The following is a 227,596-nucleotide window of genomic DNA, read 5'->3' as shown; positions in this document are numbered from 1 at the left end:
GAGCGTAACCAGGGGCCGCTGGGCAATGAAGAGATGGCGCGGTTGTTCCGCGAGATCATGTCTTCGTGCCTGGCCCTTGAGCAGCCATTGAAAGTGGCTTACCTCGGCCCCGAGGGGACCTTCACCCAGGCGGCGGCGATGAAGCATTTCGGCCATGCGGTGATCAGCAAGCCGATGGCAGCCATCGACGAAGTGTTCCGCGAAGTGGCGGCCGGTGCGGTGAATTTTGGCGTGGTGCCGGTGGAAAACTCCACCGAAGGCGCGGTCAATCACACCCTCGACAGCTTCCTTGAGCACGACATGGTGATCTGTGGCGAAGTCGAGCTGCGCATCCACCACCACTTGCTGGTGGGTGAAAACACCAAGACCGACAGCATCAGCCGCATTTACTCCCACGCCCAGTCCCTGGCCCAGTGCCGCAAGTGGCTGGATGCCCATTACCCGAATGTCGAGCGTGTGGCGGTGTCCAGCAACGCCGAAGCGGCCAAGCGGGTCAAGGGTGAGTGGAATTCGGCGGCGATTGCCGGGGATATGGCTGCGGGCCTGTACGGCCTGACGCGCCTGGCCGAGAAAATCGAGGATCGCCCGGATAACTCCACGCGCTTTTTGATGATCGGCAACCAGGAAGTACCGCCGACCGGCGACGACAAGACCTCGATCATTGTCTCCATGAGCAACAAGCCGGGTGCGCTGCATGAACTGCTGGTGCCGTTCCACGACAACGGGATAGACCTGACACGCATCGAGACGCGTCCTTCGCGCAGCGGTAAATGGACCTATGTGTTCTTTATCGACTTCGTCGGTCACCACCGTGATCCGCTGGTCAAGAGTGTGCTGGAGAAAATCAGTCAGGAAGCCGTGGCACTCAAGGTGCTGGGCTCCTACCCGAAAGCGGTTTTGTGAGGCTTTGACATGAGTGGCAACTTCCTCGCCCTGGCACAGCCGGGCGTGCAACAACTGTCGCCTTACGTTCCAGGCAAGCCTGTGGACGAGTTGGCGCGCGAGTTGAATCTGGATCCGGCGAAGATCGTCAAGCTGGCGAGCAATGAAAACCCCCTGGGCCCAAGTCCCAAGGTGCTGGCGGCGATCCGTGAAGAGTTGGCGGAGCTGACCCGTTACCCCGACGGCAACGGCTTTGCCCTCAAGTCCCTGTTGGCCGAGCGCTGCCGGGTCGAGTTGAGCCAGGTCACTCTGGGCAATGGTTCCAACGACATCCTGGAGCTGGTGGCGCGTGCCTACCTGGCGCCTGGCCTGAATGCGGTGTTCAGTGAGCACGCATTTGCGGTGTATCCGATTGTCACCCAGGCCGTCGGTGCCGAGGCGCGGGTGATTGCGGCCAGGGACTGGGGGCATGATCTGCCGGCCATGCTCGCAGCCATCGATGCCCAGACCCGCGTGGTGTTTATCGCCAACCCGAACAACCCGACCGGTACCTGGTTCGGTGCCGATGCGCTGAACGAGTTCCTGCAGGATGTGCCTGGGCACGTGCTGGTGGTGCTGGACGAGGCCTACATCGAATACGCCGAAGGTGGCGACTTGCCCGACGGCCTGGATTTCCTCGCGGCCTATCCGAACCTGCTGGTATCGCGCACTTTCTCCAAGGCCTATGGCCTGGCGTCGCTGCGGGTCGGCTACGGGTTATCCACAGCGGTTGTCGCGGATGTGCTGAACCGTGTGCGCCAGCCGTTCAACGTCAACAGCCTGGCATTGGCGGCGGCTTGTGCGGCGCTCAGGGATGCCGAGTACCTGGAAGAAGGGCGACGGATCAACGAGAGCGGCATGCAGCAGCTGCAGCAAGGCTTCCGCGAACTGGGCCTGGGCTGGATTGCGTCCAAGGGCAACTTTATTTGCGTGGATCTCGCCCAAGAGGCCGCCCCGGTCTTCCAGGGTTTGCTGCGCGAAGGCGTGATCGTGCGTCCGGTGGCCAATTACGGCATGCCGAACCACTTGCGCATCACCATCGGTTTGCCGGCTGAAAACAGTCGCTTCCTTGAGGCGCTGGCCAAGGTTCTGGCTCGTGGTTGATGTGATTGCAATGCAACCTGTTGTGCCTGTGATCGGCCGCCTGGTGGTGGTCGGTCTGGGATTGATTGGCGGCTCCTTTGCCAAGGGCCTGCGGGAAAGCGGCCTGTGTGGCGAAGTGGTCGGTGTGGATCTTGACCCGCAATCGCGCCAACTGGCGGTTGAGCTGGGCGTGGTGGACCGCTGTGAGGCGGACTTGGCTGTTGCCTGCCAGGGCGCCGATGTCATCCAGTTGGCGGTGCCGATCCTGGCCATGGAAAAACTGCTGGCGCTGTTGGCCGGCATGGACCTGGGCCAGGCGATTCTCACGGATGTCGGCAGCGCCAAGGGCAATGTGGTGCGTGCGGCGCGCCAGGCGTTTGGTGGCATGCCGCCGCGCTTCGTGCCAGGGCACCCGATTGCCGGCTCCGAGCAGAGTGGGGTGGAGGCGTCCAATTCCCAGCTGTTCCGTCGACACAAGGTGATCCTCACGCCGCTGGCGGAAACCGACCCGGCAGCCTTGGCCGTGGTGGACCGGTTGTGGCGCGAGCTGGGGGCGGATGTCGAGCATATGCAGGTCGAGCGCCATGACGAAGTGCTGGCGGCGACCAGCCATTTGCCGCATCTGCTGGCCTTTGGCCTGGTCGACTCCCTGGCCAAGCGCAACGAAAACCTGGAGATTTTCCGTTACGCCGCCGGTGGCTTTCGCGATTTCACGCGGATTGCCGGTAGCGATCCGGTGATGTGGCACGACATTTTTCTCGCCAATCGCGAGGCTGTGCTGCGGACCCTGGACACCTTTCGCAGTGACTTGGATGCCTTGCGCGACGCGGTTGATGCGGGGGATGGTCATCAGTTGCTGGGCGTCTTTACCCGTGCGCGGGTAGCGCGCGAGCATTTCAGTAAGATCCTGGCGCGCCGGGCCTATATGGATGCGGCCGCCACCGCTGACGATGTAGTGTTTGTCGCCAGCCCAGGTGGGCAACTGAAGGGCAAGCTCCGGGTGCCGGGGGATAAGTCGATTTCCCATCGCTCGATCATGCTCGGGTCGCTGGCGGACGGGGTTACCGAAGTCGAAGGGTTTCTCGAGGGTGAAGATGCCCTGGCGACCCTGCAGGCATTCCGCGACATGGGCGTGGTGATCGAAGGTCCGCATCATGGCCGGGTGACCATTCATGGAGTCGGCCTGCATGGCTTGAAAGCGGCGCCGGGGCCGATCTATCTCGGCAATTCGGGCACGTCCATGCGTCTGCTGTCAGGTTTGTTGGCGGCGCAGGATTTTGACAGTGTCCTGACCGGTGATGCCTCGCTGTCCAGGCGGCCGATGAATCGCGTGGTCAAGCCGTTGCGAGAAATGGGTGCAGTGATAGAGACCGGGCCGGAGGGGCGGCCGCCCCTGACCATTCGTGGCGGGCAAGTGCTCAGGGGTATGAATTACACGCTGCCGATGGCCAGTGCCCAGGTCAAGTCCAGCCTGTTGCTGGCCGGGCTGTATGCCGAGGGCCGGACAGCAGTGACCGAGCGTGCGCCTACCCGTGACCATACCGAGCGAATGCTGCGCGGTTTTGGCTGTCCGGTGCAGGTCAATGGTGCGACGGCGGCGGTAGAGTCGGGTCATGCATTGGTCGCCACGCGTATCGAGGTGCCGGGCGATATCTCTTCCTCGGCATTCTTCCTGGTGGCCGCCTCGATCGCCGAGGGTTCCGAGTTGTTGCTGGAGCATGTGGGCGTCAATCCGACCCGCACCGGGGTGATCGATATCCTGCGCCTGATGGGCGCTGATATCACCCTGGAAAACCCGCGTGAAGTGGGTGGCGAGCCGGTGGCAGACCTGCGTGTGCGCGCGGCACCGCTCAAGGGGATCGAGATTCCCGAAGCGCTGGTGCCCCTGGCTATCGACGAGTTCCCGGTGCTGTTTGTCGCCGCCGCCTGTGCCGAAGGGCGCACGGTATTGCGGGGTGCCGAGGAGTTGCGGGTCAAGGAGTCCGACCGTATCCAGGTGATGGCCGACGGTCTGCTGGCGCTGGGTGTGAAGTGTGTGCCGACCCCTGATGGGATTATCATTGATGGTGGCGGCTTGGCTGGTGGCGAGGTGCATGCCCACGGTGATCATCGGATCGCCATGGCGTTCAGCGTCGCGGCCCTGCGTGCCACTGCGCCGATTCGTATCCATGACTGTGCCAACGTAGCTACATCTTTTCCGAATTTTCTTACACTGTCTGCCCAAGTAGGCATGCGTGTAGCCCAAGAGGCTCAATTGTGAATATCAAAGCACCGGTGATTACCATCGACGGCCCAAGCGGCTCTGGCAAAGGCACTGTCGCGGGCCTGCTGGCCAAGCGCCTGGGTTGGTGCCTGCTGGATTCCGGGGCGCTGTATCGCCTGCTGGCTTTCGCTGCGCGTAACCATGGTGTCGACTTGACCAATGAAGAGTCGTTGGTGTTGTTGGCGGCGCACCTTGACGTGCAGTTCGTCGGCGCGACCGAAGGCCACTCGCTGCGCATTATCCTGGAAGGGGATGATGTAACGGATGACCTGCGCAACGAGCAGGTCGGCTCCTGGGCCTCGCAGGTCGCCGCCTTGCCGGCGGTGCGCGATGCCTTGCTCCAGCGCCAGCGGGCGTTTCAAGAGCCGCCGGGCCTGGTAGCCGATGGCCGCGACATGGGCACCGTGGTGTTCCCCGAGGCACCGCTGAAGATTTTCCTGACGGCCAGTGCCGAGGAGCGGGCGCGCCGCCGTTACTTGCAGTTGAAGGGCAAGGTGGATGGTGTTAGTCTGTCGAGACTGCTAGATGAGATTCGTGCGCGCGATGAGCGCGACACCCAGCGTGCGGTAGCCCCGCTTAAACCGGCGGCTGACGCCATACAGCTGGATTCCACGGAATTGTCCATCGAGCAGGTGTTGGAACGCATCTTGAGTGAAATCGCACTGCGCGATATCGCCGGATGACTCAGAGGAAGTGCAGGGGACCAGTCCTAGACCTGCGCTTCTTCTCTTATATGAACGTAACCCACACCGTCTGGGGTGTGGCAGATGGGCGTATTCTTCGCCCTTATCAACAGGAATTAAAATGAGCGAAAGCTTTGCGGAACTCTTTGAAGAAAGCCTAAAAACCCTGAACCTTCAGGCTGGCTCCATCATCACCGGTGTTATCGTTGATATCGATTACCAAGCTCGCTGGGTAACCGTTCACGCTGGTCTGAAGTCTGAAGCACTCATCCCGCTTGAGCAGTTCTACAACGACGCTGGCGACCTGACTATCAATGTCGGTGACGAAGTTCACGTTGCTCTGGACTCGGTTGAAGACGGCTTCGGTGAAACCAAGCTCTCCCGTGAAAAAGCCAAGCGCGCTGAATGCTGGATTGTTCTGGAAGCAGCCTTCGCAGCTGAAGAAGTGGTCAAGGGCGTTATCAACGGTAAGGTTAAAGGCGGCTTCACTGTCGACGTTAACGGCATCCGTGCGTTCCTGCCAGGTTCTTTGGTCGACGTTCGTCCAGTGCGCGACACCACGCACCTGGAAGGCAAAGAGCTCGAATTCAAGGTCATCAAGCTCGACCAGAAGCGCAACAACGTTGTCGTTTCCCGTCGCAGCGTCCTGGAAGCAGAGAACTCCGCCGAGCGTGAAGCTCTGCTGGAATCCCTGCAGGAAGGCCAACAAGTCAAAGGTATCGTCAAGAACCTCACCGATTACGGCGCATTCGTCGATCTGGGTGGCGTCGATGGCCTGCTGCACATTACCGACATGGCTTGGAAGCGTATCAAGCATCCTTCCGAAATCGTCAACGTTGGCGACGAGATCGATGTCAAGGTTCTGAAATACGATCGCGAGCGCAACCGTGTTTCCCTGGGCCTGAAGCAACTGGGTGAAGATCCATGGGTTGCTATCAAAGCCCGTTACCCAGAAAGCACTCGCGTTACCGCGCGTGTTACCAACCTGACCGACTACGGCTGCTTCGCAGAGCTGGAAGAAGGCGTGGAAGGCCTGGTACACGTTTCCGAAATGGACTGGACCAACAAGAACATCCACCCTTCGAAAGTCGTACAAGTCGGCGACGAAGTGGAAGTTATGGTTCTGGACATCGACGAAGAGCGTCGTCGTATCTCCCTGGGCATTAAGCAGTGCAAATCTAACCCATGGGAAGATTTCTCTGGCCAGTTCAACAAGGGCGATAAAATCTCCGGCACCATCAAGTCGATCACCGATTTCGGTATCTTCATTGGTCTGGACGGCGGCATCGACGGCCTGGTTCACCTGTCCGACATCTCCTGGAACGAAGTTGGCGAAGAAGCTGTTCGTCGTTTCAAGAAGGGCGACGAGCTGGACACCGTTATCCTGTCGGTTGACCCAGAGCGCGAGCGCATCTCCCTGGGTATCAAGCAACTGGAAAGCGATCCGTTCTCCGAGTACGTTCAAGAGAACGACAAGGGTGCAATCGTTAAAGGCATCGTGAAGGAAGTTGACGCTAAAGGCGCCATCATCACTTTGGGTGACGATATCGAAGCGACTCTGAAAGCCTCCGAAATCAGCCGTGATCGCGTTGAAGACGCGCGTAACGTTCTGAAAGAAGGCCAGGAAGTAGAAGCCAAGATCATCAGCGTTGACCGCAAGAGCCGCGTGATCCAACTCTCCATCAAGTCCAAGGACGAGATCGAAGAGAAAGAAGCAATCCAGAGCCTGCGCGATAAGCCAGCGACCTCTGACATTGCTTCGGGTCCGACCACTCTGGGCGACCTGTTGCGTGCACAAATGGAAAAACAGAACTAAGTTCTGTTAGACCATAGAAAAAGGGCGGCTTCGGTCGCCCTTTTTTGTGCCTGGGATTTGGTTTTTACAGTAGGACAGAGCGGCTGATGTGGTGTGATCGCCCCTGGGGCTGTCTGCGGGAGGTGATCTTGTTATCCAGTCACTTCCAGCGCTTTTTCCGGGAAGCGTCTCCTGCGCTTTCCTGGGCTCGTCCCGCTCTTATCCTTGGTCTGGTGGGTGTCGTCAGAATTTGCGCAAGATAAGTCAAGCCACAGGCTGTTCAAATTCATCTGGTCATGCTAAAACCTTCGGAGCGCTTTTCCTAGCTGCTTGAAAAAGAAGGGAAAAATATGACGAAGTCGGAGTTGATCGAACGAATTGTCACCCATCAAGGGCTGCTCTCATCCAAGGATGTGGAGTTGGCCATCAAGACCATGCTTGAGCAAATGTCCCAGTGCCTGGCCACTGGTGATCGAATCGAGATCCGCGGCTTTGGTAGCTTCTCGCTGCACTACCGTGCCCCGCGCGTGGGTCGCAACCCGAAAACCGGCCAATCCGTCAGCCTCGACGGCAAATTCGTGCCCCATTTCAAGCCGGGCAAGGAATTACGGGATCGAGTGAACGAAGACGAAGACGAAAGCGTCTGAGTTTTTTTGGGGATAGGAGAAGTTTATGCGCGGTGTAAAGCGCGTCGCCCTGGTACTGATTGTGCTGATCGCTGCCTTGGCGATCCTGGCATTCGTGCTGGAAAACCAGCAAGACGTCAGCCTGGCGTTTTTGGGGTGGTCTACACCACAACTGCCGGTCTCGGTGTTTGTGACGTTGGCGTTGATTGTCGGGATGTTGGTGGGGCCGCTCTTGAGTCTGCTGATGCGGCGCAAGAGGCACCCTAAACCCGTGTTGTAGGGTCAATCTGACAGCGTAGACCGTTTGTCGCCTGTATTGCGGGTTCAAGCTGTGCAGTGGGGCTTTGCTACTACGACTAGACTGCGTTAACGCTTCTCTGTCTTCAGGAAATAGTGGCTTTAGGGCTCCTCTGACGTGTTTTCCCTGACAACTCTGCAATAAGTAGGAATTGCCTTACAGTCATGTCAAGTCTTGCAATGTTATCGATAGATGGCAAAATGCAACCTGTTCTCGATTCCAGTCATTTTGTGTGTCTAGGGCCTGGCAGCGACGCTGGGCTTTTTGGCCGACCCTTATAAATACAAAAAAACCACAAGATCGTCTGCATAACGAGCCCGCAGTTTCTCTTTGAAGGCAGGTTTTTGTTGTGAGTAGTAGCTTCCGCGCGCCCCCGATTCCTTCGTCCGGCGAGATTGATCTCGTTGTGCTTTTTCAGGCTATCTGGAAGCAGAAAAAGTTAGTTATGGCCGCTACCGCAGGTGCCGGGCTGATTGCTGCTATCTATGCGTTCCTCACGCCTCCTCAGTACGAAGTCAGCAGTGTGCTGCGCCCGGCCGCAATCAATGAGCTGGATGCTTTGAATCGCTCGGAGATTTATGCACTACCTCCTGGTGATGCCCTGGTCAGAGTGGGCGCATCTCTGGAGTCCTACGATACCCGCTTGGGGTTTTTCCGTTCAAACCAGAAGCTGTTCAAGGCCTTTGAGCAGCCTGGCAGGACCTTGGAGCAGAGTTTCGAAGAGTTCAACCGCAACTCTATCGAACTCAGTCTGCCCGACCCCAAAAAAGCCAACTCCCTCAGTGCCTATATCAAGCTTGAGATGAGTTATCCGAAAGGCGTGGATGGCGTCGCCATACTCAATGGCTTCATCGATTACGCGATTGCAACGGAGCGTGAGCAGATTGCGGCGGATCTGGACGTCATCGTAAAAAACCGGTTGAACGAGCTCAAGGGCAAGATTGATGCCGCCCGTTCCAGCTACGAGGTTGATAAAGAGGCGCGGATAGCATCGCTGCGAGAAACGGACAGCCTGCGACGTGCGCAGTTGCAGGATGAACTCAAAGCATTGCGAGCACAGCTGAAGACTGGGCGCACTGACCGAGTGGCGCAGTTGAACGAGGCCATCGGAATCGCCAAGTCCCTGGGAATCAGAAAACCCAGCACGCCTTCCGCTCTGGGTGAGTCAGACCGTAATGGCTCATCAAGTGTGATGCGTACCGAAATAAACAATCAGCAAATCCCTCTGTACTTCATGGGCGTCGAGGCGCTCGAGGCTGAACGCACTGCGTTGATGCAGCGTAAGTCTGATGATTTTACTGAGGGTCGTATCGCGCAGATTGCCAGGGAGCTTCAATTGCTCCAGTCAAACCGCGAGATTGAAGTGCTGAATCGTCGTGAAAACGAGGATCTATTCCTGGCCGGTGTTCAGCCGGTGCGCGCCGAAGTGGCTCGATTGCGTAACTTAAGCATTGATATGAGCCGGCTGAAGCTGGTAACTATCGATAAGCAGGCGCTGGAACCTTTGCGCCCGGTCAAGCCTCAGAAGGCCTTGATTATCCTGCTTGGTCTGGTCTTGGGTGGCTTTGTCGGGGCCTTCATTGCGGTAGTTCGTCATCTCGTCAAAAATCGCCAGCCTCAGCCCCAGTCGGTAATGCTGTCCGTGCAACCGGGCTCACCGACCATGGTGGGTAGCGATACAGGTTTGAACAGGCCGCAATAGGTATCAGCGCAATCTGCACTGTGCTCCCCGGCCAGTGCGAGATTTGATTTCATTTGGAAACTAGCTCGCAACTTGTTGTCTATAGCGCACCGGTTAAGGGTTTCTCGGCTTCAGGCCTTGTGTGAGGCCTGGAGCCGGCCGGTGTGACTGGCGTTTGTGGGTCGGTCTTCCTGCTTGTCGGGTTATTTCATGTAAAAAAACGGCGGCGACCTGCGGCGGATGGCTCATAATCACGCAAGTCGATCTACCTGGCCTGGGCGGTTATTTACCGGCGTAGACAGTTGTCTGCGTTGCGCAGGAGGCTGGAGCAGCTGAGGGCTCTGCCCAGAAAAGAATAAATTTTCATATTGGCGATTTCGGATTGCCGGCCGCAGGCATTGAAATTGTGGCTCAATACCGAGAAGCTACGCGCTATTTTTCACCCGTCAACCTGCGTGTTGGCCTGGTGTAATGCAGATATTTAAGGAAGTTCTAAAGATATGATGGACATCAAACGTAAAGGCATCATCCTCGCTGGCGGCTCCGGGACGCGCTTGCACCCGCTGACCCTGGGTGTATCCAAGCAAATGTTGCCTATTTTCGACAAGCCGATGATTTTTTATCCGTTGTCGGTGTTGATGCTGGCTGGCATGCGCGAAATCTTGATCATCTCTACCCCTGAAGATCTGCCTTGCTTTAAAAAGCTCCTGGGAGACGGCAGCCAGTACGGCATCCAGCTCAGCTATGCAGAGCAACCCAGTCCGGACGGTTTGGCCCAGGCCTTCCTGATTGGCGAGGAGTTTATTGGTGACGATCCTTGCTGCCTGATCCTTGGCGACAATATTTTCTACGGTCAGCACTTTTCCGATAACTTGCGCTCCGCCATGTCCCAGACATCAGGTGCGACAGTCTTTGGTTATCACGTATCAGATCCTGAGCGTTTTGGTGTTGTTGAGTTCGATGCCACTGGTCGAGCATTGAGCATCGAAGAAAAACCGGCGAAACCGAAGTCCAACTATGCAGTTACAGGCTTGTACTTCTACGACAATCGAGTGGTGGACATTGCCAAGAGCATCAAGCCGTCGCCGCGTGGCGAGCTTGAAATCACTGACGTCAACCGCGCCTATCTGGATGACAAGTCATTAACCGTCGAGATGCTGGGCCGTGGTTTTGCCTGGTTGGACACAGGTACTCATGAGTCGCTCCTGGAAGCGAGTCATTTCGTCCATACCATTGAGCACCGCCAGGGGTTGAAAGTCGCCTGCCTTGAAGAAATTGCATTCCATAAAGGTTGGATCACCCCAGAGCAACTGGGTGCTCAGGCGGAAAAACTGAAAAAGACAGGCTATGGCCAGTACTTGCAGAAACTTCTGGAAGAGACCTCAAAGGCATGAAACTGATTCAGACTGCTATTCCTGACGTTGTAATCATTGAGCCAAAAATTTTTGGCGATGATCGCGGCTGGTTTATGGAGAGCTTTAACGAAGAGCGGTTTCATACAGCACTTAAAGAGCTTGACCTGCCTATTCCGCGAGCATTTGTCCAGGACAATCATTCCTGCTCGGCAAAGGGCGTTCTAAGGGGGCTGCACTTCCAGCGCGCACCGCATGCCCAGGGCAAGCTGGTGCGTGTGGTACGCGGTGCCGCTTTTGATGTGGCAGTGGATATTCGGCCTGAGTCCAGCACTTACCTGCAATGGGTCGGCGTGGAGCTAAACACCCAAAACAACTTGATGCTATGGATTCCTGAGGGTTTTGCCCACGGTTTTGTTGCTTTGGAAGATGACACGCACTTTTTGTATAAAACGACAGATTATTACGATAAAGACTCTGAAGGGGCGCTGCACTGGAGTGATGCAAGGCTTGGGATAAATTGGCCTGCTACCGGCGGCTTTAACGTTAGTGATAAAGATGACAAGGCTCCGACATCCGATAGCCTCTCGGAGAAGCAAGCATGAGTTTGATCAAGTTTCTGGACATCACCTCCAAAGGTGATGAGCGGGGCCAACTGGTTGCGCTGGAGTATGAAAATGATATTCCGTTTGAAATTAAACGTGTTTATTACCTCACTGAAACAAAAGAGGGTGTTCCAAGAGGGTTTCACGCGCACAAGGAACTGATGCAGGTAGCGGTGTGCGTGTCTGGGCGCTGCCTGATGAAACTTGATGATGGCGTGAACAAAGAGGAGGTTTGGCTGGACGCTCCTGACAAGGCTATTGTGATCGACCGTATGATCTGGCGAGAAATGCATCACTTCAGTCCAGACTGCGTACTGCTGGTGTTGGCAAGTGCCGTTTATGACGAGCGTGACTATATAAGGGATTATTCGGTGTTCAAGGGCTTGGCTCATCAATCCTGAAATATAGAGAAAACGCCGATTTTCTGTTGAGAACGACCGGCTAATTAATAAGATAGTTGAAGCGGACCCTGTCTCTGGTTCTGTCAAAGTAAACGAGTGCTTGGTAAATGATAAAGTTTCTTGATTTGAAGGCTGTAAATGACCTTTGTCGCGATGAGTTGGTAGCCGCCTGCACGCGTGTGGTTGATTCCGGTTGGTACATCGGTGGGAAAGAGCTCCAAACATTCGAGCATGAGTTTGCCCAATATTGCGGTGCTCAGCACTGTATTGGCGTTGCCAACGGACTGGACGCTCTGGTATTGGTCATTCGTGCTTGGAAAGAGCTGGGCCGCCTCAATGACGGAGATGAGGTTCTCGTTCCCTCCAATACCTACATCGCCAGTATCCTGGCCATTTCGGAAAACGGATTGGTTCCTGTATTGGTTGAGCCTGATCCGAAGACTTTTAATATTTGCCCGGAGAATGCAAAAGCTGCGATCACACCAAAAACCAGGATGATTCTACCGGTTCACCTTTATGGCAGATTGGCTGATATGCCAAAAATCATGGACCTAGCTCGTGCCCATGACTTACTGGTTCTGGAAGACTCGGCGCAAGCGCATGGCGCGATGATCGATGGGAAGAAGGCCGGTAGCTGGGGGCACGCTTCCGGATTCAGCTTCTATCCTGGAAAAAATCTCGGTGCATTGGGGGATGCCGGAGCTGTTACGACCAACGATGAAGTCTTAGCCAAGACTGTTCGTGCGCTGGGGAACTATGGTTCCCATGAAAAATATAAAAACGTCTATCGCGGCGTGAATAGCCGGCTTGATGAAATGCAGGCCGCATGTTTGTCAGTGAAGTTAAAGCACCTGGACAAGCAAACCACTTATCGTCGCGAGATCGCTGAACTATATAGCACGTCGATCACCAACCCTGCGATCACGTTACCCGTAGATGCCGTATTCAAAGCATCAACTAACGAATGCCATGTATGGCATGTCTACACCGTACTCTGTGCTCAGCGGGATAGTCTTCAAGCCCACCTTTTGGCCAAAGGCATCCAGACGCTTATCCATTATCCGATCCCGCCTCATCTCCAGCAGGCGTATGCTGAACTGAAGGGTCAAGAGCTCCCGGTGTCGACACAGATACATGAGCAGATTCTGAGCTTGCCATTAGGGCCTACGCTGTCTGTAGAGGAGGCCCGCGTTGTAATAGAAGCCTGCAATAGCTTTACACCGGATGCTGTATGAATCTTGTTCGGACCAGCCTGTTAAATGGCATTGCAGTTGCCATTAAAATGCTTACCTTGCTGGGTCTTAATAAAGTGCTGGCGATCTATGTCGGGCCTGCAGGATATGCCGCGATAGGGCAGTTTCAGAATGCGTTGCAGGTAATCACGATATTTACGGGTGGCGCGATTACCAATGGCGTAGTCAAATACACTGCGGAATATCATGAGCAGCCTGAGCAGCAGATAAAGTTATGGCGAACGGCAGGGTTTGTAGCGATTCTGGGAAGTCTGGTCGTTGCATTACTTGTCGCTTTATTTAATAAAGAGCTTGCCTCGCTATTTCTGAAGGATACCGCCCTGGGCGGTGTTTTTCTTTGGTTTTCCGCGGTCGTTGTATTTTTCTCGTTGAACATATTGTTGTTAGCGATATTGAACGGTCGAAAGGAAATCGTACTATATATCGTGGCTAACATCGCTGGTAGTTTCTTGTCATTTGGTGTGACGTTTTACTTGGCAACCAGTTTTGGTCTGTATGGAGCGCTGGTAGCGCTGGTAGTTTATCAATCTATCAGTTTTGTCGTAACATTATTGTTATGCCTGCGAACGCATTGGTTTAAGCTTTCCTTTCTGTTCGGGCGCCCGGATAAGCAGATTGCGAAAAAGTTATTCGCTTTTTTCTTGATGGCAGTTGTTTCTGCTGCATGTGCGCCGTTGGCCCAGATGCTGGTCAGGAATCATATAGGAACAGTTTACGGGTGGGAGATGGCTGGCTATTGGGAGGCTATGTGGCGTTTGAGCGCGGCGTATCTTCTATTGGTTACGACAACATTGAGCGTCTATTACCTACCCAAGCTTTCTGAGTTAAAAACGGCAACTGAAGTAAAAACAGAAATTCTACAGGGTTATAAACTGATTTTCCCTGTTGCCCTGTTAGCAGCCGCTGCAATGTACGTGCTTCGGGACTTTGTCGTAGCTTTGCTCTTTACCGCCGATTTCTACCCGGTCAGGATGTTTTTTGCCGGGCAAGTAGTGGGCGACTGCCTCAAAATATTTAGCTGGATAATGGCGTATGTCATGCTCAGTCGGGCTATGGTCAAGATCTTTATCACTACTGAAATTATATTTTGTGTTTCCTTGTATTTACTGACCATGGCGTTCACGCAATGGTGGGGGGTCGAAGCTGCTACTTGGGCTTATGCGGTAAATTATGCGGTTTACAGTCTGGTTATGTATGTTTTTGTGTATCTAAGGCTTGATGATTATTTTCATAAGAAGCTGGAACATCACGCTTGAAAAAACTACTTAAGGATTTTGAAATTGCCATTTGCGAGACGGCTGACCTGAATCAGGCGCTCGCACTGGCGTGTGCCTACGGCAACCTTCTCTGGTTTGCGGATGTAGGGATTCACGATGCGCCGCTTATCGAAGCGGACCTCATTGAGCGCTGTCTTTCGATGGCGGATACAGGTTCTGTGGCGGCGCTAAATGAGTGTGGGGAGGTTTTGCATGTTGTGAGCGAGCCCTTCATGACCGGTGGGCATACGAGGTTGATGGAAAAGCTTGCCTCCATGCATGCCGAACCTGCCGATCTGTTGATCTCACGCCAGGCTGCACCAGATGCCAAGGCCCACGTTTGTAGATTTTTTGATAAAACCAGAGTCGTTAGTGCTTCGTGTCCTGTCGATGCGCTGGCGGAGATGGTTGGTCTATTGTCGGGCTATAAAAAGGCCGTCCTGCATATCCATCCTGACGATATCCTGGTAGTCATCGCGTGTGGAGTAGCAAAACGCCTTTCCGGGCTTGAAGTGTTTTTTGTCAATCATGCGGACCACGTTTTCTCCTATGGGAGTTCGGTCGCGGACTATTACTTTGAGCTCAGCGGCCACGGCCGCCGTTTTGATTTAACGAAGTGTATTCAGGGGCGTAAGAGCTTCCTGGGTATCCCGCTGAACATGCCACGTGCGCAGATGGCTGGTGATTTCAAACCAACCACGCAGGCTGCGTTGCTTTTCATTTCTGCAGGCTCAGATATCAAGTACAAGCCCCGCAAAGGCTTTAGTATTTTCAAGTTAGTAGCACGTATTCTTGATGATTACCCCGCTTCCACATTCATGGTTATTGGTAGTGACGTTAAAAAAGCGTTCTGGTGGTGGCCATTAAAACTTCGATATGGCTCCAGGCTGAGTATCAGGGCACACCTTGATTTTCAGGAGTACAGTAAGTTGGTCGCTAAGGCGGACTTTTACGTTGATAGCCACCCTCTGCCAGGCGGGACTGCTTTCGCAGAGCAATTCGTCAAAGGGCAGCGGTGTGTCGGGCTGATCTCCCCGGTCCAGGGCTACTCCCCGGCGGACAGGCTCAAGCGAGCCGATATCAACGCTGTTATGGAATCTATAGCAGACTACAGATTCGACAAGGAAACTTTTTTTGCTATTGAGAAAGTTAATGCGTACGACTCGGTAAAGGAGCGCTATCTGAAGTGCCTGTACGATGGGCAGCTTTGCGCGAACCCACTGGATTCAGACGGTAATTGGGCAGGAGATACTGCTTTTTTTGAGGAGCAAAAAGGCTCTTTAAACTTGGATATCGCCTTGGATACTTTTTTATTGCTGTCCAGACTTGAGCGGAAACTGGCATGCCGCTTGTTCGCCGCGCTATCTATGGGGAAAAAATTAAAGCTGTTGGCGAAGATGATCTTGGCGAGGAAGTTTCGATGAATATTGTTTTCGTTGATCGAGCGTGGGTTTTCAATGACTAGTCGGATTGTAAGTTGGCTTTTGTTCTTTTATTGTCTGTCAACCGTGCTGGTGCCGATCTTTGTATTGAATAAATTGTTTTTCATACCGCTTTTTTTGATGGCGGTTTATGTTTTGTTGACTCGGCCACTGAGAACAATTGCGCCGATTATTGTGGTTTCGATTTTTTTATATGGTTTTCTTCTCGGGTTGGTAGGTGACACAGACACCGATTTTTCCCGGCAAATGCTATTGGGCGCGGTGTCGCTTTTTCTGATCTATTCCATCGCTGAATTCAGGGTGGATATGGGGTCAATTGTCAAATCTGTAGGTGCTATCTTCGCGCTTATTATGTGTATGTTTTCTTTTATATTGATGGTCGAGCCAGGGTCATTTCTGGCGGTGACACTGCTCGATTTTTATAATGCTAACGAGCTTGGATATTACGGTCTACGTAATTTTGGCGGGTTGGATATGTTTATGCTACATCATCGTTCTTCGCCGTTTCTATTACTACCGCTGTCGCTATTTTTTCTTGACTTTCTGCAAGTTAAACGTTTTTGGTCATTGTTTTTCGTGGCTGTTATTTTAACGGCTATTATCTGGTCCGCCTCTAGGGGGTTGATCGTAATGGCCGCGGTTTCCATGTTGGTGCTGTATTTCTACAACAAGAATTGGTCTGCACGACTGTTGATGCTGTGTGTCCTGGTGCCGGTAATTATACTGGGCGTGGGCTACTTATTGACAGAAACCAGTATGTTTAGCTCGGATGAGCAGTCAAATAACATAAAAATTGGTCATATTATATCATTTTTGAATTTGGCGGATTGGAAGATGCTGATGTTCGGTAATGGTTTGGGGTCATACTATTATACCGAAGGATATGGTGAACTGGCTGCTCAAACTGAAATTACCTGGATGGACTCTGTTAGATATGTCGGGCTTCCGTTGTCGCTATTGTTGTTTAGTATATTGCTTTTTCCTAATCGAAAGTACGTCGCGAGTGTGCAAGTTTCTTCCAGTCGCTTAATAATATTCATGTACCTGTTGATGTCATTAAGCAATCCCGTTCTTTTCAATTCCTTCGGGTTCTTAGTGATATTGTGGTACTGGTCTGTCGTGATAAAAAATCAAGAACCTTCGGCGTTGCATGCCGAGGTCAGGAGGTAAGTTGAATACTGTTGCAGCAATAGTCGTCGGTTATAATCCCGATATTAAGATACTTGATGAGCTGCTGACTTCCCTGGCAGCTCAGGTTGAGTTTCTGGTGTTGGTCGATAACGGCGGGAGCGAATCATTTCTGGCGCAGGAGCCTGAAGTGCGTGCGCGGGTCAACTATGTCTCGCTCAATGGCAACCAGGGGTTGGGCACCGCGCTCAATACCGGCTTTGCCATGGCGATTGAAGCGGGTATGCAATACGTCGTGACGTTCGATCAGGACAGTCATGCTGAACCCGATCTGATTGCGCGGTTGTATCAGGCGATGATGAGCGCGAAGGCAAAGGATGCCAGTTGTATTGCTGTTAGCCCGGCGTTTTTTGACCGTCGTGATGGAAAGAAAATCAATTTCCCTTTTTACAGTTCAATCGACGGCGCAATCAAGCCGGTTTTCAGCTCTGATGATGAGCACGGCTTGGTAAAGGCGGATGCGCTCATTACCTCGGGTATGTTCATCAGCACTCGGGCGTGGATCGAAGGTATTCGCTATGACGAAGGTATGTTCGTCGACTTTACGGATACGGAGTGGTGCTTTCGGGTCCGTGACCAGGGCTATACGTTGTATGGTTGCTTGAATGTGGAAATGGGCCATGCATTGTCTGATGCTCCTCCCGTCAAGATTTTTGGCTTGAGTTTTTTTAGATACTCCCCCGTGCGCCGTTATTTTTTCTTTCGTAATACCGTCGCTGTTTGCCGTATGCGCCATACGCCGACCTGTTGGAAAAAACGTCTGCTGTCTGCATTGGTACTGCGTTTTTTCGTTAATCTGCTGATTGACGACAATAAGCTCAAATCGCTGAGAATGATGATTCGCGGCGTAAGCCATGGCTGGCAGAAAAAGTTGGGCGGGGTGCGTTGAATGCTATTTTCAGGACGTAATTTTTCAAGGATTGTTTTTGGATCAAGTACTAAGGGTGGATTCTGATGCAGCCACGTATTCTGGTTCTGCTCGCTGCCTACAACGGTATGCGTTGGATGGCCGAACAAGTTGACTCGATCTTAGGGCAAGTGGGTGTATCCGTCTCGATTCTGATCAGTGTGGACAGCTCCAACGACGGTACCGAAGAATGGGTCGATCAACTATGCCAGAGAGACTCAAGGGTCAAATCCCTGGCCCACGGTGAAAAATTTGGTGGTGCGGCACGAAACTTTTTCCGCCTGGTCAATGAAGCACCCACTGAAGACTTTGATTATTTTTCATTCGCCGACCAGGACGATATCTGGCTGCCAGACAAACTTGTCAGCGCCACGCAGCACATGAACGATACAGGGGCTGACGGCTACTCCGGCAATGTAACGGCATTCTGGCCTGATGGTCGTGAGTCGACCATTGTCAAATCGCAGCCTCAGGTTGCGTACGATCATTTGTTCGAGGCAGCCGGCCCTGGGTGCACTTACGTCTTTTCCCAGCGTCTGTTTGTTGAGCTTCAACAGCATATCAACAGTCGTTTTGTACAAGTACAGGGTGTGACGCTGCATGATTGGTATTGTTATGCCTATAGCCGTTCACACGGATTCAAGTGGGTGATCGATAGCCGGCCTTATATGCGCTATCGCCAGCATGGTGGTAACCAGGTCGGGGTGAATAGCGGCTCAAAGGCGTTCAAGAAACGCCTTTCCCAAGTGCTAGATGGTTGGTGGCTGAATCAGGCTGCACTGATCGCCGGCATGGTCGGTATGGCTGACGAACCTTTTGTCCGGCGCTGGATCGGGCTGGGGCGCCTGGACCTGCTGCGCTTGGCGACCAGTGCCGCGAAGTGCCGCAGACGCCCACGGGATAAGTTGGTATTCGCTGGTTTGTGTCTGGTGTTGGCGGTTTTGAGGCAAAAGAAATGAAAACCCAGTTATTGGTCACCGGCAGCAGCGGTTTTGTCGGCCGTCATCTGATTCAACAATTGCAGGGGAGCACTGATTATCAGGTGCGTGCCCTTGTCCGTCGTTTGCCGGATGCTTCTGCTTCTGATGTCGAGTACGTCGTGCTTGCCGATTTCTCGGCTGTGTCACCAGAGCACCCAGCTTTGCAGGGCGTAGATGTTGTTGTTCATCTCGCTTCACGCGTTCACGTCATGAACGACACCGAAACGGATCCTCTTGCGGCGTTTCGGCGGGTCAATGTCGGGCATACCCTTGCGTTGGCCCGTAGCGCAGCGTCCGCAGGAGCCAGGCGCTTTGTGTTCGTCAGTTCGGTGAAAGTCAACGGCGAGCAAACCGCCCCGGGCCGACCTTTTCGCGAAACAGACCCGTCGGCGCCCGTTGATCCTTATGGTGTTTCCAAGATGGAGGCGGAGGAGGCGTTGAAAGCTCTTGCGCTTGAGACCGGGCTTGAAGTGGTGATAATCCGACCGGTACTTGTGTATGGACCGGGAGTCAAAGCCAACTTTGAAAGCATGATGAAATGGCTCGTGAAGCGCGTTCCTCTGCCATTTGGTGCCATACGCAACCAAAGAAGCCTCGTTGCGCTGGACAATCTCGTGAGCCTGATTTTGACCTGTACGACTCACCCGGCTGCGTCCAATGAGACCTTCTTGGCGAGCGACGGGGATGACGTGTCGACCAGTGAGCTGCTACGTAAACTTGCAAAAGCCCTGGGCGCCCCAGCCAGGTTGATACCGGTTCCACAGTGGGTACTGGTCTGGGGGGCGACTTTGTTAGGCAAAAAAGCGCTGTCCCAACGTCTTTGCGGCTCGCTGCAAGTCGATGTCACCAAGGCGCGCCAGGTGTTGGGTTGGCAGCCGCCACTTACACTCGAGCAAGGTCTTGCTGTTACTGCGCAACACTATGTCAGCGAGCGAACTGAATGAAGTACTGGTACATCTTTCCCATTGTCGCCTTGGTTTCCCTGGCGCTGACGGCGCTCTTGCGTCAATACGCGTTGCGCCGCAGCATCATTGATATTCCCAATGCCCGCAGTTCGCACACGGTCCCCACCCCTCGCGGTGGGGGAGTGGCGATTGTACTGACGTTTGCCTTTGCACTCGTGTGGCTGGCGGGTGCCCAGTTGATAACGGTTGCTGAGAGTGCTGCTCTGCTAGGTGCAGGGTTGTTGATCGCAATCATCGGCTTTATGGACGATCATGGTCATATCGCCGCTCGTTGGCGCTTGTTGGGGCATTTTGCCGCCGCGATCTGGATGTTGTCCTGGATGCAGGGACTACCGGCAATTTCAGCTTTTGGCGTTACGTTCGATCTTGGTTGGGTAGGCCATGTCCTGGCCGTGTTTTACCTGGTCTGGATGCTGAATCTCTACAACTTCATGGACGGTATTGACGGTCTTGCCAGTCTGCAGGCTATCTGTGCCTGTCTTGCGCTGACGCTGATTTACTTTTTGAGCGGGCAGCCGTCGATGATGTGGGCACCCTTGTTGTTGAGTGTGTCTGTGGCTGGCTTCCTGTATTGGAATTTCCCGCCGGCCCGTATTTTCATGGGCGACGCAGGTAGTGGGTTTCTGGGGATCATTCTGGGAGGTCTTTCTGTTCAGGCTGCCTGGGCCGGCAGTGAGTTTTTCTTCGCTTGGCTGATCATGCTGGGTGTCTTTATCGTGGATGCGACCTTTACTCTCATCCGACGGCTTGCCCGGGGCGATAAAGTCTATGAGGCCCATCGCAGCCATGCCTACCAATTTGCCAGCCGCCAATATGGCCGCCATCTGCCCGTCACACTTGCGGTTGCCTTTATCAATGTAGTTTGGCTGTTGCCGTTGGCATTGGCGGTGGCGCTTTTTGGGCTGGATGCAGGGGTGGGGACAGTTATTGCGTATCTTCCCCTAGTATTCCTGGCTGTCAAATATAGTGCAGGGCAGAGAGAGTAGCGCCGCTGGCGTGAAGTGGGGCAAGTGAATCAATGCGGCATTTACAGTGGTTATCTCGGGAGTTCGGTTAGATGGGTGGCAGGGCAATGATCCAAGGACACAATGAGGAAGTGAAAAAAACCGACTCATTGGCATCCCATTTGAGCTACCGGCCCGATATAGATGGGTTACGTGCATTCGCGATCATTTCAGTTGTTTTGTATCACGCCTTTCCGGCCTATATGCGTGGCGGATTTATTGGTGTCGACATTTTTTTCGTTATCTCCGGTTATTTGATTTCAAGCATTATCTTTAAAGGCCTTGATGCGGGTAACTTTAGTTTTCTTGATTTTTACAAGCGCCGGGTCAATCGTATTTTTCCTGCGCTGATCATCGTTCTGCTCGCCTGTTACGCGGTAGGTTGGTTTGCGCTAATGGCGGCGGAGTTCAAGTTCCTGGGCAAGCATGTCCTGGGTGGAATCGGGTTTATACAAAACCTGGTCCTGTATAAAGAATCAGGCTATTTCGATACATCTTCAGAACTGAAAATCCTGCTTCACCTCTGGTCATTGGGCGTCGAGGAGCAGTTTTATATTCTGTTTCCCCTGGCTGGCTGGGTGCTTTGGCGGCGGCGAGCCCTAGTACTACCGCTCTTGATAGGCATGGCGTTGATTTCATTCGGCGCTGGCCTTTACAAACTGTCGGTGAATCCTTCCGCAGCGTTCTACATGCCGCAATATAGGTTCTGGGAAATCCTGTCGGGTAGTTTGCTCGCGTACTTTTCGGTGTTCGGCAAGTCGGCGTCGGTAGCCGCGAAAGTTTCATTGCGCATTAATAATCTTCTCTCTGTATTGGGACTGGCCTTTTTGTTCGCCTCGGTTGTCCTGATTGATAAATACAAGGCGTTTCCCGGCTTTTGGGCGTTGATGCCGGTCTGCGGCGCCGTGATGATGATCCTCGCAGGTCCACAGTCGTGGTTGAACAACCGGCTCCTTGCCAGTAAGCCTTTGGTCTGGATTGGACTGATCAGCTACCCGCTCTACCTGTGGCATTGGCCTGTCATTACCTTCATCCGGATCATAGGAGGGGATGAATTAAATCTTCTTTCCGGCATGTTTGCGGTAGGCGTTAGTGTTTTGCTGGCTTATGTGACTTACAGGTTCCTCGAGTTACCGCTGCGGAAGATCAACCCAAAATTTCCCAAGGCTCCGGTGCTACTTGCCATTGGTGGGGCACTTGCCATACTCGGAGGCGCTACTTTTGTAAAAAACGGCTTTGCTGACCGTTTTGGGTTGCCATCCTCGCTCAAGGAGCGGGAAGGTTATGCTCAATATTTTGACAATTCCTTACCCGGCTGGGCATATTCCACCACCCACGGAATGTTTGAAAAATACAGGTTCGAATGCGACTTCTTTGACGCCGACAGTTATCGAGCGGGCAATTCGACGATGACGCCACGCCAACAGATTGATGCGAGCTGCTATACCCCTGTCAGCAATACTAAAGTAATGATCTGGGGAGACTCCCATGCCCAACAGTTTTCCTATGGCCTGAGGCAAGCATTGCCTGGAGATATTTCGCTTCTTCAGGTGGCCAGTTCGGGGTGTGAGGCAAATCTGCCTGGGCGCGCTACAGGTGGACGCGCGTATTGCGATCGATCAAACGAGTTTGCACTGGAAGTAATGCGCAAGGAAAAGCCGGATGTGTTGGTTATCGCGCAACTTGAGGGGCATGATTCGGTCAATAACCTCAAAGAGCTTGCACACGTTGCAACAGAGTCCGGAGTCAAAAAAGTCATAGTCGTTGGGCCAGTGCCGCGCTTTGATCAAAACCTTTATCAACTGGTCGTCAGGAAGTATTGGTCCCAAACTCCACGGCGAATATCCAGCAATCTTCTGTCTGTAACACTTGAGACTGATAGGCTGTTGACGCAGCGATACGCGGATGGTGCCGGCGGCTTCGAATATCTTTCAGCGATCAATGTGTTTTGTGATCAGGACGGTTGTCTCACCTACTTGGGAGATGATCGGAAAACCGGATTGGTAACGTTCGACTATGGTCATTTGACATCCATGGCGTCGGTGTTTTTCTCCGAAAAAGCCTTGGGGCCGTTGATTCTCAAAAAACTGATTGAAACGGGATACAACTCTCGCCCGTCCAACTAGTCAGGTTCTTTGGGCAACGTATGGGCAGTCGGAATCTTCCGGCTGCCAAGGCGCAGATGGTCAAGCAGGCAGAAGCATGGGTTGTTTAGCCTGTATGATTTGTTGGCGTGAGCCTCTGATGAGGTGTGAAAGCCTCTGCAACGCGCTTGTCTTTACCCATCAGAGCCGCTGGTGGAAGCCACCAGTCGAACGTTTTTTCAATTGTATGCAGTAAGGGGTAGTCGGGAACAACATGGATAAATTACGGGCATATTTGCTGAGCCTTCCTCGCAGACGCAAACGCATCCTCCAGGTCATTGCCGACATCGTGCTGGTCTGGCTCGCCCTCTGGATGGCATTTGTGGTTCGTCTGGGGATCGACGAGTTGGTCAACCCCGTCGTGTTGCATTCATGGCTGTTCATCAGCGCGCCAATCGTCTCGATCCCGCTGTTTATTCGTTTTGGCATGTATCGCGCCGTGATGCGGTACTTCGGTAACGATGCGCTTATCGCGATTATCAAGGCGGTCAGCCTGTCGGCGTTGATCTTGGGGGTTGTAGTCTATTGGTACAGCAACCACGAGAACGTCGTACCACGCTCTATCGTGTTCAACTACTGGTGGCTCAGCCTGATCATGATTGGTGGTTTGCGCCTGGCCATGCGCCAGTACTTTCTGGGGGATTGGTTTGCAGCAGCCCAGCATGTGCCGTTTACCAGTCGCGATGATGGCCTGACCAAGGTTGCGATCTACGGCGCAGGTGCTGCCGGCAATCAACTGGTGGCTGCGCTTCGCATGGGGCGGGTCATGCGTCCGGTGGCGTTTATCGACGACGACAGCAGTATTTCTGATCGCGTCATCTCCGGCCTCCAAGTGTTCAAGCCCAAGCACATTCAACAGATGATCGACACCACGGGGGCCCAGGAAATCCTGTTGGCCATTCCGTCGTCCAATCGTGCGCGGCGGCGCGAGATTCTCGGCCTGTTGGAAGGGTTCCCGCTGCACGTAAGGAGTGTGCCGGGTTTCATGGATCTTGCCAGCGGCCGGGTGAAGGTCGATGACATTCAGGAAGTAGACATTGCCGACTTGCTCGGGCGTGATGCCGTGCCTGCCCAGGGCGATTTGCTGGAGCATTGCATCAAAGGTCAGAGCGTGCTCGTCACGGGAGCGGGCGGTTCGATTGGTTCGGAGCTTTGCCGCCAGATCCTGGCATTGCGTCCAACTACCTTGTTGCTGTTCGAGCACAGTGAATTCAACCTTTACAGCATTCTGTCCGAGCTGGAGCAGCGCATCACTCGTGAGTCGCTGCCTGTTCGCTTGCTACCGATCCTAGGCTCGGTACGCAACCAGGCAAAATTGCTCGACGTGATGAAGACCTGGCATGTTGATACGGTCTACCACGCGGCAGCCTACAAACATGTACCGATGGTTGAGCACAACATTGCCGAGGGTGTCCTTAACAATGTCATTGGTACATTGAATACCGCCCAGGCGGCGCTTCAGGCGGGGGTCTCCAACTTTGTGCTGATCTCCACGGACAAGGCTGTGCGCCCGACCAATGTCATGGGCAGTACCAAGCGTTTGGCCGAGTTGACGTTGCAGGCGTTGAGCCGTGAGTTGGCCCCGGTATTGTTTGGCGACAAGGCTAATGTTTCCCGCGTCAACAAGACCCGTTTCACCATGGTCCGCTTTGGCAATGTATTGGGCTCGTCTGGCTCGGTTATTCCGTTGTTTCACAAGCAGATCAAATCTGGTGGGCCGCTTACGGTCACTCACCCCAAGATCACACGTTACTTCATGACTATTCCCGAAGCGGCCCAGTTGGTGATCCAGGCGGGCTCTATGGGGCAGGGCGGAGATGTGTTCGTGCTCGATATGGGCGAGCCGGTAAGAATCGTCGAGCTGGCAGAGAAGATGATTCACCTGTCCGGCCTGAGTGTTCGTTCGGATAAAAACCCACATGGTGACATCGCCATCGAGTTTACAGGGCTACGTCCCGGTGAAAAGCTCTACGAGGAGTTGCTGATTGGCGATAACGTCGTGGCCACCCAGCACCCGATGATCATGAGTGCCAACGAGGATCATCTGGATTGGGAGTTACTCAAAGGGAAGCTGACAGAGCTGCTCGCCGCGGTTGATGCGGACGACTACAGCCGGGTCCGTCAACTGCTACGCGATACGGTCAGTGGGTATGCTCCGGATGGCGAGATCGTGGACTGGATCTATCAGCAGCGTCGCCTGGAGCCTTGAGATGCGGCCTGGCTCACCAGTGAAACCTATGAAAGGATTTACTGATGAGCCAGCGTCAGCGGGGCTTACGAAAATTCCTTGATCCACTCAGCGACGGCTTTCTCTGGATATCCGCGGTGGAAATGTCGACGCCATGGATAGGCGTGATTCCCTGAACCATCCTTCAATTTGATCTTCTCTGTGCCGCAAATGAACTTTGCGGGCGAGCCGGCAACCACGGCATCTGGATTGACGTCTTTGTTCACGGAGCTGTGGGCACCTACCAGTGCGCCTTTTTTAACGGTGACACCGGGCAATATGACCGACATGGTAGCGATGACCGCGAAGTCTTCGATCGTTACACCGGCCATCACCTCACTCGGTGGATGAGGGTCGTTGGTCAGTACCACATAGGGGAAGATCCAGACGTAGTTGCCCACAGTCGAGTGTTGCCCAATGTGAACATTACTATGGCATTTGACATAGTCGCCAATCTCACAGTGGCCCTGGATATCGCCCAAAGTGCCAATCTGGAAACCGTCACCGGCTGTTGTCAGCTCTCTTATAGTGACTCGATGGCCTGTAACCAGGTTTTCACCAAAAGTCGAACCTTCATAGAATACGCTGTGCGAGCGGATTACGGCGCCGTTGCCAATGATCAGCGGGCGTCCATTTGCAAGCTTCGTCGGCAAGCCTATTTCACAGTACGCACCGATTTCGGTGTTATCACCGATAACGACATTTTTATGAATAATGCTGTAAGGGCCAATACTGACATTGTTCCCAATCTTTGCACCGTCATCTATAATCGCGGTTGCATGTATCATTAAAATCTCCCTTCTGACAATGCACTTGAAAAAACAAGTGCCTTGTTTGCGAATTAGTATTTGTAAAAGCCCTGGCCTGTTTTTCTACCGAGATGATTGGCTCTAACCATTTTTCTCAGCAGGGCATGGGCGCGATATTTTGGATCGCCTGTTTCATTGTGCAGAGTTTCCATGATCGAGAGATTCACATCATTGCCGATCAGGTCCGCAAGTGCCAACGGGCCTATTGGATGGTTGGCGCCATAGCGCATCGCCTTATCAATTTCTTCGGCTGTGGCGACGCCCTCCGCGAGAATACCAATGGCCTCGTTGATCATAGGGATCAACATCCGGTTTACGATAAATCCTGGAGCTTCGTTAACAATTACGGGTTCTTTTCCCAGACCTTTGGAGAAGTTGACCGCCCAATCCAATGTGGCACTTGAGGTAGCAAGCCCCGCGATAACTTCAGTCAGTTTCATGACCGGCGCCGGATTGAAAAAGTGCAGGCCTACCACGTTTTCAGGGAAAGCGCACAGCGACGCTAGGCCAGTGATGGAGAGCGAGGAGGTATTTGACGCGAGGATCATATCGGCCGACGATATGGTCGAAAGTTCTTTGAATATTGCTTGTTTGGCATCCATGTTCTCTGCAATAGCTTCAATGATCAGCTTCGAGTCAGACAGGGATGTGTAATGCTCAACAGTAACTATTTTTTCGCGATATTGGCGGGCAAGTGATTCTTCGAGTCTGCCTTTTTTAACTTGGCGACTCCATTGGCTTTCCAATTCAACTAGAGAGTCATTAACAGAAGCCAGGCTGCGCCCTTTCCAGAATACGGTCGAGATTTGATTCGACTGCGCGAGGATCTGTACTATTCCTTTACCCATAGTGCCTGTTCCAATTACCGCTACAGAGTACAGGTCTGTCGACATTCGCATTTCGTCCCGGCTCGCTTCTTTTCGAAAAATTCCATGATATCCAATTCACCTGGCAAGATGAAGCAATCAGTGCGTGCTCTGGCACAGCGCGTTTAGATAAACGTTGATATTTTCGGGCAGGTGTTGATTGTGCCTTGCCCGCTCGGCTCCTGGCCCCGAGGGCGCTTGAGGCGGCACGCGCTTATTTTCAGCTGCCATATGTTGTAACTCACCCATTTTTGACTATCCCCCCACATCACCTAAGTTTGAAAAGCAGCTTCGCAAAGCTGCTTTTCCCACTGATGTCATGGAGCGTCTCCAATGCGTAGATCGGTTTTTTCCTCCCTGTTTTTTGCCATTCTCACCAGCCTTTCCATCACGGCCATCGCCGCCCCATCGTCCAAACCCGAGGCGCCTGTACCGCTCGCGGCCCAGTTGAGTGCAAGCGAACAAGCAACCCCCAAGGTCAACCTCAATGCAGCAGACGCTGAAACCCTGCGCCGTGATCTGTTCGGCATTGGCGCCGCCAAGGCCAAGGCAATCATCGCTTATCGCGAGTCCAATGGATCGTTCACGGCGGTGGATGAGTTGCTGGAAGTGAAGGGGATTGGCAAGTCGCTGCTGGAGAAGAATCGCGACAGGCTGGAGGTTAAGTAATCAAGGCACGAGGCCGGTCATTGACCGGCCTTTTTTGTGTCTGCAGTGGCGGTATTCACTCCGGCTTTCAGGCTTTGCCTCACAACATCGAGAATGCGTGTCGCCAGTTCCGGGTTTTCGACGCTACGCGCCAGGACCAACGCGCCCACCAGTGTGGACATCATCACCAGGCTTTGCTCGTCTGCGTTGGGGTTGCCCAATGCGGTTTCGATTTGATTGAGACGGGCGCCGAGAACTGTATCGGTGGTGGGGCTCTGTTGCCCGCGCTGTCCCAGTTCCGAGGACATGGTGGGTAACGGACAGCCTTGGTCAGGGGAGGTGTGGTGCCACTTGGACAGGTAACTGTCGATGAAGGCTTCCAGCGGTCGTTCCTGGCTGAAGAGCATCGCACAATGTGCGTCCAGTTCGGCGGAGGCTGCTTGCAGGGCCTTTTCCACCAGTTCGTCCTTGGATTTGAAGTGGGCGTAGAACCCGCCATGGGTCAGGTTCAGGGCTTTCATCAGGGGTTGCAGGCCGGTGGCGCCGATGCCATCGCGACGAAACCGGACCGACGCCTCTTGAATGATGCGCTGGTGGGTTTGAGCTTTGTGATTTTGCGAGTAGCGCATAAGAAGGCCCTCTGAAACATCAGGCCATATTAACCAAGGTTTGGCGGTGTTTCTCGGTGCGATTACAAATTTGCACTACTCTAAATCGATTCGCCTGGCGTGCTGCCAGTAGCGGTCAGCACGAGGCGTTTGTTTCAGCGATCCTGCGCATCCTTGGCGTCCGCCTGAGCATTGCGCTCGGCGACGCGTTTGCGTTGTTCGTCGGTCAGTTCCACTTTGTTGGCGCTGTCACGCAGCATCATCAAGCCACCGACGATCGAACCGATAGCGACCACCATGATCAACCAGGCATACCAGGGCATAGGGCTCTCCTTGAGGCCGACTGCCATGGGGAAAATTCCCCACGGCACTATCAGCTTTGAGTGACGGCATTCGTCAGTCGTTCCATTGTAGGCCCGTTCTGCCTCGCTGGTTTAGAGCCCGGTCAACATTGCATCTGCCGGCGCATCGGCGCGGTCTTGGGCGGTCAGTTGGAAGTAGATGAAACCTGCGGCCATGAACCCGAGGAAGATCAGGCCGATCAGGGTGTTGAACCACGCCATGGCCACCAGGCACACCAGCGCCAGGATCAGGGCGATGGCCGGCACGATAGGGTAGCCCGGCGCGCGGAAGGTGCGCTCCAGCAGCGGTTCGCTCTTACGCAGTTTGAACAGGCTGAGCATGCTCATGATGTACATGACGATGGCGCCGAACACGGCCATGGTGATCATCGCGGCGGTCAGGGTCATGCCGCCAAGGTTGATCAGGCCGTCGCTGTAGATTGCGGCGATGCCCACCACGCCGCCGGCGAGGATGGCCCGGTGGGGTGTCTGGAAGCGTGACAGTTTGGCCAGGTAGGAGGGCAGGTACCCGGCGCGGGCCAGGGCGAAGAACTGCCGCGAGTAGCCGAGGATGATGCCGTGGAAGCTGGCGACCAGGCCGAACAGGCCGATCCACACCAGCATATGCAGCCAGCCGGAGCTTTCGCCCACCACGGTTTTCATCGCCTGGGGCAGGGGGTCGTTGATGTTCGACAGGGTGCGCCAGTCGCCCACGCCGCCGGCAAAGAACATCACGCCCATGGCCAGGAACACCAGGGTCAGGATGCCGCTGATGTAAGCCCTGGGAATCGTGCGTTTCGGGTCCTTGGCTTCTTCGGCGGCCATGGCGGCGCCTTCGATGGCGAGGAAGAACCAGATGGCAAAGGGGATCGCCGCGAACATCCCGGCAACGGCCGGTGCGCCAAAGGTGTCGGCGCCCGCCCAGCCGTTGAGGGCGAAGTTGCTGAAGCTGAACGCCGGGGCGACCACGCCCATAAACACCAGCAGTTCGGCCACGGCCAGCACACACACCACCAATTCAAAGGTCGCAGCCAGTTTGACCCCGAGAATATTCAAGCCCATGAACACGAAGTAGGCCCCGACCGCTGCGTGTTTCGGGTCGAGTGCCGGGAACTGCACATTCAGGTAGGCGCCGATCGCCAGGGCAATCGCCGGGGGCGCGAAGACGAATTCGATCAAGGTGGCCAGCCCGGCAATCAACCCACCTTTCTCGCCGAACGCTCGGCGGCTGTAGGCAAACGGCCCGCCTGCGTGGGGAATCGCGGTGGTCAGTTCGGTGAAGCTGAAGATAAAGCAGGTGTACATGGCGGCGACCATCAATGACGTCACCAAAAAGCCCAGCGTCCCGGCCACGCCCCAGCCATAGCTCCAGCCGAAGTACTCGCCGGAGATCACCAGCCCGACGGCGATGCCCCACAGGTGCAAGGTGCCCAAGGTGGGCTTGAGTTGTGTGTTCATCGTGCTGCTCCCTGAACGGTTTGGAATGTTTCAGGACATTGCAGCGGCCATGCCAGCTTGGAAAAGGGCGTCGTAAAGGGCAGCAACTGTCGCCCGGGAGATAGTTTGTTGTTTGAGACTGTTATTTCGTGCACCAGGGTAGGGCGGTGGTGACTGCACTGGCGCTATCGCGGGCAAGCCCGCTCCCACATGGGCTCGGTGAACATGCTCAAGCGCAGGCGCCGGGCTTAGCCGCGATAGCCATCTCGCAGACTTAAGCCCAGCCCACTCTTTACGCCGTCTTTACGCCTCCACCACCCACTCGCCCTCGCTCCTTTACGCGCCTCCTGCGGACAATGCCCCATACGCGGCAGTCGCCGTTTGACGGAGAAACTTCCATGAGTGTTCTGGACGGGGTGTCACTGCTACTGGCCGTGGCGCTGTTCATTTATCTGCTGGTTGCGCTGTTGCGCGCGGACCGGGGCTAGGAGCGGCTATGCACAGTTATGACTATTGGCTGATCATCGCCTTCTTCGCCGTGGTGCTGGTTCCGGCGCCATTTCTGGGGCGGTTCTACTACAAGGTGATGGAAGGGCAGCGCACGTGGCTGACGCCGGTGTTCGGGCCGGTGGAGCGCGTGTGTTATCGCGTGGCCGGGGTTGATGCGCAACAAGAGCAAAGTTGGCAGAAGTACACCCTGGCCCTGCTGGCCTTTAACCTGGCGGGCTTTTTGTTGTTGTTTGCAATCCTGTTGTTCCAGGGTTACTTGCCGCTCAACCCGCAGCAATTGCCGGGTCAGGAGTGGACGCAGGCGTTCAACACCGCCGTCAGTTTCATGACCAACACCAACTGGCAGTCCTACAGCGGTGAAGCCAGCCTCAGCTACCTGAGCCAGATGGTCGGCCTGACCGTGCAGAATTTTGTCAGTGCGGCCACTGGCCTTGCGGTGCTTGTCGCCCTGTGTCGTGGGATTGGTCGCAAGTCCGCCAGCACCCTGGGCAATTTCTGGGTGGATATGACTCGCGCCACCCTCTATGGCCTGCTGCCATTGTGCCTGGTGCTGGCGTTGTTTCTGGTCTGGCAGGGCGTGCCTCAAACCTTCGCCCACTATGTCGACGCCCTGACGATGCAAGGCGTCGATCAGGTGATCCCGCTCGGTCCGGCCGCCAGTCAGATTGCGATCAAGCAACTGGGGACCAACGGCGGCGGCTTCTTCGGGGTCAACTCGGCGCATCCGTTTGAAGACCCAACCGCCTGGGCCAACCTGTTTGAACTGGCGGCGATCATCATGATCCCGGTGGCGTTGGTGTTCACCTTTGGCCACTACGTCAAGGACCTGCGCCAGAGCCGCGCGATCCTCGGCTGCATGTTGGCGCTGTTCCTGATCGGTGGCTCGGTGTCGTTGTGGTCTGAGTATCAGCCCAACCCGACCCTGAACAACCCGGCTGTCGAGCAGACTGCGCCGCTGGAAGGCAAGGAAACGCGCTTCGGTACCACCGGCACCGTGTTGTGGTCGGTGACCACCACGGCGGCGTCCAACGGTTCGGTCAACGGCATGCAGGACAGCCTCAACCCCCTGAGCGGGATGGTCGCGCTGGTCAATATGATGGTCGGCGAAGTGATCTTCGGCGGCGTCGGTGCCGGTATGTACGGGATGTTGCTCAACGTGCTGATCGCGGTATTCCTCGCCGGCTTGATGATCGGCCGCACCCCGGAATACCTCGGCAAGAAACTCCATGCCCGGGAAGTGCAACTGCTGGTGGTGACCCTGCTGGTGATGCCTGTCGGCGTACTGGTACTCGGCGCGATTGCCGCCAGCGTGCCGGCCACCGCCGCGACCATCAGCAACCCCGGCCCCCACGGCTTCAGCCAGTTGCTTTATGCCTACACCTCGGCCAGTGCCAACAACGGTTCGGCCTTCGGTGGCCTGGGCGCCAACACCCCGTTTCACAACCTGATGCTGGGCCTGGGCATGTTGATCGGCCGCTTTGGCTACATCCTCCCGGTCCTGGCCCTGGCCGGCAGCCTGGCGATGAAGAAAAGCGCACCGATTGGCCAAAACAGCTTCCCGACCCACGGCCCGTTGTTCGTGACGCTGCTGACCGTGACCATTTTGCTGGTGGGCGGCCTGACGTTCCTGCCGACGCTGGCACTGGGCCCTATTGCTGAACACCTGAGCATGGGCTTCTAAGGGGTATGAACATGAATATGCCTGTAAACAATACCGCTGCGGTCAAGACCCAGGAGTCGGCCAAGACCGCGATCTCGGCCCTGTGGCGCCCGGCGCTGATCCAGGCGTTCGTCAAGCTGGACCCGCGCCAGCTGAAGCGTTCGCCGGTGATGCTGGTGGTCGAGCTCACCGCGATCCTCACCACCGTGTTGTGCCTGGTGCCGGACAGCAGCGTGCCGACCTTTGTCGCGGTGCAGATCGCCCTGTGGCTGTGGTTCACCGTGCTGTTCGCCAACTTCGCCGAAGCCTTGGCCGAAGGCCGTGGCAAGGCCCGTGCCGATAGCCTCAAGGCTGGCAGCGAAGGCCTGAGTGCGCGGCGCCAGGAGGCCGATGGCAGCTTCACGGTAGTGCCTGCCACCAGCCTGCGCAAAGGCGATGTGGTGCGGGTCGCGGCCGGGGAAATGATCCCTGGCGACGGCGAGGTCATCGAAGGCATCGCGGCGGTCAACGAGGCGGCGATCACTGGTGAGTCCGCGCCGGTCATCCGCGAGTCCGGCGGCGACCGCTCGGCCGTCACCGGCAATACCCGGCTGGTCTCGGACTGGCTGCTGATTCGCATCACCGCCAACCCCGGTGAGTCGACGCTGGACCGCATGATCGCCCTGGTCGAAGGTGCCAAGCGCCAGAAAACCCCCAACGAAGTGGCGCTGGATATCCTGCTGATCGGCCTGACCCTGATCTTCCTTTTGGTCGTGGTGACCTTGCAGCCCTTCGCCCATTTCGCCAATGGCAGCCTGCCGTTGGTGTTTTTGGTGGCACTGCTGGTGACGTTGATTCCCACCACCATCGGCGGCCTGTTATCGGCCATCGGCATCGCCGGCATGGATCGCCTGGTGCGCCTCAATGTGATCGCCAAGTCCGGGCGCGCCGTGGAGGCGGCGGGGGACGTGCATGTGCTGCTGCTGGACAAGACCGGCACCATCACCTTCGGTAACCGTCGCTGTGCAGGCATTTATGCCGCGCCTGGCGTCAACGGCAAGGAACTGGCCGAAGGCGCGCTGCTGGCCTCGCTGGCCGACGATACGGCGGAAGGCAAATCCATCGTCGAATACCTGCGCGCCCTGCATCCGTACAACGAGCCCTCCGTGCAAGAGCTGACAGGCGTGCCGTTCAGCGCCGAAACGCGTTTGTCCGGTGTGGACTATCAGGGCCGGGTCTACCGTAAAGGTGCGGTCGATTCGCTGCTGGCGTTTATCGGCCTGCAACGCCAAGACCTGTTGCCCGCGCTATCCCGGGAAATCGACAAGATCGCCCAGAGCGGCGGCACCCCGTTGCTGGTGTGTGCCGACGGTAAATTGCTTGGCGCAATCCACCTCAAGGACGTGGTCAAGCCGGGTATCCGTGAGCGCTTTGCCGAGCTGCGCAAGCTGGGGATCCGCACGGTGATGGTGACCGGCGACAACCCATTGACCGCCGCCGCGATTGCCGCTGAAGCCGGCGTGGATGATGTGCTGGCAGAAGCCACGCCGGAGAAAAAACTGGCGCGCATCCGCCATGAGCAGAACGACGGGCGCCTGGTGGCCATGTGTGGCGACGGTGCCAACGACGCCCCGGCCCTGGCCCAGGCGGATGTGGGCATGGCCATGAATGACGGGACCCAGGCGGCCCGCGAGGCGGCGAACATGGTCGACCTCGACAGCGACCCGACCAAGCTGCTGGACGTGGTGCAGATCGGCAAGGAATTGCTGGTGACCCGGGGCGCGTTGACCACCTTTTCCATCGCCAACGACGTGGCCAAGTACTTCGCGATCCTGCCGGCGCTGTTTGCCTCGATCTACCCGCAACTGGGCGTGCTTAACGTGATGCACCTGAACAGCCCGCAGAGCGCGATCCTTTCGGCGATTGTGTTCAACGCGCTGATCATCGTGGTGCTGATCCCCCTGGCCCTGCGCGGTGTGCGGGTGCAGGCGGCGAGTGCGGCGGCGCTGCTGCGACGCAACCTGTTGATCTATGGCGTGGGCGGGCTTGTGGTGCCGTTCGCCGGGATCAAGGCGATCGACATGCTTTTGACCGCGCTGCACCTGGTCTGACCCAACCCTGTAGGAGCCGGCTTGCCGGCGATCCGCTTGACGCGGTGTAACTGACACACCGCTGTCGCCGGCAAGCCGGCTCCTACAGGTCACGAATCAATTGAGGAAGATGAAATGTCCAGCATGATCCGTCCGGCCTTGAGCCTGTTGGTATTGATGACCCTGATCACGGGCGTGGCCTATCCGTTGGTAGTGACCGGTGTCGCCCAGGTGGCCTTTCCCGATCAGGCCAATGGCAGCCTGGTGCGTGACGACCAAGGCAAGGTGCGCGGTTCCAGCCTGATTGCCCAGGAATTTACCGGCGAGCGCTGGTTCCACTCGCGGCCTTCGGCGGGTGCGTTTGCCACCGTGTCCAGCAGCGCCAGCAACCTCGGCCCGAGCAACCCGGCGCTGGCGACGCGGGTGTTTGACGACGCCGCGAAAATCCAGGGCCCCGGCCAGGGCCCGGTGCCCCTGGCGCTATTGACTACCTCCGGCAGCGGTCTTGATCCACACTTGCCACCGCAGGCGATTGCCTATCAACTGGCGCGGGTAGCAGCGGCACGCCAGTTGCCGGTGTCGACCCTGGAGCGCTTGATGGACGAGCATATCGAACAGCCGCTGGTGGGGCCGCCGGTGGTGAATGTACTGGCGCTGAATATGGCGCTGGAAAAGTTGTAGACCGTTGCGCCGCCATCGAGGGCTTGCCCTGGTGCCGATCAGTTAAGCGAACGCAATGCTCAAAGCAGTGAAGATCAAATGTGGGAGCGGGCTTGTCGGATCGCCGCATCGCCGCGAAGACGTCGGCCCATGACCCACTGCTTTCGCGAGCAAGCCCGCTCCCACAGGGGATCTGCGCTTAACTGACTGGCATTAGGGCAAGCCCGCGATGGCGCCAACCTGTTCCCAACATCCCTAACTGAAAGAAGACTGCCCCATGAGTGACTCCGGCCGCGCCGACGCCCTCCTAGCCGACCTACCCAAGCACGGCCGTGGCCGGCTCAAAGTATTCCTCGGTGCCGCCCCTGGCGTGGGCAAGACTTACGCCATGCTCCAGGCCGCCCACACCCAGCTGCGCCAGGGCGTCAAACTGGTGGCCGGGGTGGTCGAGACCCATGGCCGCGCCGAGACCGAGGCCTTGCTCAGTGGCTTGCCCCAGCAGCCGCTGCTGCGCTCGGAATACCGTGGGGTGATGCTCGAAGAAATGGACCTCGACGGCTTGCTCGCCACCAAGCCCAAGCTGGTGCTGGTGGACGAGCTGGCCCACAGCAACGCCCCCGGCAGTCGCCACGAAAAGCGCTGGCAAGACATCCAGGAGCTGCTCTCTGCCGGGATCAACGTGTTCACCACGGTCAACGTCCAGCACCTGGAAAGCCTCAATGATCAGGTACGTGGCATCACCGGCGTGCAGGTGCGTGAAACCCTGCCGGACTGGGTATTGCAGGAAGCCGATGAATTATTGCTGATCGACCTGCCATCCCGCGAGCTGCTGGAGCGCCTGCGTGACGGCAAGGTCTACGTGCCGGAGCAGGCGCGCGCGGCCATCGATGCGTTCTTTACCCAGACCAACCTCATGGCCCTGCGCGAGCTGGCAATGCAGACCGCCGCCGCGCACGTCGATGACGATCTGGCCCAGGGCTACCGGCAACTGGGCCAGGCCGCGCCCACCGTGCGCGGGCGCTTGCTGGTGGGGGTGGATGGCGATGCCGAGGCCGAACGCCTGGTGCGCCACGCCAGCCGTGTGGCCCAGCGCCGGCATTTGCCCTGGAGCCTGGTGCATGTGGACAACGGCCGGGTACGTGACGAACAGTCGCGGCTGCGCCTGCAAAACGCCCAGCAACTGGCCGAGCGCCTGGGCGGCGAAGTGGTGTTGCTGCGGGCCGGCGAAGTGGCCAAGACCCTGATCCAGCACGCGGCCGAACGCCGTGCCAGCCTGGTGCTGGTGGGGCAGTCACGCCCACGCTGGCGCCGCCGGCTGTTCGGCGGTGGCTTGGCGGCGCGCCTGTTGCGTAATGCCCGGGGCCTGGAGATCAACGTCCTCGATAGCGATGAAACGCCGGTGCCGCCGCGCTTGCCCGATGTACGTGGTCTGGTGTGGTTCGACTACGCCCTGGCGCTGCTGGCAACCGTGCTGGCCAGTGCATTGGCATGGGGCGTGTCGAGTGTCCTGCCGCTGCCCAATATCTCCCTGGTGTTCCTCGCGGCGGTGCTGCTGGTGGCGGTGCGCAGCAGCCTGGGGCCGGCATTGGCGTGTGCGGCGTTGTCGTTCATGACCTATGATTTTTTGTTTATCCCGCCGAATTTCTCCTTCGCCATCCAGCGTGAAGAGGATGTGCTGACCTTGCTGTTCTTTCTGCTGATGGCGGCGCTGACTGGCAACCTGGCTGCGCGCCAGCGTCGGCAGTTGCAGGCCCTGCGCGACACCCAGGAAGAAACCAGTGAACTGCTCGACCTGTCGCGCAAACTCACCGCCGCCACCGATCGCCAGGCGGTGGTCAGCGCGGCGGCCCATCATCTGCAGGGCTGGAGCGATTTGCAGCTGTGCCTGGTCAATCGCGACGGGCCCAGTGACTGGAAGGTCGAGACCGGTGGGCCGATCACCTTTACCGAGGCTGAACGTGCCGCCGCCGACTGGGCCTGGCAGCACGATCAGCCAGCGGGCATGGGCACCGGCACCTTGCCGTTTGGGCGTTGGTGGTGGTGGCCGTTGTCTGCTGAAAACGGTCCGCTGGGCCTACTCGGCGTCAGCCCCAAGGCCGGCCTGGAACTCAGTGGCCAACGCCGGCGCTTGCTCACTGCCTTGAGCCAACCGTTGGCCCAGGCACTGGCCCGCGCGCAACTGGCCCAGAACCTGGAGGCCGCCCGTTTGCACGGCGAGACCGAACAACTGCGCAGCGCCTTGCTGGCCTCGGTGTCCCATGACTTGCGCACGCCGCTGACCTCCATGCGCGGCAGCATCGACAGCCTGCTGGCGCTGGGCGAAGCGATTCCCCTGGAAGATCGGCGTGAGTTGCTGGAAGGCACCCGCGATGAAGCCGAGCGCCTGGACCGCTACATCCAGAACCTGCTGGACATGACCCGCCTGGGCCATGGCGCCTTGAAGCTGGCGCGGGACTGGGTGTCGCCCGGCGATATCGTCGGCAGTTCCCTCGCCCGTTTGCGCGCGGTGCTGGCGCCGTTGCAGGTGAGCACCGATGTGCCGCCCGAGTTGCCGCTGCTTTATGTACATGCCGCGTTGATCGAGCAGGCACTGGTGAATGTGCTGGAAAACGCTGCACGCTTTTCACCGCCCCATGGCCGCTTGCAACTGCGCGCCGGCGTGGCGGAGCAGGCGCTGTTTTTCTCGGTCAGTGACGAAGGGCCGGGGATTCCCGAAGACGAACGGGCGAAGATTTTCGATATGTTCTACACCGCCGCACGGGGCGACCGGGGTGGGCAGGGCACCGGACTCGGCCTGGCAATCTGCCAGGGCATGGTTGGCGCCCACGGCGGGCATATCAGCGTGGCCGAGGGCATCGAGGGGCGGGGCACTTGCATCACCTTGTTCCTGCCGTTGCAGACGCAGCCGAGCCTGGAGAGTGAAGCGTGATACCCGCTGCGCTACTCTTATCTTTTTTCAGCGATTGTGATGGAACACCATGAGCCAGACTGCGACGATTTTGGTCATTGACGACGAGCCGCAGATCCGCAAGTTCTTGCGCATCAGCCTGGCCTCCCAGGGCTACAAAGTGATTGAGGCCGGGACCGGCGCCGAAGGGCTGGCCCAGGCGGCCTTGAGCAAGCCGGACCTTGTGGTGCTGGACCTGGGCCTGCCGGACATGGACGGCCAACAGGTGCTGTGCGAGCTGCGCGAATGGTCGAGCGCCCCGGTGCTGGTGTTGTCGGTGCGTGCCAGCGAAGGGCAGAAGGTCCAGGCCCTGGATGGGGGCGCCAACGACTATGTGACCAAGCCATTTGGCATCCAGGAGTTCCTCGCCCGGGTGCGTGCGCTGCTGCGCCAGGCGCCCACCGGCGAAGCGCAGCAAGCCGCTCTGCAGTTTGGCCCGCTGACGGTCGACCTGGCGTATCGGCGGGTGCTGTTGGACGGTGTCGATGTGGCCCTGACCCGCAAGGAATACGCGGTCCTGGCGCAACTGGCGCGTCATCCGGGCCGGGTGATCACCCAGCAGCAACTACTCAAGGATATCTGGGGCCCGACCCATACCGAAGACAGCCACTACCTGCGGATTGTGGTGGGGCACTTGCGCCAAAAGCTGGCGGATGACCCGACCCAGCCGCGTTTTATCGTGACCGAGGCGGGGGTGGGGTATCGGTTGTTGGGGGGGGAGGGCTGAAAGATTGTGGTTGCTGGGCCGGCCTCATCGCGGGCAAGCCCGCTCCCACATTTAGGTGTGCGAATACATGCAAAAGGTGGGGTATTGGTTGTTGGGGGCTGCTGAGGGATTGTGGTTGCTGGGCCGGCCCTATCGCGGGCAAGCCCGCTCCCACATTTAGCTGTGTGAATACATGCAAAAGGTGGGGTATCGGTTGTTGGGGGCTGCTGAGGGATTGTGGTTGCTGGGCCGGCCTCATCGCGGGCAAGCCCGCTCCCACATTTAGGTGTGTGAATACATGCAAAAGGTGGGAGCGGGCTTGCCCGCGATGAGGCCATAAAACCCGCCGCAGAGCTCAACTCTGCTCACTCTCATACCGATCCAGCGTATCACTGGCAATCTCCCGCCCCAACGCGATCAGTTCCGGCGCCTTGTAGAACTCAAAGAACCGGCACACGCGCTTGGGCACGTTGATCAGCACATCCGGCGGGTAGCCGGCAATTTTGTACTGGGCCAGCGACGTCTGCATCACCTCGAAACTCTGGTTGATCAAGTCCAGCAGCGATGCCGGCCCCACGTTGTCGATGATGAACGAACCGGTGGCCGACTTGGGGGCGCCGGGCGTTTCCGGGGCCGCAGCCGGTTGCTGGGATTCGGGCTCGGCGCCTTCGAGCCAAGGGTTGATATCGGCGGCTTGCGCCTGCAGTGCTTCCTGTTCCAGCAACAATAATTGCTCGGCCTGCTTGCGCCGAAACGGCAGGTGCGAGCCCAGTGAACGCACCAGGTTATCGAAGCGGCTCTTGAACGCCGGCGGGCGCTGGATCACCGGCAGGGTGTAGTGTTTCTGGTTGGTGGCGTTGAGGTTGACCGCAATGATCAGGTCGCAATGGCTCGACACCACCGGCACGATAGGCAGCGGGTTGAGCAGGCCGCCGTCCACCAGCATGCGGTTGCCTTGCATCACCGGGGTAAACAGGCTGGGGATCGCTGCCGAGGCACGCATGGCCTGGTGCAGGCAGCCTTCCTGGAACCAGATTTCCTGCTGGTTGGTCAGGTCGGTGGCCACCGCGGTGTAGGGAATGCGCAGGTCTTCGATATTGATCTCGCCGACGATCTTGCGGATCTGCCCGAAGACCTTCTCGCCGCGTATCGCCCCCAGGCGAAAGCTCACATCCACCAGGCGCAGCACATCCAGGTAATCCAGGCTTTCGATCCAGTTCCGGTAGTCCTGCAGCTTGCCCGCCGCATAGATCCCGCCCACCACCGCGCCCATGGAACAGCCGGCGATACAGGCGATTTCATAGCCTCGTTTTTCGATCTCTTCGATCACCCCGATATGGGCATAACCCCTTGCTCCGCCGGAGCCCAGGACCAATGCAACGCGTTTTTTCATGACCGGATCCTTCGCAAAACAGCTGTCCACAATGCACCTAACCAGGGGGCTGCTTCAATCCTAGTTGACCGGAGCGATAAATTTCGTAAACCGACCTATTTGCTCGGGTATGCTTTGGCTATCAGTACTGGGCATTTCAGGCTGTGTGACAAGGCACTTTTCGATGTAGGCAGCGTCTACATCCCACGACTGTTTTCTTTTCTTGAGGTGTCATTGATGAAAGCCTGGATGTGTTTGCCTGTGATTGTGTTGGCCCTGGCCGGTTGTGCCGGCAAAACGGCCTATCGCGATAGCTGTGGCAGCCAGTTGGATGCTGCGTGGCACGAACTGGACCTGGCCAAGGCCGAAGGGTTTGCCGGCACGGTCAGCTATTCCAAGGCCCTGTCGTTGCTGACCGGCGCCAAGACCCAGCAGCAATTCGAAGCGTTTGAAGGCTGTGCCAGCAAAGCCGAAAAAGCCCGTTTCTATATCCGTGAGTCGCGCGCCGGGCGTTGATCCGAGTCAGCGCAACCCGCGGGGGGAATGGTTAAGGTGGTTCCAGACACCTGTTTTGCGCAGGTGCATGGACGTTGTTTAACAGGGGAAGCAGCATGTCGGCGTTGGTGGATCAGTTAGTCGCCCAGGTCATTGGCCTGGAAGTCGGATTGTTGAGTTGCCAGGCGCGCCTGGCGGCGGTTACCGATGACGAAGCGTTGCACGACCTGCGCACCACCGTGCGCCGTCTGCGCAGCCTGTTGCGGCCCTTGCGCGGGCTGCCCGGCGTCGAGCAACTGGAGACGGCCGCCAGCGCAGTCGGCCAATTGACCACGCCGCTGCGCGATCGCGAGGTGTTGGCGGCGTATCTGCAGCAGCACGGTTATCACCAAGCAGCCGCCCGGCGCCTGCGCCTGCAGTCGCAGACCTATCAACAGGTGGCGAAAAGCCCGGAGTTGGCGCGACTGCTGCTGATCCTCGAAGCCTTTCCACGATTTATCCGCGCATCCCAGCAGCAAAAACTGCTCAAGGGCCTGCGCACGCGCATCGAAAAGCGCCTGGCCAAGCAATGGCAGGCACTGGAAGTGGCACTGCACGATCCCGATCACGACCGCCATCGCCTGCGCTTGTTGATCAAGCGCGTGCGCTACGCGGCCGAGGCCTACCCGCAATTGGGCCAGGTGCCGGCCAAGGCCATGTCCCGCCTCAAGTCTGCCCAGGGCGCGCTGGGGGATTGGCATGACTGCTGGCAATGGCTGGCGCAAGCCGCGCAGCAGGCCGATCTACAGCCCTGTGTCGCGGTCTGGCAGCGCACCATGGCTCAGGCCGAGGGCAAGGCGGACCGGGTCCTCGACAAGCTGGCGGCGGACTGTTTCTGAGTCTGCGGCTTATCTGTCTGGGTATTTGGCCGGAATAAGTGCTGTACCGGGCTGGCGCGCTGGTTAAGATCGCTCATCGGTTTTCTTGATGTGAGGTCGCCATGCGCTTTAGTGATTTGCTCGACGCTGCCCGTAACAACCCGTTGGACGTGTCTATTCCGGCCGAGTGGGCCCAGGGTCGCGCCACGTTTGGCGGGCTGGTTGCCGCCTTGCAATACGAAGCGTTGCGCGCCCAGGTGCCGGTGGATCGGCCGTTGCGTTCGTTGGCCGTGACCTTTGTCGGGCCAGTGGCGCCAGATCTATCGGCGAGCTATCAAGTGGAAGTGTTGCGCGAAGGCAAGGCGGTCAGCCAGTTGCTGGGGCGGGTGGTGCAGGGCGGTGAAGTGATGACCCTGGCCCAGGCCAGCTTCGGCGCATCGCGGCCTTCAGAGATCGACGTGCCGGCCTTGCCCGCGCCGGCCTTCAAGCATTGGGACGAGTGCCAGGAACTGCCCTATATCAAAGGCGTGACGCCTGAATTCATGCGCCACCTGGCGATGCGCTGGAGTGTCGGTGGCTTGCCGTTCACCGGCAACAAATCCCGGGAAATGGGCGGCTGGGTGCGCTTGCGGGGGGATGTGAAAGAAGAGCCTCTGACCGAAGCCCATATCCTCGCCCTGGTGGATGCCTGGCCGCCGGCGCTCTTGCCGCACCTGAAGAAGCCGGCACCCGGCAGCACCCTGACCTGGACCATCGAATTCATCCAGCCCCTGGCGCAGTTGACGACGCTGGACTGGTGCCAGTACCACGTCCAGATCGAGCATGCCCGCGACGGTTACGGCCATGCTGCGGCGATGTTGTGGGGGCCTGACGGCCAATTGATCGCCATCAGCCGCCAGACCGTGGTGGTCTTCGCCTGAGCCATCCTCAGTGGCGGTGGCGCTGACGCCAGGCCTGCCACCAGCCACCGCTGAGGACAAAGCGCGGGAAGGTCACGAACTGCTCGACCACCAGGCGCTGCACTGCATCTTTACGATCACTGAACGGCTCGCTGGCCTGGGCTTCCAGGCTATGGCCGTGGCGTTGCAGCGCCAGGCCGGCCATTACGCCGACCACACCGATGGCGAAACTGGCCAGGCTCAGGCTGAACACGCCGGACACAATCAGCAGGAACCCGACGATGAACAACGGCACGGCAATCAGGTGCAATACCAGGTTGGTCGGGTGCTGATGGTTCTGCGGGTAGGCGCGCCATTGCCAGGCCGGGAGATTGGGGTGACGTTTGCCCATGATGATAAATCCTCTGTCCATTGATACTTGATGAACAGAGTTTAGGTCGGGCGGGCAGGGGCGGCGAATTGGGGTTGGCTATGGGGGTTATAGCGTTTTGATGGAGCAAGCCAGCGGCGTGCGCTGGCTGATCGGTGGGCAAACGTTACAGTTTGAGCTGGCCGATAGCCTTGCTCAACTCGCCGGCCAGAGTCGCCAGTTCGTTGCTGGTGGTGGCCGAATCCACAGTCTGTTGCACGGTGTTTTCCGTGACATCGCGAATGCTCACCACTGCGCGGTTCATCTCTTCGGCCACATGGCTCTGCTGCTCGGCGGCAACGGCAATTTGCGTGTTGCTCTCGCGCATCTGCGCCACGGCGCTGGTGATTTCGGCGAGTGAAGCGCCGGCTTCCTGGGCCTGTTGCACGCAGTCGTCGGCCTTGAACGAGCTTTCCTGCATAAAGTCCACCGCATCCCGGGTGCCGGCCTGCAGGGCCGAGACCATGCGGGTGATCTCATCGGTGGAGCTTTGCACGCGCTTGGCCAGGTTGCGTACTTCATCGGCCACCACCGCAAAGCCGCGGCCCATTTCCCCGGCGCGCGCGGCTTCGATGGCGGCGTTGAGGGCCAGCAGGTTGGTTTGTTCGGCGATGCTGTGGATCACGCCGACCACGCCATTGATTTTCTGGCTGTCCTCGGCCAGCTTCTGGATCATCTCGGCGGTTTGCTGCACACCGGTGGACAGCCCGGCAATCGAGCGCTGGACCCGGGTCACCACTTCCTGGCCGCTGCCGGCCAGGGTGTCGGCGGTCTGGGACAAGTCGCGGGTGGCACCGGCGTGTTGGGCGATGTGATACACGGTGGCGGTCATTTCATTGATCGCGGTGGCCGCCTGGTCGGTCTCGCTTTGCTGGCCGAGCATGCCGTGCTGGACCTCATTCATGCTGCTGGCCAGGCGCGCGGCGCCATCGTCCAACAGCTTGGCGGTGCGTGCCACGGTGCTGACCACCCGCTGGTACCCGGCCTGCATGGCGTTGAAGGCACTGGCCATCTGCCCGACTTCGTCCTTGCACGCCAGGGGCACGCGGGCCGAGAGGTCGCCGGTTTTCTCGACGTGCAGCATTACGTCTTTCAAGGTGTTGAGTTGGGCCAGCAAAAAGCGGATCAGTAACTGCGAGGCGCAGAGCATGGCGAGCATCAGGATCAGCACCGCCACCGCGTAGTTGGTGAAACGTTCGGTAAACACCTGGCTCAGGCTCGGTGCATAGGCCAATACGGCGACTTGCTGGCCATCGGCGCGGGAGACGACTTCGGCGCCCATCAACGGGTTCTCGCCGAACAGCGGCATGTGATTGAACTCGACCCAGCCGCTGGCTTCGCTGAGGGCGGACAAGTCCTGGTCCGCCAACTCGGGAACCTGGCCCCGGGCAAATGTCAGCCAGTGCTCGCCTGTGGGCAGCGCTTGCCCGGCCGGCCAGGCACCGAGCAAGCGGCCCTGGGCTTGTGCCGAGGCTTGGGAGGCATGGCTGCGGGCCTGTTGTTCAAGCTGCACGGCATACAGCACCAACAGCAGTGTGGTGATGAACGCGACCGCATTCACGGCCCAGAATTTGTACTTCAGCGAGATATTGCTAAGCCAGGCACCCATGGAAGGTTTTCTCTGATAGCGGAAACAGTATTGGCAAGGTGCCATTATTGTGCCGCTATCCGGGAAATGGGTGTTGATATGGGTCAATGCACCGCGTCAATCCAACGCAGGCAGGCCGAAAAAAGTGCGGGCGCAGGCGGTGCTGTGTTGGGCCAGGTCTTCCAGGCTTTCTTCGCGGTGCAGGGCGACTTCGCGCAAAACTTCCGGCAGATAGGCCGGCTCATTGCGCCCGTTCTTCGGTTTGGGGCGCAGGGTGCGTGGCAGCAAGTAGGGCGCGTCGCTTTCCAGCATCAGGCGGCCCCGAGGGATTTCCCTTACAAGCGGGTGCAAGTGCATCCCACGGCGTTCGTCACAGATCCAGCCGGTGATACCGATATGCAGGTCCAGATCGAGGTAGCTGAACAGCGCGCGTTGCTCGCCGGTGAAGCAGTGCACCACGGCGGCGGGCAGTTGATCACGGTAGTCGCGCAGGATCTCCAGCAGGCGCTGGTTGGCGTCCCGTTCATGGAGAAACACCGGCAACTGCAATTCGACGGCCAATGCCAGGTGGGCTTCGAGGACTTTTTCCTGCTGGGGGCGGGGTGAGAAGTCACGGTTGAAGTCCAGCCCGCATTCACCCACCGCGCGTACTCGATCCTGGCTGAGCAGATCACGCAGTTGCCGGGCGCTGTCGGCGTGCCAGTCGCTGGCACTGTGGGGGTGAATGCCCGCAGTGGAGAACAGTCGCCGGGCGCTTTCATCCCAACGCCGGCACAGTTCCAGGGCCTGCTCGCTGCCTTGCACACTGGTGCCGGTGACGACCAATTGGCCCACGCCAGCGGCATAGGCGCGGTCGAGCACGGCCTGGTGCTTGTCGTCGAAACTGGGGTTGGTCAGGTTGACGCCAATATCAATGAGTTGCATGGTGCTATCTCCGCCTGCGGCCGGAAAGTCTATCAGAGCTGTAGATTTATAAGAAAAACCAAGAACTACAACGAGTTATCGCTGTCTTTGAACGTCGCAAGTAACACCGTGGTTGGCCGATGGCCTGCTGCTGTGACACCCTTGCGTGCAAAGTCTGCGCCTCTGGCGCTCTGTTTCTGTCCCCCAATGCGGCGTTTTTCGCGGTGCATGGGGCCTTGTTCTTTCCGGAGAGCGGATGATCCGACCCTCGGCAATGCTCATGGTGTGCCTGACCCTGCTGCTGCCCACGGCGGCGGTTGCGCGTCTGGACGGGCCGCTGGAAGTGACCAAGCCGAGCAAAGTCCGGGACCTGGCAGAAATCCGCAGCAGCCGCACCTTGCGGGTGCTGGTCAACCAGAGCCGTAACAGTTCCGGTGAGGTCCAGGGCCAGTCCATTGGCGTTGAGTACCACCGCCTGCGCGCCTTCGAACACTACCTCAATGGCCGTGCCCGCGATGGCCAGGAAATCAACCTCAAAATCATCCCCAAGGCCAAGGATCAGTTGCTGGGCGCGTTGGCCCGTGGTGAAGGTGACCTGGTGGCGCCCGGTGAACTGCTGGATGCGACGGCGGCCCACAAGATCAGCAGCAGTGACCCGATTGCCAGCGATGTGCCGCTGTGGCTGGTGGGCCTCAAGGGCGAGCGACGGTTTACCCGCTTGGAGCAGTTGTCGGGGCGCACCCTGGCCCTGACGACGGGGAGTGCAGCGGGGGAGGCGGTCAACCAGATCAACCAGAAACTGGCGCTGCGCAAACTGCCGCCGGTCAAGGTGGAATGGGTGGACCCCAGCCTGGCGGTGGAAGATGTATTGGAGATGGTCCAGGCGGGGATCTTCCACCTGACCATTGTCGAGCGGCCGATTGCCGAGCGTTGGTCGAAGATCCTGCCCAAGTTGCGTTTTGACAAGCAAGTAGCGATCAGTGAGCCGGGGGAGGAGTACTGGTTCGTACGTCAGGATGCCTCGATGCTGCGGGCGAGCATCGATCGCTTCCTGAAAACCTACAAGACTCCGTCAGACCAGGATGTGGCCTTCCAGCGTATTTATCGCCGCCTCTATCAGGTGCGTTACCCCTTGGCGCGGGCGGATCGACAGCGCCTGGAAAAACTGCGCCCGATCCTGCAAAAGCATGCACGTGAGCAAGGCATGGACTGGCTGAACCTGGCGGCCTTGGCTTTCAAGGAGTCGTCCCTCAATCCCGGCGCGAAAAGCGGCAGCGGGCCAACCGGCCTGATGCAGATCACTCCGTCGGCCGCCCAGCGGGTAGGGGTCAACAATATTCAGACCCTGGACAGCAATGTGCAGGCGGGTGCGCGCTACCTCGCGCTGATTCGGCGCAAGTTCTTCGCCAGCCCCAAGCTCAATGAGCGCGAGCGCATGGCGTTCGTCCTGGCGGCCTACAACATGGGCCCGGAACGGGTGCAGGGCATGCGCGCCGAGGCGCGACGCCGGGGCTTGAACCCCAATCAGTGGTTCTTCCAGGTCGAGCGCATCGCCATGGAGCAGGTCGGAATGGGCGGCGTCAGCTATGTTAATAGCGTGAACAAGTACTACTTGGCCTTTGATCGGGAACGGGACTCCCTGGAGCCGGTGGGGGCCAAGATCGTCTCACGCAAATAATCTAATTTATCGATATTGATTAGCGCTTTTTTCGGCTTTTATCATTATTTAAACTGATTAATATAGCGGCCAACCAACCCCTACTTCGAAAAGGATTATCACTATGAGCCCAATGATCAAAAACCTTCTGTCCACCCGCGCAGGCTACGGCCTGACAGTCCTGCGGATTTTCGTCGGTATCATTTTTGCCGCCCACGGTTCGCAAAAACTTTTCGGCTGGTTCGGCGGCGGCGGCCTGGCAGGCACGGCGCAGTGGATGGAGAGCATCGGCCTGGCCCCGGGTACCCTGATGGCACTGTTGTCGGGCGGTACTGAGTTCTTTGCCGGGCTGGCGCTGATCATTGGCCTGCTGGCACGTCCAGCGGCGCTGGGCTTGACCATTGTCTCGCTGGTGGCGATCTTCTCGGTGCATATCAGCAACGGTTTGTTCATGGCCAACAACGGCTATGAGTTCGCCCTGGCACTGCTGGGTGGCACAGTGGCGGTGCTGTTCGAAGGTGCTGGCAAACTGTCTGCTGACCGCGCCATCGCCAATTGATCGCGCTGCACACGTGTTAAAGGCCCGCCCTGTGCGGGCCTTTTTCGTTGTACGGGATTCTTGACACCGCCCCACCGGCTTCTCTAGGATGCTGCATGCGCCGATTTAAACAGCTAATTGCGGGGCGCCACAGGGACTCGCTGCAGCCCCGACAGAAGCCTGCTCCAGGTTTCGAAATACCGCTAAAGCGCTGGTTCGGTGTTGCCTCTCACCTGCCCGCAGACTTTTGAGGCAGAGACACGACACGATGAATGCACTACGACCTCTTGTACGCCTGGCCCCGATCACTGCGGGCCTGACTCAGCGCAACCCGAAAATCCTCCTTGGCGGCAAGCACCAGCCGACGCTATTGCGTTACCTGGATGGCTGGCCCCGCCGCACTGGCCGTCCTTCGGCGTTCCTGATCCAGTTTGTCGAGGACGGCGAGTCCCTGGCGCGCTTTGCCACCAACAGCTTTGACCTAGCGGTGATCCAGGCGCCGAACGCCGAGGATGCCAGCGAGTTCATCCGCCACCTGACCCGCGTGGCGCGCCAGGGTTTGATTACCCGGCGTTAAGCCGCGACGCTCAGTAGAACGCTGCGGCAGGCGGGTGTTGGCGACGGCGACGCGAGACGAAGATCCCCAAGCCCAACAGGCTTACGATCAGCGCAACGGTGATGCTGGTGAGCAGCACCACGCCGAGCTCCAACTGGCGGACGCTCTTGTAGGCCGTATCTTCCAAGGTGTGAAGCTCCATGCGTAATCGCAGGCGTTCTTTGTTCAGCGCCTGCAACAGCGCGCTCGAAGGGACAGCCTGCCCCCCCAGCATTGATGGCGGCGTGTTCAGTAATTGCCATTCCTTTTCTGCCTGGTCCAGGCGTTGTTCCAGCAGGGCCGCCTTTTTTCGGTAGGTTTGTGCGGCCTCGTTGCGCAGCCGTTCCAGCAACCCTGGTGGTCGCTGGTCACTCGCACGTGGGCTGATCGCGCGCAGCGTGTCGGGTGCTGCGAGGTTGTCCAGGGTATTCAAGACAAACCTAGCATTGCCTGGACGCGGCGCTTTTTGCCCGTTGGCATTGCGTGGGGCCAGCCAGACGCGATCGCTGAGCAGGTCAATGTCGGCAACCACAACTACTTGGATATTCGTGGCCTTTTGCAGCGTAGCTTTCTGGCCGTTGATACCGTCCGCAAACGCGGAATAGGCGGGCCCTTCGATGCGGGCGGCGATTACATTCCTCCGACCACGATTGGCCGCCTCGCCGAGCATGGCGTCGAAAGCGTCCTTTTGAGTGAAACGTGCCCCATCGAACGTGCTGGCTGGCTCGGAACTTTGCAGCAGCGGGGTGAAGGTGGTGCGGCTTTTTTTCAGTGGCATGAGCGTGCCGGGATTTAACAGCGTCACACTGTCGACGCCCCAGCTACTGATATCGTGCTGCGCCATCGCCTCTCTGGGCAGGGTAATTGCCCCGGGGTGGCGTACAGGCGGCTGGCCGCTGGTCATGACTACCGGGGTTGCATAGAGGCTGTCCGCCAATACCATATTCGCCGGCATCTGCACGCCCCAAGCCGCGAGCAGGCTTTGCTGGATGGCGGTGTGGGCGGTCGAGTCCAGATCGTTCAGCGGGTCGATAAACATCATCAACCTGCCCCCTGCCAGGACAAATTGGTCAATGGCAAAAAGTGTTTGTTGCGCGAGTCGAGCGGGTTGGACGACCATCAAGGTCTTGATGTGTTCGGGGATGCGCGGGATGTCGTTGCCCAGGCTCATCAGGTTGAAATGGCTGCGCAACTCCTTGAGCAACTGCCACGGCGGCGCGGTGGCCTGATTGAGCTCGTCCCGGCTGCCATCTATGGGTAATCCGGAGATCAGCCCGATAGTCGGTTGCTCCTGGCGGGCGACGTTGTGGATCAGGCGGCTGATCTCATATTCCAGGAAGTCCGCTTGGCTGGGGTCGAACCTTTCGATTTTCTGCGGCTCCTGGTTTGCACGGATGCCGATCAGGCCAAACAGTCCTTGTTTACTGTCCAGTCCCAATACCTGCGCCTTATATTCATCTTCGGAAAAGGGCCGGGGGTCGATCAGGTGCAGATTGATGTTGCCGTTTGCCGCGCTCTCATAAGCCTTGAGCAGCATTGCGATGTGTTCGCCATGATTGTTCAAAACTTCACTTTTACGGGGGTGGCTGGCGTTGAAAAAGTACAGGTCCATGGGCATTTCAAGTGTCGCGAGCAGGGCATCGGTGGAGGGAGACAGGGTATGGATTTGGTGCCCGGAAAGGTCCAGGCGATAGTTGGGCAGTTTCAGGACCCAGACCAGATTGAAGGCGAGAAAAAGCAGGGCGATGACGACCAACGTCACGCCAAAGTTTATAAGGTTCCTCATGGGATATCCGTTCTCAGCCTTTTCTGAAATTTAAAGTGAGGGTGGTTGCAGTGAGGAAAGCGATGATCATGCTGACGAAATACGAGGTGTCCTGCAGCGTCAACAGGCCGCTGTCGATGGCGCCGAAACGTAGCCGTGGATTGAGTGAGATCAAACTGTCAATAATCCAGATCGGTGTCTGATGGGCCAGCATATCCAGCACGGATGATAAAGTGCTGGTTATCAATAGCAACGTAAGGGTGAGGCTGAAGATAATCAGTCGGTTACAGGCCAGGACGCAGATAAGACCGGAGAACGAAAGATAGGCCCCAGCCAGCAGCCAACTCCCGATACATTGCGCGAGGATCGTTGAGTTGTCCGCCGGGGCCAGATAGTTGATGGCAATAATCAGCGGAAAGTTTAACAGCAGGGTCAGGGCACACAGGACCCATGCGGCGAAAAATTTGCCCAATGTCAGTTCTAATGCGGAAACTGGCAGGGTGTTGGTAAAGACCAGTGCAGTATCTTTATGCTCATCCAGCCAAAGTAATGTGGAAATAAATGGAATGAAAATTAGATAGAGCCAGGGATGGAACTGAAAAAAAGCATGTAAATTAGTCGGGGCTTTATCTAAGAAGTGTCCTACATAAAAACCCAGCGCAGCATTGGTCAGCAGGAAGAGTGCGATGCCGAAGTAAGTGGCTGGGCTCGACAAGTAACTGCTGAGTTGGCGCTTGAATATCACGGGTAGACGTTTCAATTGGGTGCCTCCTGGCTCATATGGTGGATGACATCGCTTAGGCGTCCCGGCTCAATGCTCAAGGCGTTGATCTTCCAACGACGATTGGCGACCAGGGCATTGACGTGGGGATAAATGATTTGCCCCGGCATCGCGAGTACCGTCACGCTGCCGTCGGCATGCCGGTCTTCTTCAATACCGGCCACCCCAGGAAGTACGGCCAGCGCCAGCAGGTCCAGGGGAGCATCGGCGGCCAGGGTGATTGCCTGGTAATGACGCGAGCTGCGCAGCAGTTGCGTGACCGGGGCATCAGCCAGTAGGCGGCCTTCGGCCAGGACCAGCGCCCGCTGGCAGATCGAGGAAAACTCCTCGGGGTTACGCGAGGCGATCATCACGGTCATGTCTTCGGTCAGTGACTGGATGAGCATCCCGACCTTATGTTTTTGCAGGGCGTCCAGGCCTTCGGTGGGTTCATCGAGCAGCAGCAGCTTGGGGTCATGCACAATGGCCTGGGCCAGTGCCACTTTGCGTCGGTGCCCCGCAGGCAAAGCGGCGACGGGTGAGTTGAGTACCCGCCATAGCTCCAGGCGGGTGATGGCGCGATCCACCATCTTGCGTTTTTCTAGGCCCCGGAACCCACGAACTTCAGCCATGAAACCCAGAAAGCTCTTAACCTTCATGCTGCCATGGCTGAGTGCGGATTCAGGCTGGTAACCTATTATCTTTCTGGTCTTTATAGGGTGTGTGGATATAGCCAGATCGTATATTTTTATATTTCCGGAAGTTGCAGGAATGCCACCTGAAAGTAGTTTTAGTAGGGTGCTTTTGCCGGCGCCATCATGTCCGAACAACCCTATGCATTCCCGGGACTGAGCGCTGAATGTCAAGTTGTCGAGGATCGTAGTGCGTCCGGCTTTCTTTGTTAGATTTGTTATTTCGATCATTATTCTTTTCTGCTTGGTTGTTTGCCAGGACGCGCCGGGTTGGACACGGCCTCAATTAACCTGTGTCTTCAGGCTGCGAGTTGCCAAAGGTTTAAGATGAAAAGTATTGATCTGCGGCATTGTTAAAAAATGGTACGTTCAATGGGGGCGCTTGGAAACGCTAGGACGCGCGAATAAGGTAAGTCCTACATGTGCCCCAATCACTCGCTGAAACAATTGCATTGCTCTTGGTGTGGTGTTGATTTTTGATTTTATAGATGGCGTGTATATGAAGTACTACCGTAATGGAGTTCGACACTCATGATGCTTCTACGTACTCTTGTTCTTGAACACTCTGGTCATGATTCCCCGGTTAACGGTGCATTGCTCTGTTGTTTTGCGGTACCGCAAATCGCATCGAACTTTCTTGTCTATAGCCTGGATGAAGAGGTCGAGCCCGGAAGCTCCCGGGTCTATCTCGCCGCCTTGCGCAAAAAAGCCGAGCGGTATTTTCTTGGAGGCATCGAGTCCAAGGAGAGCCTGCAACTGGCAATGAGCGTCCTCAAGCAGATCATCACCCTGGCCACGGCATCTGGCGCTAAGGATGGCAACGCCTCAGAGTCGCAGGTGCCTTATCACTTCATCGACCTGAAGGGCAGCAAGCTGCCGACGGCTCGGCCGGAGGATCACCATTCGCTGATGATCAAGAAGGCATTGGTGATGAAGGTGATCACCCTTGGGACGTCAGTCATTGGCTTGCCCGCGATTGAGAGCACCGAGTTGATTGTGCCGTCTATTCGCTTCTCATCAAAAATGGTGTCGCCACCCGGTACAGCAAGTCATGCGGAGGATTTGCCGCCTGAGTCCCAGGAAGAACCGCCGGTGGCGGTGCCCGCCATCCGGGCCGTTGAGTCCTTGCCATTGCCGACGCCAACCGCCCCCGTTCAGCAGGTGCAGGAGCGGCCACCTGTAGTCGCGGATCAGTCGACCTTGGTTGAAGTAGACACCACCCTGACCAATCTGGCCCGAGTGGCACATGAGTTGACGCAGCAAAAGCGCGCGGTGCTCCAGCAACAGGAGGAGTTGGAGGAACAGCGCAGCCAGTTGCTCCAGGAAAAAGCAACATTGGAGCGGGCTCACCAACAAGTCAGCGCCCAGGAAGTTACCTTGCAGCAGCGTACAGAAGCCTTGGATAGCCGCGAGGCAAATCTAGTCCGGGATACGCAGTTGCAGGAGGCGGAACAACGGCGCCTGGAAGATTGGGCGCGAGAGCTGGAAGATGAGTCGTTCAGGCTACAGGCCCATGACAGGGCATCCCAACAGCAGGCTGAACAGTTGGCGAATGGCCTGGGGCAATTGTCGGGTTTCAGGGGGGATCTAAAGGCGTTGCTCTATCGCCTGGATGGAACCTTGTTTCCGGTGGGAAAGGTCGAGCAGGAGCCGGGCAACGTGCCTAGGGCCGACTGACCTGAGGGAATCAGGCCTGGCTACTTTTTGGCGTTCATTTATTATCAAACCCGACCGGTTGCCGGCAGCCAGCCAGTGCATTCGTGGCTGATGCAAGGCAGGTTTGAACCAATGGATATTTCCTGGGGATGTGACGCTTTTGAGTACCAAGCTGATTACCAAAGAAGGTCATGAGGCGCTGAAGAAAGAGCTGGATTACCTGTGGCGAGAAAAGCGTCCGGATACTACGCGCAAGGTGACCTGGGCCGCTTCGCTGGGAGATCGCAGCGAGAACGCCGACTACCAGTACAACAAGAAGCTGCTGCGCGAAATCGATCGCCGGGTGCGTTACCTGCGCAAGCGCCTGGAAGACATGCGGGTGGTGGAGTACATGCCCGAGCAGGAGGGCAAGGTGTTCTTCGGGGCCTGGGTGGATATCGAGAACGAGCAGGGCGAGACCAAGCGTTTCCGGATCGTGGGTTATGACGAGATCTATGAGCGCATGGACTACATCTCCATTGACTCACCCATGGCCAGGGCCCTGTTGCGCAAGGAGGTGGACGATGAGGCCATTGTGCAGACGCCAGGCGGCGAAGTGTGCTGGTGGATCACCGGCATCGAGTACATCACGTAGGAGCCGGCTTGCCGGCGATGGTGCCTGCAAGATTGCCGTCCCGGCTCCCAGAGGGGAGCCGGTTTTTTCCTCAGCCTTCGCGCAGTACCGCCAGCGGGCTGGCGTTCAACGCGCGGCGGGTGCCGAATACCCCGGCGCCGCCGATCAGCACGGCGCCGATCAGCGGAAGCACCAGCAGCCAAGGGTGTGGGTGCCAGACCAGGTCGAAGGCATAGCGATACAGCACCAGGGTCACCAACTCGGTACCCAGCGCCGCCAGTAGTCCGCTGACCGCCCCCAGCAGCCCGAACTCGATACGCCGGGCCTTGACCAGCAACTTGCGTTCCGCCCCCAGGGCGCGCAACAGGGCACCCTGGCGAATGCGCTCGTCCAGGGTGGCCTGCAGGCCGGAGAACAGCACCGCCATGCCCGCCGCCAGGACGAACAGCAGCACGTATTCCACAGCCAGCGTGACCTGGGCCAGGATGCTGCGCAGTTGGGCCAGCAGTGCCTCGACCTGCAGGATGGTCACTGCCGGGAAAGCCCGGGACAGATCGACGATCTGCTGGTCATGCCCGGCGGCCAGGTAGAAGCTGGTCAGGTACGTGGCCGGCAGGTCCTTCAGGGTGCCCGGTTGGAAAATCATGAAGAAATTGGGTTGGAAGTTATCCCAGTTGATTTCCCGCAGGCTGGTGACCCGAGCCTCACGGTTTTCCCCACCAACGGTGAAGATCAGGTGGTCGTTGAGCTTGAGCTTGAGGCTTTCGGCGACCTTGGCTTCTACCGATACTCCAGGTATTTCATCGCCCGGCTGATTCGCCCACCAGGCGCCCGATGTCAGGGTGTTACCAGGGGGCAGGTCCGCCGCCCAGGTCAGGCTCAGGTCCCGTTGTATCGCACGATCGCCACTGGAATCCTTGCTGACTATTTCCTGCACCGGCTCACCGTTGATGCTGATCAGGCGCCCCGGCACCACCGGATACAAGGGCGCGGCCTGGGCCTGCAGTGCAAGCAGGCGAGCACCGAAGGCATCCTTGTCGGCCGGCAGGATGTTGAGGGCGAAATAGTTGGGTGCATCCTTGGGCAACTGGTTCTGCCAGGTGTCGAGCAACTCGCCACGCAGCAGGGCGATCAAGCCCATCGACAGCAGGATCAGGCCAAATGCCAGGGACTGGCCCGCCGCCGCCAGCGGGTGACGCAACAACTGGCCCAGCCCCAGGCGCCAGGGCAGGGCGGCGCGCGCCAGCAGGCGGCGCAGGCTTTGCAGCAGCAACAGCAGCAGGCCACCGAGGATCAGCGCGGCGATCACCCCACCGCCCAGCAGGGCGAAGGTCAGCACCAGGTCCAGGCTCAGGCGCCACATGATCAGGCCCAGGGCAAACAATGCCGCGCCATACACCATCCAGGTACTGGAAGGGATCGGCAGCAAGTCGCGGCGCAGAACCCGCAGCGGCGGCACTCGGCCCAGGGCGGCCAATGGCGGCAAAGCGAAGCCGGCCAGGGCCACCAGCCCGGTACCGATCCCGGCGACGGCGGGCAGCAATCCGCCGGGTGGCACGTCTGCCGGCAGCAGATCATGCAACAGGTAAAACAGGCCCAGTTGTGCGAGCCAACCCAGCGCCGCACCGGCGAGGCTGGCCAGCAAGCCCAGGACGGTCAGTTGCAGGCTGAACAGCAGCATGGTTTCCCTGCGCGACAGACCCAGGCAGCGCAACAGCGCACTGGCGTCGAAGCGGCGGCTGGCAAAGCGGTTTGCCGACAAGGCCACAGCCACCCCGGACAACAGCACAGCGACCAGGCTGGCCATGTTCAGGTAGCGCTCGGCCTTGCCCAGGGCGCCGCCGATCTGTTGGTTGCCGTCCCGGGCGTCTTGCAGGCGCTGGTTGGCGGCCAGCCCCGGGGTGATCTGATCGCGGTAGGTTTGCAGGGCGGTGCTGGCTTGTGGCGCGCGCCACAGTTCGCGGTAGCTGACCCGGCTGCCCGGCTGGACTACGCCGGTGGCCTCAAGGTCGGCCAGGTTGATCATCACCCGTGGGGTGAGGCTATAGAAGTTGCCGGCCCGGTCTGGCTCATAGGTGAGCACCCGGGCCAGGCGCAGGGTTTTCATGCCGACATCGATACTGTCGCCGACTTTCAGGTCCAGTGCCGTCAGCAGGCGTGCCTCGACCCAGGCCTCGCCGGCTTTCGGCCCCCCGCCCGAGGTTTCTTCGGCGAAGGGTTCGGCCGCGCTTTTCAGTTGGCCGCGCAGCGGGTACTGCTCGTTGACCGCCTTGATACTCGATAACTGAATGCCGTTGTCAGTGGCGATAACGCTGGAGAATTCCACCACTCTGGCGTGCGTCAGGCCCAGTTGTGTGCCGCTGGTTATCTGCTCGGGGCGAGCCGGCGAGCTGCCCTCCAGCACCAGGTCGGCACCGAGGAATTCGGTGGCGCGCAGCAGCATCGCACCGTTGAGCCGTGCACCGAAGTAGCCGATGGCAGTGCTGGCGGCCACCGCCACCAGCAGGGCGAAGAACAGCACACGCAATTCACCGGCGCGGGCATCGCGCAGTAATTGGCGTAGGGCAAGGCTGAACAGACGCAACAGCGGCAATCGTGCCATCAAGGCTCCAGGGGCTCGACCATCAGGCCGGCTTCAAGGCGGATCAGGCGTCGGCAGCGATGGGCCAGGCGCTCGTCGTGGGTCACCAGCACCAGGGTGGTGCCGTTCTCTTTATTGAGCTCGAACAGCAGGTCGCTGATGCGCTCGCCGGTATGGCTGTCGAGGTTGCCGGTGGGTTCATCGGCAAACAGTACGTCCGGCTCGGCCGCGAACGCCCGGGCAATCGCGACTCGCTGTTGTTCGCCACCGGAAAGCTGGCGGGGCGAATGGGTCAGGCGCTGGCCCAGGCCGACCCGCTCGAGCAAGTGCCGGGCGCGTTCGCGGGCATCCTTGCGACCGTCCAGTTCCAGGGGCAGCATGACGTTTTCCAGGGCATTGAGGCTGTCGAGCAGTTGGAATGACTGGAACACAAAACCGACGTGTTCGGCACGGATACGTGCCCGCTGGTCCTCATCGAGGACGCTCAGCGCCTGGCCGGCGAGGGTGACTTCACCGCTGCTGGGCAGGTCGAGCCCGGCCAGCAGCCCAAGGAGCGTGGATTTTCCGGAACCGGAGCTGCCGACGATAGCCAGGCTATCGCCCTTGTTCAGTTCCAGGCTCAGTTCGTGCAGGATGGTCAGTTCACCTTCCGCGCTGGGAACCACTTTGCTAAGGTTCTGCGCGGTGAGAATGCATGCGCCCATGGAGAATCCGATGCGAATATGGTTTTTGAGTGCTGGCCTGGCCCTGATGTGCATGGCCCAGAACGCAGCGGCGGGTACTGTCCTGATCGTTGGCGATAGTATCAGTGCCGGTTTCGGCCTGGATACCAGCAAAGGGTGGGTGGCACTGCTGGAGCAACGGCTCACGAAGGAGGGTTTCGACGATAAGGTGGTCAATGCCTCCATCAGCGGCGACACCAGCGCCGGAGGCTTGGCGCGGCTGCCGGCGGCACTTGCAGAGCATAAGCCGGACGTGGTGGTGATCGAGTTGGGCGGCAACGACGGCTTGCGCGGGCAGCCTCCGGCGCAATTGCAACAAAATCTTGCGTCGATGATTGACCAGTCCAAGGCCGGTGGCGCCAAGGTGTTGCTGCTGGGGATGCAGTTGCCGCCCAATTATGGCCCGCGATACACCACGGCATTTGCTGAGGTCTATGGTGTGCTGGCCAAGGAAAAAAACGTCCCGCTGGTGCCGTTTTTCCTGGAGGGCGTGGGTGGCCATCCGGACATGATGCAGGCTGATCAGCTGCACCCGGCAGTCGGTGCCCAGGCCAAGTTGCTGGAAAATGTCTGGCCGACGCTAAAACCGCTGTTATGACGCTTTTCTAGCAGCGGTCTTTCGGCTAAGGTGGCGCCCCCGATTTGGAGCCCCCGATGTCGTCGCGTCCCGCCTGGTCCCTGTTTGCCTACCAACTGATCGAGCCCGACGAGCAGTTGGATCTGTTCGCCTGCCAGGAAGTGAAGGTACACCTGGTGACGCGCCAGCTGGAACTGGGCGGTACCATCGACCGGACGCTCTGCGGCACATTGCTGCCAGCCCAGCCACGCTGGTCCTCGGTGGATCGCTCGATCTTCCAGGACCAGCGCCTATGCCCCTTGTGCCGGGCGATTCTCGAATCGCAAAAGCGTGGTACGCCGCCTATCTGGCCTGAGCTGCGCTTCGAGCTTTAAGGGCAGGTACACGCTACAATCGCCATTTTACCCCCGTCGATCTGCGAAGGATTTTCCGGATGTTGTCGCGCTTGCCTGTCGTCACCCGTTGCCTGTCTCTCGCTGCCTTGTGTGCAGCCGGTCCTGTCGCGGCCCTGCAACTGCCCCTGCCGCCGCCGGGTGAAGACATTGTCGGCCAGGTCCAGGTGATCAAGGCCAAGTACGAAGACACCTTTGCCGACCTCGGTGCTACCTATGACCTGGGCTATTCGGAGATGGTCGCGGCCAACCCCGGCGTGGATGCCTGGTTGCCGGGGGCTGGGGCGGAGATTGTGCTGCCGACCCGTTTCATTTTGCCACCGGGTCCCCGGGAAGGCATCGTGATCAACCTGGCCGAGTACCGTCTGTACTACTACCCCAAGGGCCAGGACGTGGTGTACACCTTTCCGTTGGGGATCGGTCGTGAAGGCTGGGGCTCGCCGATTGCCCATACCAGCATCATTGCCAAGACCCCCAACCCGACCTGGACCCCGCCCGCGTCGATCAAGGCCGAGCACGCGGCAGACGGCGACCCGCTGCCCAACGTGGTACCGGCCGGTCCCGACAACCCCCTGGGTCCGTTCAAGTTCACCCTGGGGACGCCGGGCTACCTGATTCATGGCTCCAACAAGAAGTTCGGCATCGGCACCCGCACCAGCCATGGTTGCTTCCGCATGTTCAACAGCAACGTGCTGGAGATGGCCAAGATGGTTCCGGTGGGCACGCCTGTGCGGATCATCAATGATGCCTACAAGTTCGGTATCAGCGGCGGCAAGGTCTACCTGGAGGCGCACGCGCCCTTGAATGACGACGGTACGCCGTCGGTGGTCGACAAGCACACCGCTGTGATCAATGCCATGCTCAAGCGTGAAGACCTGGCCAATAACCTGCGGGTCAACTGGGATGAGGTGCGTGATGTGGTGGCGGCCGAAGATGGCTTGCCCGCGCAAATCGGCGAGCCGGGCACGGCGCCGATGGTCAGTAGCATGCCGGTCGATCTGCAGCAGTAGTGACTGGTGCCAGACGAAGCCCGCCACGGATTGCCCCTGGCGGGCTTTTTATTGCCTGGAATCTGAAGCCCAATCCCGGGCAATAAAAAGCCGATCCAAAAATGGATCGGCTTGATAACAACCCCGAAGGATTATTACTTGCGGCTAGCTTTTTCAAGCATGCGCAGAGCGCGCTCGTTAGCTTCGTCAGCAGTCTGTTGTGCTTTTTGAGCAGCAGCCAGAGCTTCATCAGCTTTACGGTAGGCTTCGTCTGCACGAGCCTGGGAGCGAGCTGCTGCGTCTTCAGTTGCAGTCAGACGAGCTTCGGTTTCTTTGGAGACGCTGCTGCAACCGGTAGCCAGAACTGCGGCCAGAGCCAGAGCAGAGAATTTCAGAACGTTGTTCATCGTGTTCCCCTTCAAGGACTTTCTATTTAATGGCTAGTATCTCAGAGTGAGCTAATAGCCGGCGTACATACTACCCATTACTTGTAGTAAGTAAACTGACGTAGCGCAAGAAGCAAAAAAAATTCTTGTGCCGAATCTATTTTGGCTAATCTTTAGCGAGTTTGTATAAAAATTATCCAGTTTTTGCTGCGCGGTCAAAGATTGGATCCAGGCTGAAAGCGCCGCCTGGCAAGTGTTAAACGTTGTAAGACGATGTCAATTTATATATCTGCGCCAATACTATTGTTCAGATTGTCCAGACGCTGATGGGCATCTTTCGCGCATGTAGAGGTGACTTTAAAAGCGGTGGTTCGTCTCAAGCTTCAACTGTCGGCAATGTTCAGGCTATCGACCACAGGATGTTCGATCAGCCCTTTCTATGTCCGCCAGCCCGATGGATGACGAGCGTCTCTTGAGCAATGACAGGATTGGTGCCTACTATTCCTTGGTGCGGGGCGTGAGTGCTGTAGGGCTTTTCTCGTTGTCGAAACCGGCACGGGGTGGCGTAGATGTTCCTTCGCCGGAAAAACATCGGTAAGGTAGGGGTCAGAAACCAAGACCCGCGAGGAGTAGTGATGAGCGAGGCGTTGTCCATCCACCATGACCAGGCTGGTCATCAGTTCGAGACCAATGTGGACGGTCATCGTGCCTATCTGACCTACATGGACCTGGGGAAGCAGACCCTGGATATCTACCGCACGTTTGTGCCCAATGCCCTACGTGGGCGTGGCATTGCCGCTGCGCTGACCGAAGAGGCGCTGCAATACGCCGAGAGCATGGGCTATACGGTAATCCCGTCCTGCTCCTACGTGGAGCGCTACATGGAGCGCCACCAGCGTCACGCCGCGAAGCTGTAAAAGCCAGCATGCAGGCATAAAAAAACGCCGGGCTTAGCCCGGCGTTTTTGTGTGCGTCAGGTGCGTTTGCGCTTGGGCAATACGTCCTTGAGCTTGGCGTGCATGCTGCGCAGGGTGGTCTCGGTGGCGGACCAGTCGATGCAGGCATCGGTGATCGATACGCCGTATTGCAGGTCGGCCAGATCCTTTGGAATCGCCTGGCAGCCCCAGTTCAGGTGACTCTCGACCATCAGGCCGATAATCGACTGGTTGCCTTCCAGGATCTGGTTGGCCACGTTCTCCATCACCAGCGGCTGCAGGGCCGGGTCCTTGTTGGAGTTGGCGTGGCTGCAATCGACCATGATGTTCGGCTTGATCTTCGCCTTGCTCAGGGCCTGTTCGCACAGGGCCACGCTGACCGAATCATAGTTGGGCTTGCCATTGCCGCCACGCAGTACCACGTGGCCATAGGCGTTGCCCTTGGTGGTGACGATGGACACGCCACCTTCCTGGTTGATCCCCAGGAAACGGTGCGGGCTGGAAACCGACTGCAGCGCGTTGATCGCCACGGTCAGGCCACCATCGGTCCCGTTCTTGAAACCCACGGCCGAGGACAGGCCAGAGGCCATTTCGCGGTGGGTTTGCGATTCGGTGGTACGCGCACCGATCGCCGACCAACTGATCAGGTCCTGCAGGTATTGCGGGGAAATCGGGTCCAGGGCTTCGGTGGCCGTTGGCAGGCCCATTTCAGCCAGGTCCAGCAGCAGCTTGCGACCGATGTGCAAGCCGTCCTGGATCTTGAACGAGTCGTCCAGGTACGGATCGTTGATCAGGCCTTTCCAGCCGACGGTAGTGCGCGGCTTCTCGAAATACACGCGCATCACCAGGTACAGGGTGTCGGACACTTCCGCCGCCAGCACTTTGAGGCGCTCGGCGTACTCGTGGGCAGCCTTGAGGTCGTGGATCGAGCAAGGGCCGATCACCACGAACAGGCGGTGGTCAGTGCCGTCGAGGATGTCACGAATGACTTCGCGGCCCTTGGTGACGGTCTGCAGGGCAGCGTCGCTCAAAGGGATTTCGCGCTTGAGCTGATCGGGCGTGATCAGGGTCTCGTTGGATTCGACGTTTAGGTCGTTGATCGGTAAATCAGCCATCGTGTTACTCGTCAGGGTCACGGGTGCCGGCCGCCAGCGAACCCCGTGCGGCGGAGCACAGCATGATTTAAATGCAGCGGGGAGCCGAACCTTAGCGCGTACAAGCCTGCTCGACAATGGGCAATTGCGCGCGTTGTCGTGCGGCCTGATAGTGTGTTGCCTGGTTGAAGGTCGTGGTGCAGATCGAGTGAAAGCGTTTGAATTGACGGATTTGGATATCGACCAGCAGTTGTTGGCGCTACCTGGCGCTTCGCTGCTGGTATTTACCGGCGCTGGCTGTGCCAGTTGCCGCTGGGCACGCCAACAGATGCCGGGGTGGAACCTGCCGGTTGCGCGCATCTGCTGGGTCGACGCTGGGCATAATGGTGGCGCAGTGCAGCGTTACGGGATCTTTCATTTGCCGGCCTTATTTGTAGTGTGCGAGGGTCAGCTGCACGGTGCGCTACAGGTTGGCCTGAACGCCGGCGAGCTCAGTGCCGCTATAGATGAGGCGCTCAAACAGGAACCAGAGGAGTTGCCATGACGAATGCAGTTGAGCCAGGGCCACGCATTGGGATTATCGGCACCGGTGCCATCGGTGGTTTTTACGGGTTGATGCTGGCGCGCGCCGGGTTCGACGTACATTTCCTGCTGCGCAGTGAGTTCGCAGCGGTCAGTGAGCGCGGCTTGCAACTTAATAGCGCGGTGCATGGCGCGTTGAGCCTGCACCCGGTCCAGGCCTACGCCAATGCGGCCGACATGCCGCCTTGCGACTGGCTGTTGGTGGGCACCAAGACCACCGGCAACGTTGAACTGGCGCCAACCATTGCCCAGGTGGCGGCGCCCGATGCCAAGGTTGTCCTGTTGCAAAATGGCCTGGGTGTCGAAGATGGCCTGCGCGAGCATCTGCCGCCGTCCCTGCATTTGCTTGGCGGTCTTTGTTACATCTGCGTGCACCGTTCCGGGCCGGGGATCGTCGAGCACCAGGCCATGGGCCGGGTCAGCCTTGGCTATCACAGCGGCAACGCGACGGATGATGCTGTACGCCGCCAGGCGATTGTCGAGAAGGGCGCGGGCCTGTTCCGCCAGGCCGGGATCGACTCCCAGGCCATGCCCGACCTGGACCAGGCGCGCTGGCATAAACTGGTGTGGAATGTGCCGTACAACGGCCTGTCGGTGTTGCTCGGTGCCAATACCTCACAGTTGATGGCCGACGAATCCAGCCGGGAGTTGATCCAGGGCCTGATGGCCGAAGTGGTGCAGGGCGCCCACGCGTGCGGCCATGAGATCGCGCCGGGCTACGCTGAGCAGATGTTCAGCATGACCGAGCGTTTGACGGACTACTGGCCCAGCATGTATCACGATCACCTGCACCAGCGCCCCCTGGAACTGGCCGCGATCTACGCCCGCCCGCTGGCCGCTGCCCGGGCCGCCGGCTGCGAATTGCCGCGGATGCAGGCGCTGTATCAGGCCTTGGGCTTTATTGATCGACGCAAGAGCTGAGGAGCAGACATGGCCAAAGGCATGAGCGACAAACTGGTACTGGCGATTTCCTCGCGGGCCCTGTTCGACCTGGGCGAAAGCCATAAGGTTTACCTGGCCCAGGGCGTCGAGGCCTACCGCAAATACCAGATCGACCACGAGGAAGAAATCCTTGAGCCGGGGGATGCGTTCCCCTTGGTCAAGAAACTCCTGACCCTCAATGCCAGCCTCGGCCGTGCGCGGGTCGAAGTGGTGCTGGTGTCGCGCAACAGTGCCGATACCGGCCTGCGCGTGTTCAATTCGATCCAGCACTACGGCCTGGATATTTCCCGCGCAGCCTTTGTCGGTGGGCGTAACCCCCACCCTTATCTGGCGGCGTTTGGCAGCCACCTGTTTCTCTCGACTCACGCCGAAGATGTGCGCAGCGCGCTGGATGCCGGTTTTGCGGCAGCGACCATTTTGTCCGGCGGCGCCCGTCGCGCGTCCAGTGCCGAGCTGCGGATTGCCTTTGATGGTGACGCGGTGCTGTTTTCCGACGAGTCCGAGCGCGTCTACCAAAGTGGCGGCCTGGAAGCCTTCCAGGCCAGCGAGCGGCAAGCAGCCCGCGAACCGCTACGGGGTGGGCCATTCAAGGGATTCCTGGCGGCCCTCAATCTGTTGCAGCGCGAGTTCCCCGATGAGTCATGCCCAATCCGCACGGCGCTGGTGACGGCACGTTCGGCGCCGTCCCACGAGCGGGTGATCCGCACCTTGCGTGAGTGGGATATCCGCCTGGACGAGTCGCTGTTTCTCGGTGGCCTGGAAAAATCAGCGTTTCTTGAAGCGTTCGCTGCCGATGTTTTTTTTGACGACCAGGCCGGCCATTGCGAAAAAGCCAGGGAGGTCGTGGCCACCGGACATGTGCCCCATGGCGTGAGCAATGAGCCCAAAGTCCAGGTCCCGAGCTAAGTTCATCGCAGTCGCGGAGGCGCTGCTAAGCTGAAACAATCCCCGCCATCCTGGCAGTCCAGGAGGTTCTATGATTCGGTCGATGTTGTATGCCTCAGACCTGGGTGTGTATGCGCCTTACGTGATGCAACATGCGCTGGCGATGGCGCGTACGTTCAAGGCGGACCTGTATGTGATTCATGTGGTGGAGCCGATCGGGCTGTTCGCAGAATCGGTGCTGCAAACCTATCTTGATGAGCAGGCCTTGAGCGAATGGCAGAGCCAGGGGCTGAACACGGTAATGGCGAACATCGAACAGCGGGTGCTGGACAGTTTTCGTGAAGAGTTGCAGGACGGCGAGCAGGACTTGCAGGCGATTCGTTCGGTGCGGGTGATCCAGGGGGACCCCGCCCAAGTGATTCTCGACCAGGCGCAGAAACTCTCGGTGGATTTGTTGATCGTAGGAAGTCATAGCCAGGGCGCAGGAATCTCGACCCCGTTGGGGCGGACGGCGGCGCGGGTGTTGCAGTTGTCCCAGGTGCCGGTGTATCTGGTGCCTTTGTTGCAGCGTCGACGCAGTGAAGATGTGTGATGGGGCGTAAACGATAAAAAGTTCTAGATTTATCAATCCAACCTTTAATATAGTTATATACCGTCGCTGATATCCGTGGCGTCTATCTGCTTTGAGGGACACATATGAAGCTTCAACAACTGCGCTACATCTGGGAAGTGGCGCACCACGACCTCAACGTTTCCGCCACGGCTCAAAGCCTCTACACCTCGCAACCGGGTATCAGTAAACAGATCCGCCTGCTCGAAGATGAATTGGGCGTCGAAGTGTTCGCCCGCAGCGGCAAGCACCTGACCCGTGTCACGCCTGCCGGTGAGCGCATCATCACCACTGCCGGCGAAATCCTGCGCAAGGTCGAAAGCATCAAGCAGATCGCCCAGGAATTTTCCAACGAGAAAAAAGGCACCCTGTCGATTGCCACCACCCACACCCAGGCCCGTTACGCGCTGCCGCCGGTGATCAGTTCGTTCATCAAGCAGTACCCGGACGTGGCCCTGCACATGCACCAGGGGTCGCCGATGCAGATCGCCGAGATGGCGGCCGATGGCACCGTCGACTTCGCCATCGCCACCGAAGCCCTGGAGCTGTTCGGTGACCTGGTGATGATGCCGTGCTATCGCTGGAACCGCTGCGTCGTGGTGCCCCAGGGCCACCCACTGGCCAAACTGCCGAAGCTGACCCTAGAAGCGCTGGCGGAATACCCGATTGTGACCTATGTGTTCGGCTTCACCGGCCGCTCCAAACTCGACGAAGCCTTCAGCCATCGCGGCCTCACGCCAAAAGTAGTGTTCACTGCGGCTGATGCCGACGTGATCAAGACCTACGTGCGCCTGGGCCTGGGCGTCGGCATCGTGGCCAAGATGGCCGTCGACACCAAGCTCGACAGCGACCTGGTGGTGCTGGATGCCAGCGAACTGTTCGAGTCCAGCGTGACCAAGATCGGCTTCCGTCGGGGCACGTTCCTGCGCGGCTTCATGTGCGATTTCATCGAGAAGTTCGCCCCACACCTGACCCGTGAAGTCATGGCCAAGGCGATCCAGTGCCATAACAAGCAGGAACTCGAAGAACTGTTCGACGGCGTTGAACTGCCGGTTCACTGATCGGCCTAGCGGGCCTCGGTCACCACGAATTGTTGCCGGGCGCCTGCCACCAGAATCTCCACCTCATCGCCCTCGAACTTGCCCAGCAGGCTTTTGCCCAGCGGCGAGCGAGGGGTGATGACGGTCACCAACTGCCCCACTACATAGACTTTCAGGCCTGCCGCGTCCGGCGCGAGGAACAGCCATTGCTGACGGCCGTTGTCATCTTCCAGGCCGAGCAGGGCGCCCACCTCGATCCCCCGTTGTTCCTCGTAGGGCCGCAGGTTGAGGTTCTGGCACACCACCAGTGACTGCTTGATTTCCTCGACGCGCTTGGCTTGCCCGGCGGCCAGGTAAGAGGCTTCCAGGCCCAGGGTGTCGTACTTGTTCTCGGCGATGTTTTCTTCGTGGGTTGCGGTTTCGTAGGCGGTTTGCGCGGCGCGTTGCGCCACATCCAGGTCGGCGGCGAGTTTTTCCAGGATCAACTGGAGGACGGCGTGTTTATTCATGGGGGCTTACAGCTCAATCACAAAATTGCAGGACGTTGGCCCGGCTCTTGTCGTTGGGGGCGTTCTGGTCCTGCTGGAGCCAGAACTGGCATTTGGGGTTGGCCAGGTTGCGCGGGTTGTCCCGGGCCTGATCCAGCGCCTGTTGTTGTTCCTGCTTGTGCAGGTTTTGCTGGTATTGCTCGAACATCCGGTTTGGCGGCTCTGGGATTGCGGCTGGCGGCTTGCCCAGTTGTTGAACGGCCTGGGTGACGGCGGCCACGGGTTGTTCAAGCAGGTAGCGCGAGGCCAGCCAGCCTGTCAGCGCGATGGCGACAAAGCCCAGCCACAGGCCCAGGGCCACGGCAATACTGAGTTTGAACATCGACAACGGACGATCGGACATGACGGCCTCCTGGCGGGCGGTTGCGGCAAGCTTTGGATTGTCGCACAGCCGGTGTGCAGAATAATCGCGATCAACCCTTCTGCCTGGCGGCATTTATGCGGACAATCGAGCCTTTGACTGATGGAGCCCGGAATGAAAGCCCGCTGGGATATTTTTTGCAGCGTCGTCGACAACTACGGCGACATTGGCGTGACCTGGCGCCTGGCCCGGCAACTGGTGGCAGAACAGGGCTGTGCGGTGCGACTGTGGGTCGATGACCTGCGGGCATTCGAGCGCATGTGCCCCGAGGTGGATGTGCAGTTGGCGCAGCAGTGGCGCGAGGGTGTGGATGTGCGCCACTGGCCCGCAGACTGGCCGGCCACGCCGGCGGCGGACGTGGTGATCGCCGCCTTCGCCTGCCAATTGCCACCGGACTACATGGAGGCCATGGCAGCCCGCGAGCGCATGCCGTTGTGGATGAACCTGGATTACCTGAGTGCCGAGGAGTGGGTGGTAGGCTGTCACGGTCTGCCATCGGTCAAGTTCAAGGGCGTGCAAAAGTACTTCTTCTTTCCAGGCTTCCGTCCGGGCACAGGCGGCTTGCTGCGTGAGGCCGGGTTGATCGAGCAGCGTCAGGCGTTTCAGGGTGATTCCCAGGCCCAGCAACAGTTCCTACAGTGCTTGGGTGTTTTTCCGGCGGTGGGCGCGCGATTGATCTCGCTGTTTGCCTACGAAAATGCCGGCCTGGCCAGTTGGCTGCAGGTATTGGCAGCGGACGGGCAAGCCACCCATCTGCTCGTGCCGGAAGGGCGCATCCTCGGTGACGTGCAGCGCTGGCTGGGAGTGGAGGCATTGGCGGCAGGGGATATTCATGTGCGCGGTATGCTGACGGTGCAGGTGCTGCCGTTCGTGCGCCAGGAGCAATACGACCGCCTGCTGTGGTGCTGCGACTTCAATGCCGTGCGCGGTGAAGACTCCTTTGTGCGCGCGCAATGGGCTGGGCGCCCGTTGCTATGGCATATCTACCGCCAGGATGAAGACATTCACCTGGACAAGCTCGATGCGTTCCTCGCGCTGTACACCCAGGACCTGTCTGCACCCGCGAAAACTGCACTGATTGCCCTATGGCAGGCCTGGAACACGGATAGCGACATGGCCTCAAGCTGGGAAACCGTGCTTGAACATTGGCCGGAACTGACCGTGCATGCCGAGAAATGGTGTCTGGAACAGGCCTCGCAGGCTGATCTTGCGACGGCGCTGGTACAGTTTTATGAAAATTGGATATGATACGCCACCTTGATTTTTGTCAATCCCATCCAAATTTCGGATATATGCAATGAAAACTGGTAAAGAACTGAAACCCGGTACCGTAATTAAGATCGACAACGATCCATGGTTGGTTCAAAAAGCTGAGTTCACCAAATCGGGCCGTAACAGCGCGATCATGAAGACCAAGCTGAAGAACCTGCTGACCGGTTACAAGACCGAAACCGTTTACAGTGCCGATGACAAGCTGGAAGACGTGATCCTCGACCGCAAGGAAGCGTCCCTGTCCTTCATCAGCGGCGACACCTACACGTTCATGGACACCACCGACTACACCATGTACGAACTGAACGCTGAAGATATCGAAGGCGTTCTGCCGTTTATCGAAGAAGGCATGACCGACGTCTGCGAAGCTATTTTCTTCGAAGAGCGTCTGGTTTCCGTAGAGCTGCCGACCACCATCGTGCGTAAGGTTGCCTACACCGAAGGTTCCGCTCGCGGTGACACTTCGGGCAAAGTGATGAAGCCTGCCAAGCTGGCTAACGGTACCGAACTGCAAGTTGCTGATTTCATCGAAATCGACGACATGATCGAGATCGACACCCGTGAAGGTGGTTCGTACAAAGGTCGCGCCAAGAAGTAATTCTGGCGTTACTGATAAAAAACCCGGCCAAGAGTCGGGTTTTTTTATGCCTGCTGGCCAGTCACAAGGTGATATGCAAACGCACATCGACATTGCCACGGGTCGCGTTGGAGTACGGGCAGACCTGATGCGCGGCGTCCACCAGGCTTTGCGCTTCGTCTTACTCCCGTCCGTGGAGGGATACGTAAAGCTCGATATCCAGGCCAAAACCACCGGGAATCTGGCCGATGCCTACATGAGCGGCGAACAGTTGCTCCGGGTTGGTTGCTACAGCAGCAGTCAGCCCCAGCCACTTTGCAACGCCAGATCCCACGGTGGGACGGGGCTGAAACGGCTCTTGAGGTACTCCAGCAGCAGGCGGCTGCGGGCGTTGGCCTGCTGCTCCAGGCGCAGCGCGTAGATGCCGGCACTTTCTGCGGTCGGTAGGCCATTTTCGCAGAATAACGGCACCAGCTCACCGCGAACCAGGTATTCGCTGGCCAGCCAGGTAGGCAGGTGAGCGATGCCCAGCCCGGCCAGGGCACCGGACAGCAAGGCTTCGGCATTGTTGGCGCTCATGCGGATACGCTGCGGACGGTAAATGTTCTTGCGCCCATCTAGTTCAAAGCGCCAGGCGAACATCGGCGCCAGGCCTTCCCAATCCAGGCCGTCGTGTTCGTTGAGCTGGCTGGGATGGGTCGGTGTACCACGGTTTTTCAGGTAGGTCGGGCTGGCACAGGCGATTCGCACAATGCTGGCCAAGGGTGTGGCGATCAACCGCGTGTCGACGATATGCCCCGCGCGCAGCACCAGGTCCACCTTGCCCAGGTGCTCGCCCTGCATGTCGACAAAGCTGTCGATCAGATGCAGGTGTACGTCCAGGCCCGGGTAGACCGTCAGGAAGTCCGCAATTGCCGGCGCCAGGTGTCGCCGGCCAAACGCGGCGGGTGCGTCCACGCGAATCAGGCCTTCGGGCGCGTGGCTCAGCGACACGGCCTCGGCCCGAGCCAATTGCAGCTCCCGCACAATCCGCCGCGCGCGCTCGGCAAACGCGAGCCCCGCAGGGGTGGGCAATACCGCATGGGTGCTGCGCAGGAACAGTTGGCTGCCCAAGGCGCTTTCCAGGCTGTCGATGCGCCGGGCCACGGCGGAGGGGGTCAGCGGATGGCGTCGCGCGGCTGCGGAAAAACTGCCGGCCTCCAGCACATCGAGAAACAGTCCCAGTTGATCGGTCAGGGTAGTGGGGCTCATAGGGCGCTCGCTTGTGCGGATTTGGCATAGCCATTGTGCGTTGCTATGCGTATCCATGCCAGAGTGGACTGCGTAGCATGCAGGGCTTGAGACAGTGCAGGGGGTGTGGTTGTGGTGGATATGGCGATGTATGTGGTGCTGGGCATAGCCCTGGGTACAGTGGGCGGGCTATTTGGCATTGGTGGTGGGCTGATCGCGATTCCGGTGCTGGGCGTGCTGTTTGGCCTGGATCAGCAGATTGCCCAAGGCACGGCGCTGGTGATGGTCGTACCCAATGTGATGCTGGCGCTGTGGCGTTATCACCAGCGCAATCGCATTGAGCTGCGCCATGCCTTGCCGCTTGGAATCACGGGTTTTTGCTTTGCCTGGCTGGGGTCGATCTGGGCGGTGGGCATCGATGCGGGCGTGATGCGCATTGGCTTTATCGCATTTTTGCTGGCCCTGTCGGCATACAACCTGTTGCGCATGGTCACCAGCAATGCGCCACCTTCTGCGCAGATGCGCTATTCCTGGCCATGGCTGGGTGTGTTGGGCGCGGCGTCGGGATCCATGGGAGGCCTGTTCGGTGTCGGCGGCGCGGTGGTTGCAACGCCGGTCTTGACCAGTGTGTTCGGCACCACCCAGGTGGTTGCCCAGGGCCTGTCCCTGGCACTGGCCTTGCCCAGTACCGGGGTGACCCTGGTGACCTACGCATGGCACCAGGAAGTGGACTGGCTGATCGGCGTGCCCCTGGCGGTCGGCGGGCTGCTGAGTATCAGTTGGGGGGTGAAAATCGCCCACGCATTGCCAGAGCGCCTGCTGCGCGGTCTGTTCTGCGGCTTCCTGGTGGTGTGCGCGGTGATGTTGACCTTTAAAGTCTGAAGCCGTCGAGGATGTACTCGGCCAGGCATTCGGTGATGGGCGAGCTCATGTTCGGGTTGCGCAGCAGGCGCAGGTTGACCGTATGCAGCGGGCCGAAACCTTCGTCGCTGCCAAGTATGCGCAGGTCTTCGGTGACCAGGCTTTCCATCATGACCGTCACCGCCAGCCCGGCACCGACCACTGCCTGGATCGCCGCGCCGTTGGAGCTGTGATAGGCCAGGCGGTACTCGCGCCCCACGGCTTCCAGCGAGGCGCGGGCCCATTGCGTGCAAAAGCTGTCCAGGCCGGCGATCGCCAGGGGTAGGGTCTCGTGTTCATCCACGCAAAAGCACGGTGACGCTACCCAGACCATGCGCTCGTTGCGCAGCAGTTCGCCGATTTCATTTCCCGGTTCGCGGCTGACCACCGTCAACGCCAGGTCACGTCGCTGCATCAACACTGGCGTGCCTTCGCAGTGCATCTCGATCTGGATCAGCGGGTAGGCCTTGGAAAAGCGCTTGAGGATACCGGGCAGGTAGCGCATCACGTAGTCGTCCGGCGTGCCGATGCGCACCAGCCCGACCATATGCGGCTCGCGCAAGGTATTGAACACCTCGCTGTGCAGCTTCAGGATGCGCCGCGCATACCCCAGCAACACCTGGCCCTCGGGCGTGAGCCGGACCTGCCGGCCGTCGCGCTCGAACAGCTTGCGTTGCAGCACGTCCTCCTCCAGGCGCTTCATTTGCATACTCACCGCCGACTGGGTGCGATTGACTTTCTCGCCGGCGCGGGTGAAGCCACCTTGGTCGGCGATGGCGACGAAGGTGCGCAGCACGTCGGTATCGATGCTCGGGTAGTGGTTCAATTGATCAATCTCAGAGATGTATTGCATAAGAAACATTCGTTGGATTGATCATAGTCCTGGGCACAGACTTTAGTCATCCCCACTGGAGGGCGAGATGATGAAAGGCCAAAAAGGTTATGTGTTGCTGGTGAGACGTCCATTCGCCGGGCTGTTTCAAAGGGTATTTCGTTGGTACGCCATGCAGCGCGAGCGTCAGGTGCTGGCGCAAATGAGCGATGACTCACTCAAGGATATTGGCTTGACCCGGGCCGATGTCGAGCAGGAACGCCACCGCCATTTCTGGAACGACCCGTTGGGTAAATGACCGGCATCGCGCTACAGTTCGCGGGCGCAATCAGGAGATGCACATGCCCGCAGAACTGAGTTTTTCCCTCAAGCAGGCGCGCCGCCTGGCACTGGCGGCCCAAGGCTTTTCCGGGCGCCAGCCGCCTGCGCAGATCAAGGCCGCCCAGGTTAACCGTGTGATCGAGCGCCTGGGCGTGTTGCAGATTGATTCGGTCAATGCCGTGGTGCGCTCCCACTACCTGCCGCTGTTTTCCCGCCTGGGCAGTTACTCGCCGTTGTTGCTCGAGCAGGCGGCCTGGAGCCAGGGGCGCCAGCGCACGTTGTTTGAGTATTGGGGGCATGAAGCCTCGCTGCTGCCCATGGCCCTTTATCCACTGATGCGCTGGCGCATGCAGCGCGCATCCGAGGGGCAGGGGATCTATCAGCAGATGGCGCGTTTTGGTCGCGAGCAACAGGCCACTATCCGCCGCGTGCTGGCCATCGTCGAGCAGCAGGGCGCGTTGGGCGCGGGCAGCCTGTCGACCCGTGAAGAGCGCGCCGGGCCATGGTGGGATTGGAGTGATGAAAAGCACGCGCTGGAATGGCTGTTTGCCGCAGGCCTGGTGACGGTGGCCGGGCGCCGTGGTTTCGAGCGCCTGTACGACCTGCCGGAGCGGGTCATCCCGGCGGCGATTCTGCAACAGGTGCCCTTGAGCGAACACAGCGCCCAGCGTGGCCTGCTGCGGCATGCCGCGACGGCGCTGGGTATCGCTACGGAAAAGGACCTGCGCGATTACTTTCGCCTGGACCCAGCAGACAGTCGTGGGCGCCTCGCCGAATTGGTAGAGGACGGGCAATTGCAGGTGTGCCAGGTCCAGGGCTGGAAACAGCCAGCGTATTGCCTGCCCGAGCCAACCGTCCCGCGCAAGGTCGCGGCTAGTGCCTTGCTGTCGCCCTTTGATTCATTGATCTGGGAGCGTAGCCGTACCGAGCGCCTGCTCGACTTTCGCTATCGCCTGGAAATCTACACCCCGCAGGACAAGCGGGTGTACGGCTATTACGTGCTGCCGTTCCTGCATAACGAACGGATCGCCGCACGGCTGGACTTGCGCGCCGAGCGAGCCAATGGCCGGCTGGCGGTACATGCCTTGCACGAGCAAGAGCCGGGGTTGGACGAGGCGGGGATGTTGGCGCTGGCATTGAGCTTGCGGCAGATGGCGGATTGGCTGGGGTTGGAGCAGGTGCAGATCAATTGTCAGCGGCATAGCGCGACCCGGTTGCGGGTGGCGATGCTGGCACTGGAGGCTGGCAGATAGGGCGCTATCGCGGGCACGCCCGGCTCCCACATTGACCACGGTGGGAGTCGGGTTTGCCCGCGATAGCGGTGGATCAGGCCACGCCTGCCCTAGCGTTTGACCTGCTTGAGCGTCTCGGCAATCAAGAACGCCAGCTCCAGCGACTGATCGGCATTCATCCGCGGGTCACAATGGGTGTGGTAGCGGTCCGACAAGCCATCCTCGGTAATCGGCCGCGCGCCACCGATGCACTCGGTGACATTCTGCCCGGTCATTTCGATATGAATCCCACCGGCATAAGTGCCTTCGGCTTCATGGACCTGGAAGAATTCCTTCACTTCGCTAAGGATCTGCGCGAAGTCCCGGGTCTTGTAGCCGCTGCTGGCCTTGATGGTGTTGCCATGCATCGGGTCGCTGCTCCACAACACCTGCTTGCCTTCGCGCTGCACGGCGCGGATCAGGTCGGGCAGGTGATCGCCGACCTTGTTGGCGCCCATGCGCGCGATCAGGTTCAGGCGGCCGGGGTCGTTATCCGGGTTGAGGATGTCGATCAGGCGAATCAGGTCGTCGGGGTTCATGCTCGGGCCGACCTTGACCCCGATCGGGTTGTTCACCCCGCGCAGGAACTCGACGTGCGCGCCATCGAGTTGGCGCGTGCGGTCGCCGATCCACAGCATATGGGCCGAACAGTCGTAGTAATCGTTGGTCAGGCTGTCACGACGCACGAAGGCTTGCTCGTAATTGAGCAGCAGTGCTTCGTGGGCGGTGAAGAAGCTGGTCTCGCGCAATTGTGGCGAGCTGTCCATGCCGCAGGCGCGCATGAAGGCCAGGGTCTCGTCGATACGGTCTGCCAGTTGGCTGTACTTGTCGGCCAGGGCGGAGTTGGCGATAAAGTCCAGGTTCCACTTGTGCACCTGGTGCAGGTCGGCAAAACCGCCCTGGGCGAAGGCGCGCAGCAGGTTCAGGGTGGCGGTGGACTGGTGATAGGACTGCAACAGGCGGTCGGGGTCCGGGACGCGGCTTTTCTCGTCGAAACCAATACCGTTGACGATGTCGCCACGGTAGGCAGGCAGGGTGATGCCATCGATGGTTTCATCGTTGGCCGAGCGCGGCTTGGCGAACTGGCCGGCCATGCGCCCGACTTTGACCACCGGACAGCCTGCGGCGAAGGTCATGACAATGGCCATCTGCAGCAACACTTTGAAGGTGTCGCGGATTTTCGCGGCAGAGAACTCGGCAAAGCTCTCGGCACAGTCGCCACCTTGCAGCAGGAACGCGCGACCTTGGGTCACCTCGGCAAACTGGCGGCGCAGCTCCCGGGCTTCGCCGGCGAACACCAGCGGCGGGTAGCTGGCCAGGCTCTGCTCGACCTGCAGCAAGTGCGCGGCGTCGGGGTAGCGGGGTTGTTGCTGGATCGGCAGGGCGCGCCAGCTGTCGGGGCTCCAGGGTTGGCTCATCGTGAACTCGAATGAATGTCGGGAGCGTGCATGTTATCAGCAATTAGTGCGTGACCTGCTGGCGCCGCTTGGCCGACAATCGCGCCTTTCCCGCTTGCTACCAGGCGGCTTGAACCCGTGCCCGGGCCCATTAGGAGATGAAATGACTGAGGAGCGCGTCGAGCGCCTGTTGGCTGAGGTCCATGATGACTTCGGCTTGATCCGTGTGCTGGAAGTGGCTGATTACCGCTTTCTCGAGTTTGGCGATGCCATCGAACAGAGCTGTGTGTTCACTGCCGACCCCAGCTGGCTGGAGTACGACTACACCCGCGCCATGTTGATTGGCGCCTTGTGCCATGAGCAGCCCGAAAGTGCGCTGTTTCTTGGCCTGGGGGCTGGGACGCTGACCCAGGCCTGCCTCAAGTTCCTGCCGCTGGAAGACGTCGAGGCCATTGAGCTGCGCCCGGATGTGCCGCGCCTGGCCATTGAATACCTGGGGCTGGATGATGATCCACGGCTGTACATCCGTGTTGGCGATGCCCTGGAATTGCTGGAGACAGCGGAGCCGGCGGACCTGATTTTCGTCGACTTGTATACCGATGTCGGGCCGGGGGTTGGTCACCTGGCCTGGACTTTCCTGGAAAACTGCCAGAAGAAGCTCAATCCGGGTGGCTGGCTGGTGATCAACCAGTGGGCCACCGATGATGGCAAGCCCCTGGGCGCTGCGTTGTTGCGTGGGCTTTATCATCGACATTACTGGGAGTTGCCGGTGAAGGAGGGCAATGTGATCCTGATCGTGCCGGCGGACCTGGACCAGACGCTGGACCTGGCGGCGGTTTCTGCGCGGGCCGAGGCGCTGGCGCCGCGCCTGGGGTATTCGTTGCAAGCGCTGATCAAGGCGGTTCGGCCGGCGACTTAGGTGCCTGCACTGGCCTCATCGCGGGCAAGCCCGCTCCCACATTTGTTCTATGGCTATTCTGCATGGCCAAGATCTCCCCCCTGTGGGAGCGGGCTTGCCCGCGATGAGGCCATCACTGTCTGTTCACAACCCCTTGAACACCCCCGGCCGCTTCTCCAGCATCGCCCGTACCCCTTCCTTGGCATCCTCGCTGCCCAGCAGTTTCTCCACCAGCGCCGGCAACCCGGCCGCCGCAGCGGTCTCGCCCTCATCCCGCGCCTGGCGTGCCGATATCAACGTCGCCTGCACGCCCAACGGCGCCTGGCTGGCAATCCGGTTGGCCAGCGCCAGCGCCCGGGGCAGCAGGTCTTCGCTGGCCATGACCTCCTGCACCAACCCCAGGCGCAGGGCCTCATGGGCATCGAACTCGTCACCCGTGAGCAGCCAGCGCATGGCGTTGCCCCAGCCGGCAATCTGGTGCAGGCGCAGGGTGGCGCCACCAAAAGGAAAGATCCCACGTTGTACTTCCATCTGCGCAAAGCGCGTATTGCTGGCACACAGGTTGATGTCTGCTGCGAGCATCAATTCGATACCGATGGTCAGGCAGTAGCCCTGGGCGGCCACGATCACCGGTTTGCTGACCCTGGGCCCGGCGAACACACCCCACGGATCGCAGCCGCCTAGCGGCGGTTGCCAGCCTTGGGCCATGGTGTGCGCGACGTTGATCAGGTCCAGCCCGGCGGTGAAGTGGTCGCCATGCCCGAACACCACGGCCACCCGCGCTTCTTCGTTGCGGTCGAATTCGCCATAGGCCAGGCTCAGTTCGTTGAGCAGGTCGAGATCAAAGGCGTTGCGCTTGGCTACCCGATCGAGCCCCAGCAGCAGGACATGCCCTTGTAGTTCACGGCTGACGCGGCTGCTGCTGGCTTGACTCATGGCTGGATCCTCGGGCGCGAAAGGCAGTTTCGGACCGAAGGGCCCGCTGCAAAAGGTGAAGCGTTTAAGCGCAATGACCAACAGGGCCGGGCCTTTGAAAAATAGACGCTCCTGCGAGGATGCGCAAAGCCTGTGACGCAGAGCAGTCGAATGGTCTTTTCCGATAAAAAAAGCTCCCTTTTTCAGGGATTTCCGGTATAGTGCGCGCCGGCCTTTAACCGGGCCGCGTTTAGGTAGCGCAATTCCCCGAAGTCAGCTTCGGCTGCACGTCCGCACAGCGGACTCTCCCTTGACGAATCTTTTTCATTCATTCGTTTTCGCAAATCCCCGCCGACAAAGCAGCCAGGGCGACTCTTGAGTCTCAACACGGCATGCGCAGCTTTGGAGCATGGGTCTTTGCGGATGCACTTAGAGGCAGACCCATGACCCAGGAAACCGGCGGCTTCGCCGCTTTTAATCTTAACCCGAACATTCTTGCTGCCGTCATTGCGACCGGCTACGAAGAACCTTCGGCTATTCAGCAGCAATCGATCCCGATCATCATGGCCGGCCAAGACATGATTGGCCAGGCGCAAACCGGTACCGGTAAAACCGCCGCGTTCGCCCTGCCTATCCTGCACTGCATCGATCCTGCCAAGCGCGAGCCGCAAGCCCTGATCCTGGCGCCAACCCGTGAGTTGGCGCTGCAAGTAGCAACCGCTTTCGAAACCTACGCCAAGCAAATGCCAGGCGTTACCGTTGTGGCCGTTTACGGCGGCGCGCCTATGGGCCCACAACTGAAAGCAATCCGTAATGGCGCACAGATCGTTGTCGCCACCCCGGGCCGTCTGTGCGACCACCTGCGCCGTGACGAAAAAGTACTGTCGACCGTGAACCACCTGGTTCTCGACGAAGCTGACGAAATGTTGAAGCTGGGCTTCATGGATGACCTGGAAGTCATCTTCAAGGCACTGCCACCGACCCGTCAGACCGTACTGTTCTCGGCCACCCTGCCACAGTCTATCCGCGCCATTGCCGAACGCCATCTGCGCGATCCGCAACACGTGAAGATCCAGACCAAGACCCAGACCGTTACCGCGATCGAACAGGCTCACCTGTTGGTTCACGCTGACCAGAAGACCTCGGCTGTATTGAGCCTGCTGGAAGTCGAAGACTTCGACGCCCTGATCATGTTCGTGCGCACCAAGCAAGCGACCCTGGACCTGGCCAGTGCCCTGGAAGCCAAAGGCTACAAAGCCGCTGCGCTGAACGGTGACATTGCCCAGAACCAACGTGAGCGCGTGATCGACTCCCTCAAGGATGGCCGTCTGGACATCGTTGTGGCGACCGACGTAGCAGCTCGTGGTCTCGACGTTCCGCGTATCACCCACGTGTTCAACGTGGACATGCCGTACGATCCAGAGTCCTACGTTCACCGTATCGGCCGTACTGGCCGTGCCGGTCGCGAAGGTCGTGCACTGCTGCTGGTGACTCCTCGTGAGCGCCGCATGCTGCAAGTGATCGAGCGTGTAACCGGTCAGAAAGTTGCCGAAGTCCGTCTGCCGGATGCCCAGGCTGTTCTCGATGCGCGCATCAAGAAACTGACCAACAGCCTGTCGCCGCTGGTGGCTGACGCTGAATCGACCCACGGCGACCTGCTGGACCGCCTGACCGCCGATATCGGTTGCACCCCGCGTGCCCTGGCTGCGGCCCTGCTGCGCAAGGCTACCAACGGTCAGGCCCTGACTCTGGCAGCGATCGAGAAAGAACGTCCACTGGTGCCGAACAACGCTCCGCGCGGTGATCGTCCAGAGCGTACCGGTGATCGTCCGGACCGTGGTGATCGTGAGCGTCGTGCTCCGGTTCCATTGGCCGAAGGCCGTGCTCGCTGCCGTACCGCGCTGGGCGCGCGTGATGGCATCGCTGCCAAGAACCTGCTGGGCGCTATCCTCAACGAGGGTGGCCTGGCACGTGAAGCGATCGGTCGCATCCAGGTGCGTGACAGCTTCTCCCTGGTGGAGCTGCCGGAAGATGGCCTGGAGAAATTGCTGGCCAAGCTGAAGGACACCCGTGTTGCTGGCAAGCAGCTCAAGCTGCGTCGCTATCGCGAAGATTGATCGACCCTTGGGTTGATTGATCGAACATAAAAAATCCCCGACTGGTTCGGGGATTTTTTATGCCTGGGTTTTACCGGGCCCCTACAAAAAGCCGCGGCTAATCAAAGCGATAGATATCCATCCCCAGCGCGCCCAGGGTGAACCCCTGATGGGCCACGCTGAACTGCCCACCCGCGCCGCGGGCGAAGTACAGCGGCAATAAGTGCTCATCGCTGGGATGGCTGCGCACCGCGTGGGGCGCCTGGTGGCGGTAGTCGTGCAAGGCGGCTTCATCCTGGGTGTCGAGTTTGTCGACGACCCAGTCGCGGAACTCTCGTGCCCAGGGCTCGATGCTTTCCGGGCCGGCCCGCCAGTCCAGCTCACCGAGGTTATGGGTGATGCTGCCCGAGCCGATCAACAACACGCCTTGTTCGCGCAAGCTGCGCAATGCCTGGCCGATTCGGGTTTGCAGCGTCGGACCCATGTGGCTGGGCAGGGAGACCTGCACCACAGGGATATCGGCCGTCGGGTACATCAAAGACAGCGGCACCCAGGTGCCATGGTCGAACGGGCGCTGGTGGTCTAGGCGGGCGGGCAGGCCATCGGCGGCGAGCAGCTCGACGATCTGTTGCGCCAGTGCCGGATCGCCGGGCGCTGGATACTGCACCGCAAACAGCTCGCGAGGGAAACCACCGAAGTCGTGCCAGGTCTCTGGGGCAGGGCTGGCGCTGACCAGCAGTTCACGGCTTTCCCAATGTGCGGACATCACAACGATCGCCTTGGGGCGGGGCAGGGTGGCGGCCAGGCGTGCAAGAACCGGCCCGCTGGCGCCAGGTTGTAGGGCAAGCATGGGCGAGCCGTGGGAAATAAACAGGCTGGGCAGCATGAGCAGGGTCCTCAAGGTTAAGATGGGACCATCTTTAATCAGATCATTGATCTAAATCTAATATAAGTTTTAGCGCCATTTGATCGAATTTTCTGGGCTATTCATGGAATCCACCTTTTGGCATGACCGCTGGGCACGTAATCAGATCGGCTTTCACCTGCCTGAGGTCAATCCCTATTTGCAGCGACACTGGCCGGGGCTGGGGTTGGTCGGCGGGGCCCGGGTGCTCGTGCCGCTGTGCGGCAAAAGCCTGGACCTGATGTGGCTGGCGCAGCAGGGCTGCCAGGTCCTGGGTGTGGAACTGTCGGAAAAGGCCGTGGAGGAGTTTTTCCAGGAGCAGTGCCTGGCTGCACAAGTCAGCCAGCGGGGCAGTTTCAAGGTTTATCAGGCTGGCACTATCGAGCTGTGGTGCGGCGATTTCTTCGAATTGAGCCGTGAAGATGTGGCAGGGTGCGCCGCCCTGTATGACCGTGCGGCGCTGATTGCCTTGCCGCCGTTGATGCGTGAGCGCTATGCCGCGCATTTGCAGGCGATTGCGCCCCAGGTGCAAAGTGGCCTGTTGATCAGCCTGGATTATGAGCAGGCCCTGAAGGCCGGGCCGCCGTTTGCGGTCAGTGATGAGGAAGTCCGGAGGCTGCTGGCAGGACGCTGGCGCCTGAGCGTCCTGGAGCAGCGGGATATCCTGGCCGAGAGCCCGAAGTTCGCCCAGGGCGGTGTCACGCGCCTTGAGGAGCGGGTTTACCAGTTGGCGCAGCGGTAAAACACGCACCCACAAAAAAGGGGCGATTCAGTCGCCCCTTTTTCTACCCTTCGGCTGTCAGCCGCGACGACGCAGTGCGTCGATCCGCTCTTCCAGTGGCGGGTGGCTCATGAACATCCGCGCCAGGCCTTGCTTGACGCCACCGTTGATGCCGAAGGCATTCAGGGTGTCAGGCATGTGCACTGGCAGGCCCTGTTCGGAGCGCAGGCGTTGCAGGGCACCGATCATCGCGGCAGTACCGGCCAGTTGGGCACCGGCTTCGTCGGCGCGGAACTCGCGTTTGCGCGAGAACCACATCACGATGGAGCTGGCGAGGAAGCCCAGTACTAGTTCAGCAAAGATGGTCGCCACGTAGTAGGCGATACCCTGGCCGCCTTCGTTCTTGAAGATCACCTTGTCGACAAAGTTGCCGATGATCCGCGCAAAGAACATCACAAAGGTGTTCACCACGCCCTGCACCAGTGCCAGGGTAACCATGTCACCGTTGGCGACGTGGCCGATCTCGTGGGCCAGCACGGCCTTCACTTCGTCGGGCGAGAAACGCTCGAGCAAACCCTGGCTGACGGCAACAAGAGCATCGTTCTTGTTCCAGCCAGTGGCAAAGGCGTTGGCCTCGTAGGCCGGGAAGATCCCGACTTCAGGCATCTTGATCCCGGCTTCGCGGGACAGTTGCTCGACGGTTTGCAGCAGCCATTGCTCATGCCGGGTGCGCGGCTGGGTGATGATCTGGGTGCTGGTGCTCATCTTCGCCATCCACTTGGAGATGAACAGCGAGAAGATCGAGCCGGCAAAACCAAAGACGGCACAGAAAACCAGCAGCTGATTGAGGTTCAGATCAACCCCGTTGGCCGCCATGAACCCGTTGAAGCCGAAAAGGCTCAGGGTGATGCTGGCAATCAGCACGACCGCCAGGTTAGTGGCCAAGAACAGCAGGATGCGCATCATGGTTGTAGAATTCTCCTCATGCTTAATATGTCGCGTACTGCGGGGTATATAAGGTGCGGCAGTGGGCTATTCAACCGGGCGACTATTTCAAACTGTGTCCTACAGCGCGAATGTAGAACCTTGCAGGGATTTTCCGAGGCTTTATGCCCATGGAAATTCCCCTCCATAAGCCGTTGGGCCCCGTGATTACTGGAAAGTGCAGGGTAGAAGGGACGAGAGTGAGGCCAACGAGTGTTTCTGTCGGTGTGGCGCGTAGATGTGTTGCCAGATACTCGCTGTACGACCTCTTGTGGGTCGTACAGCGAAAGCGAGGTCACTGGCGATAGGACTTCAGGAAGTTGCCGATGCGGCCGATGGCCATGTCCAGGTCATCCACACGGGGCAAGGTCACCACGCGGAAGTGATCAGGCCACGGCCAGTTGAACGCCGTGCCCTGGACCACCAGCAGCTTTTCCGAGAGCAGCAGGTCGAGGACGAACTTCTCGTCGTTATGGATCGGGCAGACTTTTGGGTCGATCCGCGGGAACGCATACAAGGCGCCCATGGGTTTGACGCAACTGACGCCGGGAATATCGTTGAGCAGCTCCCAGGTGCGGTTGCGCTGCTCCAGCAGGCGGCCGGCGGGCAGCACCAGGTCGTTGATGCTCTGGTAGCCGCCCAGGGCGGTCTGGATCGCGTGCTGGCTCGGCACATTGGCACACAGGCGCATATTGGCCAGCATGTCGATGCCTTCGATGTAGCTCTGGGCATTGTGCTTGGGCCCGGAGATGGCGACCCAGCCGGAACGGAAGCCCGCGACCCGGTAGGACTTGGACAGGCCGTTGAAGGTCAGGCACAGCAGGTCCGGGGCCAGGGAGGCGGTGCAGATGTGCACGGCGTCGTCGTAGAGGATCTTGTCGTAGATCTCGTCGGAGAACACCACCAGGTTGTGCTGGCGCGCCAGTTCGAGCATGCCCAGCAGCACTTCCTTGGAATACACCGCGCCCGTCGGGTTGTTCGGGTTGATGATCACCAGCGCCTTGGTGTTGGGCGTGATCTTGGCCTTGATATCGGCCAGGTCCGGCCACCAGTTGGCTTGCTCGTCGCACAGGTAATGCACCGGATGGCCACCGGCCAGGGTCACGGCAGCGGTCCACAGCGGGTAGTCAGGCGCCGGCACCAGCACTTCGTCGCCGTTGTTGAGCAAGGCCTGCATGGCCATCACGATCAGCTCGGAGACACCATTGCCGAGGTAGATATCTTCAATACCAACCCCTTCTACCTGCTTTTGCTGGTAGTACTGCATGACTGCCTTGCGCGCGCTGAACAACCCCTTGGAGTCGCTGTAGCCCTGGGCGGTGGGCAGGTTGCGGATCACGTCCTGGAGGATTTCGTCCGGTGCTTCGAAACCAAAGGGCGCCGGGTTGCCAATGTTCAGCTTGAGGATGCGATGGCCTTCCTCTTCCAGGCGCTTGGCGTGCTTGAGCACTGGGCCGCGAATGTCGTAGCAGACGTTGGCGAGCTTGTTCGATTTGCTGACCTGCATGGCGATGTGATCCCGAAAATGAACGATCCAGACGATGTGAAGACTACCGTGCTGGGAATCCTGCGTGTGGCCTGACCCATAAATACGTTTGAATGCCGATAACGCGGGTGCCAGACTGGCGCTTTGAAGAGGCGCAATCATACGTGCCGCCTGATCCATGGAAAAGACACAGATCAGGCTTTTTCAGTTGTCGAGGTGCATTGATGGAAAAGTTGGATAAAACCCTGGATGAATGGCGGGAAATGCTCGACCCGGCGCAGTATGAGGTGTGCCGTCTCAAGGGCACCGAGCGGCCGTTTTCCGGAAAGTACAACGCCACTACGACCGATGGCGTGTATCACTGCATTTGCTGCAATGAGCCGCTGTTCGACTCGAAGACCAAGTTCGATGCCGGTTGTGGCTGGCCCAGTTTTTATGAGCCGATTGCTGATAGCGCGATGATTGAGATTCGCGACGTGAGCCACGGGATGATCCGTACGGAAGTGACCTGTGCCAAGTGCGATGCGCATTTGGGCCATGTGTTCCCTGATGGCCCGCCGCCTACAGGCCTGCGCTATTGCATCAACTCGGTGTGCCTGGACCTGGTTCCACGCTGACACCATGCCCCTCGTAGGAGCCGGCAAGCCGGTTCCTGCGGGGTGATGTCGAGTCATTAGTCTGGTCAATTAAATTGCATGCAATTCAATTGCGCACTATGTTTTATGTTCTTCTTTGTGTCCGAGGCGATCTCATGAGCGATAACCTGCTGTCCATCCCTTGCACCACCATCAAGGGCGAGCAAAAGACCCTGGCGGATTTCGCCGGCAAGGCGATCCTGGTGGTCAACACCGCCAGCAAATGCGGCTTCACTCCGCAGTACAAAGGCCTGGAGCAGCTCTGGCAGCAGTACAAAGACCAGGGCCTGGTGGTGCTGGGCTTCCCGTGCAACCAGTTCGGCAAGCAGGAGCCGGGTGACGAGGGGGCTATTTCCGAGTTTTGCGAGCTGAATTTCGGCGTCAGTTTCCCCCTGTTCAAGAAGGTCGATGTCAACGGGGGCGAGGCCCATCCGCTGTTTGTGCAACTCAAACAGCGCGCGCCGGGCCTGCTGGGTTCCAAGGGCATCAAGTGGAACTTCACCAAGTTCTTGATCGGCCGCGACGGCCAGGTGGTCCAGCGTTTTGCCCCGACCACCAAACCCCAGGAATTGACCCAAGAGATCGAAGCGCTGCTCAAATGACTGACTTGCCTGCCGTATCCCTGGCCCTGGATGACCAGTTGTGCTTCAAGCTGTACGCCGCCTCCCGGGCGGTGACACGAGCCTATAAGCCAATGCTCGACCAGTTGGGCCTGACGTATCCGCAATATCTGGTGATGTTGGTGTTGTGGGAGTGGCATGCCGCTGCCCCGCCGCAGCCGACGGTCAAGGCGCTGGGGGAACGGCTGTTGCTCGATTCCGGGACGTTGACGCCGCTGCTCAAGCGCCTGGAGCAACTGACGTTGATCACGCGCCGGCGCAGTACCCATGATGAGCGTGAAGTGCACTTGAGCCTTGCCGAAGCGGGCCAGGCGCTGCGTGAGCGCGTCCAGCCGCTGAAGGCTCGCCTGTTGTGCGACAGCGGCGTGGACCTGAGCCAGGCAGATACCCTGCGCCATGGCCTGGACCAGTTGCTCCGGCAGATCACAGATTTGTCGTAGTCGGCACCCAGAGGTCGAGTAGGGCGTTGAGTTCTTCGCGGCGAAAGGGTTTGGCCAGGTAGTCGTTCATGCCGGCGGCCCGGCACCGTTCGCGTTCCTCGGCCAGGGCATTGGCGGTCAGCGCGACGATCGGCAGCTGCGGCCAGCGCCCGCTGCGGCGAATCTGCCGGCTCGCCTCGTAGCCATCCATGACCGGCATGTTGCAGTCCATCAGCACCATATCGAAACGTTGTTCTTCCAGCTGCTTCAGCGCCTCGCCGCCATGGGCCGCGACCACCACCTCGCAGCCCAGCTTGCCGAGCATGCCCTTGGCCACCAGTTGATTGACCGGGTTGTCCTCCACCAAGAGGATGCGCGCCCGATGGGCAACCGGGCTGGTCTCCAATTGGGCCAGGTCGAGGACGATTTCGCTGTCGGCGCGCAGGGTACGGTGCAAGACCTGATACAGCGCCGTGCGACTCAGCGGGCGCGCCTGCTGTTGCAGCGGTGCCAGGGCGGCCACTTCTTCGCTGGGCATGAAATTGCCGTAGGCGGTGACCAGCAGGATCGGAGCGCTGACGGTCGGCCGCAGGCGGAACAGGCATTCGGGGCAGTCGGTGATCAGGATGTCCGGTGCCAGGCCCGTCAAGTCATCGTCGATGGTGTAGCAGTGCGGCGTCAGCCCCCAGTGCGGCAACAGGGTGTGCAGCAGTTCTGCCAGCCCGCTGCTGGCCCCGGTAATCACCGCGACTTCACCGCTCAATGGCGCCAGTCGTGTCGCTGGGGTGTGTGCAGGAAGTGGCAGTTCGGCGCAGAACTGGCTGCCGAAGCCGGTTTCCGAACTGATGGTCAGCCGACCGCGCATGGCTTCGCAAAGATTGTGGGTCAGCGCCAACCCCAGGCCGGTCCCGCCAAACTGGCGGGTAATGCCGGCGCCCGCCTGGGTGAAGGGTTTGAAGATCCGCGCCTGGGCTTCCTGCGCAATGCCGATGCCGGTGTCGCACACTTCGATGCGCACGCCGTCGGGTTGCGCACTGAGGCGCACATCGACGCGACCGAACCGGGTGAACTTCAAGGCATTGGACAGCAGGTTACTGACAATCTGCCGGACCCGCGTCGGATCACCCACGACCTGGGCAGGAAACTGCGGATCGATCAGGCAGGTCAACTCCACGCTGGGCGCAGCGTTCTGCGACAACAGGTTGGCGGTGTCTTCCACCAGCGAGCCGAGGTCGAAGGGGATGCTTTCGAGTTCCAGTTGCCCGGCGTCAAACTTGGACAGGTCGAGAATATCGTTGAGCAGTTCTACCAAAACCTTGCCGGAGTCATGGGCGATCGACAATTGTTGGCGCTGCTCGGCGTTCAGCGCGCTGTCCAGAGACAGCGCGATCATGCCAAGCAGCCCATTGAGCGGGGTGCGGATTTCATGGCTCATGTTGGCAAGGAACGCCGCACGCGCCTGGGCCATGCCCAGGGCGTTGATTTTCGAGGCCTCCAGCTCTTCGTTGGATTGGCTTAGCCGGTGGTTGATCGCCTTGAGTTCGGTGGTACGCGCCGAAACAATGTCTTCCAACTGGCCAAGGTACTCGGTCAGGCGGTCCTCGGCGTGGCGCCGCTGCTGGATTTCGGTCTCCATGTTCTCGAACTGTTGGTTGGCGACGTTGACCAGCACGCCGATCTCATCATGTTCGTGCCCCGGCGGGCAATCCAGGCGAGCCAGGGGCGCGCTGCCGGGGCTGCGGGTGCTCAACTCACGGATGATCCGCACCAGGGGCTGGGTCAGCATCACGTAGAACAGGCCTAGGAGGATGCCGGTCAGGATCAGGCTACGGGCAAAGCCATTGAGTAGGGTGATCTCTGCTCGACGTAGGAATCGGCTGCCGAATGCGTAGGTGTCGACGTCAAGGCGTAACACGCCGAGGGACTCGCCGGGCATATGGGTGAGGTACAGGCGGTCTTCGAACTGGCGGTTGGCGCCGAACAAAAAGTCGCTGATAGGACGGTAGCTGCTCTCCTTGCGGGGCCGATCAACGTCAGCCAGCACCAGGCCATTGTTGTCGACCAACTGTGCCCGCGTGATGGCGGGGGAGTGCAGCAGGCCCAGGGTCAACTCCTGGGCCAGTTCGGCGTCGATGTTGTAGGCAATACGTGAGGCGGGGTTGTGACTGATTTCAAGCAGCGCGTGTATTTCACGGTTGATGGACGCGTCTTCGCTGGCATAATCAATGCCGATTTGGATCAGGCTGAGTAAGGTTCCCAACACGAAACCAACCAGCACAGTCAGTCTGGCTTGTTTATAAGACAAGCGGTGGGCGAACTTGATATCCATTGGGTGCTGAGCCACTTCACGTTTCCCTTCGCCCGGCAAGCATAGCTGAACATCCTCAGCGCCAGCCTTGCCCGGTATGAATCGTTTTTTAAGGTGCAGCCGTCTGGCAACTGCGTCAGGGTTGCCAATACGCCATCTTTTTCAAGAACTTGCCACAGGAATAGTCATGGATTCTCGATTGAATGCCTTTCTTGAGCGGGCCGATGCGGTGCTTGCTCGTCTGGAACCCCTGTTGCCCGCACCTCGCGTGGCGGTTGACTGGAACCACTGCCTGGCGGCCCGCTGGCAGCGCGAGGGGCGCAGCGGCTTTTTACTGCCCCTGGAAGTCAGCCTGGATATGCGCCTGTCCGACCTGATCGGTGTCGACAAACAGCGCGAGCAGTTGGCGCGCAATACCCAGCAGTTTCTTGACGGCCTGCCCGCCAACCATGCGTTGCTCTGGGGGTCGCGTGGCACGGGCAAATCGTCGATGGTCCGCGCCTTGCTGGCTCAGCATGCCAAGGCCGGCTTGCGCCTGATCGAAATCGAGCGTGACCACCTGGCCGATCTGCCGCGTGTGGTCGAGCAACTGCTCAAGCTGCCGCAGCGTTTTATCCTGTTCTGCGATGACCTCTCGTTCGAGGCTGGCGAAGGCGACTACCGTGTGCTCAAGAGCGTGCTCGACGGCTCGCTGGAGCAGGCCCCGGAAAACGTGTTGCTGTACGCGACCTCCAACCGTCGTCACCTGGTGCCGGAAAACCAGAGCGACAACGACAACTGGAAACGTGTGGATGGTGAGTTGCATCCCAGTGAGGCGGTGGAAGACAAGATCGCCTTGTCCGACCGTTTTGGCCTGTGGTTGTCGTTCTACCCGTTCACCCAGGAACACTTCCTGGACGTGGTGGAGCACTGGATCGGCGAGCTGGCGAACAAGGCAGGTTTGCAGTGGCAGCGCGATGAAGCCCTCGACATCCTTGCGGTGCGCTGGGCCACGGGTCGCGGCAATCGCAACGGCCGGTGCGCCTACCAATTCGCCCGGTACTGGGTGGGCCTTAAATTGCTGGAGCGCCAGCCATGATCGATTTACAGAAGGCGGGCAGCGGCCTTGATGGCTACGCCATGCTTTGTGCGCAACTGGAATCGCTGCTGGCCGATGAGCGTGACTTTATCGCCAACGCGGCGCAGTTTTCGGCGTTCCTGTTCAACCAACTCGATGACTTGAACTGGGCGGGCTTTTATCTCAACCGTGATGAGGAACTAGTCCTCGGGCCTTTCCAGGGGCAGATCGCGTGTGTACGGATTCCGTTTGGTCGAGGGGTGTGTGGTGCGGCGGCGGCTTCGCGGCAAACCCAGCGGGTGGAGGATGTACATGCGTTTGCTGGGCATATTGCCTGTGACAGTGCTTCCAACAGCGAGTTGGTGGTGCCCTTGGTCAAGGATGGGAGGTTGATTGGGGTGCTGGACCTGGACAGTCCGAAGCTGGCGCGTTTCAGGCCTGAGGATCAGGCGGGCATTGAGCGGCTGGCGGCAATTTTTCTGCGGTTGACTGCCTGCTGAATGAGCTGCATTGCCTGTGGGAGCTGGCTTGCCTGCGATGGCGTGGGGGTCTCAGGTGCCCCACGTCTTCGTTAGCGCCCATCGCCGGCAAACCGGCTCCTACAGGGTGAGGGTATCCAGTTGCTCTTGAAGCACTTGCTCAAGATCGAACATGGCGTTTTCGATGGCCTTGACCCAGATGGCCAGTTGGGCCCGATCCGCATCCTCGCCAGCCTGCTCCAGCATCTCGCATTGCTCGGCCAGCGTGCGGGCCTGGACGATCCTGGCGGCGCCCTTGATCTTATGGGCCTGGTCGATCAGGTCCTGGTGAGCGCCTTGTGCGAGCAATGCCATCAGTTCCTCGCGATCACGACGGCTGCTGCTCAACAGTTCTTCCAGCAGGCGCCGGCTTAACAACGGATCTCCGCCAGTCAGGGCGTTCAGGCTATCGAGGTCGAAGATCCGCGCTGGCGCCAGCGGGGTGATCTCGGCCAGGTGGCGCTCCAGTGTCGTAAGGCTGATGGGCTTGAACAGGCAGTCACTCATCCCCGCATCCCGGCAGCGCTGTTTTTCCTCCGGCTGAGCATTGGCGGTGAAGCCCAGGATGATGCAGGGCGGCATGTTTTCCCGTTGTTCATGTTCACGGATCGCACGGGCCAGTTCATAGCCATTCATGACCGGCATGTTGCAGTCGGCGATGATCAGGTCGAAGTGTTCCTGGCGCCAGGCCTGGAACCCCGCCGCGCCGTGCTGGACCGCGGTGAACCGGTGCCCGAGGAAGCCCAGTTGCTGGCACATGAGCAGGCGGTTGGCCGGATGGTCGTCCACCACCAGCACATTCAGGATTGCCGCCGCATCCTGGGGCGCAGGCTTGAGCTCGATCAGCGGGTAGGCAGGTGCCAGGCTGGTCATCTGCAGCGAGACAAATACCTGGGTGCCGACACTGGGCACGCTACTCAAGGCCAGTTGCCCGCCCATCATCTCGCACAGGCTGCGACAGATCACCAGTCCAAGACCCGCGCCGCTCCTGGCCAGGTGCCCGGAATTGTCGGCCTGGGAAAAAGGTTCGAACAGGCGTTGCTGGTCGTCGCGGCTGATACCGATGCCGGTGTCCTCGACCACCAGTTTCATCTGGATTTGCTGCGGCTGCCCGGTGGCCTGGATATCCACCTTGATCTTCACCTCGCCCTGTTCGGTGAACTTGATGGCGTTGCTCACCAGGTTGGAGAGGATCTGCTTGAAGCGCAGCGGATCGATCTGCACGTCACGCTCGTCGACGCCGGGATTGAACGCCAACAGCAGGTTGAGATTCTTCTGGCGTGCCAGGCCATCGAACACCCGCACTACCGACTCGATCAGTTCGCGCAGGTTGACGCGCTCCGGCGCCAGGCTCAGGCGGCCCGACTCGATGCGCGCGATGTCGAGAATATCGCCAATCAACTCCAGCAAGTCCTTGGCCGAGTTGTAGGCCACCTCGATGGCCGGGCGGTCCAGGTGCCCGTGGTCGGCACGCTTGAGGGTCAACTCCAGCATGCCGATCACCGCGTTCATGGGGGTGCGGATCTCATGGCTCATGGTTGCCAGGAACGTGCTTTTCGCGCGATTGGCCTCATCGGCGCGGTCCTTGGCTGCGCGCAGGTCATCGAACAATTGGCGACGTTCGCTGATGTCGATCCAGCCGCCGATGATGCCCTGGACCTCACCAACGGAGTTACGGTAAGGCAGGATCCAGTGGTAGATCGTCAGGTGTTGCCCGCGAATATGCAGCGGGCGGTCAACGATCAGCGGCTTGCCTTCGGCCACCACCCGCAGATAGTCGGCATGATACTGGTTGGCTTGCGCCTCGCTGGCCAGGCTGCTCTGCATGACACTCTTGCCGATGACCTCCTCGCGCTTGACGCCGAAGACCTGCAGGTAACTGTCATTGCAGGTCTGCAGCAAACCGTTGCGATCGCGCACGTAGATCGGGTGCGGGGTTTCATTGACCAGGGCACGCATGAACTCGTATTGATCGCTCAGGGCCCGCTCTGCCATCTGCCGGTGCTTGATTTGCCGGCGCATATAGCCGTTCCAGGCCAGGGATGTAAGCAGCAGCAGCCCGGCGGCGCTGATGATCTGGATAATCAAGCGGTGGTAGTTGCGCCAGTAGCTGTCGGATGCGGCTGTGTAGCCACGCCAGCGGTTGTTGATCACCCCAAGTTCATCCGGCGCGATGCTCAGCAGTGCCTTGTCGAGGATCGAGGCCAGTTCGGTGGCGCTGCGTGAGGTGGCCAGGGAGAACGAGGCCAGTTGTGTACCGATACTCGAACTGATCTGCAATTGGCCCTGGAAGAAATGGGATGAGAGGAAGTAGTTGGCGACAACCAACGAGTTGACGGCCCCATCCACATGCCCCTGGGCCAGCATTTCCGAGGCCTTGAAGGTATCGCTGGCCTCCACCAGGGTGATCTGCGAATACTCCCGGCGCAGATAGTCCACCAAGGGGTTGCCTTCGGTGATCGCGAGTTTTTTTCCCGCTAGTTGCTCAAGAGTCGAGGGCGCTCCAGGCTCCTTGCGTGTCAGTAGAACGTAGGAGTTCTGCAGGTAGGGACGGCTGAAGTCGAGCTTGGCTTCGCGTTCGCGGCTGGGACTGATGGCGGCAATAATATCGGCGTTGCCGTTTTCGACCTGCTCGATCATTTGGTTGACGTTACGGGTGTTCTGGAACTCCAGGTGCAAGCCCGTGCGTAGCCGTATCAACTCCAGCAGGTCAGCGGTCATGCCACGCAACTGGCCGTCGGAATCGATGAACGTCAGTGGCGCGAGGGTTCCGTTGATGACCACTTTTACCACCGGGTGGTCCTTAAGCCAGCGCTCTTCACGTTGGCTCAACTGCAGCTTGTGGTCGGTCAACAGGATATCGCTACCCGCACTCCAGCGTTTGGCGATGTTTTCCCGCTCGTAGGTCCCTACGCCTGCCAGGACCGCATCGACGATGCCCAGCAGGGTTTGCTGGTTGCGGTGTATGGCAAAGCTGAAGCCGTAGGCTTCGTGCTTGCCGAAAGTGGCCATGCGGATGTTCTTCAGGTAGCCCTTGTTGATCATGTAATGGGTGGAAATAGTATCGCCGAGGAACACGTCGGCCTGGTCGAAGGCCACGGCGTTCAGCGCATTCAAATAAGACGGATAGACCTGGATGATCGCATTCGGGTACAGCGCTTCGACGTCCTTTAGCGGCAGGTAGTGGTAGACAAGGCTCAAGCGCATGCCCGCCAGCCCGTCATTGAGCGGGCGGGTTTCTGCGTCACGGGTGACCAGTACCGGCTGGTCGACCGCGTAGGGCGTTGACAGGACAATGTCGGCGTTGCTCGCTTCAAATCCGTTGGCGCTGCCCAGCAAGTCGATTTTCCCGTCTTCCAGCGCCTGGATGGCCGCCTCCCGCGAGGGGTAGCGCAACACCGTGACGGGCAATGCCAGGGCTTTGGCCAGGATCCCCGCGTAGTCGGCAGTAATACCTTCGTAATCGTGGCCGCTGGCGGTTATGTCGAAGGGCGGGTAGTCGGGTGTCGAGGTTCCCAGCACCAACTCACGTTTGTTTTGTAGCCATTGGCGCTGCGTGGGGTTCAGTTGGGTGTCCAACTGAACGGTACCGGCACGACTCAGCAATGAGTAGCGTTCTGGAGCGGTTTGAGTGGCTGACACGGCTGTACTCAAGCACAGCCCGGCACTCAAAATGATTAGATAGTCCTTTAAACGCCTTGGCATCCTGTTTCTCACACTAACGCGTTGCGTTTTGCCATCTCGATAAGTTCTACCAAGGACTTGGCCTTGAGTTTTTGCATTAGTCGTTTTTTATAAGTGCTGACAGTTTTATTGCTGAGGAACATACCTTTGGCAATCTCCTTGTTTGTACGGCCTTGTGCAAAAAGTTGTAAGACCATAAGTTCTCGGTCATTGACTGACTTGAAAAGATTCAGTTCTTCATTTTCGCCGAGTTCGGCGCCGGTGGTGTTCAATGCTTGACTTGGGAAATAGTTGTAACCTGAAAGTACAGCCCTGATGGCACTTAGTAGTTCACTCAGATCACCTTCTTTGCAGACATAACCATCGGCTCCTGAACGCATGCAGCGTGTGGCAAAAAGTGTCGGGGACTGGGCGGTCAGAATCAACGTTTTCATTGGAGTACTCATTGCATTGAACCTGCAGAGAACCTCCAGTCCGTCGAGCTTGGGGATGCTGATATCAAGTATGATAAGGTCTGGCAGACATTCGCGGACCATTTGTATTGCATCACAACCGTTATCTGTTTCGCCGACAACTTTGTAACCTTCATGTTCCAGCAACATTCGGATTGCAAGTCGAATAACCGGGTGGTCGTCAATAATAAAGACTGTATTCATGAGCCAATTCCATACTAGTGCAAATAAGCGCGCACATTAGCTCAGAAGGTAGGGTAGGAGCATGAAGGGAAGGCTGAGCAGATATAAAACAGGAAAATTCCTACCATAAAAAAGGTATTGGACTACAACGCGCTAAGGCTTTGTTGGCCGTGTTGTAAGAGTTTCCTAGGTGAAAGGTTTGAAAGCTGTGCAGTGTTATTTGTAAGAGGGATGGGGGCGATATTTCATTTGTGAATGCGTTTAATGTCCTACGTTAAATTTTGAAAAGTTACTTTGGCAGCTCTCGGTATGTTGATGCAGTAGGGTACTTCAGCTTTGCCGGGTGATTTGGGGGTAAATGCCAGATGGGGACTCGTTAGTCGTGGGCTAGCGCTGATTGGTTGATCAATTCGATCCAGGCTTCTTTGTTCAAGGGCTTAGCCAAATATCCAAGCAGGCGCAAGTCACGTTGTATTGCCAGGGTTTTCAAATATTCCAGTTCGAGGGCGGGCAGGCCACTTAGCAATACAGCACTTTTGACAAAGCCTGCATGGCTGGCTATCTCCACCAGCTCCAACCCGGTGAGGTCGGGCAGGCATTGGTCACATAACATCACGTCGAAGGGGACCTCGGTTGTACGCATCAACTTGATTGCCTGCTCGGCATTTGCGGCGGGTGTCAGTTGGTCGTAGCCGAAACTCTTGAGCAGGCACTGAATGGCCAGGAGTTGAAACGGGTGATCTTCCACCAGCAGGATGCGCAATTGTCGTTCGGGCATAGGAAGTTCCGTGGAAGTAGCTGTAGGTGCAAAGATGCCAGCCAGTGCCTGTGTCTGTTTGCCCTGTGAGCAAGACGTCGGGCTATCTTGGGTTTGCGTGAATGTAGGAGCTGAGCGCTGGGGTGGATAAGAGAGGGGTGATTATTCATCGGGTGTTGGGGCAAATTCGATCAGGCTGCTCTGGTGCTTGCGTAGGTCGATTCTTCGAGGCAAGCGCCCAGGCAGGAAAACCTGCCTGGGCCATGGGTCATTGAGGGTAGGAGCGCCCGGTCATTTCCCGGGCCATCTCACTGGCGTAGCTATCGGTCATGCCGGCGATGAAGTCGATCATGCGCAGGAATGAGCGATGCAGCGGCCAGTCAGGATGGGGTGCGCTGTTGCCCAGCAAATCCAGGACGCGTCGATTCTTGAAGGATGGAGTACGGCCGCCATGCTGTTCCAGGGCAGCGCCGCAGAAGGTGTTCAGCAGGATCTCCAGGGTGGTGTAGGCGCCGATCTCATGCAGGGTCTTGCGCTTGTCCTGGAAGATTTTCTTGCGTGCCATGTCCTTGGCATTCAGTACACAACGTTTGGCCGGGCCATGCATATGTTCCACCAGGTCGCCTTGCAGGGTCCCGGCCAGCAGCGCCTGCTGTTGCTCGACGAACGCCCGCGCGGCGGCGTTGGTCAGGTGCTCGATGGCCTTGCCCCGCAGGATCGCGAGTTTGCGTCGCCTGGAGTCCTGGGGCCCCAGTTGCCGGTAGGTTTCCGGCAGGTCATCGCCCACCAGGTTCAGCAGCAGCGACTCGACCTCGGCGTACTCCAGCAAGTCCATCTCCAGGCCGTCTTCCAGGTCGATCAAGGCGTAGCAGATGTCGTCGGCGGCCTCCATCAGGTACACCAGTGGGTGGCGTGCCCAGCGTTGTTCCTCGAGTTGCGGCAGGCCGAGTTTCTGGGCGATCTGTTCAAGGATCGGCAATTCGCTCTGGTAGCAGCCGAACTTGTGTTTCTTGTAGCCCAGGGAGTCGGCGTGGCGGGCGGTCCATGGGTATTTGAGGTAGGTGCCCAGGGTGGCGTAGGTCAGGCGCGTACCGCCGTCGAACTGGTGATATTCCAATTGCGTCAGCACGCGGAACCCTTGCGCGTTGCCTTCGAAATTGAGGAAGTCATTGCGCTCGGCGCTGCTCATGTCGTCCAGCCAGCCACGGCCGGCTGCCTGCTGGAACCAGTGGCGGATTGCATCTTCGCCGGAATGGCCGAACGGCGGGTTGCCGATGTCATGGGCCAGGCAGGCCGATTGCACCACCATGCCCAGGTCGCTGGGGTCGCACCAGTCAGGCAGGGCGCTGCGAATGGTTTCGCCCACGCGCATGCCCAGGGAGCGCCCCACGCAACTGACTTCCAGCGAATGGGTCAGCCGGGTGTGGATATGATCGTTGCTGGTCACCGGATGGACCTGGGTCTTGCGGCCCAGGCGCCTAAAGGCCCCGGAGAAGATGATCCGGTCATGGTCTTTGTGAAACGGGCTGCGGCCCAGCTCTTCTGGGCTGTGCAGCGGTTTTCCAAGGCGTTCGCGGGTAAGCAGGGTAGGCCAATCCAAGGCGAGGGCTCTCCGTGGGATGAATGTCGACCCCCAGCTTCCCGGTTCGGCGGGCCTGGAGCAAGCGAAAAACTACAGGCCGGCGGCGTCAATATCGATTAACAGCAGGCGCTGACCGTTATCGAAGAATTGTCCTGCTGTCAGGCAGTATTGATTGGTCGTGGCATCGCGGTAGGTACTGGACAGAATCAAACGGCGTTCCTCCCAACCTTCGGCCAGCAGGTGATAGAAGTAAGGGCGCCATGACCAGTTGTGGCCCAGGTAGTGGCTGTCGGCTTGCCAGGCATCCTGGCGCCACTCGAAGTTGGGGGTCAGTTGGGTGCCGTGGCGATCGCACTGATAAAACCGCAGCAGCCGGGGAAAGCCCGGCAGCCAGGGCAATTGACTGAGAGGCTCCTGGGCCAGCGCCCAGCCTTGCAGGATCTGCATCAGTTCGATCAGTTGCTGGCGCAGCAGCATGATTCGCCCGCGCTCGGCCAGTTTGTGCTGCACGTAAGCCTGGCGCAGCACGGCGAAACGCGGGACGAATGCGTCGGCGGCGAACCACTCCAGTTGCGCCTGGGCAAACAGGTAGCCCTGGACATACCGTGCGCCACATTCAAGGGCAAAGCGCAGTTGCGCTTCGGTTTCCACGCCTTCGGCAATGATCCAGCATCCGGTTTTTTCCGCCATTTGCGCCAGGGCGCGCACCACCTCACCGCTGGGTCCGCCGAGGGCCGCTGCCTGGAACAGGCGCATATCCAGCTTGAGGATATCCGGGCGCAGGGCAAGGACCCGATCCAGTTGGGAATACCCGGCGCCAAAGTCATCAATGGCAATCCGCGCTCCCGCCTCGCGGTAGCGGGCGACGACCTCGGCCAGGCGCTGGCTGTCGCCTCCCAGTTCAGTGATCTCAAACACGATGCGCTTTGGATCGACGTCATGGGCTTGTAGCTGTTTCAGGCTGGGCAGGGCTTGACCCGGTCGCAGCAGGGTGATCCAGCGTGGCGAGATATTGAGGCTCATGAACCAGTCTTCAGGCGCCTCATGCAGGCGGCTCAGGGCGTTGTCGCGGATCTTGCGATCCAGGCGCCGCAGCGCCGAAGTGGGCGTGCGGGCATCGGCGAACAGGGGGCCGACCGAGTGCAGTTGGCCATCTGCCTGGCGCAGGCGGCCCAGTGCTTCCACCCCGGCAATGCGCCCGGTGGCGGTGTCAATAAATGGTTGGAAACAGGCGAGCGGTTGCCCGTCAATCACAGAGCCTCCTTAGGGTGCTTCGGCATGAAAAAAGCCCGGTACCTGTAGGGAGGGAACCGGGCCTGATCCGTTTGCAAGAATGCAGCCAATTGTCTCAGGACTTGCGGGAGGCACCCTGCATCGCGAGCTTGATCAAGGGGATCAGCCCCGCACCGAGCCTTACCAGGCGGGTCATGGTGCCGATGCTGCCACCCTTGGCGCCTTTGCCGGTGAAGAATCCCAGCAGGGTCACAGCGGCGACGCCCCACAGCGGCGCATGCTTGATCCCGAACCCGTCCTGCCAGCTTTGGCCCAGGTTGCGCACCTTTTGCAAGGGCAGCAGCAATTGCTGGGACTCGTGGCGAATTTCCTGGCGGTGCATTTCCATGCGCAGGCGGATCAAGGCCTTGCGCATTTCCCGCCGGGAATTGGTTTGCGGCAGTTCAGTCAGGCTCATGGCAGCAGGCGCTCCCGGTCATTGGCCAACTCTTCGAGGGTGGCGTGGAAAGGCGTGGATTCATCGAACACCGCGGCCTTCAAGCGCAACCCGCAGAACGCTGCGGCGAGTACGTAAAACACGCATAGGCTGATGATTCCGGTCAGGCGATAGGTATCCCAGACCAGGATCATGACCAGCGCCGACAACCCCACCAGCAGCAACAGGGCGAACACCAGTGCCAGTCCGGCAAACAGCAGCAGGCTGACGGTGCGTGCCTTCTGTTCCTGCAACTCGATGCCGAACAGCTCGACATGGCTGTGCAGCAAGCCCAGGACAGCCGCGCCGAGGCGCCGCGATGAGGAACTTGGGCCCGTGGACGAGCCGGTTTCGCCGATAGACATGATTAGCGCCTTGTAGCCAGCAGGCCGATCAGAAAGCCCACGCCGGCAGCGATGCCAACGGATTGCCAAGGGTTGGCCTGTACATAATCCTCGGTGGCGGTGACCGCCGCCTTGCCGCGTTCGCGCAGGGAATCTTCGGTCAATTTCAGGGTTTCCCGGGCCTGCAGCAGGCTGTCGTGGATCTTCGAGCGCAGTTCATCAGCCTGGTCACCGGCCAGAATCGCGGTGTCATCCAGCAGCTTTTCGGTGTCGCTGACCAGGGTCTGGAAATCTTCCATCAGTATTTCTTGAGCAGTCTTCGCCGTTTTTCTGGCCATGGTTATCTCCGTGAGTGGCTGTCTGGTGCTTGAACGGGGTTTTGCTTGAGAGTCGCCGGCATTGCTGAAGGTTCACTGCAATTGTCTGGTACAGCTTTTGCTTTGCCATGGTGCGCCAGCCCAAAGGTTTGCGCGCAATGCGGGCGGTTTCGGCCAAAGCCTTGAAAAACCTTACCCTAAATCACTAAAACCCGTGGAAAAACCCGCAAGTCATTGCTGTCTTCAACAGTCGTCGCGCCAAAGCGGTTCATATCCTCTGTAGAAGGGTAGAGCACGCAGTGCCAATTTAGTGCGCGATCGTAGGGCGATGAACTGCTTTGGTGCTTTTTCCTCAACTGCAGGCCTGCCAATCCCCATGGAAAATGTGCAAAGCGCGGTGGACACCTTGGTCCACAGCTCCAATACGCTGTTTATTCTGATCGGCGCGGTGATGGTCCTGGCGATGCATGCCGGCTTCGCGTTCCTGGAAGTCGGGACGGTACGGCAGAAGAACCAGGTCAACGCGTTGTCGAAAATCCTCAGTGACTTTGCGGTCTCGACCCTGGCCTATTTCTTTATAGGCTATTGGATCTCTTATGGGGTCAGCTTTATGCAGCCGGCCGCGGTGCTCAGTGCCGACCATGGCTACGGCCTGGTGAAGTTCTTCTTCCTGCTGACCTTCGCAGCGGCCATCCCGGCGATCATCTCCGGGGGGATTGCCGAGCGGGCGCGCTTTGTTCCACAGCTGTGTGCCACGGCGTTGATCGTGGCGTTCATCTACCCGTTTTTCGAGGGCATGGTGTGGAATGGCAACTTCGGCCTGCAAGCCTGGTTGCTGGCGACCTTTGGTGCGACGTTCCACGACTTTGCCGGTTCCGTGGTGGTGCACGCCATGGGTGGTTGGCTGGCGCTGGCGGCGGTGTTGCTGCTGGGCCCACGCCAGGGTCGCTATCGCGATGGGCGCCTGGTGGCGTTCGCGCCTTCGAGCATCCCGTTCCTGGCGCTGGGATCGTGGATATTGATCGTCGGCTGGTTCGGTTTCAACGTCATGAGCGCGCAGACCTTGTCCGAGGTGAGCGGGTTGGTGGCGGTCAATTCGCTGATGGCCATGGTGGGCGGCACCGTGGCGGCACTGGTGATCGGGCGTAATGACCCGGGCTTCCTGCACAACGGCCCGTTGGCCGGGCTGGTGGCGATCTGCGCGGGCTCCGACCTGATGCATCCGGTGGGCGCGCTGGTTACCGGTGTGGTGGCTGGCGGCTTGTTCGTCTGGTGCTTTATCGCGGCCCAGGACCGGTGGAAGATCGATGATGTGCTGGGTGTCTGGCCGCTGCATGGCCTGTGTGGCGTGTGGGGCGGGATTGCCTGCGGGATTTTCGGCCAGAGCGCCTTGGGTGGGTTGGGCGGCGTAAGCCTGATCAGCCAGTTGATCGGCACCGCCCTGGGAGTGGTGGTGGCCCTGGCTGGCGGGTTGCTGGTGTACGGCGTGCTCAAGCGCATCTGCGGCCTGCGCTTGAGCCAGGAAGAGGAGTACTACGGCGCGGACTTGTCGATCCATAAGATTGGCGCCGTCAGTCAGGATTGATCGGGTCTGCACGGTTGTCGTCGGTGTGCTGGTAGAAACCGTGGAGCAAGCGGTAGCGGTTGCGCCGCACTTCGTCGACCCGGTCGCGCACCTGCTGGTCGGGCAGGCCGAGCATGATCATCGCGTGCGAGGCGAGCATCAGGCTTGACTCCAGTAGCTCGGGCACCACTTCACTGGCCCCGGCGGCTTTCAGTTCAGTCAACTGGCTGTCGTCGCGGGTGCGCACCAGGATCGGCACTTTATGGTTGATCCGCCGTGCTTCCTTGAGCACCGCCAGGGCCACGTCGCTATTGTCCACGGCAATCACCACCAGGCGCGCGCGCTCCAGGCCGACGGCGCTGAGCAAGGCACCGCGCCGGCAATCACCATAATGCACGCTGCTGTCCTCGGTGGAGGCTTCCTGCACGCGCTCGGGGTCATCGTCCAGGGCAATGAACGCTTGTTGTTCACGGCGCAGGAAGCGCCCGATGGATTGACCGACCCGGCCATAGCCGCAGATCACCACATGCCCGCGTAGCTCAGCATTGAGCGCGGTGATGGCCTCCAGTTGCACTTGCTGGTTGGGTTTGCGATGCAGGCGCAGCGCGATCGCGGGCGCGGCCCGCAGCAGCAAGGGCGTGAGCAGCATGGAGCAGAACGTCGCTGCCAGTAGCAGGCTGCTGATTTCGCCGGGCAGCATATTGCTCAATTGCATCTGCGCCATCAGCGCAAAGCAGAACTCGCCGCCCTGAGCCAGCGCCAGGCCACTGCGCCAGGCGGTTTCGCTGTCGCTGCCGCGCAGCTTGACCAGCGCGGCGACGATGCAGCCCTTGATCAACATCAGCGCCAGGGTCAGCCCGAGGATCTGCAGGCTGTGGCTGATGAACAGCTGCAAGTCGATCAGCATGCCGATACTGACAAAGAACAGCCCCAGGAGAATGTCGCGAAACGGTCGGATATCCGCTTCGATCTGGTGCCGGTAATGGCTTTCCCCCAGCAGCATGCCCGCCAGGAACGCGCCGAGGGCCGGCGACAGGCCCAGCAGGTGCGTGAGCCAGGCCGTGAGTAGCACGATCACCAGGGCCAGCAGTACGAACAGCTCCGCCGAATGCGAGGCGGCCACTTCGTGGAACAGGCGCGGCAGCAGCCAACGGCTTGCAAGCAGCAGGCCGAGGAACAGCACCACGGTCTTGCCCAGGGTCAGCGGCAGAGCCCAGTACCAGGCCTGCTCGCTGCTGCCGGCGAACACCGGCACCAGGGTCAGCAACAGCACCGCGACCACGTCCTGGAACAACAGCACGCCTATTGCGTTTTGCCCATGGCTACTGAAAATCTCCCCCAGGCTGGTCAGCTCCTTGCTCACAATCGCGGTGGATGACAGCGCGAGCCCTGCCCCCAGCAGCAATGCGGCCACCGGCGACATGCCCATCAACAGTAGCAAGGCGCCCAGCACTACGGCGCAGCACAACACTTGCAGGCTGCCGAGGCCAAACACCACCCGGCGCAGGCTGAGCATCTTGGACAGGGAAAACTCCAGGCCCAGGGAAAACAGCAGGAACACCACGCCCAGTTCGGCGAGGTCTGGCAGGTCTTCGCTGTCATTGACCCAGTCCAGGGCGGTTGGCCCGACGGCCAGGCCCACGCACAGGTAGCCGAGCACTGGCGGCAGTTGCAGCCGGCGGAACAGTGCAATGACGACCAGGGATGAGGCAAGAATGATCAGCAGGTTGGCAAACACAGACATCTCCGTCGGGGTGTTGCAGGAAAAAAGCCGCGAGAATCGCTGAATCAGTTATAGGCCATGGTGATCTGGATCAGGTCTTTGGCATGACTCGACGAGGTTTTTCCCGCGGCCTAGAATGAGGACCTGTTTCTTATCGGGTCTGTACATCATGCCTCCTGAATGCCAGTTGTTCGGCACCCTGGGCTGCCATCTGTGTGAGCTTGCCGAAGATGAAATCATGCCGTTGGTCGAACATGGGCTGTTGGTCGAGTTGGTGGATATCGCTGATTCCGAAGCACTGTTCGAAGCCTACGGCCTAAGTATTCCGGTGCTTCGCCGGGTGGATACCGGGGCGGAACTGGGTTGGCCGTTCGACACTGAACAGGTGGTCGCCTTTCTAATCTAGCGCCATCCCCATGGTAGGTTGCTGATTATTCGGTTACTGTATGTTTGTACAGCGATTGAGTGAGAGGGAACGCCCGTGGTGAATGTCGAACAACTGAAAAGCAGCGTCAACCGCATGTCCGTCGACGTCGTGCGCGATGCTGTGAATGAGCTGCGGCTCGATGGCCTGGTCACGGAAGGCAAGACGCCGTTCAACAAAGTGCATTTCAATACCTGCTTTGCCGAAATCGAAGCATTGTTCCAGCGCGCCGGTTATCACAAGCAACTGGACGTGGTGGGGTACCAAGGCTTGCTGTATGCCTTGTACGACCCTGGCCGCTGGGAGGCGGTGGACGTGCTGCGCTGGCTCAAGGAATTCACCGAGGCTGCCAGTGCTTCGCCGGTGTTGCGGGCCGAATTGGTCAGGGCTTGAGCTTCTGGGGGATAATGCCCCCTTTGTTTCCAGGCCTTGAGCGTACGCATGTCCGATACCGGTTTTTCCGCTGCCCAGAACCAAGCCAGTACCTTGTATCTGCCGCCTGGCCCCTGGGTGACGGTACTCGATTGCCTGTGCGAGCATTTTCGCGCCATCGGCCGCGAGCAGTGGCTGGACCGCATCGCCCGTGGCCGGGTGCTGGATGGCAACGGCCAGCCCATCGGCGTGGACCTGGCCTACAAGGAAGGCTTGCGCATCCACTACTTTCGCGAAGTGCCGGATGAAAAACCGATCCCGGTGCAGGAAACCATCCTGTACGCCGATGAGCATCTGGTGGTGGCCGACAAGCCGCACTTCCTGCCAGTGACGCCCGCCGGCGAATATGTCGAGCAGACTTTACTGCGCCGCCTGATCCGTAGCCTGGATAACCCGTCGCTGGTGCCGTTGCATCGCATTGATCGTCATACCGCAGGGCTGGTGTTGTTCTCGGCCAACCCGCAAAGCCGCTCGGCGTATCAGCAACTGTTCCCCACCCGCCAGATCGATAAAATCTACGAAGCCATTGCCCCGGCCTTGCCTGCGCTGATATTCCCGCTGGTGCACAAGAGTCGCCTGGTGGAGGGCGAACCGTTCTTCCGCATGCAGGAAGGGCCCGGTGCAAGCAACACGGAAACGGCGGTGCAGGTGCGCGAAAAAAACGGCGACCTGTGGCGCTATGGCCTGTTTCCGGTGACCGGCAAGAAACATCAACTGCGCGTGCATATGACGGCGCTGGGCGCGAGCATCTGCAACGACCCGTTTTATCCCGAGGTCATCAAGGATGCCGTGGATGACTACGCCAACCCGCTCAAGTTGCTGGCCCAGGGTGTGCGGTTTATCGACCCGGTAACCGGCGAGCAGCGCAGTTTCAGCAGCAGAATCGTGCTGGACTGGTGATATTTCCCACGCGCCAGATACAACAAAGCCCGCTCAAAAGCGGGCTTTGTTGTATCTGGCGTTAAGACTTACAGGTCTTTAACGGTGCGAACCTGATCCTTGTTGATGCGGGTACGCTTGCCATCCAGTTGTTCGAATTCGTAGAAGCCCGAATCCTGATCGAATTTAGGGGTGTCGACAGCCTGGATTTCGCGACCGTCATTCAGGGTGATCACTGTTGGCGAGGCGCAACCGGCGAGGGTGGCAAGGCCCAGTGCAAGCATGAGAGCGGCGATGGTCCGTTGAGTCATGAGTCTTCTCCGAGAGTAATGCTGTGTTGAGTTCTGACCTTGTGACGTGTGCAACGTCGGCAAAGTTCCTTGTTCTAGCACTCATTCTGACACGCCGGGGCGTGGGTGCAACAACTCTGGTGTATTGAGGTTGGCCAGGCGCGGATCGTTTTCGGCGCATTCGAGCGCCTTTGCCCCCAGTTTCAGCAGGATCTGGCGCGGGCTGCGCTCTGCAGCCTGCCAGGCGCGCTCCACATCACCGCGCAGGCGCGTCGGTATGACGCAGAGCAAAGGCTCCCAGAACTCGCCATGGCGGATCATCACCGGCACCTGTGGGTGCTGCCGTGCGGTGTCGAGCAGGTCTGCCAGCAACTGCCCATCGATGTGCGGCACATCACAGGGCAAGATCAATAGATGTTCATGGCGCGCGGCGGCCAGCCCGGCGCGGATACCGGCCAAGGGGCCCGGGAAGTCAGGACTGTCGTCGCTTACCAACTGGTCGCCATAGGCAGCGTACTGCACCTGGTTGCGGTTGCAGGAGATGATCAAGTCATCGGTCAACGGCCGCACCAACTGGTGCAGGTGAGCAATCAGCGGTTGCCCGTGCCAGTCGAGCAGGCCCTTGTCCTGGCCGCCCATGCGCTGGCCGCGACCGCCGGCCAGCAACAGGATCGAGCAGGGCAGGGGCGAAGAATTGAATGGCATGACGGCTCCGCGCAGGCAGTGAAATAGGGGCCTGTGATATAACATCGGGCTGTTTCTTAGACAATCGGACCGAGCCATGAAAGCCAAGGCTGATGCGCCTTTCGTACCTCTTAACATCGCTGTACTGACCGTCAGCGATACCCGCACCCTGGAAACCGATACCTCCGGGCAAGTCTTCGTTGACCGCCTGCTCGCGGCCGGCCACCGCCTGGCCGAGCGGGTACTGCTCAAAGATGACCTCTACAAAATCCGTGCGCAAGTGGCGCACTGGATCGCCGAGGACGTGGTGCAAGTGGTGTTGATCACCGGCGGTACCGGCTTTACCGGCCGCGACAGCACCCCGGAAGCTGTCAGTTGCCTGCTGGACAAGCAGGTGGATGGGTTTGGCGAGCTGTTCCGGCAGATCTCGGTGGCTGATATCGGCACCTCCACCGTGCAGTCCCGCGCCCTGGCCGGCCTGGCCAATGGCACCCTGGTGTGCTGCCTGCCGGGCTCCACCAACGCGGTGCGTACCGGTTGGGACGGGATTCTCGCCGAACAACTGGATGCCCGCCATCGCCCGTGCAATTTTGTGCCGCACCTCAAGCTGGCCGAACCGTGTGAATCCCGTGGATAAGCCGGGAAAGACCGGCGCGTTGATGCCGGTAGAAGAAGCACTTGAGCGCTTGTTGAACATGGCCGAGGCCGCGCCAATCCGTGAGCAGCAATACCTGCCATTGGCTGAGTGCGACGGGCGCGTATTGGCTGAGGCGCTGGTCTCCACCCTTGACCTGCCGCCCTGGCCCAACAGTGCGATGGACGGCTACGCCTTGCGCACTGCCGATTGGACGGGTGAGCCGCTGCCGGTGAGCCAGCGTATTTTCGCCGGGCAAGCCCCGGAGCCCCTGGCGGCGGGGACCTGCGCGCGGATCTTCACCGGCGCCCCGGTCCCGCAAGGCGCTGACTGCGTAGAAATGCAGGAAAACGCCGAGGTGCAAGCCGACCAGCGCGTGCGCTTCACCCAGGCGCTGCACGTGGGGCAAAACATCCGGCCCAAGGGCCAGGAGACTACGGTCGGCGAAGAAGTCCTGACGGCGGGTACGCGGCTCGGCCCGATTGAACTGGGCCTGGCGGCCTCCCTGGGGCGCGACGGCCTGGCGGTGGTGCGGCGCGTGCGTGTGGCGGTGCTGTCGACGGGCGATGAATTGATCGAGCCCGGCCTGCCGTTGGGGCCGGGGCAGATCTACAACAGCAACCGGCGGGTGTTGTGCAGCTGGTTGCAACGCCTGGGTTGCGAGGTGATCGACGCGGGTATCCTGCCCGATGACCTGGAGCTGACCCGTACCCGCCTCGGCGCACTGGGTTCGGTGGACCTGATTTTGTCCACTGGCGGGGTCTCGGTGGGAGAGGCGGATTTCCTCGGTATCGCACTGCGCGAGGAGGGCGAACTGGCCTTGTGGAAGCTGGCGATCAAGCCTGGCAAACCGCTGACATTCGGCCACTTCCGCGGCGTGCCGGTGATCGGTCTGCCGGGGAACCCGGCGTCCACCCTGGTCACGTTCGCCCTGTTGGCACGGCCATACCTGTTGCGCCGCCAGGGGGTCGAGGTGGTGCAGCCCCTGCGTTTCGAGGTGCCGGTAGGGTTCGTCTGGGCCAAGCCGGGCAACCGTCGCGAATACCTGCGCGGGCGCCTGGAGCAAGGGCGGGCGGTGATCTACCAGAACCAGAGTTCTGGTGTATTGCGCAGCGCCGCCTGGGCCGAGGGTTTGGTGGAAGTACGGGAGGGCAGCACCTTGGCCATCGGTGACCGGGTGAATTTCATTCCCCTGAGTGAAGTGTTGGGCTGAAGAATTAATTTACAGCCCAATGGCTTTTTTCTGACTGCTGAAGGTCAACATCCCTCAGGTCCCCTCCAAAGATAGGAGCTTCACCCCATGAGCAAACCCAAGGCACTGTTGATTCTGCACGGCAAGCAAGCCCTCAACGAAGACGTGCGGGCGGCAGTGCAAGGCAAGCGCGAGCAGGGGTGGGAGCTGGCGGTGCGTGTCACCTGGGAGGGCGGCGATGCCCAGCGCTTGGTAGGTGAAGCCCTGGATGCCGGCTACACACGCCTGATCGCGGGCGGCGGCGACGGCACCTTGCGCGACGTGGCCGAGGCCATGGCACGCGCCAAGACTGACGCCAGCCTGGTGCTGATGCCCCTGGGCACCGCCAATGACTTCGCCCGGGCGGCCGGGGTGCCGCTGGAGCCGCGCCTGGCGCTGGAGCTGCTGGACGTGGCGCCGCAAGCCATCGACCTGGGGGAGGTGGGCGGGCAGGTGTTCCTCAATATGGCCACCGGCGGCTTTGGCAGCCAGGTTACCGCCAACACCTCCGAAGACCTGAAAAAGGTATTGGGTGGCGCGGCCTATCTGTTCACCGGCCTGTCGCGTTTCAGCGAGCTGCGGGCCGCCTATGGGGAACTGGTGGGCCCGGACTTCCATTGGCGCGGCGAGTTGCTGGCCCTGGGCATCGGCAACGGTCGCCAGGCCGGGGGCGGACATGAGCTGTGCCCGGGCGCCCTGGCCGATGATGGCCTGCTGGATATCAGCATCCTGCCCGCGCCCCAGGAAGTGGTCGGCACCTTGCGCAGCCTGATGACCGACGGCTGGGGCCTGGACAACCTGTTCGTACGGGCACGCCTGCCGTGGGTGGAGATCAAGGTGGCCGAAGGGTTGGACATCAACCTCGATGGTGAGCCGCTCAAAGGCGATGACCTGCGTTTTTGCGCCTTGCCCAAGGCCTTGCAGGTGCACTTGCCGGTGGATTCGCCGTTGCTGGCTAATCGTCCAGGCTGATGATTTGTTCGCGCACGGCAAACAGCACCAGGCCGGCCACATCGAAAATCTGCAAGCGCTTCATGATCTGCGAGCGGTGGGCTTCCACGGTCTTGATGCTCAGGCCCAGGCCGTGGGCGATTTCCCGGGTGGACTTGCCGCGCACGATCAGGCGCAGGATTTCCAGCTGGCGTGCCGTCAGGTTGTGGCGCTGTGTAGGAGGTGCCGGGTGTGACTGGCTGTGGATCAAGGCCTGGTTGATCACCGTGTGGGCGATCGCCGGGCTCAGGTAGCGCTCGTTGTTGCGCAGTGCCAGCAGCGCGTGTTCCAGCTCATTGGCGGTGGTGTCCTTGAGCAGGTAGCCGTGGGCACCGGCCTCCAGGGCCCGCATGATCAATTGCGGGTCGGTGTGCATCGAAAGGATCAGCACCTTGCTCTTGGGGTAGGCGTGCTTGAGTTGCTGCAGCGCATCCAGGCCGCTGGTGTGCTTCATCGACAAATCCAGCAGGACGATATCGGGCTGCAAGGCGTCGAATTGTGCGAGCACTTGCGCGCCGTCGTTGGCTTCGCCAATCACCGCATAGCCGGGGATATCGAGGATCAGCGCGCGCACGCCGGCGCGGATCAGTGCGTGGTCATCTACCAGGAGTAAATTGCAGGTCACTCTAGAACCTTAGGGGGACTGGCCCGCTCGAGGGTGCGCGGCGCCCAGGGGAACAGCGCTTCGATCCGCGTGCCAAAGCCGGGTTGGCTATTGACCGTCAGCAGGCCGCCCAGTTGATCAATGCGCTCGGACATGCCCGCCATCCCGCTTTGCCCTGCAAGGCCTGGGTCGGTGGCGGGCGAGAAGCCCTGGCCGTCATCGCTGATAAACAGGGAGAGCCCCTGGGGCAAGCGTCGCAGGCGCACCAGCAGGTTGCGCGCCTGGGCGTGGCGCAGCATGTTGGTCACGGCCTCCTGGGTAATACGGAAGGCTGCCACGGCCATCTCTTCCGGAATCCCGGTCAGGCGTTGCTGGCATTCCAGGCTCCAGTGCACCGGGGTGTTTTCCAGGGTCTTGAGCAGGTGCGCGCGCAGGCTCGCTTCCAGGCCCAGGCTGGTGAGTTGCCGTGGGTTGAGAATGGCCGACACGTCGCGCACTTTGGCCAGGGTTTCGTTGAGGGTGTTGCACAGTACGCCGCACTGTTCCTGCAATTCTGTCGGGAGGCGGCGCTGCAGCCAATCGCTTTGCAGCTTGGCGGCGGTCAGCAATTGGCCGATATCGTCGTGCAATTCGCGGCTGAGGCGATGACGCTCGTTTTCCTGGACCTGCAACAGGCGGTCGGCCAACTCCTGGGGCTGGAACTTGATCGATTTACGCGAGCGCCATCGCTGCAGGCCCGCTGCGGCCAGGGCGGCGAGGTTGAGCAGCAGCAAAAATATCGGCAGCGGCGCTTCGTGGGCATACACCCACAGGCTGACCAGGGTCGCGCACAGGCACAGGCCAAGCGTGACCCAACGGGTAGTGCCCGGGGAGACGAACCTGGCGATAAGTGACTTGGGGCTGGCGTACATAGCAGATGGAGCCGATGGAGGTTCGCTGCGGGTAGACCGGTCATGACCGCTGGCCGGGCTCTGTTTGGAAAGCGAGTGAGTTGGGTGTTGGTTCGAGGGGCTTCTCGGATTTTCTTACATCTGGGGCAGCCACGTCGAGCGCGGTAATAGTACCACCAACAATTACCGTTGGTCGCCTGTGCAGTACTTAGTTCAGCGAGCCCAAGTTGTACTATTAAACGAGACTTGCATCGTTATTACCAATACAGGCTTATTGATAGTTGGCTGGCTAAATACCTTCCGCAGACTTAGTTGGTCGCCCGCTGGCGGCCTGGCTTAATCGCACGAAAGGTTTAGGAGGCGCAGTGCAAGGATTGGCGAAAGTGCGTGCCAGCGTCCTTCTGGGGAATCTGCTGGGCAACGGTTTCAATCAAGATGGTTTGCTCGGCGTCATCCAGGCTGAGTTTACCGGTCTTGATATCGATCAATTCCAACTGCCAGGCCAGTAGCGTCAGGCAGTCATGCAGGGCGGCAAGTGCCGCGTCGTGGAGTTGCATCGGGCTTTGGGCGTTGCTGATCAGGTCCTGGATGTGCCGGGAAAAATTGCCAATGGCTGGCAGCGCCATGGCATCGGCTTTTTCGGCAAGTTTGACCAAGCTGCTTTTCATGCAATCGATGGCGTCGTTATCGTTGCGGATCAAATGCAGGTGGCTCAGGCATTCCTCTGACTTGGCCAGCAGCATTTCTGCCTCCAGGAGGAACTCGGGAAGTGCGTCTTGCCACTCTTTACCGTCGTTCATCATGAAAGTCTCCACAACATACGGTCAGATAATGAGATGTAGCACCGTAGCAACGGCTTCAAACTAGCGCCGAAATATGACCGGAATCTGTAGTTCGTTTCTGAATTTTGAGTAGTACTTTTATTTGAGTGATCAGCGTCGCGATGGCTGGCGCTGCGTGCAGTGGAAACAACCAGGGGTGTTCGCATGACTTCGATTGCCCAGGCGATAACGCCTGGAAGGCCCTTGGGCCGCGGGCTTGCGATAGCAAACAAAAGCCTGACTCCATTCATGCAATGAGAATGGCGTCACATTAATGGCTATTGGATATTGCGAATATCAGGTTGGACCTGATTGCGACTAGGGGAATCCCCTAGATGGCGGAACCTTGTGACCGTTTGAGGGTCTGGCGGCGCCGCTTGACTCCCGGATGGGAGGTGATGCCAGTAAAGCATGATGTCAGTGTGACATCAATGCATTTACGTGGCATTTTACCCAGGGTCAAGGTCTGGCGCCGTCTGCCGATAACCTTCTCCAGTAGGCAGCAAATCTTTCAGCACACCCAGGAGTCTTCAATGGCTGGCATTCTCGACACGGTAGATCAACGCACGCAATTGGTGGGTGAGAATCGCCTGGAGATCCTCATGTTTCGCCTGGCCGGGCGTCAGTTGTTCGCGATCAACGTGTTCAAGGTGCAGGAAGTCCTGCAGTTGCCCAAGCTGACCCTGATGCCACAGCGCCACCCGTTTGTCTGCGGCGTGGTCAACCTGCGCGGCCAGACCCTGCCGGTGATCGACCTGTCCCAGGCCATCGGCATGCGTCCGCTGGTGCCGGGGCCCAACAGCACCATTATCGTTACCGAGTACAACCGCTCGGTGCAGGCCTTCCTGGTGGGCGGCGTCGACCGCATCGTCAACATGACTTGGGAGTCGATCCTGCCTCCGCCGGCCAGCGCCGGTCGCCAGCACTACCTCACGGCCATCAGCAAGGTGGATGAGCAGTTGGTAGAAATCATCGACGTGGAAAAAGTCCTCGCCGAGATCGTGCCCTACAACGCCAAGGTCTCCCGGGAAAAACTCGAGGACCCGGTCCTCGAACGTGCCCGTGGCCGCGAAGTGTTGCTGGTGGATGACTCCAACGTGGCCCTGTCGCAACTGCGTGACACCCTGGGTCAACTGGGGGTGAAGATGCATATCGCCAGTGATGGCCTCAAGGCCTTGAACATGCTCAAGGCGTGGGCGGACAGCGGCCAGGTAATGACCGACAAGTTGCTGATGATCTTCACCGACGCCGAAATGCCCGAGATGGACGGCTACCGCCTGACCACCGAGATCCGCAACGACCCGCGCCTGCGTGGCCTCTATGTGGTGTTGCATACCTCGTTGTCCGGCAGCTTCAACGATTCGATGGTGAAGAAGGTCGGTTGCGACAACTTCCTCTCCAAATTCCAGCCCGACAAGTTGGTGGATGTGGTGCGCCAGCGCCTGATGCTGGACGAAGTCCCAGCCTGATACCTTCTGGCCACGTTGCCGACCGGGGAAGTTTTGATTCTGGCAGCGTGCTCGTATAGGGTGACGTTTTTGTTCACAGGAACCCAGGCTCATGCTTCGTCTCAGCGCGTTGTATCGGTACCCCTTGAAGTCGGGCAAGGCAGAGACCTTGGCGCATATCGGCCTGGATAAACTGGGGCTGGACGGGGATCGACGCTGGATGTTGGTGGACGAGGCCAGCGGGCGCTTCCTGACCCAGCGCGCAGTAGCGCAGATGAGTCAGTTGTCGGCCCTCTGGAACGGCGCTGGAGGCCTGACCTTGAGTGCTGCTGGCCAGCCCACGCTGGACGTGGCATTGCCCGGCGCTGACGCCGAGTTGCGCGGTGTGACCATCTGGCGCGACACCCTGCGGGTTCCCGATGCCGGCGATGAAGCCGCGCGCTGGGTCAGCGACTTTATCGGCAAACCGACCCGCCTGGTGCAGGTGCCCCTGGAGCGCGCGCGCACTACGGCGGCCGGCTATGGCAAGGATGATGACCAAGTGGCATTCGCCGACGGTTTCCCGCTATTGCTGATCGGCCAGGCGTCCCTCGACGACTTGTCGCAGCGCATCGGCCGGCCCATGGAAATGCTGCGCTTTCGCCCCAACCTGGTGATCGAAGGCAGTGAGGCCTTTGCCGAGGACGGCTGGAAGCGCCTGCGCATCGGGGAGGTAGAGTTCCGGGTGGTCAAGTCCTGCTCGCGGTGCATCCTCACCACCATCGACCCGGCAACGGGTGAGCGCAGCGCCGACCGCCAGCCGCTGGCGACCCTGGAAACCTACCGCAAGGAGCCCGATGGCGTGATGTTCGGCCAGAACCTGGTCAATGACGGGGTGGGCCACCTGGAAGTCGGTATGCCGGTGACGATCCTCGAGTAACCCAGTCCCCATGAAAAATGCCCGTCTCAGCGAGACGGGCATTTTTTTGTGCGCGGGAAAGGCTTAGCCGCGGTATTCGCACAGGTAGGCGGTGTCTACAGCCACCTTGAGCTGGAACTTGCTGTCGGCAGGCACATTGAACTGGCTGCCGGCGGCGAAGGTTTCCCAGCTGTCGCTGCCTGGCAGCTTGACGGTCAGCGCGCCCGAGACCACGTGCATGATTTCACGCTGGGCGGTGCCGAACTCGTATTCACCCGGGGCCATGACGCCGATGGTCGCCGGACCTTCAGGGGTGCCGAAGGCGATCGACTTGACGGTGCCGTCGAAGTACTCATTGACTTTGAACATGGGTGAATCCTCGAAAAAAGGGGCAAGAAAGGTCGGCCAGTATGCCTTCTACACGGGCAAAATCAACGGCAGCAAACGCGCCGTATTGCGCGCATCTTCCAGTGCCCGGTGTTGCTGGCCGTTGAACTGCATGCCCGCCAGTTGCAGGGCGCCATTGAGCCCCAATGGCTTGTCCAGGCGCCGGGCTTTGGCGAAGCGTTGCTTGAGGTTCACATGGGGCGTCTGGGCCAGCACGCTGGCCAGGCCATGGCGCTGCCACTCCAGTTCCAGTTGCTGGCGATCATAGTCACCCCAACTGGCCCAGCTTTCCAGGCGCGGATGATGCTGGCCCAGCCAGCGCTCAAACAGTGGCCAGACCTCGGTCAAGGGCGCCGCGCTGTCGATATTGGCCTGGCTGATGTGCGTCAACTGGCGGCAGAACGGCGTCAACAATGGCCGGCGCAAGGGCCGCACGAAGCGCTGGAAATGGTCCAGCTCGCGGCCCTGGCGGTTGACCAGGCTCACGCCGATCTCGATGATTTCCATCTCCGACACGGGCCAGCCGCCGTCATCCGTTGTGGCTTCAAGATCAATAATCAGCCAATCAGGCATCGCAGGTTCCCGTACTCATCCCTTTCTGATGGGGATAGAGCGTAGCCAAGCCTGGTAGTTCCGCCCAGGGCTACTCGATCTGCAGCAATACCTGGCGATTACGCACTTGATCGCCGGCGGTGACTGCAATGGCCTTGACCACCCCATCGATCCCTGCCTTGAGCGGGTGCTCCATTTTCATCGCTTCAAGCACCAGCAACAGTTGGCCCTTGCTCACCACATCCCCCTCCTGCACCTGCAGCAGGGTGATGGCACCGTCCATCGGCGCCTTGACCGTGCCGCTGCTGGCGGCCTCTTCCCGACTGGCCACGGTTTGCGTCTGGTTGCTCACGCACAGGCTGTGACCTGAGTACAACAGCCAGAGCTGGGAGCCGTGCAGGTGATAGGCAAGCCGCCGCCGGATGCCGTTGATGACCAGGCTGGCCCAGCGCCCGTCGCTGCCCTTGATGTGGATATCGACAGCGCCGACTTGCACGTGATCCTGCGCCAATACCCGCACGCTGACCTCATGACGCTGCTCATCAACACCCAGGCGATAGGTCCAGGGCACGCTGGCATTGTTGCGCCAGCCCGCCAGGGCAGGGTGATGCGCTGCCGCGCTGTGCCGATAGAACAGTGCGGCGGCCACTGCCAGTTGTTCGTCGCTGATGGCGGGGCGGGCAATGTCGCTGAAGTGTTCGGCGATGAACCCGGTGCTGAAATCCGCCGCGACAAACTGCGGGTGCTCGAGCAAGTCCACCAGTAAGCGCTGATTGCTGGCAATCCCCAGCAGCACGCAGTCCTGCACCGCGCGCAGCAGCTTGCGCCGCGCCTCTTCGCGGGTGGCGCCGTGGGCGATGATCTTGCCCAGCATCGGGTCATAAAACGGGCTGATGCGCTGTGAGGCCAGCAAGCCATGATCGACCCGCACCCCGGCCGCCGGCTCCCAGCGCAGCACCTCGCCGGTTTGTGGCAGGAAACCCTGGGCCGGGTCCTCGGCGTACAGGCGCACCTCCATGGCGTGCCCGCTCAGCGTCACTTGCTCCTGGCGCAAGGGCAGGGGCTGGCCGGCGGCGATTTGCAGTTGCCAGTCCACCAGGTCCAGGCCGGTGATCAGTTCGGTGACCGGGTGTTCCACCTGCAGGCGGGTGTTCATCTCCAGGAAATAGAAGCGTCCGTCCCGGTCCAGCAGGAACTCCACGGTGCCGGCGCCGACATACTCCACGGCGCGCCCGGCCTTGAGCGCCGCTTCGCCCATGGCCTGGCGCAGCTCGCTGGTCATGACCGGGCAGGGCGCTTCTTCGATGACCTTCTGATGGCGGCGCTGCACCGAACAATCACGCTCGCCCAGGTAGATCAGGTTGCCGTGGGTGTCGCCGAACAGCTGGATTTCCACATGGCGCGGCGCGATCAGTGCCTGCTCCAGAATCAACTCGTCGCTGCCAAAGGCATTGAGGGCTTCGGAGCGTGCGGTGTGCAGTTGTTCGAGCAACTGCGCAGCCGTGTGCACCAGGCGCATGCCGCGTCCGCCGCCGCCGGCACTGGCCTTGATCATCAGTGGGTAACCGATGCGCTCGGCTTCGCTTTGCAGGGTGGCGTCGTCCTGCGCGCTGCCCTGGTAGCCGGCAATACACGGCACACCAGCGGCGAGCATGGCGATTTTCGACAGGCGCTTGCTGCCCATCAACTCGATGGCGTGGGCACTGGGCCCGATGAACACCAGGCCGGCGGCGAGGCAGGCCTTGGCGAACTCCGGGTTTTCCGAGAGAAAGCCATAGCCTGGATGCACCGCGTCCGCGCCGGTGAGGCGTGCGGCCTCGAGGATGGCCGGGATGTTCAGGTACGACTGCTGCACCGGGGCTGGGCCGATGTTCACGGCTTCGTCGGCCATGTGTACGTGCAGGGCGTCGGCGTCGGCCTCGCTATAGACCGCCACGGTGCGGTAGCCCAGGGCTTGGGCGGTGCGCTGGATCCGGCAGGCGATTTCGCCGCGGTTGGCGATCAGTATTTTATTGAAACTGGGCATTTTCGGTCCCTGTTTGATTGGTTGCGCAGGTGCGGGCTTGTGTGGGAGCTGGCTTGCCCGCGATTGCATCATCTCGGTATCCCTGACAGACCGAGGTGCCCGCATCGCAGGCAAGCCAGCTCCCACAGGGAATGTGGTGTTTTCAAGATCAACTCACCCACCTGGCCTTGCGCTTCTGAACAAACGCCCGCGTCCCCTCGATTCCTTCTTCCCCCGTCACCGCCTCAGCAAACCAATCGGCAGCCTGATCCAGCAGCAGTTCCAACGGTTGATCCAGGCTCTGGAGCAACAGCGCCTTGGTCTGCGCATTGGCGCGCGGTGCACAACGCAATACCTGCCCCAACACCTCATCCAGGCGCTGCGCCAACCCTTGGGGGTCATGCTCGACAAAATGCACCAGCCCCAGGCGCTGCGCCTCGACCCCGTCAAACCGCGTCGCAGTCAGCGCCAGGCGCCGGGCCTGGGTCAGGCCGATGCGCCGCACCACAAACGGCGCAATCTGCGCCGGCAGCACGCCCAAACTGGTTTCCGGCAAGCCGAACTGCGCCTGGTGATCGGCGATGGCGATGTCACTGACACACGCCAGGCCAAACCCACCGCCCAACACCGCGCCCTGCAACACCACAATCACCACCTGCGGCAGCGCTTCGACTTCCTGCAACAGCGCGCCAAACACCCGGTTCAGATCACGCAAGCCTTCACGGCTGCCCGCACCGCTCATGTCCTTGATATCGCCGCCTGCACAGAAGTGCCCGCCGGCACCACTGATCACCAATGCCCGCACCTGCTCGTCAGGCGCGACATCCGCCAGTACTGCGCGCAGTTCGCTGACCATCTGCACGCTCATGGCATTGCGGCTCTGCGGGCGGTTGAGGGTGATGTGCAGCACGCCGTTGTGCGGTTCCAGCACCAGGGTTTCACAGGCGTTCACGACTTTTTCCCCGGCAGCGTGCCCATCAGTTTGCAGATGATCCCCAGCATGATCTCGTCGGCGCCGCCACCAATCGAAACCAGCCGCACATCGCGATAGGCGCGGGCCACCGGGTTGTCCCACATAAAGCCCATGCCGCCCCAGTATTGCAGGCAGCTGTCGCTGACTTCGCGGCCCAGGCGCCCGGCCTTGAGCTTGGCCATCGAGGCCAGCCGCGTCACGTCCTGGCCCTTGATGTATTGCTCGGTGGCCTGGTAGACCAGCGCGCGCAGGCATTCGATCTCGGTGGACAGCTCGGCCAGGCGAAAGTGGATCACCTGGTTGTCGATCAGGGCCTTGCCGAAGGTCTGGCGTTCCTTGCAGTAGGCGATGGTGCTGTCGACGCAGGCCTCCAGGCCCTTGATCATATTGGCCGCGCCAAACAGCCGTTCCTCCTGAAATTGCAGCATTTGCATCATGAACCCCGCGCCTTCATGGCCGATGCGGTTGCGCTGGGGCACGCGCACATCATCGAAAAACACCTGGGCGGTTTCCGAGCTGTGCATGCCGAGTTTTTCCAGGGGCGGGCTGACGCTGATCCCGGGGGTGTTCATCGGCACCATGATCAGCGACTTGTTGATATGCGGCTTGCCGTCCGAGGTATTGGCCAGCAGGCAGATAAAGTTGGCGCTGGGGGAGTTGGTGATCCACATCTTGCTGCCGTTGATCACGTAGTCGTCGCCGTCCTTGCGGGCGTGAGTTTTCAAGCCGGCCACGTCGGAGCCGGCACCGGTTTCCGAGACGCCGATGCAGCCCACTTGTTCGCCGCTGATGGCCGGGCGCAGGAACTCATCGCGCAGCTCATCGGAACCAAAACGTGCGAGGGCCGGGGTGCACATATCGGTCTGCACGCCGATGGACATGGGGATACCGCCACAGCGGATGGTGCCGAACTCTTCGGCGGCGACAATCGAGTAGCTGTAGTCCAGGCCCATGCCGCCGAACTTCTCAGGCTTGGAAATGCCCAGCAGGCCGAGGTCGCCGGCCTTGCGGAAAATCTCGTGGATGGGAAAGCGCCCGGCTTTTTCCCAGTCGTCGACGTGGGGGTTGATCTCGCGTTCGACAAAACCCCGTACGGTACGGCGCAGCTCTTCGTGTTCCTGGGTGAAGATCATTTTTATTGTTCTCCTGATCGTTAAAAGCGCGCGGCGCCGAAGCTGTTGGGTTGCAATTGGCGCACCTGGGCTTGCTGGCAGATATCCAGCAGGTAGCCCAGCAGCGTGCGGGTGTCCCGCGGGTCAATCAGCCCGTCGTCCCACAGGTTGGCGCTGCCATACAGGGCCGTGGACTGGCTATCGAGTTTCTGCGCGGTGACCTGTTCGAGCATGTCGAGCACCTTGGGGTCGGGCACCAGGCCGTCTTTCAACTGCTTGGCCTCGGTGACAATGCGCAGCACCTTGCCGGCCTGGGCGCCGCCCATCACGGCGGTGCGGCTGTTGGGCCAGGCGAAGATAAAGCGTGGGTCCAGGCCACGGCCGCACATCGCATAGTTGCCGGCGCCGTAGGAACCGCCGACCACCACCGTGAGCTTGGGCACGCGGGCATTGGCCACCGCCTGGATCATCTTCGCGCCGTGCTTGATCACGCCTTGCTGTTCGGATTCGGTGCCCACCATAAACCCGGTGGTGTTGTGGAAAAACAGCAGCGGCGTCTGGCTCTGGTCGCACAGCTGGATAAATTGCGCGGCCTTGCTCGCGCCCTTGGGCGTGATCGGGCCGTTGTTGCCGATAAACCCGCAGGCCCGGCCCTGGATCTGCAAGTGGCCGCAGACGGTGTGGGCATCGAACTCGCCCTTGAACTCCAGGAAGTTGGAGGCGTCGGCGATACGCGCGATGATTTCCCGTACGTCGTAGGGTTTTTTCGGGTCCTCGGGGATCAAGCCCAGCAGTTCCTCAATCGCATACAGCGGCTCGGCATAGGCCCGCGCCGGCTGGGGCGGCAGCCGGTCGTCCCAGGGCAGCAGGCTGACAATCTCACGCACGATACGCACCCCATCGGCGTCGTTTTGTGCCAGGTATTCGGCGGTGCCGGCGGTTTGCGCATGCATCTGGGCGCCGCCCAGTTCCTCGTCGGTGGCCACTTCGCCGGTGGCGGCCTTGAGCAGCGGCGGGCCGGCCAGGAACAGCTTGGCCTTGCCGCGCACCACCACCACGTAATCCGAAAGCCCCGGCTGATAGGCCCCGCCGGCCGTAGCCGAGCCGTGCACCACGGTGATCTGCGGCAGGCCCATGGCCGACATCCGCGCCTGGTTGGCAAAGCTGCGCGCGCCTTCGACGAAAATCTCCGCTGCGTAATTCAGGTTGGCGCCGCCGCTTTCGGCCAGGGTCACCACCGGCAGTTTGTTCTCCATGGCGATCTGTTGCAGGCGCAGGGATTTCTTCAGGCCGCTGGGGGATATCGTCCCGCCCTTGATTGCGCTGTTATTGGCCACCACCAGCAGGCGCACGCCGCTGACATAACCGATACCGGCAATCAGCCCACCACCGGCGGCGCTGCCGTCCTTGTCGTCGTGCAGCTTATAGCCGGCCAGGCTCGCCAGTTCGAGGAAGGGCGCGCCGGGGTCGAGCAACAGGTTGAGGCGCTCACGGGGCAGCAGTTGACCGCGCTTGTCGAACTTGCCCTTGGCCTCGGCGGCCTTGTCCAACAGGTTCTGTTCCAGTTGGCGCAGGTGGTTGATGGCGCTGAGCATGGCCTCGCGGTTCTGGGCGAACTGCGGGCTGTGGGTGTCGAGTTGGGAGTCGATGACCGGCATGGTTTATTGGCCCTCCTTGAGCACATCCGGCAGGTAGGCGCGGTGAAAACCATTGAACGACGGGCTCGGCGGCTGGGCCTTGTGCAGCGGCCAGGCGCGGCTGCCGAGGCTGGCCGCACCGTCGATGCGCAGCGTGCTGCCGCTGACGAACGCTGCGGCGGGGCTGAGCAAAAACACAATCGCCGCGCTGACTTCCGATTCGGTGCCAATGCGCTTGAGTGGCACATGTTCGCGCAGGGTCGGGATCACTGCCTTGAATGCGCCTTCGTAGGTGTCCATGCCGCTGGAGGCGATCCAGCCCGGCGCCACTGCGTTGACCCGCACCCCGGCGTAACCCCACTCGAACGCGGCGGTCTTGGTGAAGTTGTCCATCCCCGCGCGCGCCGCGCCCGAGTGGCCCATACCGGGCATGCCGCCCCACATGTCGGCGAGCATGTTGACGATGGCACCGCCGTGTTTGCTCATCGACTGATTGAACACTTCCCGCGCCATCAGGAAACCGCCCACCAGATTGGTGCGCAACACGGTTTCAAAACCTTTTTGATTGATCGACGCCAGGGGCGAGGGGTATTGGCCGCCCGCATTGTTCACCAGGCCGTGGATCGGCCCGTGCGCTTCGATGACCTGGCTGACCAGTGCCTTCACTGCCTCTTCATCGCGAATATCACAGGCCTGCCAACTGGCGCGGCCACCGTCCTCGCTGATTTCCTGGGTGACCTGTTGCAGTTTTTCCGGCTTGCGCCCCACCAGCACCATATGGGCGCCGAGTGCCGCCAGCTCATGGGCGGTGCAACGGCCAATCCCGCTGCCGCCGCCGGTGACGATAATGGTTTGCCCCTGGAACAGGTCGGCTTTGAAGATCGAGTCGAAGGCCACGGCAGGAGTTCCTTAGGTGAGTTGATCGGCGAGGTGACGGGGCACGGCAATCGGGATTTCCAGCAGTTGCTGGGCAAAGGCCTTGCCTTGCGGGTCGATGCGCAGGCTGGCGATACCGCCGCCGCCCAGGGCGTTTTCCAGGAGGAAGTTGAGGCTGTGGCTGCCGGGCAGGTACCAGCGCTCGACGCGCCCGTGCAGCGGGTCGAGCACATGGCTCATCCAGTCGACGATCACCTCCGGGGTCAATGCTTCGGCGATCCACGGCAGGTATTCGGGCCGCCGCGCAATCACGCCAATATTGCTGTGATTGCCCTTGTCACCGGAGCGCGCCACGGCCAGTTTGACCAGGGGCACGCTGGCATCGGCGCGGCCTTCGGGCTTGGGCGGGTCGAGGGGCGCGCGGGGCGTACCCAGGGCCGCGCTGGCAGGCAGTTCGCAGGGGTGGGACTGGCCCTGGAAGTCGACGCTCAGATGGCACGCGCTCTTGTCGATCAGGAATGAAAACAGGCGGATCAGTGGGTACACCGTGGGCCTGCCGCCGACAATGCCGGTCAGGCCCGGCGCCATGCCGGTGGCTGCCTGGGCGATTTCCCGGGCGAACAGCACCAGCGCCTGTTTGCTGGGGTGGCGCACCGCCAGCTTGAGCACCACTTCGCGGCAGTCCTGGCGCCGGGCGTGGGCGCCGTAGGTGGCTTCGCTGCCGAGCAATTCAATGTTGACCTCGCTGTAGGGCGCCCAGCCGCGTTGGCTGAACAGCTGCGAGGTCTTGTTGATGATTGCCTGGCTGACCCGCTCGGCCTTGGCCACCGCATCGATGCCGGCCAGCAGGCAACTTGCGGTGCAGCGAAAACCGTCGGGGTAGGTGGCGCTGACTTTGTACTGGTCGGTGGGTGCTAGGCCCTTGGCGCCGCGCAGGCGCACGCGGTTTTCGCCTTGTTGCTCCAGGGTGACCTGGCTGAAGTCGCAGATCACATCCGGCAGCAGATAGGCGCGCGGGTCGCCGATTTCATACAGCAGTTGTTCGGCGACGCTCAGTTGGCTGATCAGGCCGCCTGTGCCCGGCACTTTGCTGACGGTGAACTGGCCGTCGGCGCTGACTTCGACAATCGGAAAACCGATGTGCTCGTAGTCCGGCACCTGGCGCCAATCGGTGAAGTTGCCGCCGGTGCACTGCGCGCCACATTCAATGATATGCCCGGCCAGCGCGGCCTGGGCCAGGTGGTCGTAGTCCTGCCACGCCCAGTTGAATTCATGCACCAGGGCCGCACTGACCACCGCGCTGTCCACCACGCGCCCGGTGATGACGATATCGGCGCCCAGTTGCAGGGCCTGGACGATGCCCGGCGCGCCGAGGTAGGCGTTGGTCGACACGCACATCGCCGGCAACGGCGCGCCGCTGAACATATCCTCGATGCCCTGCAGTTGCTTGAACTGCGGTTGCAGGTCGTCGCCCAGCACCACGGCGATTTTCAGTGGCACCCGGGCCTGGTCGCAGGCGGCCTGCAAGGCGGCGGCGCAGGCCTGGGGGTGGATGCCACCGGCGTTGCTGATCACCCGGATGCCCTGGCGCTGGATATCGCCGAGCAAGGGCGCCAGCACTTCGATGAAATCCGTGGCGTAGCCGGCCTGGGGGTCTTTGATCCGCGCCCCGGCGAGGATCGACATCGTCACTTCCGCCAGGTAGTCGAACACCAGGTAGTCCAGCGCGCCGCCTTGCACCAACTGCGCGGCGGCGGTGCTGGTGTCGCCCCAGAATGCACTGGCGCAGCCGATACGAACGGTCTTGTCCATGGGAAGTCCTTCTCTGGAAAATCGCTGGGTCGAGACTACCAAGCAAGCGCTTGGTTTGTAAACTGGGAGCACAACTTCTGCCCAAGCGCTTGCTTGGGTGGCTGTCACGGCCTAAATTGCCGGCCATGACGCAATCAAAGTAGTTGAGGAGAGCAGCATGGACGAGCAAAAAGCCCTGGAGGTAATGCGCAGCATGGTGGACGGCGGGCAACTGACCGACCCCGACAGCGCCCGGGGCAAGCTGCTGCAGACCGCGGCTCACCTGTTTCGCAACAAGGGTTTTGAACGCACCACCGTGCGTGACCTGGCCAGTGCGGTGGGGATCCAGTCCGGCAGCATCTTTCACCACTTCAAGAGCAAGGACGAAATCCTGCGGGCGGTGATGGAAGAAACCATCCACTACAACACCGCGATGATGCGCGCCTCCCTGGCCCAAGCGAGCAACGTGCGCGAGCGGGTGCTGGCGCTGATTCGCTGCGAGTTGCAGTCGATCATGGGGGGCAGCGGCGAAGCCATGGCGGTGCTGGTGTACGAATGGCGTTCGCTGTCGGCAGAAGGGCAGGCCCAGGTGCTGGCGTTGCGCGATGTCTACGAAGACATCTGGCTGCAAGTGCTGGGCGAGGCCAAGCAGGCGGGTTATATCAAGGGCGACGTGTTTATCACCCGGCGTTTCCTGACCGGGGCGTTGTCCTGGACCACGACCTGGTTCCGCGCCCAGGGCAGCATGACCCTCGAACAATTGGCCGACGAGGCGTTGCTGCTGGTGCTCAAGGCCGATTAGGCGGGGAGCGCAGGTCATTAATTGTCGGGTAGAAAGTTGTCTCTACAGACAAAAACGCCTAGCTTAGCGAGATTCAGATTTGAACGGTGCGTGCCTGATGTTTTCGCCATGGCGGCTGGCTGCAGGACTTACAGTGTTGGCGATGGGCACCTTGTGGCAAACGCAGGTTTGGGCGGCCCAATTGGTACGGATCGGTGCCGCGCATTTTCCGCCGTATACCGTGCGCCCGGAGCAGGGTGCCGACACCGGGTTGCTGCCGCAACTGCTGGAGGCACTGAACCGTGCGCAGAGCGACTACCAGTTTGTGCTGGTACCCACTTCCATCCCCCGGCGCTTTCGTGATTTCGAGCAGGGTCGGGTCGACATGGCCATCTTCGAGAACCCGCAGTGGGGATGGCAGGATATTGCCCATACCAGCGTTGACATGGGCCTGGAGGACGCCGAGATTTTCGTCGCCCAGCGCCAGTCCGGTCGCGACCAGGCGTATTTCGCCGACCTCAAGGGCAAGCGCCTGGCGGTGTTCAGCGGTTATCACTACGCCTTTGCCAACTTCAACCCCGACCCCAAGGCCATGGCCGCGCAGTTCAACGCCACGTTGACCTATTCTCATGACAGCAACTTGCTGATGGTCACCCGTGGCCGCGCGGATATCGCCCTAGTGACGCGCTCCTACCTCAGCGACTTCATGGTGCGCAATGTCGACACCGCCGGGCAGTTCCTGGTGTCGGAGCGCATTGATCAGGTCTATCACCACTACGCATTGCTGCGGCCCAAGGCGGCGATCAGCGGCCCGGCGTTTGCCGCGTTGCTCAAGGGCCTGCGCGACAGTGGCGAACTGGTGAAGATCTTCGAACCGTACCGCATCGATGTGCTGCCGGTGGCTGACGCGCCCTGATCGCGACACCTGCGCCTTAAATTTTTGCGGCTGGTTCACGTCACTTCGTCTAACTGTCGACGATTACCGTGAGCCCCTTCCATGCCCAATCCCCAAGATTTGTCAGCCCTGCCACTGCCGGCAGGGCCCGCCCTGAACGCAGATGAAAGCGATAGCCGCCTGACCCTGACCCTTGCAGGCCAGCCCCTGGCGCGCCTGCGCCTGGAGCGCGGCGACGCGTTGCACCTGCATTTGCAAAACCCCGCTGAGGTGCCGTCGCTACAGGCCGTGTGGGCCGCGTGTTACTGGCTGTTTGCACGGGAGCCTGGGCGCCAGCAACTCTTCTGGCACCTCGAACACGCCCCGGATGAGGCCCTGCGCAGCGGCCTGCTGCTGGCCACGGACGTGGCGGGGCAGTTGCGTTGCGAGCGCACGCTGTTCTGGCAATTGCCACAGCCCTGGCTGGGCCAGCCGTCGAGCGGCGCCTATCCACAGCAGATGATCATCAGCGCGGGCAAGCGCCACCCGCTGCGTGCGCCCAAGCCGCAGGGTGAAGTCTACCGACGTTTTGACGCACGCCTGGGCGCGTGGATCTCACTGCGCACGCTGGAGATCGATGTGGACCTGGCTCGCTTCAATCGCTGGCAGAACAGCGCGCGGGTCGCCAACTTCTGGCAGGAAAGCGGCAGCCTGGAGCAACACCGGGACTATCTGCACAAGCTTGCTGCGGACCCGCATACCCTGACCCTGATCGGCTGTTTCGACGATGAGCCCTTTGCCTATTTCGAGGCGTATTGGGCCAAGGAAGATCGCATCGCGCCGTTCTATGACGTAGACGACTACGACCGCGGTATCCACATGCTGGTGGGTGAGGAGCATCATCGCGGGCCGCACAAGGTTGCCAGTTGGCTGTCGGCGCTGGTGCACTACCTGTTTCTCGACGACCCGCGCACCCAGCGCGTGGTAGCCGAGCCCAGGGCCGACAATGGGAAGATGATCGGGCATATGCAGAACCAGTGCTTCCACTGCGAGAAGGAATTCGATTTCCCCCACAAGCGCGCGGCGCTGATGATTCTGGGGCGGGAGCGGTTTTTTGAGCGGTGTGGGTTGGCCTGAGATCTTCGGGGCAATGAAGATCAACTGTGGGAGTGGGCTTGTCGGATCGCCGCATCGCCGCGAAGACGTCGGCCCAGCAAACATTGATGTTGCCTGACCCACTGCTTTCGCGGCGATGCGGCGATCCGACAAGCCCGCTCCCACACAAGCTCACCCCTCATTGCATTTGCCCGGTGGTCAGACCCGTCGGGCAAAGGTATCGCTATGGGTTCCCGACACCTTGCGACAGTGCACCAGTGCATCGCGGATCATAAAGTTGACCAGGGTCGGCGACACGCCCAGTTCCTTGGCGATGTCCTTCTGCGGCACGCCATGCAGGCGGTACATCTCGAACGCGTAGCGCGTGCGCTGGGGCAGTTCGGTCAGGGCGTCGGCGATGTTTTCCAGGGTGGAAAAATTGATGTGCGAGGTTTCCGGTGAAGCGCCATGAATAACCACATTCAAGCCTTCCTCTTCCGTCCCGGAATATTTCAGTTCCAGGGCCTGTTTACGGTAGTGGTCGATAGCCAGGTTGCGCACGATCTGGAACAGATAACTCAGCTGCGCCTTGAACGATGAGGTGATCTGCGGCGCCGATTGCAGTCTGAAGTAGGCGTCCTGCACTACGTCTTCGGCGCGGGAACGGCAGCCGGTAATGCGCGCCGCGATCTTGACCAGGATCAGCCGGTTATCGACAAACGCCTGGAGTAACGGTGAATCGCACCTGCTTGTGGATACTTGTTCCGTCATGGAAATCACCTTGCTGCAAATGAGGTTAGTGGAGGGCATCCCTGCTGAGGCCTCCTACACATCGGGCAACAAATTATTCTTAATGATAATGATTGTCAAATGAGAAGTGGAACTAATCTTATACCGAAATGCAAACTGTGAGGTGCATCTCTTTGTGTGCGGGCCCCGGCCTGCAGACTAATTATTTTGCCGTGCCATCCGTTCTCATTGGTGACAGGCCAGCCAACACGCCGGCCATGGATTTGCACCCGGAGGACGACGACATGCGTTTGTATCGCGAGAACCCAGCGTTCCAGGCAGGGGTGGTCTGAGATGAGCACGTCGACCCGCTTGCGCCTGTTTTGCCTGCCCTATTCGGGCGCCAGCGCCATGTTCTACAGCCGCTGGCGCCGGGCGTTGCCCGAGTGGTTGCAGGTGTGCCCGCTGGAGTTGCCAGGGCGTGGCATGCGCATGGACGAACCCTTGCAGCGCGATATCAAGGCGCTCGCCGCGCAATTGGCCGGCGAGATCAGCGCCGAACTCGATGGCCCCTATGCCTTGTTCGGCCACAGCCTCGGTGGCCTGCTGGCGTTCGAGCTGGCCCACGCCCTGCGCGAACGCGGCCTGCCTGCGCCGCTGGCGTTGTTTGCCTCGGCCACCGCCGGCCCGGCGCGCCGGGATGTCAGTGAATACGCCGAGGAAAAAGACGACACCCAACTGATCGAGCGCCTGCGCACGCTCAAGGGCACCCCCGAGGACGCCCTGGCCAACCGCGAGTTGATGCAGCTGACATTGCCGATCCTGCGCGCCGACTTCCTCTTGTGCGGCAGCTTCCAGTACGGCGAGCGCGAGCCGCTGTCGATGCCGATCCATGTATTTGGTGGCAAGCAGGATGACGTGCGCGCCGACGAATTGCTCGACTGGCAGGAAGACACTGCCAGCGGTTTCTCCCTGGACATGTTCGAGGGGCACCACTTCTTCCTGGTGCAGCAGCAAAGCTCGCTGCTGCGCTGCGTGCGGCGCTACGCCGACGAACATTTGACCCGCTGGCGCCATGGCGTTGCACGGCGGGCGGCCCTGGCGACCGGCTGAACACGCCGCCACACGCCCACGCCCTCTATCCCCGATTTCCCCGTAAGCCGATTTCAGGCAGGAACCCCTCATGATGGACGCCTTCGAACTTCCCCGTACCCTGGTCCAGTCCCTCCAGCGCCGTGCCGCGCAGACACCGGACCAGGTGGCCCTGCGCTTCCTGGCCGAGTCCGCCGACGACACCGTGGTGCTCAGCTACCGTGACCTGGACCTGCGCGCCCGCACCATCGCCGCCGCCTTGCAGGCCTCGGCCGGCCCGGGCGAGCGTGCGGTGCTGCTGTTCCCCAGCGGCCCGGATTATGTCGCGGCGTTCTTTGGTTGCCTGTACGCAGGGGTGATCGCGGTGCCGGCCTATCCGCCGGAGTCCACCCGCCGTCATCACCAGGAGCGGTTGCTGTCGATCATCGCCGATGCCGAGCCAACCCTGTTGCTGACCAGCAGCGGCTTGCGCGACGCCCTGGGGCAGATCCAGGCAGCGCCGCCGTTGCTCTGCGTGGATGAACTGCACAGCGAACTCGCTGCCGATTGGGTTGCGCCACACCTGCAGGACGACGATATCGCCTTCCTGCAATACACCTCCGGCTCCACCGCTTTGCCCAAAGGCGTGCAAGTCAGCCACGGCAACCTGGTGGCCAACGAAGTACTGATCCGTCGCGGCTTTGGCATCGACCTCAACCCCGATGACGTGATTGTCAGCTGGCTGCCGCTGTACCACGACATGGGCCTGATCGGCGGTCTGTTGCAACCGATCTTCAGTGGCGTGCCGTGTGTGTTGATGTCGCCCGCATACTTCCTCGGCCGGCCCTTGCGCTGGCTGGAAGCGATCAGCCAATACCGCGGGACCATCAGCGGCGGCCCGGATTTCGCCTACCGCCTGTGCAGCGAGCGGGTCAGCGACTCGGCCCTCGAGCGCCTCGACCTGAGCCATTGGCGCGTGGCCTATTCCGGCTCCGAGCCGATCCGCCTGGACACCCTGGAACGCTTCGCCGAGAAATTCGCCCGATGCGGCTTTACCCCCAGCAACTTCTTTGCCTCCTATGGCCTGGCCGAGGCGACGCTGTTTGTCGCCGGTGGTACCCGTGGCCAGGGCATTCCGGCCTTGCGCCTGGACGAACAGGCGCTGGCCGCCAACCGGGCGGAGCCTGGGCAGGGCAGTGCGATCATGAGCTGCGGCAGCAGCCAGCCCGAACATGGGGTGCTGATCGTCGAGCCCCATACCCTGGCCGAACTGGCCGACAACTGCATCGGCGAAATCTGGGCCACCGGCCCGAGCATTGCCCACGGTTACTGGCGCAACCCCGAAGCCACCGCCAAGACGTTCGTGCAGCACGCCGGTCGCACCTGGTTGCGTACCGGTGACCTGGGCTTTATGCGCGACGGCGAGGTGTTTATCACTGGGCGCCTGAAAGACCTGCTGATCGTGCGCGGGCACAACCTGTACCCCCAGGACATCGAGCAAACCGTCGAGCGCGAAGTGGAAGTGGTGCGCAAGGGCCGTGTCGCCGCGTTTGCGGTGAATGACCAGGGCCTGGAAGGCATTGGCATCGCCGCAGAAATCAGCCGCAGCGTGCAGAAAATCCTGCCGCCCGAGGCCCTGGTCAAAGCCATTCGCCAGGCCGTGGCCGAGGCCTATCAAGAAGCGCCGTGCGTGGTGGTGCTGCTCAATCCCGGCGCTTTGCCGAAAACCTCCAGTGGCAAGGTCCAGCGTTCGGCCTGCCGCACCCGCCTGGCCGATGGCAGCCTCGACAGCTACGCGCAGTTCCCTGGCCAGGCCGTGCAGGCGGGTGATGAGGCGCTTGCGTCGGGGTTGCAACAGCAGATCGCCGCGATCTGGTGCGAACAGTTGCAGGTCGCACAAGTGGCGGCCGATGATCACTTCTTCTTGCTCGGCGGTAACTCCATCAGCGCCACCCAGGTAGTCGCCCGCCTGCGCGAGACCCTGGGCCTGGAACTCAATTTGCGCCTGCTGTTCGAGGCGCCGGTGCTGGCTGATTTCGCCGCCAGCGTCGGCCAATTGCAACAGGACGGTGGCGTGGCCCAAGGCGCAATCAGCGCTTTGTCACGCCAGCAGGATATGCCGCAATCCCTGGCGCAGAACCGCCTGTGGATCACCTGGCAATTGGACTCGCACAGCAGCGCCTACACCATCCCCGGTGCCCTGCGCCTGCGCGGCGAGCTGGACGAAGACGCGCTGCACGCAAGCTTCGCGCAATTGGTCCAGCGCCATGAGGCGCTGCGCACACGTTTCTATGAGCGCGACGGCCAGGCCATGCAGTGTGTCGATGCCCAGCGCGAGTTTGCCGTGCAAGTCATCGACCTGCGCGACTTGCCCGTGGCCGAGCGTGAAGCCCGCGCCGCGCAGATCCGCGAGGACGAGGCGCGCACCCAGTTCGACCTGGAACAGGGCCCGCTGCTGTGGGTCACCCTGTTGCGCCTGGACGATGAAGATCACCAGTTGCTGGTGACCCTGCACCACATCATTGCGGACGGCTGGTCGCTGAATGTACTGCTCGACGAATTCTCGCGCCTCTACGCCGCCGCGTCCCAGGGCCAGGCCCTCGAGCTGCCGACCCTGGCCGTGCAGTACGCCGACTACGGCAGCTGGCAGCGCCAATGGCTGGCCGAAGGCGAGGGCCAGCGACAGTTGGCCTACTGGCAGCAGCAACTGTCGCACGACCATCCCACCCTGAGCCTGGCCACCGACCACCCGCGCTCGGCCCAGCACCGGCGCAGCGCTTCACGCTACAGCGTGCGCCTGGACGCAAGCCTCGGCGCAGCCATCCGCCAGACCGCCCAGGCCCACCAGGCCACGCCATTCGTGCTGTTGCTGGCGGCGTTCCAGAGCCTGTTGCACCGCTACAGCGGCCAGCGCGATATCCGTATCGGCGTGCCCAACGCCAACCGGGGGCGCCATGAAACCCAGGGCCTGATCGGCTTCTTTATCAATACCCTGGTGATGCGCGCCGAAGTGGATGGGCGCCTGCCGTTCAGCGAGCTGCTGGCAGCGACCCGCCTGGCAGCCACCGAGGCCCAGGCCCATCAGGACTTACCCTTCGAACAACTGCTGGAAGCCTTCCCGCAAGCCCGTGAGCAAGGCCTGTTCCAGGTGATGTTCAACCATCAGCAGCGCGATCTCGGCGCCTTGCGCCGCCTGCCGGGCCTGCTGGCCGAAGAACTGCCATGGCACAGCCGCGAAGCCAAGTTCGACCTGCAACTGCACAGCGAAGAAGACCGCAATGGGCGCCTGAGCCTGTCGTTCGACTACGCTGACGAACTGTTCGACGCCAGCACCATCGCGCGTCTGGCCACGCATTTCGTCAACCTGTTGCAGGCGGTCTGCGCGCAACCGCAGCAGGCCGTGGGCGATCTTGCACTGTTGCAGGCCGACGAACACGCCGAGCAACGCCATTGGAGCGAGGCACCCTGCGCGCCGGCGCAGTGCCTGGTGCCGGAGCAACTCAACCAGTACACCGACGAGCGCGCCGCCCTGGTCTGGCACGGCGCTAGCCTGACCTTTGGCCAACTGCACACCCAGGCCAACCGCCTGGCCCATTACCTGCGTGACAAAGGCGTCGGCCCGGACGTGTGCGTGGCGATTGCCGCCGAGCGCTCGCCGCAACTGCTGATTGGCTTGCTGGCGATCCTCAAGGCCGGCGGCGCCTATGTGCCGCTGGACCCGGACTACCCAGCCGACCGCCTGGCCTACATGCTGGCCGACAGCGGCGTGCAATTGCTGCTGACCCAGACCCACCTGCTGCACCAGTTGCCGGTGGCCGCGGGCGTGTCGGTGATCGCCATGGACAGCCTCAAGCTCGACAGTTGGCCGACCCAGGCGCCGGGCCTGCACCTCAATGCCGACAACCTCGCCTATGTGATCTACACCTCCGGCTCCACCGGCCAGCCCAAGGGCGTGGGCAATACCCATGGGGCCCTGGCGGAGCGTTTGCAGTGGATGCAGGCCACCTACCAGTTGGATGAAAGCGATGTGCTGATGCAAAAGGCACCGATCAGTTTCGACGTGTCGGTATGGGAATGCTTCTGGCCGCTGATCATTGGTTGCCGCCTGGTCCTGGCCGGTCCCGGCGAACATCGTGACCCCCATCGGATTGCGCAACTGGTCCAGGAACATGGGGTGACTACCCTGCATTTTGTGCCGCCCCTGTTGCAGCTGTTTGTCGATGAGCCGCTGGCGGCCGAGTGCACCAGCCTGCGTCGGGTATTCTCCGGTGGTGAAGCCTTGCCCGCCCAATTGCGCAATCGCCTCCTGGCGCTACTGCCGGCGGTGCAGTTGCACAACCGCTATGGGCCCACCGAAACCGCGATCAACGTCACCCATTGGCACTGCCAGCGTGCCGATGGCGAACGCTCGCCGATTGGCCGCCCCTTGGGCAATGTGATTTGCCGGGTGCTGGACGAGCAATTCAACCTGCTGCCCGCAGGTGTGCCGGGTGAGCTGTGCATCGGCGGGATTGGCCTGGCGCGCGGTTATCTGGGGCGTGCGGGGCTGACCGCCGAACGGTTTGTTGCCGACCCACTGGGCGCGGCCGGCGCACGTCTGTACCGCACCGGCGACCGCGTGCGCTGGGCGGCCGACGGGGTACTGGAGTACCTCGGGCGCCTGGATCAGCAGGTCAAGCTGCGCGGGTTTCGGGTCGAACCGGAAGAAATCGAGGCGCGGTTGCTGGCCCAGGAAGGCATCGCCCAGGCGCTGGTGCTGATCCGCGACACCGCCGGCGGTGCGCAGTTGATCGGTTACTACACGGCCAGCGGCGAGTTGGATGAGCCGGACGTGAAAGCCGCCCTGGCCGCCGAATTGCCGGAGTACATGGTGCCGGCACAACTGATCCGCCTCGACGTCATGCCCCTGAGCCCCAGCGGTAAAGTGGACCGCCGTGCCTTGCCGGAACCGGTGTGGCAGGTGCGTGAACATGTGGAGCCGCACACCGCCCTGGAACAGCAGATCGCTGCGATCTGGCGCCAGGTCCTGGGCCTGCCGCGCATCGGCCTGCGCGACGACTTCTTTGCCCTTGGCGGCCATTCGCTGCTGGCCACGCAAATCATCTCCCGCACACGCCAGGCCTGTGATGTGGAGCTGGCGCTGCGCACCTTGTTCGAAGCCAGTGAGCTGGGGGATTTTGTCGAGCAGGTGCGGCTGATCCAGGCCAGCGGCCAACGCAACCAGCAGACCGCGATTGGCAAGGTGGATCGCCGCCAGGCGGTGCCGTTGTCCTATTCCCAGCAGCGCATGTGGTTCCTCTGGCAAATGGAGCCGGACAGCCCGGCCTATAACGTCGGCGGCATGGCGCGCTTGCGCGGGGTGCTGGATGTGGGGCGTTTCGAGGCGGCGTTGCAAGCCCTGATCATGCGCCACGAAACCCTGCGCACGACCTTCCCAAGTGTCAATGGCGTGGCCCAGCAGAAAGTCGCCGCGCAAAGCAGCGTGCGCATGAGCTGGCAGGATTTTTCGGCGCTGCACGAGGCTGAGCGTCAACAGCGCTTGCAGCAACTGGCCGATCAGGAAGCTCACAGCCCATTCAACCTGGAAACCGGGCCGTTGTTGCGCGCCTGCCTGGTCAAGGCGGGCGAGCAGGAGCACTACCTGGTGCTGACCCTGCACCATATCGTCACCGAAGGCTGGGCCATGGACATCTTTGCCCGTGAACTCAGCGCGCTCTACGAAGCCTTTATCGATGAGCGCGAATCGCCCCTGGAGCCGTTGCCGGTGCAGTACCTGGACTACAGCGTGTGGCAGCGCCAATGGCTGGAGGCCGGCGAGCGCCAGCGCCAGCTCGATTACTGGACCACGCAGTTGGGCAACGAGCATCCGCTACTGGAACTGCCCGCCGACCGGCCACGCCCGGCGGTGCAAAGTCACCAGGGCGAGCTGTACCGCTTTGACCTTGGCGATGAACTCGCCGCCAAGGTGCGCGCCTTCAATGCCGAGCATGGCCTGACCCTGTTCATGACCATGACCGCGACCCTGGCGACGCTGCTTTACCGCTACAGTGGCCAGACCGACTTGCGCATCGGTGCGCCGGTGGCCAACCGCATCCGCCCGGAAAGCGAAGGGCTGATCGGTGCGTTCCTCAACACCCAGGTACTGCGTTGCCAGCTCGACGGGCAGATGCGTGTCGCTGAGTTGTTTGAGCACGTGCGTCACACCGTGATCGAAGGCCAGTCCCATCAGGACCTGCCGTTCGACCACCTGGTGGAAGCCCTGCAACCGCCGCGCAGTGCTGCGTATAACCCGCTGTTCCAGGTGATGTGCAACGTGCAGCGCTGGGAGTTCCAGCAAAGCCGGCAATTGGCCGGGATGACGGTCGAATACCTGGCCAACGACGCGCGTGCCACCAAGTTCGACCTCAACCTGGAAGTCACCGACCTCGACCATCGCCTGGGTTGCTGCCTGACCTACAGCACCGACCTGTTCGACGAGCCGCGCATTGCGCGCATGGCCGCCCATTGGTGCAACCTGCTGGAGGCGCTGATCGCCGATCCGCAACAGCGCCTGAGCGAGCTACCGCTGCTGCAAGTCGATGAACAGCGCGCCCTGCAAGACAGCCTCGGCATCGAGGCCGGCGAGCATCGTCTCGACCAGTGCATCCATCATCTGTTCAGCGCCCAGGTGCAAGCCCGTCCGGATGCGCCTGCGCTGACGTTCGCCGGCCACACCCTCAGCTACCGCGAGCTGGACAGCCGCGCCAATCGCCTGGCCTGGATGCTGCGCGAGCGTGGGGTGGGCCCGCAGGTGCGGGTCGGCCTGGCGCTGCCGCGGTCCCTGGAAATGGTCATTGGCCTGCTGGCGATCCTCAAGGCCGGTGGCGCCTATGTGCCGCTGGACCCGGAATACCCGCTGGACCGCCTGCACTACATGATCGAAGACAGCGGCATCGGCCTGTTGCTCAGCGATGCGGCGATGTTCGAGGCCCTTGGCGAGTTGCCCGCCAGCGTCAGTTGCTGGTGCCTGGAAGATGACCTGCCAGTGCTCGCCAACTACCCGGCCAGCGACCTGCCGGCGATCAGTCTGGCGCAGCATCAGGCGTACCTGATCTACACCTCCGGTTCCACCGGCAAGCCCAAGGGCGTGGTAGTGTCCCACGGTGAAATCGCCATGCATTGCCAGGCGGTGATCGAGCGCTTTGGCATGCGCCCCGACGATTGCGAGCTGCACTTCTATTCGATCAACTTCGACGCCGCCACCGAGCGCCTGCTGGTGCCGTTGCTCAGTGGCGCGCAGGTGGTGTTGCGCGCCCAGGGTCAATGGGATGCCGAAGAAATCTGCGGGCTGATCCGTGAGCATCGCATCAATATCCTCGGTTTTACCCCAAGCTATGGCAGCCAGTTGGCGCAATGGCTGGCCACGCAAAACCAGACCCTACCGGTGCGCATGTGCATCACCGGCGGCGAGGCGCTGACTGGCGAACACCTGCAGCGCATCCGCGCGGCGTTCCAGCCGGCGCTGTTCTTCAATGCCTATGGGCCGACCGAAACGGTGGTCATGCCCCTGGCCAGCCTGGCCCCCGAGGTGCTGGAGGAGGGTGCCGCCAGTGTGCCGATCGGCAGCATCATCGGCGCGCGCGTTGCCTACATCCTGGATGCCGACCTGGCGCTGGTGCCCCAAGGCGCGACTGGCGAGCTGTACGTGGGCGGCGCTGGCCTGGCCCAGGGTTATCACCAGCGTGCGGGCATGACCGCCGAACGTTTTGTGGCCGACCCGTATGCCGATGGCGGGCGGCTCTACCGCACGGGCGACCTGGTGCGCCAACGCGCCGATGGCCTGGTGGAGTACCTGGGGCGGATCGACCATCAGGTGAAAATCCGTGGTTTTCGCATCGAGCTGGGCGAAATCGAAACCCGCCTGCTTGAGCATGAAGCGGTCCGTGAGGCGGTGGTCCTGGCCCTGGATGCGCCGAGTGGCAAGCAACTGGCGGCGTACCTGGTCAGCGATGCCAGCGACCACACCGCCTTGCGCGAGGCACTCAAGACCCACCTCAAGGCGCAACTGCCGGACTACATGGTGCCCGCGCACCTGATGGTGCTCGACAGCATGCCGCTGACCGCCAACGGCAAGCTCGACCGCCGCGCCTTGCCGCAACCGGACCCCGATGCCAATCGGCAAGCATACGTGGCGCCGAGCAATGAGCTGGAGCTGAGCCTCGCCGCGATCTGGTGTGCGGTGCTCAACGTGCAGCAGGTCGGGCTGCACGATAACTTCTTCGAGCTGGGTGGCGATTCGATCCTGTCGATCCAGGTAGTCAGCCGGGCGCGGCAGGCGGGGATTCACTTCAGCCCCCGCGACCTGTTCCAGCACCAGACCGTGCAGGCCCTGGCCGCAGTGGCCACGCGCAGTGAGCAGATCACTGCCGAGCAAGGTGTGTTGACTGGCCCCTCGGGGATGACGCCGATCCAGCAGTGGTTCTTTGACAGCGAGATCCCGGCGCGTCAGCACTGGAACCAGGCCCTGGTGCTGGCGCCGGTGCAGGCCCTCGATCCCCGTCGCCTGGAGCAGGCGCTGTTGGCCGTGCTGGAACACCACGACGCCTTGCGCCTGAGTTTCACCCAGCGCGACGCGCAATGGCATGCCGAGCATCTGGCCGTGCCGCAAGGCGGCGTGTTGTGGCTGGCCCAGGTGACGGATATGCAGCAGTGCGAGGCGCTGTTCGCCGATGCCCAGCGCAGCCTCGACCTGGAGCACGGCCCGCTGCTGCGCGCCTTGCTGGTGGACGGGCCGATTGGCCAGCAACGCTTGCTGATCGCGATCCATCACTTGGTGGTGGACGGCGTGTCCTGGCGCGTCTTGCTTGAAGACCTGCAAAACGTCTATCGCCAATTGGGCGACGGCCAGGCGGTCAGCCTGCCGGCCAAGACCAGTGCCGTGCGCGACTGGGCCGCCCGTTTGCAGGCCTACGCCAGCAGCGAATCCCTGCGCGAAGAACTGAGCCTATGGCAGCAACAGTTGGCCGGCCCGCCGGTTGCGCTGCCGGTGGACCGGGCGCACGGCAGCCTGCGCAATCGCGACGCCGAGACGGTCAGCGTGCGCCTGGATGCCGAGCGCACCCGGCAGTTGCTGCAGCAGGCGCCGAGCGCCTATCGCACCCAGGTCAACGACCTGCTGCTGACGGCATTGGCCCGCGTGCTGTGCCGCTGGAGCGGGCATGCATCGACCCTGATCCAACTGGAAGGTCATGGCCGCGAAGCGCTGTTCGATGAAATCGACCTGACCCGCAGTGTGGGTTGGTTCACCAGCGCTTACCCGCTGCGCCTGACCCCAGTGGATATCGAGGAGGCCAGCGGGCAGGGTGCGTCGATCAAGGCGATCAAGGAGCAACTGCGTGCGGTGCCCCACAAGGGCCTGGGCTATGGCGTACTGCGCTACCTGGCCGACAGCACTTGTCGCCAGGCCATGGCGGCGTTGCCGAGTGCTTCGATTACGTTCAACTACCTCGGGCAGTTCGACCAGAGCTTCGACAGCCAGGCGCTGTTCCACCCGCTGGACGTATCTGCCGGCCCGGCCCATGACCCGGCCGCGCCGCTGCCCAACGCCTTGAGTGTGGACAGCCAGGTGTACGGCGGCGAATTGGTGCTGCGCTGGACCTTCAGCCGCGAGCGCCACGACCACCAGACCATCAGCGAACTGGCCGATGCCTACCTGGGCGAGTTGCACAGCCTGATCGCCCATTGCCTGCGTGACGATGCCGGTGGCCTGACGCCGTCCGACTTCCCCCTGGCGCACCTGACCCAGGCGCAGCTGGATGCGTTGCCGGTGCCGGCCAGCGCCATCGAGGACGTGTACCCGCTGACGCCCATGCAGGAAGGCCTGCTGTTGCATACCCTGCTGGAGCCGGGCACCGGCCTCTATTACATGCAGGATCGCTACCGCATCAACAGCGAGCTCAACCCCGAGCGTTTTGCCCTGGCCTGGAAGGCCGTGATCGCCCGGCATGAAGCTTTGCGTGCGTCGTTCTGCTGGAACGTCGGCGAAGATATGTTGCAGGTGATCCACAAGCCCGGCAGCACGCCGATCGAGTACCTGGACTGGACCGGCACCCCGGCCGAGCAACAGGAGCCACGCCTGCAAGCCCTGCTGAAAAGCGAGCGCGAGGCCGGTTTCGATCTGCTCAACCAGGCGCCGTTCCACCTGCGCCTGATCCGCGTCGGCGAGGCTCGCTACTGGTTCATGATGAGCAACCACCACATCCTGATCGATGCCTGGTGCCGCTCGTTGCTGATGAACGACTTCTTCGATATCTACACCGCCCTGGGTGAGGGCCGCGAGGCACAACTGGCCGCGCCGCCGCGCTATCGCGACTATATTGCCTGGCTGCAACGCCAGAACCTGGCCGAGGCGCGGCAGTGGTGGCAGCAGAACCTGCAAGGGTTTGAGCGCACCACACCGATCCCCAGCGACCGGCCATTCTTGCGGGAACACGCCGGCCATAGCGGCGGCATGGTGGTGGGGGACTGCTATACCCGCCTGGATGAGCGCGATGGGGCGCAATTGCGCGAGTTGGCCCAGGCTCATCAACTGACCGTCAATACCTTCGCCCAGGCGGCGTGGGCCTTGGTGCTGCGGCGCTTGAGCGGCGAGCGTGACGTGCTGTTCGGCGTCACCGTGGCCGGGCGCCCGGTGGACATGCCGCACATGCAGCGCACGGTTGGCCTGTTTATCAACAGCATCGCCCTGCGGGTCAAGTTGCCCGAGGACGATCAGCCGTGCAGCGTGCGCCAGTGGTTGAGTGGCTTGCTCGACAGCAATATGCAACTGCGCGAATACGAGTACCTGCCGCTGGTGACTATCCAGGAGCACAGCGAACTGCCCAAGGGCCAGCCGCTGTTCGACAGCCTGTTCGTGTTTGAAAACGCTCCGGTGGAAGTCTCGGTGCTGGACCGCGCGCAAAGCCTCAACGCGACCTCGGACTCGGGCCGCACCCACACCAACTTCCCGCTGACGGCGGTGTGCTACCCGGGCGATGACCTGGGCTTGCACTTGTCCTATGACCAGCGTTATTTCGATCAAAGCACCGTGCAAGGCATGCTCGCCGAGTTCAAGCGCCTGCTGCTGGCGTTGGTGCAGGGCTTCCATGGCGATATGGCCGACCTGCCGCTGATTGGCGCGCAGGAGCGTGAGTTCCTGGTGGACGCTTGCAACCAGAGCGCCCATGACTACCCGCTTGAGCGCAGCTACGTCGAACTGTTCGAGGCGCAGGTGGCGCAGCATCCGCAGCGCATTGCCGCCAGTTGCCTGGACCGGCAGTGGACCTATGCCGAGCTGAACCAGCGCAGCAATCGCCTGGGCCATGCCCTGGTCGCGGCGGGTGTCGGCCTCGACCAGCCGGTGGCGCTGCTGGCCGAGCGTGGCCTGGATCTGTTGGGCATGATCATCGGCAGCTTCAAGGCCGGTGCCGGTTACTTGCCGCTGGATCCCGGGCTGCCGAGCCAGCGCTTGAGCCGGATCATCGACCTGAGCCGCACGCCGTTGTTGGTGTGTACTGCGGCCTGCCGCGAGCAGGCGCAGGCGTTGCTCGAGGATTTTGCCTGTGGTGCGCGGCCGAAGTTGCTGGTGTGGGAGGAGTTGGCAGGTGTCGACAGCAATCCTGGGATCTACAGCGCCCCGGACAACCTCGCCTACGTGATCTACACCTCCGGCTCCACCGGGCTGCCCAAGGGCGTGATGGTCGAGCAGCGCGGCATGCTCAATAACCAATTGAGCAAGGTGCCGTACCTGCATCTGAGCGAGCAGGATGTGATCGCCCAGACCGCCTCGCAAAGCTTTGATATCTCCGTGTGGCAGTTCCTCGCCGCGCCCTTGTTTGGCGCGCGGGTGGATATCGTGCCCAACACCATTGCCCATGACCCGCAGGGCTTGCTGGCGCATGTGCAGGCCCAGGGCATCACGGTGCTGGAAAGCGTGCCGTCGCTGATTCAGGGCATGCTCGCCCAGGACCACATCAGCCTGGACGGCCTGCGCTGGATGCTGCCGACCGGCGAGGCGATGTTGCCGGCGCTGGCGCACCAATGGCTGCTGCGTTATCCGGACATCGGCCTGGTCAACGCCTACGGCCCGGCGGAATGCTCGGATGACGTGGCGTTCTTCCATGTCGACCTGGCCTCGACCCGTGGCACCTACCTGCCGATTGGCACGCCGACCGACAACAACCGTTTGTACTTGCTCGACGGCGCGCTGGAGCTGGTGCCGCAAGGTGCGGTGGGCGAGCTGTGCGTGGCGGGCACCGGGGTCGGGCGCGGTTATGTCAGCGATCCGCTGCGCACCGCCCAAGTGTTTGTGCCGGATCCGTTTGGCGCGCCGGGGGAACGCCTGTACCGCAGCGGCGACCTGGCGCGGCGGCGCAGTGATGGGGTGCTGGAGTACGTCGGGCGTATCGACCATCAGGTGAAGATTCGCGGCTACCGCATCGAACTGGGTGAAATCGAGGCGCGCCTGCATGAGCAGCCCGAGGTGCGTGATGCGGCGGTGGGCGTGCAGGAGGGGGTCAATGGCAAACACCTGGTGGGTTACCTGGTGGCGAGCGATGCCAGCCTTAACCCTGGCGAGCGCCTGGACCGCATCAAGCAGCGCCTGCGCAGCGAACTGCCGGAGTACATGGTGCCGTTGCACTGGCTGTGGCTGGAGCGCCTGCCCCTGAACGCCAACGGTAAGCTCGACCGCAAGGCCCTGCCGGCCCTGGAGATTGGCCAGTTGCACAGCCAGGACTACCTCGCGCCGCGCAGCGAACTGGAGCAGACCCTGGCCACGATCTGGGCCCAGGTGCTGAAGGTCGAGCAGGTGGGCGTGCTGGATAACTTCTTCGAGCTGGGTGGGCACTCGCTGCTGGCCACGCAAATCGCCTCGCGGGTGCAGAAGAGCCTGCAACGGGATGTACCGCTGCGGGCGATGTTCGAATGCAGCACGGTGGCAGAACTGGCGACGTACATCGAGGGCTTGGCGGCCCATGATATCAGCGCCGGCACAGTGGACCGGCTGAGTGATTTGATGGCTGAGCTGGAGGGGCTTTAAGCCGGCAAAGGCGGCGCCCGCAGATGCGGCGGGCGTTCCGCCGTTGGTCGGTTATGCGCATTGTCGGTGTGTGAGCTGTCAATTCTGACAGTAGGCAAGGCTTGTATTCCAAGCGTTAGATAACAGCAGTTTTTGGCCTGGCGGTCAGGCCTGCTGGTTAACTTTCCCTGGACTGGAGGTCCTGTCATGGTTAAAAAAACTGCGCCCCAAAGTTCGTCACCGGCCGCTGCCCAGCCCCTTGTTGAAGCCACCGTCGAATTACCCTATCCGCAGATTCAATACGCCGCCAACAACAACATCCTGTATCCCATCGACGCCATCGACGGCACGCGCGCAACTATTGCATTTGCCGGGATGGGCGCGACACCGGTGACGTTGTACTGGGCCATCCGGGATCAGGACGAGCCGGTGTTCGAGCCGATTGTGCGAACAGGCAGTACCACTGGCAGCATTGACATTCCCATTCCATGGCAGTGGGTCAGTACCTGCATCGGGCATACCGTGTTGATCTGGTACACAGCGTCTGTGGGCGGTCAACTCAAGCAGTCGCTGGTGCTGGAACTGGAGGTCCAACAGATCCGCGAGCAGGACCTCCAGGCATCGCTGCCGGTGTTTGCCCATGCGCAATACATCCATAGCACCTGGCAACTGGATATGAAGGCATTCAGCGGCGATGAGACCATCAGGGTCAAGGCGTGGCCGATGATCCAAGCCGGGCAGCGGCTGTTTATCAATGTGGCAGGCGATCAGCACAAGCCTCCGTTCGCGTTTAGCTGGGTCGCTCGGGACCATGTGGTGACGGCCGCCGAGGCCATTGCCGGGCATATCTTTGAGTTCAAGCTCGCGCGCAGTTGGATGGCACGGCGCGAGGACTACTCGGCCCTGACCATCCACATGGCCGTGATCTTTGATGGCACCTCACCCCAGCCGCCGGTGCCGGTTGATCCGATCTACGAAACCCAGCTTCCGGAAAACGCCCACGAGTTTCATCCCCGTACAACCGTGCTGTTGTTTGTGGATGCGTCGTTGCACTTGCCCGAACCGAAATTGGTCGAGGCGCAAGGCCAGGCTGAGGTGGACCCGCTCAAATTGCTGGAGGGCGCAACGGTACGTGTCTGTTACGAGGATATGCGCAGCACTGACAGTATCTCCCTGTGCTGGGAATCGACCCACGGCGATTGTGCCCCTATCCCCCCACAGAACGGTATGGACGAAGGCTGTATCGACTTCCATATCCCGCCGCAGTTCGTGGGTATGCGCCTGGATAACTTCGCGAATTTCAGCTACACCGTGACCCGTGATGGCGGCGAGCAAGCGTCGCCTGATGGCGTGGTCTGGATCCCGCTGCCGTCCAACCTGCCCCGGCCGCAGATCCTCGAAGCCCCGTTCAACAGCCTGGACCTTGGGCAGATGTGCTGTGATGACCCGGTCACGATCCATGTTGCGCCTTGGCCATTTATCGGCACCACGCAACGTGTGCAGCTGTATATCGGTGGTGTCTACCCGGATGGCTCAAAAGCCCGGCTGTACCTTTTTGACGGGGAGCCGGTCAGTGAAGAGGAGATTCGCAACGGTTGGACCCGGACCTTGCCCCGGGCCGAACTGGCGGCGCTCAAGCATGACAGCGAGTTGTACATCCTGTTCAGCGTTGAGTTTCTGCCACCCAGGGATTCGCGGCCGGTCTATCGTGCGTTTCCTTCGCTGCTGGTGAACCTGCTCACCGAACCGCACCTGGAGTTGCCCAAGCCCCATCTTGTCGAGGCGGTGGACTGCGGCGCCGACGGCTGGATCGTCAACCCGGTGAACACGCAGGACGGCGCGCATATCCAGGTGGCGTACGAGCGTATGTGCCCGGGGGATATGGTTTGCCCCACGTTCATCGGCACGCCTGGGCCTGGGTCGCCGGGGCTGGAGTGTCGCGTTGTGGCGCAGGGGGAGCAGAGCCTGGTATTCGCCGTTGCGCCGTCGGCGATCAGCGCCAACCTGCGCCAGCAGATATTGCTGGGCTACAGCGTGTCACGTGTGTGTGGCGGCGAATGGGAGTCGCCGCCACAAAAGGTGCATGTCCTGGATATCAGCGGCCTGCCCAACCTGGCGGTGGAACAGGCGACGGGCAGCACCCTGGACCTCAGTACATTCGGCGGCGATGCTAGCGCAACGGTGGTTGCCTGGCCTTACATTGCCCTGGGCCAGCCCTGCTGGTTGTGGGTGACCGGAGAGTTGGAAGACGGCAGCCCATATAGCTTTGAGGTGCTGGAGGGGGTACCGGTCACCGAGCAGTGGTTGACCGGTGTCGAGGCGCCGTTACCGCGCCACGAGCTGCAAAAACTGGCGGATTGCAGCGCTTTTGAAGTGCATTTTGCGGTGAATTTCAACGGCCAGCTGGACAAGGACAGTGCCCACAGATTCCCGGTATTGCTTCTGGACATCGCACAGGAGGGGCTGGAGCTCAAGGCGCCCACGGTCTGCGAAGCGGTGGGCACCCAGCTCACGGTTTACAACGGCCGGGATGGCGTGACGGTGCGCGTGGCCTACGCGCTGATCAACCCTAGTCATACAATCAGTGTGTGCTGGACGCGCACAGACGGTACTTGCCTACCAGTGATGTCGAAGCCTGGCAGCAGTGATCCAGGCTACGTGGATTTCCATATTCCCCGGGAAGCAGTGATCCATGGGATCGGCAAGACGGTGAAGATCAACTACACCGTCACCAGTCTGTGCAAAGTGGCAACTTCCCCGGACCTCGACCTGCAGATTAGTGTGCCCGTACGTTTGCCGACGCCGGTGGTGCCGCAGGCTACCAACAACATTCTGGATTTGCGCACTTTCAGCGCCGATGCGGACATTACCGTGCAACCCTGGTGGTTTATCTTGCCGAACCAGAGAGTCTGGCTGCGCGGGATTGGGACCAGGGAGGATGGCAGCCCGTACATTTTTAATGTTTACCTGGGCAAGGTCGTGACGGCGGCAGAAGTCAGCGCCGGGCTCAAGCAAGCGTTGAGGCGAATCGAGCTTGAGCTTTTGAAGGATCTCAGCACCTTGACGTTCACCTGCAAAGTCACTGCTGATGGAAGCAGCCAGGAAAGTACGGCGGTGGTGTTTCCGGCGTTGCAGCTGCTGTTAAGTAAGGCATTCTCCGACCACACCGACTTCGATCCTGCCGGCAAAGGCTGGAATGGCTGGAACAGAGGACCCGGTGCCACCAATCCTGGCGATCTGGTGCTCAAGCTAGGTGCTGTGCCTGGAGCGGCGAACGGGTATTACTTGCAGGACTGGGGGTACACCGATACCAGCGATCCAGCCACGCAGCGTGTGAAACTGTTCAAGGACTTCAGCGGGCTGCAGGTGGGGCGTTCCTATCGGTTCAGTGCGTGGATCCGTGATATTCCGCTGTTAGTGAACAGGCCGCGCTTGATCCTCACGGCCCAGGGGGTGCCAATCTCAGCGGAAATGTTACCTCCTGCCACCTGGTACTTGCTCCAGGGCGTGTTCCAGGCCAAGGCCGCTACGGTGCGGCTCACCTTGGACAACCTGCAGATGGGGGGGGGGCCGGGCAATGACTACGACGTGACTGGCTTGACTGTGACAGAGATGTAAGCTGCGCAACAAGGCCTCCAACCGTTGGAGGCCTTGTCCGGCCAGCGTCGAGCGATTACTTCGGGCCGAGGATTTTCCCCAGTTTATCCGGCGACGGCGCCCCTTGCTGTTGCTGCAACTGGCCCTTGTCATCCAGGTAGAAAATCGCCGGGGTGGCCGACAATTCCAGCTCTTCCATCAACTTCATATTGGCATCGAGCTTGGCCTGGATCTCGGCCGGGATCTTGGCCAGGGCCTTGAGCTTGCTGGCTTTGCCCGCAGACTCATGTTCTTGCAGGGCCTGGGCCGTGTCTTTACTGGCCAGCAGCGCCGCCGATTTGCCGGGGCTGTCCTCGCGGATGATCCCGACCATGATGTGGCGCAACTGCACCTTGCCGGCCTTGACCCAGGGCCGCGCCTGTTCCCAGAACATGTTGCAGTACGGGCAGTTGGGGTCGCTGAACAGGTAGACGGTGCGCGGCGCGTTTTTATCGCCGTCCTGGATCCAGCTGCTCCGTTCCATCTTGGCCCAGATTTCCTTGGCCATCGGCGCGTAGACCAGTTTTTCCAGGGGCGCGGTGCTCAGGTCATTGCCCTTGGCGTCGTACAGGTTGCCGGCCAGCACGTGCTGGCCGTCGGCGGTCAGGTACAGCGCCATGCCACGGTTCTGGTACTGCGCGGCATAGCCCTTGAGCCCGCCCGGTGCATCGAAGCTGCCGATGATCTTGGCGCCCTTGGCTTCGATCTGTTTGATCGGCGCCGGCCATTCTTCGGCGTGGGCGAGGTTGGCGGCGAGTGCCAGGGGCAGCAGGGTCAGCAGGTGGCGGAGGCGGGGCATAAGGGTTTCCTTGAAGGGGCCGTCTTGGCGGCGGTCGAGTCCGTGGGGTCGAAATATTCCATGGCGCGGGCCAGGCTGGCCTGGGACAGCTCGCCCAGGTGGCTGTTGATCAGCCGGCCATCGGCTTGATAGAAGAGCGTGGTCGGCAGCGCCATCGAACCCACGGCTTGGCCCAGGCGGCCACTGGCGTCGAACAGGACGTTGTCCAGGTTCAGGCCCTGGGTGGCCAGGTAGGTGCTGACGCTTTGCATGCTTTCGGCCTGGTTGACGAACAGGAAGGTCACGTCAGGCCGTTGTTTCTGGGCGTTTTCCAGCACCGGCATTTCCCGCCGGCAGGGCGGGCACCAGGTGGCCCACAGGTTGATCACCAACGGGCCGCCCTGGTAGTCGGCCAGTTGCACGGTTTCGCCATCGGCGTTGCGCAGGGCGATATCCGGCAGGCGCGTGCCTTTTTCATAGATGTTCAACGAGAAACTGGCCAGCGCCCAGAACGCCAGGCCACTGACCACGCCGGCGGTCAGCGGCTTGCGCAGGGCCGGGCGGCGCCAGCTCCAGAGCAGGGCGGCGATGATCAGCACGATCACCCCCGGCCAGACGAGAAAGCCGCCGTCGCGCAAGTCGACAATTTGTAGCGGGTCATCGCGGTAGTACGACCAGTACATCAATACAAAACCGATGCGCGCGCTGAGCATGCCCAGCAGGAACAGGCTGAACAGCACCGACTCGGGGTTCTCGCCGCCACGCTTGGCCACGCGCCAGCCCACCACCGTGGCGAGGACCAGCGCACTGATCAGCAGCAGATGGTTCAAGGCAATGGCAAAGGTGCCGATGGTCAAGGTCAGCATCAGGGTGCGTCCCGGGTCTGGGTCCAGCGTTGCAGGAAGGCTGCGGCGTCCACTTCGCCTGTGATGCGCTGGGCGCGGCGCTCTGCACCGTCCGGGCCGATCCACACAAAGCTCGGTGGGCCGGGGACTTTGTAGCGGCCCAGCAGCTCACGGCTGGCGGCGTTGTCGGCGGTGACGTCCAGGCGCAGCAGGCGCACGTTTTTCAGGGCCTCCATGACTTCGGGTTTACCGAACACCTGTTTTTCCATGATCTTGCACGACACACACCAGTCGGCGTAGTAGTCCAGCAGCACCCACTGGCCCTGGGCCTTGGCGCTGTCGAGCTGGGTTTGCAGGGCTGACGGGGCGTTGATGGTGGTAAAGCTGTCATGGGCGGTCGGCGCGCCGGCCACCGGCGAGCCACCGAACACCTTGAGCGGTTGCCACAGGTCATCGCTGCCACCGGCTGCGCCGATCACCAGGATCGCGCCCCACAGGCCCAGGACCAGGGAACCTGCGCCCAGTGCCTTGGCGACCAGCCCGTACTCGCGGGCCAGGCTCCAGCCGCAGTAGGCCATCACCAGTGCCAGCACGCCCCACAGGCCGAGCCACAGGCTTTCGTCGACGACCGGGCGGATCATCAACACGGCGGTCGCGAGGAACAGGAAGCCAAACACGCTCTTGAGCACATTCATCCAGGTGCCTGGCTTGGGCAGGAAGCGATTGCCCACCGTCACCAGCAACAGCAAGGGCACGCCGATACCGATGCCCATGGCAAACAGGATCAGGCCGCCGTGCAGGGCATTGCCGCTTTGTGCGATGTAGAGCAGGGCGCCGGCCAGGGGCGCGGTCATGCACGGGCCTACCAGCAGGCCGGACAAGGCCCCGAGCACGCCGGCGCCGACCAGGCTGCCGCCGTTTTGCCGACGGCTGGCGTTGTCCAGGCGATCGCGCAGGAAGGCCGGCAGTTGCAGTTCAAAGAAGCCGAACATTGACAGGGCGAGGATCACAAACAGGGCGGCGAAACTGCCGAGGATCCACGGGGTTTGCAGCAGCGCAGCCAGGTTGCTGCCGGCCAGCGCGGCCAGTACGCCAAGGGCGGCATACACCAGCGCCATGCACACCACATAACTGGTGGCCAGGGCAAAACCACGGCGTGGGCTGGCACCGCTGCCCACTACCAGGCCGGCGAGGATCGGCAGCATCGGCAGCGAACACGGGGCAAACGCCAGCAGCAGGCCCAGGCCGAAGAACACCAGCAGGCTCCAGCCCAGGCTGCGTTGTTGCAGGCCGCTGGCCAGGCTTTCATCCTGGGCCTCGGCGGTGGCGGCCACGGCGGGGTTGCCGCCCAGGTCGACGGTGAGCGATTGCGGCGGGTAGCACAGGCCGGCATCGGCGCAGCCCTGCCAGCCCAGCTTGACCTTGCCGGTGGCGCCGGCCGGGAGTTTCACTTCCAGGCCCTGGCGGTATACCTGTTGCTCGCCGAAGAACTCGTCGCTATGGGCCTCGCCCTGGGGCAGCACGGGCTGTTCGGCCAGGCCTTCGAATTTCATGCGTTGCTGGTACAGGTAATAACCGTCGGCAATCTGCCAATACAGCTGGGTTTCACCGGAAGCCAGGCGCTCGGAGGTAAAGGTAAAGGCCTTGCCTACCGGGAGGAACTCGGCTTTGGTCTCGAACGGATTGTTGCCAGGCGCGGCCTGGGCCAATCCGGTGAACAACACCAACAGGAAGATAAACAGATGCCGCATGGTCAAGCCTTAGTTCGATGCAAGTGGGCACACAATGTGTGGTGCTGATTAACCGATGATTAACCGGGCTATTCTAGAGTGTAGGGATTTTCAAGGCGCGCATCTTTTGCCGGCATAATGCGTGCTTAATCCGCCCTCCTTTAAATCAGCATTTTTGCAAAGGGTTCAGCATGCACGTACTGGTCTGTGAAGACGATGACCTGATTGCCAGTGGCATCGTTGCCGGTCTCGGCGCCCAGGGCTTTACGGTCGAGCGCGTAGCCACGGCCGCGGCGGCGCGGGCGATGCTCAAGGCGGCGGAGTTCGACATCATGGTGCTCGACCTCGGCCTGCCGGATGAAGACGGCCTCAAATTGCTGCAGCAACAGCGCAGTGCGGGGCTGGAGATCCCGGTGCTGATCCTCACCGCGCGCGACTCGGTGACCAACCGCGTCGACGGCCTGCAAGCCGGTGCCGACGATTACCTGCTCAAGCCCTTCGACCTGCGCGAGCTGGCTGCACGCTTGCAAACCCTGTTGCGCCGGGTGGCCGGGCGCAGCGTCAACCTGATCGAGCATGGCCGGCTGAGCTACAACCCCAGCAGCCGCGAAACCTTGCTCGGCGGCCAGCCGGTGGACTTGTCTCGCCGCGAACAGGCCCTGTTGCAGGCATTGCTGCACAACCGTGGCCGGGTGCTGTCCAGCGAGCAGCTCAAGGACAGCGTCTACGGGTTCAACGATGAACTGGAAAGCAACGCCCTCAACGTGCATATCCACCACCTGCGCCGCAAGTTGGGCAACGGTATTGTCGAGACCGTGCGCGGTCTGGGCTACCGCCTGGGCCCGGCGGATACTGGAGACGACGCCTCGTGATGAGCCTGCGCCTGCGTCTGACCTTCAAGCTGGGCGCCGCTTTTGTGCTGATCTGGGCGCTGGCGGCGGCCTGGATGCTCAACGACCTGCGCAACCAGATGATGTTTTCCCTGGACCAGCGCCTGGTGGCCTCGGCGCGCATGGTGGCCGGGCTGATGGAGCAGATGCCGGGCCTGGCCAGCGTGGGCGAGGGCAAGCGTTTTGGCGCCGAACAACTGAATGTGCCCGGTGGCATGGCGTGCCAGGTCAGCTCGTTGCGGGGTGAAGTGCTGGCCCGCAGCCACACCACGCCGGATCAGGGGTTGGAATCGCGGCAAAGTGGCTTTCGCGACCAGATCATCGATGGCGCTGCCTGGCGCAGCTTTACCCTGGCCCGGGGTGATTTGTTCATCACCACCGCCGACCGTCAGGTGGAGCGCGAGGCGCTGAACATGTCGATCCTGCTGGCGGCCTCAGTGCCGGTGGGCGTGGCCTTGCTGGGTTGCCTGTGCCTGTTGTGGCTGGGGATCGGCCAGAGCCTGGTGCCGCTCAACCGCATGCGCGATGCCTTGATGCGGCGCAGTGCCGACTCCCTTGAGCCGTTGCAGATTCACCCGTTGCCCAGCGAGCTCAAGCCGCTGCTCGACACCCAGAACCAACTGTTGCAACGCATCGCCAAGACCATCGAGCGCGAGCGCCGGCTGACCGGCGATGCCGCTCACGAGCTGCGCAGCCCGCTCACGGCCATCAAGACCCACCTGCAAGTGGCACGCATGACCGACGGCGCCGCCCGCGATCAATCCCTGGCCCATGCCGAGGAGGGCGCCGACCGCCTGCATCGCACCCTTGAGCAGTTGCTGCTGCTGGCGCGGGTCGAGGGCAGCCTGTCGTTTGATGACGGTTTGCAGTCCAGTGCCGAACAGGTGGCGCGCCTGGCGATCCAGGACGCCAACGCCGGCGACAACCGCCGCATCGACCTGATCCTGCCGGACAACCTGCCCCAGGACCCGGTGGAAATGCCCGTGGGCCTGGCGGTGGCGGCCTTGCGTAACCTGCTGGATAACGCCCTGCGCCATACCCCGGCCGATACGCGGGTGGAGTTGAGCGTGTTCACCCAGGGCAATCAAGTGGTGTTTCGCGTGCGTGACCATGGCGCGCCGATCTCCAGCGAAGACCTGCAACACCTGACCCAGCGTTTCTGGCGCAATGGCAACAGCGGCGGTTGTGGCCTGGGCCTGGCCATCGTGCAGGCGATTGTCCAGCGATGCTCTTGTTCCCTGGCCTTCGACAGCCAGCCCGACGGCCTGCGGGTCGACCTGGGGATGCCGCTGCGGCGCTGATCCTTGCTTGCATACACATAACTACCGCCATCCTGGGGCCCGACGCTTCAGGATGGCGGCAATTTTTGTGTTTGCAGGTTTGCCGGCTGAATGACTCAGCCTGTATTGAAAAGGACAGCGCCTATGTTGGTCATCGATTCCACTTATCCAGCCAAAGATTTTAATCAACGCAATGGCGAAGCCGTGCGCCAGGTGGTGGTGCATTACACCGCCGCGCCCTTTGCCTCCTCCCTGCGCACCCTGACGCAGCAGGGTGTCAGTGCCCATTACCTGTTACCCGCCCCCCATGAGGCCAGCTATCGAAGTGCCGGCTACGACGAATTGCGGGTGTTCCAACTGGTGGATGAACGCCAGCGCGCCTGGCATGCAGGCGCCAGTCATTGGGCGGGTCGCGATAACGTCAACAGTCGCTCCATCGGCATCGAGATCGTCAACCTGGCCCGCGATGAGGGTGGGGTGTTTACCTTTCCTGCCTATGATCCGCAGCAGATCGCCGTGCTGATCGCGCTGCTGCGCGACATTTGCGCCCGTCATCCGCAGATCGGCGCCACCGATATCGTCGGCCATTCGGATGTGGCGTTCTGGCGCAAGAGTGACCCGGGGCCACGCTTGCCCTGGCACGGTTTATTCGAAGCGGGCATTGGCGCCTGGTTCGATGCACAGGCCAAAAGTGCCTATGAGCGGCGCTTTCGCATGGGGTTGCCCCAGGAGGTGGAGGTCGAACGGGCCTTCCAGCGCTACGGCTACGCCCCGGCGAAAAACCGCCAGGCGTTCCAGCAGCGCCTGCGTGCGTTCCAGATGCACTTCCGGCCCGCCGATTATCGTGGGCAACTGGATATCGAGACCTGCGCGATTCTGTATGCACTGAATGAAAAGTACACCAGTGCCGGCGAGTGACCGGCCATTTGCCGGTTTTTCACTGAGCCGGGTGTAAATCCTCACGCCGCTGAAGCGTTTCCAGAACAGGAAATCCGTGCGCACGCCCTTTGGGGGCCAGACGTCAACGGGTTGGCAGTTTGGTCACCATCATCAGCGTATTGAGGGATCTAGAGATGTCAGTCGCTACCAGTCGCATTGAAGATTTGCAGGTGTCGGCCAGCCCGACGCCTGCGGAAGCGCTTTACCAGTTCGATGAATCGCCGCTGCTGGCCCGCCAGCGCCAGCAGGAATCCAATGCCCGCAGCTACCCACGGCGCATTCCCCTGGCGCTCAAGCGGGCCAAGGGTATTTATGTCGAGGACGTTGAAGGTCGCAGCTTCATCGACTGCCTGGCCGGAGCCGGCACGTTGGCGCTGGGGCACAACCACCCGGTGGTGATCGAGGCGATCCAGCAGGTGCTGCTCGACGAGTTGCCGCTGCATACCCTGGACTTGACCACGCCGGTCAAGGACCAGTTTGTGCAGGACCTGTTCGGCCTGCTGCCAGCGGAACTGGCGCGGGAGGCGAAGATCCAGTTTTGCGGCCCCACCGGCACCGACGCGGTGGAAGCCGCGCTGAAACTGGTGCGTACCGCCACGGGGCGCAGCACGGTGTTGTCGTTCCAGGGCGGTTATCACGGCATGAGCCAGGGCGCATTGAGCCTGATGGGCAGCCTGGGGCCGAAAAAGCCGTTGGGCGCCTTGCTGGCCAATGGCGTGCAATTCTTGCCATTCCCTTATGACTACCGCTGCCCGTTCGGCCTGGGTGGGGCAGAGGGAGTCAAGGTCAACCTGCACTACCTGGAAAACCTGCTCAACGACCCGGAGGCCGGCGTTTTGCTGCCGGCGGCGGTGATCGTCGAAGTGGTGCAGGGCGAAGGCGGCGTGATCCCGGCCGACCTCGACTGGCTGCGCGGCCTGCGACGCATTACCGAGCAGGCCGGCGTGGCGTTGATCGTCGACGAGATCCAGAGCGGTTTCGCTCGCACCGGCAAAATGTTTGCCTTTGAACATGCCGGCATTGTTCCGGATGTGGTGGTGTTGTCCAAAGCCATTGGTGGCAGCTTGCCGCTGGCGGTGGTGGTGTATCGCGAGTGGCTCGACACCTGGCTGCCGGGCGCCCATGCCGGGACCTTCCGCGGCAATCAGATGGCCATGGCGGCCGGCTCGGCGGTGATGCGCTACCTCAAGCAACATAACGTCGCCGACCACGCGGCGGCCATGGGCGAGCGCCTGGCTGAACACCTGCGCATCCTGCAGCGGGACTTCCCGCAACTGGGGGATATCCGCGGGCGCGGCCTGATGCTCGGGGTAGAGCTGGTCAACCCCAACGGCACGCTCGACGTCCAGGGCCACCCGCCGGTCCATCGGCAATTGGCGCCGCTGGTGCAACGCGAATGCCTCAAGCGCGGGTTGATCCTGGAGCTGGGCGGGCGCCATGGCGGCGTGGTGCGTTTCCTGCCGCCGCTGGTCATCACCGGGGCAGAAATCGACCGCGTGGCAGAGATCTTCGGTCGGGCTTTGGCGGCGGCTGTGGCGAGCCTCTAATTTTCCTGCACCGCTATACGTTCCTACATACATCAGCCACGCGCAGTGCGTGGCAGCCTTTAAGTGACGGAGAACCGCAATGACCTCAGTATTTGACCGCGAAGACATCCTGTTCCAGGTGGTGGTCAACCATGAAGAACAGTACTCCATCTGGCCCGACTACAAGGCCGTGCCAGAAGGCTGGCGCACCGTGGGTAAAAGCGGGATGAAGAAAGAGTGCCTGGCCTATATCGAAGAAGTCTGGACTGATATGCGCCCGCTGAGCTTGCGCCAGAAGATGGATGCGCAGGTTGTTGCTGGCTGAACACAAGCAAATGTGGGAGCTGGCTTGCCTGCGATGGTCGTTAACGATGACGAATGAATACCAGATACTCTGATGTGTTCTTTCGGGCGTCATCGCAGGCAAGCCAGCTCCTACAGGGGAATGCAGCTTCGCGCTCTGGCTTTGCTGTTGTTGCTCTGTTTTTGATCTGGCTTTTGATCTTAGGCGCCCCGTTAAACCACGCTGGCCGCAGGCAGGTATTGCGCAGTGGGCACCCCGGCATGGATGCCGGGGTAGCCGCGACACGGCCATGGATGGCCGATCGCGGCGGGCCCACGGAGCAATGCCTGACTGCGGGCATGCCGAGCCTAGGCGAGGCACCGAGTGGTGGGGCAAGAGTGTTTTGCTTACTTTTGCGCTTTACAAAAGTGAGCCGCCGTAAGGGCGGAACCCTAAGCCGCCGTGACCGCAGCAACGGATATGTACACAAACCCAATAAGCACTAGATAAAAGAGTTGTGTAGATACCTATGCCGCGATGGCTGAGTGTCAGTCGATACATTAGTTGACTGATACACCGCCATCGCGGGCAACCCCGCTCCCACATAAGCTCGCACACACAGGGGTATTGCGTTGCTTTCAGGGCACCAAGGCCTTGATCACCTGATCCACATTCCCTTCCAATTCCGCTACCGGGTCCGCGCCGTCAGTAGCCAGCACCAGCAACTTCGCCCCCCCTGCACTGATCGCGGCTTTTACCGCCTCAGCCGGTTGACGATGGTGCAGCACTAACGCCACGTCGTTGTCCTTCAGGCTGGTCGTCAGTGTTTGTAGCGCCTGCGCAGACCACTCGACATCCGGTCGTGGATCGGTGCTGAGCAACTCCAGGTTCAACCCACTCACCAGATAAGCAAAATGATCGCTCAGGCTGACCACGCTCAGGTTGTCGGCCTGGGCCAGGCGCGCCTCGCTGTCAGCCGTCAGCTTGAGCAGGCGTTGCTTGAGGCTGGCCAGGTTGCTGTCGATTTGGGCCTTGGCGCCGGGCGCCAGGCGGCTCAGGTCGGCGGCCATGACATCGGCCATGCGCCCCAGGTTGTTGCTCGATTGCCACGGCTGGCTATTGAGGCCATCCACCGTCCCCGGTTGCAGGGCCACGCCCGGCAAACCGCCGTCTACCGGGCGGGCGGCGTCCACTTCGACGATGCGGATATTGCTGCGCCGGGCCACCGGGTACAGCGGGTCGTCCGGCCACAGCGAACGCAGGCCGATGGCCGCGTCGGCATCCAGCGCCAGGGTATGCAAGGCCGGCGCGCCACGCCCGGTAAAGTACGAGGTCTGGCGCGAGCCCGGCAGGTTGGCCGGTGCCGCGCGTTCAAGCTTGACCTGGGTGCCCTTGAGCAGGGTTTCGGCCAGCCCGAAGGTCACGGGCAGGGCCGCCAGGACTTTGACCGGCTTGGCGGATTGAGCTGCCACCGGCAGCGGTTTGGCGGTGCCGGCCGCCAGCAGCGGGGGGCTGATCAGGCAGGCGATTGCCAGGGCGAGGGGGCGTAGAACAGGGCGCATTATCCGAGATTCCCTTTCAGGCTGGGGACCGTGCCGCGCGCGATGGCGGCCAGGGCGAAGGCGATGCCGGCGACGAGGATGATCGCGGCGCCGGACGGGATGGGCAGGTCGAAGATGATCGGCAGCAGAATCCCGCACAGGGTGCTGAGTGTGGCGATCACCACCGAGATCCAGAAAAAACCCTTGAGCGACTGGCTCAACAGGCGGGCCGCAGCGGCCGGGATCACCAGCAGGGCACCCACCAGGATCGCGCCGATGACCTTGACCGCCGCCACGGTGATCAGGGTGACGAGGATCACGAACAGGTAGTCCAGGGTCTTCACCGCCACGCCACGCACGGCGGCCAGTTGCGGGTTGAAACTGGCGAGCATGATGCGGTTGTACAGCGGCAACGCCAGGGCCATCACCAGTGAGCCGACAACGGCCAGCACCAGCAGGTCATTGCCGTTGACGGTCAGGACCGAACCAAACAGCACGTTTTCCAGGATGTGCACGTTGATCTTGCCCGCCAGGATCAGCAACAGGCTCGCGCCCAGCGCCAGGGACACCGAGAGGAACACGCCGATCAGCGTGTCCGGGGCCAGGCCGGTGCGGTTGCGCAGGTAGTTGAGCAGGATGCCGAACAACAGGCAGTAGCCGAACAGGCTGCCATAAGGCCCGGTGTAGGGTTCCCCCAGCAGAATGCCCACGGCCACGCCGGTGAGTGCGGCGTGGCCGACAGCTTCGGAGAAGAACGCAAAGCGCTTGACCACCACCAGTGTGCCCAGGCCACCGAGTACCGGGCCGATCAGCAGGCCGGCGAGCAGGGCGTTGACCACAAACCCATAGGCCAGGGCTTCCGGCAGGTAGCCGGACGAGGCCCAGCCCTGGACCATCAAGCGAAAGGCTTCGTAGCTCATTGGGCTGCGCTCCGTGGGTGGGTGGAAAACAGCGTCAGCAGGCGCTCCGGGGTCAGTGCCTCCTTGGGCGTGGCGTCGAACAACAAGCGGCGGTTCAGGCCGGTGACGCGATCTGCCAGGCGGCCCACGGCCTCCAGGTCGTGTTCGATCCACAGCACGGTAATCCCCGCCTGGCGCCAGTCGCCCAGCAGGCGTTCGAACACCTGGATCCCGGCTTCGTCGAGGGCCGACATCGGTTCATCGAGCACCAGCAGTTGCGGCGCCGGGATCAAGCCCTGGGCCAGCAGCACACGCTGGCGCTCGCCGCCGGACAACGCGCCCATCCGGCGCTTGCGCTTGTCTTGCATGCCCACGCGCTCCAGCGCCTCGCCAATCGCCCCGGCGTAATGCCGGGACACACCGAGAAACGCCGGGCGCCGCTGGCACATGGCAGCCATGAAGTCGTCAACGGTCATCGGCAGGCCACGGTCGAACTCCAGGGCCTGGGGCACGTAGCCGATGGTGCCGGGAGTGTTCGGCCAGTGCAGGCTCAGTTGGCCTTGGTGTGGTGTCTGCCCCAGCAGGGTCTTGATCAGTGAACTCTTGCCGCCGCCGTTGGGGCCGACCAAGGCGTGGATACTGCCCGGTCGCACCTGGAAGCTGACGTTATCGAGGATCGCGGTACGGCCCAGGGTCAGCGAGACGTTATCGAATTCAAGCGTCGGGCCGATGCTGGCCACGCTCAGGTGTTCAGCCGCCGTCATGCCCCCGACTCCTGGATGGCCCGGACCACGGTGTTGAGGTTGCCGGTCATTTCCACTTCGTACTTCTCGGCGCTGTATTCACCGTAGGAAATATGCGACAGCGGATACAGCTTGACCCCCGACTCACGCTGGATGGTATCGACGTAGGAGGACGGGAAATCCATCTCCGAGAAAATCACTTTCACGTCCAGTTCACGCAGTTGGTCGATGGTCTTCTTCAGTTGGCTCGGGCTTGGCTCAATGCCATGGGCCGGTTCGACCACGGCGGTCACTTCCAGGCCGAATTCACGCAGCAGGTAGTCGTAGGCGGCATGCACCGTGGCCACGCGCAGGTCGGCGTTGGGCGCGCTGGTGAGCTTGGCCAGGGCATCGGCACGCATCTGGCGCAGGCGCTTGCCATAGGCGCGGGCGTTCTGGGTGTAGGTCTTGGCGTTGTCCGGGTCGAGCTTGCCCAGTTCCCGGGCGATGTTGTTGACCTGGGCGATAGACGCGCTGATGGACAGAAAGGTGTGCGGGTTGACCACCTTGCCGGCGCCGCGGGCCGCGTTGCCGGTGGCGGCCAGCAACGGCACGTTGGCGTTGGCTTCGATCACCGGGATGTCCGGGCGCTCGCTGGTGGCGATCATGCGGTCGGCAAAGTCGTCATGACCCACGCCATTGAGCACGATCACGTCCAGGGTGCCAATGCGCTTGATGTCTTCGGCGCGCGGCTCGTAGGCGTGGGGGTTGAAACCGGCCGGAATCAGCGGCACCACTTCGGCCTTGTCGCCGACGATATTGGCCACGTAGCTGTAATAAGGATGCAGGGTGATACCGATACGCAGGCGCTTGGCCGCCTCGGCATTGGCCAGGGGTGTCAGCAGGACGCTGAACAGGCCCACCAGCAGCAGGCGGAGCAAGGGAGATGACATAGACATGGGTAATCGATCTTCTCTCGGAAACAGCGTGAATTCAGTGGCGATGCTGGCGGGTGACGCCAGCGTCGAATTGCGCAACGACCTGCTGCCAGCCAGCGGCGATCAACCCCTGGTCGCTCAGGTCGGTGGGGGCAGCCAGGTTGGCGCTGCGGTTGAGCCAGATATCCGGCTCGGCTCCGTTGACGCGCATCAGCAGCGAACCGCTGGTGTCATTGGCCTGGCTCAAGCCCAGGTACGCCGAAGGCGCCAGCAACTGCCAGCGATGGTCGCCACGGCTGACCGAACTGGCGTCCTGGGCGAAGGGCGCGAAGCCTTCTTCGGCCAGTTGCGCGGGCGTCGGCAGGGCGCTGTGTTCCTGCGCCAGCAACTGGATTTCATCCAGGGTCACCCGCAGGTCGGCGTAGATACCTTGCTCGGCGGCGCTCAGGTCACGGCGCGCGTCCAGTTGGTGGCTGGCCACGGCCTCGACGGCCTGGGTTTCGCCATGCAGGGACACCACGGTGCCGGCGACGGCCAGGATGATCAGGCACAGCAGCAGGACGTAGAGGGTTTCATGGCCGGCGCCGGCGGGCCGGACCACCTGGGTGCTGCCTGGGCTCGTGCCGGTCATGGTGCCTGGATATCCGCTTGGTCGATCTCGACAACATGGCCGGGACCGGCGTCAAACAGCACGTAGAACTCGCTGGCAGGTTTCTTGAAGGTCAGCGTCGAGTCGGCCCCCAGCTTGCCGGGCACCAGGATGGTCTCGTCGTAGCCGATCACATCCAGGGTCACGCCGGGCGCGCCACTGCCGTCGGAAAAACCGCCGGTGCATTGGATCTGCTCGCCGGGGATTTCCTTGCATTCGCACATCGGGTTGTGGGCCAGGGCGTAGTTGCTCGCACCCAGGCTGAGGATCAGCGCGGCGCAGGCGCGGGTCAGGCGCAGTAAAGTCATGGTTTAACTCCTTGCTTGTTCAACCAGGCGACGGTGGCAGGCGATGCCTGACTCAAGGGAATGGAGGCCTGCTGCATGCTGCCGTCCCAGCCTTCCATGGTGATCCACAGTTCGGCGTCGGGCGGGGTGCGTTCAGGGATGGGCAGGGCGGCGCCCATGCGGTACGGGGTGCCGAAGAAAATCACCCCGGCGGCCCGCAGGCTGCGAGGCTTGCCGATGCGCAGGTAGGTGGCCTTGACCTGCTCGCCACAGGTGGCGCACAGGGCGGCATTGAAGGATTTCATCGGCCCGGCCGGATTGGGGCGGGGCGCTTCATTACGCAGCTCGGCCAGGGTGATGCTCCACGGGCCGACCTGCACTTCGCCGACCTCGCGCTCGCCCAGGCCACTGTCGCCGCGAAACAGCGCGGCGTCGGCAAAGTACTTGGGCATAAAGCCCAGGGGTACCAGCAACAGCAGGATATTGATGTGGAAGCGCCATTTGAGCCAGAAGGCGCGCAGCGGCGAGGGCGCCTGAACGGTGGTGGCCTTGCTCATTATTTGCCCTCCGAGGTTTCAGCCTGCATGGCGCCGACAGGATTGGCCGGCGCCGTGTTGCGCGGGGCCTTGGCGCTGCGCTTGAGAGCGTGCAACGTGGCCAGGGCGGTGCGCTTGCTCCAGATCAACAGACCGCTGAGCACCATCATGCTCAGCAACAGGCCGAAGAAGAACCACACCAGCTTGATCCAGATCCCGCCGAAGTCGCCGGTGTGCAGCGGGCGCATGGATTCGGTGACGAACTCCAGGCCCGAGCGGTCCGACAGCAGGTGCGTGGCGGCGATTTCACCGTTGTATGGGTTGATGTCGGCGGTCTGGAACATCAGCGGGTACCAGCCGCGGCCGCCGATGCTCAAGTGGCTGTAGGCATTGCTCGGCAGGCCGACGAAGCTGACTTCGAACCCTGGGATGCGTTGGGTGGCGATGTTGATGGCATCGTCCAGGGCAATCATGGGCGGCGGTACGCCTGGGGCCGACAGCGGCACCTTGTCCCGGGAAATCACCGGCACGATGGCCTCGCTGGAGATGGTGATCTGGTTGTCCGAAAGAATCGCCTGGATCATGAACCAGGTGCCGGTGATGGAAATCACCGCGATAAACCAGATCGACCAGATGCCGCTCAGGCGGTGGAAATCGCCCCAGAAAATCCGCGCCCCATGCTTGAAGCGCAGGGTCGGCTTGAAGAAACCCTTCCAGAACCGTTTGTAGACCACCAGGCCCGTGACCAGCGACGCGAGCATGGGCAGCCCGAGGAACGACACCAGGTACCAGCCCCAGCTAAACCCATTGGTGAACGGCACCAGCCACCAGCCATGCAGGGCGCGGGTGAACTGGCGGAAGTTGAACGACGGGCTGATGCCCTGGATAACCCCCGTGTACGGGTTGACGTAGACCGCTACGGAGCGGCCGTCGGGGTAGCTGATGTCGACGTCGAGGGCAAAGTGCGACTCGTCCGGGCGGACGATGGACTCGACAATGGCCTTGGGCTCGGCCTGCTTGATCGCGGCGAGGATCTGGTCGTAGGTGAGCAGTTCGGCATCGTCCGACGGCTTGCTGGCGCGCATTTCCGGGTTGACCAGCCAGACGATTTCCTGGCTGACCACCGCCAGGGTCCCGGTAACGCATACGATCAGTACGAAGAACCAGATGGGCAACGCCAGCCAGCTGTGTACGAGAAACCAGAGTTTGGAGCGTGACTTCTTCGACATGTCTATGGGGGTCTTGATCGGAGGGGGGCAGAGGAGGCCCGGGAAAGGCCGGTCGTAGCTTTTGCTTACGCGACGGGCTGTATCTAAGTTAAGACGGATGAGAATCGCAAAACCCTAAGACGCAAATGAAAGCAAATGTTTCCGATGCGCAACAAGCGCCCTGTAGGCGCTGGTTTGCCAGGGAAAAACTCCAGCGATAACGCTGGGTATTGGCTGCCCCGCGTTGTTCCCCGGTTTTTCGCCGGCAAGCCGGCTTCTACAGGTGATGGGGGTTATGCGAACAGATCCTCGGCGCGCTGGCGAATCTGTTCCTCGGTCAACTCCTCTATATGGGTGGCGAGGAACCAGACATGCCCGAACGGGTCCTTGAGTGTCCCAGAGCGGTCGCCGTAGAACTGATCCTTGGGTTCGGAAATCGCAATGGCGCCTGCCGCGATCGCCTGTTTGTACTGGGCGTCGACGTCCTTCACATACAGGTGCAGGCCAACGCTGGTGGGGTGCGCTCCTGGGCTGGCGAAGGCCATTTCATCGCAGGGCGAGGCCAGCATTATCGGTGAATCGCCGATGCGCAGCTCGGCATGGCCGACCTTGCCGTCGGGCATGTCCAGGCGCATGAAAACAGTGGCATCGAAGGCTTTTTTGTAGAACTCGATGGCTTGCGCGGCCTTGTCGATGCCCAGGTAGGGCGTGATGCTGTGATAGCCCTCGGGGATAGGTTTGACGCTCATGTCGCTCTCCTTGAAGGTTGCCAGGGGCCGGTTTTTCCGGTCTTTTCACTATAGGCCAGGTCTTTCGTGGCCTCTGGCTAGCCGACGACTGTCACGGCTCCCTGAACATTTCATCAAGCAGCGGCGCGCACGATTGCACCGAGCGCAGCGCCAACCTATATCGATAGGTGCAACATGCGTTCGCCCTGCAGGTTTGCCCCTGGGCGGCGCTTGTTGACCGCCAGTTCGCCGATTTTGATCAGGCGGGTGCGTGTGATATTGCGGCTCAGGCCCAGCAGGTTGGCGGTGTGTACCTGGTTGTAGTGGCTGAAGCGGTAGGCTGCACGCAGCAATGCGTCTTCGACCTTCTCATGCAGGGCGCCGGCCTGTTCGTCGAACAGCTTCTGGAAGGCCCGCTCCAACAAGGCTTCGGCGCTGTTGTCGACACCGTGCTGGCTATCGTCCTGGCGCTCGATGCGCATGTTCGACAGGCGCAGGTCATCGCGCTCGATCACGCCATTGCGGCATATCAGCAAGGTGTGATGAATGACGTTTTCCAGTTCGCGAATGTTGCCCGGCCAACTGTAGCTCTTGAGCTTTTGCTCGGCCTCGGGGCTGATGGTGATGGGGCCGTAGCCCAGGCGCTGGCTGTAGGCGTCGATAAAGTGCCGGGTCAGGGGCAGGATATCGCCGGGGCGTTCGCGCAACGGGCTCAGTTCCAGGCTGACCACGTCCAGGCGGTAATACAGGTCCTCGCGGAAATGCCCGGCGTTGATGGCCTTTTCCAATTGCACGTTAGTAGCCGCCAGCACCCGCACATCGATGGCAATGCTCTTGCGTGAGCCCAGGCGCACCACTTCGCGCTCTTGCAAAACGCGCAGCAGCTTGACCTGGATGGCCATGGGCAGGTCACCGATCTCATCGAGGAACAGGGTGCCGCCGTCGGCCTCTTCGAACCAGCCGGCCTTGGCGCTGAGGGCGCCGGTGAACGCGCCTTTTTCATGGCCGAACAACTCCGCTTCCACCAGGGATTCGGAAAACGCCCCGCAATTGACCGCCACGAAGGGCCGGTTGCGCCGGGCGCTGAGGTTGTGGATATGGCGGGCCACCAGCTCTTTGCCGGTGCCGGTCTCGCCGATGATCAGCACGCTGGCTTCGCTGGGGGCCACTTGCTGGATATGCGCGAGCAAGGCCTGGGATTTCGGGTCTTCGAAGACTTGCGCGGTGGCGCGAATCGACGTGGCGAGGGCGGGCGAGGGCGGGAGGGTCAAAAGCTGCATGGGCACCTCTAGGAATAGAACGTTGGCGTGGGCAGGGACTGGTTCAAGGCCCAGTCGCCCAGTTCGTGGAGTTTGTAGTCCACCGGGTCGTGCAGGCTTTGGGTGCGCAGGTTGCGCCAATGGCGGTCCAGGCGCAGCGAGGCATGGGTGGAGCGGGCGCCGGTGACTTCAAACAGGCGGCTGCACAGCTCCAGGCCGTTGCGGGTGGCGGCGACCTTGGCCGTGGCGATGGCAATCGCCAGTTGCCCGCGCTCCTGTTCACTCAAGGCCGGGCCCTTGTCCCAGGCCTGGTCCAGCAGCTCGGCGGCCCGCTGCACCAGCAGGCGCACGCCTTCCAGCGCGACCCAGAACTCGCCGTAGTGGTTGAGCACATAAGGGTCCTGACGCACATCCTGGACGGTGGATTTGTGCCAGGGCCGGGTCTCGGCGAGGGTGTAGTTGCGCGCTTCTTCAAACGCGCCTTCGGCAATCCCGAGGAACATATGGGTGAACGTCAATTGCGCAATCAACGGGCGCAGGCAGGCAAAGGGCGTGCTCAGGGGGCCAGGGTCGAGCAGCAGTTCAGATTCTTCGACCCGCACGCGTTCGAAGCTGGCGCTGCCGCTGTCGGTCTGGCGTTGGCCGATACTGTTCCAATCGTTGTGCACGGTGATGCCACTGCGCCCGCTGGGGATGGCGGCGATCAACAGCTTGCCGCCGGCGCTTTCATCCACCGCCGAGGCGATCAACATTTGTGAATCGCTGGCGCCGGAGCAGAAGCTTTTTTTGCCGGAGAATTCGCGCCAGCCGCCAAAGTCCTTGACCACCGTACGGGTGTCCAGCGGGTTGAGGGCGTTGCCCCAGAACCAGTGCTTGCGGGCGGTCTGCTCGAACCAGGGTTGCCATTGTTCTGGGCGGGAAAACAGGCGAACGGTGGCCAGCATCAAGTGATGAAAGCCGAAGACATGGGCGATGGAGCTGTCGACCTTGGCGAACTCGCGCACGATCTCCAGGGTTTCGCTCCAGCGTGCGCCAAGGCCGCCGTACTGGGTGGGAATGCTCAGGGCCAGCAGGCCACTGTGGCGCAGGGCATCGCGCTCAGCCTTGGGCGTGCCGCCGCGCTCGTCACGCTCCACGGCGCTGAGCGCGAACTCGGCGGCCAGCAGCTTGGCGGTCTGCAAGGGGGACGGCAGGGCGCTATGGGGTTTGGCTGTCACGCGCAGCTCCTGAAAAAATCAAATGCACTGAGGACCCACCGTAGGAGCCGGCTTGCCGGCGATAGCGGTGTAACTGACAAATCGCCATCGCCGGCAAGCCGGCTCCTACAAAGGTTGGTTCAGGCTTTGGCGGTGGCAGGCAGTACATCGTTGGCAATCATTTCGCCGAACGGCCCGGTGAGGTTGGTGATGCCGCGTCCGGCCAGGCTGGCGTAGGGTTCGGGCAGCAGCGGGAACACCAGTTCGGCAAAGCGATAGGCCTCTTCCAGGTGCGGGTAGCCGGAGAAGATAAAGCTCTCGATGCCCAGGTCGGCGTATTCCTTGATCCGTTCGGCCACTTGCTGCGGGTTGCCCACCAGGGCGGTGCCGGCACCACCGCGTACCAGGCCGACGCCGGCCCACAGGTTGGGGGCGATTTCCAGGTTGTCGCGCCGCCCATCGTGCAGGGCGGCCATGCGGCGCTGGCCTTCGGAGTCAAAGCGCGAGAAGGATTTTTGCGCGGCGGCAATGGTTTCGTCGCTGATGTGCTCGATCAGCCTGGCTGCCGCTTTCCAGGCCTCGTCTTCGGTGTCGCGCACGATCACATGCAGGCGAATGCCGAATTTGACGGTGCGCCCATGGCGCGCCGCGCGTTCACGTACATCGGCGAGTTTTTCCGCGACAGCTGCCGGTGGTTCACCCCAGGTCAGGTACACGTCCACCTGTTCGGCGGCGAGGTCGTGGGCGGCATCGGACGAACCACCGAAATACAGCGGTGGGTAGGGTTTCTGGACCGGCGGATAAAGGGCCTTGGCGTTCTGCACCTTCAGGTGTTTGCCTTCAAAGTCGACGGATTCGCCCTGCAATACCCGACGCCAGATTTTGAGGAATTCATCGGTCACCTCGTAACGCTCGCTGTGGTCGAGGAAGCTGCCGTCGCCACGGTTTTCATCGGGGTCGCCGCCGGTCACCACATTGATCAGCAGGCGGCCATTGGACAGGCGGTCAAGGGTGGCGGCCATGCGTGCGGACACGGTGGGCGAGATGATCCCAGGGCGGATCGCCACCAGGTAACGCAGGTGTTCGGTCAGGGGCACCAGCGCCGAGGCAATCACCCAGGAGTCCTCGCAGGAGCGGCCAGTGGGAATCAGCACGCCGTGGTAACCAAGGTTGTCGGCGGCCTGGGCTACTTGTTTCAGATAGTTGAGGGTGACCGGGCGAGCGCCTTGGGTGGTACCGAGGAAATGGCCGTCGCCATGGGTCGGAAGGAACCAGAAAACATCCATGACAAGTCCTTGAGCGATGTTCAACAGGGGGTGTCGCCTGGCCAACAGTTGTGTAAACAACAGTTGCGGCGTTGGGGGACCGTTATAGAGCGTCTTGTTTATTCCGTAAACGAACGTATTTCTCTATTTATAGACCTGTAAAGAATATGCAGGATTGGCTGATAGCGACTATCACAGCGGATGATTTTTCCCTGGGAGGGGGCAGGAGTAGCCTGTGTTCATTGCCTTGACGCCCCATTCGCCGGACCTTTGCCATGAACCACACCCTCTCTGTTGCCTTGTTACTGGTTGCCTCTTTCCTTGCCGGTTGTGCCGCCCAGCCAGGCCCCGAACTGCGCCCGTATACCGCCGAGGAAACCAGGCAGTTGGCGATGGAGGGACTCAATCGTCGTGGTCTGTCGTTTGACGAATATCAACAGAAGAAAGCCGAGCTGGCTGGCCGGTCGCAGAAGCCGTTTGGCTTTGATCGCCAGGGCGAAATGAATGCCGAACGCAACGTGATGTTGCATGACCGCCCCAGCTAAAAGCATTGGCTGTGGTCCCGAGCCCGAGGTTCCCCGCAGGAACTTCGGGCTTTTTGTTTTCCATCCTTTTCATCGAGCCTGTTAAGCTCAATTTCAGGAGCGTTCCTACGCACTTTTAAATTCTTTAACGGCATCCGATCGGGTTAACCTGACGATCTCTGTACTGATCGCTGCCCCTGGGACGCTGCTCTCGGGAACATGCTCTGCGGGTCTTTAACGTCATGAATAAACGTCCTTTGTATTTCGACTACGCCGCCACCACACCGGTGGATGAGCGGGTCATCCAGGTCATGATCGAGTGCCTGGGTTTCAACGCCAACTTTGGTAACCCTGCGTCCAGCTCCCATGCCTTTGGCCAACAGGCCCGGCACACGGTCGAGCAGGCGCGCCGGCAGGTGGCGGAACTGGTTGGGGCCCAGGCCGAACAGATCGTCTGGACTTCAGGCGCTACCGAATCCAACAACCTTGCGCTCAAGGGTGTGGCCCAGGCGCGGGGTGTGGCCGGTGGCCATATCATCACCAGCCAGATCGAGCACAAGGCGACCCTGGATACCGCGCGCCAGTTGCAGGAAGCCGGGATTGCCGTGACCTACCTGGTGCCGGACACCGAGGGCCTGATCACCGCCGAGGCCGTCAGCCAGGCACTGCGGGAAGACACGTTCCTGGTGTCGTTGATGTTGGTCAACAATGAATTGGGTACGCTCAACGACATCCCGGCCATTGGCGCGCGGGTGCGTGAGCATGGGGCGCTGTTGCATGTGGATGCGGCGCAGGGCGCCGGCAAGGTCGAGATCGACCTGGCGCGCTGGCCGGTCGACCTGATGTCGTTTTCTGCACACAAGTTGTATGGCCCCAAGGGTATCGGCGCGTTGTATGTCGGGCCGCGGGCGCAGCAGAACGTCACGGCGCAGATCCACGGCGGCGGCCATGAAGGCGGGTTGCGTTCGGGCACCCTGGCAACACACCAGATCGCCGGCATGGGCAGCGCCTTCGCGTTGGCGGGGCAATTTTTTGCCGAAGAGTCGGCGGGTATTGTCGCCCTGCGCCAGCGTCTGCTTGAACAATTGCTGAGCATTCCCGGTGTGCGCCTGAACGGCAGCGCCACCCAGCGCATTCCTCACACCTTGAGCCTGACGTTCAGCGAAGGTGAGTTCAACTCGGCGGCCTTGAGCGCCGGTATCGCGTTTTCGGCGACCTCTGCCTGCAATTCGGCAAGCAATGCGCCGTCCCATGTTCTGCTTGCCCTCGGGCATGATGCGCGCAGCGCCGGTCGCACCATTCGCCTGAGCCTTGGGCGGTTTACCACCGCGCAGGATATCGATCAGGCGGTGCAATTGATCAAGCGCTCGCTGGCCAGCGCACCGGCCTTCTGGGCAGTTTGAAACACATAACAATTATGAGTGGTTAGCAGGAGACATGATGACTACGCAGCCTTTGACCCATGGAACGGTTCCCCAGCGCCTGGCGCATACCCGCGAGTTGATGAAACGGGAGGGCATCGATGCCTTGCTGGTGCCATCGGCCGACCCGCACCTGTCCGAATACTTGCCGGGCTACTGGCAGGGGCGGCAGTGGTTGTCGGGGTTTCATGGGTCGGTCGGTACGCTGATCGTCACGCCTGATTTTGCCGGGGTCTGGGCTGACAGCCGTTACTGGGAGCAGGCGAGCAAGGAGCTCAACGGCAGCGGCATCGAGTTGGTGAAGCTGCAACCAGGGCAGCCCGGCCCGCTGGAATGGCTGGGTGAGCAAACCCCGGAAGGCGGCGTAGTGGCGGTGGACGGCGCGGTGATGGCCGTTGCGTCCGCCCGCACCCTGGGCGGCAAACTGGCTGAGCGGGGGGCGCGCCTGCGGACCGATATCGATCTGTTGAACGAGGTCTGGACCGACCGTCCGGCCCTGCCAAACCAGCCGATCTATCAGCACCTGCCACCCCAGGCCACGGTCAGCCGTGGCGAAAAGCTCGCGGCACTGCGCGCCAGCCTCAAAGAAAAGAACGCGGATTGGCATTTCATTGCCACCCTGGACGACATCGCCTGGCTGTTCAACCTGCGCGGTGCAGATGTTTCGTTCAACCCGGTGTTTGTGTCATTTGCCCTGATCAACCAGCAGCAGGCCACCCTGTTTGTGGCCCTCGGCAAGGTCGATGCCCAGTTGCGTGGGGTGCTGGAGCGCGATGGCGTGACGCTGCGTGACTACAGCGAAGTGTCCGCGGCCCTGGGGGAGGTGCCGAGCGGTGCCAGCCTGCAGGTTGATCCGGCACGCGTGACCGCAGGGTTGCTGGATAACCTGGCCAGTGGGGTCAAGCTGGTGGAAGGGCTCAACCCGACCACGCTGGCCAAGTCCCGTAAAAGCCTGGCGGACGCCGAGCATATTCGCCGGGCCATGGAGCAGGATGGCGCGGCCTTGTGCGAGTTTTTCGCCTGGCTGGACTCGGCCCTGGGCCGCGAGCGCATCACCGAGTTGACGATTGACGAACACCTGACGGCCGCGCGTACGCGGCGCCCGGATTACGTGTCGTTGAGCTTCAATACCATCGCCGCCTTCAACAGTAATGGCGCAATGCCGCACTATCACGCCACTGAAGAAGAGCATGCGGTCATCGAAGGTGATGGCCTGTTGTTGATCGATTCGGGCGGCCAGTACCTGGGTGGTACCACTGATATCACGCGGATGGTGCCCATCGGTACGCCGAGCGAGGAGCAAAAGCGCGATTGCACGCGGGTGCTCAAGGGGGTGATTGCCCTGTCGCGTGCGCAATTCCCCAAGGGCATCCTCTCGCCTTTGCTGGACGCCATCGCTCGCGCGCCGATCTGGGCCGAAGGCGTGGATTATGGTCATGGCACCGGGCATGGGGTGGGTTACTTCCTCAATGTCCATGAAGGCCCGCAGGTGATTGCGTACCAAGCCGCAGCCGCGCCGCAAACCGCCATGCAGCCGGGCATGATCACCTCCATTGAACCGGGTACCTACCGCCCGGGCCGTTGGGGCGTACGTATCGAGAACCTAGTGCTCAACCGAGAGGCGGGCAAGACCGAGTTTGGCGAGTTCCTCAAGTTCGAAACCCTGACGCTGTGCCCAATCGATACCCGTTGCCTGGTGCCGTCGTTGCTGACGACCGAGGAGCGGCAGTGGTTCAACGACTACCATGGCGAGGTGCGTCAACGTCTGAGCCCGTTGCTCAGTGGCGCTGCGCTGGAATGGTTGCAGCTGCGCACGGCCGCTATATAAGGACCGGCCGCTCGCAGGTGTGGCCTGCGAGCGGCTTGCAGATTTTAACTCAAGGCTTCGCGGACAAAGTCCAGGCGATCCTGGCCAAAGAACAGTTGTTGATCGACAAACAGGCTCGGCGCACCAAACACGCCACGGGCAATCGCCTCTTCGGTCTTGCGCTTGAGGGCGTCCTTTACGTCCTCATCCTGAGTCAGCTCCAATACCTTTGCCGGATCGAAGCCGTGTTCCGTCAGGACTTGCGCGACGACGGCCGGATCACCGAGGTTGCGCCCCTCCACCCATAACGCCTGGAACAGGCAGTCGATGAAGTCGACAAAGCGCTCTGGCTGGCGTAGCTGAATGCCGGTGACGGCGCGCATCAGCGTCAAGGTGTTGATGGGGAAGTGCGGGTTGAACTTGAGGGGCACATCGTAGCGCCTGGCGTAGCGTGCCAGGTCTTGCAGCATGTAGCGACCCTTGGCCGGGATGGTGATGGGCGAGGCGTTGCCGGTGGCCTTGAAAATGCCGCCCAGCAGGATGGGCTGGTACACCAGTTGGCTGCCGGTTTCGCCACAGATTCCGGGCAGTTGGGTGTACGCCAGGTAGGTGGTGGGGCTGCCGAGGTCGAAGAAGAATTCCAGGGTTTTGCTCATGTCGGATGCTCGCTGCTTATTGTTATGTAGGCGTGCTTACCAGGTTTCGTTCCAGGGGCGCAGGTCCAGCTCGAAGGTCCAGGCATCCCGTGGCTGGCTGTGCAGGTGCCAATAGTTATCGGCGATATGCGCGGGATCAAGGATGCCGTCCTGGTCCTTGAGGGCATATTTGCTGGGGAAGTTGTCGCGGATGAAGTCAGTGTCGATGGCGCCATCCACCACCACGTGGGCCACATGGATGTTCATCGGGCCCAGTTCGCGCGCCATGCTTTGGGCCAGGGCGCGGATGCCGTGCTTGGCCCCGGCGAAGGCGGCAAATCCCGCTGCGCCGCGCAGCCCGGCGGTGGCACCGGTAAACAGGATCGTCCCGCGCCGGCGCGTCACCATGCGCTTGGCCACTTCCCGGGCATTGAGGAAGCCTGAGAAGCAGGCCATCTCCCAGATCTTGAAATATTTGCGCGCAGTTTCTTCGAGGATGCTGCACGGCACGTTGGCGCCGATGTTGAACACGAATGCCTCAATCGGACCCAGCTCGTGTTCGATCTGCTCGATCAGCGCGATCACCTCGTCCTCCTTGCGTGCATCGCAGGCAAAGCCATGGGCTTCGCCGCCGGACGCCTGGATGCTGTCCACCAGGGGTTGCAGCTTGTCGGCACTGCGTCGGGTGACGCAGGCGACATAACCTTCACGGGCAAAACGCTTGGCGATGGCGCCGCCTGTAGCATCGCCTGCACCGACGACCAGTACGATTTTCTTATTCTCAGTCATGGCAGATCCTTGGGTAAACGATCGTTAACTAAACGAACGTTATGCTACGATTCGACAGGCGTCAAGGTCATGTATTTTGGGGGAGAGGCAATGCGCTATTCAGTCAGTCACAAGCAGCAAACCAGAGACAAGCTTCTGCAGAGCAGCGCGGCACTGGCCAAGAAAGAAGGGTTTGCCAGCGTTGGTGTAGACGGCTTGATGAAAGCCATTGGCTTGAGTGGGGGCGCGTTCTATAGCCACTTTTCCTCCAAGGATGCGCTGTTCGGTTCAATCGTCGAGCGCGAATTGAGCCAAAGCCTTGAGCGTTTGGGGGCGGGGGAAGTGCAGAGTCGCGAGCGCCTGGGGCGGTGCCTGAAGATCTATTTGAGCATGGCCCACGTAGAGCAGGTGCAGGACGGGTGTGCGTTGCCAAGCATGGGGGCGGATATTGCGCGTGCGGATATAGCTGTACGTCAGCAGGCGCAGGCGTGGATCTGTCGGCTGCAGGCCAACTGGGCGCGGACGTTGGAGAGTGACAGCCTGGCCTGGGCCATTTTGTCCCAGTGTGTGGGGGCGCTGGTGGTTGCCAGGATGATGGTTGACCCGCACGTTCAAGCGCAGGTGCTTTCATCGAGCTATAAAGAGCTCAGCCAGAGAATCACCCAGCAATGAGCTCTTACTTGCAGAGCACTATCATGCTGCGGCTGGTATAGCCGGCAGGGTTGATACCGAAGGGATAATCACCCGGCTCTTCCGTGTTGTCGCCGGACTTGGCGATGACCCGGTAGCCCTTCTTGCCGCACGAATTGGCTGCGCTGGTGTAGCACTGGTCCCAGGAGGAGGACAGGCCAGAGCAGTTGATATGCAACCCTTTCTTTCCGCGTTTGACTTCTGTCTTGGTGGTCGCGGCACACCCAGCCAGGGCGATCACGACAAACACTATCAAAATTCGCTTCATTACCATCCTTAATAGCCGCGCCGTTGGAATGCCCGATGCTGGCTTTGCTCGCTCTCAAGTGTAGCGTCCGTGGATGTCCCTATTCGAAAATCTCCATGACTGACACTGAGTTACAGACTAAACATGGCCTAATTGAGCGGCAAATACCAGAGCTTCGTTAAATCCTGTCTCAATCTGCCGCGACGATTGGCTTCGACTGGCTGCGCATGGTCAGGGTAGCGCCGACGGAGGCCATGATAATGCAGGCGATCGCCAGCCATTGCGCCAGGGACAGGTATTCCTGGAGGAAAAACAGCCCCGAAAGCGCGCCGAATGCGGGCTCGATACTCATCAGGGTGCCGAAGGTGCGTGCGGGCAGTCGGGTCAGGGCGACCATCTCCAGGGTATAGGGGAGGGCGGTGGAAAGAATCGCCACGCCAATGGCGATTGGAATCAGCGAGGGTGTCAGCAGTGCGCTACCGGCGTGAACGATCCCGATAGGGGCCACGAACAGCGCGGCGATCATCACGCCGAGGGCGGCGGTCTGGACGCCGTTGTCTGCGCCGGCCTTCTGCCCGAACAAAATATAGAGGGCCCAGCAGATGCCCGCGCCCAGTGCGTAGGCGGCGCCGGTCAGGTCGATGCCTTGGCTGGCTTCACCAACCGGTATTAATAGCAGCAGGCCTACGATGGCCAGGGCTATCCACAGGAAGTCGACAGCGCGGCGCGAAGCATAGATGGCTACGGCCAGTGGGCCGGTGAATTCCAGGGCCACCGCGATACCCAGGGGAACGGTGCGCAATGACATATAGAAGAGGAAGTTCATGCCGCCCAGCGCCATCCCATACACGATGACGGTGCGCAGTGATTTGGCGGTGAGTTTTGCGCGCCAGGGACGAAGCAACAGCAGCATGATGATGCTGGCAAAAACCAGGCGCAGCGTGGTGGTGCCTTGGGCGCCGACAATCGGGAACATACTCTTGGCCAGTGAGGCGCCCGACTGGATCGAGGCCATGGCAATCAGCAGTAGGCCGACGGGGAATAGTGCCGAGCCCAGGCTGCGGGATGAAGTGGTCATTGGGGGTGTTCGTCCAGGTTCATATAGAGGCAGAAGGCACTATGATGATCAACTGCCACTAATTGAGCAATATATTGCTCAATTAGTGGGTTCTTCTCTCTATAAAGAGAGGGTTCTGAGGGGGTTCGGGGTCTTCGATAGATAAATTGAATTAATGGTTGACGGCAGATTCTAGAAGTCTATAATTCGCCCCACTTCCGGCGCAGTCGAAACGGAAAACTCCTTGGTAAACAAAGAGTTATGTAGTTTTCGGCAGTAGGTTGCTTCAGTTCATCGAAGCCAAAAGGAAGTTGAAAAAGAGGTGTTGACAGCAGCGTGTAACGCTGTAGAATTCGCCTCCCGCTGACGAGAGATCGAAAGCGCAAGTGGTTGAAGTTGTTGAGGAAAACCTCGAAACTTCTGAAAATAATCACTTGACAGCAAATGAGGCTGCTGTAGAATGCGCGCCTCGGTTGAGGCGAAAGATCTTAACCAACCGCTCTTTAACAACTGAATCAAGCAATTCGTGTGGGTGCTTGTGGAGTCAGACTGATAGTCAACAAGATTATCAGCATCACAAGTTACTCCGCGAGAAATCAAAGATGTAACCAACGATTGCTGAGCCAAGTTTAGGGTTTCTTAAAAACCCAAAGATGTTTGAACTGAAGAGTTTGATCATGGCTCAGATTGAACGCTGGCGGCAGGCCTAACACATGCAAGTCGAGCGGTAGAGAGAAGCTTGCTTCTCTTGAGAGCGGCGGACGGGTGAGTAATGCCTAGGAATCTGCCTGGTAGTGGGGGATAACGTTCGGAAACGGACGCTAATACCGCATACGTCCTACGGGAGAAAGCAGGGGACCTTCGGGCCTTGCGCTATCAGATGAGCCTAGGTCGGATTAGCTAGTTGGTGGGGTAATGGCTCACCAAGGCGACGATCCGTAACTGGTCTGAGAGGATGATCAGTCACACTGGAACTGAGACACGGTCCAGACTCCTACGGGAGGCAGCAGTGGGGAATATTGGACAATGGGCGAAAGCCTGATCCAGCCATGCCGCGTGTGTGAAGAAGGTCTTCGGATTGTAAAGCACTTTAAGTTGGGAGGAAGGGTTGTAGATTAATACTCTGCAATTTTGACGTTACCGACAGAATAAGCACCGGCTAACTCTGTGCCAGCAGCCGCGGTAATACAGAGGGTGCAAGCGTTAATCGGAATTACTGGGCGTAAAGCGCGCGTAGGTGGTTAGTTAAGTTGGATGTGAAATCCCCGGGCTCAACCTGGGAACTGCATTCAAAACTGACTGACTAGAGTATGGTAGAGGGTGGTGGAATTTCCTGTGTAGCGGTGAAATGCGTAGATATAGGAAGGAACACCAGTGGCGAAGGCGACCACCTGGACTGATACTGACACTGAGGTGCGAAAGCGTGGGGAGCAAACAGGATTAGATACCCTGGTAGTCCACGCCGTAAACGATGTCAACTAGCCGTTGGGAGCCTTGAGCTCTTAGTGGCGCAGCTAACGCATTAAGTTGACCGCCTGGGGAGTACGGCCGCAAGGTTAAAACTCAAATGAATTGACGGGGGCCCGCACAAGCGGTGGAGCATGTGGTTTAATTCGAAGCAACGCGAAGAACCTTACCAGGCCTTGACATCCAATGAACTTTCTAGAGATAGATTGGTGCCTTCGGGAACATTGAGACAGGTGCTGCATGGCTGTCGTCAGCTCGTGTCGTGAGATGTTGGGTTAAGTCCCGTAACGAGCGCAACCCTTGTCCTTAGTTACCAGCACGTAATGGTGGGCACTCTAAGGAGACTGCCGGTGACAAACCGGAGGAAGGTGGGGATGACGTCAAGTCATCATGGCCCTTACGGCCTGGGCTACACACGTGCTACAATGGTCGGTACAGAGGGTTGCCAAGCCGCGAGGTGGAGCTAATCCCACAAAACCGATCGTAGTCCGGATCGCAGTCTGCAACTCGACTGCGTGAAGTCGGAATCGCTAGTAATCGCGAATCAGAATGTCGCGGTGAATACGTTCCCGGGCCTTGTACACACCGCCCGTCACACCATGGGAGTGGGTTGCACCAGAAGTAGCTAGTCTAACCTTCGGGAGGACGGTTACCACGGTGTGATTCATGACTGGGGTGAAGTCGTAACAAGGTAGCCGTAGGGGAACCTGCGGCTGGATCACCTCCTTAATCGACGACATCAGCTGCTCCATAAGTTCCCACACGAATTGCTTGATTCATTGAAGAAGACGAAAAGAAGCAGCCCGAAATTGGGTCTGTAGCTCAGTTGGTTAGAGCGCACCCCTGATAAGGGTGAGGTCGGCAGTTCGAATCTGCCCAGACCCACCAATTTTGTGTGGGAAACGCCTGTAGAAATACGGGGCCATAGCTCAGCTGGGAGAGCGCCTGCCTTGCACGCAGGAGGTCAACGGTTCGATCCCGTTTGGCTCCACCACTACTGCTTCTGTTTGTATAAAGCTTAGAAATGAGCATTCCATCATTATGATGGTGAATGTTGATTTCTAGTCTTTGACTAGTTCGTTCTTTAAAAATTTGGGTATGTGATAGAAAGATAGACTGAACGTTACTTTCACTGGTAACGGATCAGGCTAAGGTAAAATTTGTGAGTTACTCAAATTGAGTATTATCGAATTTTCGGCGAATGTCGTCTTCACAGTATAACCAGATTGCTTGGGGTTATATGGTCAAGTGAAGAAGCGCATACGGTGGATGCCTTGGCAGTCAGAGGCGATGAAAGACGTGGTAGCCTGCGAAAAGCTTCGGGGAGTCGGCAAACAGACTTTGATCCGGAGATGTCTGAATGGGGGAACCCAGCCATCATAAGATGGTTATCTTAAGCTGAATACATAGGCTTAAGAGGCGAACCAGGGGAACTGAAACATCTAAGTACCCTGAGGAAAAGAAATCAACCGAGATTCCCTTAGTAGTGGCGAGCGAACGGGGACTAGCCCTTAAGTGGCTTTGAGATTAGCGGAACGCTCTGGAAAGTGCGGCCATAGTGGGTGATAGCCCTGTACGCGAAAATCTCTTAGTCATGAAATCGAGTAGGACGGAGCACGAGAAACTTTGTCTGAATATGGGGGGACCATCCTCCAAGGCTAAATACTACTGACTGACCGATAGTGAACTAGTACCGTGAGGGAAAGGCGAAAAGAACCCCGGAGAGGGGAGTGAAATAGATCCTGAAACCGTATGCGTACAAGCAGTGGGAGCCCACTTTGTTGGGTGACTGCGTACCTTTTGTATAATGGGTCAGCGACTTATTTTCAGTGGCGAGCTTAACCGAATAGGGGAGGCGTAGCGAAAGCGAGTCTTAATAGGGCGTCTAGTCGCTGGGAATAGACCCGAAACCGGGCGATCTATCCATGGGCAGGTTGAAGGTTGGGTAACACTAACTGGAGGACCGAACCGACTACCGTTGAAAAGTTAGCGGATGACCTGTGGATCGGAGTGAAAGGCTAATCAAGCTCGGAGATAGCTGGTTCTCCTCGAAAGCTATTTAGGTAGCGCCTCATGTATCACTGTAGGGGGTAGAGCACTGTTTCGGCTAGGGGGTCATCCCGACTTACCAAACCGATGCAAACTCCGAATACCTACAAGTGCCGAGCATGGGAGACACACGGCGGGTGCTAACGTCCGTCGTGAAAAGGGAAACAACCCAGACCGTCAGCTAAGGTCCCAAAGTTATGGTTAAGTGGGAAACGATGTGGGAAGGCTTAGACAGCTAGGAGGTTGGCTTAGAAGCAGCCACCCTTTAAAGAAAGCGTAATAGCTCACTAGTCGAGTCGGCCTGCGCGGAAGATGTAACGGGGCTCAAACCATACACCGAAGCTACGGGTATCACCTTCGGGTGATGCGGTAGAGGAGCGTTCTGTAAGCCTGTGAAGGTGAGTTGAGAAGCTTGCTGGAGGTATCAGAAGTGCGAATGCTGACATGAGTAACGACAATGGGTGTGAAAAACACCCACGCCGAAAGACCAAGGTTTCCTGCGCAACGTTAATCGACGCAGGGTTAGTCGGTCCCTAAGGCGAGGCTGAAAAGCGTAGTCGATGGAAAACAGGTTAATATTCCTGTACTTCTGGTTATTGCGATGGAGGGACGGAGAAGGCTAGGCCAGCTTGGCGTTGGTTGTCCAAGTTTAAGGTGGTAGGCTGGAATCTTAGGTAAATCCGGGATTCTAAGGCCGAGAGCTGATGACGAGTTACCCTTTGGGTGACGAAGTGGTTGATGCCATGCTTCCAAGAAAAGCTTCTAAGCTTCAGGTAACCAGGAACCGTACCCCAAACCGACACAGGTGGTTGGGTAGAGAATACCAAGGCGCTTGAGAGAACTCGGGTGAAGGAACTAGGCAAAATGGCACCGTAACTTCGGGAGAAGGTGCGCCGGTGAGGGTGAAGGACTTGCTCCGTAAGCTCATGCCGGTCGAAGATACCAGGCCGCTGCGACTGTTTATTAAAAACACAGCACTCTGCAAACACGAAAGTGGACGTATAGGGTGTGACGCCTGCCCGGTGCCGGAAGGTTAATTGATGGGGTTAGCTAACGCGAAGCTCTTGATCGAAGCCCCGGTAAACGGCGGCCGTAACTATAACGGTCCTAAGGTAGCGAAATTCCTTGTCGGGTAAGTTCCGACCTGCACGAATGGCGTAACGATGGCGGCGCTGTCTCCACCCGAGACTCAGTGAAATTGAAATCGCTGTGAAGATGCAGTGTATCCGCGGCTAGACGGAAAGACCCCGTGAACCTTTACTATAGCTTTGCACTGGACTTTGAATTTGCTTGTGTAGGATAGGTGGGAGGCTTTGAAGCGTGGACGCCAGTTCGCGTGGAGCCAACCTTGAAATACCACCCTGGCAACTTTGAGGTTCTAACTCAGGTCCGTTATCCGGATCGAGGACAGTGTATGGTGGGTAGTTTGACTGGGGCGGTCTCCTCCTAAAGAGTAACGGAGGAGTACGAAGGTGCGCTCAGACCGGTCGGAAATCGGTCGTAGAGTATAAAGGCAAAAGCGCGCTTGACTGCGAGACAGACACGTCGAGCAGGTACGAAAGTAGGTCTTAGTGATCCGGTGGTTCTGTATGGAAGGGCCATCGCTCAACGGATAAAAGGTACTCCGGGGATAACAGGCTGATACCGCCCAAGAGTTCATATCGACGGCGGTGTTTGGCACCTCGATGTCGGCTCATCACATCCTGGGGCTGAAGCCGGTCCCAAGGGTATGGCTGTTCGCCATTTAAAGTGGTACGCGAGCTGGGTTTAGAACGTCGTGAGACAGTTCGGTCCCTATCTGCCGTGGACGTTTGAGATTTGAGAGGGGCTGCTCCTAGTACGAGAGGACCGGAGTGGACGAACCTCTGGTGTTCCGGTTGTCACGCCAGTGGCATTGCCGGGTAGCTATGTTCGGAATAGATAACCGCTGAAAGCATCTAAGCGGGAAACTAGCCTCAAGATGAGATCTCACTGGAACCTTGAGTTCCCTGAAGGGCCGTCGAAGACTACGACGTTGATAGGTTGGGTGTGTAAGCGCTGTGAGGCGTTGAGCTAACCAATACTAATTGCCCGTGAGGCTTGACCATATAACACCCAAGCAATTTGTTTCTCGAAAGAGCATCAGATTGCGGTGTGTGAAGACGAAATGAACCGAAAGTTCGAATCTCACAAAACACCGAAAGCTGTCACATACCCAATTTTCTGAAGCGAGGCACTTGCCACGACTCAGTACCCGAATTTCTTGACGACCATAGAGCATTGGAACCACCTGATCCCATCCCGAACTCAGCAGTGAAACGATGCATCGCCGATGGTAGTGTGGGGTTTCCCCATGTGAGAGTAGGTCATCGTCAAGATTAAATTCCGAAACCCCAATTGCGAAAGCAGTTGGGGTTTTGTTTTGGGCGGTCGAAAAGGCGCGCGCAAAGACTAGCCCGCAGCTTCGCTGCTATCCACCCCCCAACCACCCTTCGGTCAATTCAATACAAAGTGTTTCGGTATTTTTGGTAAGGTGCAGCAGCTTTTTCAGGGACGGCCTTTCAACCGCAGGATGCGGCATCACCCTTATTCAACGAGATGCTGTAGAAATGCCCGAAGCCATACCGATCAAAGACCACGAAAAAGAGCACCGCCTGGTCAACAAGCGCCTGCTGGCCTGCGCAATACTGGTGCTTGGCATCACCTGTGCCCTGGTCGCCCGCATGTATTTCCTGCAGGTGGTGGAGTTCGACTATCACTCCACCATCTCCGAAAACAACCGTGTCCACGTCCTGCCCATCACCCCGACCCGCGGCCTGATCTATGACCGTAACGGTGTGGTTCTGGCCGATAACCGTCCCAGTTACAACCTGACCATCACCCGCGAACGGGCTACCGACCTGAAAGGGGAGCTGGACTCGATCATCGCTCTGCTGCACCTGCCCCCCGAAGACCGCGCTGTATTCGACAAGGCCCTGAAGCAAGCGCGCCACCCGTTCGTGCCCGTGACGTTGTTCTATGAGTTGACTGAAGAACAGATCGCCATATTGGCCGTCAACGAATTCCGCCTGCCAGGCGTGGATGTCGAGCCGCAGTTCGTGCGGCACTACCCGCTGGGTGCACACTTTGCGCATTCCATTGGTTACGTGGGGCGCATCAACGAGAAAGAGTCCAAGGAGCTGGATTCGGTCGAATACCGTGGCACGCAATCGATTGGTAAAACCGGCATCGAGCGCTTCTATGAGTCGCAGTTGCACGGCCATGTGGGTTATGAAGAGGTCGAGACCAATGCCCAGGGGCGGGTCTTGCGGGTGCTCAAACATACCGATCCGGTTCCCGGCAAAAATATCGTCCTGAGCCTGGATATCAAGCTCCAGGAAGCCGCCGAAGAAGCCCTGGGCGACCGTCGCGGGTCAGTAGTAGCCCTCGACCCGCAAACCGGCGAAGTCCTGGCGATGGTCAGCAAACCCAGCTTTGACCCCAACTCGTTCGTCACCGGCATTAGTTTCAAGGAATATGCCGCGCTCCATGACTCCCTCGACCGGCCCTTGTTCAACCGCGTGTTGCGCGGGCTGTATGCGCCAGGCTCGACGATCAAGCCGGAAGTGGCCATCGCCGGTCTCGACAGTGGCGTGGTCACCGCGCAAACCCGGGTCTTCGACCCCGGCTACTACCAACTGCCGGACTTTGATCACAAGTACCGCAACTGGAACCACAGCGGTGATGGCTGGGTAGATATGGACGCCGCCATCATGCGTTCCAACGACACCTACTTCTACGACCTGGCCCACAAGCTGGGGATCGATCGCCTGCACGACTACATGGCCGAATTCGGTCTTGGCCAGAAAGTCTCCCTGGACATGTTCGAAGAGTCGGCCGGCCTGATGCCATCCCAGGCCTGGAAGCGTGCCACCCGGCGCCAGCCCTGGTTCCCGGGCGAAACCGTGATCCTCGGCATCGGCCAGGGCTATATGCAGGTCACCCCGTTGCAATTGGCCCAGGCCACCGCGCTGATCGCCAACAAGGGCGTGTGGAATCGTCCGCACCTGGCCAAGACCATCGACGGTGTGCCACCCGTGGACGAGAACCCGATGCCCAATGTCGTGCTCAAGAACCCCCGCGACTGGGATCAGGTCAACCACGGCATGCAAATGGTGATGCACGACCCGCGCGGGATTGCCCGGGCGTCGGCCGCCGGTGCGCAGTATCGGATCGCGGGCAAGAGTGGCACCGCGCAGGTGGTGGCAATCAAGCAGGGCGAGCGCTACAACCGCCTGAAGACTCGCGAGCGCAACCGCGACAACGCATTGTTCGTCGGCTTCGCCCCGGCCGAGCACCCCAGGATCGTGATTTCAGTGATGATTGAAAACGGCGAGGCGGGCGGCCGGGTGGCAGGCCCGGTGGTGCGCCAGATCATGGATGCCTGGTTGCTCGATCAGCAAGGCCACCTGAAACCGCAGTACGCCACGCCGGCCAAGACATCGGGCGACCCTCGTGTCTAGCGCCAGTATCGTCAAGCCGTCTTGAGCGAGGTTCCACTGGGGTAGATAAGCGATTGCATTTAGCCACAGCCTGCGCAGATAATGAGATGAATTATCATTAACGTGCTTGGCTGCCCGCGTGTCTACTCCTACCGATCCCAAGGTCCTTCTGGCAACGCTTTATGACGACAACCATCGCTGGTTGCGCGCCTGGTTGTATCGTCAGCTCAAGTGCCCGCAAGATGCCGCGGACCTGACCCAGGACACGTTTATCCGCATTCTGGATGCGCGCCAGCTCCATCAACTCGATGAGCCACGCGCGTTTCTCAGCACCGTGGCGCGCCGCTTGTTGTTCAGCTTCTGGCGACGCAAACGGTTGGAGCAGACCTACCTCGACAGCCTGGCGCAGTTGCCGCACGCCTACACCCCTTCGGAAGAAGACCTGGCCCTGGTGCGCGAAGCGCTGGAAAGCATCGATCGCCTGCTCAATGGCCTACCGCCGCGTGTCCGGCAGATCTTTATGCTCAATCGCCTCGAGGGCTTGTCGCAGCCCGTCATCGCCCAGCAGTTGAGCGTGTCGCTGGCCACGGTAGAGCGTGATCTGCGCCGGGCTTTCCTGCATTGCCTGGCCGAGTCGGCGGACCTGACATGAGCCGCCCCAAGGTGGACGCCACCACCCGCGCCGCCGTGGATTGGCTGCTACGCCTGGAGGCCGGGGCTGACGACCCCGCGCTGCGTCAAGCCTTCGAAGCCTGGCTGCGGGCCAACCCCCAGCACACTGTCGCCTGGCAGCGTGTGGGCAGTTTGCTGCAGCAGCCGATTGCTGATTTGCAGCGCGTCGAGGCCCGTAGCCCCGGCCAATTGCGCGCCGTTACCCAGGCCCTGGCGACGCCGGATTCCGAAGCGCGGCGCAAGGTACTGCGCGGTGGCCTGGCCCTGATGTTGTTCGGTGTCAGCGGTGCGGCGATCTTTGACCGCGCCCAACCGCTCAATGGCCTGTGGGCCGACCGCCACACCGCCACCGGTGAGCGCAAGACTTTCGCCTTGGCCGATGGCAGCCGCCTGAGCCTCAATGCCCGCAGTTCTGTGGACATCCACTTCAGTGACAGCCGTCGCCTGGTGCGCCTGCGTGAGGGCCAAGTGTTCGTGGACGTCGCCGCCGACCCGCGCCGGCCGTTTGTGATCGCCACCGACCAGGGCGAAGTCCAGGCCCTGGGCACGCAATTCATGGTGCGCCAGGAGGCTACCGGCAGCCTGACCTCGGTGCAGTTGCACAGCGTCCAGGTCACCACGCTCGGCGGCAGCCAGCGCCGTGTAGAGGCGGGGGAGGCGGCGTGGTTCAGCGATGTCGATGTGCGCCCGGTACTGCTCTCGGTACGCAGCCGCGCGGACTGGCGTGAAGGCCGCGTGGATATCCGTGATGAGCCCCTGGGCCTGTTGATCGACGCCCTGCGGCCGTATCGCCGGGGCGTGTTGCGGGTCAGTGAGCAAGCCGCAAAAGTACGCGTCTATGGCGTGTACCCACTGGATGATCCGGCGCAAACCCTGGAGTCGCTGGCCCAGACCTTCCCCCTGCGCATCAGTCACTACGGCCCCTGGTTGACCCTGATAGACGTGCGTTGAGCCGACAATGGGAATTATTTTCACTGAGCGTGAGGGGGTCGCCGATCTCGCGAGTCAAGGTTAGGGAACGCCAACCTGACAATGAGCATCCTCACCCTATGGCACCCTTGATGATCCGTCCCTGCCTGTTGACCCTGGCCGTAACCCTGGCGGTGGTCGGCCACCCCGTGGCCGCCCTGGCCGATACGGCCGCCAGCACCCAGCAATATTTCAATCTGCCCGCTGCAGACCTCGGCGATAGCCTGAGCCGGCTGTCGCGGGAAAGCGGGCGCACGCTGTCGGTCAGCCCGGCCTTGCTGCAAGGCCGCCGCGCGCCGGCGCTGCAGGGCCAATACAGCCCTGAACAGGCCGCGCAACACTTGCTGGCCGGCAGTGGCCTGGGCCTGACCGTCACCGACAATGGCACCTGGAGCCTGTACCTGCTGCCCGAAGGCGGCGCCTTGAACCTTGGCGCCACCACCGTCACCGGCCTGGTAGCAGAAAATGCCTGGGGCCCGGTGGATGGCTATGTGGCCACCCGCAGCGCGACGGCCACCAAGACCGATACACCGATCCTGGAAATCCCGCAGACCGTCAACGTGGTCACCGCCGACCAGGTCAAGGTCCAGGGCGCACGCAACCTGACCCAGTCCTTGCGCTACACCCCAGGCGTCGATACCAACGGCTATACCGATCGCAACACCATCGCCGACGAGCTGACCAGCCGTGGCTTCGCGCCCACCTTGTTGTATCTCGATGGCGCCTATCTGCCTTACGCCGGCAGCCTCGGTGGCGCGCCGCAGATCGATCCCTACACCCTGGAACGCATTGAAGTGCTCAAGGGCCCGGCCTCAGTGCTGTTCGGGCAGAACCAGCCGGGCGGCATGATCAACCTGGTGTCCAAGCGGCCCACCACTGAGGCCCGGCACCAGGTCAAGTTTGGCCTGGGCAGTTACGACCGGGTCAATGGCGCCCTGGATTTCAGCGGCCCCCTCGATGAGGCAAAAACCTTGAGCTACCGCCTGATCGGCCTGGTCCGCGACGGTAACGAGATGGTCGACCATGCCACCGACAGCCGCACCTTGCTGGCCCCCAGCCTGACCTGGGCGCCCACGGATGACACTGCCCTGACGATCTATGCGCAGATCCAGCGTGACAAATCCCTGGCCGACTACCAGGCGTTGCCGGCCATTGGCACCCTGTACCGCAACTCCAAGGGCCAGCACATCGACCGCGACACCTTCCTCGGCGACTCCGACTGGAACAACTACATTCGCGATCAGTACGTGCTGGGCTATGACTTCTCCCATGCCTTCAACGACAACCTGGAATATCGCCAGACCGCACGGTTTACCGACGTCAACGACCGCTACAAAGGTTTCTACCTGAACCGCTTCGTCGAACTGCCCGATGGCAGCACCGACGACACCCGCGCCAGCCGCACCAAGCTCGACTGGCGCCAACACAACAGCGCCTACACCCTCGATAACAACCTGCAGGCCAAGTTCGCCACCGGTGCCCTGGAACACACCTTGCTGGTGGGCTTCGATCACCGCGAGTTCACCCGTAAATATCAGGGCTACAACCTCTCCGGCGCAGAAATCATCGACCTCTACAAACCGTCCAACTACCACACCTTTGGCCAGCCGCAACTGACCACCAAGTGGAACAACACGGTCAAGCAGACCGGTCTGTATGCCCAGGACCAGATCAAGTTCGACCGTTTCATCCTCACCATGGGCCTGCGTGAAGACTGGGCCGAAGTGATCAATCGCGACCTGCTGGACCACAGCACGGTGTCGCAGAAAGACAAGCAACTCACGCGTCGCGTCGGCCTGACTTACCTCACCGACTTTGGCCTGGCGCCCTACGTCAGTTATGCCGAGTCGTTTCTGCCCAGCGTCGGCCGGCTGGCCCCGGAGCGTGGCGGCGGCGCCTATAAACCGGTGGAAGGCGAGCAGTATGAGGCGGGCCTCAAATACCAGCCCAACGACCAGTCGCTGCTGACCTTGTCGGTGTTCCAGATCAAACAGAAAAACGTCCTGACCGGCGATCTGGTCTATCGCGAATACCAGTTGCAGGAAGGCGAAGTGCGCTCGCGGGGCGTGGAATTTGAAGGCAAGGCCCGGTTTGGCCAGGTGGAGTTGATCAGTGCGCTGTCGTACCTGGACGTGATCTATACCAAGAGCAACTACGGCGAAGAGGGTAACCGCAGCGAGGCGCAGGCGCCTTGGAGCGCCAGTACCTGGGTCGACTACCACTTTGCCGGCGATACCCTGGCCGGCCTGACCGTAGGCGGTGGTGCGCGGTATACCGGGAAGAAGTACGGCGACTCGGCCAACACCTTCAAGACCCCGTCGTTCGTGGTCTTTGACGCCACCGTCAGCTACGACCTGAGCCGCGTCAGCCCCACATTCAAGGGCGCCGAAGCCAGCCTCAACGTGCAGAACCTGTTTGACCGCGAGTACGTCTCGTCCTGCAACTACTCCTTTGGTTGCTATTACGGCCAGGAGCGCACTGCGTCCCTGGCCGTGTCCTACGATTGGTGAGCTACTTGATCACCACCGGGTTCACCGGCGCGCCGCTGCCACCGACAATCTTCAACGGCGCGGCGGTGTAGAGGAACTTCCACTGGCCGTCGTCGGCACAATCGGCGGCCAGATCCTCCAGCAGCACGATCTCGGTAAAGGCGATGCCGAGGTTGCGCATCAGCGCGCAATGCAACGGAATCTGCACCCCCGACACCGGGTCGGTGATCACTTCGTTAGCGATGGTATCGGTCACCAGGTTGGGGATTTCCATGGCGTGGAACCACTCCACCAGTTCCCGGCTGTAGGTCAGGCCGGGCTCCACCAGGTCCTTGAAAAACTCGGTCTTGCCATACTCGTAGAAGGCGCCCATGGAGCCGGTACGGATGATCAGGATGTCGCGCTTTTCGATGGTCACCCCCTGGGCCTTGGCGGCGGCCAGCAAGTCCAGGTGGTTGAAGGTTTCGCCACGGCCCAGGTATTTCTTGCCGCGATGGCGGGCCATGTCGATCAGCACCGCGCGCCCGACCACGCCGCGCTCGGCAATCGCCAGCACACTGGCCTTGGCCATGCCGCCGACGGTGCTCATGGCGTCGTAGCCGTTCCACAGTTGATTGTCGTACCAGGCATGCCCGAGGGCGTCGTACTGGGTCGAGCCTTGCAGCTGCATGAAGATCACATCGTCGCAATACGCCGCGCCGCCGGTCATTTCGGGTTGCTTGCCGAAGTGGTAGTGGCTGTGATCCAGGGTGTTGAAGCGCATCGACGGGTTGCGCGCCGGCCACATCGGGTCGCCGCCCGGATGGCCGATCTGCACTTGCAGGGTGAAGGTCTTGCCCTGGCGCACCGCGGCCACGCCGCGCAGCACTTCGGTTTCGGTCAGGTAATTGAGGGCGCCGACTTCATCGTCCGGTCCCCATTTACCCCAGTTCTTTGGCAGGCCTTCGAGTAGCTGCTTGGTGCTCGGTTCGTTCTTGTTATGTAAGTCGCACATATCGACTCCGATCCCTTTGGTCGTTGAGTTACACGCAGCGCCCACCGTCGACTTCAAGGCAGGTGCCGGTGATAAAGGCCGCTTCGTCCGAGGCCAGGTACAGGCAGGCATTGGCCACGTCTTGCGGGGTGGAAAAACGTCCCAGGGGGATGGTTGCCATGAACTTCTGACGGTTTTGCGGGGTGTCCGGCACGCCCATGAACTCACTGAGCAACGCGGTTGCGCCGACCACCGGGTTCACGCAATTGACGCGGATATTGTCCGGCCCCAGCTCCGCCGCCATGGTCTTGCTCATGACCACCACCGCGCCCTTGCTGCCGTTATACCAGACCAGTCCCGGGCGTGGGCGGATCGCGGCGGTCGAGGCAATATTGACGAACACGCCGGCGCCCTGGCCGCGAAAGTGCGGCACAAAATGCCTGGCGCTGAGGTAGATGCTTTTGACGTTGACCGCAAACACCCGGTCGAACTCGGCCTCGTCCACCTCCAGCATTGGCCGGTTGCGGTGGGTGGTGCCGGCGTTGTTGATGACGATATCCAGCCCGCCGAATTGCTCCAGGGTCGCGCGCAGCAGCGCGCCCACGCTTTCGTCGTTGGCCACATTGACCTCGACGAAATGGGCATGGCCGCCGGTGGCGGCGATCTCATTGACCACCCGCTGGCCGCCGGTGGCGTTCATGTCGGCGACGATAACCCGCGCACCCTGTTGGGCGAAGGTCTTGGCGATCCCTTCACCAAAGCCGGAACCGGCACCAGTGACGATGGCAACTTTGTTTGCTAGACGCATGGAGTGTGCTCCTTTCTTGTTGTTGCAATGGCTTAGCCGTGTTTGATCGCAATGGTCTTCAAGGTGGTAAAGCCCAGCAGGGCCTCGAAGCCTTTTTCCCGGCCATAACCGCTGGCCTTGACGCCGCCGAAGGGCAGTTCAACCCCGCCGCCGGCCCCGTAGTTATTGATAAATACCTGGCCACAGCGCAGCTTGCGCGCCAGGCGCATTTGCCGTGCGCCGTCGCGGGTCCATACGCCGGCGACCAGGCCGAACTCGGTGCCATTGGCCAGGCGGATCGCCTCGGCTTCCTCGTCGAAAGGCATCACGGCCAACACCGGGCCGAAGACTTCCTCCCGGGCCAGGCGGCTGTCGGGCGGCACGTCGCGAAACAGCACCGCTTCCTGGAAGTAACCACCACTGCCGGCCTCGGCCACCACCTGGCCGCGCGCGGCCACCGTGATGCCGGCCTGTTCGGCCTCGCGCACGAACTCACGTACCTGGCGTTGCTGCTTCTGGTTGATCAGTGGGCCCATGTCCAGGTCCAGCGCCGAAGGCCCGGTGCGCAGTTCGCGAAAACGCTGGCTGAGTTGCTCCACCAGCGCTTCATAAATGCTGCGCTCCACCAGCAGCCGGCTGCCCGCCGAACAGGTCTGCCCGCAGTTCTGCACAATGGCGTTGACCAGCACCGGCAAGGCTTCCTCCAGGTCGGCATCGGCGAATACCAGCTGCGGTGATTTCCCGCCCAGTTCCAGGGTCACCGGGCAGTGCCGTTCAGCGGCGGCCTTGGACACCGCCGTGCCGGTCAGGGTGGAACCGGTAAACGAGATGTGATCGATACCCGGATGGCTGCACAACGCCGCGCCAGCCTCGTAGCCATAGCCGGTCACCACATTGATCGCACCGGCCGGGAAGCCCACTTCGGCGGCAATCTGCGCCAGGCGCAGCAACGACAGGCTGGCATCCTCGGCCGGCTTGACCACACAGGCGTTGCCCGCCGCCAGGGACGCACCGACGCTGCGGCCGAAGATCTGCATCGGGTAGTTCCACGGGATGATATGCCCGGTTACCCCATGGGGCTCGCGCACCGTCAGCACCGTGTAGCCGTTCTGATAAGGCAGGGTCTCGCCGTGCAACTTGTCGGCCGCGCCAGCGTAGTACTCGAAATAACGGGCGAGGGCGGTGGCATCGGCCCGCGCGACTTTCAGCGCCTTGCCAGTGTCCCGCGCCTCGATCTGCGCCAGTTCTTCGTGATGCTCCAGCACCGCCGCGCCAAGCCTGGCCAGCAGGCGGCTGCGCTCCAGGGCCGACAACGTGCCCCACGGGCCATCGAAGGTTTCGCCTACGGCCAGGCGCGCGGCGCGGACGGCGGCGTCCACATCGGCAGCGGTGCCCCGGGCGATGCTGGAGTAGGTTTCGCCGCTGCTGGGATCGATCACCGGGATGTCTTCCAGGGACGTCGAGGCTTGCCATTGGTTGGCGATGTAATGTGCGTTGATCATGTTCAGCTCCTGTTCCCGGCGATGCATTCGGCGATGGCCACGCCCACTTCGATCGTACTGGCGCTGCCGCCCATTTCCCGGGTGCGCGGGCCTTGCGCAAGCACCGTCTCGATGGCCGAGACAATCGCTGCTGCGGCCTGCTGGTACAGCGGGTCGCCATTGCCCAGGTGCTCGATCATCAACGCAGCCGACCAGATCTGCCCGATGGGATTGGCCACGCCCAGCCCGGCAATGTCCGGCGCCGAACCGTGTACCGGCTCGAACAGCGACGGGTAGCGCCGCTCGGGGTTGAGGTTGGCCGAGGGGGCAATGCCGATGGTGCCGGTGCAGGCCGGGCCGAGGTCGGAGAGGATGTCGCCAAACAGGTTGGAGGCCACCACCACATCGAACCAGTCCGGGTGCTGCACAAAGTGTGCGCACAGTATGTCGATGTGGAATTTGGCGCTCTTGACGTCCGGGTAGCGCTGGGCGATCAGGTTCACCCGCTCGTCCCAGAACGGCATGGTGATGGAAATGCCGTTGGATTTGGTGGCGGCCACCAGGTGCTTGCGTGGTCGCTGCTGGGCGAGTTTGAAGGCATAGTCCACCACCCGGTCCACGCCTTCGCGGGAGAAGATCGACTCCTGCACCGCGATCTCGCGCGGCGTGCCTTCCCACATCCGCCCGCCGACGCTGGAGTACTCGCCCTCGGTGTTTTCGCGCACCACGATAAAGTCGATATCCCCCGGCACACGGCCGGCAAGCGGGCAGGGCACGCCGGGCATCAGGCGTACCGGGCGGATGTTGACGTACTGGTCGAACTGGCGGCGGATCTTGAGCAGCGACTCCCACACCGCCGTATGGTCGGCGATGATGTCCGGGGCACCCACGGCGCCGAAGAAGATCGCATCATGGCTGCCGATCTGCTCGGCCCAGTCGTCCGGCATCATGGTGCCGTGGGCCAGGTAGTGCTCGCTGCACCAGGCAAAGTGATCGAACTCAAAGGCAATCCCGAAGCGCCGGCTGACGGCCTCCAGAGCGCGCAGGCCTTCGGGCACCACCTCGCGGCCGATACCGTCGCCGGGAATCACCGCAATACGATGGCGGGTGCTGGTCGTGGAATTGGACACGCCGTGTCTCCTGTTTTTGTTGTTGTCAGTGAGGCGGGGACATTCTTGGCACAGGTGCAGCGGTGGGGGAATTGCTGATTACGGAAGCGGCCTTCGCAAAAATCGAAGGCCAGTGATCAGTCGCAGTGGCAGGTAACCAGGTAGTCGAATAACGCCAGGCTCGTCGGAGACGGCTGTTGCTGGCGCATGCAAAGGTACATCTGGCGGTCGGCCCAAGGGTCGTCGATTTCGATAAAGCGCAAGGCCATCTCCTTGCGAAAGATCTGCACCGCGCCCTGGGGCAGTACGCCAACCCCTTGCCCGGCGGCAATCAGCCGGCACACCGCTTCAAAGCTGCGTACCTGCACCCGCAGGCGCAGCGGCATGCCAATCGCGGCGGCGGCTTCGGTGATCAGCGCGGTGATGGCGGCGTTATCCTCCAGGCCCACAAAGTCATAGCCCAGCAAATCGGCAAAGCGCGCATGGCGCATCTTGAACGGATGATCATCGGGCACCAGCAGGCACAGGCGGTCCTGGCAGTACGGGGCAAAGCGCAAGTCCTCGCCGCCCGGCTGGGTGGTGACGATGCCCACATCGGCCACGCCATCGCGCACCGCCTGCAGGATTTCGCGGCTGCGCTCTTCGCGGATATCCAGGCGGATGCCGGGGTGCAGAGCGTTCCACTGGGTCAGTTGGCGGGGCAGTTGCTGGCTCATCGCCGAACTGTTGGCATACAGGCACACGCGGCCGGTGGCGCCCTTGGCGTAGTCGGCGAGGTCAGCGTGCATCACATCCACTGCGCGCAAAATCGCCAACCCATGCTCGGCCAACACCTCGCCGGCCGCCGTGGGCGAGACGCCAGTGGAGGAGCGGTGTAACAGGGCGACCTTGAAATGCTGCTCGAGCAACGATAGGCGCCGGCTGGCCGCTGACAGCGAGAGGTGCGACTGCTCGGCCGCCCGGGACAGGCTGCCGAGCTTGACCGTCTTGAGGAACAGCTCGATGGAGGTGAGATCGGGGGCCATGCCAGAGTCCTTGTGCGCGGTCTGTGAAAACTACGCAGTTGGGACAGGACTGTCCAATCGTCTGATACAACGTTGGAGGCGCCGCCGATCCCTTGTGGGAGCTGTCGAGCCCCGGCGAGGCTGCGATGGCGGCGGCATTGCCAGCATTGATGGTGACTGACCCACCGCCATCGCAGCCTCGCCGGGGCTCGACAGCTCCCACCTTTAATCTTTGCTGCCTTGAGTAAAGTGCCGGTTAGAACTCGATGCTCGCCGACAGCTTGGCCACCCGTGGGTCGCCCTGGGTCAGGTAGCCGCCCATTGCCGACTCCCAGTATTTGGTATTGGCCACATTGTCCACGTTCAGCCCCAGGGTGACGTCGCGCTGCTCCACTTTGAAGTTGTAGCGTGCGCCCAGGTCAAAGCGGTTCCAGGCCGGCAGGCTGAGGTTGTTGGCGGCATCCACGTACTGCCCGCCGGTACGCAACATGCGCCCGCTGAGGGTCACGCCTTGCAGGCCCGGCACATCCCATTCCACACCGGCATTGAGCTGGAACGACGGCACGCCAATCGCGCGGTTGCCGTCGTTGGCGCCGTTCTGGGTGCCCTTGAGCTCGGTTTTCATCACCGTCGCACCGCCGAGCAAGCGCAGGCCGGCCAGCGGTTCGCCGAATACGTTGAGCTCTACGCCTTTGTTGATTTGCTCGCCTTCACGCACGAAGCGTGCAGTGGTGGCATCGATGATCTGGGTGTAGCCGGCGCCGGGCTGCTCGATGCGATACACGCCCAGGGTCGCGCCGTAGGTGCCCATGTCAACCTTGACCCCGGCCTCGATCTGCTTGGAGCGTGCCGGCGCGAACGCCTGGCCACCGCCAATCACCGTACGCCCAGAGGAGTTAACCGGCGAAACAGGCCCCTTGGCCAAACCTTCAATCCGATTGGCATACAGCGACACATGCTCCCAAGGCTTGAACACAATGCCGTACACCGGTGTGGTGATCGACTGATCGTAGTTGGCCGTGCGGCTGCCGCTCATATAGTTGTAGCCCTGCACCACCATTTGCTGATGGCGCAGGCCCAGGGTGACCAACAAGCGATCATCGATAAAACCAACGGTGTCGGACACCGCCGCGCTGCGCATGAAGGTCTTGGCGGTGATGGTCGGGTCGCTGAAGTCGGTGCCAGGGGTATTGCGCGGGCTGTTCAGGCGCGGTTCGGCGCCGGTTACCGGGTTGTAGATATTGGTGCTGGTCTTGGCGCTGTCGAACACATAGGCGTTGCGCGCCTCGGTCCAGATCCCGGCCAGGCCGAAATTCAGGCGGTGGCTCACCGGCCCGGTCTGGAAATTGCCCTTCAAGCCGGCCATGGCGCTGCTGTTGTCTTCTTCGTGGGCGATGGTCGAGGCGCTGGTCTGGGCATTGCCCAGGTTGTCGTTGATGGTCACCGAGGAATACCGGCCCATCTCCCGGGTATGCTTGGCACCGCCCGCCGCGTAGGCGGTCCAGTTGTCGTTCAGGTCGTACTCGGCGCGCAGCATGCCCAGGGTGTCTTCAATATTGGTTGCGCTCCAGCGCGGCGCGTAGTTGGTGTCGGCGGAAGGGGCGTCGGGTACGTGGGTCACCAGGGGGCCGAGGAACACCGAGTTGCGCCCGCCATTGACGCGCTGCTTCTGATACGCGAAATCCCCCGACAGGCGCAATGCATCACCACGGTAATCCAGGCCAACGGCAAACAGCTTGGAGCGCTGGTTCTCATTGTCGGTGGCGGTATCGCCTTCACGCTGGGACAGGTTCACCCGCGCCCCAAAACGATTGTCTTCGCCAAAACGCTGGCCGAGATCCAGGTGCTGGCCAATCCGGCCTTCGCTACTGATATCGGTGCTGAAGCGGCGCAGCGGCACGTCGTCGGCGCGCTTGGGTTGCAGGTTCACGCCGCCGCCGATACCGGAGCCGGAGGGCGTTACCCCGTTGATAAAGGCGTTGGGGCCCTTGAACACTTCCACCCGCTCCAGGGCGTCGGTGGACATGATCTGCCTGGGCAGGATGCCGTACAGACCGTTGTAGGAAATGTCGTCGCCATTCAATGGCAGGCCACGAATCACGAACAATTGCGACTGGTTGGCGTAACCCGAGGCCTGGCGCACGGACGAGTCGTTGAGCAGTACATCGCCCACCGTCTCGGCCTGTTGGTCGCGAATCAGTTGTTCGGTGTAGGAGGCCATGCTGAACGGCACGTCCATGATGTCCTGGTTGCCCAAGACCCCCAACTGCCCGCCGCGTGCGACCTGGCCGCCGGCGTACACCGGGGGCAGGGCGCCGGGGATGATGGATTCGGCGCTGATGCTGGTTGCCCCCAGTTCCAGGGCCTGGCCATTGCTCGCATCCTGCGGGGCTTGTTGGGGGGCGCTGTGGACAGCAAAGCTCAGGGAGCAGCACAGGGCGAGCAGGGACGGGCGAAACGGCACGGCGAGTCGGGTACAAGTGGGCATGGTCGATCCGGACGGCGAAGCGTCAATGTGAGGAAGGGGGCAACAACGTTGCGCTTCCTCGCTGCGCGAATACGACTCCAGTGCAAATGATAATAAATGCTAAATGATATTTCACAAACTGATTTGTGATGTATGACTTTTCTGAAGGGCAAAAAATTTCTATTAAGGCCTGATGGCGGATGCCGAGTAGAATCGCGCCCTGAAAGCGATTCCTGAGGTGCGGCAAGGTGGATTTACAGCAGGGTTTTGTCCTGACCCGGCATTGGCACGACACCCCGGCGGGCACGCACGTCAGCTTCTGGCTGGCGACCGACCAGGGGCCGCGGTATATCCGTCTACCGGTGCAGCCTTCGGTGATGTTTATTCCGTTGGCCCATCGCGAGCACGCGCAACGGGTGCTCAAGGGCGAGCGCGACGTGGAACTGCGCCCTCTGCAGCTGTGTGACTTCCACCACCGCCCGGTCCTGGGCCTCTACACCCGCCAGCATCGCCAGGCGATGGACCTGGAAAAACGCCTGCGCCAGGCCGGCGTGGATGTCTACGAAGGCGATGTGCGCCCGCCCGAGCGCTATATGATGGAGCGCTTCATCACCGCACCGGTGGCATTTGGCGGCACGCCCGGCGAGGGCGGGATGTTGCTGGAGGCGCAGATGAAGCCCGCGCCCGACTACCGCCCGGCGTTGAAGCTGGTGTCGCTGGATATCGAAACCACCGCGCGCGGCGAGCTGTATTCCATCGCCCTGGAAGGCTGCGGCGAGCGCCAGGTGTATATGCTCGGCCCGCCGAACAAAACCTGCGCGGTGGATTTCAAGCTCGAATACTGCGACAGCCGCGCCCAACTGCTGGAGCGCCTCAACCAGTGGCTGGCGCAATACGACCCCGATGCGATCATCGGCTGGAACCTGGTGCAGTTCGACCTGCGGGTCCTCCACGAGCATGCCCAACGCCTTAACGTGCCATTGCTGCTTGGCCGTGGCGGCGAGGCCATGGCCTGGCGCGAGCACGGCAGCCGCCACCATTTCTTCGCCGCCGCTGCCGGGCGGTTGATCATTGATGGCATCGAGGCCTTGCGCTCGGCGACCTGGACTTTTGAGTCATTCAGCCTGGAAAACGTCGCCCAGACCCTGCTGGGCGAAGGCAAGTCGATCGCAACGCCGTATCAGCGCATGGACGAGATCAACCGCATGTTCGCCGAGGACAAGCCCGCCCTGGCGCGCTACAACCTCAAGGACTGCGAGTTGGTGACGCGGATTTTCGAGAAAACCGAGTTGCTCAAGTTCCTTCTGGAACGGGCCAGCGTTACCGGCCTGCCGGCAGATCGCAACGGTGGTTCGGTGGCGGCGTTCACCCATTTGTATATGCCGCTGATGCATCGCCAGGGCTTTGTCGCGCCCAACCTGGGGGACAAACCGCCCCAGGCCAGCCCCGGCGGTTTTGTCATGGACTCGCGGCCGGGGCTGTACGAGTCGGTGCTGGTGCTGGACTACAAAAGCCTTTATCCGTCGATCATTCGCAGCTTCCTGATCGACCCCGTGGGCCTGATCGAAGGCCTGCGCCATCCTGACGACAGCGAGTCGGTGGAAGGCTTTCGCGGCGCGCGCTTTTCCCGCACCCGGCATTGCCTGCCGGCCATTGTGGCGCGGGTCTCCGAAGGCCGCGAAGTGGCCAAGCGCGAGCATAACGCGCCGTTGTCCCAGGCCCTGAAGATCATCATGAATGCCTTCTACGGCGTGCTCGGTTCCAGCGGCTGTCGGTTCTTCGACACGCGGCTGGCGTCGTCGATCACCCTGCGCGGCCACCAGATCATGCGCCAGACCCGCGAACTGGTAGAAGCCCAGGGTTATGAGGTGATCTATGGCGACACCGACTCCACCTTTGTCTGGCTCGGCAGTGCCCATTCCCAGGAGGACGCCGCGCGCATCGGCCAGGACCTGGTACAGCACGTCAACCAATGGTGGCGCGAGCGCCTGCACAGCGAATTCGGCCTGCAAAGCGCCCTCGAACTGCAATACGAAACCCACTTCAGCCGCTTCCTGATGCCGACCATCCGCGGTGCGGAAGAGGGCAGCAAGAAGCGCTATGCAGGCCTTGTGACCCGCGCCGATGGCAGTGAAGAAATGATCTACAAAGGCCTGGAAACCGTGCGCAGCGACTGGTCGCCCCTGGCCCGCCAGTTCCAGCAGGAGCTGTACCAGCGCATCTTCCATCGCCAGCCCCATCAGGATTACGTGCGTGACTACGTGCGCCGCACCCTCAGCGGCGAGTTCGATGAGCTGCTGATCTACCGCAAGCGCCTGCGCCGGCAACTGGGCGACTACGAACGCAACGTGCCGCCCCATGTACGGGCCGCGCGCCTGGCGGATGAATACAACGACCGCCAGGGCCGCCCGCGCCAGTACCAGAACGGTGGCTGGATTCGCTACGTGATCACCGTCAACGGCCCCGAGCCCCTGGAAGTACGCCAGGCACCGATTGACTACGACCACTACGTCACCCGGCAATTGCAGCCGGTGGCCGATGCGATCCTGCCGTTTGTCGATGATGATTTCAGCACCCTGGTCGGTGGTCAGATGGGCTTGTTTTAACCCCTGGAACACGTTTCACTCTGGACGCTGAATCTCCAGGAGGAAGGCCCATGTACACGCTCTACGGTACGCAAAGCTCTGGCTCATGCATCGTCGAAATCGCCCTGCAACGTTGCGGCGTGCCGTGGCAGCAGGTCGATGCCAGCCCCTGGGGCGATGCGGCGGGGATGGAGGCCCTCGGGCAGATCAACCCGCTGGGGCAAATCCCCACCCTGCAACTGCCCGACGGCAGCGTGTTGACGGAGAGCGCGGCGATCCTGATCCACCTGGGCCTGGCGTATCCGGCCAGCGGATTGCTGTCCGGCAACCGTGCGCAGATCATTCGCGGCCTGGTGTATATCGCCGCCAACTGCTACTCGGCAATCACCATCATCGACTACCCCCAGCGCTTTCTCGACGACGCCGACGAGGCGGTACAGGCGCAACTGATCGCAGGTACCCAGCAGAAACTGCACCGCACCTGGCAGTTGTTTGCCGAGCAATTTGCCGGGCAACTTTTTACCCCGCAGGGCCTGCCCAATGCCTTGGGCATCATGGCGGCGGCCGTGTCCCGCTGGGAGGGTGCGCGCGACGTCCTGCAACACTCCCACCCCGCGTGCGCCCAGGCCCTGGCGCAGGTGGATGCCGACCCGCAGGTGGCCCCGGTGTTCGCCTGGCACTGGCCGGATTGGCCCGGGCAGTGAGCCTTGGCAATCAGAAGAAACAATGAGCCCCGAAGCGCCTCAAGCCCTTGCGTCGCGGGCGTCCTGGCCTACTCTTTCTGATAGTCGCGTAGGAATCATCCTTGAAATTGACTGTCGCAGACATGAAACTCAAAAACTCTGCATGGAATTGGAAGGAGGTACGCATGCTCGTCCGGTCGCTGACCCTGGCTACCTTGATGGCGTTTACGGGGCCGTTGTTGGCTGCGGATAACCGAGGCCCGCTGGAACAGGATCAAGGCAAATTCCGCCCGCTGATCGTGATTGCACCCAGCTCCATTGACCCGACTCAGGTCCAGCTCAAGAAAGACCTTGAACAGCCTGAGAACAAACAGAAGTTCACCGAGCGCAACATGGTGCTCTACACCGTGAACTACACGAGCATCGGCACCGTCGGCCAGCGTGACGGCAAGGACCTCGGCGCCCAGGACACCAACGCGCTGATCCGCGCCCTGAAGCTTGGCGCCAGTGCCGGCACCAAAGTGATCCTGGTGGGCAAGGATGGCGAGAAGAAAGTCGAAAAGACCGTGCCCCCCGATACCCTTGACCTTGCAGAGTTCTTTGCGGCTGTCGACAAGATGCCCATGGCAGAAAAAGAAGCCGCCGCCCCCGCCGAGCCGGAACCCGCCGCCCCGGCAGCGGGCAAACCTGGCGCCAAAGCCAAGCCTGGCAAGCACGCGCCGCAACCACTGGAAGATTGATGCTCCTCGCTGGCGCCTACAGGGGAGGTGCCAGCGAACCCTACAAGCTGTATGCCACTTGCAGGCATTGCGCCATGAAGCATATGATAACCGTTATCATTTACGGCTTACCTTCTGCGCGCACCCTCCATGCCCCCGAACCCTGCGACAAGCCCTACTGACCTGGCCACCCTGTATCAGCAGCAACACCGCTGGCTGCAGCACTGGCTGTGGCGTCGCCTGAACTGCTCGCAGAGCGCCGCCGACCTGGCCCAGGATACATTCCTGCGCCTGCTCGCCAAGAACCAACCCCTGGAAGTCCAGGCGCCTCGCAGCTTTCTGGCGAAGGTCGCACAGAGCGTGTTGTCCAATCACTTTCGTCGGCAGAAGCTGGAAAAGGCCTACCTGCAAGCCCTGGCGCTGTTGCCCGAAGAGGTCGCCCCCAGCGCCGAGACGCAATGGCTGCTCCTGGAAACCCTGATGGCCCTCGACGAAGTGCTCAGCCGCCTGGCATTGCCGGTGCGCCAGGCCTTCCTCTGGTCGCAGCTCGACGGCTTGAGCCACGGCGAGATTGCCGAGCGCCTGGGCACCAGCATCACCACGGTCAAGCGCTACATCGTCAAGGCCGGTGCGCAGTGCATTGTGCTCGACAGCCAGCGCCCATGAATCCCTCGCCCCTGACCCTGGACGCCGCCGAGCAGGCCATGCACTGGCAGTTGGAGTTACAGGCGCCGGATGTCACCGAACAGACCCGCGCGCAATGGCTGGCGTGGCGCCAGCAGGACCCGCTCAACGAGCAGGCATGGCAGTATTCCCAGCGATTTTTCCAGCGTATGCACGAGGTGCGCGACCCGGCGCACCAGGCGCTGGTCAGCGCCACCCTGTTGCCGGCGATGTCCCGGCGCCGGGTGCTGAAAAATCTGGCCCTGTTGCTGGCGGCCGGCAGTGTGGCGTGGACCGCCCGGGACGCCGGCCTGCTGCAACCCTGGACCTGCGATTTCAGCACCTCGGTCGGTGAGCAATGGCGCATCGACCTGGCAGACAACAGCCAAATCCAGCTCAACACCGACACCGCTGTCGATGTGAACTACGGCCCCGACCAGCGCCAGATTCATCTGCTGCGCGGGGAGATCCTGGTGTTGCCCAACCCGCTGGACAGCCGCCCGCTGTGGGTGAAAACCGCCGAAGGCCTGACCCACGCCACGGGCGGGCGCTTCAGCGTGCGCCAGCGCGATGGTTTTACCCAGTTGGGGGCTGACCAGCAGCCGCTGGCGGCGCAGATTCCATCGCGCAACCTGAGCCTGTCGCCCGGCGAAATCATCAGCTTTGACCCGCAGACCCTGCTGGCGCGGCGCTCCCAGCGCGCCGGCGAACTGGCCTGGAGCCGCGGCATGATCGTCGCCGAGGATCTGCGCCTGGAAGACTTCCTCAATGAATTGAGCCGCTACCGGCGCGGGCATCTGGACTGTGATCCGAGCGTGCGCGAACTGCGCGTGTCTGGCACCTATCCACTGGCCGACACCGACCGCATTCTGGTGGCGCTGCAACAGACCCTCAAGCTGGATGTGCAGCATTTCACGCGGTACTGGGTCACGCTGAAACCGCGTCGGGCACAGGTATGAATTTATTTTGCATGCCTGTGGTCCGTTTCCCAATCTCACGAGACTTATATCCCCAGACACTCACTTATCTGGGGAACAGGGCATGCACCCGCAACGCACCATCCGGGCAACACTGAAAAAATCACTGGCCGTGGCCGTCGTCCGTGGCATCGCCAGCTTCGGCGTGGCTGCGCCGTTGTTGCTGGCGCCGGCCTGGGCAATGGCCGCGTCACAGCAGGAATTCGATATCGCCCCAGGCTCACTGGCCGGCGCGTTGAACCAGTTTGGCCAGGCCACGCAGATCCTGCTGTCCTACCCGGCCGCCCTCACGCAAGGGCAGACCAGCCCGGGCCTGCAAGGGCGGCATGACCTCGACAGCGGCCTGGCGATCCTGCTCAGCAACAGCTCGCTGCAAGCGGTGCGTGGCAGTGGCGATAACTACTCCCTGGAGTCCCGGCCTACCGACGGCGCATTGCAACTGGGCACCGTGTCGATCTCCGGCAAGGCGCCGGGGTCGACCACCGAAGGCACCGGTTCCTACACCACGCAGTCGTCCAGCAGCTCCACGCGCCTGAACCTGACGCCCAGGGAAACCCCGCAATCGCTGACCGTCATGACCCGCCAGCGCCTGGATGACCAGCGCCTGACCAACCTGTCCGATACCCTGGATGCCACCCCCGGCATCATCGTATTGCGTGATGGCCTGGGTTCGGAAAGCGATAGCTATTTCTCCCGGGGTTTCCAGATCCAGAACTTCGAAATCGACGGCGTGCCCACCGTCACGCGCATGGACAACTACACCCAGAGCATGGCGATGTACGACCGGGTGGAAGTGGTGCGCGGCGCCACCGGCTTGATCAGCGGCATGGGCAACCCCTCGGCCACCATCAACCTGATCCGCAAGCGCCCGACGGCCGAGGCGCGGGCCAGCGTCACCGCTGAAGCGGGCAACTGGGACCGCTACGGCAGTGGCCTGGACGTGTCCGGCCCGCTGACCGAAACCGGCAATGTGCGCGGGCGCCTGGTGGCCGACTACAAGAGCGAACATGCCTGGGTCGACCGCTACAAGCAGCAAACCCAGTTGCTGTACGGCATCACGGAATTCGACTTGAGCGAAGACACCTTGCTGACCCTGGGTTTCAGCTACCTGCGTACCGACGTGGATGCCCCGGCGCGTTCCGGTTTGCCCACGCGCTTTACCGACGGTTCGCGCAGCAACCTCAGCCGTTCCCTGAATACCGCACCGGCCTGGTCCTATAACGACCATGAACAGACCAGTTTCTTTACCTCCATCGAACAGAAGTTCGACAGTGGCTGGAGCGCCAAGGCCGAGTTCACCCATTCGCAAAACAAGTTCGATGAGGTGTTCAACTACGTCAATGGCAGCCTCAACAGCGATGGCAGCGGCACCACGCAGTTGCCGGTGCGCTTCTCCGGTACGCCGCGCCAGGACAACCTCGACCTGTACGCCACCGGCCCGTTCAGCCTGCTGGGCCGCGAGCACGAGTTGATCGCCGGCGTGACCCTGTCCAAGTACAAGGAAAACGTGCCCAGCCATGGCGGCTGGAACTACGCGTATTCCGGTTCCCCGGCGGGCGCCATCGACAACCTGTTCAACTGGGACGGGCACTCGGCCAAGCCGGACTTCCCGGTGACCGGCAAATCCTCGGTGGATGAAAGCCAGTACGCCGCCTACCTGAGCACGCGCCTGCGCATGACCGACGACCTGAGTGTGATCCTCGGCAGCCGGGTCATCGACTGGAAGCGTGAAACCGCAGACAGCCCCTATGGCGGCGTCGCCACCCGCACCGATGAATCGGAGACCGGCGTGTACATTCCCTACGCCGGCGTGGTCTACGACCTGACCGACAACTGGTCGGCCTACGCCAGCTACACCAAGATCTTCAATCCCCAGGCCAGTTGGGTGCGCGATATCAACAACAAGGCCCTGGAACCTATGGAAGGCAAGGGCTACGAGCTTGGCTTGAAGGGCAGCTTCTTCGACGAGCAGTTGAACACCAGCCTGGCGCTGTTCAAGCTGGAGCAGGACAACCTGGCGATCTGGATCGACACCCCGGGCGGCAACACCTACCGCAACGAGAAGGGCACCACCACCGAGGGCGTCGAGCTGGAACTCAACGGTCAATTGGCTGAAGGCTGGCAAGCCTCTGCGGGCTATGCCTATGCGGTCAGTACCGATGCCGACGACAAACGCATCGTCACCACCTTGCCCCGCCAGAGCCTGAAGACCTTCACCACCTACCGCCTGCCGGGCGCGTTGAACAAAGTGACCGTGGGGGGCGGGGTGAACTGGCAGAGCAAAGTCGGTGAAGACCTGCACACGTTCAGTCAGGGCAGCTACGCCATCACCAACCTGCTACTGCGCTATGACGTGACACCGCAGTTGAGCACCTCGGTCAACCTCAACAACCTGTTTGACCGCGAGTACTTCAGCTATGCCGGCAACCACGGGATGTACGGCGCACCGCGCAACCTGATGACCAGCGTCAAATACGACTTCTAGACCCACCCATGACCCCCTGTGGGAGCTGGTTCAGGCACCATTTCCGCTAGCTGACACACCGCCATCGCAGGCAAGCCAGCTCCCACATTTGATTTGTGGCGTGGCAAAAATCCTATGCCCAACAGAGCTCCCTTGTAGGAGCGGGCTTGCCCGCGATAGCGGTAGTCCAGGCACCATTTCCGCTAGCTGATACACCGCCATCGCAGGCAAGCCAGCTCCTACATTTGAACTGCGGTGTGGCACAAATCCTATGCCCAACTGAGATCCCCTGTGGGAGCGGGCTTGCCCGCGATAGCGGTAGTTCAGGCACCATTTTCGCTAGCTGACACACCGCTTTCGCAGGCAAGCCAGCTCCTACATTTGAACTGCGGTGTGGCAAAAATCCTATGCCCAACAGAGATCCTCTGTAGGAGCGGGCTTGCCCGCGATAGCGGTAGTCCAGGCACCATTTCCGCGAGTTGACACACCGCCATCGCAGGCAAGCCAGCTCCTACATTTGAACTGCGGTGTGGCACAAATCCTAAGCCCAACAGAGATCCCTTGTAGGAGCGGGCTTGCCCGCGATAGCGGTAGTCCAGGCACCATTTTCGCTAGCTGACACACCGCCATCGCAGGCAAGCCAGCTCCTACATTTGATTTGTGGTGTGGCACAAATCCTATGCCTAACAGAGATCCCTTGTAGGAGCGGGCTTGCCCGCGATAGCGGTAGTCCAGGCACCATTTCCGCTAGCTGACACACCGCCATCGCAGGCAAGCCAGCTCCTACATTTGAACTGCGGTGTGGCACAAATCCTATGCCCAACAGAGCCCCCACTGTGGGAGCGGGCTTGCCCGCGATAGCGGTGGTTCAGGCACCATTTCTGCTAGCTGATACACCGCCATCGCAGGCAAGCCAGCTCCTACATTTGAACTGCGGTGTGGCACAAATCCTAAGCCCAACTGAGATCCCTTGTAGGAGCGGGCTTGCCCGCGATAGCGGTAGTTCAGGCGCCATTTCCGCTAGCTGACACACCGCCCTCGCAGCTCACGCCTTCCACGGCTTGAACCACAGCCCCAACCCTGTCAATACCACGATGCCCGCCAAGGTACTCAACCCCAGCTGCCAGCCATCGTTATGCAGCGGGTGCAGCACCAGTGCCGCGACTCCCAGTAACACCACACTCAAGCCCCACTGCAACGGCCAGCTCAGTTGCCCGAGCAGGTGTTGGCGTTGCATCAGCAGCAGGTTGGTGACGATCACCCCACCCAGGGCCGCCAAGGCAATACCTGGCAGGCCGAAGAAGTACGGCAGCAAGACCAGCAGGCCGGCATTGACCAGGCTGCCCAGCAGTTCACAGTTGAGCGGCAGGCGCGTGTCGCCGCTGGCGTAGGCATAGCGCGCGAGCATGGCGTTCCAGGCGCCGAATACCAGGGGCGTAGCGAACCAGGCGAGCAGGGCGGGTAGCGGGCCGTCGGCGCTTTGCGCGGGCATCAGCAGGTGAATCAGCACTGGGCTTGCGCCAATCAGGCCGAGGGCGGCGGGCAGGCTCAGCAAGGTGGCGGCGTCCAGGCCACGGCGCAGGAGTGCCAGGCGTTGTTGGCCTTGTTCACCGCTCATCATCCCCAGCAATACCTGGTTAAGGCTCATCAGCGCGATCAGCGGCAGATTGATCAGCTTGCGCGCCAGGTTGACCCAGGTCACCGCGCCTTCGCCCAGGTAGCTGGCGATCAGCCGTTCGAGCAACGCCAGGCCCTGGCTGGCGACATTGCTCGCCAACAGCGGGCCGATACGCCCCAGCAGTTCGCGGCCGGCCAGGGCATCGCCCCGGACCTGCCAGGGGCGCCAGCCGAATGACCAGACCGGCGCCAGCAGCGGCAGGCACATCAATACGCTGCCGGCAAAAAAGCACATCGCCAGTTCCGCGCTGTCGCTGGCCGTGCCGCGGATAAACAGGTACAGCACCGGCGGCAGGTTGAACAGCAGCGAGCCCAGCCCCGGCAGCACAAAGCGTTGGCGCGCCTGCAACGGAATACTGAACAGGCCATGCATCACCAAGCCCGGCGCACATGCGGCCAGCCAGCGCAGATTGGCGGCAGCCTGGTCGTGGGCGGCGGCGTCCAGCCCCGGGCCGATCAGCCGTACCCACAGTGGCGCGCCGAGTGCCAGCAGGGCGAACAGGCCCAGGCCGACGCCGAGCAGGCGCGGCGACAGGCTGGCCAGCCAGGCTTGCTGGCGTTGCGCATCACGCTGTTGATAGAGGGGCAGGGCAGCGGCGGCGAGCAAGCCGGCGGCCAGGGTCATGCGCAGCGCCTCGGGCAAAAACACCGCCACCAGGAACCCGTCGCTGCGGCTGCCCGCACCCCAGGCGGCCACCAGCAGCCATTCCCGGGCAAAGCCGGCCACCAGCCCGGCCAGCGTCGCCAGGGTCAGCCACAGGGTGCTGCCAAACATCAGTGGAACAGGGTGAACAGGCCCTTGCCACCCACCTTGTAGTTCAGCCCGCGAACGCGTTCGCCCATGACTTTGGCACCGGTGCCGCCGACAATTTTGTACGGCGCGACGGTTTTCGCCACCACGGTATTGGCAGTCACCACCGAGCCTTCGCACAGATGGGTGCCAAAACCGATCAGCGCACGGCTGCCGATCCACACATAGTCGTCGATATAAATCGCCCCGGAAATCGACCAGAACTCCGGTGCCTGCAAGTCATGGCTGCCGGCGATGATCAGCACATGGGAGGCAATCGCCACATGGTTGCCGATCACCAGGCCAGAGCGCGCATCCACCTGGCAATGCCAGCCGATCACCGTGTCGTCGCCGACTCTCAGGTTGTGGATGCCCAGCACCTCGGTGTTGCGCCACAGGCTCGAACCCTTGCCGATTTTCGCGCCGCCCAGGCGCAGCCAGCCGATACGGATGTGGTGACTGGGGATCTTGTTGATCAGGATGTTGTAGGCCATGTCCCAGGCGCTGCGCCAGCGGTCCTTGAGGGTCGGCCAGTTCTTGCCATAGATCGGCAGGAACTGTGCCGGAATGTCCTGTTTCATGCGATGGAACAGCCGACGTGCCACCGGATGCTCGATGGTCGGCTCCACATCGAAGGACGTCATCCAGAAGCGCTTGTTCTCGCCTTCGCCCTCTTCAAAAACCACCTCGTTGGCCAGGCACCAGGCCAAGCCGTCCTGCAGGTCTTGCAGGCTCACGCCGAGTTCGCTGGCCAGGGCGGGCAGGCGGTCACGCAGGTCGGGGGAGTGAATAGTGCGATGTTTCATGGTCGGTCATCCTTTGGTACGCAAACAGGAGCGGTAATGGTCGGGCTCAGGCGCACCTGTTGCAGGCTGATGCCCATCAACAGCCAGAACAGCGCGATCAATACGAAGGTGAAGCTGAAGTAGTGGTCGAAAATCCCCGTCAGCAGCGCCGCCAGCACACCGCATACGCAGCCCAGCCACAGGGCGTTGTCAGCGGTGACCTTGCGCACCATGCCCAGCGGTCGCACTTCGCGCCACCACAATACGGTGATGGCGATGAACAACAGCATCCCCGGAATACCAATTTTGTAGATGAAGTTCAGCCACAGGTTGGAAATCCCCAGCAGGTTGCTGCCCGGCACCGGCGGGTCGATCTTGAAGCCGATGCCCAGCGGGTACTTGGCCATGACATTGGGGAACCCGGCATACTCGTCGAAGCGGATCTCGGTACTGGCGTTGGTGGTCGAGAACATCGTCATCAAGCGGTCCTGCAATGGTGGATAGAACAACACCAGGGCGATCACAAAGGCCACGCCGATGCCGATGATCCGCCCGCTGTGAGGCACGCGCTTGTAGGTCAGCCAGATCAGGATCAGCGCCAGGGCCACAATCGCGCCCCGGGAGATACTCAACAGCAGGCCGGCGCAACCCAGTACCGCCACTGCCAGGCCCAGGGCGCGGCGCCAGCCGGTGCGGGTCCAGCCGTAGAACAGCGCCAGCGGGATAAACAGCACCAGCACGCCACCGGTCAGGTTCGGGTGGACCCAAGGCGAGGCCATGCGCTTGTAGTTGGCCGAGAATATGTCCTTCACCGCCTCGGGGTGGGCGTATTTGAGGTCGGTGAGAATATCGATCATCGACATCGCGTTGCGCGTCTTGAGGAACATGAAGATCGACAGCGACAGCATCGCCAGGTTGCCCAGCAGCAGGGCGACCACCACTTTGTCGCGGTCGGCATCGGTACGCAGCAGCAGCGGCACGATAAACAGCAGCGACAGGTTCATCAGCCAGCGCACCCAGTTCACCGGGCCGTTGCCCTCGGCGTGGATGATGAGCATGCCCCAGATAAACGGGATGGTGCTGAACAGCATCAGCCACATCAACGCCCGCTCCGTGGGGCGCCAGACCATGAAACCACGGGTCTTGCCGATAAACGATTGCCAGAACACCCCGGCCCAGGTCAGGCCCAGCACCGCTTCGCTGATGGTGGTGCGGATCCCCAGTTGCAGGGTGGTGTAGGGAATACTGGTGGCCAAGACGGCAAAGATCAGCAAGCCCCACAACGGTTTGCGGATCAGGGTCAGCGCCACGCCCACGCCGACCACGATCATGAAGACCTTCATCGGCGGCAGTGCCAACAGCAAGCCCCCGAAGACCAGGCCCAGGAGCAGACTAACGAGTTTTCCTGGCAGCATTAGCGGTTCAATTCCTTGAGCAGTTTATCCAGGCGCAGGCGATAGGCCGGTTCGGCAAATTGCCGGGCCCATGTGCGTTGCAATTGGGGGTCGACCGTGGCCCCAGGTGCAGCCAGTGACACCATCAATGTTTGCAGTTGCAGGGCGTCGTCGGGTGCAAAGCGCGGCGCCGTGGGCGGCGCCACTTCATCCAGGGCCGAACCACGGGCCACCGCAACCTGTGTGCCGACACTCAGCGCTTCCACCACCGGCAAGCCAAACCCTTCGGCATAGGAAGGCTGCCACAGGTACGCGGCATGCCGGTAGAGCGCCTGCAACTGGCCATCGGACAGCCCGTTGCGCCAATGCAGGCCAGGCAACTCGCCGAGGGCCGCCGGCACATCGCTGGCGTGGCCGACCAGCACCAGGTCCGGCACGCTCGGGTCCTGGGCGCGGCTGGCTTGCCATTGCTCCAGGAAAAACGCCATGTTCTTGCGTGGCTCGCGGGTGCCCACCACCAGCCAGTAGCGCGCCGGAATGCCTGCGGGCAGCGGCTCGGGTGCATCGGTGAACTCCGGCACCAGGTTATTCAACACGCGGAACTTGGCCCGCGCCCAGGGAAACAGGCGCGCGGCTTCATCGCACGAGAACTGCGACGGGCACCACACCCGGTCCGCCTGCCACACCGACCAGGCAATCGACGCGCCGTCGATCAGGCGGTAGGCCAGGGCCTTGAGGCGGGAGCGATGGAAGTTGCGGTGGGTCAGTTGAAACAGGTCGTGCAGCACCAGCACATAGCGGGTGCCGGCGGGTTTGCGGCACAGGGGCAGGCCCATGTTGGCCGTGGCGATGTACAGGTCGATCCGCTGTTGGTGGATTTCCCGGGACAAAAAACCGCGCTCAAAGCGCAGTCGTACCTGGGGCCGTTGCAGGCCTTCCAGGGGGCTGGCCCACGCCGGGCACACCGCGGTGGCGCGCTGGGGATGATCCAGGGGTGCCTCGGTAAACAGCACCACTTCAGTGTTGTCCCGTGCGCGCAAGGCTTGCTCCAGGGCCAGCACCTGGCGGGCGATGCCCGACGAAGGTGCGACCGTGGCGGGGCGGTAATCCAGGGCTACGCGCATGCTTGGGGCTCCTGATGGGTTGGCAAGGTGCGGTAGATCTGCTCCAGTTCGTTACCGGCGACCGCCCAGTCGTGATAGTTGCGCGCGTAATCCCGCGCGGCATCCGCCAGTTGGCTGGCCAGTGCCGGTTCGTCCAGCAGGCGCACAATCCCATCGGCCAGGGCCTCGGCACTTTCGCCGGCCAGGTAGTGTGCCTGGGCCTCGACCGCCAGCCCGGACACGCCCTGGGCGGTACTCACCAGCGGCAGGCCGGCGGCCATCGCTTCCAGCACTTTGAGCTTGGAGCCGCCACCATGGCGCAGCGCGGCGACAAAACCTGCACAGCGGCGTTGCAAGGCCGTCAGGTCGGGGACAAAACCCTGCCACTCAATACGTTCGTCCGGCCAGCGCTCGCGCCAGTGTTCGGGCAAGCCGAAGCCGGCCACCGCCAGGCGGGCGTTGGGGCATTGCAACCAGACCCGGGGGAAGATGTCGTCGAGCAACCACTGCACTGCGTCGAGGTTCGGCGCGTATTCGTAGTTGCCGACAAACAACAGGCGCTGGCTCTGCGGGTCGGCGCTGACGTCGCTGAAGGCCCGGCTGTCGACCCCGTTGACCACCACGCTCACCGGTGTAGCGGTCAGTTGGCCGATGGCCTGGGCATCGGCCTGGGTCACGGCCACCACATGGCAGGCAGCATCAAACGCCTTGCGTTCCCACTGCTGGCAACGCCATTGGTCGTAGCGCACGAACGGTGCGGCCCATTTTGGAAAGCGGTCATAGGTGGCGCCGCCCAGGCTCGATTCCAGGTTGTGTTCGGTGAGCACAAAATCCCGCGCTTGCTGCTGCAAGAGCGTGAAGTACGGTTGCAGGCTGTAGCTGTGCTCGACCTGGATCACATCCCAGGTTTCGTCCAGCAGTTCGCGAAAGCGCGCCTGCAACACCGGCGACAGGCCGTTGACCGTGGTCAGCAGCGGCCAGGGCGCAAATACCCCGGCGAGCAGGGTCATGGGGTGTTTCAGCGGTCGGCGCGGCACCACGATCAGGCGTTCGAGCAAAGGCTCAAGGGCGGCGTGCACGGCGGCGTCGGCCGGGGTTTTCGATTGCACCAGCAAAGTGATGCGATGCCCGCGCTCACTCAAGGTGCGCAGCAAATGGTACTGCCGGGTCTTGCCGCCGCTGGTCATCGGCCACGGCAGATAGGGCACAATCCACAGGATTCTCACGTGCAGCTCTCCATGCCTGGGCGTGCTACCACACCAATATCTGCAACGACGGTTTCACCACGGGGCGAATGCCGTTGTAATCGTTAAGGGTCTGCCGGGCGCCGGTCAGCGGGTCCAGCAGCTCGGCGTGTTGTACGTTGGGCAAGGTGATGCTGGTGCCTTGCGCGCTCCAGTACATCAACAGGTGTTTGCCGTCTTCGCGGGTCCAGGCCACGCTGTAAAAAGTCTTGGGTACGTCTGCAAGCGCGGGGGTGACCCCAGGCTTGAGCGTCGGCCCGGTGATCTCGAGGAAGCGGGCGAGGGCGCGGTAGACCGGCTTGGGTTCGCCGTTGAGATCCAGCAGGCCGTAGTGCTGGTCACGCACGGAGGCCCGTTCATCCAGGTCGGACAGGGCAAACAGGAAAATCTTCTGGTAGTCCTGGGACGCCATCAACGCCAGGCGGCGCAAGGTGAAATCGGCCTGGCCGTCGACGCCGATCAGGTCCTGCATCTCCTTGGGCCCGGCATAGCTGGACCAGCCCCACTCGGTGGCCCACACATCCTTGACCCCGGCACCGTGCAGCACGGCGTTGAGTTGGTCGCCGCGCAGCAGTACTTCGTTCTTGCCTGGCTCGTCGGTTTCCGGGGTCATCGAGTACGGGTGATACGCCGCGACCATGCCCAGGGTTTGTACGCCCAGCGCGCCGAGGGCTTCAAACATCAGGGTCTTGCCGCGCGGCGGCATCTGGCTGTAGTAGGCCATGCCGCCCATCACCTGGATCTTGTCTGGCGCGGCGATATTCAGGGCCTGGTGACTGGCCAGCAGCAAGCGCGCGTACTCCTCGGCATTCACTTGCGGGCGCCAGTTGTTCGGCAGGTTCTGTTCGTTCCACACCTGCCAGGCGTTGATGTTCGGGTAGCGCTTGGCTAACAGGGCCAGGCGCAGGGCATACACGCTGGCATCCCGCGGGCGGTATTGGTCTTGGAATTCTGCGCCTTTGGGAGCGGTGGTGATGAACGGCGCCGACCCCACCAGGTAGAACACCGAGCGGATCTTCTCGGCCGTCAGGGTGCGGTCCAGTTCGTCGAAAGTGCTCAGTTGGTAATCTTCTTCCTTGGGCTCCAGGCGGTCCCAGTGCAGGTCGACGCGCACCCAGTCCAGCCCCAGCTTCTGGTATTGGCGAATCTGCTTCTGGTACTGCTCGGGCTTGAACCACAGAAAATGCGCGTTCACCCCCAAGAACTCGCGCCACTCCACAGTGCGCTGGGGCGCCAGGTTCACGGGCTCCGCGTCGACCTTTTCACTGAGCAGCAGTGCGCCGCCCACGGCCATTGCAATGACCAGTGGCAGGTAGCGCCACATCCGGCGAGTTGACGAAGTGTTCATCACAAAGGCTCCTTGACTGCGGCCTGGAACATCTCGGCAAAGCGTTGGGCGGTGCTGGACCACTGGCGCTGCCGGCCGATCTCGGCAGCGTGGTCGGCCCACTGGCGGGCCTGTTGCGGGTCGAGGATCAGGCGGTTCAGGGCATCGCTCAACGAGGCGATATCACCCTGTTGATAGGTGATGCCATTGCCCCCGGCGACTTCTTCGGCGAAGGCGCGGGCATTGGAGGTAATCACCCCGCGCCCGCAGGCGTTGGCCCAGGACAGCGCGCCGCTGGTGCCGCGCATCTGCCCCAGGAAACCGAGTTTTTTCGATTCGCGGTACGGCAGCACCATTACATGGTGGGCCTGGATGGTGTGAGCAATGTCGGCCGAGGGCAGGTCCAGTTGCCAGTCCACCACATCGCCCAGTTGCAGGCTGGCGATCAGTTGGCGCAGGCCATCGAGGTAGTTGCCGGCCGGGTCGAAGGTCATTTCCGGCGCGGTGCCCCCGGCCAGGGTCAGGCGCACCTGGCCCCGGCATTGCGGGTGGGCGGCCAGGGAACGGGCCAGGGCCTGCAGCAGGTCCTCGATGCCCTTGCCCCGGTAGATAAAGCCGAAATACAGCAGGCGCAACGGTTGCAACGGCGGCAAGGCCACGGGGTCGATAGGCAGGTTGCCGTGGGCAATCACTGCCACTTGCTCAGGTCTTAGCCCCATGCGCTGGCGCAGGCAGTCGCCCCCCAGGCGTGTGAGGGTGATCAGGCGACGCATGCTTTTGGCCAGGCGCCGCTCTTCGTATAGGGTCAATGGGTCGGCGAGCAGCGCCGCGGCCTGGGGCAGCGGGTGGGGCAGGCGTTCGAGCAGGGTCAGCGGGAAAAACAGCTTGGCCCGGCGCCAGATCAGGCGTTCCGGGTCGTGTACGGTGGCGGTCAGCGGCAGTTGCGGCTGGGCCCGGCGCAAGTAATCCAGGGCCTGGAACTCGGCAAAGCGCCCGCCGCCCAGCTCGGCATGGACCAGGTCCACGCCGCGCCAGTCAAAGGCGTGCAGGCGCTGCAACTGTTGCGTCAGGTCCAGGCAGCCTTCCAGAGGCGTCAGCACCTCCAGGCCCTGCTCGCGCAACGCGCTGCGCAAGTGCGCAGCGTAGTCGGCGATCCCGGTCTGCTCCGGCGGCAGCGGCGCTAGCAGCGCAATGCGCATCAGGCCGCACCGCGCCAGCTGTTGATCCGCGCCAGGACATTGGCCGGCACTTCAAAACGGCGGCGGTTGAGGATCATTCCGTCGACTTTGCCGAACGCGGTGGTCAGCAGCGACAGGGCGTTCTCGATGGTCGGCACGGTGCTGGTGCGGGCTTCGATCACCAGCACAATCTGCTCGGCGCGGCGCAGGGTGAGGAACGCCTGCGGGTTGGACGACAGGGCCGAGGCGTCCAGCAGCAACACTTCACCGGGCTTCGGCGCTTCGGTGCCGTTGACCGAGACCCGGTGGCCGCGCTCTTCGAGCAGGCGCTTGAGTTGCTCGATGATAAAGCTCACGCCTTCGCCATGCCGTGCCGAGGTCAGGCCCAGGGCAAAGCCCTCGCTGGCGATGCGCTCGGCGGGTAGCAGGCTGTACAGGCGATAGATGCTGGCGGTGAGGGCTGCCGGCGTCGCGTGTTGCACATCGGGAATGCTGCTCCACAGCGGTACACCGAACACTTCCTGCAAGCGCGCACCATCGTGGATGCGCTGGTCCAGCAGGTACAGCACGTAGATGGTCAGCAAGCCGACGGCCAGGCCGGCAGGAATGGTGAACAACAGAATCAGCAGGCTCTTGGGAAACACGCGCGCCGGGTTGAGGGTGGCGTGCTCGATCAGGGCGATGTTGCTGATCTGGCTGCTGTCCAGCTCGTGGTCGATGCGCGCCTGTTCGAGGTTTTCCGAGTACAGCGCGTAGCTTTTCTCGGCGGTGCGCAGTTGCTGGGTCAGCTTGTTCAGCTCAGGTTCATCGGTCATCGCCTGGTCACGCTGGGCGCGCAGTTCGGCGAGGGTCTTCTCGTAGTTCTCGATTTCCCCGGCCAGTTTGCGCTCCTGCAACTGGGCATCGATGATCTGTTGCTTGACGTTGATCACCAGGCTGTTGGGCGCGGTGTTTTGCGAGCGTTCCAGGCGTGTCGCTTCCTGGGCGCTGAGGTCTTGCATGTCGCGGATGTTCTGCTCGATCTGGTTGACCTGCGGCGTGCCCGGCAGGTAGGTGCGCAGCAGGCGCGCGCGTTCCACTTGCAGGGCATTGAGCTGGCGCTTGAGGTCAAGCTGGGTCGGGTTGAGGCTGGTTTCCCGGGCCGTCACCACTTCCGCTGGCTGGTTCTTGATCTGCTGGCTGGCGTTGGCCAGGAAGCTGCGGATCCCCGCGATCTGGTTTTGTGCGGTGACCTTGGCGTCGGTGACGCGGTCGATCTGGTTGGTCAGGTTTTTCAGGCGCGCGTCCACGCTGATCGAGTCGATCTGCTTCAAGCGGCCCTGCAGTTCATCCTTGAGCCCCTGGATGTTGGTCGCGACCTTGCTGCGTTCGGTTTCATAGAAGGTATGCAGGCTCTTGCGCCCGAGAATCCGCGCGCGCTCTTCCAGGTAGGCATCGACCCAGGTCTCGACGACTTTCTGCGCGATGACCGGATCATCCCAGGTGAAGGAAATCTCGATCACCGAGGAGCCCGGTTCGTGGCCGGCTTCGAAGTTCTTCTCCAGCTTGGTCGCCAGGCGTTCCAGCGGGCTTTGCTTCTCGGCCAGGCCGACGAATTGCAGGACGCTGCGCACCGCATCCAGTACTTCACCGGCGGCTTTCTTGACGTAGAACTTGGTGACTTTCCAGAAGCCCTGTGGCGGCTCGGACGTCATTGCCAGGTAGCGCTCGGCAACGATATGCACGATGGGCCGGCCGGTGAGCATCTTCTCCTCATCGACGATCGGGTCGTGCTGGGTGCTGGGCGCAATCAGCGTCTGGCGGTTGGCGGCTTCGATCGGCAACGTGGTGTTGTCCCGTCCTGGCTTGACCAGCAAGCGCGCGTCGGACTCGTAGCGAGCCGGCAACAGGAAGGCACCCAACACGGCCACCACAATCGTGGTGATCACGGCCAGTTTGAATTCGCGGCGGAAGATGAAAAACAGCCGCAAAAGGTCGCGTAGAGAGCGGATTTCGATCACAGGATCACTCCATTGAATATGTGGTGTACGCCAGACGGGAACAGTCGGTTCGAGTGATACGAAGCCTGGTCCATAATCATTGGCCTGCGTTGATGACTGGGTTGTTGTAGATGGTGTTGCCGCTGTTCTTCACGCCACTGTCGTTGAGGTCGTAGTTCAAGCCCACACCAATGCCCTTGTTGATCGGGAACAGGCGGGTGAAGTACATGTCCACCGCTTCCACGGTGGCGCCGATGCCCGACTGCGGCACGTAGATCAGGTCGCCACGTTGCAGGGCCACCCGAGGGTGATTGGGATCGGTCAGCATGTTGTTCAAACTGATGAAGTAGGTCTTGTACTTGCCATCCGGGCCGGTACGCATCAGGGCCACGTTGGAGGCGTCCGCCGAGGCCAGCACGCCGCCGGAGCTGAGCAGGGCCTGCTCCACACTGACATTGCCCGCCAGGTCGAAAAACGCCGGGTTCGGCACTGCACCGCCGATAAACACCTTGTTGCTCGGGGCGCTGGCGATGTTCACCGTCACTGCCGGTTCGCGGTAGATGCGCTTGTACTTGTCGGTAATTTCCTTGCCCAGGTCTTCCGGCGTGCGCAATGCCGCCTTGACCCGACCGATGTTGGGGATGGAGATCACGCCGTCGGGGCGCACGACAAATACCGTCATGTCGTCGGCCGCCGCCGGCTCCTGGGCATCACGCACGATGCGCAACAGGTCGCCACTCTGGATCAGCACCTGCGGGGGCGGCAGGTCGGCCAAGGTCAGCGCCGCCTGGTGGCCGGCCTTGAGCGTGTTGTTGTCAGGAAGCGGCACCCGCGCAGGGGTCGAACAACCAGCCAGCCAGATCGAGGCACTCAACAGGCTGAACAGGGTAAGACGGGAACGTCGGTTGGTAGTCTTCATGACGGCTCAAGTCCAGTAGGTGGAAAACATGCCCAGGCGCTGCTTGAGCGATTTGGGCAGGTAGCGTTCAAGGTGGCCGAGGCGATAGCCCAGCAATTTAAAGGCACTGCGCACCACCACTTCGGGGGCGCGGTGCAAGGCGTTGGCCTCGCGCAAGGCACGTAATTCGGCCAGTACATAGCGTTTACCTTCACCGCCGGCGTCGCCAAACGCCTGGCGAATCCATGGCTCGCGGCCGTAGAACACACCAATGTCGAAGTAGCGGTGAAATTCATCCATGAGTCGGTAATCGTGGGAGTGATAAACCCGAGCGCTGGCGGCGTACTGCACCTTCCAGCCCGCCAGCAGCAGGCGCGCGGCGACGTAGGCGTCTTCGCTGCCGATCACATCGGCAGGAAAGCCGCCCACGGCCTCTAGGGCGCTGCGCCGGTACACGGAAAACGAGTCAGAGCTAAAGCAGGTCTTGATCCCCAACTGCGGCGCATCGGCCAGGCTTTTGCTGCGGCTGTGGGCCGGGTAGTTGAAGTGCCGCGACTGCGCGCCCAGCACTCCCGCACCGGGGTGCGGCAGCTGCCGGCCATAGGCGACGCCGTTGAGTGGGTCCTGTTGCAGCTCGGCGAGCAGGTTGGCGAAGGTCTCGGGCTCGGCCGGGATCGCATCCTGGGTCATCACGATCAGCGCATCGCCACCCACGTGCTCGCTGGCCCAGCGCCGGGTGCCGCCGTGGTTGAAGTCGCGGGCGGCGATCACTTCGACACGCGCGCCAAACTCGCGAAAGCGCGCCACCGTGTCATCGCTCGAGGCGCTGTCCACTACCAGCATTGCGTCGGGTTGCAGGGTCTGCATGCGCAGCGCCGGCAGCAGCCGGTCGAGGTGGCCGGCGGCGTTGCGGGTCGGGATGATCAGGGACGTACGCATCAGGGCTTGGGCTCGCTGGCGGGCGCACGGCCGTAGATGTCGTCGAAGCGCACAATGTCGTCTTCGCCCAGGTATTCGCCGCTCTGCACCTCGATCATCACCAGGTCGATGATGCCGGGGTTGGTCAGGCGGTGTTTGTGCCCGGCGGGAATATAGGTGGACTCGTTCATGTTGAGCAGGATCTCGCGCTCGCCATTGGTGATCATTGCCGCGCCGCTGACCACTACCCAGTGTTCGCTGCGGTGATGGTGCATTTGCAACGACAGCGAGCCCTTGGGCTTGACCACGATGCGCTTGATCTTGAAGCGCGTGCTTTCCTCCAGCACCGTGTACGTGCCCCAGGGCCGGGTGACGGTGCGGTGCAGGCTGAACGCGGGATGATTCTGGCGCTTGAGCTCGGCAACGATATGGCGCACATCCTGGCTGCGGTTGGCGTCGGCAATCAGAAGGGCGTCGGGGGTGTCGACGATGATCAGGTCACGCACCCCGACCGCGCCCAATACGCGCTTGGGCGAGTCGATATAGCAGTTGTGCACGTCGTGCAGGATCGCTTCGCCATTGATCTGGTTGCCGTTGTCGTCGCTGGGGGTCAGCTGGCGCAGGGCTTCCCAGGAGCCGATATCGCTCCAGCCGATGTCACACGGCACTACGGCAACCTGGGCGGATTTCTCCATCAGGGCCACGTCGATGGAGATGTCCGGCGCGGTGCCAAAGCCTTGCGGGTTCAGTTCGCGCTGGCGGCTGCTGCTGTTCTGCAGGCTGGTGCTGTGTTCCAGCGCCGCCTTGGCTGCGTCCAGCACGGCCGGGGCGTGGGTCGCCAGCTCTTCGAGCAGGGTGGCGGCCTTGAAGCAGAACATCCCGGCATTCCACAGGTGCTTGCCGCCGTCGAGGTAGCCTTGGGCGGTGGCCAGGTCGGGTTTTTCGACGAAGCGCTGGACACGGAAACCCTGAGCCAGCGCCGGGCCTTGTTCGATATAGCCAAAGCCGGTCTCGGGGCGGTCGGGCTGGATGCCGAAGGTCACCAGGTAACCCGCTTCGGCCAATTCGCGGGCCTGGGCCACGGCCTTGGCGAAGGCGTTTTCATCGAGGATCAGGTGGTCGGCCGGCATCACCAGCAATTGTGCATCGGCGCCGAAAAACTCCTGCACATGCAGGGCAGCGACCGCGATGGCCGCAGCCGTGTTGCGGCCGAACGGTTCCAGCAGCAAATCCAGGCCCAGGTGGGCGGTGTTGACTGCGCGGTAATCGTCGAGGGTGCGAAACAGCAGGTCGCGGTTGGTCACCGTCAGCACGCTGTCGACCCCCGGCAGGCGGCTGGCGCGCAGGAAAGTTTTCTGCAACAGGCTCTGGTCGTCGCGCATGCGCATGAACGGCTTGGGCATGTTCTGCCGCGAAACCGGCCACAGCCGCGTGCCCGAGCCACCGGAGATGATGCAGGGAATCAATCCGTTGAGGGTGTTCATCAATAGACTTCCTTGGTGGAAAGGACGGCCGGGACCGTCATGAAAACGATGTACAGGTCAAACCACACCGACCATTTGGCGATGTACTCCAGGTCGTATTCGACCCGTTTCTGAATCTTGAACAGGGTGTCGGTTTCACCCCGGTAGCCATTGATCTGCGCCCAGCCGGTGATGCCCGGCTTGACTCGGTGCCGCGAGCTGTACTCGCTGACGGCTTCCTCGAACGGAATCCCGGCGGCCTTGGTGGCGGTGGCATGGGGGCGCGGACCGACCATCGACATATTGCCCAGCAGCACATTGAACAGTTGCGGCAGCTCGTCGATGCTGGTCTTGCGAATGATTCGCCCGACACGGGTGATACGTGGGTCGCGGCGGGTGGTCTGGCACTCGGCGTTGAAATCGCTCTGGTCGACGTACATCGAGCGGAACTTGAACACCCGGATCAGGTTGTCGTTATAGCCGTAGCGCTTCTGGCGAAACAGCACCGGGCCCTTGGAGTCGAGCTTGATGGCAATGGCGGTCACCACCATGATCGGCGACAACAGCAGCAGGCCGGCGCTGGCCAACAGCAGGTCTTCACAGCGCTTGATAAAGGGTGACCAACCGCGCAGCGGCAGTTGCGAGGTGTTGAACATCAGGATGCCGCCGACATCGGTGATGCGGTTATGGCCATAGCGCAGGGCGGCCATGTCCGGCACCAGCATGACGTTGACCGACATCTGCCGCAGGCGCTTGACCAGCCCGTTGATGCGCTGCTCGGCGGCCCAGGGCAGGGTGATCATCACCTGGTTGACCTGTTCGGACCTGATCAGTTTTTCCAGGTCGCGGGTGTTGCCCAGCAACGGCAGGTTGCTCAATTCCTTGGGGATGCGTTCGGTGCGGTCGTCGATAAAACCGATCAGGCCGGAGCGGATGTCACTGTTGCGCGACAGGTGTTCGGCCACATGGATGGCGGTGTCGGTAAAGCCGAGGATCACCGTGCGCTGCAGGAACTTGCCGTTCTTCATCAGGTTGCGATACAGGCGCAGCATCAGGATGCGTTCCACGCCAAACAGGATCAGGCTCAGGCTGAACCAGAACATCAGGTTGCGCGGGCTCAACTGCGGGAACAGCAGCAGGATCTGGTACATGAACAGCAGGATGCAAAACGCCGAGATCCACGCGACCAACATCACGCGAAAACGCAGGCGGTTGCTGAACAGGTCCTCGGAGTACACCCCCAGGGCCTGGAACAGAATGATGGTCAGGATCGCAAAAAACAGCAGCAGGCCCAGGTAGTGACCACGCATTTGCGGGTCGACCGGATCCGGGTAGAACAACAGGATCATCGCCGGCAGGACTGCCGTCAGGCCGTGGATTAATTTGACGAAAACCACAAAGAATTCAACAAAACCGGTACGAGTCAGAAACAGGCTGTCGACTGACGACTTCTCACGCATAAATCATCCCTCAATACACCACCAGGACTTCCCTGTTCGTTTGCTCATCCATAAGGCAGGTCTGCTTTATAAGTGGTGCAAGGCGAACGACTGCTTTCACTGGGTAACGCGCAATTGCCTGTCTGGGCGCAGGCTGTTGCGAAGTAATGTCTAAATGATGGCTCCTTTTGATTTTCTCGTCAAGGTTTTGACTTTTTCCATGAGTCTAGCCGTCTAGTGTCATAAGATACTCTTGTGATGACGGTTTGTTGACATATTTTGCGGTATTCTCAGATTAATCGAGAATAAGTGATGGCTTTTTGGAGTGTAGAAACAAAAGCGGGAATTATCCTGCCGGGCAGGAAAAGCTTTTTTGACGGTGATAGGAGCCGGCTGGCCGGCCCCTACAGAGGGATGGGGATCAGAAGTCGCCTTTGAGGCTCACGGTGAGGTTACGCGGCTCGCCGTAGAAGTTACCCCAGGACGCGGTCCCCACGGTCTGGTAGTAGTTTTTGTCGAACAGGTTGTTGCCGTTCAACGCCACGGTCCAGGTGTTATCGACCCGATACGCCAGGCGCGCGCTCCACAAGGCGTAGCCGGGTTGTTCCAGCTTGATGGTCTGGACCCGATAGTTGCTGCTTTGGGCGCTGACGCCGCTGCCCACTGTCCATTTCGACAGGGCACCATCCAATTGGTAATCGCCCCACAGCCGGAACATATGGCGTGGCACATAGCTGGTGGAGGCCCGGCCCTCGGCCTGGCTGTCGATATTGTTCAGGGTCTTGGTCTGGGTGTAGGTGTAGCCGCCGAAGACTTGCAAGCGTTCAAGCAGTTCGCCGCTGATCTCGGCCTCGACGCCCTGGGCGCGGACCTTGCCGGTGTCGCTGTAGCAGAAGCCGTCGGCCGAGGTGCCGCAGTGGGCGATGTAGTCGGTCTCGGCAGCGTTTTTCTCGATCGCGCGGAACAGTGCCAGGGAGCTGTTGAGGCGCCCGTCGAACCATTCGCCCTTGATCCCCAGCTCGTAGTTCTCACCGATCTTCGGCTTCAGGGCCGCGCCGCTGACGGTGGCGTAGGAGCTTTGTGGCTGGAAGATATCGGCGTAGCTGGTATAGATCGAGAGGTTGTCGTTGAGGTCATAGATCAGCGCGGCAAAGGGCGTGACTTCACCGGTTTCCTTGGCGCGCGCATCCTGCACGCTCCACTCGCCCCAGGCCAGGTTGTTGGACTGGCGGCGGTTTTCAAACCAACTGACGCGGCTGCCGACCACCAGTAGCAACGGCTCGGCCAGCCGCAGGCGCAGGGTGGCGTAGGTGCCGTACTGGGTGGCGGTCTCCTTGACCGTGCCGCCGCGGTACATGTTCGGCCAGAACGTGTCGTCGGCCGGCTCCGGGAAGTGATGGTTGGGCTGGTAGATGGTCTGGCGCTGGGGCAGGTTGCGGATCGCGTACACATCGTCCTGGCTGCCACGGCTGCCGTTGGCGCCGAGGATCAGCTCATGCTCCAGGCCAAAGGCTTCGAACTTGCCGTCGATGTAGGCGTCCAGGCCATAGTCCTTGTGATCGTAGTCAAACAGGGCGGCGTAGCTGTTGGCCGTGGGGGCCGGATCGCCATAGGCCACGGTGCCTTCGCTGGCGGCGTATTTGATGTCTTGCAGGTTGCGGCTGTGGACGGCGCTGACCTTGAGTTTCCAGTCGTCATTGAAGTGGTGGGTCAGGTCGGCGAACAGCGTGGTGCGCCGGCTTTGCCAGTCGTTCCAGGACTGGCCCAGGCAGGTGGAGCGGCTCAGGCCGATGCTCTTGCCGTCGCTGTAGCGCGGGATGCCGCCCCAGCACGGCGTGGCGTCGACGTCTTCGTAGCTGGCGCCGAAACCGAGGGTGGTGTCGGGGCTGATATCCATGTCCAGGGCGGTGTAGATGGCCTGGTCCTGGCGCTTGGCAATATCCATGTACGAACCGCGATTCTGCTGGCTGACCACTGCCCGGCCGCGCACGGTGCCGCTATCGTTCAGCGGGCCGCCGGTATCCACTTCGGCGCGGTAGTTGTCCCAGGTGCCGGCCGACAGCGTGAGGCTGGTGGTGGGCTTGTCCTGGGGCCGCTTGCGCACGAAATTCACCGCGCCACTGGCGGTGCCGGCACCCTTGAGCATACCGGCGGCGCCTTTGAGCACTTCCACCCGGTCATACAGCGCCATGTTTGCGGTGAAGCTGTCGGCCTGGACATAGTCCTTGCCCATATCCAGCGGCACGCCGTCGTACTGGTACTGCCCGAGCATCTTGAAACCGCGGGAATAGAAATACTTGCCGCCCATGGGCGATTCGTAGGTGGTGATCCCCGGCGTGCGCTCCAGCAATTGGTCGATGGTGTGGATGTTCTGGTCATCCATCAACTTGCGGGTCATCACACTCACCGATTGCGGGGTTTTCCGCAGGCTGTGCTGGCCCTTGCCGATGGTCACCGCGCCGGTGGTGTAGGAGCCGCTGCCTTCGGTGGTGGCCCCCAGGCGTTCGCCGGTGACGGTGGTGGCGCCAAGGTTCAGCGCGCCGGATTCACCCACCGACGGGAGCAGCAACCAGCTGTTGTCGCTTTGGCGCTGGGCTTGCAGGCCTTGGTCCTGGAGCAGTTGGCCGAGGGCCTGCTCGCTGTCGAGTGCGCCGGTGAGGCCCGCGCTGTGCTTGCCGGCCACGCTGTTGGCGTCAAAAGACAGGCTGATACCGGCCTGGCGGGCGAATTGGTCCAGGGCGCTGGACAGTGGGCCAGGGGCAATGTTCCAGGCGCGGGTCTGGCTGTTGCGCGCCGGCTCCTGGGCCAGGGCGCCGCCGGGCAGGGCACTTGCCAGGCAGGCACCCAGCAGGGCGGCATTGACGGCTTGGCGCAGGGGGGATTTTTTTGAGGGGAACTCTTGCATGACCGCGGGTTGCTCCTGAAGGAAGTGGACAGAACGGGCCTGTTGATCGGCCTTTCCTTACAGGTCGAACGGCAATGAGAATTCACCTCATTTATTTTTCAGGAGCGGGCGGTGCGCGGGGTGACCGTGACCCAATAGCGGCTGCGGTAGGTGACACTGACCGGTAATGCCTGGGCCACCAACGCCAGCACCTGATCGGTGTCGCCCACTTGATAAGTGCCGGACACACGCAGGCCGGCGACGGCCTCGCTGCAACGCAACACGCCGTGGCGGTAGCGATCCAGTTCGCTGAGGAAGTCATCCAGGCGCATATTGCGCGCGCTGATCACGCCGTCGCTCCAGGACCAGGGGTCGAGGCCGGTGGCGGGTGGCGGATAAATTGCGAGGCGGTTGAACAACACCTGTTCGCCGGACGCGACGACTTGCCGGGCAGCGCCCGATGCTTGCCCGGTAAACACCGCGACCTGGCCCTGTTGCACCGCGAGCAGCGTGCCCTGGGGTTCTTCGCGGACCATAAAGCGCGTACCGAGGGCCCGCAGATAACCGTTGTGGGTCTGTACCCAGAAGGGCCTGGGGGAGCGACCATCGCTGCCGGTATCAATCAGCATCTCGCCCTGGCGCAGCTGCACCAGGCGCCGTTCGCGGTTGAACGCGGTGTCGATGGCGCTCGCGCTGTTGAGTTGGATACGGCTGCCGTCATCCAGGCTGATCCAGCGCTGCTCACCGGTGGCCGTGCGGTACTCGGCCAGCAGCCCCGGCAGCGGCGTGTAGTCGCGGCCCAGCCAGGTCAACCCGGCGGCCCCGGCCACCAGGCCCAGCAGCTTCAAGCCCTCGCGGCGGCTGATTCGTCGGCGCGCGCTGTCCAGGGTCTGGCGCCCGAGTTGGGCGGGCAGATGGCGAAAATCATCATTCATCGTCGCGACCCGCTGCCAGGCCAGTTGGTGTTCGGCGCTGCTGGCCAGCCAGCGTTCAAACGCGGCGGTGCTGGCGTCATCGGTGGTGTTGAAGCGCAGCTTGATCATCCATTGGATGGCCTGGTCCACCAGGCGCGGGTCAGCAGTCGGCATAGCGCAACCGATAACAGGCGTGCAGGGCCTTGGCCAGGTCGCGCTCCACGGTGGCCTTGGACACTCCCAGGCGTTGGGCGATCTGCGGGCAGGTCAGGCCGTCCAGTTGCGCCAGCAAAAAGGCTTCGCGCACCCGTGGCTTGAATTGGTCGAGCAGGCGGTCAATGCGCTCCAGGCTGTCGAGGATCAGCAGGCGGGTTTCTGGCGAAGGGGCTTGGTGTTCGGGGAAATGGGCCAGGCTGTCGAGGTAGGCGCGTTCCAGTTCGCGCCGCCGATACTGGTCGATCATCAGGCTGCGGGCAATGCTGCTCAGGTAGGCCCGGGGTTGCAGCAAACTGTGCTGCTTGCGGCTATTGAGCAGGCGGACGAAGGTTTCCTGGGCCAGGTCGGCGGCATGCTCGCGACAACCGGTGCGCCGCTTCAACCAGCCACGCAACCAGGAATGGTGGGCCTGGTAGAGCTGGCCGATTGCCGCATGATCCGCTGGGTATTCGCTCGACATAGTCGTCCTGGCGCAGGCGTCTTAATTGATAACGGTTCGCATTCTAGACGTGGCCTGTGGCATTGGGCAATCACCTATCTTCAAGTGCTGTGCCTGGAGGCTGGTCGCGGGGGGAGCGGTGAGATTAATCTTGGGTTTTCCCTGGCGGATGAGTTGAGCATGATCGATCTCCCAACCCTGGCGGTTTTCTCTGGTTCCGTGCTGCTGTTACTGCTGTCGCCCGGGCCGAACATGGCCTTTGTCATCAGTCATGGCGTGAGCTATGGCTGGCGCGGTGGGGTGGCGGCGGGGTTGGGGATCGGGGTGGCCGACCTGCTGCTGACCGCACTCACCGCTACCGGTGTCACCGCGTTGGTGGCTAGTTGGCCCCCGGCGTTTGACCTGATTCGTTATGCCGGGGTGGTCTACCTGCTGTGGCTGGCGTTCAAGACCTTGCAGAAAAAGCCGTCCCTGGATACCGCCCAAGTTGTGCGGGTACGCCTGGGCGGGGTGTTTATGCGGGCCATGCTCAACAGCCTGCTCAACCCCAAGGCGCTGCTGTTTTTCATGGTGTTCCTGCCGCAGTTCGTCAAACCCGAAGCCGGCCCCATTGCCCTGCAATTGGTGCAGTTGGGTGTGGTCCTGACGCTGATTGCGGGCGTATTTCACGCGGTACTGGGGGTTTTTGGCGGGGCGATCAGCCGGTTTTTCGCCGGTAGTAAAAGAACCGCCGGCCTGCAGAAATGGGGGCTGGCCACGGTGCTGACGGTGTTGGCCGTGCGCCTGGCGGTGATGCCGCGCAGCTTGTAAATGGCAGATGCCTCTCCTTGTGGGAGCGGGCTTGCCCGCGATAGCGGTAGTTCGGCCACTATTTTTGGCGGCTGGTATACCGCCATCGCAGGCAAGCCAGCTCCTACCTTTGATTTGTGGTGTGGCCCAAGCTTTTGCCCCGACGCACATCCCCTGTAGGAGCGGGCTTGCCCGCGATAGCGGCAGTTCAGCCATTATTTTTGGCGGCTGGTATACCGCCATCGCAGGCAAGCCAGCTCCTACCTTTGATTTGTGGTGTGGCCCAAGCTTTTGCCCTGACGCACATCCCCTGTAGGAGCGGGCTTGCCCGCGATGGCGGCGGTTCAGCCACTATTTTTGGCGGCTGGTATACCGCCATCGCAGGCAAGCCAGCTCCTACCTTTGATTTGTGGTGTGGCCCAAGCTTTTGCCCCGACGCACATCCCCTGTGGGAGCGGGCTTGCCCGCGATAGCGGCGGTTCAGCCACTATTTTTGGCGGCTGGTATACGGCCATCGCAGGCAAGCCAGCTCCTACCTTTGATTTGTGGTGTGGCTCAAGCTTTTGCTCCGACGCACATCCCCTGTGGGAGCGGGCTTGCCCGCGATAGCGGCAGTTCAGCCATTATTTTTGGCGGCTGGTATACCGCCATCGCAGGCAAGCCAGCTCCTACCTTTGATTTGTGGTGTGGCCCAAACTACTGCCTCGACGCACATCCCCTGTGGGAGCGGGCTTGCTCGCGAAAGCAGTGGTTCAGTCAACATCAATGTTTGCTGGGCCGACGTCTTCGCGAGCAAGCCCGCTCCTGCAAGGGGAAAAGCGTCCGGCCTTCAGCCCAGCCGCGCCGCCGCCCGTGCGGCAATTTCGCCCCGGGTCTTGCGTGATTCAGCGGTGCGCTTATTCGCCTCGTCCAGCACCGGCCGTGGCGCGGTGTCCGGGCGGCCGGCATTGAAGGGCGGGGCTGGCGCATATTCAAGCTGTAATTGCACCAACTGCGCCGCCGCCTCGCCGTACAGCTCGGCGGCCAGGGTCAGGGCAAAGTCGATCCCCGCCGTGATGCCGCCCCCGGTGAACAGATTGCCGTCGCGTACCACACGCTCCTGCACCGCAGTCGCGCCCAAAGTGGCCAGCATCTCGTGATAGGCCCAATGCGTGGTGGCCCGCCGCCCGCGCAGCAAACCCGCCGCTCCCAGCACCAGCGAGCCGGTACACACCGACGTCACATAGCGCGCGGTCTGGGATTGTGCCCGCAGAAAGTCCAGGGTCGGCTCATCTTCCATCAGCGGCCCAACCCCCGAGCCGCCCGGTACGCAGATCACATCCAGCGCCGGGCAGTGGTCGTAGGTGATGGTCGGCGACAGCACCAACCCGCTGCTGGAAGTGATCGGCGCCAAGTCTTTCCAGATCAGGTGCAACTTTACGTCCGGCAATGACGCCAGTACGTCGTAGGGGCCGGTGAGGTCCAGTTGCTGGATGCCGGGGAACAACACAAAGCCGATCTGCAAGGTCATGGTGAAACTCCAGGAGAGGGGATGGACGGCTTCACTCTAGTGGCCTAGGCTTTGGCGCATACGCCATTGAGCCCACGAATCACGCCAATCATGCCGAAAATCATCCATGTGCTGGCCTTTGCCAACGTGCAGGTACTCGACGTCACCGGGCCGTTGCAAGTGTTTGCCTCGGCCAACGACCTGGCACGCCAGCAAGGTTTGCCGTTGCCCTATGCGGTCAACGTGGTTGCCGCCCAGGCCGAGCCGGTGATGACTTCTGCCGGCCTGGCCCTGGTGGCCGAGCCGTTGCCTGCCGCCGATACGCCTTGCGACACCCTGGTGATCGCTGGTGGCTGGGGCGTGTATGGGGCGGCCGATGATCCGCAACTGGTGGAGTGGGTGCGGCAAAAAGCCAAGCAGTCGCGGCGCATCACCTCGGTGTGTACCGGTGCCTTCCTGTTGGCCGCCAGTGGCCTGCTGGACGGCTGCCGTGTCGCCACCCACTGGACGCGCTGCGAGGAACTGGCGCGTAAATACCCCAGGCTGCGGGTCGAGGCCAACCCGATCTTTATCCAGCAGGGCTCGCTCTGGACTTCGGCGGGTGTCACGGCCGGTATCGATTTGTGCCTGGCCCTGGTGGAACAGGACCTGGGCCGCGCAGTGGCCCTGGAAGTAGCGCGGCACCTGGTGGTGTTTCTCAAACGACCCGGTGGGCAGTCGCAGTTCAGCGTCACCCTGTCCCTGCAAAAGGGCGGCAGCCGCTTCAGCCAATTGCATGCGTGGATTGCCGAGCACCTGCACCTTAACTTGAACATCCCGACCCTGGCGGCTGCGTGTGGCATGAGCGAACGCAGCTTCGTACGCCATTACCGCGCCGAAACCGGCCAGACCCCGGCCCGGGCGGTGGAACTGATCCGCGTGGAAACCGCACGCCGGCAACTGGCCGACAGCACCGTGGCAATCAAGCGCATCGCGGCGCAATGCGGCTTTGGCAGCGAAGAAACCATGCGCCGCAGTTTTATCCGCGCGTTGTCGATCACCCCCCAGCTTTATCGCGAGCGGTTTGCGGCGCCGGCGTGAGTCTGCTCCAGCAGTTCAAACAATGCATCGAGGGTGGCCTGCGGTGCTTCCTGGGGAATATTGTGGCCCACCCCGGCGAGCACCCGGCGTCGATAGAATCCGCTGAAATTGCCCACGTCGTCATCCACCTCGGGAGCCGGGCCGACACCGTCGTCGGCGCCGCACAGCGAAATGCTTGGCACCGAAATCGGCGGCGGCTGCACCAGCGCCTGTTCAATCCCTTCCAGCGCCGGATCACCCTCGGCATACATGAAACGATGGCGATAGGAGTGGATCACCACCTCCACAAAGTCCGGGTTATCAAACGAGGGCGCCGTCTGCGGGTAAAGGCTCGGCCCCTCGGCCCAGGAGGGCGACCAGAGTGACCACAGCAGTTCACACAGCTCGCCGCGGTTGGCGGTCAGGCCATCGACACCCCGTTGGGTGTGGAAATAGAACTGGTACCACAACCGATGCTCCGTGACCGGCGCGCGTGGCTGGACGGACTTGGCAATGTCCTGAATGTTGTAGCCATCACCTGTGACCAGGCAGCGTACGCGCGTGGGCCAAAGCGCCGCGACAATGCACGCGGCGCGCCCGCCCCAGTCATAACCAGCAAGGGCTGCCTGGCCGATGGACAGGGCGTCCATGAAATCCAGCAGGTCCTTGGCCAGTGCCGCCTGTTGGCCGGAGCGCATTACCTGGGCGTGGGCAAAACGGGTCGGGCCGTAGCCGCGCAGGTAAGGCACCAGCACGCGATAGCCAGCCTCGGCCAACACCGGCGCGATGGCATCGTAGCCGCGAGGGTCATAGGGAAAACCGTGCAGCAGAATCACCACTTCGCCGTCGGCCGGGCCATGGGCTTCGTAGGCGATATCGAGCATGGGAGTGCGGATATACAGCAGCGCGATCGAGGGGCTCATTGGGACTCCGTTAGGGTCACAGCAGGGAGCCTGGACTTTAGCGCGAAACCTTTGCGTGTTCATGGGCCAGCAGCGAAAACACTTGCAGGTCCTGATAACGCCCCGCCCAAAACCCGGCCTCGCGCAGCACGCCTTCGCGGCTAAAACCCAGGCGCCCCAGCAGCGCCTGGGACGCCAGGTTGCGCGGATGAACCAGCGCTTCGACACGATGCAACTGCATCTGCGCAAAGCCCCAGTCGAGCACGCTGCCCAGGGCTTCGTTCATCAAGCCTTTGCCCCTGGCCGCCGGCGCCAGCTCGCAGGCCAGGGCGCAGCTGTTCCACTGGCGATTCCATTTGAACAGCCCACAGGTGCCAATCAACCTGCCTTCACATTCCAGACCCCAGCGCGTGCCCGGATTGGCCTGGGTCCGCCATTGAGCGAAGGTGGCGATCAGGGCGTGGGCCTGGGATACATCGGTCATGGGATCAATGCCAAACCAGGGCATGGCCTCGGCGTCGCGATAGATCGCGAACAGCGCCGGGGCGTCGTGGGGGGTCAACTCCCGCAGGTGCAAACGTTCAGTGTGCAGGGTGGGGAACGCATCCCTGTGGTGTGGCGCGGTTGGCATGGGTATCGACTGAACATTGTCGGGCGCCAGGGGCGGGTTCATATTCGTTCCTTGAATACAGGAGGGGGCAGGCAGATAGCTTGCTCAAGGTAGCAAAGATCAAAGGTGGAGCGGTCGAGCTTTAGCGAGGCAGCGATGGCATCGGTGCAGCCAATGTGGAGGTTGCCTGAAAGCTCCTCCAAGGGTTTCACTTCGCTGCTCGATTCTCAAGGTTGCCACACGGTTTTTTCCCCACTCAACTTGCGATCCAGAAACGTCGCCGCGCTGATCAGCGCCAAATGGCTCAAGGCCTGGGGCGAGTTGCCTAGATGCCGTGCCTGGCTGTCGAACTCTTCGGCATACAGCCCCAGCGGGTTGGCATAGCGCAGCAGTTGCTCGAACTCCAGGTGGGCCTTTTCCACTTGCCCCGCGCGGGCCAGGCATTCGACGTACCAGAATGAACAGGCGGTAAACGCCCCCTCTGTGCCTTGCAAGCCGTCAATCTGGCTGTCGTCATTGCGGTAGCGGTACACCATGCCGTCGCGCACCAGGCTTTTCTGGATGGCCTCCAGGGTCGACAGCCAGCGCGGGTCGGTAGCCGCCACGAAGCGCACCAGTGGCATCAACAGCATCGACCCATCCAGTGCAGTGCTGCCGATGTGCTGCACGAAATGCCCGCGTTCGGCGTTCCAGAAGTTGCTCCAGATATCTTCATAAATCGCCTGGCGGGTCTGGTCCCAGCGGGCGAACGGGGCTGGCAGCGAGCGTTTGGAGGCCAGGCGTATCGCCCGGTCGAGCGCCACCCAGCACATCAGCCGCGAGTGCAGGAAGTGATGCTGCTCGCCACGCATCTCCCAGATGCCGACGTCTTTCTGGTTCCAGGTTTCGCACACCTGGTCCACCACTTCCAGGGTGTGTTTCCAGCCTTCATGGGAGATGGCCTCGCCGTACTTGTTGACCAGGTACACCGCGTCCATCAGTTCGCCAAAGATATCCAGTTGCACCTGGTCAAAGGCCTCGTTGCCAATGCGCACCGGTTGCGCGCCGCCGTGGCCGCTGAGGTGGGTCAACTCGGTTTCCGGCAGCTGTTGGCGGCCGTCGATGCCATACAGGATATTGATTTTCATCGGCTGCCCGCAGCAGTCGCTGACGCGCCCGCGCAGCCAGCGCATGTAGTCATTGGCTTCCTGGACAAACCCCAGGCGCATAAAGGCATAGACGGTGAACGAGGCGTCGCGGATCCAGGTGTAGCGGTAGTCCCAATTGCGCTCGCCGCCGGGGCTTTCGGGCAGGCCGAAGGTGGCCGCTGCGAGGATCGCCCCGTGTTTGCGCGAGGTCAAAAGCTTCAGGGCCAGGGCCGAGCGGTTGACCATTTCCCGCCAGCGGCCACGGTAGTTGGACTGCGCCAGCCAGCCGCGCCAGAACTGCAGGGTGCGTTGCAGGCACAGGTCGGTGCCGCCACTGTCGACACGCACATCGTCGAGGCCGCCAAGGACAAATTCGGCGCCCTGGTCCTGGTCCAGGGTAAAGCAGGCAACCGCGGCATCGTCCTCGATCTGTACCGGTAGGCTGCTGGCCAGGCGCAGGCCGGGCAGGCCCGGGGCTTGGAAACATACATCGGTCTTATCCGCCGTAGCCCGGGTGGGCGCCCGGGCATAGTCATGGCGTACCGCGCAGCGCATATGCAAGGTGGCCTTGCCGCTCACCACCCGCACGCGGCGGATCAGCAGGGGCAGGTCGTCGACGTCGTCGCTGATGCTCAGCAGGTCGGTGATTTCCACCACCGCCTCATCGCTCAGCCAGCGGGTTTGCAGGACGTTGGTGTCCGGCAGGTAGATTTGTTCGCGGCGCGCCTCTGGCAGGTCTGGGGTGAGCTGGAAGATCCCGGCGGCGGGGGAGTCGAGCAGTGAGCAGAAGATCGACGGGCTGTCGAATTCCGGCCAGCAGAAAAAATCGATGCTGCCCTGGTCGTTGATCAGCGCTGCACTGCGCATGTCGCCGATGATGCCGTGGGCGTCGATGGCGCTTTGCGCTTCGTTTTTCAGATCAACCATTGTCTTTGAACTCCGGATAAAGGCTCATGCCGCCGTCGATAAACAAGGTGCTGCCCACCACATAGTCGGACGCATCACTGGCCAGCCAGACCACGGCGTTGGCCACATCCTCCACGTCGCCAACGCGGCCATAGGGGATCAGTTTGAGCAACTGCTGCTCGGCATCGCCCTCGGTGGCGGCGCGGTTGATGGCCGTGCGGATCGCCCCCGGCGCGATGCCGTTGATGCGGATCCGTTGGTGGCTGACTTCCTGGGCGAGGCTGCGCATCAGCATCTCGACGCCGCCCTTGGAGGCCGCGTAATTGACGTGGCCGGCCCAGGGGATCAACTGGTGCACCGAACTCATATGGATGATCTTGCCGGCAGCCCGCGATACGCCGACTCGCACACCCTGGCGGTTGAAAATGCGCAAGGCGGCGCGGGCGCAGAGGAACTGGCCGGTGAGGTTGACGCCAATCACCGCGTTCCATTGCTCAAGGGTCATGTCGCTGATGGCGGCGTCTTTCTGCAGGCCCGAGTTGGCCACCAGGATGTCCAGGTGGCCGAAGGCGTCGAGGGTTTGCGCAAACAGGCGCTCGACATCGGCCTCCCTGGACACGTCGGCACCGATCGCCAGGGCCCGGCCACCGGCCTGGTTGATCTGCGCGGCCAGGGCCTGGGCGGGTTCTGCCTGGCTGTTGTAGTTCACCACCACCGCCGCGCCGGCGGCGGCCAACGCTTTGGCGGCGCCCGCGCCAATGCCGGAGCTGGCCCCGGTGACCACGGCCACTTGTTGTTCCAACGAGATGCGCATCGTCCACCCAACCTTTCTTCAGGAGTCCATTGAGCTGACTGATGGTGCGCGGCACAAGTTCAGCGGCTTGTCTGAAATGCGACGATGGCTGTCTATATCTATCGTTTTCGCCAGCGGGCTTTTGGTTAGAATCAGCGGCTTGATGACGTGAGACGCTGCCCATGACAACTGCGCACCGGCCTTGGCTTGAGGCTTATGCCGACAACTACCGCAACGACGAAGTGGTCCACCCCCATTGTCATACCCAGGCGCAACTGATTCACGGGGTCACCGGAGTGATGGTGGTCAGCACCGCCCAGGGCAGTTGGCTGGTGCCGTCCGGGCATGCGTTGTGGGTGCCCGCCGGGACGCCCCACGAGATCCGTATGGCCGGCGAGGTGCACATGCGCACCTTGTTCCTGATGCCTGAGGTGGAGCCAAGCCTGGGCCGGACCTGCCAGGTGATCGAGGTCTCGGCCCTGCTGCGCGAGCTGATCGTGGCCGCCACACAGATCGCCGGCCAGAACAGCCCACGCTTGCAGGCCATGGTGGAGTTGATCCGCATGGAGCTGTTGGCTGCACCGGTGGTGGCCATGCATGTGCCGGTTCCCGGCGAAGCGCGCTTGGCCCGGCTATGTAACCGGTTTATCCGCAACCCATCCGATGACAGCAGCCTGGAGTCCTGGGCCGAGACCCTGAACATGAGCGCGCGCACCCTGAGCCGGATTTTCCAGCGGGAACTGGGCATGAGCTTTGGCGAGTGGCGCAAGCGTGCGCGCCTGGCCCTGAGCCTGAAGCTGCTGGCCCAGGGCGCTTCGATCCTGGAGGTGGCGCTGGAGCATGGTTACCAGAGCCCGAGCGCGTTCAGCGCGATGTTTCGTCGTTCGCTGGGGTATCCGCCGAGTCATTTCCGTCCCGGGGCCTGATGTTGCTTCATGTAACCCAATTGTCCATTTGGCGACGATACATGGCCCTGGCGCGGGCGAATCCGCCAGGGTGCATGCCTAATCTGCAAAGCTCATTCTTCAGCGAGCTTTGTGATGCCCAGCCTTGTCGTTCATCCACCCACTAGCCATCGATCCCCGGCATCCCTGACCCTGCTTCTGCTGGGCGCGCTGGCCGGATGCAGCGGCCTGCCCGACGAGCCAGCCGCGCAGTTGACAGCCCAGGCTGCGCCGCAATTGTCCAGTGGCTCGGCCACCCAGCCGCTGCCCCAGCGCTGGTGGCAGTTGTACCGCGACCCGCAATTGGACCGGCTGGTCGAGCAGGCCTTGAGCCACAACAAAGACCTGGAGGCTGCCGCCGCCCATGTCGACGCGTTGCTGGCCCGCCTGGAACAGGTCGACAGCGAGCGCCAACCCTCGAGCCTGCTGACCTACGGCGTGGGCTATGGCCGCAGCCGAGACGACCAGACCCTGGCCCAGGCGAGCGGTAAACATGCCGACGCCCAATGGAGCCATACGCCCGGATTCGCCCTGAGCTACACCCTGGACCTGTGGGGCGAGGTGCGTTATCGCCTGGCCGCCGCCCGCGCCGATGCGGATGCGGCGCGCGCGCTGGAAGATGAATGGCGGGTGACGGTGGCCGCGCAGATCACCCGCGCCTATGGCCAGGCCTGCGTCTATGAGTTCAGCCGCCAGGTGCAGCGTCATTCGGTGCAAGTGTTGGAGCGCAGTGTAGAAGTCACCCGCGCGTTGCAGAAAGCCGGGGCGGCGACGGCGCTGGACCTGGCGCGCCTCGATGGCCTGCTGGAAGAAACCCGTGCGCCGTTGCCGATATTGACTGCCCGCCGCCAGGCCGCCCTGTATGAATTGGCGGTGCTCAGTGGGGTGGCGCCCCAGGACGTGGCCCGCAACAGCTGTGCCCGACCCCCGCAATTGCAGGCGCCGCTGCCGGTGGGAGACGGCTGGGCGCTGGTGCAGCGGCGTGCCGATATCCGGCGTGCCGAGCGCCAACTGCAAGCGGCCACGCTGGCCATCGGTGTCGCGCGCGCAGATTTGTATCCGCGGGTGACGTTCGGTGCCGCGCTGGAGTCTTCCGCCAGCAGCCTGGGCAAGTTGGGGGACAGTGAGGCGCTGGTGTATTCCGTGGGGCCGTTGCTGTCCTGGCGCTTTCCCCATCGCGGCGTTGCCCAGGCCCAGGTGGGCCAGCGCCGGGCCCAGGCGCGCGAGGCCCAGGCGCGTTTTGACGGCACGGTACTCAATGCCTTGAAACAGGTCGAGCAAGCCCTGGCCTTGTATCAGGGCGAACAGCAACGCCGCCAGGCCCTGCAAGCCGCGCTGGACAGCAGCCAGCGGGCGTTTGAGCTGGCCAACCGCAGTTTTCGGGCCGGCGCCCTCGATGCCCTGCAACTGCTGGACAGCGAGCGCAGCCTGGTCAACCTGCAGGCCACCCTGGCCCAGGCTGACCTGCGCTTGATCAACCGCCAGATCGACCTGTTCCAGGCCCTAGGTGGCGGCTGGCAACGTGACGATCACCCCCAACCCATCCCCCTTGCGACCCTTGGAGCCACGCCATGAACCAGGCTGTTGAACCCGCCATCCTGCAATCCACTCCCAGCTTGATGCAACGCCATCGCCGCGCATTGCTGACGGGCGCATCCCTGGCGACGCTGTTGGGGCTGGGGCTGTTTGCCGGGTATTGGTGGCAATGGGGGCGATTCCTTGAAGAAACCGACGATGCCTACGTGCGCGCCGATTGGGTGGCAATCAGCCCACGCATCGCCGGCTACGTGGCCCAGGTGTTGGTGGAGGACAACCAGCCGGTCAAGGCCGGGGATGTGCTGGTACGCCTGGATGAACGCGACTTTATCGAACAGTTGCACAGCACCGAGGCCAAGTTGCAGCAAGCCCGGGCAGCGGCAACGGCGCGCCAGTCCAGCCTGCATACCCTGGACGCACGCCTGGGCGAGCAGCAACAACGCATCGTCCAGGCCCAGGCTGCGTTGAGCAGCAGCGAGGCCGAGGCTCATCGTGCGCGCCTGGACTTCCTGCGTTATCGCGACCTGGTGGACCAGCAGATTGCCACCCGTGAACGCCTGGAAACCGCCAGTGCCGGCCAGGCCAAGGCGCTGGCGGCAGTGACCGAGGCCCGTGCCCAAGTGGCCCGGCAGCAGGCCCAGTGCCAGGTGTTGCAGGCGCGCCGCCAACAGGCCCAGGCGCGGATTGCCCAATCCCAGGCCCGGGTGGGCGAGGCCCAGGCCAAACTGGCCCTGGCCCGCAACGCCTTGAATGACACGGCGATCCGCGCGCCGTTCGATGGGGTCGTGGGCCAGCGCAAGGTGCGTCGCCAGCAGTACGTGATGCCGGGCCTGCCGTTGCTGGCGGTGGTGCCGGTGGAGCAGGCCTATGTGATCGCCAACTACAAGGAAACCCAGTTGCAACACATGGCGCCGGGGCAATCGGTGGATATCGCGGTGGACAGTTTTTCCGGCCAGCACTGGCGCGGCCAGGTGGAAAGCATCGCGCCCGGTTCCGGCGCGGTGTTTGCCTTGTTGCCGCCGGACAACGCCACCGGCAATTTCACCAAGATCGTGCAGCGCTTTGCGGTGAAGATCCGTCTGGTGACCGACGCGGCGAATGCGCCCGTCATCTTGCCGGGAATGTCGGTGATCGCCACGGTGGACACCCGTCCGGCCAGCCAGCAGGACGGTTCCCATGGAGGCTGATGCACGCACCTCGAACGTATCGTTTCGCGCCTGGGTCGCGGTGATCGGTGGCTTGTTCGGGTGTTTCATGGCCGGCATGAACGTGCATGTCACCAGCGCCGCTCTGCCGGAAATCGAAGGTGCCCTGGGGGCTACGTTCGAGGAGGGTTCGTGGATTTCCACGGCCTATCTGGTGGCGGAAATCATCATGATCCCGCTCACTGCCTGGCTGGTGCAGGTGTTTTCGTTGCGGCGGGTGATGTTGTGGGGCTCCGGGGTGTTTCTGGTGGCCTCGGTGGCGTGCTCGATGGCGCCTAACCTGCCGGTGATGATCATCATCCGGGTCATCCAGGGCGCGGCGGGGGCGGTGCTGATTCCGTTGTCGTTCCAGTTGATCATCACTGAGTTGCCCGCCAGCAAGATCCCCCTGGGCATGGCGCTGTTCAGCCTGGCCAACAGTGTGGCCCAGGCTGCGGGGCCGTCCATTGGTGGCTGGCTGACTGATGTTTATTCGTGGCGCTGGATCTTCTACCTGCAACTGTTTCCCGGCGTTGCCCTGTTGGCGGCCGTGGCCTGGTCCATCGACCGCCAGCCGATGAACCTTGGGTTGCTGCGCCAGGGCGACTGGCTGGGCATCGCCTGCATGGTGCTGGGGTTGGGGGCATTGCAGATCGTGCTGGAGGAGGGGGGGCGCAAGGACTGGTTCGGCTCCTCCTTTATTGTGTGGA

The 227,596-nt window shown here is 61.1% G+C and carries 192 protein-coding genes, 2 tRNA genes, 3 rRNA genes and 1 pseudogene (2 of these 198 running past the window's edge); 103 read left to right on the top strand and 95 right to left on the bottom strand.

Features of this window, described 5'->3' with window-relative positions; all coding sequences use genetic code 11:
* From pheA to ACSSVH_RS17000, 21 genes are all read left to right on the top strand, one after another.
* Positions 1–903 carry the 3' portion of a prephenate dehydratase gene (pheA, locus tag ACSSVH_RS17100; RefSeq protein ID WP_025113086.1) on the top strand. It extends 192 nt beyond the left edge of the window, so only the last 903 of its 1,095 coding nucleotides appear in the window; its start codon lies off the left edge, out of view; the stop codon is at positions 901–903.
* Between the two features lie 9 nt (positions 904–912).
* Positions 913–2,025 carry a histidinol-phosphate transaminase gene (hisC, locus tag ACSSVH_RS17095; RefSeq protein ID WP_492633531.1) on the top strand — a complete coding sequence of 371 codons (1,113 nt, stop codon included), beginning with the start codon at positions 913–915 and terminating at the stop codon, positions 2,023–2,025.
* 28 nt (positions 2,026–2,053) lie between these two features.
* On the top strand, positions 2,054–4,264 hold the full coding sequence (locus ACSSVH_RS17090) for a bifunctional prephenate dehydrogenase/3-phosphoshikimate 1-carboxyvinyltransferase (RefSeq protein WP_492634723.1): 2,211 nt from the start codon (positions 2,054–2,056) through the stop codon (positions 4,262–4,264).
* The gene (gene cmk, locus ACSSVH_RS17085) at positions 4,261–4,950 is read left to right on the top strand and encodes a (d)CMP kinase (protein ID WP_492633530.1); all 690 of its coding nucleotides are present in this window, start codon (positions 4,261–4,263) and stop codon (positions 4,948–4,950) included. The genes ACSSVH_RS17090 and cmk overlap by 4 nt, the downstream gene beginning before the upstream one ends.
* Positions 4,951–5,071: 121 nt before the next feature.
* The gene (gene rpsA / locus ACSSVH_RS17080) at positions 5,072–6,766 is read left to right on the top strand and encodes a 30S ribosomal protein S1 (RefSeq protein ID WP_029298694.1); all 1,695 of its coding nucleotides are present in this window, start codon (positions 5,072–5,074) and stop codon (positions 6,764–6,766) included.
* 329 nt (positions 6,767–7,095) lie between these two features.
* On the top strand, positions 7,096–7,392 hold the full coding sequence (gene ihfB, locus ACSSVH_RS17075; RefSeq protein WP_169952746.1) for an integration host factor subunit beta: 297 nt from the start codon (positions 7,096–7,098) through the stop codon (positions 7,390–7,392).
* A 25-nt stretch (positions 7,393–7,417) separates the two neighbouring features.
* Complete coding sequence (locus ACSSVH_RS17070) at positions 7,418–7,651, top strand: lipopolysaccharide assembly protein LapA domain-containing protein (RefSeq protein WP_169952744.1); 234 nt, start codon at positions 7,418–7,420, stop codon at positions 7,649–7,651.
* Positions 7,652–8,018: 367 nt separating this feature from the next.
* The gene (locus ACSSVH_RS17065) at positions 8,019–9,371 is read left to right on the top strand and encodes a Wzz/FepE/Etk N-terminal domain-containing protein (protein ID WP_492633529.1); all 1,353 of its coding nucleotides are present in this window, start codon (positions 8,019–8,021) and stop codon (positions 9,369–9,371) included.
* A 479-nt stretch (positions 9,372–9,850) separates the two neighbouring features.
* Positions 9,851–10,744, top strand: a complete 894-nt coding sequence (gene rfbA, locus ACSSVH_RS17060; RefSeq protein ID WP_169952740.1) for a glucose-1-phosphate thymidylyltransferase RfbA — start codon at positions 9,851–9,853, stop codon at positions 10,742–10,744.
* Positions 10,741–11,307, top strand: coding sequence for a dTDP-4-dehydrorhamnose 3,5-epimerase (gene rfbC / locus ACSSVH_RS17055; RefSeq protein WP_492633528.1), 567 nt, complete (start codon positions 10,741–10,743; stop codon positions 11,305–11,307). Before rfbA ends, rfbC begins: the two co-directional genes overlap by 4 nt.
* Positions 11,304–11,708, top strand: coding sequence for a sugar 3,4-ketoisomerase (locus ACSSVH_RS17050; protein WP_170042784.1), 405 nt, complete (start codon positions 11,304–11,306; stop codon positions 11,706–11,708). The genes rfbC and ACSSVH_RS17050 overlap by 4 nt, the downstream gene beginning before the upstream one ends.
* 107 nt (positions 11,709–11,815) lie before the next feature.
* Positions 11,816–12,943, top strand: coding sequence for a DegT/DnrJ/EryC1/StrS family aminotransferase (locus ACSSVH_RS17045; RefSeq protein WP_492633527.1), 1,128 nt, complete (start codon positions 11,816–11,818; stop codon positions 12,941–12,943).
* The gene (locus tag ACSSVH_RS17040) at positions 12,940–14,217 is read left to right on the top strand and encodes an O-antigen translocase (RefSeq protein WP_170042786.1); all 1,278 of its coding nucleotides are present in this window, start codon (positions 12,940–12,942) and stop codon (positions 14,215–14,217) included. Before ACSSVH_RS17045 ends, ACSSVH_RS17040 begins: the two co-directional genes overlap by 4 nt.
* Positions 14,214–15,641, top strand: coding sequence for a hypothetical protein (locus ACSSVH_RS17035; protein ID WP_492633526.1), 1,428 nt, complete (start codon positions 14,214–14,216; stop codon positions 15,639–15,641). Before ACSSVH_RS17040 ends, ACSSVH_RS17035 begins: the two co-directional genes overlap by 4 nt.
* 84 nt (positions 15,642–15,725) lie before the next feature.
* The gene (locus ACSSVH_RS17030; protein ID WP_170042788.1) at positions 15,726–16,829 is read left to right on the top strand and encodes a hypothetical protein; all 1,104 of its coding nucleotides are present in this window, start codon (positions 15,726–15,728) and stop codon (positions 16,827–16,829) included.
* Between the two features lies 1 nt (position 16,830).
* Positions 16,831–17,736, top strand: coding sequence for a glycosyltransferase family 2 protein (locus ACSSVH_RS17025; RefSeq protein ID WP_492633525.1), 906 nt, complete (start codon positions 16,831–16,833; stop codon positions 17,734–17,736).
* A gap of 65 nt (positions 17,737–17,801) precedes the next feature.
* Positions 17,802–18,713 (top strand): glycosyltransferase, encoded by a 912-nt coding sequence (locus tag ACSSVH_RS17020; RefSeq protein ID WP_170042790.1) that lies wholly within the window; start codon positions 17,802–17,804, stop codon positions 18,711–18,713.
* A complete protein-coding gene (locus tag ACSSVH_RS17015; RefSeq protein ID WP_492633524.1) occupies positions 18,710–19,678 on the top strand; it encodes a UDP-glucose 4-epimerase family protein in 969 nt (322 codons plus the stop codon). The genes ACSSVH_RS17020 and ACSSVH_RS17015 overlap by 4 nt, the downstream gene beginning before the upstream one ends.
* A complete protein-coding gene (locus ACSSVH_RS17010; protein ID WP_170042792.1) occupies positions 19,675–20,685 on the top strand; it encodes an MraY family glycosyltransferase in 1,011 nt (336 codons plus the stop codon). Before ACSSVH_RS17015 ends, ACSSVH_RS17010 begins: the two co-directional genes overlap by 4 nt.
* Positions 20,686–20,771: 86 nt before the next feature.
* A complete protein-coding gene (locus tag ACSSVH_RS17005) occupies positions 20,772–22,829 on the top strand; it encodes an acyltransferase family protein (RefSeq protein ID WP_492633523.1) in 2,058 nt (685 codons plus the stop codon).
* A gap of 232 nt (positions 22,830–23,061) precedes the next feature.
* Positions 23,062–25,056 carry a polysaccharide biosynthesis protein gene (locus ACSSVH_RS17000; RefSeq protein WP_169952718.1) on the top strand — a complete coding sequence of 665 codons (1,995 nt, stop codon included), beginning with the start codon at positions 23,062–23,064 and terminating at the stop codon, positions 25,054–25,056.
* A 65-nt stretch (positions 25,057–25,121) separates the two neighbouring features.
* On the opposite strand, the gene ACSSVH_RS16995 is transcribed toward ACSSVH_RS17000, so the two are convergent.
* Together ACSSVH_RS16995 and ACSSVH_RS16990 are read right to left on the bottom strand one after the other, a co-directional pair.
* On the bottom strand, positions 25,122–25,862 hold the full coding sequence (locus tag ACSSVH_RS16995) for an acyltransferase (RefSeq protein ID WP_170042794.1): 741 nt from the start codon (positions 25,860–25,862) through the stop codon (positions 25,122–25,124).
* Positions 25,863–25,915: 53 nt separating this feature from the next.
* On the bottom strand, positions 25,916–26,776 hold the full coding sequence (locus tag ACSSVH_RS16990) for a 3-hydroxyacyl-CoA dehydrogenase family protein (RefSeq protein ID WP_170042795.1): 861 nt from the start codon (positions 26,774–26,776) through the stop codon (positions 25,916–25,918).
* A 306-nt stretch (positions 26,777–27,082) separates the two neighbouring features.
* Here ACSSVH_RS16990 and ACSSVH_RS16985 point away from each other — a divergent pair, with 306 nt between their 5' ends.
* The gene (locus ACSSVH_RS16985; RefSeq protein WP_170042796.1) at positions 27,083–27,418 is read left to right on the top strand and encodes a ComEA family DNA-binding protein; all 336 of its coding nucleotides are present in this window, start codon (positions 27,083–27,085) and stop codon (positions 27,416–27,418) included.
* A gap of 17 nt (positions 27,419–27,435) precedes the next feature.
* Here the strand turns inward: ACSSVH_RS16985 and ACSSVH_RS16980 are convergent, their stop codons facing one another.
* From ACSSVH_RS16980 to eat, 3 genes are all read right to left on the bottom strand, one after another.
* Positions 27,436–28,026 carry a TetR/AcrR family transcriptional regulator gene (locus ACSSVH_RS16980; protein WP_492633522.1) on the bottom strand — a complete coding sequence of 197 codons (591 nt, stop codon included), beginning with the start codon at positions 28,024–28,026 and terminating at the stop codon, positions 27,436–27,438.
* 134 nt (positions 28,027–28,160) lie between these two features.
* Positions 28,161–28,328, bottom strand: a complete 168-nt coding sequence (locus tag ACSSVH_RS16975) for a DUF2897 family protein (RefSeq protein WP_003172675.1) — start codon at positions 28,326–28,328, stop codon at positions 28,161–28,163.
* A gap of 111 nt (positions 28,329–28,439) precedes the next feature.
* Entirely contained in the window at positions 28,440–29,804 is a 1,365-nt protein-coding gene (gene eat / locus ACSSVH_RS16970; protein WP_492633521.1) for an ethanolamine permease, read from the bottom strand.
* A 377-nt stretch (positions 29,805–30,181) separates the two neighbouring features.
* Between eat and kdpF the strand changes: the two genes are divergently transcribed.
* The 6 genes from kdpF (at position 30,182) to ACSSVH_RS16940 (ending at position 38,356) form a co-directional block, all read left to right on the top strand.
* Positions 30,182–30,271 carry a K(+)-transporting ATPase subunit F gene (gene kdpF / locus ACSSVH_RS16965; RefSeq protein ID WP_032863112.1) on the top strand — a complete coding sequence of 30 codons (90 nt, stop codon included), beginning with the start codon at positions 30,182–30,184 and terminating at the stop codon, positions 30,269–30,271.
* Between the two features lie 8 nt (positions 30,272–30,279).
* Positions 30,280–31,974: a potassium-transporting ATPase subunit KdpA gene (gene kdpA / locus ACSSVH_RS16960; RefSeq protein WP_492633520.1), complete on the top strand. Its 1,695-nt coding sequence runs from the start codon at positions 30,280–30,282 to the stop codon at positions 31,972–31,974.
* Between the two features lie 5 nt (positions 31,975–31,979).
* A complete protein-coding gene (gene kdpB / locus ACSSVH_RS16955) occupies positions 31,980–34,043 on the top strand; it encodes a potassium-transporting ATPase subunit KdpB (protein WP_407073412.1) in 2,064 nt (687 codons plus the stop codon).
* 114 nt (positions 34,044–34,157) lie between these two features.
* On the top strand, positions 34,158–34,703 hold the full coding sequence (gene kdpC, locus ACSSVH_RS16950; RefSeq protein ID WP_170042799.1) for a potassium-transporting ATPase subunit KdpC: 546 nt from the start codon (positions 34,158–34,160) through the stop codon (positions 34,701–34,703).
* A gap of 256 nt (positions 34,704–34,959) precedes the next feature.
* Positions 34,960–37,611, top strand: a complete 2,652-nt coding sequence (locus tag ACSSVH_RS16945; protein ID WP_170042800.1) for a DUF4118 domain-containing protein — start codon at positions 34,960–34,962, stop codon at positions 37,609–37,611.
* Between the two features lie 49 nt (positions 37,612–37,660).
* Complete coding sequence (locus tag ACSSVH_RS16940; protein ID WP_169952701.1) at positions 37,661–38,356, top strand: response regulator; 696 nt, start codon at positions 37,661–37,663, stop codon at positions 38,354–38,356.
* Positions 38,357–38,690: 334 nt separating this feature from the next.
* Here the strand turns inward: ACSSVH_RS16940 and ACSSVH_RS16935 are convergent, their stop codons facing one another.
* On the bottom strand, positions 38,691–39,728 hold the full coding sequence (locus ACSSVH_RS16935; protein WP_169952699.1) for a patatin-like phospholipase family protein: 1,038 nt from the start codon (positions 39,726–39,728) through the stop codon (positions 38,691–38,693).
* Positions 39,729–39,944: 216 nt separating this feature from the next.
* Between ACSSVH_RS16935 and ACSSVH_RS16930 the strand changes: the two genes are divergently transcribed.
* From ACSSVH_RS16930 to ACSSVH_RS16920, 3 genes are all read left to right on the top strand, one after another.
* Positions 39,945–40,223, top strand: a complete 279-nt coding sequence (locus ACSSVH_RS16930; RefSeq protein WP_029300795.1) for a hypothetical protein — start codon at positions 39,945–39,947, stop codon at positions 40,221–40,223.
* Between the two features lie 95 nt (positions 40,224–40,318).
* The gene (locus tag ACSSVH_RS16925; protein ID WP_170042802.1) at positions 40,319–41,080 is read left to right on the top strand and encodes a CHAD domain-containing protein; all 762 of its coding nucleotides are present in this window, start codon (positions 40,319–40,321) and stop codon (positions 41,078–41,080) included.
* A gap of 101 nt (positions 41,081–41,181) precedes the next feature.
* On the top strand, positions 41,182–41,979 hold the full coding sequence (locus tag ACSSVH_RS16920) for an acyl-CoA thioesterase (protein ID WP_170042803.1): 798 nt from the start codon (positions 41,182–41,184) through the stop codon (positions 41,977–41,979).
* 7 nt (positions 41,980–41,986) lie between these two features.
* Here the strand turns inward: ACSSVH_RS16920 and ACSSVH_RS16915 are convergent, their stop codons facing one another.
* The 3 genes from ACSSVH_RS16915 to ACSSVH_RS16905 all read right to left on the bottom strand — a co-directional run bounded on the left by ACSSVH_RS16915 (position 41,987) and on the right by ACSSVH_RS16905 (position 44,879).
* Positions 41,987–42,349: an Mpo1-like protein gene (locus tag ACSSVH_RS16915; protein ID WP_170042804.1), complete on the bottom strand. Its 363-nt coding sequence runs from the start codon at positions 42,347–42,349 to the stop codon at positions 41,987–41,989.
* A gap of 145 nt (positions 42,350–42,494) precedes the next feature.
* On the bottom strand, positions 42,495–43,976 hold the full coding sequence (locus ACSSVH_RS16910; RefSeq protein WP_492633519.1) for a methyl-accepting chemotaxis protein: 1,482 nt from the start codon (positions 43,974–43,976) through the stop codon (positions 42,495–42,497).
* Positions 43,977–44,072: 96 nt separating this feature from the next.
* Positions 44,073–44,879, bottom strand: a complete 807-nt coding sequence (locus ACSSVH_RS16905; protein WP_172313976.1) for a TatD family hydrolase — start codon at positions 44,877–44,879, stop codon at positions 44,073–44,075.
* A 235-nt stretch (positions 44,880–45,114) separates the two neighbouring features.
* Here ACSSVH_RS16905 and ACSSVH_RS16900 point away from each other — a divergent pair, with 235 nt between their 5' ends.
* The 3 genes from ACSSVH_RS16900 (at position 45,115) to ACSSVH_RS16890 (ending at position 47,630) form a co-directional block, all read left to right on the top strand.
* The gene (locus ACSSVH_RS16900; RefSeq protein ID WP_169952687.1) at positions 45,115–46,536 is read left to right on the top strand and encodes an MltF family protein; all 1,422 of its coding nucleotides are present in this window, start codon (positions 45,115–45,117) and stop codon (positions 46,534–46,536) included.
* Positions 46,537–46,639: 103 nt separating this feature from the next.
* Positions 46,640–47,074 carry a DoxX family protein gene (locus ACSSVH_RS16895; RefSeq protein ID WP_057439195.1) on the top strand — a complete coding sequence of 145 codons (435 nt, stop codon included), beginning with the start codon at positions 46,640–46,642 and terminating at the stop codon, positions 47,072–47,074.
* 247 nt (positions 47,075–47,321) lie between these two features.
* Entirely contained in the window at positions 47,322–47,630 is a 309-nt protein-coding gene (locus ACSSVH_RS16890) for a class I SAM-dependent methyltransferase (protein WP_169952685.1), read from the top strand.
* A gap of 10 nt (positions 47,631–47,640) precedes the next feature.
* On the opposite strand, the gene ACSSVH_RS16885 is transcribed toward ACSSVH_RS16890, so the two are convergent.
* The 3 genes from ACSSVH_RS16885 to ACSSVH_RS16875 are packed head-to-tail and all read right to left on the bottom strand — an operon-like array spanning position 47,641 to position 51,096.
* Positions 47,641–49,434 (bottom strand): Gldg family protein, encoded by a 1,794-nt coding sequence (locus tag ACSSVH_RS16885; RefSeq protein ID WP_492633518.1) that lies wholly within the window; start codon positions 49,432–49,434, stop codon positions 47,641–47,643.
* A gap of 13 nt (positions 49,435–49,447) precedes the next feature.
* Positions 49,448–50,173, bottom strand: a complete 726-nt coding sequence (locus ACSSVH_RS16880) for an ABC transporter permease (protein WP_170042807.1) — start codon at positions 50,171–50,173, stop codon at positions 49,448–49,450.
* The gene (locus ACSSVH_RS16875) at positions 50,170–51,096 is read right to left on the bottom strand and encodes an ABC transporter ATP-binding protein (RefSeq protein WP_492633517.1); all 927 of its coding nucleotides are present in this window, start codon (positions 51,094–51,096) and stop codon (positions 50,170–50,172) included. Before ACSSVH_RS16875 ends, ACSSVH_RS16880 begins: the two co-directional genes overlap by 4 nt.
* Before the next feature lie 300 nt (positions 51,097–51,396).
* Between ACSSVH_RS16875 and ACSSVH_RS16870 the strand changes: the two genes are divergently transcribed.
* The gene (locus tag ACSSVH_RS16870; RefSeq protein WP_492633516.1) at positions 51,397–52,542 is read left to right on the top strand and encodes a hypothetical protein; all 1,146 of its coding nucleotides are present in this window, start codon (positions 51,397–51,399) and stop codon (positions 52,540–52,542) included.
* 139 nt (positions 52,543–52,681) lie between these two features.
* Complete coding sequence (gene greB, locus ACSSVH_RS16865; RefSeq protein WP_169952677.1) at positions 52,682–53,155, top strand: transcription elongation factor GreB; 474 nt, start codon at positions 52,682–52,684, stop codon at positions 53,153–53,155.
* A gap of 70 nt (positions 53,156–53,225) precedes the next feature.
* Here greB and ACSSVH_RS16860 read toward each other — a convergent pair whose 3' ends face one another.
* Entirely contained in the window at positions 53,226–55,736 is a 2,511-nt protein-coding gene (locus ACSSVH_RS16860; RefSeq protein WP_432754410.1) for an ABC transporter permease, read from the bottom strand.
* Entirely contained in the window at positions 55,736–56,419 is a 684-nt protein-coding gene (locus ACSSVH_RS16855) for an ABC transporter ATP-binding protein (protein WP_029297972.1), read from the bottom strand. Before ACSSVH_RS16855 ends, ACSSVH_RS16860 begins: the two co-directional genes overlap by 1 nt.
* Positions 56,420–56,429: 10 nt before the next feature.
* Here ACSSVH_RS16855 and ACSSVH_RS16850 point away from each other — a divergent pair, with 10 nt between their 5' ends.
* From ACSSVH_RS16850 to ACSSVH_RS16840, 3 genes are read left to right on the top strand one after another with little or no spacing between them, the layout of a single operon-like run.
* Positions 56,430–57,035 carry an arylesterase gene (locus tag ACSSVH_RS16850; protein ID WP_492633515.1) on the top strand — a complete coding sequence of 202 codons (606 nt, stop codon included), beginning with the start codon at positions 56,430–56,432 and terminating at the stop codon, positions 57,033–57,035.
* Positions 57,036–57,091: 56 nt separating this feature from the next.
* On the top strand, positions 57,092–57,388 hold the full coding sequence (locus ACSSVH_RS16845) for a hypothetical protein (protein WP_029297976.1): 297 nt from the start codon (positions 57,092–57,094) through the stop codon (positions 57,386–57,388).
* Positions 57,389–57,447: 59 nt separating this feature from the next.
* Positions 57,448–58,416, top strand: a complete 969-nt coding sequence (locus tag ACSSVH_RS16840) for a L,D-transpeptidase family protein (RefSeq protein WP_169952671.1) — start codon at positions 57,448–57,450, stop codon at positions 58,414–58,416.
* 134 nt (positions 58,417–58,550) lie between these two features.
* Here ACSSVH_RS16840 and oprI read toward each other — a convergent pair whose 3' ends face one another.
* Positions 58,551–58,802 (bottom strand): outer membrane lipoprotei OprI, encoded by a 252-nt coding sequence (gene oprI / locus ACSSVH_RS16835; RefSeq protein ID WP_003172710.1) that lies wholly within the window; start codon positions 58,800–58,802, stop codon positions 58,551–58,553.
* A 614-nt stretch (positions 58,803–59,416) separates the two neighbouring features.
* Here oprI and ACSSVH_RS16830 point away from each other — a divergent pair.
* The gene (locus tag ACSSVH_RS16830; protein WP_029297992.1) at positions 59,417–59,698 is read left to right on the top strand and encodes a GNAT family N-acetyltransferase; all 282 of its coding nucleotides are present in this window, start codon (positions 59,417–59,419) and stop codon (positions 59,696–59,698) included.
* A gap of 56 nt (positions 59,699–59,754) precedes the next feature.
* Here the strand turns inward: ACSSVH_RS16830 and ACSSVH_RS16825 are convergent, their stop codons facing one another.
* Positions 59,755–60,831 carry a 3-deoxy-7-phosphoheptulonate synthase gene (locus ACSSVH_RS16825; RefSeq protein WP_099169512.1) on the bottom strand — a complete coding sequence of 359 codons (1,077 nt, stop codon included), beginning with the start codon at positions 60,829–60,831 and terminating at the stop codon, positions 59,755–59,757.
* Positions 60,832–61,018: 187 nt separating this feature from the next.
* On the opposite strand from ACSSVH_RS16825, the gene ACSSVH_RS16820 reads away from it, so the two are divergent.
* The 5 genes from ACSSVH_RS16820 (at position 61,019) to cysB (ending at position 64,890) form a co-directional block, all read left to right on the top strand.
* Complete coding sequence (locus ACSSVH_RS16820) at positions 61,019–61,354, top strand: YbbN family protein (RefSeq protein ID WP_492633514.1); 336 nt, start codon at positions 61,019–61,021, stop codon at positions 61,352–61,354.
* Positions 61,351–62,313 (top strand): putative 2-dehydropantoate 2-reductase, encoded by a 963-nt coding sequence (locus tag ACSSVH_RS16815; protein WP_492633513.1) that lies wholly within the window; start codon positions 61,351–61,353, stop codon positions 62,311–62,313. The genes ACSSVH_RS16820 and ACSSVH_RS16815 overlap by 4 nt, the downstream gene beginning before the upstream one ends.
* Positions 62,314–62,322: 9 nt before the next feature.
* Complete coding sequence (locus ACSSVH_RS16810; protein WP_492633512.1) at positions 62,323–63,240, top strand: 5'-nucleotidase; 918 nt, start codon at positions 62,323–62,325, stop codon at positions 63,238–63,240.
* A gap of 70 nt (positions 63,241–63,310) precedes the next feature.
* Positions 63,311–63,811: a universal stress protein gene (locus tag ACSSVH_RS16805; protein ID WP_169952663.1), complete on the top strand. Its 501-nt coding sequence runs from the start codon at positions 63,311–63,313 to the stop codon at positions 63,809–63,811.
* A 104-nt stretch (positions 63,812–63,915) separates the two neighbouring features.
* Positions 63,916–64,890 (top strand): HTH-type transcriptional regulator CysB, encoded by a 975-nt coding sequence (gene cysB, locus ACSSVH_RS16800; protein ID WP_010176165.1) that lies wholly within the window; start codon positions 63,916–63,918, stop codon positions 64,888–64,890.
* Between the two features lie 5 nt (positions 64,891–64,895).
* On the opposite strand, the gene ACSSVH_RS16795 is transcribed toward cysB, so the two are convergent.
* Positions 64,896–65,378: a GreA/GreB family elongation factor gene (locus ACSSVH_RS16795; RefSeq protein WP_170042812.1), complete on the bottom strand. Its 483-nt coding sequence runs from the start codon at positions 65,376–65,378 to the stop codon at positions 64,896–64,898.
* A 13-nt stretch (positions 65,379–65,391) separates the two neighbouring features.
* A complete protein-coding gene (locus ACSSVH_RS16790; protein WP_432754409.1) occupies positions 65,392–65,760 on the bottom strand; it encodes a hypothetical protein in 369 nt (122 codons plus the stop codon).
* A 132-nt stretch (positions 65,761–65,892) separates the two neighbouring features.
* Between ACSSVH_RS16790 and earP the strand changes: the two genes are divergently transcribed.
* Together earP and ACSSVH_RS16780 are read left to right on the top strand one after the other, a co-directional pair.
* On the top strand, positions 65,893–67,026 hold the full coding sequence (earP, locus tag ACSSVH_RS16785) for an elongation factor P maturation arginine rhamnosyltransferase EarP (RefSeq protein ID WP_492633511.1): 1,134 nt from the start codon (positions 65,893–65,895) through the stop codon (positions 67,024–67,026).
* A 49-nt stretch (positions 67,027–67,075) separates the two neighbouring features.
* A complete protein-coding gene (locus ACSSVH_RS16780) occupies positions 67,076–67,648 on the top strand; it encodes an elongation factor P (RefSeq protein WP_492633510.1) in 573 nt (190 codons plus the stop codon).
* Positions 67,649–67,709: 61 nt separating this feature from the next.
* Here the strand turns inward: ACSSVH_RS16780 and ACSSVH_RS16775 are convergent.
* Positions 67,710–67,943, bottom strand: a pseudogene (locus ACSSVH_RS16775) (OsmC family protein); the annotation flags it as partial.
* Entirely contained in the window at positions 67,928–68,878 is a 951-nt protein-coding gene (locus ACSSVH_RS16770) for a LysR family transcriptional regulator (protein WP_170042816.1), read from the bottom strand. The gene ACSSVH_RS16770 and the pseudogene ACSSVH_RS16775, both read right to left, overlap by 16 nt.
* Positions 68,879–68,989: 111 nt before the next feature.
* On the opposite strand from ACSSVH_RS16770, the gene ACSSVH_RS16765 reads away from it, so the two are divergent.
* Positions 68,990–69,739, top strand: coding sequence for a TSUP family transporter (locus ACSSVH_RS16765; RefSeq protein ID WP_169952650.1), 750 nt, complete (start codon positions 68,990–68,992; stop codon positions 69,737–69,739).
* Here ACSSVH_RS16765 and ACSSVH_RS16760 read toward each other — a convergent pair.
* Positions 69,729–70,610: a LysR family transcriptional regulator gene (locus tag ACSSVH_RS16760; RefSeq protein ID WP_492633509.1), complete on the bottom strand. Its 882-nt coding sequence runs from the start codon at positions 70,608–70,610 to the stop codon at positions 69,729–69,731. The two genes, ACSSVH_RS16765 and ACSSVH_RS16760, sit on opposite strands and share 11 nt — an antisense overlap.
* Before the next feature lie 70 nt (positions 70,611–70,680).
* Here ACSSVH_RS16760 and ACSSVH_RS16755 point away from each other — a divergent pair, with 70 nt between their 5' ends.
* Complete coding sequence (locus ACSSVH_RS16755; protein WP_169952645.1) at positions 70,681–70,887, top strand: DUF1127 domain-containing protein; 207 nt, start codon at positions 70,681–70,683, stop codon at positions 70,885–70,887.
* Positions 70,888–70,930: 43 nt separating this feature from the next.
* Positions 70,931–72,163: a winged helix-turn-helix domain-containing protein gene (locus ACSSVH_RS16750; protein WP_492633508.1), complete on the top strand. Its 1,233-nt coding sequence runs from the start codon at positions 70,931–70,933 to the stop codon at positions 72,161–72,163.
* Between the two features lie 89 nt (positions 72,164–72,252).
* Here the strand turns inward: ACSSVH_RS16750 and ACSSVH_RS16745 are convergent, their stop codons facing one another.
* Positions 72,253–73,599 (bottom strand): class II 3-deoxy-7-phosphoheptulonate synthase, encoded by a 1,347-nt coding sequence (locus tag ACSSVH_RS16745; RefSeq protein ID WP_169952641.1) that lies wholly within the window; start codon positions 73,597–73,599, stop codon positions 72,253–72,255.
* Positions 73,600–73,741: 142 nt separating this feature from the next.
* Between ACSSVH_RS16745 and ACSSVH_RS16740 the strand changes: the two genes are divergently transcribed.
* A complete protein-coding gene (locus ACSSVH_RS16740) occupies positions 73,742–74,497 on the top strand; it encodes a spermidine synthase (protein ID WP_169952639.1) in 756 nt (251 codons plus the stop codon).
* 123 nt (positions 74,498–74,620) lie between these two features.
* Here ACSSVH_RS16740 and ACSSVH_RS16735 read toward each other — a convergent pair whose 3' ends face one another.
* Complete coding sequence (locus ACSSVH_RS16735; RefSeq protein ID WP_492633507.1) at positions 74,621–75,412, bottom strand: crotonase/enoyl-CoA hydratase family protein; 792 nt, start codon at positions 75,410–75,412, stop codon at positions 74,621–74,623.
* Between the two features lie 422 nt (positions 75,413–75,834).
* Between ACSSVH_RS16735 and ACSSVH_RS16730 the strand changes: the two genes are divergently transcribed.
* Positions 75,835–77,508 (top strand): DEAD/DEAH box helicase, encoded by a 1,674-nt coding sequence (locus tag ACSSVH_RS16730; protein WP_017136163.1) that lies wholly within the window; start codon positions 75,835–75,837, stop codon positions 77,506–77,508.
* A 97-nt stretch (positions 77,509–77,605) separates the two neighbouring features.
* On the opposite strand, the gene ACSSVH_RS16725 is transcribed toward ACSSVH_RS16730, so the two are convergent.
* On the bottom strand, positions 77,606–78,373 hold the full coding sequence (locus ACSSVH_RS16725) for a DODA-type extradiol aromatic ring-opening family dioxygenase (RefSeq protein ID WP_492633506.1): 768 nt from the start codon (positions 78,371–78,373) through the stop codon (positions 77,606–77,608).
* Between the two features lie 103 nt (positions 78,374–78,476).
* Here ACSSVH_RS16725 and ACSSVH_RS16720 point away from each other — a divergent pair, with 103 nt between their 5' ends.
* Positions 78,477–79,133, top strand: coding sequence for a thiopurine S-methyltransferase (locus ACSSVH_RS16720; RefSeq protein ID WP_492633505.1), 657 nt, complete (start codon positions 78,477–78,479; stop codon positions 79,131–79,133).
* Positions 79,134–79,190: 57 nt separating this feature from the next.
* On the opposite strand, the gene htpX is transcribed toward ACSSVH_RS16720, so the two are convergent.
* Together htpX and ACSSVH_RS16710 are read right to left on the bottom strand one after the other, a co-directional pair.
* Positions 79,191–80,078, bottom strand: a complete 888-nt coding sequence (htpX, locus tag ACSSVH_RS16715) for a protease HtpX (protein WP_029298042.1) — start codon at positions 80,076–80,078, stop codon at positions 79,191–79,193.
* Between the two features lie 313 nt (positions 80,079–80,391).
* Complete coding sequence (locus tag ACSSVH_RS16710) at positions 80,392–81,603, bottom strand: pyridoxal phosphate-dependent aminotransferase (protein ID WP_029298044.1); 1,212 nt, start codon at positions 81,601–81,603, stop codon at positions 80,392–80,394.
* A 203-nt stretch (positions 81,604–81,806) separates the two neighbouring features.
* On the opposite strand from ACSSVH_RS16710, the gene msrB reads away from it, so the two are divergent.
* From msrB to ACSSVH_RS16695, 3 genes are all read left to right on the top strand, one after another.
* Entirely contained in the window at positions 81,807–82,199 is a 393-nt protein-coding gene (gene msrB / locus ACSSVH_RS16705; RefSeq protein WP_492633504.1) for a peptide-methionine (R)-S-oxide reductase MsrB, read from the top strand.
* A 134-nt stretch (positions 82,200–82,333) separates the two neighbouring features.
* Positions 82,334–82,819 carry a glutathione peroxidase gene (locus tag ACSSVH_RS16700; RefSeq protein WP_169952630.1) on the top strand — a complete coding sequence of 162 codons (486 nt, stop codon included), beginning with the start codon at positions 82,334–82,336 and terminating at the stop codon, positions 82,817–82,819.
* Entirely contained in the window at positions 82,816–83,277 is a 462-nt protein-coding gene (locus ACSSVH_RS16695) for a MarR family winged helix-turn-helix transcriptional regulator (protein WP_169952628.1), read from the top strand. The genes ACSSVH_RS16700 and ACSSVH_RS16695 overlap by 4 nt, the downstream gene beginning before the upstream one ends.
* Here ACSSVH_RS16695 and ACSSVH_RS16690 read toward each other — a convergent pair.
* Positions 83,261–85,585, bottom strand: a complete 2,325-nt coding sequence (locus ACSSVH_RS16690; RefSeq protein ID WP_169952863.1) for a hybrid sensor histidine kinase/response regulator — start codon at positions 85,583–85,585, stop codon at positions 83,261–83,263. The two genes, ACSSVH_RS16695 and ACSSVH_RS16690, sit on opposite strands and share 17 nt — an antisense overlap.
* A gap of 166 nt (positions 85,586–85,751) precedes the next feature.
* Here ACSSVH_RS16690 and ACSSVH_RS16685 point away from each other — a divergent pair, with 166 nt between their 5' ends.
* Positions 85,752–86,642, top strand: a complete 891-nt coding sequence (locus ACSSVH_RS16685; RefSeq protein ID WP_170057063.1) for an ATP-binding protein — start codon at positions 85,752–85,754, stop codon at positions 86,640–86,642.
* Entirely contained in the window at positions 86,639–87,121 is a 483-nt protein-coding gene (locus ACSSVH_RS16680) for a GAF domain-containing protein (RefSeq protein ID WP_169952624.1), read from the top strand. The genes ACSSVH_RS16685 and ACSSVH_RS16680 overlap by 4 nt, the downstream gene beginning before the upstream one ends.
* Before the next feature lie 99 nt (positions 87,122–87,220).
* On the opposite strand, the gene ACSSVH_RS16675 is transcribed toward ACSSVH_RS16680, so the two are convergent.
* The 8 genes from ACSSVH_RS16675 to ACSSVH_RS16640 form a co-directional block, all read right to left on the bottom strand.
* The gene (locus ACSSVH_RS16675) at positions 87,221–90,844 is read right to left on the bottom strand and encodes a transporter substrate-binding domain-containing protein (protein ID WP_432754403.1); all 3,624 of its coding nucleotides are present in this window, start codon (positions 90,842–90,844) and stop codon (positions 87,221–87,223) included.
* A gap of 8 nt (positions 90,845–90,852) precedes the next feature.
* Entirely contained in the window at positions 90,853–91,479 is a 627-nt protein-coding gene (locus ACSSVH_RS16670; protein WP_169952620.1) for a response regulator transcription factor, read from the bottom strand.
* Between the two features lie 355 nt (positions 91,480–91,834).
* Positions 91,835–92,236, bottom strand: a complete 402-nt coding sequence (locus ACSSVH_RS16665; RefSeq protein WP_169952618.1) for a response regulator — start codon at positions 92,234–92,236, stop codon at positions 91,835–91,837.
* 247 nt (positions 92,237–92,483) lie between these two features.
* Positions 92,484–93,815 carry a deoxyguanosinetriphosphate triphosphohydrolase gene (locus ACSSVH_RS16660; protein ID WP_169952616.1) on the bottom strand — a complete coding sequence of 444 codons (1,332 nt, stop codon included), beginning with the start codon at positions 93,813–93,815 and terminating at the stop codon, positions 92,484–92,486.
* 72 nt (positions 93,816–93,887) lie between these two features.
* Complete coding sequence (locus tag ACSSVH_RS16655) at positions 93,888–95,051, bottom strand: EAL domain-containing protein (RefSeq protein WP_492633503.1); 1,164 nt, start codon at positions 95,049–95,051, stop codon at positions 93,888–93,890.
* A 94-nt stretch (positions 95,052–95,145) separates the two neighbouring features.
* Positions 95,146–95,487, bottom strand: coding sequence for a hypothetical protein (locus tag ACSSVH_RS16650; RefSeq protein WP_170042825.1), 342 nt, complete (start codon positions 95,485–95,487; stop codon positions 95,146–95,148).
* A complete protein-coding gene (locus ACSSVH_RS16645) occupies positions 95,484–95,870 on the bottom strand; it encodes a phage holin family protein (RefSeq protein ID WP_169952610.1) in 387 nt (128 codons plus the stop codon). The genes ACSSVH_RS16650 and ACSSVH_RS16645 overlap by 4 nt, the downstream gene beginning before the upstream one ends.
* A gap of 2 nt (positions 95,871–95,872) precedes the next feature.
* Positions 95,873–96,187 (bottom strand): ElaB/YgaM/YqjD family protein, encoded by a 315-nt coding sequence (locus ACSSVH_RS16640; protein WP_029298079.1) that lies wholly within the window; start codon positions 96,185–96,187, stop codon positions 95,873–95,875.
* A 355-nt stretch (positions 96,188–96,542) separates the two neighbouring features.
* Between ACSSVH_RS16640 and ACSSVH_RS16635 the strand changes: the two genes are divergently transcribed.
* Complete coding sequence (locus ACSSVH_RS16635) at positions 96,543–97,751, top strand: ammonium transporter (RefSeq protein ID WP_492633502.1); 1,209 nt, start codon at positions 96,543–96,545, stop codon at positions 97,749–97,751.
* Here ACSSVH_RS16635 and ACSSVH_RS16630 read toward each other — a convergent pair.
* The gene (locus tag ACSSVH_RS16630) at positions 97,738–99,474 is read right to left on the bottom strand and encodes a cation:proton antiporter (RefSeq protein WP_492633501.1); all 1,737 of its coding nucleotides are present in this window, start codon (positions 99,472–99,474) and stop codon (positions 97,738–97,740) included. The two genes, ACSSVH_RS16635 and ACSSVH_RS16630, sit on opposite strands and share 14 nt — an antisense overlap.
* A gap of 148 nt (positions 99,475–99,622) precedes the next feature.
* On the opposite strand from ACSSVH_RS16630, the gene ACSSVH_RS16625 reads away from it, so the two are divergent.
* The 3 genes from ACSSVH_RS16625 to ACSSVH_RS16615 all read left to right on the top strand — a co-directional run bounded on the left by ACSSVH_RS16625 (position 99,623) and on the right by ACSSVH_RS16615 (position 101,209).
* A complete protein-coding gene (locus tag ACSSVH_RS16625) occupies positions 99,623–99,859 on the top strand; it encodes a glutaredoxin family protein (protein WP_169952603.1) in 237 nt (78 codons plus the stop codon).
* A 75-nt stretch (positions 99,860–99,934) separates the two neighbouring features.
* Positions 99,935–100,270 (top strand): transcriptional regulator, encoded by a 336-nt coding sequence (locus tag ACSSVH_RS16620; RefSeq protein ID WP_169952600.1) that lies wholly within the window; start codon positions 99,935–99,937, stop codon positions 100,268–100,270.
* A gap of 48 nt (positions 100,271–100,318) precedes the next feature.
* Complete coding sequence (locus ACSSVH_RS16615) at positions 100,319–101,209, top strand: pseudouridine synthase (protein WP_492633500.1); 891 nt, start codon at positions 100,319–100,321, stop codon at positions 101,207–101,209.
* 68 nt (positions 101,210–101,277) lie between these two features.
* Here ACSSVH_RS16615 and ACSSVH_RS16610 read toward each other — a convergent pair whose 3' ends face one another.
* Positions 101,278–101,499: a YgdI/YgdR family lipoprotein gene (locus ACSSVH_RS16610; RefSeq protein WP_029298091.1), complete on the bottom strand. Its 222-nt coding sequence runs from the start codon at positions 101,497–101,499 to the stop codon at positions 101,278–101,280.
* An 81-nt stretch (positions 101,500–101,580) separates the two neighbouring features.
* Positions 101,581–102,183 (bottom strand): molybdenum cofactor guanylyltransferase MobA, encoded by a 603-nt coding sequence (gene mobA, locus ACSSVH_RS16605; RefSeq protein ID WP_492633499.1) that lies wholly within the window; start codon positions 102,181–102,183, stop codon positions 101,581–101,583.
* A 76-nt stretch (positions 102,184–102,259) separates the two neighbouring features.
* Between mobA and moaB the strand changes: the two genes are divergently transcribed.
* From moaB to yegS, 3 genes are all read left to right on the top strand, one after another.
* Positions 102,260–102,799, top strand: a complete 540-nt coding sequence (moaB, locus tag ACSSVH_RS16600; protein WP_029298095.1) for a molybdenum cofactor biosynthesis protein B — start codon at positions 102,260–102,262, stop codon at positions 102,797–102,799.
* Entirely contained in the window at positions 102,783–104,009 is a 1,227-nt protein-coding gene (locus ACSSVH_RS16595; RefSeq protein WP_492633498.1) for a molybdopterin molybdotransferase MoeA, read from the top strand. Before moaB ends, ACSSVH_RS16595 begins: the two co-directional genes overlap by 17 nt.
* An 87-nt stretch (positions 104,010–104,096) precedes the next feature.
* Complete coding sequence (yegS, locus tag ACSSVH_RS16590) at positions 104,097–104,999, top strand: lipid kinase YegS (RefSeq protein ID WP_169952589.1); 903 nt, start codon at positions 104,097–104,099, stop codon at positions 104,997–104,999.
* On the opposite strand, the gene ACSSVH_RS16585 is transcribed toward yegS, so the two are convergent.
* The 3 genes from ACSSVH_RS16585 to ACSSVH_RS16575 all read right to left on the bottom strand — a co-directional run bounded on the left by ACSSVH_RS16585 (position 104,983) and on the right by ACSSVH_RS16575 (position 107,314).
* A complete protein-coding gene (locus ACSSVH_RS16585; protein WP_169952586.1) occupies positions 104,983–105,642 on the bottom strand; it encodes a response regulator in 660 nt (219 codons plus the stop codon). The genes yegS and ACSSVH_RS16585 overlap by 17 nt on opposite strands.
* Positions 105,639–106,532 (bottom strand): sensor histidine kinase, encoded by an 894-nt coding sequence (locus ACSSVH_RS16580; protein ID WP_170042827.1) that lies wholly within the window; start codon positions 106,530–106,532, stop codon positions 105,639–105,641. Before ACSSVH_RS16580 ends, ACSSVH_RS16585 begins: the two co-directional genes overlap by 4 nt.
* 332 nt (positions 106,533–106,864) lie before the next feature.
* Positions 106,865–107,314: a hypothetical protein gene (locus ACSSVH_RS16575; RefSeq protein WP_169952581.1), complete on the bottom strand. Its 450-nt coding sequence runs from the start codon at positions 107,312–107,314 to the stop codon at positions 106,865–106,867.
* A 551-nt stretch (positions 107,315–107,865) separates the two neighbouring features.
* Here ACSSVH_RS16575 and ACSSVH_RS16570 point away from each other — a divergent pair.
* Together ACSSVH_RS16570 and ACSSVH_RS16565 are read left to right on the top strand one after the other, a co-directional pair.
* Positions 107,866–108,801 (top strand): chemotaxis protein CheV, encoded by a 936-nt coding sequence (locus ACSSVH_RS16570; RefSeq protein ID WP_057960227.1) that lies wholly within the window; start codon positions 107,866–107,868, stop codon positions 108,799–108,801.
* 91 nt (positions 108,802–108,892) lie between these two features.
* Positions 108,893–109,699: an MOSC domain-containing protein gene (locus ACSSVH_RS16565; RefSeq protein ID WP_169952575.1), complete on the top strand. Its 807-nt coding sequence runs from the start codon at positions 108,893–108,895 to the stop codon at positions 109,697–109,699.
* A gap of 63 nt (positions 109,700–109,762) precedes the next feature.
* Here ACSSVH_RS16565 and ppnP read toward each other — a convergent pair whose 3' ends face one another.
* The 8 genes from ppnP to ACSSVH_RS16525 all read right to left on the bottom strand — a co-directional run bounded on the left by ppnP (position 109,763) and on the right by ACSSVH_RS16525 (position 119,032).
* Positions 109,763–110,047 (bottom strand): pyrimidine/purine nucleoside phosphorylase, encoded by a 285-nt coding sequence (gene ppnP / locus ACSSVH_RS16560; protein ID WP_169952573.1) that lies wholly within the window; start codon positions 110,045–110,047, stop codon positions 109,763–109,765.
* Positions 110,048–110,095: 48 nt separating this feature from the next.
* Entirely contained in the window at positions 110,096–110,638 is a 543-nt protein-coding gene (locus ACSSVH_RS16555; protein ID WP_169952571.1) for a 3'-5' exonuclease, read from the bottom strand.
* Between the two features lie 70 nt (positions 110,639–110,708).
* On the bottom strand, positions 110,709–112,643 hold the full coding sequence (locus ACSSVH_RS16550) for an acetyl/propionyl/methylcrotonyl-CoA carboxylase subunit alpha (protein WP_492633497.1): 1,935 nt from the start codon (positions 112,641–112,643) through the stop codon (positions 110,709–110,711).
* A gap of 148 nt (positions 112,644–112,791) precedes the next feature.
* Positions 112,792–113,574, bottom strand: coding sequence for an enoyl-CoA hydratase/isomerase family protein (locus ACSSVH_RS16545; RefSeq protein WP_492633496.1), 783 nt, complete (start codon positions 113,572–113,574; stop codon positions 112,792–112,794).
* Positions 113,571–114,728, bottom strand: coding sequence for a citronellyl-CoA dehydrogenase (gene atuD / locus ACSSVH_RS16540; protein ID WP_172313936.1), 1,158 nt, complete (start codon positions 114,726–114,728; stop codon positions 113,571–113,573). The genes ACSSVH_RS16545 and atuD overlap by 4 nt, the downstream gene beginning before the upstream one ends.
* A gap of 20 nt (positions 114,729–114,748) precedes the next feature.
* Positions 114,749–116,365, bottom strand: a complete 1,617-nt coding sequence (gene atuC, locus ACSSVH_RS16535; RefSeq protein ID WP_170042831.1) for a geranyl-CoA carboxylase subunit beta — start codon at positions 116,363–116,365, stop codon at positions 114,749–114,751.
* A 3-nt stretch (positions 116,366–116,368) separates the two neighbouring features.
* Positions 116,369–117,241: an SDR family oxidoreductase gene (locus ACSSVH_RS16530; RefSeq protein ID WP_432754394.1), complete on the bottom strand. Its 873-nt coding sequence runs from the start codon at positions 117,239–117,241 to the stop codon at positions 116,369–116,371.
* Between the two features lie 12 nt (positions 117,242–117,253).
* A complete protein-coding gene (locus ACSSVH_RS16525) occupies positions 117,254–119,032 on the bottom strand; it encodes an acyclic terpene utilization AtuA family protein (protein WP_492633495.1) in 1,779 nt (592 codons plus the stop codon).
* A 157-nt stretch (positions 119,033–119,189) separates the two neighbouring features.
* Between ACSSVH_RS16525 and ACSSVH_RS16520 the strand changes: the two genes are divergently transcribed.
* The 3 genes from ACSSVH_RS16520 to ACSSVH_RS16510 all read left to right on the top strand — a co-directional run bounded on the left by ACSSVH_RS16520 (position 119,190) and on the right by ACSSVH_RS16510 (position 121,803).
* Entirely contained in the window at positions 119,190–119,813 is a 624-nt protein-coding gene (locus ACSSVH_RS16520) for a TetR/AcrR family transcriptional regulator (RefSeq protein ID WP_169952556.1), read from the top strand.
* A 97-nt stretch (positions 119,814–119,910) separates the two neighbouring features.
* Positions 119,911–120,708 (top strand): substrate-binding periplasmic protein, encoded by a 798-nt coding sequence (locus ACSSVH_RS16515; RefSeq protein WP_170042834.1) that lies wholly within the window; start codon positions 119,911–119,913, stop codon positions 120,706–120,708.
* 81 nt (positions 120,709–120,789) lie between these two features.
* Positions 120,790–121,803, top strand: a complete 1,014-nt coding sequence (locus ACSSVH_RS16510; protein WP_492633494.1) for a GNAT family N-acetyltransferase — start codon at positions 120,790–120,792, stop codon at positions 121,801–121,803.
* A gap of 177 nt (positions 121,804–121,980) precedes the next feature.
* Here ACSSVH_RS16510 and ACSSVH_RS16505 read toward each other — a convergent pair whose 3' ends face one another.
* Positions 121,981–122,532 carry an RNA polymerase factor sigma-70 gene (locus tag ACSSVH_RS16505; RefSeq protein ID WP_029298131.1) on the bottom strand — a complete coding sequence of 184 codons (552 nt, stop codon included), beginning with the start codon at positions 122,530–122,532 and terminating at the stop codon, positions 121,981–121,983.
* A 312-nt stretch (positions 122,533–122,844) separates the two neighbouring features.
* On the opposite strand from ACSSVH_RS16505, the gene ACSSVH_RS16500 reads away from it, so the two are divergent.
* The 3 genes from ACSSVH_RS16500 to ACSSVH_RS16490 all read left to right on the top strand — a co-directional run bounded on the left by ACSSVH_RS16500 (position 122,845) and on the right by ACSSVH_RS16490 (position 140,215).
* Entirely contained in the window at positions 122,845–123,603 is a 759-nt protein-coding gene (locus ACSSVH_RS16500) for a thioesterase II family protein (RefSeq protein WP_492633493.1), read from the top strand.
* A gap of 70 nt (positions 123,604–123,673) precedes the next feature.
* Positions 123,674–136,618, top strand: a complete 12,945-nt coding sequence (locus ACSSVH_RS16495; protein ID WP_492633492.1) for a non-ribosomal peptide synthetase — start codon at positions 123,674–123,676, stop codon at positions 136,616–136,618.
* A 186-nt stretch (positions 136,619–136,804) separates the two neighbouring features.
* On the top strand, positions 136,805–140,215 hold the full coding sequence (locus ACSSVH_RS16490; RefSeq protein WP_492633491.1) for a hypothetical protein: 3,411 nt from the start codon (positions 136,805–136,807) through the stop codon (positions 140,213–140,215).
* Between the two features lie 55 nt (positions 140,216–140,270).
* Here the strand turns inward: ACSSVH_RS16490 and dsbG are convergent, their stop codons facing one another.
* From dsbG to dsbD, 3 genes are read right to left on the bottom strand one after another with little or no spacing between them, the layout of a single operon-like run.
* Complete coding sequence (gene dsbG, locus ACSSVH_RS16485; RefSeq protein ID WP_492633490.1) at positions 140,271–141,032, bottom strand: thiol:disulfide interchange protein DsbG; 762 nt, start codon at positions 141,030–141,032, stop codon at positions 140,271–140,273.
* A complete protein-coding gene (locus ACSSVH_RS16480) occupies positions 141,008–141,877 on the bottom strand; it encodes a TlpA disulfide reductase family protein (RefSeq protein WP_170042838.1) in 870 nt (289 codons plus the stop codon). The genes dsbG and ACSSVH_RS16480 overlap by 25 nt, the downstream gene beginning before the upstream one ends.
* Positions 141,877–143,607 (bottom strand): protein-disulfide reductase DsbD, encoded by a 1,731-nt coding sequence (dsbD, locus tag ACSSVH_RS16475; RefSeq protein WP_492633489.1) that lies wholly within the window; start codon positions 143,605–143,607, stop codon positions 141,877–141,879. The genes ACSSVH_RS16480 and dsbD overlap by 1 nt, the downstream gene beginning before the upstream one ends.
* Positions 143,608–143,777: 170 nt before the next feature.
* Here dsbD and ACSSVH_RS16470 point away from each other — a divergent pair, with 170 nt between their 5' ends.
* From ACSSVH_RS16470 to ACSSVH_RS16450, 5 genes are all read left to right on the top strand, one after another.
* Complete coding sequence (locus ACSSVH_RS16470; RefSeq protein WP_169952538.1) at positions 143,778–144,458, top strand: response regulator; 681 nt, start codon at positions 143,778–143,780, stop codon at positions 144,456–144,458.
* A complete protein-coding gene (locus ACSSVH_RS16465; RefSeq protein ID WP_169952536.1) occupies positions 144,458–145,777 on the top strand; it encodes an ATP-binding protein in 1,320 nt (439 codons plus the stop codon). The genes ACSSVH_RS16470 and ACSSVH_RS16465 overlap by 1 nt, the downstream gene beginning before the upstream one ends.
* Before the next feature lie 123 nt (positions 145,778–145,900).
* Entirely contained in the window at positions 145,901–146,674 is a 774-nt protein-coding gene (locus tag ACSSVH_RS16460; protein WP_169952534.1) for an N-acetylmuramoyl-L-alanine amidase, read from the top strand.
* 155 nt (positions 146,675–146,829) lie between these two features.
* Positions 146,830–148,242: an aspartate aminotransferase family protein gene (locus ACSSVH_RS16455; protein ID WP_169952533.1), complete on the top strand. Its 1,413-nt coding sequence runs from the start codon at positions 146,830–146,832 to the stop codon at positions 148,240–148,242.
* Positions 148,243–148,321: 79 nt separating this feature from the next.
* Positions 148,322–148,546, top strand: coding sequence for an MbtH family protein (locus ACSSVH_RS16450; RefSeq protein ID WP_032862749.1), 225 nt, complete (start codon positions 148,322–148,324; stop codon positions 148,544–148,546).
* A gap of 596 nt (positions 148,547–149,142) precedes the next feature.
* Here the strand turns inward: ACSSVH_RS16450 and ACSSVH_RS16445 are convergent.
* The 12 genes from ACSSVH_RS16445 to ssuD all read right to left on the bottom strand — a co-directional run bounded on the left by ACSSVH_RS16445 (position 149,143) and on the right by ssuD (position 159,753).
* Entirely contained in the window at positions 149,143–150,066 is a 924-nt protein-coding gene (locus ACSSVH_RS16445; RefSeq protein ID WP_172313920.1) for a metal ABC transporter solute-binding protein, Zn/Mn family, read from the bottom strand.
* The gene (locus ACSSVH_RS16440) at positions 150,066–150,965 is read right to left on the bottom strand and encodes a metal ABC transporter permease (protein ID WP_169957238.1); all 900 of its coding nucleotides are present in this window, start codon (positions 150,963–150,965) and stop codon (positions 150,066–150,068) included. Before ACSSVH_RS16440 ends, ACSSVH_RS16445 begins: the two co-directional genes overlap by 1 nt.
* Positions 150,962–151,708: a metal ABC transporter ATP-binding protein gene (locus ACSSVH_RS16435; protein WP_170042844.1), complete on the bottom strand. Its 747-nt coding sequence runs from the start codon at positions 151,706–151,708 to the stop codon at positions 150,962–150,964. Before ACSSVH_RS16435 ends, ACSSVH_RS16440 begins: the two co-directional genes overlap by 4 nt.
* Complete coding sequence (locus tag ACSSVH_RS16430; RefSeq protein WP_029300635.1) at positions 151,705–152,625, bottom strand: metal ABC transporter substrate-binding protein; 921 nt, start codon at positions 152,623–152,625, stop codon at positions 151,705–151,707. The genes ACSSVH_RS16435 and ACSSVH_RS16430 overlap by 4 nt, the downstream gene beginning before the upstream one ends.
* A gap of 34 nt (positions 152,626–152,659) precedes the next feature.
* The gene (locus ACSSVH_RS16425) at positions 152,660–153,235 is read right to left on the bottom strand and encodes a DUF6162 family protein (RefSeq protein ID WP_172313916.1); all 576 of its coding nucleotides are present in this window, start codon (positions 153,233–153,235) and stop codon (positions 152,660–152,662) included.
* Positions 153,232–153,561: a hypothetical protein gene (locus tag ACSSVH_RS16420; RefSeq protein WP_169957232.1), complete on the bottom strand. Its 330-nt coding sequence runs from the start codon at positions 153,559–153,561 to the stop codon at positions 153,232–153,234. Before ACSSVH_RS16420 ends, ACSSVH_RS16425 begins: the two co-directional genes overlap by 4 nt.
* Positions 153,558–154,097 carry a PA2404 family protein gene (locus ACSSVH_RS16415; protein ID WP_169957231.1) on the bottom strand — a complete coding sequence of 180 codons (540 nt, stop codon included), beginning with the start codon at positions 154,095–154,097 and terminating at the stop codon, positions 153,558–153,560. Before ACSSVH_RS16415 ends, ACSSVH_RS16420 begins: the two co-directional genes overlap by 4 nt.
* On the bottom strand, positions 154,097–155,305 hold the full coding sequence (locus ACSSVH_RS16410; RefSeq protein WP_169957229.1) for a PepSY-associated TM helix domain-containing protein: 1,209 nt from the start codon (positions 155,303–155,305) through the stop codon (positions 154,097–154,099). Before ACSSVH_RS16410 ends, ACSSVH_RS16415 begins: the two co-directional genes overlap by 1 nt.
* A 272-nt stretch (positions 155,306–155,577) precedes the next feature.
* Complete coding sequence (locus ACSSVH_RS16405) at positions 155,578–156,033, bottom strand: VOC family protein (protein ID WP_492633488.1); 456 nt, start codon at positions 156,031–156,033, stop codon at positions 155,578–155,580.
* 155 nt (positions 156,034–156,188) lie between these two features.
* The gene (locus ACSSVH_RS16400; RefSeq protein ID WP_170042846.1) at positions 156,189–157,292 is read right to left on the bottom strand and encodes a sigma-54 interaction domain-containing protein; all 1,104 of its coding nucleotides are present in this window, start codon (positions 157,290–157,292) and stop codon (positions 156,189–156,191) included.
* An 8-nt stretch (positions 157,293–157,300) separates the two neighbouring features.
* Entirely contained in the window at positions 157,301–158,488 is a 1,188-nt protein-coding gene (locus tag ACSSVH_RS16395; protein WP_492633487.1) for an acyl-CoA dehydrogenase family protein, read from the bottom strand.
* Positions 158,489–158,607: 119 nt separating this feature from the next.
* Positions 158,608–159,753: an FMNH2-dependent alkanesulfonate monooxygenase gene (ssuD, locus tag ACSSVH_RS16390; RefSeq protein ID WP_492633486.1), complete on the bottom strand. Its 1,146-nt coding sequence runs from the start codon at positions 159,751–159,753 to the stop codon at positions 158,608–158,610.
* A 254-nt stretch (positions 159,754–160,007) separates the two neighbouring features.
* On the opposite strand from ssuD, the gene ACSSVH_RS16385 reads away from it, so the two are divergent.
* The 3 genes from ACSSVH_RS16385 (at position 160,008) to ACSSVH_RS16375 (ending at position 163,505) form a co-directional block, all read left to right on the top strand.
* On the top strand, positions 160,008–160,277 hold the full coding sequence (locus ACSSVH_RS16385; protein WP_170057080.1) for a hypothetical protein: 270 nt from the start codon (positions 160,008–160,010) through the stop codon (positions 160,275–160,277).
* Between the two features lie 221 nt (positions 160,278–160,498).
* Positions 160,499–161,659, top strand: a complete 1,161-nt coding sequence (locus ACSSVH_RS16380; RefSeq protein ID WP_170057081.1) for a cysteine desulfurase family protein — start codon at positions 160,499–160,501, stop codon at positions 161,657–161,659.
* 37 nt (positions 161,660–161,696) lie between these two features.
* Positions 161,697–163,505, top strand: coding sequence for an aminopeptidase P family protein (locus tag ACSSVH_RS16375; RefSeq protein ID WP_492633485.1), 1,809 nt, complete (start codon positions 161,697–161,699; stop codon positions 163,503–163,505).
* A gap of 44 nt (positions 163,506–163,549) precedes the next feature.
* On the opposite strand, the gene ACSSVH_RS16370 is transcribed toward ACSSVH_RS16375, so the two are convergent.
* Both ACSSVH_RS16370 and ACSSVH_RS16365 read right to left on the bottom strand, forming a co-directional pair.
* Positions 163,550–164,140, bottom strand: a complete 591-nt coding sequence (locus ACSSVH_RS16370) for a 2-hydroxychromene-2-carboxylate isomerase (protein WP_169957220.1) — start codon at positions 164,138–164,140, stop codon at positions 163,550–163,552.
* Between the two features lie 36 nt (positions 164,141–164,176).
* Positions 164,177–164,908, bottom strand: coding sequence for an SDR family oxidoreductase (locus ACSSVH_RS16365; RefSeq protein ID WP_170042852.1), 732 nt, complete (start codon positions 164,906–164,908; stop codon positions 164,177–164,179).
* Between the two features lie 90 nt (positions 164,909–164,998).
* Between ACSSVH_RS16365 and ACSSVH_RS16360 the strand changes: the two genes are divergently transcribed.
* A complete protein-coding gene (locus ACSSVH_RS16360) occupies positions 164,999–165,559 on the top strand; it encodes a TetR/AcrR family transcriptional regulator (protein WP_170042867.1) in 561 nt (186 codons plus the stop codon).
* Positions 165,560–165,563: 4 nt separating this feature from the next.
* Here ACSSVH_RS16360 and ACSSVH_RS16355 read toward each other — a convergent pair whose 3' ends face one another.
* Both ACSSVH_RS16355 and rhtA read right to left on the bottom strand, forming a co-directional pair.
* On the bottom strand, positions 165,564–165,845 hold the full coding sequence (locus ACSSVH_RS16355; protein WP_169957217.1) for a hypothetical protein: 282 nt from the start codon (positions 165,843–165,845) through the stop codon (positions 165,564–165,566).
* Positions 165,846–166,014: 169 nt separating this feature from the next.
* Entirely contained in the window at positions 166,015–166,902 is an 888-nt protein-coding gene (gene rhtA / locus ACSSVH_RS16350; protein WP_170042854.1) for a threonine/homoserine exporter RhtA, read from the bottom strand.
* Between the two features lie 638 nt (positions 166,903–167,540).
* Here rhtA and ACSSVH_RS16345 point away from each other — a divergent pair.
* From ACSSVH_RS16345 to ACSSVH_RS16305, 9 genes are all read left to right on the top strand, one after another.
* A 16S ribosomal RNA gene (locus ACSSVH_RS16345) occupies positions 167,541–169,077 on the top strand.
* Between the two features lie 82 nt (positions 169,078–169,159).
* A tRNA-Ile gene (locus ACSSVH_RS16340) sits at positions 169,160–169,236 on the top strand.
* Positions 169,237–169,266: 30 nt separating this feature from the next.
* Positions 169,267–169,342, top strand: a tRNA-Ala gene (locus ACSSVH_RS16335).
* A 248-nt stretch (positions 169,343–169,590) separates the two neighbouring features.
* Positions 169,591–172,484: ribosomal RNA gene (locus ACSSVH_RS16330) — 23S ribosomal RNA — on the top strand.
* Between the two features lie 154 nt (positions 172,485–172,638).
* Positions 172,639–172,754: ribosomal RNA gene (gene rrf / locus ACSSVH_RS16325) — 5S ribosomal RNA — on the top strand.
* The 16S, 23S and 5S rRNA genes sit together here with 2 tRNA genes alongside, the layout of an rRNA operon.
* A 231-nt stretch (positions 172,755–172,985) precedes the next feature.
* The gene (gene mrdA / locus ACSSVH_RS16320; protein WP_169957315.1) at positions 172,986–174,878 is read left to right on the top strand and encodes a penicillin-binding protein 2; all 1,893 of its coding nucleotides are present in this window, start codon (positions 172,986–172,988) and stop codon (positions 174,876–174,878) included.
* A gap of 118 nt (positions 174,879–174,996) precedes the next feature.
* Positions 174,997–175,509 carry a sigma-70 family RNA polymerase sigma factor gene (locus ACSSVH_RS16315; RefSeq protein ID WP_057439140.1) on the top strand — a complete coding sequence of 171 codons (513 nt, stop codon included), beginning with the start codon at positions 174,997–174,999 and terminating at the stop codon, positions 175,507–175,509.
* The gene (locus ACSSVH_RS16310) at positions 175,506–176,480 is read left to right on the top strand and encodes a FecR family protein (RefSeq protein WP_492633484.1); all 975 of its coding nucleotides are present in this window, start codon (positions 175,506–175,508) and stop codon (positions 176,478–176,480) included. Before ACSSVH_RS16315 ends, ACSSVH_RS16310 begins: the two co-directional genes overlap by 4 nt.
* Before the next feature lie 110 nt (positions 176,481–176,590).
* Positions 176,591–179,008, top strand: a complete 2,418-nt coding sequence (locus ACSSVH_RS16305; protein WP_432754386.1) for a TonB-dependent siderophore receptor — start codon at positions 176,591–176,593, stop codon at positions 179,006–179,008.
* Between the two features lies 1 nt (position 179,009).
* On the opposite strand, the gene ACSSVH_RS16300 is transcribed toward ACSSVH_RS16305, so the two are convergent.
* From ACSSVH_RS16300 to ACSSVH_RS16275, 6 genes are all read right to left on the bottom strand, one after another.
* Positions 179,010–179,981: a cyclase family protein gene (locus ACSSVH_RS16300; protein ID WP_169957320.1), complete on the bottom strand. Its 972-nt coding sequence runs from the start codon at positions 179,979–179,981 to the stop codon at positions 179,010–179,012.
* Positions 179,982–180,009: 28 nt separating this feature from the next.
* Positions 180,010–180,768: an SDR family oxidoreductase gene (locus tag ACSSVH_RS16295; protein WP_169957322.1), complete on the bottom strand. Its 759-nt coding sequence runs from the start codon at positions 180,766–180,768 to the stop codon at positions 180,010–180,012.
* 32 nt (positions 180,769–180,800) lie between these two features.
* Positions 180,801–182,249 carry an aldehyde dehydrogenase family protein gene (locus ACSSVH_RS16290; RefSeq protein ID WP_492633483.1) on the bottom strand — a complete coding sequence of 483 codons (1,449 nt, stop codon included), beginning with the start codon at positions 182,247–182,249 and terminating at the stop codon, positions 180,801–180,803.
* A gap of 2 nt (positions 182,250–182,251) precedes the next feature.
* Positions 182,252–183,358 (bottom strand): tartrate dehydrogenase, encoded by a 1,107-nt coding sequence (locus tag ACSSVH_RS16285; protein ID WP_492633482.1) that lies wholly within the window; start codon positions 183,356–183,358, stop codon positions 182,252–182,254.
* Between the two features lie 116 nt (positions 183,359–183,474).
* Complete coding sequence (locus tag ACSSVH_RS16280; protein WP_492633481.1) at positions 183,475–184,362, bottom strand: LysR family transcriptional regulator; 888 nt, start codon at positions 184,360–184,362, stop codon at positions 183,475–183,477.
* Positions 184,363–184,597: 235 nt separating this feature from the next.
* A complete protein-coding gene (locus ACSSVH_RS16275; RefSeq protein ID WP_492633480.1) occupies positions 184,598–186,829 on the bottom strand; it encodes a TonB-dependent receptor in 2,232 nt (743 codons plus the stop codon).
* 227 nt (positions 186,830–187,056) lie between these two features.
* Between ACSSVH_RS16275 and ACSSVH_RS16270 the strand changes: the two genes are divergently transcribed.
* The 6 genes from ACSSVH_RS16270 to ACSSVH_RS16245 all read left to right on the top strand — a co-directional run bounded on the left by ACSSVH_RS16270 (position 187,057) and on the right by ACSSVH_RS16245 (position 194,920).
* Positions 187,057–189,414: a DNA polymerase II gene (locus tag ACSSVH_RS16270; protein WP_492633479.1), complete on the top strand. Its 2,358-nt coding sequence runs from the start codon at positions 187,057–187,059 to the stop codon at positions 189,412–189,414.
* A gap of 50 nt (positions 189,415–189,464) precedes the next feature.
* Positions 189,465–190,097: a glutathione S-transferase N-terminal domain-containing protein gene (locus ACSSVH_RS16265; RefSeq protein ID WP_492633478.1), complete on the top strand. Its 633-nt coding sequence runs from the start codon at positions 189,465–189,467 to the stop codon at positions 190,095–190,097.
* Between the two features lie 164 nt (positions 190,098–190,261).
* Positions 190,262–190,816 (top strand): DUF4174 domain-containing protein, encoded by a 555-nt coding sequence (locus ACSSVH_RS16260; protein WP_032862995.1) that lies wholly within the window; start codon positions 190,262–190,264, stop codon positions 190,814–190,816.
* A 129-nt stretch (positions 190,817–190,945) separates the two neighbouring features.
* On the top strand, positions 190,946–191,461 hold the full coding sequence (locus ACSSVH_RS16255) for a sigma-70 family RNA polymerase sigma factor (RefSeq protein WP_169954793.1): 516 nt from the start codon (positions 190,946–190,948) through the stop codon (positions 191,459–191,461).
* Positions 191,458–192,417, top strand: coding sequence for a FecR domain-containing protein (locus tag ACSSVH_RS16250; RefSeq protein ID WP_492633477.1), 960 nt, complete (start codon positions 191,458–191,460; stop codon positions 192,415–192,417). Before ACSSVH_RS16255 ends, ACSSVH_RS16250 begins: the two co-directional genes overlap by 4 nt.
* 82 nt (positions 192,418–192,499) lie before the next feature.
* On the top strand, positions 192,500–194,920 hold the full coding sequence (locus ACSSVH_RS16245; RefSeq protein WP_492633476.1) for a TonB-dependent siderophore receptor: 2,421 nt from the start codon (positions 192,500–192,502) through the stop codon (positions 194,918–194,920).
* A gap of 1,024 nt (positions 194,921–195,944) precedes the next feature.
* On the opposite strand, the gene ACSSVH_RS16240 is transcribed toward ACSSVH_RS16245, so the two are convergent.
* From ACSSVH_RS16240 to ACSSVH_RS16170, 15 genes are all read right to left on the bottom strand, one after another.
* On the bottom strand, positions 195,945–197,351 hold the full coding sequence (locus ACSSVH_RS16240; protein WP_170043689.1) for a lipid II flippase MurJ: 1,407 nt from the start codon (positions 197,349–197,351) through the stop codon (positions 195,945–195,947).
* Positions 197,351–198,172 carry an acyltransferase gene (locus ACSSVH_RS16235; protein WP_170043690.1) on the bottom strand — a complete coding sequence of 274 codons (822 nt, stop codon included), beginning with the start codon at positions 198,170–198,172 and terminating at the stop codon, positions 197,351–197,353. Before ACSSVH_RS16235 ends, ACSSVH_RS16240 begins: the two co-directional genes overlap by 1 nt.
* Complete coding sequence (locus ACSSVH_RS16230) at positions 198,169–199,566, bottom strand: O-antigen ligase family protein (protein WP_492633475.1); 1,398 nt, start codon at positions 199,564–199,566, stop codon at positions 198,169–198,171. The genes ACSSVH_RS16235 and ACSSVH_RS16230 overlap by 4 nt, the downstream gene beginning before the upstream one ends.
* Positions 199,566–200,669, bottom strand: a complete 1,104-nt coding sequence (locus ACSSVH_RS16225; RefSeq protein ID WP_492633474.1) for a glycosyltransferase family 4 protein — start codon at positions 200,667–200,669, stop codon at positions 199,566–199,568. Before ACSSVH_RS16225 ends, ACSSVH_RS16230 begins: the two co-directional genes overlap by 1 nt.
* Positions 200,660–201,874 carry a glycosyltransferase gene (locus tag ACSSVH_RS16220; protein WP_170043693.1) on the bottom strand — a complete coding sequence of 405 codons (1,215 nt, stop codon included), beginning with the start codon at positions 201,872–201,874 and terminating at the stop codon, positions 200,660–200,662. The genes ACSSVH_RS16225 and ACSSVH_RS16220 overlap by 10 nt, the downstream gene beginning before the upstream one ends.
* Positions 201,875–201,899: 25 nt before the next feature.
* Positions 201,900–203,240: a glycoside hydrolase 5 family protein gene (locus ACSSVH_RS16215; RefSeq protein ID WP_172314445.1), complete on the bottom strand. Its 1,341-nt coding sequence runs from the start codon at positions 203,238–203,240 to the stop codon at positions 201,900–201,902.
* Positions 203,240–204,418 carry a glycosyltransferase gene (locus ACSSVH_RS16210; RefSeq protein ID WP_492633473.1) on the bottom strand — a complete coding sequence of 393 codons (1,179 nt, stop codon included), beginning with the start codon at positions 204,416–204,418 and terminating at the stop codon, positions 203,240–203,242. Before ACSSVH_RS16210 ends, ACSSVH_RS16215 begins: the two co-directional genes overlap by 1 nt.
* On the bottom strand, positions 204,418–206,397 hold the full coding sequence (locus ACSSVH_RS16205) for an exopolysaccharide transport family protein (RefSeq protein ID WP_492633472.1): 1,980 nt from the start codon (positions 206,395–206,397) through the stop codon (positions 204,418–204,420). The genes ACSSVH_RS16210 and ACSSVH_RS16205 overlap by 1 nt, the downstream gene beginning before the upstream one ends.
* A 76-nt stretch (positions 206,398–206,473) precedes the next feature.
* Positions 206,474–207,295: a polysaccharide biosynthesis/export family protein gene (locus tag ACSSVH_RS16200; protein ID WP_492633471.1), complete on the bottom strand. Its 822-nt coding sequence runs from the start codon at positions 207,293–207,295 to the stop codon at positions 206,474–206,476.
* A 6-nt stretch (positions 207,296–207,301) separates the two neighbouring features.
* Complete coding sequence (locus ACSSVH_RS16195; RefSeq protein ID WP_170043698.1) at positions 207,302–208,213, bottom strand: glycosyltransferase family 2 protein; 912 nt, start codon at positions 208,211–208,213, stop codon at positions 207,302–207,304.
* Positions 208,213–209,676 carry a mannose-1-phosphate guanylyltransferase/mannose-6-phosphate isomerase gene (locus ACSSVH_RS16190; protein WP_170043699.1) on the bottom strand — a complete coding sequence of 488 codons (1,464 nt, stop codon included), beginning with the start codon at positions 209,674–209,676 and terminating at the stop codon, positions 208,213–208,215. Before ACSSVH_RS16190 ends, ACSSVH_RS16195 begins: the two co-directional genes overlap by 1 nt.
* Positions 209,676–211,115: an undecaprenyl-phosphate glucose phosphotransferase gene (locus ACSSVH_RS16185; RefSeq protein ID WP_170043700.1), complete on the bottom strand. Its 1,440-nt coding sequence runs from the start codon at positions 211,113–211,115 to the stop codon at positions 209,676–209,678. The genes ACSSVH_RS16190 and ACSSVH_RS16185 overlap by 1 nt, the downstream gene beginning before the upstream one ends.
* Before the next feature lie 400 nt (positions 211,116–211,515).
* Positions 211,516–213,999, bottom strand: coding sequence for a TonB-dependent siderophore receptor (locus ACSSVH_RS16180; protein WP_492633470.1), 2,484 nt, complete (start codon positions 213,997–213,999; stop codon positions 211,516–211,518).
* 98 nt (positions 214,000–214,097) lie between these two features.
* Positions 214,098–215,066, bottom strand: coding sequence for a FecR domain-containing protein (locus ACSSVH_RS16175; RefSeq protein WP_170058398.1), 969 nt, complete (start codon positions 215,064–215,066; stop codon positions 214,098–214,100).
* On the bottom strand, positions 215,053–215,568 hold the full coding sequence (locus tag ACSSVH_RS16170) for a sigma-70 family RNA polymerase sigma factor (RefSeq protein WP_492633469.1): 516 nt from the start codon (positions 215,566–215,568) through the stop codon (positions 215,053–215,055). The genes ACSSVH_RS16175 and ACSSVH_RS16170 overlap by 14 nt, the downstream gene beginning before the upstream one ends.
* Positions 215,569–215,727: 159 nt before the next feature.
* Between ACSSVH_RS16170 and ACSSVH_RS16165 the strand changes: the two genes are divergently transcribed.
* Positions 215,728–216,357 (top strand): LysE family translocator, encoded by a 630-nt coding sequence (locus tag ACSSVH_RS16165; RefSeq protein ID WP_170043701.1) that lies wholly within the window; start codon positions 215,728–215,730, stop codon positions 216,355–216,357.
* A gap of 808 nt (positions 216,358–217,165) precedes the next feature.
* Here ACSSVH_RS16165 and inhA read toward each other — a convergent pair.
* On the bottom strand, positions 217,166–217,846 hold the full coding sequence (gene inhA / locus ACSSVH_RS16160) for an isonitrile hydratase (RefSeq protein ID WP_170043702.1): 681 nt from the start codon (positions 217,844–217,846) through the stop codon (positions 217,166–217,168).
* 90 nt (positions 217,847–217,936) lie between these two features.
* On the opposite strand from inhA, the gene ACSSVH_RS16155 reads away from it, so the two are divergent.
* Positions 217,937–218,905 (top strand): GlxA family transcriptional regulator, encoded by a 969-nt coding sequence (locus ACSSVH_RS16155; RefSeq protein ID WP_169954789.1) that lies wholly within the window; start codon positions 217,937–217,939, stop codon positions 218,903–218,905.
* Here the strand turns inward: ACSSVH_RS16155 and ACSSVH_RS16150 are convergent.
* The 4 genes from ACSSVH_RS16150 to ACSSVH_RS16135 form a co-directional block, all read right to left on the bottom strand.
* On the bottom strand, positions 218,875–219,807 hold the full coding sequence (locus ACSSVH_RS16150; RefSeq protein ID WP_492633468.1) for an alpha/beta fold hydrolase: 933 nt from the start codon (positions 219,805–219,807) through the stop codon (positions 218,875–218,877). The two genes, ACSSVH_RS16155 and ACSSVH_RS16150, sit on opposite strands and share 31 nt — an antisense overlap.
* Positions 219,808–219,844: 37 nt before the next feature.
* Positions 219,845–220,459, bottom strand: a complete 615-nt coding sequence (locus tag ACSSVH_RS16145) for a GNAT family N-acetyltransferase (RefSeq protein WP_492633467.1) — start codon at positions 220,457–220,459, stop codon at positions 219,845–219,847.
* A 164-nt stretch (positions 220,460–220,623) separates the two neighbouring features.
* Positions 220,624–222,450 carry a glycoside hydrolase family 15 protein gene (locus ACSSVH_RS16140; protein ID WP_492633466.1) on the bottom strand — a complete coding sequence of 609 codons (1,827 nt, stop codon included), beginning with the start codon at positions 222,448–222,450 and terminating at the stop codon, positions 220,624–220,626.
* On the bottom strand, positions 222,443–223,243 hold the full coding sequence (locus ACSSVH_RS16135; protein WP_169954786.1) for a glucose 1-dehydrogenase: 801 nt from the start codon (positions 223,241–223,243) through the stop codon (positions 222,443–222,445). Before ACSSVH_RS16135 ends, ACSSVH_RS16140 begins: the two co-directional genes overlap by 8 nt.
* Positions 223,244–223,404: 161 nt before the next feature.
* Here ACSSVH_RS16135 and ACSSVH_RS16130 point away from each other — a divergent pair, with 161 nt between their 5' ends.
* The 4 genes from ACSSVH_RS16130 to ACSSVH_RS16115 form a co-directional block, all read left to right on the top strand.
* A complete protein-coding gene (locus tag ACSSVH_RS16130; RefSeq protein WP_169954785.1) occupies positions 223,405–224,148 on the top strand; it encodes an AraC family transcriptional regulator in 744 nt (247 codons plus the stop codon).
* A gap of 114 nt (positions 224,149–224,262) precedes the next feature.
* A complete protein-coding gene (locus ACSSVH_RS16125) occupies positions 224,263–225,741 on the top strand; it encodes an efflux transporter outer membrane subunit (protein WP_432754377.1) in 1,479 nt (492 codons plus the stop codon).
* Positions 225,738–226,889, top strand: a complete 1,152-nt coding sequence (locus tag ACSSVH_RS16120) for an HlyD family secretion protein (protein ID WP_172314463.1) — start codon at positions 225,738–225,740, stop codon at positions 226,887–226,889. The genes ACSSVH_RS16125 and ACSSVH_RS16120 overlap by 4 nt, the downstream gene beginning before the upstream one ends.
* Positions 226,879–227,596 carry the start of an MDR family MFS transporter gene (locus ACSSVH_RS16115; protein WP_170043707.1) on the top strand. The gene runs 800 nt beyond the window's last position, so only the first 718 of its 1,518 coding nucleotides appear in the window; its start codon is at positions 226,879–226,881; its stop codon lies beyond the right edge, outside the window. Before ACSSVH_RS16120 ends, ACSSVH_RS16115 begins: the two co-directional genes overlap by 11 nt.

It is taken from the genome of Pseudomonas sp. HC1(2025), assembly GCF_058742075.1.
The sequence above is the reverse complement of the archived record's forward strand: the minus strand, read 5'-3'. Positions and strand labels throughout refer to the sequence as shown.

What these genes read in the sequence shown, in the direction of transcription:
- ACSSVH_RS16945 (WP_170042800.1), top strand. Translation starts at nt 34,960, where the DNA reads ATGAGTGACTCCGGCCGCGCCGACGCCCTCCTAGCCGACCTACCCAAG.
- ACSSVH_RS16980 (WP_492633522.1), bottom strand. Translation starts at nt 28,026, where the DNA reads ATGCGCTACTCGCAAAATCACAAAGCTCAAACCCACCAGCGCATCATT.
- ACSSVH_RS16170 (WP_492633469.1), bottom strand. Translation starts at nt 215,568, where the DNA reads ATGTCGAGCGAATACCCAGCGGATCATGCGGCAATCGGCCAGCTCTAC.
- ACSSVH_RS16510 (WP_492633494.1), top strand. Translation starts at nt 120,790, where the DNA reads ATGCCCAATCCCCAAGATTTGTCAGCCCTGCCACTGCCGGCAGGGCCC.
- ACSSVH_RS16935 (WP_169952699.1), bottom strand. Translation starts at nt 39,728, where the DNA reads ATGAAAAAACGCGTTGCATTGGTCCTGGGCTCCGGCGGAGCAAGGGGT.
- ACSSVH_RS16250 (WP_492633477.1), top strand. Translation starts at nt 191,458, where the DNA reads ATGAATCCCTCGCCCCTGACCCTGGACGCCGCCGAGCAGGCCATGCAC.
- ACSSVH_RS16380 (WP_170057081.1), top strand. Translation starts at nt 160,499, where the DNA reads ATGAATAAACGTCCTTTGTATTTCGACTACGCCGCCACCACACCGGTG.
- ACSSVH_RS16845 (WP_029297976.1), top strand. Translation starts at nt 57,092, where the DNA reads ATGTCGTCGCGTCCCGCCTGGTCCCTGTTTGCCTACCAACTGATCGAG.
- ACSSVH_RS16225 (WP_492633474.1), bottom strand. Translation starts at nt 200,669, where the DNA reads ATGCGCGTAGCCCTGGATTACCGCCCCGCCACGGTCGCACCTTCGTCG.
- ACSSVH_RS16470 (WP_169952538.1), top strand. Translation starts at nt 143,778, where the DNA reads ATGCACGTACTGGTCTGTGAAGACGATGACCTGATTGCCAGTGGCATC.
- htpX (WP_029298042.1), bottom strand. Translation starts at nt 80,078, where the DNA reads ATGATGCGCATCCTGCTGTTCTTGGCCACTAACCTGGCGGTCGTGCTG.
- ACSSVH_RS16280 (WP_492633481.1), bottom strand. Translation starts at nt 184,362, where the DNA reads ATGGCCCCCGATCTCACCTCCATCGAGCTGTTCCTCAAGACGGTCAAG.
- ACSSVH_RS16550 (WP_492633497.1), bottom strand. Translation starts at nt 112,643, where the DNA reads ATGCCCAGTTTCAATAAAATACTGATCGCCAACCGCGGCGAAATCGCC.
- ACSSVH_RS16570 (WP_057960227.1), top strand. Translation starts at nt 107,866, where the DNA reads ATGGCTGGCATTCTCGACACGGTAGATCAACGCACGCAATTGGTGGGT.
- ACSSVH_RS16305 (WP_432754386.1), top strand. Translation starts at nt 176,591, where the DNA reads ATGATCCGTCCCTGCCTGTTGACCCTGGCCGTAACCCTGGCGGTGGTC.
- ACSSVH_RS16735 (WP_492633507.1), bottom strand. Translation starts at nt 75,412, where the DNA reads ATGAGTCAAGCCAGCAGCAGCCGCGTCAGCCGTGAACTACAAGGGCAT.
- ACSSVH_RS16215 (WP_172314445.1), bottom strand. Translation starts at nt 203,240, where the DNA reads ATGAACACTTCGTCAACTCGCCGGATGTGGCGCTACCTGCCACTGGTC.
- ACSSVH_RS16675 (WP_432754403.1), bottom strand. Translation starts at nt 90,844, where the DNA reads ATGCCAAGGCGTTTAAAGGACTATCTAATCATTTTGAGTGCCGGGCTG.
- ACSSVH_RS17005 (WP_492633523.1), top strand. Translation starts at nt 20,772, where the DNA reads ATGATCCAAGGACACAATGAGGAAGTGAAAAAAACCGACTCATTGGCA.
- ACSSVH_RS16825 (WP_099169512.1), bottom strand. Translation starts at nt 60,831, where the DNA reads ATGGCTGATTTACCGATCAACGACCTAAACGTCGAATCCAACGAGACC.
- msrB (WP_492633504.1), top strand. Translation starts at nt 81,807, where the DNA reads ATGGAAAAGTTGGATAAAACCCTGGATGAATGGCGGGAAATGCTCGAC.
- ACSSVH_RS16925 (WP_170042802.1), top strand. Translation starts at nt 40,319, where the DNA reads ATGTCGGCGTTGGTGGATCAGTTAGTCGCCCAGGTCATTGGCCTGGAA.
- ACSSVH_RS16295 (WP_169957322.1), bottom strand. Translation starts at nt 180,768, where the DNA reads ATGCGTCTAGCAAACAAAGTTGCCATCGTCACTGGTGCCGGTTCCGGC.
- ACSSVH_RS16410 (WP_169957229.1), bottom strand. Translation starts at nt 155,305, where the DNA reads ATGTCGAAGAAGTCACGCTCCAAACTCTGGTTTCTCGTACACAGCTGG.
- ACSSVH_RS16125 (WP_432754377.1), top strand. Translation starts at nt 224,263, where the DNA reads ATGCCCAGCCTTGTCGTTCATCCACCCACTAGCCATCGATCCCCGGCA.
- ACSSVH_RS16685 (WP_170057063.1), top strand. Translation starts at nt 85,752, where the DNA reads ATGGATTCTCGATTGAATGCCTTTCTTGAGCGGGCCGATGCGGTGCTT.
- ACSSVH_RS16795 (WP_170042812.1), bottom strand. Translation starts at nt 65,378, where the DNA reads ATGAATAAACACGCCGTCCTCCAGTTGATCCTGGAAAAACTCGCCGCC.
- ACSSVH_RS16745 (WP_169952641.1), bottom strand. Translation starts at nt 73,599, where the DNA reads ATGAGCCAACCCTGGAGCCCCGACAGCTGGCGCGCCCTGCCGATCCAG.
- ACSSVH_RS16870 (WP_492633516.1), top strand. Translation starts at nt 51,397, where the DNA reads ATGATGCTTCTACGTACTCTTGTTCTTGAACACTCTGGTCATGATTCC.
- ACSSVH_RS16260 (WP_032862995.1), top strand. Translation starts at nt 190,262, where the DNA reads ATGCTCGTCCGGTCGCTGACCCTGGCTACCTTGATGGCGTTTACGGGG.
- ACSSVH_RS16210 (WP_492633473.1), bottom strand. Translation starts at nt 204,418, where the DNA reads ATGCGCATTGCGCTGCTAGCGCCGCTGCCGCCGGAGCAGACCGGGATC.
- rpsA (WP_029298694.1), top strand. Translation starts at nt 5,072, where the DNA reads ATGAGCGAAAGCTTTGCGGAACTCTTTGAAGAAAGCCTAAAAACCCTG.
- ACSSVH_RS16810 (WP_492633512.1), top strand. Translation starts at nt 62,323, where the DNA reads ATGGCCAAAGGCATGAGCGACAAACTGGTACTGGCGATTTCCTCGCGG.
- ACSSVH_RS16445 (WP_172313920.1), bottom strand. Translation starts at nt 150,066, where the DNA reads ATGCGCCCTGTTCTACGCCCCCTCGCCCTGGCAATCGCCTGCCTGATC.
- ACSSVH_RS16710 (WP_029298044.1), bottom strand. Translation starts at nt 81,603, where the DNA reads ATGCAGGTCAGCAAATCGAACAAGCTCGCCAACGTCTGCTACGACATT.
- ACSSVH_RS16520 (WP_169952556.1), top strand. Translation starts at nt 119,190, where the DNA reads ATGGACGAGCAAAAAGCCCTGGAGGTAATGCGCAGCATGGTGGACGGC.
- ACSSVH_RS16630 (WP_492633501.1), bottom strand. Translation starts at nt 99,474, where the DNA reads ATGTCTGTGTTTGCCAACCTGCTGATCATTCTTGCCTCATCCCTGGTC.
- ACSSVH_RS16460 (WP_169952534.1), top strand. Translation starts at nt 145,901, where the DNA reads ATGTTGGTCATCGATTCCACTTATCCAGCCAAAGATTTTAATCAACGC.
- ACSSVH_RS16580 (WP_170042827.1), bottom strand. Translation starts at nt 106,532, where the DNA reads ATGTACGCCAGCCCCAAGTCACTTATCGCCAGGTTCGTCTCCCCGGGC.
- ACSSVH_RS16680 (WP_169952624.1), top strand. Translation starts at nt 86,639, where the DNA reads ATGATCGATTTACAGAAGGCGGGCAGCGGCCTTGATGGCTACGCCATG.
- eat (WP_492633521.1), bottom strand. Translation starts at nt 29,804, where the DNA reads ATGAACACACAACTCAAGCCCACCTTGGGCACCTTGCACCTGTGGGGC.
- dsbG (WP_492633490.1), bottom strand. Translation starts at nt 141,032, where the DNA reads ATGCCCCGCCTCCGCCACCTGCTGACCCTGCTGCCCCTGGCACTCGCC.
- ACSSVH_RS16575 (WP_169952581.1), bottom strand. Translation starts at nt 107,314, where the DNA reads ATGATGAACGACGGTAAAGAGTGGCAAGACGCACTTCCCGAGTTCCTC.
- ppnP (WP_169952573.1), bottom strand. Translation starts at nt 110,047, where the DNA reads ATGTTCAAAGTCAATGAGTACTTCGACGGCACCGTCAAGTCGATCGCC.
- ACSSVH_RS16830 (WP_029297992.1), top strand. Translation starts at nt 59,417, where the DNA reads ATGAGCGAGGCGTTGTCCATCCACCATGACCAGGCTGGTCATCAGTTC.
- ACSSVH_RS16185 (WP_170043700.1), bottom strand. Translation starts at nt 211,115, where the DNA reads ATGCGTGAGAAGTCGTCAGTCGACAGCCTGTTTCTGACTCGTACCGGT.
- ACSSVH_RS16440 (WP_169957238.1), bottom strand. Translation starts at nt 150,965, where the DNA reads ATGAGCTACGAAGCCTTTCGCTTGATGGTCCAGGGCTGGGCCTCGTCC.
- atuC (WP_170042831.1), bottom strand. Translation starts at nt 116,365, where the DNA reads ATGCCGGTCATCGACTCCCAACTCGACACCCACAGCCCGCAGTTCGCC.
- ACSSVH_RS16195 (WP_170043698.1), bottom strand. Translation starts at nt 208,213, where the DNA reads ATGCGTACGTCCCTGATCATCCCGACCCGCAACGCCGCCGGCCACCTC.
- ACSSVH_RS16235 (WP_170043690.1), bottom strand. Translation starts at nt 198,172, where the DNA reads ATGAAACATCGCACTATTCACTCCCCCGACCTGCGTGACCGCCTGCCC.
- ACSSVH_RS16480 (WP_170042838.1), bottom strand. Translation starts at nt 141,877, where the DNA reads ATGCTGACCTTGACCATCGGCACCTTTGCCATTGCCTTGAACCATCTG.
- ACSSVH_RS16415 (WP_169957231.1), bottom strand. Translation starts at nt 154,097, where the DNA reads ATGAGCAAGGCCACCACCGTTCAGGCGCCCTCGCCGCTGCGCGCCTTC.
- ACSSVH_RS16805 (WP_169952663.1), top strand. Translation starts at nt 63,311, where the DNA reads ATGATTCGGTCGATGTTGTATGCCTCAGACCTGGGTGTGTATGCGCCT.
- ACSSVH_RS16905 (WP_172313976.1), bottom strand. Translation starts at nt 44,879, where the DNA reads ATGCAACTCATTGATATTGGCGTCAACCTGACCAACCCCAGTTTCGAC.
- ACSSVH_RS16940 (WP_169952701.1), top strand. Translation starts at nt 37,661, where the DNA reads ATGAGCCAGACTGCGACGATTTTGGTCATTGACGACGAGCCGCAGATC.
- ACSSVH_RS16930 (WP_029300795.1), top strand. Translation starts at nt 39,945, where the DNA reads ATGAAAGCCTGGATGTGTTTGCCTGTGATTGTGTTGGCCCTGGCCGGT.
- ACSSVH_RS16140 (WP_492633466.1), bottom strand. Translation starts at nt 222,450, where the DNA reads ATGGTTGATCTGAAAAACGAAGCGCAAAGCGCCATCGACGCCCACGGC.
- ACSSVH_RS16780 (WP_492633510.1), top strand. Translation starts at nt 67,076, where the DNA reads ATGAAAACTGGTAAAGAACTGAAACCCGGTACCGTAATTAAGATCGAC.
- ACSSVH_RS16190 (WP_170043699.1), bottom strand. Translation starts at nt 209,676, where the DNA reads ATGAACACCCTCAACGGATTGATTCCCTGCATCATCTCCGGTGGCTCG.
- ACSSVH_RS16650 (WP_170042825.1), bottom strand. Translation starts at nt 95,487, where the DNA reads ATGAGCCTGACTGAACTGCCGCAAACCAATTCCCGGCGGGAAATGCGC.
- ACSSVH_RS16740 (WP_169952639.1), top strand. Translation starts at nt 73,742, where the DNA reads ATGACTGAGGAGCGCGTCGAGCGCCTGTTGGCTGAGGTCCATGATGAC.
- kdpF (WP_032863112.1), top strand. Translation starts at nt 30,182, where the DNA reads ATGAGTGTTCTGGACGGGGTGTCACTGCTACTGGCCGTGGCGCTGTTC.
- ACSSVH_RS16230 (WP_492633475.1), bottom strand. Translation starts at nt 199,566, where the DNA reads ATGCTGCCAGGAAAACTCGTTAGTCTGCTCCTGGGCCTGGTCTTCGGG.
- ACSSVH_RS16700 (WP_169952630.1), top strand. Translation starts at nt 82,334, where the DNA reads ATGAGCGATAACCTGCTGTCCATCCCTTGCACCACCATCAAGGGCGAG.
- ACSSVH_RS16495 (WP_492633492.1), top strand. Translation starts at nt 123,674, where the DNA reads ATGATGGACGCCTTCGAACTTCCCCGTACCCTGGTCCAGTCCCTCCAG.
- ACSSVH_RS17045 (WP_492633527.1), top strand. Translation starts at nt 11,816, where the DNA reads ATGATAAAGTTTCTTGATTTGAAGGCTGTAAATGACCTTTGTCGCGAT.
- ACSSVH_RS16860 (WP_432754410.1), bottom strand. Translation starts at nt 55,736, where the DNA reads ATGGCACGATTGCCGCTGTTGCGTCTGTTCAGCCTTGCCCTACGCCAA.
- earP (WP_492633511.1), top strand. Translation starts at nt 65,893, where the DNA reads ATGAAAGCCCGCTGGGATATTTTTTGCAGCGTCGTCGACAACTACGGC.
- ACSSVH_RS16690 (WP_169952863.1), bottom strand. Translation starts at nt 85,585, where the DNA reads ATGGATATCAAGTTCGCCCACCGCTTGTCTTATAAACAAGCCAGACTG.
- mrdA (WP_169957315.1), top strand. Translation starts at nt 172,986, where the DNA reads ATGCCCGAAGCCATACCGATCAAAGACCACGAAAAAGAGCACCGCCTG.
- ACSSVH_RS16915 (WP_170042804.1), bottom strand. Translation starts at nt 42,349, where the DNA reads ATGGGCAAACGTCACCCCAATCTCCCGGCCTGGCAATGGCGCGCCTAC.
- dsbD (WP_492633489.1), bottom strand. Translation starts at nt 143,607, where the DNA reads ATGCGGCATCTGTTTATCTTCCTGTTGGTGTTGTTCACCGGATTGGCC.
- ACSSVH_RS16465 (WP_169952536.1), top strand. Translation starts at nt 144,458, where the DNA reads ATGAGCCTGCGCCTGCGTCTGACCTTCAAGCTGGGCGCCGCTTTTGTG.
- ACSSVH_RS17015 (WP_492633524.1), top strand. Translation starts at nt 18,710, where the DNA reads ATGAAAACCCAGTTATTGGTCACCGGCAGCAGCGGTTTTGTCGGCCGT.
- ACSSVH_RS16310 (WP_492633484.1), top strand. Translation starts at nt 175,506, where the DNA reads ATGAGCCGCCCCAAGGTGGACGCCACCACCCGCGCCGCCGTGGATTGG.
- ACSSVH_RS16665 (WP_169952618.1), bottom strand. Translation starts at nt 92,236, where the DNA reads ATGCCCGAACGACAATTGCGCATCCTGCTGGTGGAAGATCACCCGTTT.
- ACSSVH_RS16490 (WP_492633491.1), top strand. Translation starts at nt 136,805, where the DNA reads ATGGTTAAAAAAACTGCGCCCCAAAGTTCGTCACCGGCCGCTGCCCAG.
- ACSSVH_RS16995 (WP_170042794.1), bottom strand. Translation starts at nt 25,862, where the DNA reads ATGATACATGCAACCGCGATTATAGATGACGGTGCAAAGATTGGGAAC.
- ACSSVH_RS17020 (WP_170042790.1), top strand. Translation starts at nt 17,802, where the DNA reads ATGCAGCCACGTATTCTGGTTCTGCTCGCTGCCTACAACGGTATGCGT.
- ACSSVH_RS16985 (WP_170042796.1), top strand. Translation starts at nt 27,083, where the DNA reads ATGCGTAGATCGGTTTTTTCCTCCCTGTTTTTTGCCATTCTCACCAGC.
- ACSSVH_RS16720 (WP_492633505.1), top strand. Translation starts at nt 78,477, where the DNA reads ATGGAATCCACCTTTTGGCATGACCGCTGGGCACGTAATCAGATCGGC.
- rhtA (WP_170042854.1), bottom strand. Translation starts at nt 166,902, where the DNA reads ATGACCACTTCATCCCGCAGCCTGGGCTCGGCACTATTCCCCGTCGGC.
- atuD (WP_172313936.1), bottom strand. Translation starts at nt 114,728, where the DNA reads ATGATCTTCACCCAGGAACACGAAGAGCTGCGCCGTACCGTACGGGGT.
- ssuD (WP_492633486.1), bottom strand. Translation starts at nt 159,753, where the DNA reads ATGGATGTTTTCTGGTTCCTTCCGACCCATGGCGACGGCCATTTCCTC.
- ACSSVH_RS16370 (WP_169957220.1), bottom strand. Translation starts at nt 164,140, where the DNA reads ATGAGCAAAACCCTGGAATTCTTCTTCGACCTCGGCAGCCCCACCACC.
- ACSSVH_RS16895 (WP_057439195.1), top strand. Translation starts at nt 46,640, where the DNA reads ATGAGCCCAATGATCAAAAACCTTCTGTCCACCCGCGCAGGCTACGGC.
- ACSSVH_RS16145 (WP_492633467.1), bottom strand. Translation starts at nt 220,459, where the DNA reads ATGAACCCGCCCCTGGCGCCCGACAATGTTCAGTCGATACCCATGCCA.
- ACSSVH_RS16400 (WP_170042846.1), bottom strand. Translation starts at nt 157,292, where the DNA reads ATGCAGCTTTTGACCCTCCCGCCCTCGCCCGCCCTCGCCACGTCGATT.
- ACSSVH_RS17050 (WP_170042784.1), top strand. Translation starts at nt 11,304, where the DNA reads ATGAGTTTGATCAAGTTTCTGGACATCACCTCCAAAGGTGATGAGCGG.
- ACSSVH_RS16405 (WP_492633488.1), bottom strand. Translation starts at nt 156,033, where the DNA reads ATGAGCGTCAAACCTATCCCCGAGGGCTATCACAGCATCACGCCCTAC.
- ACSSVH_RS16275 (WP_492633480.1), bottom strand. Translation starts at nt 186,829, where the DNA reads ATGCCCACTTGTACCCGACTCGCCGTGCCGTTTCGCCCGTCCCTGCTC.
- ACSSVH_RS17000 (WP_169952718.1), top strand. Translation starts at nt 23,062, where the DNA reads ATGGATAAATTACGGGCATATTTGCTGAGCCTTCCTCGCAGACGCAAA.
- ACSSVH_RS17010 (WP_170042792.1), top strand. Translation starts at nt 19,675, where the DNA reads ATGAAGTACTGGTACATCTTTCCCATTGTCGCCTTGGTTTCCCTGGCG.
- kdpB (WP_407073412.1), top strand. Translation starts at nt 31,980, where the DNA reads ATGAACATGAATATGCCTGTAAACAATACCGCTGCGGTCAAGACCCAG.
- ACSSVH_RS16430 (WP_029300635.1), bottom strand. Translation starts at nt 152,625, where the DNA reads ATGTCTATGTCATCTCCCTTGCTCCGCCTGCTGCTGGTGGGCCTGTTC.
- ACSSVH_RS16150 (WP_492633468.1), bottom strand. Translation starts at nt 219,807, where the DNA reads ATGAGCCCCTCGATCGCGCTGCTGTATATCCGCACTCCCATGCTCGAT.
- ACSSVH_RS16730 (WP_017136163.1), top strand. Translation starts at nt 75,835, where the DNA reads ATGACCCAGGAAACCGGCGGCTTCGCCGCTTTTAATCTTAACCCGAAC.
- rfbA (WP_169952740.1), top strand. Translation starts at nt 9,851, where the DNA reads ATGATGGACATCAAACGTAAAGGCATCATCCTCGCTGGCGGCTCCGGG.
- ACSSVH_RS16375 (WP_492633485.1), top strand. Translation starts at nt 161,697, where the DNA reads ATGACTACGCAGCCTTTGACCCATGGAACGGTTCCCCAGCGCCTGGCG.
- ACSSVH_RS16990 (WP_170042795.1), bottom strand. Translation starts at nt 26,776, where the DNA reads ATGTCGACAGACCTGTACTCTGTAGCGGTAATTGGAACAGGCACTATG.
- kdpC (WP_170042799.1), top strand. Translation starts at nt 34,158, where the DNA reads ATGTCCAGCATGATCCGTCCGGCCTTGAGCCTGTTGGTATTGATGACC.
- ACSSVH_RS17040 (WP_170042786.1), top strand. Translation starts at nt 12,940, where the DNA reads ATGAATCTTGTTCGGACCAGCCTGTTAAATGGCATTGCAGTTGCCATT.
- ACSSVH_RS16130 (WP_169954785.1), top strand. Translation starts at nt 223,405, where the DNA reads ATGACAACTGCGCACCGGCCTTGGCTTGAGGCTTATGCCGACAACTAC.
- ACSSVH_RS16750 (WP_492633508.1), top strand. Translation starts at nt 70,931, where the DNA reads ATGCCCGCAGAACTGAGTTTTTCCCTCAAGCAGGCGCGCCGCCTGGCA.
- inhA (WP_170043702.1), bottom strand. Translation starts at nt 217,846, where the DNA reads ATGACCTTGCAGATCGGCTTTGTGTTGTTCCCCGGCATCCAGCAACTG.
- ACSSVH_RS16165 (WP_170043701.1), top strand. Translation starts at nt 215,728, where the DNA reads ATGATCGATCTCCCAACCCTGGCGGTTTTCTCTGGTTCCGTGCTGCTG.
- ACSSVH_RS16505 (WP_029298131.1), bottom strand. Translation starts at nt 122,532, where the DNA reads ATGACGGAACAAGTATCCACAAGCAGGTGCGATTCACCGTTACTCCAG.
- ACSSVH_RS16760 (WP_492633509.1), bottom strand. Translation starts at nt 70,610, where the DNA reads ATGCAATACATCTCTGAGATTGATCAATTGAACCACTACCCGAGCATC.
- ACSSVH_RS16635 (WP_492633502.1), top strand. Translation starts at nt 96,543, where the DNA reads ATGGAAAATGTGCAAAGCGCGGTGGACACCTTGGTCCACAGCTCCAAT.
- ACSSVH_RS16875 (WP_492633517.1), bottom strand. Translation starts at nt 51,096, where the DNA reads ATGATCGAAATAACAAATCTAACAAAGAAAGCCGGACGCACTACGATC.
- ACSSVH_RS16790 (WP_432754409.1), bottom strand. Translation starts at nt 65,760, where the DNA reads ATGTCCGATCGTCCGTTGTCGATGTTCAAACTCAGTATTGCCGTGGCC.
- ACSSVH_RS16425 (WP_172313916.1), bottom strand. Translation starts at nt 153,235, where the DNA reads ATGACCGGCACGAGCCCAGGCAGCACCCAGGTGGTCCGGCCCGCCGGC.
- ACSSVH_RS16180 (WP_492633470.1), bottom strand. Translation starts at nt 213,999, where the DNA reads ATGCAAGAGTTCCCCTCAAAAAAATCCCCCCTGCGCCAAGCCGTCAAT.
- ACSSVH_RS16920 (WP_170042803.1), top strand. Translation starts at nt 41,182, where the DNA reads ATGCGCTTTAGTGATTTGCTCGACGCTGCCCGTAACAACCCGTTGGAC.
- yegS (WP_169952589.1), top strand. Translation starts at nt 104,097, where the DNA reads ATGAGCAAACCCAAGGCACTGTTGATTCTGCACGGCAAGCAAGCCCTC.
- cysB (WP_010176165.1), top strand. Translation starts at nt 63,916, where the DNA reads ATGAAGCTTCAACAACTGCGCTACATCTGGGAAGTGGCGCACCACGAC.
- ACSSVH_RS16850 (WP_492633515.1), top strand. Translation starts at nt 56,430, where the DNA reads ATGCGAATATGGTTTTTGAGTGCTGGCCTGGCCCTGATGTGCATGGCC.
- ACSSVH_RS16385 (WP_170057080.1), top strand. Translation starts at nt 160,008, where the DNA reads ATGAACCACACCCTCTCTGTTGCCTTGTTACTGGTTGCCTCTTTCCTT.
- kdpA (WP_492633520.1), top strand. Translation starts at nt 30,280, where the DNA reads ATGCACAGTTATGACTATTGGCTGATCATCGCCTTCTTCGCCGTGGTG.
- ACSSVH_RS16290 (WP_492633483.1), bottom strand. Translation starts at nt 182,249, where the DNA reads ATGATCAACGCACATTACATCGCCAACCAATGGCAAGCCTCGACGTCC.
- ACSSVH_RS16565 (WP_169952575.1), top strand. Translation starts at nt 108,893, where the DNA reads ATGCTTCGTCTCAGCGCGTTGTATCGGTACCCCTTGAAGTCGGGCAAG.
- ACSSVH_RS16525 (WP_492633495.1), bottom strand. Translation starts at nt 119,032, where the DNA reads ATGGACAAGACCGTTCGTATCGGCTGCGCCAGTGCATTCTGGGGCGAC.
- ACSSVH_RS16615 (WP_492633500.1), top strand. Translation starts at nt 100,319, where the DNA reads ATGTCCGATACCGGTTTTTCCGCTGCCCAGAACCAAGCCAGTACCTTG.
- ACSSVH_RS16555 (WP_169952571.1), bottom strand. Translation starts at nt 110,638, where the DNA reads ATGCCTGATTGGCTGATTATTGATCTTGAAGCCACAACGGATGACGGC.
- ihfB (WP_169952746.1), top strand. Translation starts at nt 7,096, where the DNA reads ATGACGAAGTCGGAGTTGATCGAACGAATTGTCACCCATCAAGGGCTG.
- ACSSVH_RS16450 (WP_032862749.1), top strand. Translation starts at nt 148,322, where the DNA reads ATGACCTCAGTATTTGACCGCGAAGACATCCTGTTCCAGGTGGTGGTC.
- ACSSVH_RS16500 (WP_492633493.1), top strand. Translation starts at nt 122,845, where the DNA reads ATGAGCACGTCGACCCGCTTGCGCCTGTTTTGCCTGCCCTATTCGGGC.
- ACSSVH_RS16900 (WP_169952687.1), top strand. Translation starts at nt 45,115, where the DNA reads ATGATCCGACCCTCGGCAATGCTCATGGTGTGCCTGACCCTGCTGCTG.
- mobA (WP_492633499.1), bottom strand. Translation starts at nt 102,183, where the DNA reads ATGCCATTCAATTCTTCGCCCCTGCCCTGCTCGATCCTGTTGCTGGCC.
- ACSSVH_RS16645 (WP_169952610.1), bottom strand. Translation starts at nt 95,870, where the DNA reads ATGTCTATCGGCGAAACCGGCTCGTCCACGGGCCCAAGTTCCTCATCG.
- ACSSVH_RS16840 (WP_169952671.1), top strand. Translation starts at nt 57,448, where the DNA reads ATGTTGTCGCGCTTGCCTGTCGTCACCCGTTGCCTGTCTCTCGCTGCC.
- ACSSVH_RS16515 (WP_170042834.1), top strand. Translation starts at nt 119,911, where the DNA reads ATGTTTTCGCCATGGCGGCTGGCTGCAGGACTTACAGTGTTGGCGATG.
- ACSSVH_RS16200 (WP_492633471.1), bottom strand. Translation starts at nt 207,295, where the DNA reads ATGAAGACTACCAACCGACGTTCCCGTCTTACCCTGTTCAGCCTGTTG.
- ACSSVH_RS16365 (WP_170042852.1), bottom strand. Translation starts at nt 164,908, where the DNA reads ATGACTGAGAATAAGAAAATCGTACTGGTCGTCGGTGCAGGCGATGCT.
- ACSSVH_RS16360 (WP_170042867.1), top strand. Translation starts at nt 164,999, where the DNA reads ATGCGCTATTCAGTCAGTCACAAGCAGCAAACCAGAGACAAGCTTCTG.
- ACSSVH_RS16455 (WP_169952533.1), top strand. Translation starts at nt 146,830, where the DNA reads ATGTCAGTCGCTACCAGTCGCATTGAAGATTTGCAGGTGTCGGCCAGC.
- ACSSVH_RS16890 (WP_169952685.1), top strand. Translation starts at nt 47,322, where the DNA reads ATGAATGCACTACGACCTCTTGTACGCCTGGCCCCGATCACTGCGGGC.
- ACSSVH_RS16755 (WP_169952645.1), top strand. Translation starts at nt 70,681, where the DNA reads ATGAAAGGCCAAAAAGGTTATGTGTTGCTGGTGAGACGTCCATTCGCC.
- ACSSVH_RS16355 (WP_169957217.1), bottom strand. Translation starts at nt 165,845, where the DNA reads ATGAAGCGAATTTTGATAGTGTTTGTCGTGATCGCCCTGGCTGGGTGT.
- ACSSVH_RS16855 (WP_029297972.1), bottom strand. Translation starts at nt 56,419, where the DNA reads ATGGGCGCATGCATTCTCACCGCGCAGAACCTTAGCAAAGTGGTTCCC.
- ACSSVH_RS16155 (WP_169954789.1), top strand. Translation starts at nt 217,937, where the DNA reads ATGCCGAAAATCATCCATGTGCTGGCCTTTGCCAACGTGCAGGTACTC.
- ACSSVH_RS16300 (WP_169957320.1), bottom strand. Translation starts at nt 179,981, where the DNA reads ATGTGCGACTTACATAACAAGAACGAACCGAGCACCAAGCAGCTACTC.
- ACSSVH_RS16135 (WP_169954786.1), bottom strand. Translation starts at nt 223,243, where the DNA reads ATGCGCATCTCGTTGGAACAACAAGTGGCCGTGGTCACCGGGGCCAGC.
- ACSSVH_RS16175 (WP_170058398.1), bottom strand. Translation starts at nt 215,066, where the DNA reads ATGCCGACTGCTGACCCGCGCCTGGTGGACCAGGCCATCCAATGGATG.
- ACSSVH_RS16695 (WP_169952628.1), top strand. Translation starts at nt 82,816, where the DNA reads ATGACTGACTTGCCTGCCGTATCCCTGGCCCTGGATGACCAGTTGTGC.
- oprI (WP_003172710.1), bottom strand. Translation starts at nt 58,802, where the DNA reads ATGAACAACGTTCTGAAATTCTCTGCTCTGGCTCTGGCCGCAGTTCTG.
- hisC (WP_492633531.1), top strand. Translation starts at nt 913, where the DNA reads ATGAGTGGCAACTTCCTCGCCCTGGCACAGCCGGGCGTGCAACAACTG.
- ACSSVH_RS16435 (WP_170042844.1), bottom strand. Translation starts at nt 151,708, where the DNA reads ATGACGGCGGCTGAACACCTGAGCGTGGCCAGCATCGGCCCGACGCTT.
- ACSSVH_RS16240 (WP_170043689.1), bottom strand. Translation starts at nt 197,351, where the DNA reads ATGTTTGGCAGCACCCTGTGGCTGACCCTGGCGACGCTGGCCGGGCTG.
- ACSSVH_RS16815 (WP_492633513.1), top strand. Translation starts at nt 61,351, where the DNA reads ATGACGAATGCAGTTGAGCCAGGGCCACGCATTGGGATTATCGGCACC.
- ACSSVH_RS16670 (WP_169952620.1), bottom strand. Translation starts at nt 91,479, where the DNA reads ATGAATACAGTCTTTATTATTGACGACCACCCGGTTATTCGACTTGCA.
- ACSSVH_RS16640 (WP_029298079.1), bottom strand. Translation starts at nt 96,187, where the DNA reads ATGGCCAGAAAAACGGCGAAGACTGCTCAAGAAATACTGATGGAAGAT.
- ACSSVH_RS16255 (WP_169954793.1), top strand. Translation starts at nt 190,946, where the DNA reads ATGCCCCCGAACCCTGCGACAAGCCCTACTGACCTGGCCACCCTGTAT.
- ACSSVH_RS16770 (WP_170042816.1), bottom strand. Translation starts at nt 68,878, where the DNA reads ATGAGCCCCACTACCCTGACCGATCAACTGGGACTGTTTCTCGATGTG.
- ACSSVH_RS16725 (WP_492633506.1), bottom strand. Translation starts at nt 78,373, where the DNA reads ATGCTGCCCAGCCTGTTTATTTCCCACGGCTCGCCCATGCTTGCCCTA.
- ACSSVH_RS16120 (WP_172314463.1), top strand. Translation starts at nt 225,738, where the DNA reads ATGAACCAGGCTGTTGAACCCGCCATCCTGCAATCCACTCCCAGCTTG.
- ACSSVH_RS16420 (WP_169957232.1), bottom strand. Translation starts at nt 153,561, where the DNA reads ATGACTTTACTGCGCCTGACCCGCGCCTGCGCCGCGCTGATCCTCAGC.
- ACSSVH_RS17070 (WP_169952744.1), top strand. Translation starts at nt 7,418, where the DNA reads ATGCGCGGTGTAAAGCGCGTCGCCCTGGTACTGATTGTGCTGATCGCT.
- moaB (WP_029298095.1), top strand. Translation starts at nt 102,260, where the DNA reads ATGAAAGCCAAGGCTGATGCGCCTTTCGTACCTCTTAACATCGCTGTA.
- ACSSVH_RS16910 (WP_492633519.1), bottom strand. Translation starts at nt 43,976, where the DNA reads ATGGGTGCCTGGCTTAGCAATATCTCGCTGAAGTACAAATTCTGGGCC.
- ACSSVH_RS16265 (WP_492633478.1), top strand. Translation starts at nt 189,465, where the DNA reads ATGTACACGCTCTACGGTACGCAAAGCTCTGGCTCATGCATCGTCGAA.
- ACSSVH_RS16245 (WP_492633476.1), top strand. Translation starts at nt 192,500, where the DNA reads ATGCACCCGCAACGCACCATCCGGGCAACACTGAAAAAATCACTGGCC.
- rfbC (WP_492633528.1), top strand. Translation starts at nt 10,741, where the DNA reads ATGAAACTGATTCAGACTGCTATTCCTGACGTTGTAATCATTGAGCCA.
- ACSSVH_RS16975 (WP_003172675.1), bottom strand. Translation starts at nt 28,328, where the DNA reads ATGCCCTGGTATGCCTGGTTGATCATGGTGGTCGCTATCGGTTCGATC.
- ACSSVH_RS16625 (WP_169952603.1), top strand. Translation starts at nt 99,623, where the DNA reads ATGCCTCCTGAATGCCAGTTGTTCGGCACCCTGGGCTGCCATCTGTGT.
- ACSSVH_RS16885 (WP_492633518.1), bottom strand. Translation starts at nt 49,434, where the DNA reads ATGAGGAACCTTATAAACTTTGGCGTGACGTTGGTCGTCATCGCCCTG.
- ACSSVH_RS16610 (WP_029298091.1), bottom strand. Translation starts at nt 101,499, where the DNA reads ATGACTCAACGGACCATCGCCGCTCTCATGCTTGCACTGGGCCTTGCC.